Source organism: Streptomyces sulfonofaciens (assembly GCF_014656295.1).
Classification (GTDB): Bacteria; Actinomycetota; Actinomycetes; order Streptomycetales; family Streptomycetaceae; genus Streptomyces; species Streptomyces sulfonofaciens.
Genome location: NZ_BNCD01000002.1, coordinates 343,915 through 574,600, shown reverse-complemented (window position 1 = coordinate 574,600; position 230,686 = coordinate 343,915). Strand labels below are relative to the sequence as shown.

Genomic DNA, 230,686 nt, shown 5'->3' with positions numbered 1-230,686 from the left:
ACCCCTGCACACCACTTGACGCGACCTTCTCTCAGGATTTAACTCACGTCCTAAATTAAGCCCTGACATTTTTGTTTCGCACACGCACCCACACTCAGGACTCCCCGGAAAGGGGCGTATCCGACATGCTCAGACTTCGAGCCGCCGCAGTCATCGCCACGGTCACCGCTCTGTCCGCCACAGCGACCGCCTGCGGGGGCGGCACCAGCTCCGGCGGGGGGAGCAACGACTCCCCGAAGACGCTCACCTACTGGGCGTCCAACCAGGGCCCCAGCGTCGAGGCGGACAAGAAGATCCTGACGCCCGAGCTGAAGAAGTTCGAGAAGCAGACCGGCATCAAGGTCAAGCTCGAAGTCGTCCCGTGGTCGGATCTGCTCAACCGGATCCTGGCCGCCGCCACGTCCGGACAGGGCCCGGACGTGCTGAACATAGGCAACACCTGGTCCTCCTCGCTGCAGGCCACCGGCGCGCTGCTGCCGTGGGACGCCGAGCAGTACGGCAAGATCGGCGGCAAGGACCGCTTCGCGGCGTCCGCGGTGGCCTCGACGGGCGCGCCGGGCAAGGACCCGGCCGCGGTGCCCCTGTACTCCATGGGGTTCGCGCTCTACTACAACAAGCAGATGTTCAAGGACGCCGGGATCTCCAAGCCGCCGGCCACCTGGGACGAGCTGGTGGCCGACGGCAAGAAGATCTCGAAGGACGGCAAGTGGGCGCTGGGCGCCGAGGGGTCGAACCCGGTCGAGAACATCCACCAGACCTTCGTCCTCGCCAAGCAGCACGGCGCTGACTTCTTCGACGCCAAGGGCAACCCCACGTTCACCTCGCCCGGTGCCGTGGCGGGTGTGAAGCAGTACGTGGACTTCATGGCCAAGGACAAGATCATCGCGCCCGGCAACGCCGAGTACTCGCAGAACCAGTCCCTGGAGGACTTCGCCAAGAACAAGACGGCGATGGTCCTCTGGCAGAACGCCTCCACCACCTTCAAGGCGCACGGCATGAAGGACAGCGACTGGGGCGTCGCACCCGTCCCGGTGGCCTCCGGTGCCCCCGGCGCGGGCAAGCAGATCAACTCGATGGTCGCCGGCATCAACATCGCCGTCTTCAAGAACACCAAGAACCTCAACGGTGCCACGGACTTCGTGAAGTTCATGACCAGCACCGAGGAGCAGAAGGTGCTCTGCAAGGCGTACGCGAACATTCCGCCGGTCAAGGCCGCGCTGAGCGATCCGTTCTTCTCCAGGCCGGAGGCGACCGTGCTGAAGAACACCCTGCTGACCAGCGCCGCCCCGCTGCCGCAGGTGCCCAACGAGTCGCAGTACGAGACCTCGGTGGGCACGGCGATCAAGGGCCTGTTCGCGGATGTGGCCGCGGGCCGCCAGGTGACCACGGAGTCGGTCAAGGCGGCGCTCACCAAGGCCCAGCAGCAGATGCCGAAGAGCTGAGCCCTGCGATGACCGCCACCACCACCGCCGACCGGCAGGCGCCGCCGCACGACGGCGGCGGGCGGGCCGACTCCGGGCAGGCGAGGCCGAAGAGGCCCCGCCTGCCCGGGCGGCTGCGCCGCATCAGCCTGCCCTACCTGCTCCTGCTCCCCGCGCTGCTCCTCGAACTGCTGGTCCATCTCGTGCCGATGGTCATCGGCATCGTCATGAGCTTCAAGGAGCTGACCCAGTTCTTCATCCGCGACTGGGGCACGGCGCCCTGGTCGGGACTCGACAACTACCGCGTGTCGATCGACTTCGACGCGCCCATCGGGCAGGCCCTGCTCCACTCCTTCTTCGTCACCTGCGCCTTCACGGTGCTCTCGGTCGGCCTGTGCTGGCTGATCGGCACCGTGGCTGCTGTGTACATGCAGGAGAACTTCAAGGGCCGCGGGCTGCTGCGGGCCGTCTTCCTGACGCCGTACGCACTGCCCGTCTACGCCGCCGTGATCACCTGGGCCTTCATGTTCCAGCGGGACAACGGCCTGGTGAACCACGTCCTCGGCGACCAGCTCGGGCTGACCGACGGCCAGACGTTCTGGCTGATCGGCGACAACAGCTTCGTCGCGCTGCTGACGGTCTCGGTGTGGAAGGGCTGGCCGTTCGCCTTCCTCATCATCATGGCCGGGCTGCAGAACATCCCGCGGGAGCTGTACGAGGCCGCGGCCATCGACGGCGCCGGCATCTGGCAGCAGATCCGCCGCATCACCCTGCCCTCGCTGCGCCCGGTCAACCAGGTGCTCGTCCTGGTGCTCTTCCTGTGGACGTTCAACGACTTCAACACGCCGTACGTGCTGTTCGGGAAGTCGGCACCGGAGGCCGCGGACCTGATCTCGATCCACATCTACCAGTCGTCGTTCGTCACCTGGAACTTCGGCACCGGCTCCGCCATGTCGGTCCTGCTGCTGCTGTTCCTGCTCCTGGTGACGGCCGTGTACCTGGTGCTGACCTCCCGCGGAAGGAAGCCCGCCGATGGCTAGCACCGTCCAGGCCGCGAAGGCCGCGGACCATCGCTCCCCCACCGCCCCGCCGCCCTCGTTCGTCTGGTCCCGGCGGATCTTCCTGACGCTGCTGACCGTGTTCGTGCTGGTACCGGTCTACGTCATGGTCAGCAGCTCCCTGAAGCCGCTCCAGGACGTCTCCGGGGCGTTCCACTGGCTGCCCAGCGGCCTGACGATCCGTCCCTACATCGACATCTGGTCGACCGTGCCGCTGGCCAGGTACTTCGTGAACTCGCTGATCGTGGCGGGGGTCGCGACGGTCTGCTCGGTGGCCGTCGCGGTCTTCGCCGCGTACGCGGTCAGCCGCTACCGGTTCCGCGGCAAGCGGGTCTTCACCGTCACCGTGCTGTCGACCCAGATGTTCCCCGGCATCCTGTTCCTGCTGCCGCTGTTCCTGATCTACGTGAACATCGGCAACGCCACCGGGATCGCGCTGTTCGGTTCGCGCGGCGGGCTCATCCTCACCTATCTGACCTTCTCCCTGCCGTTCTCCATCTGGATGCTGATCGGATACTTCGACTCGGTGCCGCAGTCCCTGGACGAGGCGGCCCTGGTCGACGGCTGCGGGCCGCTCGGCGCGCTCTTCCGCATCATCGTGCCCGCCGCCATCCCCGGCATCGTCGCGGTCGCCGTCTACGCCTTCATGACCGCCTGGGGCGAGGTGCTCTTCGCCTCCGTCATGACCAACGACACGACCCGCACGCTCGCCGTCGGCCTCCAGGGCTACGCAACCCAGAACGACGTCTACTGGAACCAGGTCATGGCCGCCTCACTGGTCGTCAGCGTTCCGGTGGTCGCCGGATTCCTCCTGCTCCAGCGCTATCTGGTCGCCGGTCTCACCGCCGGAGCCGTCAAGTGACCGACCCCGAAAGGACCTCTGTGCCCGAGCCCATCGACCTCGCCGCCCTTCCCAAGGACTTCGTCTGGGGGGTGGCCACGTCGGCGTACCAGATCGAGGGAGCCGTGGCCGAGGACGGCCGCTCCCCGTCCATCTGGGACACCTTCTCCCACACCCCCGGCAAGGTCGCGGGAGGTGACCACGGCGACGTCGCCTGTGACCACTACCACCGCTGGCCCGAGGACATCGCCCTGATGAAGGAGCTGGGCGCCGGCGCCTACCGGCTCTCGCTCGCCTGGCCGCGGATCGTGCCGGGCGGCGACGGGCCGGTGAACGAGGCGGGCCTCGCGTTCTACGACCGCCTCGTGGACGCCCTCCTCGAGGCGGGCATCACCCCGAACGTCACGCTGTACCACTGGGACCTGCCCCAGGTGCTCCAGGACCGCGGCGGCTGGCCCGCCAGGGAGACCGCCGAGCACTTCGCCGCCTACGCGTCGGCGGCCGCCGAACGCCTCGGCGACCGGGTGCACCAGTGGGCGACGCTCAACGAACCGCTCTGCTCCGCCTGGATCGGCCACCTGGAAGGCCGAATGGCGCCGGGCCTGACCGACATCAAGGCCGCCGTGCAGGCCTCGTACCACCTGCTGCTGGGCCACGGCCTCGCCGCGCAGGCCATCCGCGCCGCCGCCCCGGGCGCCGCGGTGGGCATCGTGAACAACCTCTCCACCATCGCGCCCGCCAGCGACTCGGAGGCCGACGTGGCCGCCGCGCAGCGCGCCGACGGGCACATCAACCGCTGGTGGCTCGACCCGGTGCACGGCCGCGGCTTCCCCGCCGACATGCGCGAGGTGTACGGGGTGGACCTGCCCGAGCGTGCCGGGGACCTGGAGACCATCGCGCAGCCGCTGGACTGGCTGGGCCTCAACTACTACTTCCCCGCCGTGGTCGCCGACGACCCCGAAGGCCCCTACCCGTTCGCCCGGCAGGTGCCGCGTCCCGGGGTGCCGCGCACCGGCATGGACTGGGAGATCGACGCGGGCGGCATCGAGGCACTGCTGATGCGGCTCACCGAGGAGTACGGCCCGCGCAGCATCTACATCACCGAGAACGGCTCCTCGTTCCCCGACGTGGTGCGCCCGGACGGCTCGGTGCACGACCCCGAGCGCATCGGCTACCTGGAGGAGCACCTGGCCGCCTGCGCCCGCGCGGTCGGCCGGGGCGCCCCGCTGGCCGGGTACTACGCCTGGTCTCTGCTGGACAACTTCGAGTGGGCCTACGGCTACGAGAAGCGCTTCGGCCTCGTCCACGTCGACTACGAGACCCAGAAGCGCACCGTCAAGAGCAGCGGTCGGCGCTACGCGGAGATCATCCGCAGCCACCGCGAGGGCGGCGCCCGGGCCGCCTGAGCCATCACCGCAGACCGGGCCCCGGTAGCGCAGGAGAAGACCTGCGCTACCGGGGCCCGGTCCCGTTCTCCCGCGGCCACCCGCGGCCACCGGGGGCGCCAGGGGTCAGCTCAGCGCCGCCACGGTCGCCATCGCTGCCGTCAGCGACGGCACCACCTCGCGGCGCGCCCAGCGGCGCTCGGCAGCAGAGGCCCCCCGTGGCCCCTGCTCGACGAGCATGATCAGGTACAGGTAGCAGCGGTAGAGGGCGATCCGCAGCCGTGTCGCCTCGTCGAAGACGACGAAGCCCCCCGCCTCCTGCCTGTACCCGTCCAGGAAGTAGGGGTCCCCCTCGATCTCGCCGAGCAGTGCGCCCGAGGCGAAGTCGGCCAGCGGGTCCCCCCAGAACATGCGCTCGCCGTCGACCAGACCCCCGATGCGAGGGCCCCTCGGACCGCCGTCGACGAGGACGTTGCCCTCCCAGAGGTCGAAGTGCACCAGCCTCGGCACCACGACCTCGTCGAGCACCGGATACGCCCGCCGGAGCACCCCGGCCATCTCCTCGGCGGGCCGCGGCAGCCGGGCGCCGAACCTCCGGGCGTCGTCGACGACCGCGTCCACCATGCGCGAGAAGGCCTCCCGCCAGGTGCCGGCGAGCGGGCCGAGGGCCCCCGACGGGTACCCGAAGCCGTCCCCGACGACCGTGTGCAGCCGCGCCACCAGGTTGCCGAGGTCATGGCGGAGCGCCTCCTGCTCGCCCTCCAGGAAGTGCTCCCGCGCCTCGGGCCAGCGGGTGCCCGGCAGGGCGGTCATCAGCAGGAAGGGGCCCGCCCCGGCCACGGCGTCGGTGTGCACGGCCTCGACGCGCGGCACCGGCACCGCGCCCTCCGCCTCGTGGGCCGCACGGCAGAACATCGCCTCGGCGCGCAGCAGATCGCGTTCGTACGCCAGCCCGGGCCGGTTCTCGTGCGGTGGCACCTTCAGCACCAGTTGCCGCCCGTCGTCGAGCGTGACCCCGGTGACGTCGTTGTAGTCGTACGTACTGCCTGACAGCTCCCTGGTGTCCCTCACCCGCTCCACCGGGACCCCCGCGGCGGCCAGGGCCGCTGCGAGCTGCTTGGTCATCGTGGCAGTCATGGTCATGCGCGCATCCTCGCCTGTCGGCACTCGCTTGCGGACGGCGAGGCCGCCGTGGTCCGCTCCCACCCGTGGACCGCGGCGGCCTCGGCGGCCTCACCGGCGGCGGGGGCGGACCGGAGGGATCCCAGGGGGAGCCTGACGCCCCGGTGGCGGACGCCGAACTCGTAGATCGGACCACCGTAACCCGTCCCAAGTGCCGTGCCGTGCACAGGGATCAAGCGGACGAGGACATACCGGCCTCGGGGGCCCGGGTCGTCGGCCGACCCGAGACCGGCAGGACTTGGAGAGCGCTCTCCAAGCTGTTTGGAGTGTTCCCGCACCGAGCGGGCGTGTCAAGCGGCGGGGCGGACTCCGGCGGGATAGGGATGGGTCACGGCGCGGCCTGTCGTCCGGTGCGCGGGTGTCCGGGGCGCGGGTGTCCGGGGCGCGGGTGTCCGGGGCGCGGGTGTCCGGGGCGCGGCCGTGCGTGTGGTGGTGCGCGTGTGGTGCGCGGATGGCCAGCGCGGGCGGTCGCGCGTGCGTGGGCGCCCGGGCGCGGCAGGTGTGAGCGGCAGGCGTGAGCGGCAGGCGCGGGCTGCGCGTCCGTGCCGTACGGCGATGTCCGGAAACCGCCCAAGGCGCCGCAAGGCGCGGGGGCAGACTCGCAGGCGAAGAGAGGCGATCCCATGACCACCACCCCCGCGGGCGAGGCCGCCCGCCAGGCGCTCGACCGGGCCGACTGGGCCCGGCTCGCCGAGGAACTCGACACCTTCGGCTGTGCCCTCACCCCCCGGTTGCTCTCCCCCGCCGAGCGCCGCGCCCTCGCCGCGCTGTACGACCGTCAGGAGCTGTTCCGCACCACCGTGGACATGGCACGGCACCGCTTCGGGTCCGGGCACTACCGCTACTTCACGCACGACCTGCCGGAGCCGGTCGCCGCGCTCCGTGCCGCGTTCTACCCGCACCTGCTGCCCGTGGCCCGCGACTGGGCGACCCGGCTCGGCCGGCCGGCACCCTGGCCCGACTCGTTCGACGACTGGCTGGGGATGTGCCACGGGGCGGGCCAGGACCGCTCGGCGCAGATCCTGCTGCGCTACGGCCCCGGCGACTGGAACGCGCTGCACCGCGACCTCTTCGGCGAGCTGGTCTTCCCACTCCAGGTGGTGATCGGGCTGGACGTCCACGGCACCGACTGCACCGGCGGCGAGTTCCTGCTGGTGGAACAGCGGCCGCGGGCGCAGTCGCGCGGCACCGTCCGGACCCTCGTCCAGGGCCACGGGCTCGTCTTCACCACCCGGGACCGCCCGGTGGCGAGCCGGCGCGGCTGGTCGGCCGGCGCGGTGCGGCACGGCGTGAGCACGGTGCGCGAAGGGCTGCGGCACAGCCTCGGCCTGGTCTTCCACGACGCCTCGTGAACCCGTGCGGGGCCGCGGCGGAGGCGGGCCGGGGTGCCCTGGGGGCCGGGGGCTGCGCCGTGTGGACCGGCGGGAGCGAGGCCGTGTGGGCCGGCGGGCACGGCCCGGTGCGGGCCGGGGCGGGGCCGTGTGGACCGGGCCGTCGGCCGCCGGCGGGCGCGGGGCCGCCGCCCCTCCATTGACGCGCGTGACCTGGGTGTCTAGCTTGCCTGGAGAACGGCCGGTCACCCGAAGGAGGGTCCATGGAGGACGGGCACCGGGGTGGCACGGGATCCGTGGTCGGCCGGGCGCTGTGCGTGCTGGAGGCGTTCACCCCCGCCACGCCCGTACTGACGCTGACGGACATCTCCCGGCACACGGAGCTGCCGCTGACCACGGTGTACCGCCTGGTGAAGGAGCTGACCGCGCACCGGGTGCTGGAGCGCGAGACGGGCGGCGGGTACCGCATCGGGCTGCACCTGTGGGAGATCGCCGCGCTGGCGCCCCGCGGCCTCGGGCTGCGCGAGCTGGCCCTGCCCTACCTGTCCGACCTGGGCCATGTGACCCGCGAGAACGTCCAGCTCGCGGTGCGCGAGGAACTGTCCGTGCTGTATGTGGAGCGGCTGGCGGGGCGCAACTCGGTGCGGGTGCTGACCCGGGTGGGCGGCCGCTTCGCGCTGGCGCCCACCGGGGTGGGCCGGGTGCTGCTCGCCCACGCGCCGGCCGAGGTGCAGGAACGGGTGCTGGCGCAGCCGATGGTGGCGTACACCGAGCACACCCTCCGCGACCCGGCCCGCCTGCGGCGGATCCTGGCGGAGGTACGGCACAGCGGGGTGGCCGTCTGCCCCCGCCAGGTGACGCCCGACGGCCTCTCGGTCGCCGCGCCGGTACACGGCGCGGGCGGTGAGGTGGTGGCCGCGGTGTCGGTGGTCGCCCATGTCGACAGGGCTGAGCCGCGCGCCCTGATCCCGCTGGTCCAGGTGGCGGCGCGCGGCATCTCCCGGGCGCTGGGCGCGCCGCTGCCCCCCGCGGACGACGGCGGGCGGGCCGGCGAGGGGCCGGGGGCGGCCGGGCACGCGCGGCTCACCGGCACCTGACGGGGCCGCGCCACGACCGGTGCGGCCGCCCCGCAAGGGTCGCGGGGCCGCGCACCGGCGCCGTACGGCTCGGCCGCCCGGGTGCCACCTGCCGCGGCACTCCCGCGGCGGGCCGCCGGGCCGGTCCCCCGCGCACTCCTCCCGCCGGACTCCGGCCGCCCGCGGCCCCGCCGGGCGCCCCTCCGCGCCCCGAGCCCCGCACCCCGAGCCCCGCAGCCCGCAGCCCGCTACGGGAGGAGCCTCTGAGGCGTCGTGCCGGCCGGCCGCAGGCGGGACCCGCGCGCGGCGGTGGTCGCCGCGCTCACACCCTGCGGCGGGCGCGGCATCAGTGGCCCCGGGCGATCCACTCCTCCAGGTGGGGGGCCTCGGTGCCGATGGTGGTGCTCTCGCCGTGCCCGGTGCGCACGACCGTGTCGGCCGGCAGGGTCAGCAGCCGGTCCCGGATGGAGTCGATGATCGTCGGGAAGTCGCTGAAGGAGCGCCCGGTGGCGCCGGGTCCGCCGGCGAAGAGCGTGTCACCGGTGAAGACGGTGCCGAGGGCCGGCGCATGGAGGCTGACCGCGCCGCGGCAGTGCCCCGGCGTGTGCAGCACCCGCAGCACCGTCCCGGCCACGGTCAGCTCCTGCCCGTCGGCGAGTTCGCCGTCGGGGAGGCGTTCGGGATGGGTCTGCTTCCACAGCGGAAGGTCGTCCGGGTGCAGCAGGACGGGGGCGCCGGTGCGGGCCGCCAGGTCCGGTGCCGCGTCGATGTGGTCGTCGTGGGCGTGGGTGCACACGATCGCGGTCAGCCGCCGGCCCCCCAGCGCTTCGGCGATGGCGGCCGCGTCGTGGGCCGCGTCGATCACGACGGCCTCCAAGTCGTCGCCGACGATCCAGACGTTGTTCTCGACGTCCCAGGTCCCGCCGTCCAGCGAGAAGGTGCCCGAGGTGACCAGGTGGTCGATGCGGGCCGCCATCAGAAGACCACCACCGAGCGCAGCACATCGCCCTGGTGCATCCGGCCGAACGCCTTCTCCACGTCCTGCAGGGGGATGGTCTCGGTGACGAAGGCGTCGAGGTCGAGCCGGCCCTGGAGGTACAGGTCGATCAGCATCGGGAAGTCCCTGGACGGCAGGCAGTCGCCGTACCAGGACGACTTCAGGGCGCCACCGCGGCCGAAGACGTCGATCAGCGGCAGCTCGAGCTGCATCTCGGGCGTGGGCACGCCCACGAGGACGACGGTTCCCGCGAGGTCGCGGGCGTAGAAGGCCTGCCGGTACGTCTCGGGGCGGCCGACCGCCTCGATCACGACGTCCGCGCCGAAGCCGGAGGTGAGGTCGCGGATCGCCTCGACGGGGTCGGACTCGCGGGAGTTGACCGTGTGGGTGGCGCCGAGTCCGGTGGCGGTCGCCAGCTTGCGGTCGTCGATGTCCACGGCGATGATCTTCGCGGCACCGGCCAGCCGGGCCCCGGCGATGGCGGCGTTGCCCACGCCGCCGCAGCCGATGACGGCGACCGTGTCCCCGCGGCCCACGTTGCCCGTGTTGATCGCGGCACCGATGCCGGCCATCACCCCGCACCCCAGCAGGCCCGCGGCGGCCGGGGAGGCCGCGGGGTCGACCTTGGTGCACTGGCCGGCGGCGACCAGCGTCTTCTCGGCGAAGGCGCCGATGCCGAGCGCGGGAGTCAGCTCCGTGCCCTTCCCGGCGAGCGTCATCTTCCGGGTGGCGTTGTGCGTGTTGAAGCAGTACCAGGGCCGGCCGCGCAGACAGGCCCTGCACTGGCCGCACACGGCGCGCCAGTTGAGGATGACGAAGTCGCCGGGCGCCACGTCGGTGACCCCGGCGCCGACCGACTCCACGACGCCCGCCGCCTCGTGTCCCAGCAGGAAGGGGAAGTCGTCGTTGATGCCGCCCTCGCGGTAGTGCAGGTCCGTGTGGCAGACGCCGCACGCCTGAATGTCCACGACCGCCTCACCGGGCCCGGGGTCCGGCACCGTGATGGTCTCGATCCGGACCGGCTCGCCCTTGCCCACCGCGACCACACCCTGCACCTGCTGTGCCATGTCCGACAGCCTCTCTGTTGTCTGTGACTCGAACTTCGACGTTGCGCGCCCGGTACCCACCCGACCCAGCAGAGTCTCTCGCGTGCCCGGGGCGGCGTCGCGCAGCGTACCCGGGCGGGTCGGTCGGTCCGTGCTCAGAGGTCCAGGACCAGCCGCTTCGACGCGCACCGTGAGACGCACACGAACATCACGTCGCCCGCGGCCCGCTCCTCCTCGGTCAGCAGCGAGTCGCGGTGCTCCGGGACGCCGTCCAGGACACCGGTCTCGCAGGTGCCGCAGGTACCCTCGCGGCAGGAGGACAGCACCGGCACCCCGGCCTCCTCCAGGACCTCCAGGACCGAGCGGTCCGGCGGCACGGTCAAGATGGTGCCACTGCCGGCGAGTTCCACCTCGAAGCTCTCGCCCGTCCCGTCGGGCGCCGGGTCCTCGCGGGGCGCGAAGCGCTCGACGTGCAGGGTTCCGGGCGGCCAGCCGGCGCACCGCCGCTCCACCGCGTCGAGCAGCGGCGCCGGGCCGCAGCAGTAGACCTCGGTGCCCTCGCGGGGGCTGCCGAGCAGCGCGTCCAGGTCGAGCAGGCCCGTCTCGTCCTGCGGGCACAGCCGCACGCGGTCCGGGTGGTCGCCGGCGAGCCGGTCGGCGAAGGCCATGGAGGCGCGGGTGCGGCCGCCGTAGACCAGCCGCCAGTCGGCGCCGCGCCGGGCGGCCTCTGCGACCATGGGCAGGATCGGGGTGATGCCGATGCCGCCCGCGACGAAGAGGTAGCGCTCGGCGTCGACCAGCGGGAAGTGGTTGCGCGGGCCGCGGATCCGTACCGTGCCGCCCTCTGCCAGGTTGTCGTGCACGTGCTCGGAGCCGCCCCGGCCGTCCGGCTCGCGCAGGACGGCCACCTGGAGGACCGAGGGGTCGTCCGGGTCGCCGCACAGGGAGTACTGGCGCACCAGGCCGGGGCCGAGCAGGAGGTCGATGTGGGCGCCCGGCCGCCAGGCGGGCAGCGGCTCGCCCTGGGGGTGGACGAGGGTCAGCCGGACGACACCGTCAGCCAGTTGCTCCTTGCGCGCCAGGGTCAGGTCAAGCTCGGCCTCGGAGTGCGGGGGCGTCGTGGTGGGCATGGCGTCTCTTTCTCGGGTGCGGGCACGGCCGGCTGCGAGGCCACGAGCCGCCCGGGGGGGCAGGCCCCGGCCCGGCGCGGTCGTGGCCCGGGGCCATGGACGTGGAGGGGCCCTGGGCACGGAGGGCCTGTCCGGGGCGTGAAAGGGTCTGGGTGCGGCCCCGGGCGCGCCACGCCCGGGCGCCGGGCGTGGGCCACGGGCCACGGGAACGCGGGGCGGGCGCGCCGGGCGCCGGGGTGCGCGGCGCGGGCCGCGGCTCAGGCCCGCGCCAGGCGCTGTCGCTCGGCGGGTTCAGGCGCCTCCGGATGGCCGAGCAGCCAGTTCCACAGGTCGACCGGGTCCTCGAACTCCTGCTCGGCGCCGCAGTAGCAGACGCCCAGCAGCCGGTCGGCACCGGGCACCCAGTGGACACGGAAGACGCCGCCGGGCAGCGCCGCCGGGTCGTGGGCCGTCATCAGGCGCTCCCACGTGCCTCGGCGCCCGCGGAGGTGCTCCCGGCGGTGGCCCGGGCGCCCTCCTCGGCCAGCCGCTTGAGGATGCGGCGCGCGGCGAGGCCACCGGTGTCGATGTTGATGCTCAGCTCCTGGTAGCCGTCCCGCTCCGCGGAGATGGCCTTCTCCAGCACGTCGAGCGCCACCACGTCCTGGAGGACCACGGTGCGGTTGTTGTCGTGGACGAAGTCGGTGACCGCCTGGTCGTCCGGCGCGAAGTCGCGGGCCACCGCCCAGAAGTCGTGGGTGCTGTGCTCCGTCTCGGGGGTGATCGCGTACACCACCTCCATGTGGAAGCCGTCCGGGTCGGTGCCGTCGGGCTCCGGGGGACGGCTGCCGACCGGGGCGACCCGGCTGTGCAGGAGGTAGAGGCAGGGGGCGTGGTACTCGATGTCCTGCCAGCGGGTGATCCGGCCTTCGATGCCGGTGGAGTTGGCGTAGAACGGCGGACAGGCGGCGTCGTCCATGCGCCTGCTGACCCGGACCACCCCGGCCGCCTCGTCCACCTCGGTGGTGATCGGCGTCTCGGCCACCTCGGGGGTGCCGATGTAGCCGCCGTGCAGATAGGTCTCGTGGGAGAGGTCGAGGAGGTTGTCGACCAGCAGGTCGTAGCGGGCGGCCAGCGGCTCCATGCCGGAGACGGTGGTGTACCCGGGGTGGTCGAGCCAGGGCGCGCGCGGGACGAGCTTCTCGTCGGCGAGTTCCCTCTCCCCGATCCACACCCAGACGAACGAGTCCTGCTCGACGACCGGATAGGACGTCAGGCGTGCGGTGCGGGGCACCCGTTTCTGGCCCGGCACGCTCACGCAGACGCCGTCGGCGCCGTAGGTGAAGCCGTGGTAGCCGCAGACGACCTGGTCCCCGACGATGCGGCTGGGTTCCTGGGAGAGCGGGAAGCGGCGGTGCACGCACCGGTCGGACATGGCCGTGACCGCGCCGGACTCGGTGCGCCACAGCAGGATCGGCTCGCCGCACACGGTGCGTGCGAAGAGCTCGCGGCCCACCTCCCGGCCAAAGGCCGCGACGTACCACTGGTTGCGGACGAAAGACGTCATCGACTCCTCCTGCAAGGTTGCCGGGTAGGGGAAACCGCGCTCAGCGTGCTCCCGCCGCCGGGCCGTGAACAGGCCGGTTTCCGCTGAGCGGAAGGACACGGGGGAAGCGGCGGGCCGGCCGCCGGCGGCCGAGGGGGTCAGAACGGGTACACGGCCTCCTGGGCACGGACGGTGATCCAGCGGGTCTCGGTGAATGCCTCGATGTTGGCCGCGCCGCCGAACCGGGCGCCGGTACCGGAGGCGCCGGTGCCGCCGAAGGGGGCGGGCACCTCGTCGTTGACCGTCTGGTCGTTGATGTGCACGAGCCCGGTGGGGATGCGTTCGGCGAGGTCCAGGGCCTTCATCACATCGCGGGTGAGGATGCCCAGCGACAGCCCGTACTCGCTCGCGGCCGCCAGCGCCACCGCCTCCTCGACGGTCGCGAAGCTGCGCACGGGGGCCACCGGACCGAAGACCTCCTCGGCGTAGGCGGGTGTGGCGTCGGTGACCGCGGTGAGGACGGTCGGCCGGTAGAAGAGGTCCTGGTAGGTGCCGCCCGCGGCCAGCCGGGCGCCGCCGGCCACGCTCGCGGTCACCAGCGAGTGGATCCTGTCGCGCTGACCGGCGTCGATCACCGGACCGAGCGCCACCTCCCCGGTGGCCGGGTCGCCGACGGGCAGCCGCCCGGCCCGCTCCGCCAGCCGCTCGGCGTACTCGTCCGCGACCGACTCGTGGACCAGGTGGCGGCCCGTCGTCATGCAGACCTGGCCCTGGTGGAAGAAGGAGCCCCAGGCGGCCGTGGAGACGGCGCGCTCCAGGTCCGCGTCGGGCAGCACGATCATCGCGGAGTTCCCGCCGAGCTCCAGGTGGGCACGCTTGAGGTGGTCCGCCGCGGCCGCACCGACCTTGCGGCCCGCCGCGGTGGAGCCGGTGAAGGAGATCACCCGTACCGGCCCCGCGGCGACCAGCGCGGCACCCGCCGCCGCACCGCCCGGCACCAGGGTGAGCACGCCCTCGGGCAGTCCGGCCTCCTCGAAGACCCGCATGATCGACACCCCGCCGCCGACCGCGGTGCGCTGGTCCGGCTTGAGGACGACGGCGTTGCCGAGCGCGAGCGCGGGTGCCACGGACCGGATGGCGAGCACCAGCGGAACGTTGAAAGGCGCTATCACGCCGACCACTCCGGCCGGCACCCGGCGAGCCATGCTCAGCCGGGGCTCGGCGGACGGCAGCAGCTCGCCGAGCGGCCGGGAGGCGAGCGCGGCGGCCTCGTAGCACTCCTGCGCAGCGGTGGCCGTCTCGAAGGCGGCCTTGCCGGGGATGCTGCCCGCCTCCCTGACGAGCCAGCCCTGGATCTCCTCCGCGTGCCGTGCGAACAGGTCCCCGGCACGGCGCAGCACGGCAGCGCGTTCGGTGTACGGGGTGCGGGCCCAGGCCGTCCTGCACTGTCCGGCGTGCTCGGCGGCACGCGCCACGTCCCGGCCGTCGGCGGCGCCGGCGTGCTCCAGGACCCGGCCGGTGGCTGGTTCCACGACGGGGGCGGTGCCGCCGGAGGCGGCCGTCCAGCCGCCGATGTTGACCTTGCCCGACCAGGCGCGCGTATCCAGCAGAGACATCATGGGCTCCTTCGGTTCTCGTGGTGCCGGGGTGCGGGGCCCGGTGCGGGACCGCCGGGCTGCCGGGGCTCGGGGGCGGGGTGGCCCCGACCGGTCGGCGGCCAGTGGGCCGTGCGGCACGGCGTGTGTGCGGGGTCAGACGGTGCACCGGCGGGCCGGGGGCGCCCGCGGTGGTGCCGGGCTCAGGGCTCGAACGCCGGGTCGGGTTCGACGGCGACGTCCAGCACCAGCGGGCGGGTGCGGGTCCGGAGCGTGGGGACGGCGGCGTCGAGCGCGGCGAGCAGCCGGCCGTGGTCGGTGATCCGCTCGGCGGGGCAGCCGAGCGATGTGGCGAGTCCGTGGACGCTGATGTCCTCGAAGCCGGGCCAGGGCCCCTTCCCGCCAGCCTTCTCGACGAGCCTGTCCATGATCGCGTAGCGGCCGTTGGAGAGGACGACGACGACCGCGCCGACGTCGTAGTGGGCGGCCGTCCACAGAGCCTGCACCTGGTAGAGCAGGGAGCCGTCGCCGAGGACCGCGACCACCGGCCTGCGCGGCTCGGCCATGCGCGCCCCGACGGCCGCCGGCAGTGCGAAGCCGAGGCCGCCCATGGCGGCGCTGAGGAAGCCGAGCGGTGCCCGGGCCGGCAGCAGGGCGTGCAGGTCGGGACGGCCGGACGGGGTCTCCTCGACGACCACGGTGTCGGCCGGCAGCCGTTCGGCGAGCGCGGTCATCACATGGGCGGTGCGCAGCGGCCCGCCGGCCGCCGGGGGCGCCGGGCGGGGCCGGGCGGGCGGCGGTACCGGGTCGGCGGCGCGCGGGGGGACCCGGGCGGCGAGCCGGGTGCAGAAGTCGGCCAGCGGGGCGAGGACGGCGAGTTCGACGGGGGCGCGGTGGGCCTCCGCGGGGTCGTCGGTGACCAGGGCGAGCCGGGTGCCCGGGTGCACCAGCGGGCCTTCGGCGTAGGCGTACTGGCGCAGTACCGGGGCGCCGATGGTGAGCACCAGGTCATGGGGCGCGAGCGCGGCGCGCAGCCGCCCGCGGTCGGCGGGCAGGTGGCCGGCGAAGAGGGCGTGGTCCTGCGGGAATCCGGCGCGGGCACCGAACGACTCCTGCCAGACGGGGCAGCCGAGCCGTTCGGCGAGCGCCACCAGCGCGCTCCAGGTGCCGGGGCTGTCGGCGGCGGCGCCCACCACCAGCGCGGGGGCGCGGGCGCCGGTGAGCAGGGCGGCCACCTCGGCGACGGACTCGGCGCGGGCCCCGTCGGCCGGGCGGAGCACGGCGGGGGCGGGGGCGGGCAGGTCCTCCGCGGGCTCCGCCCAGTCGTTCATCGGCACGATGACAAGCGCGGGACCGCGGCCGGTTCGCGCGGCGTGCACGGCGCGGCCGAGGGCGCCGGGCACGTCCTGGGCGCGCAGCGGGGTCTCCACGCGTACCGGGTAGTCGCCTGCCAGGGAGTCCAGCCGGCCGGTGAGGAAGGGTTCGTGGGCGAGGTGCCGACGGTCCTGCTGGCCGACGAGCACGACGAGCGGTGCGCGGTTGGCGCGGGCGGTGGCCAGTGCGCCGACGGCGTTGCCGAGGCCCGCCGTGGTGTGCAGGAGGACCAGGGCGGGTTCGTCGCGGATGACGGCCCAGCCGGTGGCCGCCCCGACGACCGAGCCCTCGTGCAGGGCGAGGACGAAGCGGAGGTCGTCCGGTAGGTCGGCCAGGAGCGGGATCTCGGTGGAGCCGGGGTTGGCGAACAGGGTGGTCAGGCCGTGCCTGCGCAGTTCGTCGAAGGCGGCGTCGCGGACAGTGCGCATATCTGTGGCAGTTCCTCGTTCCGTGGGTGGCGGGCCCGGCGGGAGCGGTCCGCCGGGCCCCGGGCGGCCGCGGGTTCAGGACGGGCTCTGCGCACGCCGGCCACGTACCTGGGACAGCAGCAGGAAGCCGGCCACGACGAGTGCGGCGTCCAGCCAGACGGCGGCGTTCCAGCCGCCGGTGGAGTCGCGCAGCACGCCGCCGATCGCCGGGGCCAGCACGGCGCCGGTCTCGCCGATCAGGTTCTGCATGCCGAAGGCGGACCCGCGCAGATCGGGCCTGGCCAGTTCGGCCGTGAGGGCGTGCCCGACGGGTTGCAGGGCGTTGAAGAAGAGGCTGGCGGTGAAGAGCAGCAGGCCCATGACCCACAGGGAGGGATGGTCGGCGGCGCTCAGGTACCAGGCGAAGGCGACGGTGAGGACGGCCTGGACGCCGGTGAAGGTCAGCATCATCCCCTTGCGCCCCCAGCCGCGGCGCAGGCCGTGGTCGGAGAGCCAGCCGCCGGCCGGGAAGCCGATGATGCCGGCCCCGGCGTTGAATCCGGCGGTCAGCGCCGAGCTGGCGAACGAGGAGTGGGCCGCGCCCGCGACGATGGACACCGACCAGAAGCTGAAGAACCAGAGGTTCCACAGGATGGCGATGTTGCAGAGGTAGATGAGGAACAGGTCTCGGTCCTTCAGCACGGGCCCGACCTCCTCGCCCTTGCGCAGGAGGACGAACAGCACCAGGCCGACGGCGAGCGCGACTTCCAGGACGGCGATCCACAGGTCGGACAGGCCCGCGGTGTCGCCGATGAGGTAGACCGCCATGATCAGGGCGAGCGAGACGGCCGCGTAGCCGCCCAGGTGCAGCGCCGCCCTGCCGACCGTGGCGGCCCTGAGATGGGCGCGGAAGGACCAGGCGACGGCGGCGGCCACCACCAGGGTGGCGGTGCCCAGCACCCAGAACGCCATCCGCCACGCCTCGATGTCGGACAGGAAGACCTTGCCGAAGTCGATGAAGTCGGGCGTGAAGATGGTGGCGATGGTGATGCCGATGGCGAGGCCCGTGATGCACACGCCCATGCCGAAGCTGCGGTCCTCGGGCGGGGTGGCGTCGGTGATCAGGGTGCGGTCGTTGGAGTAGAAGGCGCCTTCGCCGAGGCCGGTGGCCACGCGCACCACGATGAAGGCGATCAGCCCGCCGAGGAAACCGGTGAGCACGGTGGCCACGCCCGCCCACAGCAGGCTGACCACGATCACGGTGCGGTGTCCGTACCGGTCGCCGAGGTAGCCGCCGGGGAACTGGGTGAGCATGTAGCCCGCGAAGAACAGGCCGCCGATCAACCCGCCCAGGGAGTGCGGGTGCTCGGCGCCCGCCATGAAGCCGACGCCGTTGTCGATCATCCAGGTGACGACGGGGCCGGTGACCGAGCGGTCCGCGGCACTGACCGTCCAGCCGAGCAGGAGCAGCAGCCACAGCGTGTGCCAGGGCCTGGGGCGCCGACTGCCCGCCGGACCACCGGCGGCGGGCCGCGCGGTGCCGGGGGCCGGGGCACCTGGGGCGCCTGGGGCGCCTGGGGCGCCGGCTGCGGGCGGGGAAGCCGGGTTGTCACCCGGTACAGGCGTCATCGGGATCTCCTCGCTGGGGAACGGCGGCGGTCGGGGCCGGGGCGGCGCCGCGCCGCGATCCTCCACGGAGACGGGGCGCAGGCCGCGGAGGGGGAAGGGGCGACAAGGGCTCCGGCCGCGGCCAACGTACGGCCGTGCTTCGCCCCGTGGAATGGGTGAAACTAGAATTTCTGCTATGCCGAACAACCAGCCGAGGTCGCCGCGTTCGGGACCGCGCGGGAGCGGTACGGAGGACGTGTACGGCGCCGCCTCGGTCGCCAATGCGCTGCGCACCCTCGCGTACCTGGGCAGCAGGGACAGCGCCCGGGTGACGGACGTCAGCGATCTCCTGGGCGTCGCCAGGTCCACCGCCCACCGGCTGCTGCACACGCTGCGGCTGCACGGTTTCGTGGAGCAGGTGCCCGGGGGCCGCCAGTACCGGCTCGGGCCGGTGCTGCTGGCGCTCGCCGAGGGCCGGGCCGCGGTGGAGTCACGCAGCCGGATCGGCATCGCGGAACTGGTCCGCGTCGCCCGGCCGTTCCTGGAGCGGCTGCGTGACGAGGCGGCGGAGACCAGCAACCTGCTCCAGTTGGACGGCCCCGACGTGCTGTTCCTGGACGGCGTCGACGGCCCGCACCCGCTGCGCGTCGCGCCGCGCACCGGCGACCGGGTGCCCGCGTACGCGACCGCGGGCGGCAAGGCGCAGCTCGCGCAGCTTCCCGTGGAGGCGGTGCACCTGCTCTACCCGGCCGGCCTCGACCGGCTCACCCCGGCCACCCTCACGGACCTGGCCGAGCTGGACGCGGAGCTGGCGGTGGCCCGCGAGCGCGGGTACGCGCTGAACATCGACGAGAGCGTGACCGATGTGCACGGCTTCGGCGCGCCGGTGTCCGACCGGCACGGAGTGTGCGTCGCGGCGGTGACGGTCGCCGCGCCGAGCACCCGCGGCGGTGCGGGCCGCGCCGCCGAGCTGGCGCCGCTGCTGCGCAGGGCCGCGCAGGACATCACCGCACGGCTGTGAGGCCCTGCGCCGGGCCGCTCAGCCGTCGGTGAGGCGCAGGTCCGTGAACCACGCGGTGAACCCCGGCCCGTCGGGCGAGGCGCACATCGGACCCGCCTGGGCCTCTGCGTCCGGCGGGAAGTAGGCGAGGCGCAGCAGGGTGTCGGGCGCGGTGCCGCCCGTCCCGTAGCGCACGGTGACGGTGTCGCCGGAGCGCTGGAGTTCGATGGTGACCGGTGCGCGGGTGGGCGTGCTCCGGTCGAGCGGGACGACGTTCCAGTCGGAGACGTCGCGGGTGACGACGGCGCTCACCTGCCGCTGCCCGTCGACGTACTCGATACCGGTCTTGATCCAGTTCTTCTCGTCGACCCTGAGCAGCAGACCGGCCTGGTCGTACTGGGCGTGGTAGTCGCCGCTGAAGGTGGTCCGCAACCGGAATCCGGCGGGGACGGGGCGCAGCAGGGCGTGGCCCGAGTCGCGGACGAAGCCGTAGTGCGTGGTGTTCCAGAAGTCGCTGTCGGGTGCGGTGGTGATCTCCAGGGCGTCCTCGTCGGGCGTCCAGGCGGCCGGCGGATTGAGCCAACTCCACCCGGTGTAGCCGAAACAGGTCCGCGCAACCTGCTCGATGTTCCGCGTCACGGTCCCGCTCCCCCCTCGTCGCCCGCGGGGCCGGTCCCCTGCGGGCTGCTCCTGCCGGCGCTGCCCGCCCTCACTGTGCCAGACGGGCGCACCGCACCGGGAGCTGGGAGGCGTTCCGGGGCCCCCTCGCACCCAGGACTCCCCCGGCGCCGGGCCGTTCACCTCTCCAAAGAACTATAAGTTAATTATGAATAATCGTTGACACGTGTCTCTCGACTCGTCACAGTCGTCGCAGCGCCGGCCCGGTGCGCGGGACGCCGCCGCGCCGGCGCGACCCATTCCGATGCGCATGCCCACCACCGGGAGGCACCCGTGCGTTTGCGCACAGCGGGCACAGCCCGCACCCGAAGAAGTCGGCCCCACCGCTGGACGGCGGCCGCGACCGCGGCCCTTGCCGTGGCGGCCGTCACCGCGCCGTCCGCCGTGGCGGACGGCGGCACCGCGGCCGGCAGGGCGGCGGGCGGCCCGACCGGCGCCGACCAGGGCGCACCCGCTTACTACGACAGCGGCCTCGCCCGCACGCCCTACATGGGCTGGAACACGTACTACGGCCTGGGCGCGCCCACCGAGGACGCCGTGAAGGCGGTCGCCGACAAGCTCGTCTCCTCCGGTCTGCGGGACAGCGGGTACGACACCGTCTGGCTGGACGGCGGCTGGCAGGCGGACCAGCCCAGGAACGCCGAGGGCGAGCTGGTGGCGAACGCCGCCCGCTTCCCCTCCGGCATCCCCGCCCTGGTGTCGTACCTGCACCACCGCGGGCTCAGGGCCGGCATCTACACGGACGCGGGCGACTACGACGGCGGCAAGAGCTGCGGGCTCGGCAGCCGCGGCCACTACGACCAGGACGCCCGGCAGTTCGCCGACTGGAAGATCGACGCCATCAAGGTCGACTTCCTCTGCGGGATCGCCGAGAAGCTCGATCCCGGGCCCGCCTTCAAGGAGTTCAGCGCCGCGGTCGCAAGGACGGGGCGGCCCATGCTGCTCAACCTCTGCAACCCGCTCACGGACGACTGGGGCCTGCCGCACACCCCCGCGCAGGACGCCCACAACGCCTACGTCTACGGGCCCACCACCGCCGACTCCTGGCGCACCGGGACCGACCTGGCCTGGGGCACCCCGTCCCCGGGCGAGTGGCCCAACGTGCTGCGCGCCGTGGACGCCAACGCCTGGCACCCGGAGGCCAACGGCCCCGGCCACTACAACGACCCCGACTATCTGCTGCCCATGCGGGAACTGCCGGACGGCGGCGGCTACGAGCTGACGCAGGAGGAGTCCACCACCCAGCTCGTGATGTGGGCCGAGATGGCCTCGCCGCTGGTGATCGGCTCCGATCCGCGCACCCTTCCGCAGTCGATGATCGACACCCTGCGCAACCCGGAGATCCTCGGCGTCGACCAGGACCCGCTGGCCGTTCAGGGCGTGCGCGTCGCCACCGATGCGACCGGAGACGTCTACAGCAGGGTGCTGAAGGGCTCGGGGCAGCGGGCCGTGGTGCTGCTGAACCGCTCGGACCAGGCGGCGGAGCGCACCGTCCGGTTCGCCGACACCGCACTGGACGGACCGGTACGGGTCAGGGACCTGCGGGCACGTGAGGACCGGGGTGTGCACAGCGGCTCGTACACGGTGCGGGTGCCCGCGCACGGCACGGCCTTCCTGAAGCTCACCGGACAGGACGCGGCACCGGGCACGCCGCTCGCCGGACGCGCCTCGGCCGACCCGGCCCTGGTCCGCGACGGCGACGCGCTCACGGGGTTCTGGCGCGGCACGGACGGTGTGCTGTACCAGCAGCGCGGCCGGGACGGCACCTGGTCCGGCCCGGCGGTGCCGCTGGGCGGTCCGACCGGAGGGCGGATCCTGGGCCAACCCGCGGCGCTCGCCTCGGCAGGCGGCCGGATCGACGTCTTCGTGCGCGGTACCGACTCCGCGGCCTACCAGCGCACCTACGCGGACGGCAGGTGGGGCCGCTGGCAGCGGCTCGGCGGTACGCTCACGGACGCACCGAGCGTGGTCGCGGACGGCGCCGGGGGCTGGACGCTCTTCGGGCGCGGTTCCGACGGTCTCGTCAGCTCGCGCACCGCGACGTCCGGCTGGACGTCGCTCGGCGCACCGTCCGACGCACCGTTCTACGGCAGGCCCGCGGCGGCCGTGGACTCCGGAGGGCGGGTGCACCTCGCGGTGCGCACCCCCGACGACGCGGTGTGGACCCGCACCCGCAACGCCTCCGGCGACTGGTCCGACTGGTCGTCACTGGGCGGCACGGTCGGCGGCAGCCCGACCCTGGTGACGGCGGGGGACACCGTGCACCTGTACGCACGGGCCGGCGACTACACCCTGTGGCAGCGGACGCTCGGCGCCGACGGGACGTGGAGCGACTGGAGCAGGCGGGACGAGTTCCCGAGCGCGTCCTTCTCCGGTGCGCTCGGCGGCACGGCGGCGCCCGACGGCGAACGGGTCCTCGCGGCCTTCCGCGGTGTGGACGGACGGATCCACCAGACGGCGCTGTGACGCCGCGGCCGGTCCCGGGCGCCCCCGCCCGGGACCGGCCGCAGGGCCGGACAGGCCGACCCGGCCGACCTGCGAGGCCGGCCCGTCCAAGCACCTGACACCGAGTCAGAAAATAAATTACTAATTAATCTTGACGTTTTCGACCCCCTCCCACCAATCTGAGCACGCCGTAGACGAAAGCCCGGCCGTCAGGGGACCGGTGCTTCGCTCCGCGGACGCAGAGGAGTACCCCATGATCACATCCGACCCGTCCCGGCGCCGGTTCCTCGCGGGGCTCGGCGCCCTCGGTACGGCCGGCCTGATGTCCGGTTGCGTCACCTCGACGTCGTCGTCCGGCAAGGGCTCGTCCGGCGGTGCCGTCACCCTCCAGTCGAATCTCTCGGCGCCACAGGCGAAGACCGCGATGGAGAAGCTGGTCGCGGCCTACGGCAGGAGCGGCAAGCACACGGCCTCGCTCAACACCGTGGCCGCCGAGACCTTCCGCACCCAGCTCCCGACCTACCTGACCTCGGGGAACCCGCCGGACGTCTACACCTGGTACCCCGGCTCGGTCGCCGACGCCTACGCCTCGAAGAACCTGCTGCTCGACCTCGGAGACGTCTGGAGGCACTCGCCCGACCTGGCGAAGTACTCGGACGCGCTGAAGAAGCTGTGCACCTCGCGCGCCGGCAAGAAGGTCTTCGTCCCCACGAGCTATTACTGGTGGGGCATGTTCTACCGCAAGTCGAACTTCGCGAAGTGGGGCGTCAAGGAGCCCAAGACCTGGGACGACTTCCTCGGTGTGTGCGACACCCTGAAGTCGAAGGGGGTCGCCCCGATCGGCAACGGCATGGGCGGCAACACCGCCTGGATCGGCTCCGGATGGTTCGACTACCTGGACATCCGGATCAACGGTGCCGCCTACCACCGGGACCTGCTCGCCGGGCGCCACCGCTTCGACGACCCCGAGGTGCGCAAGGTCTTCGACCGCTGGAAGGAGGCACTGCCGTACTTCGATCCGGACGGCACCGCGATCCCCTTCCAGGACGCCACCACCAAGCTGCTCCAGGGCAAGACCGGCATGATGCTGATCGGCACCTTCTTCGCCGACTCGGCGCCCAAGGACGCCCTGGACGACATCGACTTCTTCCGCTTCCCGGTGATCGACCCCAAGGTGCCGCTGGCCGAGGAGGCGCCCACCGACGGGTACTTCGCCAGCGCCCACACGCACCGCAGGGCCCCGGTGGAGGACTTCCTGGCCTATCTGGCGACCGCCGAGGCCCAGGAGATCTACCTGAAGAACTCCTCCGGCACCGCGCTGCCCACCCACCCGGACGCCGCGGACAGCGGCACGGCACTGGTCAAGAAGGGCCGCAAGCTGGTCGAGGGGGCCGCCGACGTCACCCAGTTCTTCAACCGCGACTCCAGCGACGCCCTCCAGCCCAGCGCCGACAACGCCCTGACGAAGTTCCTCGACGAGCCGCGGCAGCTCTCGTCGGTCCTCACCGCCTGGCAGCGGGACGCCGAGAAGATCTGGGGGAAGTGACGTGGCCGTGCTCACCGCCACCGGAGATCGCTCCGGCAGCCGTGACGCCTCCCGCGCCAGGCGGCGCGCCACCCGCGTGCCGCCGGTCGTCCTCGCGTTCGTGCTCGTACCGCTGCTGGCCGAGGCGTTCTGGGTGTTCTGGCCCGCGCTCCAGGGCTTCTACCTGTCCCTGACGTCCTGGGACGGCGTGTCGGCACCGCGGTTCATCGGGCTCGGCAACTTCCAGGAGATGCTGCACGACGCCGTGTTCCGCACCGCGCTGCTCGACACGGTGCTCTGGCTGGTGCTGTTCGGCGGCCTGTCCGCCGTCCTGGGCCTCGGCGCCGCCCTGCTGCTCCAGCAGGAGCGCCGCGGTGTCGGCTTCTACCGCGCCGCGCTGTTCCTGCCGGTGGTCTTCTCGCTGGTGGCCACCGCCCTGGTGTGGCAGGCGCTGTACCAGCCGGACGGCGTGATCAACCAGATCCTGGGCGGCGTGGGCCTCGGCGGTCTCAGACACGCCTGGCTCGCCGACCGGAGCACCGCCCTGTACGCCGTGATCGTGCCCGCGCTGTGGCGTCAGATCGGGTATGTGATGGTCCTCTACGTCGCCGGGCTCAAGGGCATCGACCCGGTGCTCTACGAGGCGGCGAAGGTGGACGGCGCCACCCGCTGGCAGCAGTTCCGCAACGTCACGCTGCCCCAGCTCCGCAGCGTCAACGCGGTCGTGCTGTCGGTGATCGTCATCGACTCGCTGCGCTCCTTCGACGTGGTGTGGTCCCTCACCCGCGGCGGCCCCTACCACTCCTCAGAACTGCTGAGCACCTACATGTACTCCACGGCCTTCCAGTCACTGCGCCTCGGGTACGGCTCGGCGCTCGCCGTCGTCATCTTCGTGCTGGCCTTCGGGGTCATCGCCTCGTACCTCGTGCGCGCCTTCAAGGAGGCCGACTGATGAACGCCCTGAGCAGGCGGCGGTGGGCCACCGCCTCCTTCCACGTGAGCGCGGGCGGCCTGTCGCTGCTGTGGCTGCTGCCGATCGTCCTGGTCCTGGTCACCAGTGTGCGGTCCTTCGACGACATCGCCGCGCACGGCCTCGGCTCGCTGCCGCACTCCTTCACGCTGGCGAACTTCGGACAGGCATGGTCGGACGGCGGCCAGCAGCGCGCCCTCATCAACAGCCTGCTGGTCACCGTGCCCTGCGTGCTCGTCACGCTGGCGCTGGCCGCCATGGCGGCCTTCGCGCTCAGCCGCTACGCGCTGCCGCTGCGCCGCACCCTGCTGCTGGTGATGCTGGGCGGCAACCTGCTGCCACCGCAGATCCTGCTGATCCCGGTGAACAAGCTGACGGAACTGACCGGTCTGTACGACTCCCTCACCGCCCTGGTGCTGGTCCAGATCGGCTTCGGGGTGGGCTTCTACGTCTTCGTCCTGCACGGCTTCATGCGCGCGATCCCCGCCGAGATCCAGCAGGCGGCGGTGATCGACGGCGCCTCGCCGCTGCAGATCTTCTGGCGGATCATCCTGCCGCTGGCCCGGCCCGCGCTGGCCGCGCTCAGCGCGCTGTCGTTCACCTGGGTCTTCAACGACCTGCTGTGGGCGATCACCGTCCTGCGGTCGGACGCCAAGATGCCGATCACCGCGGCGCTCATCGGCCTCCAGGGCCAGTACGTGTCGATGTGGAACGTGATCGCAGCCGGTTCCGTCATCGCCGCCGCCCCGACCGTGGCCGTGTTCCTGCGGTTCCAGCGGCACTTCGTGGCGGGCCTCAACCTGGGAGCAGTGAAGTGACCCCGCCCGCGGCGGCCCGGGGGGCCGCCACCCGCGATCCGAGCGCCCCGCGGCGCTGGACGCTGACCACCGACACCACCTCCTACACCGTCGTCCTGCCCTCCCACGGCCGCTGGGCGGAACTCGCGTCCTGGGGCCCGCTCGGTGTGGAGGAGGGTCCCGACCCGCTGGACTGGTCGCGGCGCACCCACTTCCTCACCCCGGCCGACGCCGCCCCCGCCGAGTACCTTCCGCAGGGCCTGCGGCCCTTCACCGGCGCCGACCTGGTGGCAGGGGCAGCGGGCCGGGAGCGGGGCGTGTGGTGGGAGTTCGAGGAGGCCGGCTTCACCCCGACCGGGCCCGGCCGCCCCGGCACGCTGCGGCTCGCGTTCGCCGACGAGGTGCTCGGACTGCGGGCCGAGCTGTGCTACGAGACGGTGCCCGGCACCGATGTGATCCTGCGCTGGACCGAACTGACCTGCACGGGCGAACAGGAACTGCGCCTAGACCGGCTGGACTCCGGCGCCGTGACCGTGCCCCTGACCGGCACGGCCAGGCTCGCCTGCCTGTCCGGCCAGTGGTCGCAGGAGTTCCAGCTCACCCCCGTCGACCTGCCCCGCGGCCGATTCGAGATCGGGTCCACGCAGGGCGTGCCCGGTCATGCGTACGCGCCGTGGCTCGCCGTCCAGGACGGCGCCGACACCGCGGGTCCCGCGGGCCCTGCCCACACCGCCTGCCCCACCTACGGCATCGCCCTGGCCTGGCCCGGCAACTGGCACATCACGGCCGACGCGGAGCCGGGCGGGTCGGTACGGGTGCGTGCGGGACGGGTGCCGCACGAGGGCTCGGTGCCGCTCGCCCCCGGCCGGGCGCTGAGCACGCCCAAGATGGCCTGCGCGTTCAGCCCGGACGGCCTGGACGGCCTGGCGCGCGTCTGGCACCGCTACGAGCGGGTCCTCGCCGGCGAGCGACTGCACCGGCCCCGTCCCGTGCTCTACAACTCCTGGGAGGCGACCGGGTTCGACGTCGACGCGGACAGCCAGCTCCGGCTGGCCGAGGCCGCCGCCGAGCTCGGCGCCGAGCTGTTCGTCGTGGACGACGGCTGGTTCGTCGGCCGCGGCGACGACACCGGAGGGCTCGGCGACTGGCACCCCGACGCCGCGTCGTTCCCGGACGGCTTCGACGCCTTCGTCGGGCAGGTGCGCGCGCTCGGGCTCGACTTCGGCCTGTGGGTGGAGCCCGAGGCCGTCAGCCCCGCCTCCCGGCTGTACGCCGAGCACCCCGAGTGGGTGTACCGGATCGAGGGTCGCGAGGCGACGCTGGTACGCAACCAGTTGCTGCTCGACCTCGGCCGCGAGGACGTGCAGGAGTTCGTGCTCGACACCCTCGACAGGCTGCTCGGCTCGTACGACATCGGCTACCTCAAGTGGGACATGAACCGCCCGCCGACCGAGCGCGGCCGTCCCGGTGCCGGCCCGGCCGACCGGCTGGACCTGGACGCCGCGCACGTCGCCGGGTACCTGCGGGTGCTCGACCACCTCCGCGCCGCCCACCCCGGGGTGACCGTGGAGGGCTGTGCGGGCGGCGGCGGCCGGATCGAGCACGCCACCCTGGCCCGTACCGACGTGGTGTGGCCGAGCGACAACACGGCGCCGCTGGACCGGCTCGCCATCCAGTACGGCTTCCTGCACGCGCACGCCCCGCACGTGATGAGCTCCTGGGTCACCGACGCACCCGGCGTCTTCGACCCGCGCCCCCGCTCGCTCGCCTTCCGCTTCGTCACCGCCATGGCGGGCGTGCTCGGCATCGGCGCCGACATCCGGACCTGGACGCCGGCACAGCGCTCCGAGGCGGCCGCCTGGGTGGCCCGTTACAAGGCTGTCCGCGACGTCCTGCACCACGGCGAGGTCCATCTGCTGGGCAGCCCGGCGGACGCGACGTGCGGGGTGCAGTACGAGGAGGACGGCGGCGGGCGCGTCGTGGTCACCGCCTGGAGCACCGGACGGCTGGACGGCGCGCCACTGGTACCGGGCCGCCCGGCCCGCCTGCGGCTGCGCGGGCTCGACCCGGCCGCCCGGTACACGGACCAGGCCACCGGCACCGCCTACCGCGGCGCCCACCTGCTGCACGCGGGCCTGCCCTTCGCCTGGAGCGCCCGGTACGACGCCGAACTCGTCGTGCTGGCACGCCAGGAGGGCGGCGGCGACCGCCCTGCACACGAAACCCCGTAAATAACATGGACCGGGGCGAGCGCCGCCCCGGCACCGCCGCGTCCGGCACCCCGGCACTCACCTCCAGGAGTGGACCCCCCTCATGAACCATCCCCCACAGCCGCCCGGCGGCCGTTTCGCCGGCCGCGTCGCCGTGGTCACCGGTGCGGCCTCGGGCATCGGCGCCGCCACCGCGCGGCGGCTCGCCCGCGAGGGCGCGGCGGTGGTCGTCACCGATGTCGCCGCCGAGCGCGGCGAGCAGGTGGCCGACGACATCCGCGCCGGCGGCGGGCAGGCCCGGTTCGTCGCGGCGGACGCCGCCGACACCGCGGACTGGGAGCGGGTCATCGCCGCCGCGCACGCCTTCGGCCGGGTCGGGGTGCTGGTCAGCAACGCGTACACGGTCGAGGTGCTGCCCGCGCACGAGATGACGCTCGCCTCCTGGGAGCGTCAGATGTCCGTCAATCTCACCGGTGCCTTCCTCGGCTTCAAGGCGGCCCTGCCCGACCTGCGCGAGGAGGCCGGGGCGGTGGTGCTCACCTCGTCCGTGCACGCCCGTATGGGCCTGCCCGGGCGGCCCGCGTACGCCGCGTCGAAGGGCGCGCTGTTGTCGCTGAGCGGTCAGCTCGCCGTCGAGTACGGGCCGCACGTCCGGGTCAACGCGGTGCTGCCGGGACCGATTCTGACCGGTGCCTGGGACGGCATCTCGGAGTCGGACCGGGCACTCAGCGGTTTTGCCACCGCGCTGGGCAGGCTGGGACGGCCCGAGGAGGCGGCGGCCGCGATCGCCTTCCTCGCCTCGCCGGACGCCTCCTTCGTCACCGGGGCGAGCCTGCTCGTCGACGGCGGCTGGAGCGTCGCCAAGGCCTCGTCCTGAGCGCCGCACACCTCATCAGGAGAAAGGCAGGAACCGACATGTCGCCATACGCGCGCCGCGGGGTGCACGGCCAGACCGTGGAGACCCTTGCGCGCCGGGTGCTCAGCGGCGAGTTCCCGGAAGGAGCGACGCTCGATCTCGTGGCGCTCCAGAGCGAGCTGGACGTCAGCCTCACCGCGCTCAGGGAGTCCCTGAAGGTCCTGGCGGCCAAGGGCATGGTGGACGCCCGGCAGAAGCGCGGCACCTTCGTCAGGGCCCGCTCCGACTGGAACCTCCTCGACGCGGACGTGCTGCGCTGGCGGTTCGCCGAGGGGGCCGCCTCCGAACCGGACTCCGTGCTGCTGCACAACCTCGACGAGGTGCGGGGCATCGTCGAACCCGCCGCGGCCCGGCTGGCCGCCGAGCGGCGCACCGGGGCCGACCTGGCGGCGCTGGAGGCGGCGCTGGAGGCGATGGGCGAGGAAGGCGGCACACCGCACCACGCCGTCGAGTCCGACCTCGCCTTCCACCGCGCCCTGCTCACCGCCACCCACAACGAACTGCTGGAGCGCATGGAGATGGTGATCGAGTCCGGCCTGGCGCACCGCGACCGCCTGGTGCACAGCACCGGCCACGCCGACGACCCGGTGCCCAGTCACCGTGCGGTGCTCGACGCCGTGCGCGCGGCGGACGCGGCGGGTGCCGAGCGCGCCATGCGGGCCCTGCTGGTCCAGGCCCTGCGCGATGTGGACCGGGTCAGGGACTCCGTCGAGGGCCCGGCCGGTGACGGCAAGTGAGGATCACCCGGATCGAGACGTTCCTGGTGCCGCCGCGCTGGCTGTTCTGCCGGGTGGAGACGGACGAGGGCGTGACCGGCTGGGGCGAGCCGGTCGTCGAGGGCCGCGCGGAGGTGGTCCGCGCGGCGGTGCAGGTGCTCGCCGAGTACCTCGTCGGCCAGGACCCGCTGCGCGTCCAGGACCACTGGCAGGTCCTCAGCAAGGGCGGCTTCTACCGGGGCGGCCCGGTGCTCTCCAGTGCCGTGGCCGGGCTCGACCAGGCGCTGTGGGACATCGCGGGCAAGGCGTACGGGGCACCCGTGCACGCCCTGCTGGGCGGTCCCGTGCGGGACACCGTGCGGGTGTACGCGTGGATCGGCGGCGACGAGCCGGGCGAGCTGCGCGAGCAGGCGGCGGAGCAGGCGGCCGCCGGCTTCACCGCGGTCAAGATGAACGCCGCGGGGCGCACCCCGGCGCTGACCTCGCCCGCCGAGACCGCCGCGGTGGTCGAGCGGATCGCGGCCGTGCGCGAGGTGCTCGGACCCCACCGGGACGTCGCGGTGGACTTCCACGGCCGCTTCACGCCCGCGAGCGCCCGCCGGGTGCTCGCCGAGCTCGCCCCATTGCACCCGCTGTTCGCCGAGGAGCCGCTGCTGCCCGACCAGGGCCATCTGCTGCCTGCCCTGGTGGCCGCGAGCCCGGTGCCGATCGCCACCGGCGAGCGGCTCTACGGCCGCGGCGAGTTCCTGCCCGCGCTCACCGCGGGAATCGCCGTCGCCCAGCCGGACCTGTCGCACGCGGGCGGCATCTCCGAGGTGCACAGGATCGCCTCGCTGGCGGAGACCTTCGGCGCCCAGCTCGCCCCGCACTGCCCGCTCGGCCCGATCGCGCTGGCCGCCAGCCTGCAGATCGGATTCGCCACCCCGAACTTCCTCATCCAGGAGCAGAGCCGCGGCATCCACTACAACAAGGACGCGGACCTGCTGTCGTACGTCGTCGACACCGAGCCGTTCCGCTTCGTCGACGGCCTGGCGCGGCGGAGCACCCTGCCGGGCCTCGGCGTCATCGTCGACGAGGAGGCGGTGCGGGCCGCGGACCGGCGGGGCCACGCCTGGCGCAACCCGGTGTGGCGGCACCCCGACGGCTCCTTCGCCGAGTGGTGAGCGGGCCCGCACCCGACGGGGTGCTGCGGATCGTCACCGACCCGGCGCACGGCGGCCGGTGGACCTCGCTGAGCGCCCACGGCCGGGAATGGCTCTGGCGGCGGCCCGAGCCGCGCCGGGCCCGGGTCGCACCGGGTGACGCGTTCGCCGACGCGGGCGGTCTGGAGGAGTGCCTGCCGACGGTCCGCGGCACACCCGACCACGGCGACGCCTGGTCGCGGCCGTGGACACGGGAGGGCGACGCGGAGACGGTCTCCTGGCCCGGCTTCCGCCTCACCCGCCTGATCCGCACCGAGGGCGACACGGCCGTCGTCGACTACAGGTTGCGGGCGCGGCCCGGCCGCCGGTTCCTCTGGGCCGCGCACGCGCTCCTCGGACTGTCGCAGGAGGCACGCCTCGTCGCTCCGGCCGGGGTCCGGGTGCGCCTGCACCCGGAGGCGGCGCCGCTGCTCGCCGCCCCCTGGCCGGCCGGCGCGCCGTGGGTCACCGGGGACTGGCCGGCGCCGTGCGGGCTGCGCCTGGACCGTTTCGGGCCGGACGACGGCACCGCGGTCGGCGCGGTGCTGGACACCGCGGCGGCCGAGGTGCACGACGGCCCGGACGTCCTGCGGATGACGGTGAGCGCGCCGGGGCAGCCGATCGGGATCGCGCTCTGGCGCAACCTGGGCGGCTTCCCCGCCGTGGCGCCGTACCGCAGTTGCGGTGTGGAGCCGATGCTCGGCCGCTGCTTCGCGCTCGGGGACGCGGCGGAGGGCGACGCGGCGGTGGTTCCGCCCGGTGGCGAGGCGCGCTGGCGGCTGACGCTGACGGCCCTGCGCCGCACCGCCGCTCCCCCTCTCACCGGTACAGGAAGGAACCCACCCCCATGACGGACCAGCCAGACCAGCCCGGCCAGCCCGACCGGCGCGAGCGGGCCGCAGAGCCCGGGCAGGCCGCACGGCACGAGCACGTCACACGGCACGAGCACGCCGCACAGGCAGAGCAGGCCGCAGAGGCAGAGCTGCGACCGCTGTGGTCCGACCGTCTGGAACTCGGCGAGGGCATCCGCCAGGTGGCCGGCCGTATCGTGCTCACCGACATACTCTCCGGCCGGCTGCTCGGGGCGCCCGAGGGGGTCGGGCAGACGCTGGAGCTGCTGGCCCGGCTGCCGGTGCCGCTGGGTGCGGTGGCGCCGGTGGCCGGGCGGCCCGGGCACTGGATCGGCGCGGCCGGCACCGGTGTGGCACTGATCGGCCCGGACGGCGGCACCGACTGGCTGGCCCGGCCCGCCGAGGGCGCGCCGGTGCGCTCGCGCATGAACGACGGCGCGGCCGACCCGGAGGGCCGGTTCTGGGCGGGCAGCATGGCCTACGACGCCACGCCGGACGCCGGAGCACTGTACCGGGTGGATCGCGACGGGGCGGTGCACCGGGTGCTTGACGGCATCACCGTCCCCAACGGCCCGGCCTTCACGGCGGACGGCACCGCCATGTACCTGGCGGACAGCGCACGCGGGCTCATCCGGCGGTACCCGCTCGACCCTGCGTCGGGCGAGCTGGGTGAGGGCACGGTCTTCACGGCGCTCGGCGGGGGCAGCCCGGACGGCATGGCCATCGACGAGGCGGGCGGGCTGTGGTGCGCGGTCTGGGGCGCGGCCGAGGTGCGCCGCTACCTCCCGGACGGAACGCTCGACCGCGTCCTGACGCTGCCGGCCGCACAGCCCGCGGGGGTCTGCCTGGGCGGCCCCGACGGCCGCTCCCTGTTCGTCACCACCGCCCGCATCGGCCTCACGTCCCCGGGGCCCCTGGACGGTGCCGTGTTCACCGCCCGCGTCGGGACACCGGGCCTGCCGGTGTCCTGCTACCGGCCGCTGTAGGACTGGCCCGCGGCCGCGGCGCGGGCGTACGGCCCGGCCGGGGGCGCGGCGTACGGCCCGGCCGGGGGCGCGGCGTACGGCCCGGCCGTGGCGGCCCCGGTGCGGCCAAGAGCCGGGTGCCCGGCTGCCGCAGACCGCACTTTCCGATGCCGTGTCACACCGTGCGTCACACCAGACACACCACATCTTCACCGTTCGAAGGAATGGTGTTTCCCGACGGTCAGAGCACGGCCATTGGTGCGTACCTATTGACGAGACATGTTCAACTCCCGAAGCATGAGGCCGAGACACCGGCCGCGACCTTCCGGCCGGGCCGCATGTGCGGGTGTGCGCGACGCCTGGCCTCATCGGGGACCGGTGTGCCGGGCGACCCGCCCGCGTACCAGGAAGGCATCCCCCCACGATGCAGAGCCAAAGACGCGGCGCCGCTCAGGGCCCGGACGACCCCGCGGTGCGCAGCCAGCCCAACTTCGGCGGCATGGCCTGGCACGGCTACGAGGGCGACGTCACTGAGCAGTCGGCGGTCCACGACAGGTACCCCGGCCTCGGTGTCTTCGGGACCGAGCACTCCGGTGGCACCTGGATCGCCGACCAGCAGCAGGAGGACATGCGCAACCTCATCGACTACACCCGCAACTGGGCGAGCAGTTGGGTGAAGTGGTCCCTGGCCGTCGACCAGAACGGCGGCCCGCACAACGGCGGCTGCGGCACCTGCACCGGGCTGATCACGGTGCACAACGGCGACGACCGCTCCGGCCAGGTCGACTACACCATCGAGTACTACACGATGGGCCACCTCACCAAGTTCGTGAAGCCGGGTGCGCACCGCATCGACTCCACCGCCGACTCCTCGGTGATGAACGTCGCCTGGCAGAACCCGGACGGCAGCAAGGTGCTCATCGCCTACAACAACACCGGCTCCACCCGGACCGCCGACGTCGGCTGGAACGGGGAGCACTTCACCTACGACCTTCCGGCCGGCGCGTCGGCCACCTTCACCTGGGGCGGGCCGGCCTCGGCCGCCGGCCACGCCCCGGACGGCACCCCGGCGGGCCGCACGGCCATCGCCGCGGAGGCCGCCCTGTCCCCCCACAACAAGAGGTGAGCACCTTGAGCACAGCACAGCACCGGATGTCACGCCGCGGTCGGTGGATCGCCCTGGCGGCGGCCGTGGCCGCCACCGCGACGGGCACCACCGTCGCCGCCTGGGCAGGCACCGTCCAGGAAGCGCCCGGCGTCAAGGCCGCTCCGGCCGCCGTGGCGCCGTACCTGTACACCGGTTGGGGCAACCCGCCCGACCCGGCCGAGGTCATGGACGCCACCGGCGTTAGCTGGTTCACCATGGCCTTCGTCCTGGACGCCGGCGGCTGCGACCCGCAGTGGGACGGCGGCAGGCCGCTGAGCGGCGGGCAGGACGAGCAGGCCATCGACGCGGTGCGCGCCAAGGGCGGTGACGTCGTACCGTCCTTCGGCGGCGCCAGCGGCAACAAGCTGGAGCAGTCCTGCTCCGACGCCGACGCGCTGGCGGGCGCGTACCAGAAGGTCATCGACGCCTACGGCCTGAAGGCCATCGACATCGACATCGAGGGCGACGCGTACAACGACCCGAACGTCCAGCAGAAGACGATCGACGCGCTGAAGAAGGTGAAGGCCGACAACGACGGCCTGGTCACCTACGTGACCTTCCCCAGCGACCAGAACGGCCCGGACGGCGGCATGATCCAGAAGGCCGCCGACTCGGGCCTGGAGGTGGACGGCTGGACGATCATGCCGTTCGACTTCGGCGGCGCGGGCCAGGACATGGCGAAGCTGACCATCCAGGCCACCGACGGCCTCAAGGACAGGGTCAAGGATGCCTACGGTTACAGCGACGAGGAGGCCTACGCGCACAGCGGCCTGTCGTCGATGAACGGGATCACCGACGTCCAGGAGAAGGTCACCACCGACAACTTCCGGACCATCCTCGACTACGCCCAGCAGAACCACCTGGCGCGCCTGTCGTTCTGGTCCGTCAACCGCGACCGGCCCTGCCCCGGCGACTACCCGAACGACGACACCTGCTCGGGCGTGGACCAGGACCCGTGGCAGTTCACCAAGATCTTCGCCGGTTACACCGGCTGAGGGGGCAGCACACATGTTCCCACGCGTCAAGGGCGACCACAGGAGGGGCCGCAGGCTGGCCCGCTGTGCCGCCGCGTTCGCCGTGCTCCTCGGAGCGGGTGCCGCGGCCGTGAGCATGCAGAGCGCCGACGCCGCCGAGGGCGACCCGGACCTCGGTCCGAACGTCGCCGTCTTCGACCCCTCGATGTCCAAGGACGAGATCCAGGGCAAACTCGACAGCGTCTTCAAGCAGCAGGAGACGAACCAGTTCGGGCAGGAGCGCCAGGCGCTGCTGTTCAAGCCGGGCACCTACGACGCCGACGCCAACGTCGGCTTCTACACCGAGGTCGCCGGGCTCGGCCTGTCCCCGGACGACACCACCGTCAACGGCGCGGTGCACGCGGAGGCGGACTGGTTCGACGGCAACGCCACGCAGAACTTCTGGCGCGACGCCGAGAACCTCGCCGTCAACCCCACCGGCGGCGGCGACCGCTGGGCGGTGTCCCAGGCTGCCCCGTACCGCCGCATGCACGTCAAGGGCGACCTGCAACTCGACGACGGCGGCTGGTCGAGCGGCGGCCTGCTGGCCGACACCAAGGTCGACGGCACGGTGAACTCGGGTTCCCAGCAGCAGTGGCTGTCCAGGAACACCGAGTGGGGCGGCTGGACCGGGTCCAACTGGAACATGGTCTTCGTGGGCGCGGAGAACGCACCCGCCGGCGACTTCCCCAAGCCGCCGTACACCCGCGTCGACCAGACCCCGGTCTCCCGCGAGAAGCCGTTCCTGTACGTCGACGACTCGGGCGCCTGGAAGGTGTTCGTACCCGGTGTGCGCACCGACTCCGCCGGTACGTCCTGGTCCTCGGGCACGCCCGAGGGCACGTCGATCCCGCTGGACGACTTCTACATCGCCAAGCCGGGGGCCACGGCCGAGGACATGAACGCGGCGCTGGACGCGGGCAAGCACCTGCTCGTCACGCCGGGTGTCTACCACCTCGACCGGACACTGCACGTCAGCAAGCCGGACACGGTGGTGCTCGGACTCGGACTCGCCACGCTCGTCCCCGACGGCGGCATCACGGCCGTGTCGGTGGACGACGTCGACGGGGTGCAGCTCGCCGGGCTGCTCATCGACGCGGGCACCACGAACTCCGACGAGCTGATGGAGGTCGGCCCCGAGGGCTCCAGCGCGGACCACTCCGCCGATCCGACCGCCCTGCACGACGTGTTCTTCCGGGTCGGCGGCGCGGGGGTCGGCAAGGCGACCACCAGCCTCACGGTGAACAGCTCCGACGTGATCGGCGACCACACGTGGATCTGGCGGGCCGACCACGGCGACGGCGTCGGCTGGGACTCCAACACCGCCGACCAGGGGCTGGTCGTCAACGGCGACGACGTCACCATGTACGGCCTGTTCGTGGAGCACTACCAGAAGTACCAGGTGACCTGGAACGGCGAGAACGGCAGAACGTACTTCTTCCAGAACGAGATGCCGTACGACCCGCCGGACCAGAGCGCCTGGATGAACGGTGACACCAAGGGGTACGCCGCCTACAAGGTCGCGGACTCGGTGCAGCACCACGAGGCATACGGCCTGGGCAGCTACTGCTTCTTCAACGTCAACGACTCGGTCAGCGCGGACCGCGCCTTCGAGGTGCCCGACGCTCCCGGGGTGGTGTTCCACGACATGGTCGCCGTCTCGCTGGGCGGCGGCGCGGGGAGCATCACCCACGTCATCAACGACACGGGCGGTCCGGCCGACAAGAACGGCACGGTGGCCAACGTGGTCAGCTATCCCTGATCCACCGGTCCTGCCGGTCCTGCCGGTCCTGCAACCGCGCCGGCGGTATGCGCACCCAGGGGGTGCGGGCCTTGCGCCCGCACCCCCGCGCCCGTTTCCGCACGGCTCTTCCCACCGGCCGCCGCAGCACCCGGCCGATATGTGCAAGGCACCTTCCACAATGCGCAGGAACCGGAAATCGGAAAAAAAGCAGACTGACATGACACCTGGTCACAGCAGGTTTTGGGTTCTGCTTTCCCGTATTTCCGGGGTCTTGCCACGGGAACACCGCGGGCCTTATTTTCGCAGCACGCCCGGAGGAGTAGGCGGAGCTGCCGCCGCCTGACGTTCCCCCACCTCTTCGGGCCGTCCCCCATGACGCCGTCCCCCGAGCCCGGAATGTGATCGGCGCATGCCCGGCAGAAGCGATGGAGGAATTCTTCCGTGAGCATCGATCGACGCACGTTACTGGCCTCCGCACTGGCCGCCACCGCAGGTGCCGCCGGTACCGTCGCCGGCCGGCAGGCCGAAGCGGCCCCCGTACCCGGCACGGCCGACGCGCCCGCCGCGAGCCCCGTGGGCGATGTGGTAGGCAAGATCACCGTCGGCTACCAGGGCTGGTTCGCCTGCGGCGGCGACGGCGCCCCCATCAACGGCTGGTGGCACTGGAGCAAGGACATGGGCCGGGCTCCCTCGCCGTCCAACTCCGGGATCACGTCCTGGCCGGACATCAGCGAGTACCAGAACGTCTACCCGACCGACTACGGCAGCCTGAACAGCGGGCGGGCGGCCGCCCTGTTCTCCTCCTGGGACGACCAGACGGTGGACACCCACTTCCGCTGGATGCGGGAGAACGACTGCGACACCGCGGCCCTGCAGCGCTTCAACCCGTTCAGTCCCGAGGACCCCACCCGGGACGCCATGGCGCAGAAGGTGCGCAAGGCCGCCGAGGCGTACGGCCGGAAGTTCTACATCATGTACGACGTCACCGGCTGGACCGCCATGCAGTCGCAGATCAAGGACGACTGGACGTCGAAGATGCGGGCGCACACCGCGTCCGGCGCGTACGCCAGGCAGAACGGCAAGCCGGTGGTGTGCATCTGGGGCTTCGGCTTCGACGACGACGGCCGGCCCTTCGCGCCCGCGCAGTGCCTCGACGTGGTCAACTGGTTCAAGGGCCAGGGGGTCTACCTGATCGGCGGTGTGCCCACCCACTGGCGCACCGGCACCGAGGACTCCCGGCCCGGCTTCTCGGACGTGTACCACGGCTTCCACATGATCTCGCCGTGGATGGTCGGCAGGATCTCCGACACCGCGGGGGCCGACCGGTTCCTGCGGGACGTCAACACACCCGACAAGGCCGACTGCGACGCGCACGGCATCGACTACCAGCCCTGTGTGATCCCCGGTGACCTGCAGTCCGGGCACCGCGCGCACGGCGACCTGATGTGGCGCCAGTTCTACAACATGGTGGGCCTGAAGGCGGCCGGCATCTACATCTCCATGTTCGACGAGTACAACGAGAGCAACCAGATCGCCAAGACCGCCGCGACCGCGGCGGACGTGCCGGCCGGTGCCGGGTACCGCGCCCTCGACGAGGACGGCACCGCCTGCTCGTCCGACTACTACCTGCGGCTCACCGCGGACGGCGGCCGGATGCTGAAGGGCCGGATACCGCTGACCGCGACCCGGCCGACCAAGCCGGTCGTGTAGTGGGCCGGTGGCGCGCGCCGGCACACCGCTTCCGCCCGCCGGCCGCCGGCCCCCGGTGCGGGGCGGGCCCCGGGGCCTTCCCGGGGCCCGCCCCGGCCGTGTGCCGCGTCCTCAGCCCCGGGCGCGGCCCCGCAGGCGGGGGGCGAACGTCGCGTGGAAGATGGTGGACGCGGCGCCGACCGCGGCGGCCTCGGCGCTGAGCACCGAGCGTTCCACCTCCACGCGGCGCAGCCGTCGTGCGGTCGGGAAGTCGTTGACCGTCCGGCCGATCTCGTCGAGGTAGAACTCCGCGACGTCCTCGGTGAAGAACGGGCCGCCGAGCACGAGCAGGTCGATGTCGAGCAGGTCGACCAGGCCGAGCGCACCGCGGCCCACCGCCCCCGCCACCTCCCGCAGCGCGGCCACGGCGGCCGGGTCGCCGGCGGCCGCCGCCCGCCCCACGGCGCGGTAGGCCGCCGTGCTGCCGAGCGCCGCGCCCGGGGCGCGCAGGCCGCCGCGTGCGGCGAGGCCGGTCACGGAGACCGGGGGGTTGCACTCCGGCAGGATCTCGGGCCGGCCGTCCGCGTCGACCCGGTGGAGTGCCAGGGCGCACAGTTGCCCGAACTCCCCGGCGTTGGCGCTCACCCCGCGGTACAGGTCGCCGTTCAGGTAGAGCCCCGACCCCACCCCGGTGCCGAGGTAGAGGTAGGCGAAGTCACGGGCCCTGCGGTCGCGGCCGATCCACCGCTCCCCCGCCGCGGCCGCGAGCGAGTCCTTCTCGATGATGACCGGGCAGGGGAAGTGGTCCTTGAGGAGGTACAGCAGCGGCAGGTCGTCCCAGGCGGAGAGCAGCGGCGGAGCGAGGACCGTGCCGGAGGCGATGTCCACCGGGCCGGGCACGGCCACCCCGATGCCGAGGAAGCCGTCGTCGCGGACCGCGCCGCGCGCGTTCTCCAGCGCCTCCCTGGCGAGGGCGACGGCCTGGCCGACGAACTCGCCGGGCTCGATCTCGGCGCTCACCGGCCGGGTGCAGGTGCACACCAGCGAGCCGTCGAGGTCGATGACGACGGCGGTGAGCACCTCCGGGTCGATGTGCAGGCCGAGCGCGTGCGCCGCGGTGCCGCACAGCCGCACCGGAGTGCGGGGCTTGCCCGAGGTGGCGCGCCGCTGCGCGTCCTCGACGAGGATGCCGCGGTCCAGCAGCGAACGGGCGATCCGGGAGACCGACTGCTGGGTGAGGCCGGTGCGGTGGGCGATCTCGCCGCGGGTGATGCTGCCGGAGAGCCGCACGGTCTCGATGACCACGCACTCGTTGAAGGAACCGAGGTCGATCTGGTTGACGCCGCTCGACGCACCCCGGCGCGCGGCGCCCGCACCGGTGCGCAGGGCCCGCAGGTGCTCGGCGACGTGTCCACGCAGCCAGCACACCGGCGCGTACGGTCCTGCGCCGCGCACCGCGCCGTGCCGCTCCAGGGCGCTGGTCAGGTCGAGGTAGACGCGCCGGGACGACTCGGGGTGGCTGGTGCCGTCCAGCGCGATCATGGCGTGCAGGAAGCCGCGCCAGGTGGAGCGGGCTGGCAACTGGTGGAAGGTGACCCGGCCGGCTGCGGCCGGGGGCCGGGTCCGTGCGGCGTCCGCTTCCTGGTGCGTCCGCCGTGCGGTGTCCTGGGCGGTGTCCCACAGGGTCACGGCGTGCAGGGCGATGTCCGGGTGGTGCTCGGCGGCCGCCGCGAGGTACCGGATGAGGGCCTGGGTGCCGTCGGCCCCGGTGGCGGTGCGCGGCACGGCCGTGCCGCGCACCGCGTCCAGGGCGCGGTCGAGCCCGTCGAGCACGTCCTCGCCGATCACCGCGGCGGCCGTGGCGGGCCCCGAGGCAGCCGGCCGGGTCCCGGCGAGCAGCACGGCCCGCTGCTGGTCGACGTAGAGCCCCATCACCCAGATGTCGGCGCCGGGCAGCGGCGGCCTGGTGGGCACGTGGGGTGCGGGCGGCCCGTCGGGGGCCAGCCGCCAGCGGCGGCGGATGGCCGCCACGGTGGCGTGCGAGAGGCCGACCTCGCGGGCGATGGCACGGCTGGCGCCGCTGCCGCCGGGCGCGAGGAGGGTGCGGGTGACGACCTCGGCCTCGTCGACGGTGGCGGGGCGTCCGGTGCGCGGCCGCTGCCGCAGGCCGGCCAGGCCCGCGCCCTGCCAGCGGTGCCGCCAGGTTCCCACGGTCTGCCGGGACACGCCGAGGCGCCGCGCTATCTCGGCGTCCCGCAGGCCCTGGGCGGCGAGCAGGACGACACGGGCCCGGGTGGTCATGGGTCCGTCCTGCTGCGCCCACCTGCGCAGTCGGGCGTGGGCCTCGGGCGGCAGGCCGCCGGCCGGCTGCGCGTCAGGCACCGCGCTCCTCGGGCAGGTGCGACGGTCCGGGGCCGCGTACCAGGCGCAGCGTGAGGATCTGGAAGGGCCGCAGGACGAGGCGGACTCGGCCGCCGGAGAGCCGGTGCTCCGCGCGCCGCTCCTCCAGGAGGTCGGTCTCGTGGACGGCAGAGGCCGCGCAGGCGACCGTGAGCCGGGTGGCAGCCCGGCCGCCGCGCGACTCGTGGAGGCGCACGACGACGTCGCCGCTGCGGTCGTCGGCGAGTTTGACGGTCTCGATGACGACGTCGGGGTTGTCGACGGCGACCAGCGGTGGTCCCGGCGGGTCGGCGGGGCCCGGGCGCAGCGGACGGCACAGGGCGTGGCCGGTGTCGCGCGCGTCGCCGGTGGTCGCGGCGGGCCGCAGGGCGTGCCGGAAGCGGTGGTGGCCTCGGTCGGCGCCCGGGTCGGGGCGGGAGGGTGCGCGCAGCAGGGTGGTGCGCAGCACGGTGGTGGTGCCGCCGTCGTGGCGGGTGCGGCGGCTGACGTCGTAACCCGCGGCCGCGTCGGTGGCCAGGGCGATGCCGAAGCCGTGCTCGCCGACGTGGATCCAGCGGTGCGCGGCCATCTCGTGCCGGGCCAGGTCCCGGTCGGTGTTCTCGTGCGTGGGGCGTGCGACATGGCCGAACTGCACTCCGGCCCTGCTGTGTTCGGCGTGTACGTCGAGCGGCCAGGCGCATTTGAGGACGGTGTCCCGCTCGCGCCAGTCGACCTCGGTGTCGATGGTCAGGGCGCGGCCGCCCGCGGTGAGGCTCAGGTCCTGGACGAAGGTGGACCGCCCGGTGCCGCGCGCCACCCGGACGGTGGCCAGCAGCGGGCCGTGGGCGCGTACCGTGACGCGGTCGGCGCGGTCCAGGTCGCGGGCGGTGCCGCGGTAGCGCGGGTCGAGGTCGCGGGCCGTGCCGCGGCCGGGGTCGTCGCGGTGCAGTTGGAGCAGGTTGCCCGCGGCGCCGGGCGCGATGGCCTCGCGCCCGGAGGCGAGTTCGCGCACGGACCGCACGAGGCCGTGCGGGTCGATGTGCACCCGCAGCAGGCCGTTGTCGAGGAGGTGGCCGCCGTCGGGAGCGGTGCGCACGCTCACGGGAGCGGTGTCCCCGAGGGGGAGGCAGGCGGGGCCCGCCCCGAGCCCGGGGGCCTCGGCGAGGACGGCGAGGCCGCCGTCGGGCAGCGGTTGCGCCCCGGCGGGTACGGGTCCGGTGCCGCTCCCGGCGCCCGGGGGGAGGACGACGACCTCGCGGCGCGGGTGCGGGGCGGGGTTGAGGACGGTGCTGCCGTCCGGCTCGCCTGCCGCGCGCCGGATGAGCCGTTCGAGCCTGCGCCGCACCAGGCGGTGCGCGGCCTCGGCGTCGGCGTGCACCCAGGCGGTGCCGGCACCGGAGAGGATGTCGTCGCTCTGCAGCAGCAGTACCTGCTTCCAGGCCGCGTCGAGCTCGTCGTACGGGTAGCCGGTGCCGTGCCGTACGGCGGCCGTCGCGCACCACAGCTCGGCCTCGTGCAGCAGGGCCTCGCTCAGCCGGTTGGCGCGCTTGGTGCGGGCCTGGCTGGTGTAGCCGCCGCGGTGCGGCGCGAGGTCGAGTTCGCCTCGCCACAGGGGGGCGGCGGGGTACTCGTCCTCGGCCGCGCGGAAGAACGGACCCGGGTGCCGCATCGTCACCCGCGGGGCGCCGTCCAGGTCGGCGAGGCGGCGGGCGCGCTCCAGCGCGGCGCGGTCCGGGACGGCGCCGGGACGGCCGAGGGGCAGCAGGGAGCGGGGGGCGCGGCCCCCGTCGGCGGAGCCGGCGACGGCCTGTGCTGCCGCGGTGGCGGTGAGCGTGCCGTCCTCGGCGCCGCCGGGTGCCAGGTGGGTGAAGAGGGTGCTGCCGTCGATGCCCTCCCAGCGGAAGGTGTGGTGCGGCGGGGCGGGTACCTGGCCGGGCGCGGGGCGGCGGGTGAGCAGCCAGCGGGCGCCGGCCAGCCGGGCCAGTTGCGGCAGTGCAGCGGAGGCGCCCATGGCGCCCGGCAGCCAGACCCCGTCGGTGTCCGCGCCGAGTTCGTCGCGGAAGAAGCGGCGGCCGTAGGCGAACTGCCTCACCAGCGACTCCCCCGCGGCCAGTTCCGTGTCGGCCGACACCCACATACCGCCCACGGGCACCCAGTTGCCGTCCGCGACGGCCTTGCGGATGCGTTCGAAGACGTGCGGCTGGTGCTCCTTCATCCAGGCGTGGTGCTGGGCCGAGGGGGCAGCCACGACCAGCTCCGGATACTCCTCGGCGAGTGTGGCCAGGGTGCTGAAGGCGCGGGCGCCTGCGCGGACGGCCTCGCGCAGCGGACGGCACGGTGCACCTCCCGCGGGCGCGTGGCCGACCACGGCGAGCGTGTGCGCGGAGTCGTGCGCACGGTGGGCGAGTACGGGGGCGAGCAGCGCACGGGCCGCGGCGGCGGTGGCACCGACGGCGCGCGGGTCGACGGCGTCCACCGCGCGTTCCAGGGTGATAAGGAGCTCCCCCCGGCGGGGCAGGGCGGTGGGCAGGGCGTGCATCAGCCCGGCCAGGGTCTCCATGTCGTGCAGCAGCCGCCACACCTCCTCGTCGCGCGCGGCGAGATCGGCGGCGCGCAGCCGGTAGAGGGGCTGGTCGCCCGCGGTGAGGGGGTCGCCGTAGTGCAGGCCGGTGCCGGCCACCGGGTCGACGGGCGGTACGGCCGCGGCCTCGATCAGCAGCCGCACCTGCTGGCCGCCGCGGGCGCGCCGCGCGACGGGGACCGCGCCGCCGTCCGGGTGCAGCCCGTGCAGCGGGGTGCCGTGCCCGTCGTGGACGAGGCCCTCAGGAGCACCCGGGCCGCCGGCGGTGCCGCCGAGGTCGACGAGGGCGTCCACGCGGCGGCCGGCCCAGCGCTCGGGCACCGTGGCCCCGGTCCGGAACCAGGTGGTGGACCACGGCCCGCCCCAGGGCTCGCCCACCGCGAAGGGCGTGTAGCCGGCGCGCAGGGCCACGCCGACCGGGACCGGCTCGCCCGGGTGGTGCCAGGCGCTGACGTCCATCGGCACCCGCTGCGGGTACAGCGCGGGCCTCAGCCGTTCGGAGAGGAATGCGGTGATGCGTTCCTCGCCGGATATCCTCCGGTCGTGCATCGGGAGCCCTCCCTGTCCAGCCGGTCACCGCCATGTAAAACCACGTGTGTTATCAAGTCAACGCCTTGGGCGGTTTCCTTCTTCTTGCTGGTTGTCAGCAGCATCCGATGAATTGTCAGGGGAATTTGAGTCCATGTTCTGCGGAGTTCGTCGATTAATTGGAGTGACATTGCCTGGACAGCGGAAGGCGGCAGGAAGGCCCTCTCCTTCCTGCCGCCCGACTCCCCCTGCGGGGGCTTTTGCACGGCCCCGGCTACGGCGCGGGCGCAGCACCCGCCACGAGCGCGGGACGCTCGCAGGTGCTGGTCACCGGGAGGCCGGTGCGCCCCTCGGCGGAGTCGAGCAGGGTGAGCATCACATCGAGGACGTGCGCGGCGAGGTCGGCGGACGCGCGGTGCGGCCGGCCGTCGGCGAGGGCTGCGGCGAGGTCGGCGAGTCCGGTGCCCCGGCCGCCGTCCCGGTAGCCGGCCGAGACGGGCAGCGGCTGCCAGGTGCCCTCCCGGTGGATCTCGACCGGCCCGTCGAACCGGTTGGGGTCGGGCACGGACAGGGAGCCTTCCGTGCCGTGCACCTCGATCCGGGGCAGCCGTGCGGCGTGGATGTCGAAGCTCATGACGAGCGTCGACAGCGCACCGCCCGCATGCTCCAGAACGCCCGTGACATGGGTGTCGACCTCTACCGGGAAGGTCTGGCCGGCGCGCGGACCGCTGCCGATCGTCCGCTCGCCCCGCGGCCGCGACGACGCGCCGGTCACCCGGACCACCGGGCCGAGCAGGTGCACCAGGGCGGAGAGGTAGTAGGGGCCCATGTCGAGCAGCGGGCCGCCGCCCGGCTGGTAGTAGAACTCCGGGTCGGGGTGCCAGGCCTCGTGGCCGGGTGTCGTCATGAACGCGGTGGCCGCGACCGGCACCCCGATGAGCCCGTCGTCGACGGCCTTGCGCGCGGTCTGGGTGCCGGTGCCGAGGACGGTGTCCGGGGCGCAGCCGACCCGCAGCCCGCCGGCGCGCGCGGCGGCCAGCACCGACTCGGCCTCCGCACGGCCGGCGGCCAGCGGCTTCTCACCGTAGACGTGTTTGCCCGCCAGGAGCGCGACGAGGGCGACACCGGCGTGCGCGGCGGGCACCGTGAGGTTGAGGACGGCGTCCACGTCGTCCCTGCCCACGAGTTCGGCGACGGACCCGGCGACGAAGACGTCGCCGCCCGCGTGCAGTGCGGCCTGCTTGGCGCGGTCGGGGTCGAGGTCGGTGACGGCGGTCAGGCGCACGTCGTCCAGCCGGGCCAGGGTGGCCAGGTAGGCGCCGCTGATCTTCCCTGCGCCCACCATGCCGACCCGCAGCGGCTTCACCGGCTCGCCCACAGCAGTCCCCTCTCGGTCAGTGTCCGCACCTCGGGTACGTCGAAGTCGTCCGGCTTGTGGCCGATGGTGTTGACGAAGACCCGGCCCGCGCCCCAGGTCCTGGTCCACGCCGCGGGCATCACGACGGTGTGCCCGCGCAGCTCGTCGGCCTCGAAGGTGGTGGTGGCCAGCACGTCGATCAGCGGATCGGTGGCGACCCAGTACTGCTCGGTGTGCACACGGAAGTCGCCGAGCCCGGCGACGACGGGGTGGTCGGCCCGGTCGGCGGCGATGTGGACCTCGTAGTCGTGGAAGCCGGGCGGGTGCATCAGGAACTGCCCGCCGGTCAGCAGGTGGTACTGCACCTCGCCGCGGAAGGAGTCGACGATGCCTCCGTGCCAGCCGGCGAAGCCGGTGCCCGCGCGGACCGCGGCGGCCAGGTTCGCGCACTGGTCGCGGGTGATGCTGTCCAGGGTCCAGCACTGCACGACCAGGTCGGCGGCGGCCAGCAGGTCGGCGTCCTCGTAGACGGTGAGCGAGTCGAAGACGTCGACGGTGAAGCCCTGCTCCTTGAGGAACGGCAGGAAGAGGTCGGTGATCGTCACGGGCTGGTGGCCTTCCCAGCCACCGCGGACGACGAGTGCCCGCCGGGTGTCGGTCGTCACGGTCGTTGCACGCTCCCATCGGTGTTGCGCAGCAGGGCCCAGCGGTCGTGTCCGAGCGGCTCGGGCACCGGGTGTCTGCGGGCGGCGCTCTCGTCGAAGTCGACGCCGTGGCCCGGGGCCCGGTGGGGGACGAGGGTGCCGCGGCGGGGCACGATGGTGCCGGGGAAGACCTCGTGGACGGCGGGCTTGAAGGCGGCGGCCTCCTGCACACCGAAGGCGTGGCTGCTGACGTCCAGGGCGAGGGTTGCGGCCTGCGCGACGGGGCTCACGTCGGCAGGGCCGTGCGGCGCCAGCCTGACACCGCGCAGCTCGCAGACCGCGGCGATCTTGCGGGCCGGGGTGAGGCCGCCCAGGGTGGGGACCCGGATCCGGGCGAAGTCGATGGCGGGCCCGTCGAGCAGCGGCAGGAACTGCGCCGTGTCGTGGAAGAGCTCCCCCACCGCGAGCGGTACCGGCGAGGCGTCGTGCAGGCGCGCGAAGTGCCCCGCGTCCTCGGGCGCGAGCAGGTCCTCGACGAAGTAGAGGCCGGTGTCGGCGATCCTGCGCAGGAACTCGCGGGCCTGGCGGGGGTCGAGCCGCTCGTGGACGTCGTGCAGCAGTTCCACTCCGTCGCCGACCAGCTCGCGCACCCGTGCGAGCACCGCCGGGACGGTGCGCAGGTAACCGGCGGAGTCCCAGGGCACCCGGCGGGCGCGCACGGCGGCCGGGTCGGCCTCGGCGCCGTGGCTGCCGTAGGTGTCGGCGCCCGGTACGGCGGCCTGGATGCGGACGTGGCCGAAGCCGCGCTCGAAGGCCGCCGCCACCTTGTCGGCGATCTCGCGCGCGTCCGCGCCCTCGACGTGGGTGTACGCCGCGGCGCCGGTGCGCACCCGGCCGCCGAACAGCGCGTACAGCGGTGTGCCCAGCCGCTTGGCCTTGAGGTCCCACAGGGCGACGTCGACGCCGCCGAGCGCGTTGCCGGTGACCGAGCCGCCGCGCCAGTAGGCGCTGTTGAGCAGGAGGCGGTGGATGTCCTCGATGTCGTCGGGATCGCGTCCGACGAGCAGGGGCGCCAGGTAGTCGTCGAGGACCGAGCGGACCGCGAGGGTGCGCTGCGGGTCGCTCGCACAGCCGAGGCCGTAGAGGCCGGGGTCGTTGGTCTCGACGCGGACGATGAGGTGGGGGCAGCCGTGCGGGGCTGTCAGGAAGGTGCGTACGGCCGTGATGCGGATCGGGGCGCCGCGCTCCTCGACCCAGGGGGCCGGTGCGAGGAGACCGGTGCGGGCATCAGGCTGAGCCATGCGAACTCCCGCATACAGTTGTCAGAATGACGTTCTCTCATCCGAACGCACATATACCGATTTTGTCAACGCACCCACCAAAACAGGCCGGATGAACGACCCGGCTGAGGACACCCCCCTGGCCCGTGCCGGCCGTGCGGCTCCCTTGTCGATGCCCAGCGCCGGGCCGTTTCAGTGCTGGCCGAGCCGTTTGAGCAAGGTGCGCAGCGAGTGCGCCGCCCCGGTCACGGCCGACGCCACCTCCTCCAGGCGGGCGTCGTCCATCCGGCTCCTGGGTGCCGAGCAACTGAGCGCGTCGCCGCCCGAGGGGGTGGCCCCGAGCGGCACGGCCACGCACCGGATGTCCACCGCGTTCTCGCCGTCGTCCAGGGCCCAGCCGCGCAGCCGGGCCTCGGCGAGCTGCGCCAGCAGGTCGTCGGGACCGGTGACGGTGTCGGGGGTGAGCCGCTCCAGGGGCCAGTTCAGCCGGCGCTGGACCTCGGCCGCGTCGTACTGGGAGAGCACCGCCTTGCCGAGCGCGGTGGCGTGCGCGGGCAGCCTGCGGCCGACCGCCGAGTACATCCGCAGCGCATGGCGCGACTCTCGTTTGGCCAGGTAGACCACGTCGGTGCCGTCCAGCCTGCCGAGGTGCACGGCCTCGCCGGTCTCCTCCGCCAGGGTGTCGAGCACCGGCCCCGCGAGGGACGCGACGTCGTCGCCCTCCAGGTAGGCGGTGCCGGTCAGCAGCGCCTTGAGGCCGAGGCTGTAGCGGGTGCCGGCGGAGTCGAGGTCCACCCAGCGGCGGGCCTGCATGGTGCGCAGGATCGCATGGAGGCTGCTCTTCGGCACGGACATCGCGCTCGCCATCTCGGCGAGCGACAGGCGGGCGCCGTCCCGCCCCAGCAGTTCGAGCACCTCGAGCACCCGAGCCGCGGACTTGACCTCGTCGGCCTTGCGCCCGCCTGCTGCCTCTGTCACCGCATCCACTGATCCTCCGCTCCCCGGACCGGCACCCGGCGGCCTGTGTGCGCACTGGTGTGCCGCGCTCCGTCGCAGCGCGCGTCTTGACGCTATATCACGACGAGCCTAAGTTCAGTCACTCCAACGCCATTCGGTCATCTGAACGCTCGATGCTCATCAATCCTAGGTGGGGCCCATGCGTATAGCTGTATCCGGAAAGGTCCGTTGTGCGGCCGCCGTGGTGGCCGCGGCGCTCTCGCTGACGTCCCTCTCGGCGTGCGGGGGATCGTCCGGCCCGGGCGACGCCGCGACGCTGGAGATGTGGACCTTCAAGCAGTCCCACGTGGCGGCGCTGCGCAACGCGGCCGAGGAGTTCAGGAAGCAGACCGGCATCTCGGTCCGCGTCGAGGCCTACACCCCGGACGACGCGTACACCACGAAGGTGCAGAGCGCGGCCAAGACGCACGACCTGCCGGACGTGCTGGAGACGCACTCGGACGGCGAGGACATGTCGCTGGGCGCGGCCGGTATCGCCGCCGACCTTCGGGGCCTGGTGCCGGCCGCCTGGAGCGACCGCTTCGAGCAGGCCGTACGGACCTCGGGCACGGTCACCGACCAGAAGTTACGCGAGTCGCAGCCGAAGGACTCCAAGCTGCACGGCGTCCGCAAGGGCCAGCGCTTCAGCGTGCCGTTCACCACCGGCACCTTCGGCATCGTCTACGCCAACAAGAGGATGCTGGCCGACGCCGGCGTCACCAGGGCCCCCGCGACATGGGAGGAGTTCCTCCACGCGCTCGGCAGGACGCATGCCGAGGATCCGGTCAGGGGCGGCATCAGCCTCGGTCTGAAGGTCAAGGCGACCGGCCTCACCTGGGTCCTCCAGCCGCTCGCCTTCGCCCAGCTCGGCAAGGAGAGGTACGAGGCCCTGTTCGGCCGGGACGCGTCGAGGAACTTCGCCTCGCCCGACGGCACCAGAGTGCTGAGCATGTACGACCGGCTGACCCCGTACTGGATGCCGGGCACCCAGTCGCTCACCATCGACGAGGCCGACCAGGCCTTCGCCCAGGGCAAGTCCGCCTTCGACGTGGGGGGCACCTTCACCCTGGCCTTCCTCCGGCAGAACGGCGTAAAGGCGGACGACGTCCTGGCCTTCGGGCTGCCCGCGCCCGAACGCGGCGCCGTCCCGCACCGGGCGCTCGGACCGCTGGCCCTGACCGGACTCACCCTGACCTCCACCAGCGCCCACCCGGACAACGCCAGGAAGTGGATGGAGTTCCTGTCCGGCCAGAAGGTGGCCGCACGGTTCGCCAAGGACTCCGCGGACCTGCCGGCGACCGCACTCGGCGCGGAGGGCGTGAAGGTGCTCGGCCCCACCCTGGGCTCGATGATCGACAGCTTCGACGGCGCACCGGGCGACACCTACGACCCGAGCCTCAACGACTTCCGGCCGCCCGGCTACGACCAGGACCCGGTCGGTGAGGTGCTGGCCGACCTGACCCCGCTGAGGAAGTCCACACCCGCCGCGACCGGGCAGGACATGCGCAAGCTGATCGACTCGTACTGGGCGGAGTCGAAGTGATGGCCGGCTCCCGGTCCGCGGCCCCCGGCGCGGCCGCGGGCCGGGTCCCGAGCGGGTGCCAGGGGCCCCTGGGCAGGCCGGCACCGGGCGGTGGCCCCGCATCTGCCGCCGGCCGCGCCGCACGCGCCGGCCGGCGGCGCGAGGCCCTCACCGGCTACGCCTTCACCGCTCCGGCCGTACTGCTCTTCTGCGTCATGGGCCTGTACACGGTGGGCTACGGCCTCACGCTGAGCTTCGCCCAGTGGAACGGCTTCACACCGCACTGGACCTGGGTCGGCCTCGACAACTACGCCGACGTGCTCTGGCGCGACCCGCGCTATGCGCCGCGGGTGCACCACGCCGCGCTCAACACCCTCTGGGTCATGATCGGCGTCCCGCTGCTGACCGTCGCCGCTGCGTTCCCGCTCGCCGTCCTGCTGAACAGGGCCGGACGGATGCAGGCGGTCCTCCGCTCGGTGTACTTCCTGCCCTACGTCACCAGCGGGGTCGCGGTGTTCTTCGCCTGGACGTACATCCTGCAACCGGACGGCGCCGTCAACGCCCTCCTCGGACAGCTCGGCCTCGGCTCGCTCCGGCAGCCGCAGGGCTGGCTGGGCAATCCGGACACCGCGCTGCCCACCATGATCGTGGTCAGCGCCTGGGGTGCGGTGCCGGTGGCGATGCTGCTGTACCTCACGGGACTCCAGGGCATCGACCGGAGCCTGCTGGAGGCGGCGCAACTCGACGGCGCCGGCTGGTGGCGCTCGACCGCGTCCGTGGTGTGGCCGCTGGTGCGCCCGATCACCTCCATCGTGGTCCTGCTCAACCTCCGCGACAGTCTGCAGGGCTTCCAGACGTTCCTGGTGATGACGGACGGCGGTCCCGGGGACCACACCAACGTGCTGGGCCTGGAGGCGTACCGGCTGGCGTTCCTGAAGGAGCTGGCGCCGACGCTGGGCCTGGCGAGCGCGCTCGGCTGGCTGCTGTTCGCCGCCGCGCTGATCCTGGCACTGGTCAACCTGCGAGCCCTGCGGAGCACGACATGACGACGATCACCCCGGGGCGAGCCGTTCGGCGCACCCGGTCCGCGCACGGCGCGGAACGCACCCGCCGGCTGCTCACGCGCCTGGTCGTGGGCGGGCTGCTGGCCCTGTACGGGCTGGTCAGCATCTATCCGTTCCTCTGGATGGTGTCGGCGGCCTTCAAGGACCGGTGGGAGGTGGTGCGCGGCGGCCACCTCGTGCCCGCGCGCCCGACCTGGGAGACCCTGATCGGCACCTGGAACCGGCTGCACTTCTTCGACTACTTCCTCAACAGCGTCCAGGTGACGCTGCTGACCACGGTCCTCACGCTGGTCGTCTACGCGGCGGCGGGCTACGCGTTCGCGGTGCTGCGCTTCCCGGGCCGCACCATGCTCTCCCGGCTGTTCGTCTCGCTGCTGTTCGTGCCGGGGATCACGGTGATGCTGCCGATCGTGCTGCTGGAGAACAGGATGGGCATCCTCGGCACCCACCTCGGCCTGGTCCTGCCGTTCGTCAACGGCACCGCACCGCTGTCGGTGCTGCTGATGACCGGCGCCTTCACGGCCGTGCCGCAGGAGCTGCGGGACCAGGCCCGGGTGGACGGCGCCGGGGAGATACGCGTTTTCACCCGGGTCCACCTGCCGCTGGCCAGGCCCGCGCTCATCACCGTGGCACTTCTCACGGCCATCCCCACCTGGAACGAGTACCTGCTGACCCGCGTGTCGCTCAACGACCCCGGTACCTACACGCTGCCGCTGGGGCTGCAGGCACTCGCCGCGGAGAGCGTGCCGCACTACAACGACCTGATGGCGGGCGCACTGATCGTGGTGATCCCGGTGGTCCTGCTCTTCCTGAGCCTCCAACGGTACTTCGTGGGCGGCCTGGTCGGGGCGGTGAAGGGCTGATGCGGATCCTGGTCACCGGCGCCGCGGGCCACATCGGCCGGCACGTCCTGGACGAGCTCCTGGGCGCGGGACACACCGTGGTGGCGACCGACCGGGTCCCCCTCGACGACCCGCGTCCCGAGCGGGTGCACATCGGCGACCTCCAGGACCCCGCGCTGGTGCGCGATGCCATGGAGGGCGCCGAGGCGGTGGTGCACCTCGGCGCCATCCCGCACCCGGACCCCGCGGACCCCAGCGCGTTGTTCGCCGCCAACTGCCACACCGCGCACCGGGTGCTGGAGGAGGCGGGGCGGGCCGGGGTACGGCGGGTCGCCGCCGCCTCCAGTCTCTCGGCGGTCGGCCTCGCCTGGTCCCCGGTACCGGTCTCCCCGCTCTACGTGCCGCTGGACGAGGACCACCCGACGCTGGTCAGGGACTCCTACGGGCTCTCGAAGCTGGTCCTGGAGGAGGTCGCGCGCACCGCGCACCGGCTGTGGGGCACAGACATCGTGTGCCTGCGCTTCCCGTTCACCGGCACCGGCGAGCGCCTTGAGCGGCAGCTTGCCGCGGTGGCGGCCGACCCGGGCGCGCACCGGCACGACATGTGGGCGTGGCTGGACACCCGGGACGCGGCCGCCGCACTGCGCCGGGCGGTGGAGGCGGACCTGCCCGGCTGCCACGTGATCACCGTGGCCGCCGCCGACACCTCCTCACCGCTCACCTCGGCCGAGCTGATGGACACCTACCACCCGGGCGTCCCCGCCTTCCTGCCGCTCGCGGACCACACCGCGCTGTACGACACCACGGCCTGCGCCCGGCTCCTCGGGTTCAGACCCCGGCACGGATGGCGGCGGACGGCGCACGGCGACGCGGACGCGGCGGAGGACTGACCCGGTCGCGGCACCCCTCGGCTGCCGCGGATCAGGCCCACGCCGCCTCCGCGAGTGCGACGCCGGCGAAGGCCGCTCCGAGGCCGGCGCCGACGCTGGCGATGACATTGGCGGCGGCGAAGAACCTCGCCGCCGCCTCTGCCAGCCGCATCGTCTCGTAGGAGAACGTCGAGTACGTGGTCAGCGTGCCGCAGAATCCGGTACCGATCAGCAATCGCACCGAGTCGGAGGCGGCCTCCTCGCTGACGGCTCCGGTCAGCACCCCCAGGATCAGGCAGCCGGCCACGTTCACCGCGAAGGTGCCCCAGGGAAAGACGGTGTCGTGCCGCTTCTGCACCGCCATGTCGGTCAGGTAACGCGTCGGCGCACCGACGACGGCGCCGATGATCACCATCAGCCAGTTCACTACGAGCGCACCTTGTAGCGGCCCAGATAGCGGATGACCTCGCACTCGTCGAGGGTCACCAGGCCCTCGGCGACCAGCTCGTCCAACTGCGGCAAGAACGCGCGGATGCGCTGCTCGTCATCGATGATGACCACTGCGACGGGCAGGTCCTCGCTCAGCGACAGCAGTCGCGAGGTATGGACCAGCGACGAGGCGCCGAACCCCTCGACCCCCCGGAACACCGACGCACCGGCCAGTCCCGCCCTGTGCGCCCGGTGGACGATCTCGGTGTACAGCGGTTTGTGGTGCCACACGTCGCTCTCGCCGATGTAGATCGTCACGCGCAGCGCGCGACCGGTCAGTCTCGTCATGCTTGCCTCCACGTCACGATCCGGCGCGTCGCCCAGGCCGCACTCCACACCGCCACCAGGGCCAGCAACAGCGTCAGCCCCAGGTAGGCCAGGCCCGTGCGGGCCCGGCCGCCGTCCACCAATTGCTGAATGTCGACCGCGTAGGTCGAAAACGTCGTGAACCCGCCCAGCACCCCGGTGCCGAAGAACGGCCGCACCAGCCGGTGCGCCACCCATACCTCACTGATGACGACCATGAACACGCCGATCACCGCACAGCCGACCGCGTTCACACCGAGCGTGGTCCACGGGAGGCCGCCGGCGGCCGTGGGCCACAGCAGGGACGCACCGTAGCGGGCCGAGGCGCCGATCGCTCCGCCCAGCGCCACCACAGCCGCCACAGGAATCTGCGTCCGCCCGGATCCGGGCCGCCGAACGGGGACGTGCAGATCGACGTCCGGGTCGGTGGGCTCACCCATGGCCGGGATATGAGGGGGGTCTCATCGAGGCATGCCTCCTGCTCACCGGGCGCACCCCGCCCTTGGGCGCGCCCGTGATCGCAAGCAAGGACAGTCCGGTGCGGTCACGGCGGGCTCCACCGCCGCGCGGCCGGTTCCCGGGCTGTCGCGGAGATCACGATGTGGCGCCGCGAGGACGACACCCGGCATGACCGCCCGCGCACGGAGTGATTCTCGTACACGACCGGTTGCGGGAGTTGTGCGACAGGCCCGAAGCCGATCACATTTCCGCAGATCGGCGTGCGCAGATGCGGCAGGACTCGGCGGGACTCACGGGATGTCGCGCACCGGGCCACCACCGGGCCACCGCGTCAGATGGGCCTGGACCGCGGGTGCGTAGCGGTCGGTGATGGCGTCGAGTCCGGCCGCGCGCAGCCGGGTGCCGCTCACGATGCCGTACATCACACCGAGGCCGAGCAGCATGCCGACGGCGAGTTCGGCGCGCAGGCCGGCGTCCGGGCCCGGCAGGCGCGCCGCGAGCCGCGCGGCGACCTGGGTGCGGAAGTTGGCGCGCAGGACGTCTCCGTGCTCGCGGTGCAGCGGGGCGAACACCACCCTCAGCAGCGGGTCGGCACCGTGCTCGCTCTGGCTGACCAGGACGTGCCGGACCATGTGCGCGCCCAGCGCGTCCAAGGGCGCGTCGAGCAGGGCGGTCGCGTCCGCCTCGAAGGACATCACCTGGGCGAACAGGGCGTCCTTCGAGCCGAAGTACTTGAGGATCAGCGGTGGGCTGACACCCGCGCGTTCCGCCACCGACCTGAGCGTGATGTCGGCGTGTGCGTGCCGGGCCAGCAGATGGCGGGCGGCGCGGAGGATGGCCGCCCTGGTCGCGCCCGCGTCCCGGCGGCCCGACGGGGCCACGGGCGCTGTGTCCGGCCGGCCGGACGGCACCGCCATGTGCGTCACGCTCCCTCCAGGGTCTTCCCGCCCGCCCCCGCCGGGGCGTCGCGGCCGGCGTCCGCGGCCGGTTCGGCGGCGGCCCCGGGGCGGGCGGCCAAGGAGCCGGCGGGGGCCCCGGACCGGCCCCGGCCGGAGTCCGCGGGTATGGCGAGCGCGGCGGCGCACGCCAGCAGCGCGACGGTACCGGCCATCACGAAGGCCAGCAGGTAGCCGTGCAGGGTGGGCAGCGCCTGCCCGTGCAGCGGCATGGTGTGGTGCACCAGCACGGCGGCGACGGCGGCGCTGCACACCGCCTGCCCGATGGTGCGCATGAGGACGTTGACCCCGTTGGCCGAGGCCGTCTGGTCGCCGGGCACCGCCCGCAGGATCAGGGTCGGCAGCGCCGAATAGCACAGGGTGGTCCCGGTGGAGACGATCGCCGCACCCGCGATGACCGCCCACAGGGCCCGGCTGTCGGCGATGCGCACCGCGTAGCCCAGGGCGATCACCACGGCTCCGAGGGCGAGCGTGACCCTCGCCCCGCGGGCTGCGGAGATGCGTGCGGACACCGGCGAGAACAGCAGCATGATGAGACCGCTGGGCAGCAGGCACAGACCGCTGCCGACGATCGAGAGGCCGAGCCCGTAACCGGTCGCGGTGGGCGCCTGGACCAGTTGGGCGGTCACCAGGGAGTTGGCGTAGAAGGCGAAGCCGGCGAGCAGCGCGGCCAGGTGCGGCAGCGCCACCGCGGGCCGGGAGGCGAGCCGCAGATCGACCAGTGGCCGCTCGGCACGCAGTTGCTGGCGCCACCACAGGGCCAGGACCACGACGGTGGCGCCGAACAGCCCCAGGATCCCGGGGCTGCCCCAGCCCCACTGGCCGCCCTGCGAGACGCCGAGCAGCAGGCAGACGAGCCCCACGGCGAGCCCGAACGCCCCGGCCGTGTCGAAGCGCCCCGGCGAGCGCACTGGTGACTCGCGCACCGCCCACCAGGCCAGCACCAGGCCGAGCGCCCCGAGGCCGCTGGTGGCCCAGAACATCACGTGCCAGTTCGCGTACTGCACGATGAGCGCGGCGAGCGGCAGCCCGAGGGCCGCGCCGATGCCGACCGTGGAGCTCATCAGCGCCACCGCGGAGCCGGTGCGCGCCGCAGGCAGTTCGTCGCGCAGGATGCTGATCGACAGCGGCACGACCGCGGCGGCGGCGCCCTGCAGGGCACGCGCGGCGATCAGCAGCCGGATGTCGGAGGTCAGCGCGCAGAGCACGGAGCCCGCGGTCATCAGTGCCAGCGCCATCAGCAGCACCCGCCGCTTGCCGTACATGTCGCCCGCCCTGCCGAGCACGGGGGTGAGCACCGCTCCGGTCAGCAGGGTGGCCGTGACCATCCACGACACGCTGCCGGCCGAGGCCCCGGTCAGCCGCGGGAGGTCCGGCAGCAGCGGTGCGACGACGGTCTGCATGACGGCCATCAGGATGCCGCCGAAGGCGAGCACCGGAACCGTCATGCGGGCGCGTATGCCGGGGCTGTCGGGCACGGTCGGAACGGACTCCATGAACGCTCCAGCGCAGACGTGGGCGGCGGCCCGGCACCGTGGTGCCGGGCCGCCGAACCGAAGGGTGAACACGAATTCACCAGTGTAGGTGAATGCCTGTTCACCTCTTGTCCGTCCTGATCGGGCCGGACCGCGGTGACGCGGGCCGTACGCCGGCCCCACCGCCCCGGGCGGACCACGCGTCCCGGGTTCCCCCACCGTCCCGGGCACCTCCCCCGTCCCGGACGGTGCACCCGCCCCGCGCGGTCCACCCCTGCCCGGACGCGGCGCGGGCGGCCCTGTCCGGTGGTCAGGCGCCGTCGCCCCCCGTGATGACGGCGTCGATCGCGGCCAGTTCGTCCGAGCCGAACTCCAGGGCACCCACCGCGGCGACGCTGTCCTCGAGCTGGGCGGTGCTGCTGGCCCCGATGACCGCAGAGGTGACGTTGCGCAGCACCCACGCCAGGGCCATCTGCGCCAGGGTCTGCCCGCGGCCCGCGGCGATCTCCTGAAGCGACCGCAGCTTGCCGAGCAGCTCGCCGGTCAGCTTCGCCTCGGTGAGGAAGGGGCTGTCGCCCGCGACCCTGGAGCCGGCCGGGATGCCGTCCAGGTAGCGGTTCGTGAGCAGGCCCTGCTCCAGCGGGGAGTACGCGATGGAGCCTACGCCCAGCTCGTCCAGCGTCTGGAGCAAACCGTCCTCGACCCAGCGGTCGAGCATCGAGTAGCGCGGCTGGTGGATCAGGAGGGGGGTGCCGAGCTCACCGAGGATGCGGGCGGCCTCGCGGGTCTGCTCCGGCGAGTAGTTGGACACCCCCACGTACAGCGCCTTGCCCTGCTGCACCGCCGAGTGCAGCGCGCCCATGGTCTCTTCCAGCGGCGTGTCCGGGTCGAAGCGGTGCGAGTAGAACAGGTCGACGTACTCAAGGCCCATCCGGCTCAGGCTCTGGTCGAGCGAGGAGAGCACGTACTTGCGCGAACCCCACTCGCCGTACGGGCCCGGCCACATCAGGTAGCCGGCCTTGGTGGAGACGAACAGCTCGTCGCGGTACCGCCCGAGGTCGCTGCGAAGCACCTCCCCGAGCGCCTGCTCGGCCGCACCGGGCGGCGGGCCGTAGTTGTTGGCCAGGTCGAAGTGGGTGATCCCGAGGTCGAAGGCGCGGCAGAGGATGTCCCGCTGGACCTGGGCCGGACGGTCGGGACCGAAGTTGTGCCACAGGCCGAGCGACAGGACGGGGAGCCTGACGCCGCTGCGGCCGCTGCGGCGGTAGGGCATGGCGGCGTACCGGTCGGGGTGTGCGGTGTACACGTGCGCTCCTGCTGAGGTGATGAGGCGGTCGCTGCGATCCTTTCGCCGATCCGGGCAGCGGTCCAACAGGAGAATCGGATGAGATTGAGCGGATACGCTGCTGAATCATGGAACTACGCCATCTCCAGCACTTCGTGGCCGTCGCCGAGGACCAGCACTTCACCCGGGCGGCGGAGCGTCTGATGGTCTCGCAGTCGGGCCTCTCCGCGTCCATCCGGGCCCTGGAGCGGGAGCTCGGCGCACCGCTGTTCGTGCGCACCACGCGCCATGTGACGCTGACCGAGGCGGGCCGGGCGCTGCTCGGTGAGGCGGAGCGGGTGCTGGCCGGCGTGCGGGCGGCGCAGGAGGCGGTGGCCGCGGTCCAGGGCGTGCTCCGCGGCCGGCTGGCGCTCGGCACCGAGCAGTGCATCGCGGGGGTCCGGGTGCCGCGGCTGCTCGCCGCCTTCCGCGAGCGGCACCCCGAGGTGGAGATCCGGCTGCGGCAGGCGGGCTCGGGGCTGCTGGTCGAAGAGGTCGCCGCCGGCCGCCTCGACCTCGCGTTCGCGGTCACCTCCGGCGAGCTGCCCGGTCCGGTGCGCACGGTGCCGCTGACCCGCGAGCCGATGGTGGTGCTCTGCCATCCGGCGCACCGCCTCGCCGCGCACACCGGCGAGATCACCGAACTGGGCAAGCTGGACCAGGAGGCGTTCGTGGACTTCCACCCGGACTGGGGCCCGCGCCGCGTCACCGACGCCGCGTTCGCCGCGGCCCGGGCACACCGTACGGTGACGCTGGAGGTCAACGACGTGCACGGCCTGCTGGAGCTGGTCCAGGAGGGGCTGGGCGTGGCGGTGGTGCCGGGGCACTTCGCCCGCAAACCGCAGGCGGCGGGCCTCGCCGCGATCCCGCTCGGGGAACCGGCCGGTATCGGCTACGAGACGGTCGCGGTCCTCCCCCAGGAAGCCGCCACCAGTCCGGCGGCCCGGGTCCTGATGTCACTCCTGGAGCCGGCGCTCCCCACGGGTCAGTACACCTAGCCGGACGGCTCCCCGGCCGGACGGCTCCCCACTCGCCGGGATACCCGCGGCCCGCAGGCTCCGGCGGCACACCGACCCTCGGGCGCCACCATGACCACCCCTGCCCCCGGCAGTGCACAGCCCTGCCGTCCCAGCCCTGCAGCACACACCAGCATTATTGGGCAAAACAGACATATCATTGACAGCAAGGCCGACAACAGCTATTCGGACGTCGGGGGTCCGGCCATGGGTGGTGTCATCGTCGCGATCGTGACAGTGGTCTGCCTGGCACTGCTGTGCCTCGCCTGTTGCGCACGCGTGGTCAAGCAGTACGAGCGAGGGGTGGTCTTCCGGCTCGGCCGCCTGCATGGCTCCGTGCGCGGTCCCGGACTCACCGTGATCCTTCCCGGCGTGGACCGGCTGCACAAGGTGAACATGCAGATCGTCACCCTGCCGATACCGGCCCAGGAGGGCATCACCCGCGACAACGTCACCGTACGGGTGGACGCGGTGGTCTACTTCAGGGTCGTCGACGCGGCCAGCGCCCTGATACGCGTGGAGGACTACCGCTTCGCCGTCTCCCAGATGGCGCAGACGTCCCTGCGGTCCATCATCGGCAAGAGCGACCTGGACGACCTGCTCTCCAACCGCGAGAAGCTCAACCAGGGCCTGGAGCTGATGATCGACAGCCCGGCCATCGGCTGGGGCGTGCAGGTCGACCGGGTGGAGATCAAGGACGTCTCCCTGCCGGAGGCCATGAAGCGGTCCATGGCACGCCAGGCCGAGGCGGACCGGGAGCGGCGGGCCAGGCGCATCAACGCCGACGCGGAGCTGCAGGCGTCCAAGAAGCTGGCGGACGCGGCGCGTGAGATGTCGAAGCAGCCCGCCGCGCTCCAGCTACGACTGCTGCAGACCGTGGTGGCGGTCGCCGCGGAGAAGAACTCCACCCTCGTACTGCCCTTCCCCGTGGAGCTGCTGCGGTTCCTCGAACGCGCCCAGCAGGGGCCCGGCGGGCCCTCCGGCGACGGTCATGGCGTGCTGGGCGGTCCTGGCCGGGCTCCGGAGGACACCGGGCCCGGCCCCGCGGGCTTCCGCGACCTGGGGCCTGACCCGGCCACGGCATCGGGCCCCGCGGAGGGCGACCCGAACGGGGACGCACCGGAGAGGGACGCCGCGGAGGGCAGCGGCCCCACGACGGACGCTCCCGGCCATGAGGACGACCGGGCGGCCCGGACCTCGCACACGTCGGACTCCGGTACGGGAGGCCCGGGGCACCCGGGCCCGTAGTCCGTGACCCCCGCCCGGGGCCGGCCGCCGCCACCCGCGCACGCGGTACGCACCACCGCCGGGACACGGGGCACCCGCCGCACGGTGACGGGCAGGGACGCGCCTGCCGACACGGCTCCCGCGTCTCTCGGTACGGTGTGCCGCGTTCCTCGATGCGGTGCGCCGCACCCCCCGCTGAGGTTTCCCGCACCCCCGGCCCTGGGGGTGTACCCCCAGAAAAAGATGGAGGTCAGCCTCGTTACGCCCCTTTCTCCGGCTCCGTAGCGTGAGACCGCATGAGCACGCCGGCGTGTCGGAGGAGTGGTGATGATCGAGGTCAGGAATCTCACGAAGGCCTACGGGCGGACCGTCGCGGTGGACGCGCTGGGTTTCGAGGTGCGGCCCGGCAGCGTGACGGGCTTCCTGGGTCCCAACGGCTCGGGCAAGTCGACGACCATGCGCATGATCATGGGCCTGGACAGGCCCGACACCGGCGAGGCCCGTATCGGCGGTCGCGCCTACCGCGACCTCGCCTGGCCGTTGCGCGAGGTGGGTGCGCTCCTGGAGGCCCGTACGTTCCATCCGGGCCGCAGCGCGCACCATCACCTGGCGGCCCTGGCGGCCGCCGGAGGCATAGCGTCCCGCAGGGTCGGCGAGGTGCTGGAAACCGTCGGCCTGAGTGCCGTGGCGCACCGGCGGGCGGGAAAGTACTCGCTCGGCACGGCCCAGCGGCTGGGCATCGCCGCGGCGCTCCTCGGCGACCCTGCCGTACTGCTCTTCGACGAGCCGGTGAACGGCCTCGACCCGCAGGGCGTGCGCTGGATCAGGAACCTGATGAGATCCCTCGCCGCCGAGGGCCGTACGGTCCTGCTCTCCAGCCATCTGATCGCCGAGATGGCGCTCACCGCCGACCACCTGGTGGTGATAGGCCGGGGCCGGCTGCTCGCCGACACCACGGTGCGGGAGCTGACCCGCGGCGGGGGGTCGCTGGAGGAGGCATTCTTCCGGCTGACCGGCGGCAGCGCCGAGTACCGCGGCACGGGCGCCGACCCGAGCGCCGGCCTTACTGAGGCGGACTGCGCCCCGCCCGCCACCGGCCCCGCGTGCATCCGCGCGGGGCGCATGGCCCTCACCCCGACCGGCAGCGCCCCGGGCCCCCCGTCCGACGACCGCGCGGCGCACCGCGAGGCTCCGGCCCCGGGGCAGCGACCACACCACGGCGTGCCCCGCCGGGGCTCCGCAGAGCACGAGGAGCGGCACTCATGACGTCACCGGCACCCGCGGGTCCGGCCTCCCCCTCGGCTCCGGCCTCCGTCGGCGGCCCGGCCGAGCGGTACGGCATGCGGCATGCGGCCCGTATGGAGTGGATCAAGCTGCGCAGCCTGCGGTCGACGCCCTGGGCGCTGCTGCTCTCGGCCGCGGCGATGGTCGCCATGGGCGTGGTCACCATGGCCAACACCAGGGCTCCCAGCCCTGACAAGGCGGCCGCCTTCGACCCGACCAACAACGTCCTCGCCGGTGTGGCCGTCGGCCAGTTGGTGATCGGTGTCCTCGGGGTCCTGTTCGTCACCGGCGAGTACGCGTCCGGGTCCATCAGCTCCACGCTCGCGGCCGTGCCCCGGCGCCGGCTGGTGCTCGCCGCCAAGGCCGGCGTGTTCGGGGCGCTGGCGCTCGCCGTCGGCGAGGCCGCCGTCCTCCTCGCCTTCCTCGCGGGCCGAGCCGCGCTGCACAAGGACGTTGCGCACCCGTCGTTCGACCAACCGGGCGTGCTGCGGGCCGTGCTGCTGGCCGGCGCCTATCTCGCGCTGATCGGGCTCATGGGAGTGGGCCTCGGTGCCCTCACCCGGCACACGGCGAGCGCGATCGGTGTCCTGGTCGGCATCGTGTTCGTCCTCCCGGTGCTCCTCGCGGGGCTGACCGGGGTCCGGATCGCGAAGTACTTCCCCACCATGATCGCCGGAAACTCCCTCGCGGTCGCCAAGCCGGTGGCGGACATGCTCTCGCCCTGGACCGGGTTCGCCGTGCTGTGCCTGTACGCGGTGCTGGCGCTGTGCGCCGGTGGCGCCGTGCTGGTCCGGCGGGATGTGCGAGTCGGCGCGGGAACAGGACACTGAGCCCATGCGCGACACCCCCAAGGCGCTCGCCTCGCCGCCGTACGACCCGGCCCGCGGCGAAGCACCGCACGGCGGCCGGCGCCCGCCCCCGCCCGGGCGCCGGGGCCTGGCACGGGCCGTCCTGACCGCGCCGTTCACCGCCCGGGCCTGGGCCGAGGCGGCGTTCTGCCTGGCCGCCTTCCCGCTCACCCTGGCCGGGTTCCTACTGGCCGTCGTGCTGCTCTGCCTCGGCTCCGGGCTGCTCGTCTCGCTGATCGGCGGCATCCTGGGGGCGCTGTTCCTGGTGCTGGCCCTCGCCCTGGCACGGGGGCTGGGCGGAGCGCACCGGGCTCTTGCGCGGTGGCTGCTGGGCGAGCACATCCCGTCGCCGGTGCCGTCGGCCCCGGCGCGGGGCCCGTTCGGCCGCCTCGACGCCCGCCTGCGGGATGCCGCCGCCTGGCGCTGCGTCGCCTACGTCGTCGTCAAGCTGCCGGTGTCGGCGTTCGGCCTGTACGCCGTGGTGTGGTGGCTGACCGGGCTGACCAACCTGACCACACCGCTGCGCTGGGGCCTGCTCGGGCAGTACCCGGGGCACGGCGGCGAGCGCGGTGCGCCCACGCTGACCCCGCTCCCGTTCGGCGGCTCACCGCGGTTCCACACGTTCGGGGGCACCCTGCTCGCGGCGCTCGTCGGGGCGCTCACCCTGCTGGTCGCCCCCTGGCTGACCCGCGCGGTGGTGCTGGTCGACCGGCGTCTGATGCGGGAGCTGCTGGGCCCGGGCACGCTCGCCGAGCGGGTGCGGGACCTGGAGGAGACGAGGGCACTGGCCGTGGACGACGCGGCCGCGCTGCTGCGCCGCGTGGAGCGTGACCTGCACGACGGCGCGCAGGTCAGACTGGTGGCACTGGCGATGAGCCTGGACATGATCAGGGAGGGCCTCGCCGCCGGAGCCCCGGGCGTCGACGTGGACCGGCTGCGCCGCCTCGTCGAGACCGCCCACCACAACGCCACCGAGGCCATCGGCGAGTTGCGCGACCTGGCCCGCGGCATCCACCCGCCCGCCCTCGACGACGGCCTGCCGGACGCACTGGCCACCCTGGCGGCGCGCAGCACGGTGCCGGTGGAGCTGTCGGTGGACGTGCCGGTGCGGCCGTCGGCGGCAATAGAGACCATCGCCTACTTCTGCGCGGCGGAGCTGCTGACGAACGTCATCAAGCACAGCGGCGCCCGGCGGGCGGCCGTCTCCGCGGCCCAGCGGGGCGGCGCGCTGCTGCTGGGCGTCACCGACGACGGGCACGGCGGCGCGGGCCCCGGCCGCGGCAGCGGCCTCACCGGCCTCCGGCAGCGCGTCCGTACCGTGGACGGCACCGTCGACATCCACAGCCCGCCGGGCGGCCCCACGGTGATCACCGTCGAGCTGCCGCTGCACGCGTGAGAGCATGCCGGCCATGCGGGTGGTGATCGCCGAGGACGCGGCCGTGCTGCGGGAGCTGCTGGCCCAGATGCTGAGCGAGCGGGGGCACGAGGTGTGCGCCGCGGTGGGTGACGGCGAGGCGCTGCGCACGGCGGTCGCCGAGCACCGGCCGGACATCACGGTGGTCGACATCCGGATGCCGCCCACCCGCACCGACGAGGGCCTGCGCGCGGCCATCGACATCCGCAGGGACCATCCCGGCACGGGTGTTCTGCTCTTCTCGCAGTACGTGGAGACGCGGTACGCGACCCGGCTGCTGGCGGCGGGCTCGGCGGGCGTGGGCTATCTGCTCAAGGACCGGGTCGCGAACGTCTCCGAGTTCGTGGACGCGCTGGCCCGGGTGGGCGCGGGCGGTACGGCGCTGGATCCGGAGGTCGTCACCCAGCTCGCCGGCGCGGGCCGGGGCGCCGGCGGGCCGGCGGCGCTCACCCCGCGGGAGCGCGATGTGCTGTCGCTGATGGCCGAGGGCCGTTCCAACACGGCGATCGCGCAGGCGCTGACGGTGTCGCCGGGCACCGTGGAGAAGCATGTGGCGGCCGTCTTCAGCAAGTTGGGCCTGCCGCCCTCGGAGGACCACAACCGCCGGGTGCTCGCGGTGATCCGCCATCTCCAGCGCTGAGCGACGCACCCCGGCTGACGGGCCGCCACACCCCGGGACCGGTTGCGCCCGGCACCGCGCGGTGCCTCACCGCCGACGTCCGCTCAGTCCTCGAACGGCGGCGGGGGCTTGGGAGCGCCGGCCGGCGGTGCGATCTTCACCCCGTTCCCGGCCCCGTTCCCGCCCCCCGCGCCGGGGGCCGGGCGCGGCCCGGGCACCGCCGCGCCCTGCCCCGGCGTGCCTGCGGCACCGGGCGGCAGCAGCGCGTCCCGCCGCGCGCCCGGGTCCCAGCCGGTGAGCACCACCCGCTTCTGCACCACGATCGCGGCCGCCAGCACCACCGCGCCGACCAGCAGCATCAGTACCGCACCGCCGGTCCGGCCCGCCTTGGCCGCATTGCCGACGACGGAGCCGAACCAACCGAAGTCCGCATCACCGAAGGTGGTGTTCTCCTTGCCGAACGCGCCGAGCACCTTCAGCAGCAGGGCAGGCAGGAAGGTGATCAGCACCCCGTTGACGAAGGAGCCCACGACGGCGCCGCGGCGGCCACCGGTCGCATTGCCGTAGACACCCGCGGCACCACCGGTGAAGAAGTGCGGCACGAGACCCGGCAGCACCAGGGCGAGCCCGAGGGCCGGATGGAGGATCCAGCCGAGCAGGCCCAGGCTGACCAGCCCGCCGGCGAAACTGGCGATGAAGCCGATGAGCACCGCGTTCTGGGCGTACGGGAAGACGATCGGCGCGTCGAGGGCGGGGACCGCTCCGGGCACCAGCCGCTCCGCGATGCCCTGGAACGCGGGCACCAGCTCACCGAGGATGGTGCGCACCCCGAAGAGGATCACGGCGACCGCAACGCCGAACTGCAGGCCCTGCATCACGGCCTGCATGACGTAGTCGCCCATCCCGCCGGCGGCCGTACCGCCGCCCACCGCGAACGCCCCGAACGCCTTCGTCTCGCCCGCCTTGCCCAGGTACGCCAGTGCCATGACGACGTAGAGCAGCACCATCGACAGGGCGGTGGCGACCATGGAGTCGCGCAGGAAGCGCAGCCCCTCGGGCAGCTTCATGTCCTCGGTGCTGCGGCTGCGGCCGCCCACGAGCTGCCCGGTGGCCCCCGCGGCGACATACCCCGCGGTGCCGAAGTGGCCGATGGCGACGGCGTCGTTGCCGGTGACCCGCTTGGTCCAGGGATGCGCGAAGGCCGGCATGGCGACCAGCATGATGCCGAGCAGCACACCTCCGACCACCACCACGAGCCAGGACGGCTGACCCGCGCTGGCCAGCACCACCGTCAGCAGCGTGGCCATGAACAGCATGTGGTGGCCCGTCAGGAAGACGTAGCGCAGTGGGGTGAACCGCGCCAGCGCGAGGCTGACGGCGAAGCCGAGGATCATCAGCCAGGCGACCCTGGAGCCGAACTGCTGCTGTGCGATGCCGACGATGGCCTCGTTGGTGGGGATCACGCCGTGTGCTCCGGTGGCGCCCTGGATCATCTCGCCCAGCGGCCCCAGCGAGCCGGTGACCAGCGTCGCTCCCGCGTTGATCAGCAGGAAGCCGAGGGTCGCCTTGATGGCGCCGCCGGCGACCTGCCCCGCGGGTCTGCGCAGGGCGAGCAGCCCTGCGGCGGTGATCAGGCCCACCAGGTACGGGGGCTGGCTGAGTATCTCGTCGACGAGGAACGTGGCGGTGGTGACGAGCCAGGCCATGCGGCTGGGCCTCCTCAGACGTCGTAGGTGTCCCGCAGTACGCGGTCGGCCTCTGCGGTGCTGGTGAAGTCCGTGACGACCTTGACGGGTACGCCGACGTCCCCGAGCGCGCTCGCAATCTCCCCGGAGGTCAGGATCGCGACGGCCTCCGCGGCCTTGCCGCGGGCCGAGACGGTGTCGGTGGCCTCCACGGTGACGTACCGCGACCAACCCCAGCGGTCGAGCACCCGTTCCAGGGTGTTCTTGAGGAACAGGCTGGTGCCGAGGCCGTTGCCGCAGACGGTGAGGATCTTGTGCGGCGCGGAGCCGGCGCCCTCCCGCCCGGGCCGCGTACCGGGGGCCGGCCCTGCCGCAGGGGCGCCGTCCACGGGAGTCGGCTCCGCGCCGGGAAGGGGCGTCGGTGCCGCGGGGGCGGACGGCGGCGCCGCGGGGGCGGCACTTCCTGCCGCGATTACGGCCCGCAGCGCCGCAGGGGTCGAGACGTCCCTGAGCGCCTGCGCGAGACCGGGGTCCGCGAGCAGCCGGGCCAGGGCGGCCAGCGCGGAGGTGTGCTCGCGGGCGTCGCGGGCGGCGAGCGCCACCACGAGCCCGACCGGGTCGTTGCTCTCGTGCCCGAACTCCACCGACTCGACGAGCCGCACCCACGACATGCCCGTCCTCAGCACGGCCGGTGACGGTCTGGCATGGGCGAAGGCGAAGCCGGGCGCGACGACGACGTAAGGGCCGTTCTCGGCCACGTTGCGGATCATCTCCGCGGTGTACGCGGGGGTGCAGACGCCGGTCGCGACCATCAGCTCCCCGGCGGCGGTGATCGCCTGCCGCCAGTCGGCCACCCGGGCGTCCAGCCGCACGGCCTCGGCCGCAAGCAGCTCAGTCAGCTCAGCCATGCGGGGGATCCTCGCACGTCCGCGGCCCCCGGCCCAGGCGAGGAACGGTGCGACGTAGCGCACACACACGAGGCGGTTGCCCCGGCGGGCGCCGGGCATGATGGTGGGCCGACGGCGGCGGCAGCGATCCTGAACCGGAAGAGGTGTGCGGGTGAGTGACCTACTGGGGGTGGCCGTGCTCGGTGCGGGCCACATGGGCGCCGACCACGTGCGGCGCATCGACCGGGCTGTCAGCGGTGCCCGGGTCGCGGCGGTCGCCGATCCCGACTCCGCACGCGCCGAGGCCGCGGCGGCCGGGATCGACGGGGTGTCGCTGCACACCGACGCCCTTGCGGCACTCGCCGCCCCGGGAGTTGACGCGGTCCTGATCGCCTCGCCCGGCCCGGCCCACGAGGAGGCGCTGCTCGCCGCCTTCGCACGCGGCCTGCCGGTGCTCTGCGAGAAACCGCTGACCCCCGACTCGGCCGGTGCGCTGCGGGTGGTCGAGGCGGAGGCCGGTGCCGGCCGCCGGCTGGTGCAGGTCGGCTTCATGCGGCGCTACGACGCCGAGTACGTACGCCTGAAGGCGCTGCTCGACTCCGGGCGGCTGGGACGGCCGCTGATGCTGCACTGCACGCACCGGAACGTCTCCTCACCCGCCGGGTTCACCAGCGCGATGATGATCAACAGCTCGGTCTCGCACGAGATCGACGCCGGCCGCTGGCTGCTCGACCAGGAGATCACCGCGGTGTCCGTGCTGCGGCCGCGGCCATCGGCGGGCGCCCCCGAGGGCCTGCTCGATCCGCAGCTCGTCCTGTTCGAGACGTCCGGCGGCGCTGTCGTGGACGTGGAGATCTTCGTCAACTGCGGCTTCGGCTACCAGGTGCGCTGCGAGGCCGTCTGCGAGGCGGGCAGCGCGCGCATCGGCGAGGGGCGCACCATGGTCGTGGAAACGGACGGCAGCGCACGCGAAGAGGTGCCGCAGGACTATCTGGTCCGCTTCGCCGACGCCTACGACCGCGAGATCCAGGCGTGGGTGGACGCCACCCGCGGGGGTCTCGTGGCGGGGCCGAGCGCCTGGGACGGCTACGCGGCGTCCGCGGTGGCGGAGGCGGGTGTACGCGCCCAGGAGACCGGTGGCCGGGTCGCCGTCGAGCTGGGACGCCGTCCGTCGCTCTACGGCTGACCCCGCCGGAGCGGTCCGGGCTCCCCGTTACCGGAGCCCGGGCTCGCGCGATGCGGCCGGGCCCGGGCTCCGGTAACGGGGAGTCGGGCCGGGCACGGGCGGCGTGCGGGCCGTCACGCCCGGCCACGGCCCTCACACCCGGCGGAACAGCTCCGCGAGCCCGCGGTCCACATCGGCGGTGACGTCCTCGCTGCCCACGGGCACCGCGTCATAGGCGTCCAGCAGGAAGCCGCGCAGCACCGCCTCGTCGAACTCGACGAGCGCCATGCCCTCCGGCGCGTCGAATTCGATGACGGTGCGCCCCGGCCCGCCGGGCCAGATGCGCACATCTCCCCGGCCGGCCGGCCCTGCCAGCCCCTCTTCCAGCAGATCCCGGGCAAAGGTCCAGGTCACGGGTGCCTCGTCGATGGTCGCTTCCGAGGGGAAGACCACATGGACGGCCAGTGGATCGACGACGTCGTACCGCAGGGTCACGGTGACGGGCCGCCGGCGCTCCGAGGCGATCAGGCGGACCTGTGCGGGCTGCTGCACGGTGCGGGGCATCGTCGCTCTCCCCTTCCGGTTTCGGTCGAGCCCGTGCGGGGTGCGTCTCCTGTATGACACGGGGGAAGGGGCAGATGTCACGCGAGGGCGCGTGTTTTCTTCCAGCACCTGGCCAACTGCGCCGGTGCACGCCCCGTGACATGGACGTCCGCGGCACGGTGCCCGCGAGCGACGGGGACGAGCAGTCCGCTGCCGGGGCCGTCGCGTCCGGTTCCGGTGCGGGGGCGGTCGCGTCCGGGCCGGGCGTGGATGACGGTCAGGGCGTGGTCGACGGGCAGGGCGCGCCCGCGCCCTGGGCTCCCCCGCTCGGGGCGCCCGCATGCGCCCGTGGCCCTGATACCTGTGGCCACCGCGCAGGAGCGATGGCCCATGGCCCACGAAGAGGGCTTGGGCACATGCCAGACGCATCATCGAAGCGGATTGTGCCAAATCCCTTACAGGGCGTCCCCGGCTGTGCGACAGTCATGTCCGGTCCTTCCCGCAACGCCGGTGGTTGTCGGCCCTGTCCATGGCCGGACGCCGACACCCGGACGGCGCGGAGGAAGGGTGAACCCGTGCCGGCACCGGCCGGGGCGCCGTACCCGTGGGCGCTGCACGACGCCGGTGCCCCGTGCGCGGTCGGCGCGCCCGCCGGGCGAGACCCGTGACTCGCCCGGCCCGCCCCTCCCGGCGGGAGCGTGCGCGGGTTCGCGAGCGAGCCGCGGGGCGCCGGGCACGGCGTGGCGGCGCCCCGCGGCTCCCGCGCGCCGGGACCGGCCCGGCGCGGACCCGGACGAGACGGCTCGGCGTGCCCGGCCCACCGGGAGCACCCGGCCTGCCCGGCAGGGCACCTGCGGCCCGCCGCAGGACGCCCCGGCCCGCCGCAGTCGAGCGGCGGGCCGGGGCGCCCCCGGGTCTTCCTGCGGTTCCGGCTCACACCCAGGCATCACCCTTGGGCGCGTCCGCCTTTTTCCTGGCCGCCGGCTTCGGCATCACGAGATCGATGTCCTTGCGCAGTGCGGCGATCCTGGGATCCGCGGCGTACTGCCCGGTCAGCCGGTACATCTCCCGGAGCCGGTCCCAGGTGCGCTGCGAGGAGTTCGATCCCATCGACACCAGGGCGAGGCGCGCGTACTTCGCGCCCCGCTCGGGTTCGCCGGCGATGAACGAGGCCGAGGCGAACGAGATGTAGTCGAAGATCTGCGACCGCTGCCGCCCCTTCGACCGCAGTGTCAGGGCCTGCTCGGCGTGCTGCTGCGCGGTACCGGCGGCGGACGGCTCGTGTTCGGCGAGGGTGCGGTAGGCCAGGGCCTGCATCCCGTACAGATCCGCCTCGTCGAACATCTGCATCCAACTCGGCACGGGCACGTCGCCCTTGTCGGAGGCGAACAGCTCCTCCGCGAGACCGAGCGTGCGGCGCATCGCCTGCCCCTGGCCCATCGAGGCCTGTGCCCAGGCCTCGATGGTGCAGAGCATGGCCGCGGTGCGGGGCAGGGTCTGCTCGCCGGAGCCGGATCTGGCGAGCTTCATCAGGTCCAGGGCGTCCTCGGGCCTGCCCAGGTGCACCATCTGGCGGGCCGCCCGGGACAGCGCCTCACCGGCCCGCGGCCGGTCCCCGCTCTCCCGGGCTGCGTGGGCCGCGATCACGAAGTACTTCTGCGCCGTGGGCTCCAGGCCGACGTCGTGCGACATCCAGCCCGCGAGTACCGCCAGGTTGGCCGCGACGCCCCACAGGCGCCGCTGCAGGTGGTCGGGGTGCCGGTAGGCGAGCATGCCGCCCACCTCGTTGAGCTGCCCGACCACCGCCTTGCGCTGCAGCCCGCCGCCGCGGGCCGCGTCCCAGGCGCGGAACACCTCGACCGAGTGTTCCAGTGCCTCGATCTCCTGCGACCCGACGGGGGCCGCCTCGTAGCGGTCGAGTCCGGCCGGGTCGGCGTGCAGGGGGACATCGGGATCGGGGGGTCGGGGGGCGTCGGCCGCGAGGGCCGGGTCGGTGTTCAGCCAGTCCTGCATGGCGCTGCTGAGTGCGGATCCTGCGGCAAGCGCGGCGCCCGCGCCCACCAAGCCGCGTCGGTTGAGCATGAGGTCCATTCCCGTGAATTCGGTGAGGACCGCAGCCGTCCGCTCGGGCGCCCACGGCAGTCCGTCGGGATGCTCGGCACCTCCGTCGTCACGCCGTTTCGAGGCGCGCCCGTGCCGGACCAGACCGAGGTCCTCGATGGTCACGACACGGCCGAGTTGCTCGGTGAACAGCACCGCCAGCACCTTCGGCACCGGATCGCGCGGGATCTCTCCCATGTCGATCCAACGCCGCACCCGTGAGGTGTCGGTGGCGAGCTGAGGGTGGCCCATGGCGGCCGCCTTCCGGTTCACCAGCCTCGCGAGTTCACCCTTCGACCAGCCGGCCAGGCCGAACAGGTCCGATAGGCGGGTGTTGGGTTGTCCGCTCACGTCAAGCCCCCAGGTTCTCGGCTGAACCGACACTAGCCCGCTGTCAGTTGCTCGGCGACTATTCGCCAGGGTTCGCCAGGGTCCGCCAGATGGTGTGCCAGTGGGTGGGGGGTGTCAGGTAGGAAAGCGCCGCCCCGGCCCGGCGGCCGGGCCGCACTCCCCAGGGTGCGCAGGTGGCACCGGGCCGGGCGGTACAGGGAATTCGCAGGCACACGAAGGGATCTGTCCTCCCCATGTACGCAGCATCGTCCTCCGTGTCCGCCCCGACCAGGCCGCTGCACCCGCTCACCCACACCCCCAGGGCCAGGGAGGCACCCGTGACGGCGGGCAGCGGCTCCTATCCGGACGCCCCGTACCCGATGGCCGTCGACCGCCGGGTGCGCCGGGTGCCGGGAGTCGGCACCGGACCGCTCAGCGGCCGGATCGACCTGTCGGGGCCGCAGGGCGCGCAGTTGCGTACGGCCATCGCGGCGGTGCATCGGATCTGCCCCGAGTTCAGCCCCGTGCAGTTGCTGCGCCGCAGCGGCCGCTCCGTGCTGCTGGTCGGCACCACCGGGCGCGCCACGGCGGTGGCCAAGTGCTTAGTCGACCACTCCCCGGCGTGGAAGGAGCGGTTCCAGCACGAGATAGCCGTCTACCGCTCCTTCGTGCGCAACCGCCCCCCGGTACGCGTCCCCCGGCTGGTCGCCGCCGACCCCGCGGGCGGTGTGCTCGTGATCGAGCGGATGCCGGGCCGGGCCGCCGCCCTGCAGCGCCACCCGGTGCAGGCGCCGCCGCGGGCCGACGTACGGGCGGCGCTGGCCGCCGTCTGCCGGCTGGGCCAGTGGCAACCCCCACAGGGCACCTTCGGCCGGCCGCTGGACTACGGCACCCAGATGTCCCGCTACTACGAGCTGGGGCTGCTGACCGACCGGGACATGGGCGATCTGCAGAAGCTCCTGCACGGCATCACGCAGTCGGCGGGCCGGCGCGGCGTGCTGCAGTTCTGCCACGGGGACGCCCTGCTGTCGAACATGCTGCTCTCCCCCGCCGGCCCCGTGCTGGTCGACTGGGAGCACGCGGGCCTGTACCTGCCCGGCTACGACCTGGCGACCCTGTGGACGGTCCTCGGCGACGCGCCCCTGGCGCGCCGTCAGATCTCCCAGCTCGCCCAGCTCGCCGGGCCCGCCTCACGGGACGCCTTCCTGGTGAACCTGATGCTGGTCCTCACCCGGGAGATCCGCACCTACGAGATGGCCGTGCAGCGCACGCTGGCCGAGCCCGCCGTCCAGCAGCCCGGCCCCGGCCAACCGGTCGCCGTGTCCTTTGCCGAGGAGCAGCGGCTGCTGCTGCGGCGGCTGCACGACGACTGCCAGTTGGCCCGGCGGGCGGTACGGGCAGCGGTCGGCACCCGCTGAGACACGCGGAAGGGCCCGCGGTGCGCAGGAGACGGTGCGCACCGCGGGCCCTTCCGCGCTCATCCCGCCGGGTCACTGGTCCACGCCGATCATTGGTCCACGCCACTGACGCACCGCAGGCGGTGCGCCCGCCAGCGTGAATCTCGTCGCCTCTCGGCCCCTTCACCACCGCTGACGTGGGAAATCCTCTCTCCGGGGTGTGATTGACGGATCGTCGTGGAGCCGATACGACTGATCCACGCCCGGCCCCGGGCGCCGCATCGCGCCGATCGCCCCTGGAGGCTGCATTGCGCGGATCCGCCGCCGGCCACTCACCGGCCGCACACAGACATCTCCTCAGAACGGCGGGCACTCTCGCCTCGGCGGCCCTGCTGCTGCCGCTGCTCGCCGCGGCACCGTCCAGCGGCGCCGCGGTGCCGGCGACCGCCCGGCTGCAGAACGCCTTCGCGGCCGCGGCCGCCGACTCCGGCGTACCGCAGAGCCTGCTGCTCGGCGTCTCCTACCTCCAGTCCCGCTGGGACACCCACCAGGGCGCGCCGAGCGTGTCGGGCGGATACGGCCCGATGCACCTCACGGACGCCCGCACCGCGCTCGCCACGACGGGGCAGCGCCACGGCGAAGGCGCCGAGGACCCCCGTGGGGACGGCGCGCGCCCCGCGCTGCACCCCGGGGCCGCGCTGCCCGCGTCCGCGGCCCTGCCCGCCCGGCTGCGGACCCTGCCCGCGGCGGCCCGGCTCACCGGTATCCCCGCGGCTCGGCTGCGCACCGACCCCGCGGCCAACATCCGCGGCGGTGCCGCGCTGCTCGCCCAGGCCCAGAAGCAGTTGGGCAGGCAACTGAGCGACGACCCGGCGGACTGGTACGGCGCGGTGGCCCGCTTCTCGGGCGCCGACGACACCGCGACCGGGGCGACCTACGCCGACGACGTGTTCGCCGTCATCCGCGACGGTGTCCGGCGCACCACGGACACCGGCCAGCGGGTGAGCCTCGCCGCGGAGCCCTCCCTCGCACCGGACGCCGCCCAGGTCCGGCAGTCGGGCCTGCGCCGTGCCGCGGCGGGCCCGACGGAGTGCCCCGCAACGGTCGCGTGCACATGGGTGCCCGCCCCCTACGAGGAGTTCGGGGACGGTGACTACGGCAACCACGACCTGGCCGACCGTCCCACGGACCAGAGCATCGACGCCATCGTCATCCACGACACCGAGGAGTCGTGGGACCTCACGATGGGTCTCGTGCAGGACCCGACATACCTCGGCTGGCACTACACGGTCCGCTCCACCGACGGCCACATCGCCCAGCACATGAACACCAAGGACGTCGGCTGGCACGCCGGGAACTGGTACGTCAACGCGCACTCGATCGGCATCGAGCACGAGGGCTTCCTCGCCGATCCGGACGCCTGGTACACGGAGGAGATGTACCGCACGTCGGCGCGGCTCGTCGCGTACCTCGCGCACAAGTACGACATCCCGCTGGACCGGCAGCACATCCTCGGCCACGACACCGTGCCGGCCACCACCGGATCCGGCATCCCCGCCATGCACACCGACCCGGGCCCGTACTGGGACTGGGCGCACTACTTCACGCTGCTGGGCAAGCCCTTCCACCGGACGGCCGGCCCGAACTCCAAAGCGGTCACGGTGCTGCCCGACTACGCGGACAACCGGCCCGCGTACACCGGCTGCACGAGCGCCGGCCAGCCGTGCCCCGCGCACGGCTCCGGCGAGGTGCGGCTGCACACCGCGCCGGCCGAAGACGCGCCCCTGGTCAAGGACATCGGACTGCGCCCCGGCGGCCAGGACTCCACCATCGACGTGAACGACGTCGGCGCGCGGGCCTCCACCGGCCAGCAGTACGCGGTGGCCGGGCGGCAGGGCGACTGGACGGCGATCTGGTTCCTCGGCCAGAAGGCCTGGTTCGAGAACCCGGCGAAAGCCCCGACGGCCGTTCCCGCGTCGGGCCTCGTGGTCACGCCCAAGGCGGGCAGGAGCGAGGTGCCGGTCTACGGGCGGGCCTATCCGGAGGCGTCGGCCTATCCAGCCGGCGTACCCGTGCAGGCCGTCTCGCCGATGCCGTACAAGCTGTCGGCCGGGCAGAAGTACGTGGTCGGCGGGAAGGTCCACGGCGAGTACTTCTACGCGGTGACGTTCGACACCGCCTCGCACCGTGTGGTGAGGGGACAGGACACCTACTACGAGATCCAGTTCGGGCACCGCGTGGAGTACGTGCGCGCCGCCGACGTGGACGTGTCGCGGGTCGGTTCCTGACCCCGCCGGCCCCGGGCCGGGCCCCGACCTGCCTCCCACGCAGGCCGGGGCCCGGCCCTCGCCGTTTCGGCGGCCGGTCCCGCCCAGCGCAACCGCACCACTGCACCACTGCACCACTGCACCACTGCACCACTGCACAGACAAACTGCTCAGGTTACCTGGACAGTCTTACCTGAACGCCATAGGCTGAGGGCATGGACGAGATCACCGAGGGCGTCTCCCCGTCGGCCGTGCGCGCCGCGCGCGACGTGCGGGTGGTCTTCACCCGGCTGCGCCGCAGACTGCGGGAAGTGGCCGGAATGCGGGATCTCACCCCGTCCCAGACGTCCGTGCTCAGCCGGCTCAGGGACGGCGCCGACTCGGCCAGTGGGCTGGCCGCCGCCGAGGGGGTCCGCCCGCAGTCCATGGCCGCCACCCTTGCGGCACTGGAGCAGCAGGACCTGATCCGGCGCAGTCCGGACCCCGAGGACGGCCGCCGCCAGTTGGTCACCCTGACCGCACCCGGCCGGGAGCGGGTGGAGGACAGCAGGCAGGCCCGTGTCGAATGGCTGGCCCGCGCGCTGCACGAGCAGTACACGGAGGAGGAGCGCCGGACGGTGATCGAGGCGATGGCCCTGCTCGACCGGCTCACCCGCTCGTGATCGCCGGGCTTCTGCGCCTGGCCCGGTCGCTGCGCCGCCCCTCCCCCACCGCACAGGACGCCTTCGACCGGCGGCTGATCACGCCGATGATCCTCGGCTCGGTGCTCAACCCCGTGAACTCGTCCATGATCGCGGTGGCGCTGGTTCCGATCGGGGCGGCCTTCGGCGCGCCGCCGTCGCGCACCGCCTGGCTCGTCTCCGCGCTGTACCTGGCCACCGCCGTGGGCCAACCCGTGGTGGGCCGCCTGGTCGACACCCACGGCCCCCGCCGCCTCTACATGATCGGGACCGGGCTCACCGGGATCGCCGGCCTGCTGGGCACGCTGGCGCCCGACCTGGGCGTGCTGGTCCTCGCGCGGGTCGTGCTCGGGTTCGGCACCTGTGCCGGCTATCCGGCCGCGATGTACCTGATACGCAGCGAGTCACGGCGCACCGGCCGGGACAGCCCGGGCGGTGTGCTGACCGCGCTCGCCGTCGCGAGCCAGACCGTGGCCGTCATCGGGCCCACCCTCGGGGGGCTGCTCATCGGCCTGGGCGGCTGGCGCACCACGTTCCTGGTCAACGTGCCCCTGTCGCTCCTTGCCCTGACGCTCGGCGCCCGGCGGCTGCCGAGGACGTCCGGGACCGCACCGGCGGCGGGCGGCATGGATCTGGCCGGCATGGGCCTGTTCGCTGCGACGCTCACCTCGCTGCTGCTGTTCCTGATGGATCCCTCCGCCGCGCACTGGTACCTGCCGGTGCTGACCGCCGCGGCGGCGGCCGGGTTCGCGGTGCGCGAGTTGCGGGTCGCCGAGCCGTTCATCGACCTGCGGGTGCTCGGCGGCAATCCGCCCCTGCTCGCCACCTACGGCCGCACCCTGCTGTCGTACGTCGTGTCGTACTCCTTCCTCTACGGCTACACGCAGTGGCTCGAGGAGGGCCGGGGGCTGTCCGCGTCCGGGGCCGGGCTCGTGCTGCTGCCGATGTTCCTGGTCGCGATCGCCGTCTCCACCACCACCGGGCGGCGCACCGAGGTGCGGGGCAAGCTGGTGGTCGGCGGCATCGGCCAGATCAGCGCCTGCGCGTTGCTGCTGCTGGTGCACTCGACCAGCGCGATCTGGCTGCTCGTGCTGGTCTGCGTGGTCGTCGGCGTGCCGCAGGGCCTGAACAACCTGGCCAATCAGAACGCCTTGTACCACCAGGCGGACCCGGCCCGGATGGGCTCCTCGGCGGGTCTGTCGCGCACCTTCACCTACCTGGGTGCCATCGTCGCCTCCGCCGCGAACGGCGCCTTCCTCGACCGGGGCGCCGACTCCGCCGGGCTGCACCACCTGGCCCTCTTCGTGCTCTGCACGGCCGCCGTGTTCCTCGCGGCGACCGTGGCGGACCGCTCACTGCGCCGCATCGGGCGGCGCGGGGTGGCGGAACCGGCCGAGCAACCGGAGGCCGACCGCGCCTCCTACCCCTCCGATCCCCCCTCAGCAAAGGACTCCACCATGGCCCTCAGCACGCTCGACGAGCGCACCGCCCTCGTCCTCATCGACCTCCAGAACGGCATAGTCGGCGCCCCCACCACTCCCCTCACCGGACCCGAGGTGGTGGCCCGCGGCGTCGAACTCGCCGACGCCTTCCGTGCCCAGGGCGCGCCGGTCGTACTGGTGCGGGTCACCCACGCCGCGGACGGCTCCGACGCCATGCCGGGCCGTACCGAGCAGTCCCGCGGCGCCGGCGCGCCACCGCAGGGCTGGGACGTCATCGTCGACGAACTGTCCGGGCACGACGGCGACATCACCGTCACCAAGCGCAACTGGGGCGCCTTCTACGGCACCGACCTCGATCTCCAACTGCGCCGCCGCGGTGTCACCCAGATCGTGCTGGCCGGCATCGCCACCAGCATCGGTGTGGAGTCCACCGCCCGCGCCGCCCACGAGCACGGCTACCACGTCACCCTCGCCACCGACGCCATGTCGGACCTGAACACGGAGGCGCACCTGAACAGCATCGAGCGGATCTTCCCGCGCCTCGGCGAGACCGGCACGACGGCCGAGATCATCGACCTGCTGGCCAAGACCCGCGCCTGACGGAGGCGCCGCGGCGGGCACCTGTGCGGTCCGGGAGCCCCGACCCGCCGGGACCGGGCGGAGGGCCCGGCCGGCCAGGGGGCGGACGGGGCGAGGCGGCCCCGCCGCCGGGCCGGGCACCCGGTCGAGGCGGCCTCCCGGCATCCGGACCCCGGTCCCGTCAGCCCTCGCCCCCCGCGGCGCCGAACACACGGCGGGTGCCGGCGACGGCCCGGTAGGTGAGTTCCCCGCCCGGGAGCAGGTCGCTGCGTACGGTGAGGTCCCGGGTCCGCGAGGCGGTCACGGCGATCCGGGTGGCGCGGCCCGCGGTCCAGTCGATGTCGACGCTAGCGCCGCCGCGGGCGCGCAGTCCGCGCACCGAGCCCTGCGGCCAGGCCGCGGGCAGCGCGGGCAGCACCTCGATGACGTCGTACTGGCTCTGCAGCAGCATCTCCACGATCCCGGCGGTGGCACCGAAGTTGCCGTCGATCTGGAACGGGGGGTGGGTGTCCCACAGGTTCGGCAGCGTGGAGGACCTCAGTTGCTCGCTGAGCATCCGGTGGGGAGTGGTCCCCGTCCCTCAGCCGCGCCCAGAAGTTGATCTTCCATGCCTTGGACCAGCCGGTTCCGCCGTCGCCGCGGGCGGTGAGCGAGACCTTGGCGGCCTCGGCCCAGTCGCTGCCGGGCCGGATCGCCCGGCCCGGGTGCAGGGCGTAGAGGTGGGAGACGTGCCGGTGGTCGTCGGTCCTGACGTCCAGGTCGGTCTTCCACTCCTGGAGCTGGCCCCAGGAGCCGATGCGCAGCCCGGGATCCAGCGCGGCCAGGGCCGCTTCCAGTTCGGCGCGGAACGCGGCCGAGTCCCCCAGCGTCCCGGCTGCCTCCAGGGTGTTGGTGAACAGGTCGTGGACGATCTGCTGGGACATCGAGGCGCCGGCCGAGAAGTCGCCGTGCTCGGGAGAGTAGCTCGGGGACACCACCAGGGTGCCGTCGCGCGGATCCGTGTGCAGGTTGTCCAGCCAGAACTCGGCCGCCTCCTTCATCACGGGGTAGGCGGTGGTGCGCAGGTACTCGGTGGAGCCGCCGAACCGGTAGTGCTCGTAGAGCTGCGCGGTGAGCCAGGCGGCCGCCTCCGGGAACCAGAAGGAGGTCGGCCAGTCGTGCACGCCCGTGAACCCGAACGGATTGGTCTCGTCGTGCACCACCCAGCCGCGGGAGCCGAACATCTCCCGGGCGGTGCGCCTGCCCGGCTCCCGCAGCGCCCGCACGAACCGGTCGTAGGGGGCGGTGGTCTCGGGCAGCGCCGCGGCCTCCGCGGGCCAGTAGTTCATCTGAAGGTTGATGTTGACGTGGTAGTCGGCGGACCAGGGCGGTTGCGTGCTCTGGTTCCACAGGCCCTGGAGATTGGCGGGCAGCGTGCCGGTCCGGGAGGAGGCGATCAGCAGGTAGCGGCCGTACTGGAAGAAGAGCGCCTCCAGTGCGCGGTCCGCCTCGCCCGGCCCTCCTGTGTAGTCGGCGAGCAGCCGGTCGGTGGGCACCCGGACGGGTGCGCCCTGCCCGACGTCGAGCCGGACGCGGTCGAACAGGGCACGGTGGTCGGCGACATGACGGGCGCGCAGTTCGGCAACCGGGCGGCCGGCGGCCGCGTCGACGGTGCGGGTGACGGACCTGTGCGGGTCGTCACCGCGGTAGGAGGGATGGGTGTCGGCGTAGTCGGTGCCCGCGGCGAGGACGAACCACGCCTCGTCGGCGCCGGTCAGGGTCAGGCTGCCGTCGTCGCCCGCCGTGAGGCTCCCGCCGCGGTGCCGCAGCCGCAACTGCGCCTCGAAACGCATCCCGTTGTCGGCGAGCGTCCCCCGCACGGTGATCCGGTCGCCGGCCGCGGTGGCGGTGAAGTCGGTGCGCGGCGAGGCGTAGCGCAGGGTGCAGCCGGTGCGGCCCGGCAGGTCCGCGGTCAGGCGCCCGACGAGTACCCCGTCGGGGTGGGAGGCGAAGAACTCCCGTGCGTGGCGGACGCCCTGGTCGGTGTAGGCGACCGTGGCCGTGCCGGCGGCCAGGTGCAGGGCGCGGCGGTAGTCCTCGGGGACGGCGGCCGGAGCCCCCGGGAGGTCCAGGTACAGGTCGCCGAGGGTCTGGTGGGCGCCGTACCCGCGCCGGGGCCCGCCCAGCCGGGCCACCGCCTCCTCCGGGCTGAGGGTGGTGTTCTCGTCCAGTTGCCGCTGCACCGAGGCGAGGGCGTCCGGCCTGGGCTCGGACCAGTTGCCGTGGTCGTAGCCGCCCGCGGTGCCCGGGCCGCCGGTCCACAGCGTCTTCTCGTTGACCTGGAGGTGCTCGGCGGCGAGGGTGCCGAAGACCATGGCACCGAGGGCGCCGTTGCCGATCGGCAGCGCCTCTCGTTCCCAGTCGGCGGCGGGGGCCGTGTACCAGAGCGCCGGATCGCCGGCGGGCCCGGCAGGGTCGGCGGGGCCGGGTACTGGGTCATCGGATGTATCTGGTGGTCCTTCGGCGGCGGCCGCCGTGCCGCCCTGGATTCCCGCGCTCACCGCGAGCGCGCCCGCTCCGCCGACGGCGGACTTCATGGTGGCTCTTCCGGTCGGACCATGAGGCATATCCGTCGACGCTAGAGGTCCGACCTTAATTCAACAAGAGACATGGCAAACCCCCGCCCAGGTGGCTGGAACCATGGCCGGAACCGGCCGTGCATGGGTGGCGGTGCGGGGGCAGGTGGCCCGGCCGGGCCGGTCAACCCTGCTGGAAGAGCTCCGCGGGCAGTGGCTTCAGCAGTGCGTAGAGGTCGTCGGTGATCGGCCGGTCCCAGGCGGCGATGGTGACCAGCACCTGGTCGCTGCGGTCGAACTGCACGCAGGAGATCCTGCTCTCGGAGAGCTTGATCCGCCGCACGACGAGGAGGTTGTCCCCCTGCATCACGGGGACGTCCTCCGAACCGACGACCGTGACCTCCTCCTCGTTCTCCAGGGCGAGCAGGAGCTGTCCCACCTCGAAGGGGATCTCGCCCTCGGCGACCTCGCGTGCCGGCGAGCCCTCGGGCAGATTGCCGATGATCATCGCGGGGCCGCGGCCGCCGAAGAGGTCGTAGCGCAGGAACACGCCCTGGCAGCTTCCGTCCGCGGCGGGCAGCAGTCCCGCGCCGAGGTTGCCCGGCCAGTCCCCGGGGTCCATGGCCAGGACGTCGAAGTCCGGGCCCGCGGGTGTGGCGGAGCTGCGGCGGCGGAGGAAGGACATGCCGACATGGTACGTGGCACGGGACGACTGTCGACGCGGCCGGTGGCGCTTACGCCGATGGCTGACCGGCGGCGTGGCGGCACGGGCGAACGGCGGCCGCCCGCGGCCGGGTCAGCCGGTGCCGTCGCGGCCGCCGGCCGGAGTACCGCCGGCCGGTGCGCCCGTGACCGGCGAGGCGCCCGCGCCGCCGGGCCGCTGGAACGTGGTGTACAGCATCCACAGCGACGGGAGGAGGAAGACCGCCCCGACGCCCGTCGCGATCAGGCATGCCGTCAGGACCGACTCGTGCGAGGCCGTCTCGGCGACGGTGGTGCCGGGCACGAGCAGGTCCGGGTACTGGGCGGCGCCCCAGGCCCACAGGACGGCGGCGACCGCGAGCGCGGAGGCGACGCGGGCGAGGAGGTGGCGCCGGGTGGCCAGCAGGCCGAGGCCCGCCAGGCCCGCGACGGCGCTGACGATCACCAGGCCCAGGCCCCGGTGGGTGAGGCCGTGGAAGAGCTGCGGGGCGTCCGCGTGCAGCACCGCGATGCCGGCCAGCGCCACCAGGCCGCTCAGCAGCCCGCTCAGCATCGCCCGCCGCTCGAAGCCCCTGGCCAGCCCCGGTTCACCGGCGCGTACGGCATCGGCGCACAGGTAGACGGCCGCGAGGTGGGCGCAGGCCAGCACGGCGAGCACACCGCCCAGTGCGGAGGTGGGATTGAGCCAACTGGTGACGGTGTCACCGCGGGCGAGCCCCGGCGGCACCCGCCCCGAGGCGATCCCGCCGGCCACCGTGCCCAGGAAGAACGGCGTGACCACCGAGGAGAGCGCGAAACAGCCGCCGAACAGCCGCTGCTGCCACAACTCGGTGCTGGCCTTGCGGAACGCGAAGGCCGCGCCGCGCGCGATGATCCCGAGCGCGGTGAGCGTGAGCGGTACGTACAGGGTGGACAGCACGGCGGCGAACACCGGCGAGAAGGACGCCCAGAGCAGCACGAGGACGAAGATCAGCCAGACGTGGTTGGCCTCCCACACCGGGCCGATGCTGTGCTCGATCAGCCTGCGCTGCGGCAGCCCCTGCCGGCTCCGGCCGGCGAGCAGGTCCCAGAGCCCGGCGCCGAAGTCGGCGCCGCCGAAGAGCGCGTAGCAGGTCAGGCCGACCCACATCAGGGCCAGCATCACATCGGCCAGCACGACCGCCCCCGGGTCCGGCGGGGCGGCGCGGACCGGTGGGCCACGCGCGGGCCGCGCAGGGCAGCCGGCCGGTGCCGCCCGGCGCTCGGGGCCCGGGGTCCGGAGCCATGTGACGGGCGGATGCCGTACGACGGGACGATCCCGTGCGCAGGGACGACACCATGCGCCGGGAAGACGCTATGTGACGGGAAAACGCTCGACATCGCTCTCCTGGGGCGCGATCGGTACGGGTGTGGTCCGGACGAGGCGGCGCAGCACGTACACCGTGGCCACCGTCATCGCGGTGTACACGGCCAGCACCAGCCACAGCCCCGTCGCCAGCCCGGGCGCGGGGTTGACGGCCTCCCGCACCAGCATCACGCCGTACACGATCCAGGGCTGGCGCCCGAGTTCGGTGACGGTCCAGCCGCACTCCAGCGCGACCACCGCGGCGGGTCCGCACAGGACCGCGACGGCCAGGAACACCCGGTGGCCGCGCAGGGCCATCAGGTCGCGGCCGGTGCGCCTGGCGCGCCACCAGCCGAGCAGCAGCAGGGCGCCCATGGCGATGAGCAGCATGCCGACGCCCACCATCACGTCGAAGGAGAGGTGGATCGCGGTCACGACCGGCCACTGGTCGCGCGGTACCTCGTTCAGGCCGCGCACGACGGTCTCGGGCGAGAAGCCGACCAGGAACGACAGGCCGGAGGGAATCTCCAGGCCGTACTCCAGCCGGTCGTTGCCGGGCGCGGCGCCGAGGATGGTGAGCGGGATGTGCGAGCCGGTGCGGAACACGCCCTCGATGCCCGCAAGCTTGACCGGCTGGTAGTGGGCGAGGAAGCGCGCCACCCAGTCCCCGACCACCAGTTGGAACGGTGCGACCAGGGCACCGAAGGAGAACGGCAGCAGGAAACCCGCCCGGTGGTAGGCGTCGTTGCGGCCGCGCAGCAGGGCCACGGCGTAGACGGACGCGGTCGCGAAGGACGCCACCATGAACGCGGCGAGGATCATGTGCACGCTCTGCGGCGGGCTGGCCGGATTGATCAGGGCGACCCAGGGACTGACGTCGGCCAGGGTGCCGTCGGGCCGTAGGGTGAAGCCGCGCGGCTGGTTCATCCAGGCGTTCGCGCAGACCACGAAGAACGCCGACAGCGTCCCCGCGATGACGATCGGCACTCCGGTCAGCAGGTGCCGCCGGGGCGGCAGCCGGTCCCACGCGTAGAGGTAGATGCCGAGGAAGACGGCCTCCAGGAAGAAGGCGAACCCCTCCATGGCGAACGGCAGTCCGATGACCTGTCCGAAGCGGCCCATCAGCCCGGGCCACAGCAGTCCCATCTCGAAGCTGAGGATCGTGCCGGACACGGCTCCGACGGCGAACAGCACTCCCATGCCGCGCGCCCACCGGCGGGCGAGCAGCCGGTGCGCGGGATCACCCGTGCGGATGCCGTACCACTCCATCGCCAGGGTGAGCAGCGGCAGCCCCACGCCCAGGCACGCCACCACGATGTGCCATGCCAGGGAGAAGCCCATCTGGGCGCGCGCGGCGGCCAGGTCGCCCTCGGAGAACGCCAGCGGCCAGACCTTCATCCCGCACCGTCCTCGTGTGGTGCGCACGGGGGGCGGTGCGCGCTGCCTGACGGGTTCATGACGGGACTCCTGGGCGGCGCGGATGGCGGACGGGATGGAAGGCGGATATATCGGTACGGGCCGTGCAGTCAGCAGACGTACCACCGGTGGACGCGCCCGAAACGGCGCGGAAGGAGGTCGGGTGCACATGGCGGAGCGGGTCGTCAGCCACTGGCGGGGCGGCCTCACGGCCGTGCCCGAGGAGGTCTGGGAGCTTCCCGACGTGGCGGTCCTGGTGCTGGCCGGCAACGCGCTGGCCACCGTCCCCGATCGCATCGGGACGCTGAAGGGCCTGCGCACACTGGACCTCGGGCACAACAGGCTGGCCCGGGTCCCTGACGCGATCGGCGACCTGACCGGTCTCGACCGCTGCCTGTACCTGCACGGCAACCGGCTGGAGGAGTTGCCAGGGACGCTGGGCCGGCTGACCCGGCTGGCCTATCTGAACGTCGGCGAGAACCGGCTGCGGGCCCTGCCGGAGGCGATCGGGTCGATGGCGGGCCTGGTGGAGCTGCGTGCCCAGCACAACCGCCTCACCGCCCTGCCCGGGGCGCTCGGCAGGCTCGGCACGCTGCGTGAGCTGTGGCTGCGCGGCAACGGGCTGGCGCTGTTGCCCGAGACGTTCGGCCGGCTGGGCGAGCTGCGGGAACTCGACCTGCGCGAGAACGTGTTCGAGGACGTGCCCGAGGCGCTGCGCGGGCTGCCGCTGTTGCGCCGCCTGGACCTGCGCGCCAACCGGCTGCGGCGGTTGCCGGCCTGGCTGGCCGAGCTGCCCGCCCTGGAGAAGCTGGACCTGCGCTGGAACGATGTCGGCATCCCGCCGCGGCTGCTGGACGCGCTGCGGGCGCGGGGCTGCGTGGTGCTGCACTGAGCTGCACCACGCAGCACCGAACCGCACTGGACCTGCCCCGGACTACACCCCAACTGCACCCGCAGTGCACCGGACTGCACCGGACTGCACCGGACTGCACCGGACTGCACCGAAGGGACGACGCGTCGAGCCGGACGCCACGCCGGACCGGACGCCACGCCGGACCGGGCGCCACGCCGGACCGGGCGGCGCGCGGGAGCGGGCGGCGCCGGGCTCACTCCGCCGCTTCTGCGCCCTCGGGGCCCGGCGGGACGACCGCGATGGGGCTGGCCGCGTGGAGCACGACGGCGTGCGTGACCGATCCCAGCATCCGGGCGGGCCTGAGCATCCGCCGGTGGTGGCGGCCGACCACCACGAGTTCCGCGTCCTTCGACGCGGCGACGATGTGCCCGGCCGCGTCCCCGGGCGCCACCCGCGGCTCGACGGTCAGCCCGGCAAAGGCCTGGCGGTAGGGGGCCAGGATCTCGTCCAACTGGTCCGCGGTGGCCGCCTGCGCCGCCTCCTCGTCCTCGGCGGTCGGCGTGAAGTCGCCCGCGGCGGTCCATGCGTAACTCGGCCGGGGATAGGCGCAGACCACCTCCAGCCGGGCCGCGTGCCGGACGGCCTCGGCGCAGGCGAAGTCGAGGGTGTTGTCGTCGGGGGCCTCCACCGAGACGCCGACCACGACCCGGGGCCCGGGTGCGGCCCGAGCGGTGTCCGGCGCCTCGCGGCCCGGCCGGGGCACCACCACGACCGGGCAGGGTGCGTCCCGCGCGGCGGCCATCCCGTTCGAGCCGAGCAGCAGGCTGGCGAAGCCACCGCGCCCGCGGGAGCCGAGCACCAGCAGTTGCGCGGCGGCACCCAGCTCGGGCAGTACCGCGGCCGGGTCGCCCTCCGGGCTCCTGGTGTCCACCTCAGGCAGTCCCGCACGGCCCGAGAAGGAGGCCAGCACCCGGGTCAGCACCCGGTCCTCGGCGGGCTCCTCGGGCCGGTCGGAGACCGGCACCTCCGGCTGCGGCCACGCGGCGTACTGCCGCACGTGCACCAGGCGCAGGGGCGCCTCGCGAAGCTGCGCCTCCGCCAGCGCCCAGTCCAGGGCGCGCAGGCTGCCTTCCGAACCGTCGACGGCCACGACGACCGGCAGCGTGCTCATGGGTCCTCGTCTCCGGTGCCGGACGCGCAGGCGGCCGATGGGCCGCCACCGCACGGCCGGTCCAGGTCGGTCCCCCCTGGATCGGTCGAACCGGGTCAGATCATGTCAGATCAAATTCTCCCTCGCGCGCGCCCAGGACAAACGCCCCCCACTCGTCGGGGGTGAAGATCAGGGACGGGCTGCCCGGGCGGCCGCTGTTGCGCATCGCGATGAAGCCCTCGACGAACGCGATCTGCACGTCTCCGCGCCCGCGGCTGCTCGACTGCCAGTCCGCGTTGCTGAGGTCCAGCTCGGGTTTGTCCCAGCCTGCGAGCGGGGGCTGCTGGGTGGTGCTTTCGGCCACGTCCGTGCTCCTTCTGGGTTCGTCAACCGCCGCCAGCCTAGCGACCGGCTCCAGTGCCGGACAGGGGCCCGGTGGGGTGCGCAAGGGGCCCGGACGGCGACCGGCGCGGCCGCCTCAGCGCGCCGCGGAGGGACCGCTTCCGTACCGCACGGCCAGCGCTGCCGCGGCCAGGAACCCCGTGGCACCGATGAGGGCCGAGATGTGCAGGCCGGTGACCAGGCGATCCGCCGAGAGGCTGCCGAAGACGGCCACACCCAGGGCGCTGCCGCTCTGCCGTGCCGTGTTGAAGATGGCCGAAGCGGCCCCGGCACGGTCCTGTGCCGCCGCCTCCGTCGCGGCCAGGGTCGCCGCGGGCATGGTGAGGGCGGTACCGAATCCGACCGCTGCCATCGGCGCGACCAGTGCCGGGTAACCGGTGGCGGGACCGGCGAGCAGCCAGCCCAGCAGGCCCAGCGCGCCCACGCCGAGGCCCACGGCCATCGGCGGGCGCGGCCCGGTGCGCGCCATCACCCGCCCGGCCAGTGCGGAGCCCGGCGCCACCACCGCCACGGCCGGCAGCAGCGCACAGCCGGCGCGCAGCACGCCGTAGTGGTGCAGGCGCTGGAAGTACAGCGGAGCGAGGAAGAGCAGGCCGTAGAAGCCGAGGTTGAGCAGTGCCCCGATGGCGACGGCGGGGCGGAGGCCCGGCGTGGTGAGCAGCGGCAGCGGCAGCATGGGAGCCCGGGCGCGTCCTTCGAGCCGCAGGAAGACGAGCGTTCCCGCGGGGCACAGCGCGGCGGCGCCGAGCACCGCGGGATGTGTCCAGCCCAGTGCGCCCGCCTCGACCAGGGCCGTCACCAGCGCGGCCAGGCTCACCGCGAGCGCGCTCTGTGCGGGCAGGTCGAGGCCGCCCCGGGAGCGGCCGGGCGGCGCCGGCACGCAGCGCAGCGTGAGGAGCGCCCCGGCCGCGCCGACCGGGAGGTTGACCAGGAAGACGGCGCGCCAGCCCAGGCCCTGGGCCAGCAGGCCGCCCAGCACCGGTCCCGCCCCCGCAGCCAGGCCGGAGACGGCGCCCCACAGGCCGATGGCGCGGGCCCGTGCCGCCCGGTGCGCGTACATCGCGCGCAGCAGCGCCAGCGAAGCGGGCAGCAGCAGGGCGGCGCCGCAGCCCTGCACGAGCCGAGCCAGGACGAGCAGCGGGGCACTGCACGCGGCCGCGCACCCGGCGGAGGCGAGCGTGAACAGTGCGAGCCCGGTGAGGAAGACCCGCCGGGCGCCGATCCGGTCGGCGAGGCCGCCACTGAACGGCAGCAGGCCCGCGAAGACCAGCGTGTAGCCGTCCGCGACCCACTGCAGGGCCGTCACGGACGCGTCCAGGGCGTCGCCGATCACCGGCAGGGCCACGGTGACCGCCGTGACGTCCAGGACGACCAAGAAGTGGCCGAGGCAGACGGCCGCGAGGGCCGTCCGGTGCGGGCCGCCGGCGGTCCGCGCGGTGTGGGAGGTGGGGTGTGCCGTCATGGCGGCCAGTGTCGGGCCGGATCAGTGCGGTGCCGGTCGAGACGTCCTTCCCACGGGCCGAAGGACAGTCCAGAGGAGCGGGACGGCCGGGAGGAGCGGGACCGGAGCGCGGAGCGGAACCGGCGCGAGGAGCGGAACCGGCGTACGCGGGTGCGGGCAGGGCGGTGTGCGCCGCGTTGACGGTCCCGGCCGGCCCGTCCGGCGTCCGGCGGCGGGTGAGGCGGACGGAGCAGACGGAACCGACAAGGCAGGCGGGACAGAGGAAGCTGATGAAGCCGATGAAGCTGACGAGGCAACGGCGCGGGCACGGCACCGGTCCCGGGGCGGTCCGGCACGGCACCGGTCCCGCGGCGGTCCGTGCCGCTGTGCCGCAGGACGCTTCGGCCGGGACCGAAGCCACTCTCGCCTACCCTCGGCCGCATGAGCCTGAGCACCGAGACCGACGTGGCCGATGCGGCCGCCGCCATCGGTGATCCCTCACGGGCGAGAATCCTGCTCGCGCTTGCGGGCGGCGGCGCCCTGCCGGCCAGCGCGCTGGCCGCCGAGGCCGGGGTCGCCAACTCCACCGTCAGCGGACACCTGAACCGGCTGCGCGAGGCGCGCCTGGTCACCGTGGAACTCGACGGACGGCACCGGTACTACCGGCTCGCCACGCCCGAGGTCGCCCAGGCGCTGGAGCAGCTCGCGCGCATCGCGCGCCCGCTGCCGCCGCGCACGCTGAGCGCGGACGGCCGGGCGAGGGCGCTGCTACGGGCGCGGCTGTGCTACGACCACGTGGCGGGGCGGCTCGGCGTCGCCCTGATGGCCGCGCTGTGCGAGGACGGCGTCCTCACCGTGCGCACGCCGCCCGGCGACGGCGGGGCCGCGGACGTCGCCTACGGGCTCACACCGAAGGGCCGTACCGTACTCGGCGGCTTCGGGGTGGATCTGGCGGCCCTGCCACGCCGGCGTGCGTCCGTGCGCTACTGCGTCGACTGGGCGGAGCGCCGCCACCACCTCGCCGGGCCCCTCGGCGGCCTGGTCACGGCCCGGCTGTTCGAGCGCGGCTGGCTGCGGCGCGGCAAGTACCGGCGCGTGGTGCACCTCACCGACACGGGCCGTGCGGGCCTGGCGGAGACCTTCGGCGTCGCGATCGAGCGGATCGACGCCGCCGGGTGACACCCCCCGTGGGCCGGACCCGAAACGCCGCGCGGTCTCAGACGCGGCGGCCGGGCCGGTCGGGGCGGTCGTGGGTGCCGGGCGTGTGCCCGAAGGCACGGCGGAAGACGTCGATGAACGCGCTGGTGGAGGAATATCCGCAGCGGTGCGCGACGCTCGTCACCGAGGTGCCGTCGGCCAGCATCCGCAGGGCGTGGTACAGGCGCAACTGGGTGCGCCACTGGGGGAAGGTCATGCCGAACTCGGCGCGGAACAGCCGGCTGAGGGTGCGTTCGCCCGCGCCCGCCCGGGCCCCGAGCTCGGCGAGGGTCCGGCGGTCGGCGGGGTCGCCGTACAGCGGTGCGCAGGCGGCCGCAAGGCGCGGGTCGGTGGGAGCGGGCAGGTGGATCGGCTGCTGCGGTGAGGCGCGCAGTTGGTCGAGGAGGACGGCACGCAGCCTCCGGTACTCGGGGCCGGTGCCCGCGGCCTCGCGGGTGCACGCGCGGATGAGTTCGCGCAGCAGGGGACCGACGGTGAGCACCGTGGGGGCGTCGAGGCCGAGGGGGTTGTCGCCGGCGGGCAGGCCGAGCAGGTGCAGATCGAGCCGGCCGTGGGCGCGGTGGGCGTGGACGGTGCCCGCGGGGACCCACAGGGCGCGGGTACCGGGCGCGAACCAGGTGCCTCCGTCGGTGGTGACGGCCACGACTCCGGCGCCGGCGTAGACGATCTGGTGCTCGTCGTGCGAGTGGGCCTCGATGCCCTCGCCGGGGCCCAGGACCCTGGTGCGCGTGGGCGCCTGCGGGGTGTGGCGGACTTCCGGCATGGTTCGGCACTTTATCGGAAGCGCGACCGGGGCGGCGGAGTCCACGATCGGGGGGTGCCCCCGCATCTGCCGCTCCGCCGCACCCGCCCCATGGCCCTGCTGTCGCTCGGCCACGCCTGCGTGGACGTCTACCAGGGATCCGTCGCCGCGCTCGTGCCGTTCTTCGTGGCGGAGCGGGCCTACACGTATGCGGCGGCCTCCGGACTGGTCCTGGCCGCCTCGCTCCTCTCCTCGGTCGTCCAGCCGCTGTTCGGGGCGCTCACCGACAGATGGGCGATGCCGTGGCTGCTGCCGGCCGGCACGCTGGCCGCGGGGACCGGGGTCGCCCTCAGCGGCGTCGGCGGCTCCTACCCGCTCACCGTCGCCGCCATCGCCGTGTCGGGGATCGGCGTCGCCGCCTGGCATCCGGAGGCCGCACGGGTCGCCCGCGCCACCAGCCGCGGCAGCCACACGGCGATGGGCTGGTTCTCGCTCGGCGGCACCATCGGGTTCGCAGCCGCACCCCCGCTGGTCTGGGCCGTGCTGACCGCCGGCGGCCCGGGCGCCTCCCCGCTGCTGGTGGCGCCCGCCCTGGCCGGCTGCGGTCTGTGCGCCGTGGCGCTCCGGACGGCCGGCAGTGCGGCGCCACCCGCGGCGGCACGCGCCGAGCGGACCGCGGACACCGACGACTGGCCGTCCTTCGCCAGGCTGTCGGGGGCCGTCGTGTGCCGCTCGATCGCCTTCGTCGGCCTCAGCGCGTTCGTCCCGCTGTACGCGCCCCTGCGCACCGCGGGCGGCGAAGCCGCCGGTAGCGCCGCGCTGTTCGTGCTCTACCTCGGCGGTGCGGTGGGCACCGCGGCCGGCGGCCGGCTCGCCGCCCGCTTCGGCCGGCTGCCCGTGATGCGCTGGTCCTACGCCCTCGCCGTCCCCGCCGTCGCCGCGGTGGTGTGGGTGCCCGGACCGCTGCTGTACCTGTTCCTCGCCCTGACCTCGGCGGGCCTGTACGTGCCGTTCTCCCTGCACGTCACCCTCGGCCAGGACTACCTGCCGCGGCGCGTCGGCACCGCGAGCGGCGTCACCCTCGGGCTCGCGGTGAGCGCCGGCGGACTGGCGAGCCCCGCCATCGGCGCACTGGCCGACGCCACCTCGCTCGAGGTCGCGCTCGCGCCGCTGACCGGCCTGCCGGCCCTCGGCTGGCTGCTCCTGCGGACGCTGCGCGAGCCCGTCCGTCCCGATCCCCGCCCGTCCACGGACCCGCCCGCACCGGGCGGCAGGGCCGACGCCCCGGCCGGCCGCCGCACCGGACCGGCCGTCCCCCGCGCTCCCGCACCGCCCGCCCCCGCACCGCCTTCGCCGCAGCGCCCGACCGGCCGCTCCGAAGACCGCGCCCGCTCCCTTGACGCGCCCCCGGAGCCCCTGGATTACTGATCTCCGTGCGGCCCCAGACCGAATGATCGGTCGACCGCGGTGGCCTGCTGGCGAGGGAGGACGCCCATGACGACGACCTGTGCCGCGGAACCGGCGGACCCTGCGGACCCGCGGGACGCGGGCGAGCTGCTGGATCCGGAGCAGCTCCGGGAGGTGCAGCTCCGGCGGTTGCGGGCCACGCTCCGGCACGCCTACGACCACGTCGGCTTCCATCGGGCCGCCTTCGACCGGGCCGGGCTGCGACCCGAGGACTGCCGCTCGCTCGCCGACCTCGCCCACTTCCCGTTCACCACCAAGGCCGACCTGCGCGACACGTATCCGTTCGGGATGTTCGCGGTGCCCGAGAGCGAGGTGCGGCGGCTGCACGTGTCGAGCGGGACGACGGGCCGTCCCACCGTCGTCGGCTACACGGAGGCCGACCTGTCGCTCTGGGCCGACCTGGTGGCCCGGTCGATCCGGGCGGCGGGCGGGCGCCCCGGTCACAAGGTGCACGTGGCGTACGGCTACGGCCTGTTCACCGGCGGGCTGGGGGCGCACTACGGCGCCGAGCGGCTCGGGTGCACGGTGATCCCCGCGTCCGGTGGTATGACGGCCCGCCAGGTGCAGCTCATCCAGGACTTCCGGCCCGAGATCATCATGGTCACGCCCTCGTACATGCTGACGCTGCTGGACGAGTTCGAACGGCAGGGCGTGGACCCGCGGACCACCTCGCTGAGGGTCGGCGTCTTCGGCGCCGAGCCGTGGAGCGAGGAGATGCGCCGCGAGATCGAGGAGCGCCTTGCGATCGACGCGGTCGACATCTACGGGCTGTCGGAGGTGATCGGTCCCGGTGTGGCGCAGGAGTGCGTGGAGACCAAGGACGGGCTGCACATCTGGGAGGACCACTTCCTGCCCGAGGTCGTGGACCCGGTCACCGGAGAGGTGCTGCCGGACGGGGAACCGGGCGAGCTGGTGTTCACCTCGCTGACCAAGGAGGCGATGCCCGTCGTGCGGTACCGCACGCGCGACCTCACCCGGCTGCTGCCGGGCACGGCACGGGTCTTCAGGCGGATGGCGAGGGTCATGGGCCGCAGCGACGACATGGTGATCCTGCGGGGCGTCAACGTCTTCCCCACCCAGATCGAGGAGATCGTGCTGCGCACCCCCGCGGTCGCACCGCACTTCCAGTTGCGGCTGACCCGCGAGGGCCGGATGGACGCGCTGACGGTGCGTGCCGAGGCCAGGCCGGGCGCGACGCCCGAGGCGCGCGAGGCGGCGGCCCGTGCGATCGCGGCCGGGGTGAAGGACGGCATCGGGGTCACGGTGGCCGTGGAGATCGTGGCCCCCGAGTCGCTGGAGCGCTCGGTCGGCAAGATCAGGCGCCTGGTGGACCTGCGCGGGCCCTCGGGTACCTGACCGGCTCCGACGGGCACCCGGCCGGCCCAGGGCCTGACGCGGGACCCCCCGGCACCACCGCGCCCCGGTGTCCGACCAGAGCCCGGGGCGGCCCGGGGTCCGCGGGACGACCGGGGTCCGTGGGACGACCGGGCCCGCGCGGCGCGGGCCGTTCCTACCGGCCCCGACGCGCGGGTCCTAGTGCCCAAGCACCGCCATCGCGGCGTTGTGGCCGCCGATGCCGCTCACTCCGCCGCCGCGCACCGCGCCCGCGCCGCAGAGCAGGATGTTGGGGTGGGCGGTCGCCACGCCCCAGCGGCCCGTGCCCTGCCCGGCCCAGGGGAAGGCCAGGTCGCCGTGGAAGATGTTGCCGCCCGGCAGCCGCAGGTCGCGCTCCAGGTCGAGCGGGGACTTCGCCTCGATGCACGGCCTGCCCTCGGCGTCCTTGGCCAGGCAGGACTCGATGGGCTCCGCCAGGTGCGCGTCGAGCTGGGCCAGCGTGGCGCGCAGCAGTTGCTCGCGCACCGCCGTGTTGTCGTGGCGGAACAGCCGGGCGGGCGTGTGCAGTCCGAAGAGCGTGAGGGTGTGCCAGCCGCGCCGGGCGAGGTCGGGCCCGAGGATGGTCGGGTCGGTGAGCGAGTGGCAGTAGATCTCCGACGGCGGTGCGCCGGGCGGCGCGCCGCCCTCGGCCTCGTCGTGGGCGCGGGCCAGGGCCTCGTAGCCCTCCGCGATGTGGAACGTGCCCGCGAACGCGTCACGCGGGTCGACCGAGGTGTCGCGCAGCCGCGGCAGCCGCTCCAGCAGCATGTTGACCTTCAGTTGCGCGCCCTCCGCGGGCGCGGGCGGGTCCTCGCCGAGCAGGGTGGCCAGCTCCTGCGGAGAGGCGCCGGACAGGACGTGCCGCGCGGCGACGGTGCCCTCCGCGTCCCGGGTCCGGTAGGCCACCTCCGCCTCACGGCCGTCCGTCTCCACGCTGACGACCTCGTGCCCGGTGGCGATCTCGGCGCCCGCGGCGCGTGCGGCGGCGGCCAGCGCGTCGGTGAACGCGCCCATGCCGCCCACCGGTACGTCCCAGTCGCCGGTGCCGCCGCCGATGACGTGGTAGAGGAAGCAGCGGTTCTGCCGCAGCGACGGGTCATGGGCACCGGCGAACGTGCCGATCAGCGCGTCGGTGAGGACCACTCCGCGCACCAGGTCGTCCTGGAAGTGCTCCTCGACGGCGGCCCCGAGTGGCTCCTCGAAGATCATCCGCCACGTCTCCTCGTCGTCGACGCGGCGGCGCAGCTCCTCCCGGGTCGGCAGCGGTTCCGTGAGCGTCGGGAAGACCCGCTCCGCGACCCGCCGGGTGCGCCCGTAGAAGTCCTGCCACGCCTCGTACTCGCGCTCGCCGCCGGTGAGCGCCGCGAAGGACGCCCGGGTGCCCTCCTCGGTGCCGGGGCCGGAGCCGACCAGCAGGCCCGTCGGGCGTCCGGCCCGCTGCACGGGCGTGTAGGAGGAGACCGTGCGCTTGCGGAGCCGGAAGTCAAGGCCCAGGTCGGTCACGATGGTCCGCGGCAGCAGGCTGACGAGGTAGGAGTACCGGGACAGCCGTGCGTCGACTCCCGCGAACGGGCGGGTGGAGACCGCCGCGCCGCCCGCTCCGTCGAGCCGCTCGAGGACCACTACCGTGCGTCCGGCGCGCGCCAGGTAGGCGGCGGCCACCAGGGCGTTGTGTCCGCCGCCGATGATCACGGCGTCATAGGCATCGCGAGCAGGCATGGTCCTTCGTAACACGCGAGGATCGGCGGGGCCAGGGGGCGGTGGGCGCCGTCCTGCCGGTCCACGGTGTGCACCGCACGGCGGGGGGAGGGGGCCCGCCGCCGGCTGAGGGCGGTCGGCTGAGGGGCGCGGAAGGCGCCGGGCGCGGGTGCGCTCAGGGCGCGTACCGCTGCCGCAGGGCGGCCACGCCGCGGTACAGGGCGACGGCCTCCGGCCCGCGGCCGAGCTGTTCCAGGCAGTGCGCCTCGTCGTTGTGGGCCGCGAGGGTGTCAGGGTGGCCGGTGCCCAGCGAGCGGGCGCGGGCGGCGGCCACCGCGCGGTACTCGGGCAGGGCGTCGGGCCAGCGGCCCAGCCAGCCGAGCGCGACGGCGACCTCGCGGCGGCTGACCAGGGTGTCCGGGTGGTCGGGCCCCAGCACCCGGGCCCGGATCGCGGCCACGTCGCGCGCCTCGGCCAGTGCCTCCTCCCAGCGGCCGAGGCGCCCGAGGTTGACGCCGAGACCGTGCCGGGCGCGCAGCGTCTCGGGCGCGAGCGGGCCGTCCACCCGGCTCCGGTCGTCGATCAGCCCCTGGTACAGCCGGAGGGCCTCCGTGCTGCGGCCGAGCCGGCCGAGGCTGATGCCGATCTCGTAGCGGGCGGCGAACGTGTCGGGGTGGTCGGGGCCGAGTACCCGGGCGCGGGCCCCGGCGACCGCACGGTAGGTCTCCAGGGCCTTCGACCAGTGCCCGAGCAGGCCCAGTACGTAGGCGACCTCGTACTGCGTGACGAGCGTGTCGGGGTGGTCGGCGCCCAGCACCCGGGCCCGGGCCTCGGCCACCTCGGCGGCCATCCGGCAGGCGTCCTCCAGGCGGCCGAGCCTGCTCAGGTTGAAGGCGAGGTTGTGCCGGCAGCGCAGCGTGTCCGGGTGGTCGGGCCCCATGGCACGCGTCCTGGCCGCCAGGACGGCCGAGTAGACCTGGTGGGCCTCGGCGTGCCGGCCGAGCCGCCCGAGCTCGAAAGCCGTCTCCTGGAGGGCCGCGAGCGTGTCGGGGTGGTCGGCGCCCAGTACCCGGGCGCGGGCCGCGGCCACGTCGCCGTACTCGCCGAGGGCGGCCTCGGGACGGCCGGTGCGGCTGAGGCTGAAGGCGGCCTCGTAGCGGCTGGTGAGGGTGTCCGGGTGGGCGCGGCCCAGCGCCCGGGTGCGCTCGGCGGCGACCGCCCGGTGCACCTCGGCCGCCTCCTCCCAGCGGCCCAGCCGGCCGAGGCTCAGCCCGGCCTCGTGCCGGGAGGCGAGCACGGCGGCCACGGCCGCGGACGGCGCCGGCGGGCGGGGAGCGGTGCGGTGCGTTCCGGCGGTGCCTGCGGGGCCCGGGCCCGTCGTGCCTCCCGCGGGGCGGCCGCCGCTCCCCTCCGGGTGCGCCGCCGGTGGCGCGGTGGTCCAGGGCCCGCTGAGGCCGGCGGCCGCGCCGGGCGGGGTGGGGTCCGGTCCCAGGGGGAGCCGGCCCGCTGTGCCGGTGGCCTTGGGGCCGGTGGTCATGCCGGTGGCCCAGGGCGGCAGGCCGCTGTACCGGCCGGCCCGGCGGACGGTGCCGGCGGGCCACGGCCCGCCCCGGCCCGCGCGGATGCGGTGGACCAGGTCGCGCGCGTCGCCCAGTCGGGCGCCGGGGTCCTTGGCGAGGAGATCGAGGATGATCCGCTCCAGGTAGGGCGGAAGGTCGGCGCGGTGCCGGCGGGGCGGCCTGGGGGGTGTGTCGCGGTGTCCGACGAGCACCGCCCAGGCGTCCTGCAGGTCGAACGGCGGCGCGCCGGTGGCGATCTCGTACAGCACGCAGCCCAGGGAGTAGAGGTCGCTGCGGTGGTCGACGTAGCCGCCGCTGATCTGCTCGGGCGACATGTAGTGCGGGGTGCCCATGGCGATGCCGGTGCCGGTCAGGCGCTGGGTGAAGCCGATGTCGTGGCCGAGGCGGGCGATGCCGAAGTCGCAGATCTTCACCGTGCCGTCGGTGAGGCGCATGATGTTGGCCGGTTTCAGATCGCGGTGCACCACGCCCTGTTCGTGCGTGTAGGCGAGCGCGGCGGCCACCTGGTCGGCGACCTCCTCGACGTCGGTGACCGGCATCGGCCGGCGCGCGCGGTCCGCCCCGGCCAGCACCTCGCTCAGGTTCCGCCCCTCCAGCAGCTCCATGACCAGGTACAGCACGCCGTCGTGCTCGCCGAAGTCGTGCACGACCGTGATCCCGCGGTGCTGCAGCGACGCGGCGACCCGGGCCTCGCGGCGGAACCGCTCGCGCATCACGCGCGCGAGGGACCGGTCCTGCTGCGGCGCCAGCGGCTTGAGGCACTTGACGGCGACCCGGCGGCCCAGCGACTCGTCACGGGCGCGCCACACCTCGCCCATACCGCCCCGCCCGATGACGTCGAGCAGCCGGTAGCGGCCCTGGATGAGTCTGCTTTCCGCCATCTCCCTCAGTCGCCCCCGTCACCCGCCCGTGCCCTCCCCCGGCCCGTCCAGTATGGCTACACGGCCCTGAAGTGTGTACGGCGAGGGGCGGGCGCCCGGTCCGAGGCGCTCCATGGCACGCAGGATGTGCTTGGGCGGCAGCCGCCAGCGCAGCCGGCCCGGGATCCTTCGGAGCACGGCCCCGGCGGTTCGCAGCCGGCGGGTCACGACGTCGGGCGGTGGTGCGGGCCTGGCGTACAGCTCGCGGGCGTACGGCGGCAGCGCGGCGTACGCGAGGCCCGCCAGCGGGCGCCAGAGCGCCGTGCGTGCCGCCAGCAGCGCCGCCGGCACCGGCGGGCACCGCAGGAACGCGTCGACGTCCGCCGCCTCGGGTCCTGCGGCCAGCTCGGGCCGCACCCGCTCGAAGTAGGCGGCGAGTTCCGCCCGGTCGGCCGGCACCTCGCGCGGGTCGAGTCCGACCAGCGGGGCGCCGGCGGTGCGCTGCTCGGCGATGTAGCGGTCGGCCTGCCCGTCGGTGAGGGGGAAGCCGGAACGGCGTACGACGTGCAGGTAGGACTCGACCTCCGCGCAGTGCACCCACAGCAGCAGCGCCGGCTCGTCCACGCCGTAGACCGCGCCGGTGGCGGGGTCCGTGGCGGTCAGCGCGCCGTGGATGGCGCGCACCCGTGCGCCCGCCTCGCGCGCGGCCTCGGCGGTGCCGTACGTCGTGGTGGCGACGAAGCGCGCGGTGCGGATCAGCCTGCCCCAGGCGTCCCTGCGGAAGTCCGAGTTCTGCATGACGCCGCCAACCGCGCGCGGGTGCAGTGCCTGGAGGTAGAGCGCGCGGACGCCCGCCACCCACATCATCGGGTCGGCGTGCATCTGCCAGGTCACCGAAGCCGGCCCGAAGAGCCCGGGATCGCCGTCCTGCACGGTCACCCCCTGTTGTTCCCGCCCGTCGGGGCGGATCGTCGGGCAGTCAGGCTATCCGGGCGTCCCGGCAGCGGCCCGGCCGGTTCCGCGCGGCGTTCGCGGAGCTGCGCGCACAGATGCGGTGCCGCCATCGCTGCCCCTGCCGCCTCACAGCCGACGGCCGTCCCGCACAGCGGTGTGCCGCCCAGGAAGATCACTTCCTGGGCGGCACACCGCTGTGCGGGCGGCACCCCACCGGGTGCCGCGCCCCCTCACCCGAGGATGGCGAGGAAGTCCGTGCAGGCGCGGGCGCAGGCGCGGCAGGCCGCCGCGCACTCCTCGGCTCCCGGGTGCGCATCGCACGCATGAGCGCACTCCATGCACATCGCCCTGCACCATTCGACCTGGATCCGCATGCCGTACTCGTCCTGATGCGCCTGTTCCGACAGCATCGCGCAGGTCGCGTCGCACACCTCCGTGCACAGCACCGCCTGGCGTCGCATCTCGTGCCCCACCGCCGCGTCGCCGGGACCGGCGAAGCTCACCCGGCCCGCGCAGACCCGGGCGCAGTCGGCGCACGCCTGCGCACAGGCGAAACCCTCTTCCAGGAACGCGACGAGATCCTGCCGGTCCTCCGCGTGCCACGCCGTGGACGTCACCGTTCGGCTCTCCTCTCCGAGCTCCGTGCTCCGTGCCCCACTCGCACTCGCCTCTCGGCCCCTTCCCCGTGGCTGCGGGTAGCCCCGCGCCGGGCGCGCCAAACCCACCGCCGTGCACCGCTTCCGGCCAGGTCCTGCCCGCCCGGGCCTGGCCGCCGACCTGCACCCGCCCCGCAGTACACAAAGTCCAGCAAGAAGGTCTGCTCAAACCGTGGACTCGGGTACACACTTCTGCAATTCTTCAACAAATAGGCGCAAGAATACGAGGTCCTGATCGGGACCCCAGAGTGGCCCTGCCCCGCGCTCGGGGACCTCGGCGCGCCCGGCACTCCGCACACCCGTACTCGACGACAAGGCGCCCGGCCGCCGTGCGCGGCCCGCGCCGAGGACAGGGGAACGATGCGAAGACAACGCTGGAGGCGACGGGCGCTGACCGCCGTCCTCGCCACCACCCTGGCCGCGATCGGCCTGCCGGCGGTGCCCGGCGCCGCGGACACCGGCCGGCCCGCCGCCGTGGCCGACGCAGTGGACCTGGCCCACGGCAAGCCGCTCACCGCAAGCAGTTCTGCGCAGGGTTCGGCGGCGGCCAGGGCGGGCGACGGTACGCGCGCCACCTACTGGCAGAGCGCCGGGGGCCGTCTGCCGCAGTGGATCCGGACGGACCTCGGGGCCTCCGTGGCCGTCGACCGCGTGGTGCTCGCGCTGCCGTCCGGCCGGCGCACCACGACGCAGACACTCACGCTCCAGGGCAGCACGGACGGCACCCACTTCACCGACCTGGTCGCCTCGCACCGCTACACGTTCGGCGGCCCGCGGGACCGGTCCGCGACGCTCTCGTTCGGCAGCACGGTGACGCGCCACGTCCGCGTGCTGATCACCGCCAACTCCGACCGGGACGCCGGTCAACTGGCCGAGATCGAGGTCTTCGGCCCGGCACGGGGCGACACCCGGCCGCCCAGCGCCCCGCGCGCCCTCGCCTTCAGCGAACCCGAGACCGGCCAGGTCAAGCTCAACTGGCGGGCGTCGCACGACAACACCAAGGTCACCGGGTACGACGTCTACACCGGCGACGGCACCCTGCGCACCAGCGTGAGCGCGGCCACCACCACCTACACGGACACCCCGCCGGCGGGCTCGGCGGCCGCCTACTTCGTCCGCGCCAGGGACGCCGCGGGCAACCAGTCGCCCGACAGCAACACCGTGACCCGCAAGGCCGTCCGGGGCGACAGCCAGGCGCCGACGGCGCCGGAGCACCTGGCCTTCACCGAGCGCACGGGCGGCAAGATCCGGCTGACCTGGGGCGCGTCGCACGACGACACCAAGGTCACCGGATACGACGTGTACGCCGACGACGGCACCCTGCTCGGCAGCGTCGGCGGCGGCACGACCGGCTACACCGACACCCGGCCCGCCGGCTCCAGCACGACCTACCAGGTGCGGGCCAGGGACGCCGCGGGCAACCGGTCCATCGGCAGCAACACCGTCACCCGCGACGGCCCGCGGGCACAGGACGCCGACCTCGCCGCGCACAAGCCGATCAGCGCCTCGTCGACGGTGTTCACCTACGTCGCCGAGAACGCCAACGACGGCAACACCGGCACGTACTGGGAGGGCGGCCCCGGCAGCTACCCCAACACCCTCACCGTCAAGCTCGGCGCCAACGCCGACGTCCACCAGGTGGTCGTCAAGCTCAACCCCGATCCCGTCTGGGGCAAGCGCACCCAGACCTTCGAGGTGCTGGGCCGCGAGCAGAAGGCCGGCTCCTTCACCAGCCTGGTCTCCGGCCGCGGCTACGCCTTCGACCCGGCCACCGGGAACACGGTGACCGTCCCCGTCACGGCACGCGTGGCCGACGTCCAGCTCAGGTTCACCGGCAACACCGGCGCCCCGGCCGGCCAGGTCGGCGAGCTCCAGGTGCTCGGCGTGCCCGCGCCCAACCCGGACCTGCGCATCACCGCCGTCACCGCCGGCCCCTCGGCCCCGGTGGAGTCCGACCAGGTCAGCCTGACCGCGACGGTCGCCAACACCGGTACCGCGGCCTCCGACCCCGCCGACGTCGCCTTCCAGTTGGGCTCCACCAAGGTGGGCACGGCGCAGGTCGGATCCATCGCGGCGGGCGCCACGGCGACGGTGACGGCGAACACCGGAGCGCACGACGCGGGCAGCTACCAGGTCGGCGCCACCGTCGACCCCGACAACAAGGTCATCGAGCAGGACGACGGCAACAACGCCTACACCAGCCCGACCCCGCTGGTCGTCAAACCCGTCTCCAGCTCCGACCTGCTGGCCTCGCCGGTGAGCTGGTCGCCCGGCGCCGCGTCCGGCGGCGACACGGTCACCTTCTCGGTCGCCCTCAAGAACCAGGGCACCGTGGCCTCCGCGGGCGGCGGACACGCCATCACGCTCTCGGTGCTGGCGGCGAACGGCAGCACCGTCAAGACGCTCACCGGGTCCTACAGCGGCGCCATCGCACCCGGCGCCACCACGGCGCCGGTCGGCCTGGGCACCTGGACCGCGGCGAACGGCAAGTACACCGTCAGGACCGTCATCGCCGACGACGCCAACGAGGTACCGGTCAAGCGCACCAACAACACCACCTCGCAGCCGCTGTTCGTCGGCAGGGGCGCCGACCTGCCCTACGACACCTACGAGGCGGAGGACGGCGTGGCCGGCGGCGGCGCCAGGACCGTCGGGCCCAACCGCACCGTCGGGGACCTCGCGGGCGAGGCGTCGGGACGGCGGGCCGTCACGCTGGAGAGCACCGGCAGCTACGTCGAGTTCACCACCAAGGCCAGCACCAACACGCTGGTCACCCGCTTCTCCATCCCGGACTCCGCGGGCGGCGGCGGCACGAACGCGACGCTTGACGTGTACGTCAACGGCACGTTCCGCAAGGCGATCGACCTGACGTCGAAGTACGCGTGGCTGTACGGCGCGGAGACCGGTCCCGGCAACTCGCCCGGCGCCGGCTCACCGCGGCACATCTACGACGAGGCCAATCTGATGCTCGGCGAGACCGTACCGGCGGGCAGCACCATCCGGCTGCAGAAGGACGCGGCCAACACCTCGAAGTACGCGATCGACTTCATCAGCCTGGAGCAGGTCTCGGCGCTCGCCAACCCGGACCCCGCCCGGTACACGCAGCCGGCCGGCTTCACCCAGCAGGACGTGCAGAACGCCCTGGACAAGGTCCGCATGGACACCACCGGCACCCTCACCGGGGTGTACCTGCCGCCCGGCGACTACCAGACGTCGGGCAAGTTCCAGGTCTACGGCAAGGCCGTCAGGGTCGTCGGCGCGGGGCCCTGGTACACCCGCTTCCACGCCCCGTCGTCCCAGGAGAACACCGACGTCGGCTTCCGCGCGGAGAGCTCCGCGAACGGCTCGGTCTTCGCGAACTTCTCCTACTTCGGCAACTACACCTCCCGCATCGACGGGCCGGGCAAGGTCTTCGACTTCTCCAACGTCGCCGACATGACCATCGACAACATCTGGAACGAGCACACGGTGTGCCTCTACTGGGGCGCCAACACCGACCGCGTCACCATCAGGAACTCGCGGATCCGCGACACCTTCGCCGACGGCGTCAACATGACCAACGGCAGCACGGACAACCACGTCGTCAACAACGAGGCCCGGGCCACCGGAGACGACAGCTTCGCCCTCTTCTCCGCCATCGACGCCGGTGGCGCGGACGAGAAGAACAACGTCTACGAGAACCTGACGGCCATCCTGACCTGGCGCGCCGCCGGCGTCGCCGTCTACGGGGGCTATGACAACACCTTCCGCAACATCCACATCGCGGACACCCTGGTGTACTCGGGCGTGACCGTCAGCTCGCTGGACTTCGGATATCCGATGAACGGCTTCGGCACCGGCCCGACCACGCTGGAGAACATCTCCATCGTGCGCGCGGGAGGCCACTTCTGGGGGTCGCAGACCTTCCCGGGCATCTGGCTCTTCTCGGCCTCGAAGGTGTTCCAGGGCATCAGGATCAACAACACCGACATCATCGACCCGACGTACAGCGGCATCATGTTCCAGACCAACTACGTGGGGGGCCAGCCGCAGTTCCCCATCAAGGACACCGTGCTGACCGACATCACCATCACCGGCGCCCACAAGAGCGGTGACGCCTACGACGCCAAGTCCGGCTTCGGGCTGTGGGCCAACGAACTGCCCGAACCGGGGCAGGGGCCCGCGGTCGGCGAGGTCACCTTCCACAACCTGACCCTCTCCGACAACGCCCAGGATGTGAAGAACACCACATCCACCTTCACCATCAACCGGCTCCCCTGAGAGGGAGCCGGCAGGCGGCCCCGAGCCACGGGGCACGCGCGTGAGCCGCATGCGGTGGGGACGCCGGCCCCACCGCATGTCCCCGCACCGCCATGGGACCGCTATAGGGTGGGGCGGCGCCGTGACCCGCCTACGGCGCACACGGCGAGCAGGCAGTGCACCGTGTGACGGCCGAGGCTCAGGGGGCTGGCAGATGAAGTGGACACCCCGGCTCCCCGGGCGTGCGGCCCGCCGTGCGGCGCTGCGCGCGCTGGGCTCCCTGGCCCTGGCCACCGCGGCCGGCCGTGCCCTGGCCCCGGCCGGCACCCGCCGCCCGCCCACCGGCGCCACCGGACACGCGGCCGCCGCGGCGGCCCTCACCCTCGGCGCCCTGCTGGAAGCACCCCGGTTCGGCCTGGTGGTGGGGCCGGTGACCGGTGCCCTGGCCGCCTCGCGGATCCGCTCCGTCGGCTCGCGCAAGGGCGAGGTCGCGGCCGGGATCGCCATCGGCGCCGGTGCGGCGGTGCTGACCTGCCGCTGGTGGCCGGTCAAGCCCGAGGCGGCCGCGGCGGCCGCCCCGCCCCGCACCCCGGCCCCCGCGCTCAAGGACGGCGCGGGGATGGAACTGGTACTCAATCCGTCCTCCGGCCTCTCCTGGAACCAGGAGGCCACCGGCACCGCCGACGAGCTGCGCACCCTGCTGCCCGCCGCCGAGCTCACCGTCCTCGACCAGGGCGACGACCTGGCCGCCGTGCTGGACGCCGCGGCGGCCCGGGCCGCGGCGGCGGGCGGCGCGCTGGGGGTCTGCGGCGGGGACGGCACCGTGAACGCCGCGGCCGAGGCATGCCTGCGCCACGACGTGCCGCTGGCGGTCTTCCCCGGCGGCACCTTCAACCACTTCGCGCTCGATCTGGGCAACCAGTCCCTGGCGGACGTGGCGCGTGCGGTCCGCGAGGGGGACGCGGTCGTCGCGGACGTCGGGCACGCCAAGGCGCAGGGCGGCACGGACCAGCTCTTCCTCAACACGTTCAGCCTGGGTGTCTACTCGGATCTGGTGCAGGCCAGGGAGCGACTGGAGGAGCGCATCGGCAAATGGCCGGCGGTCGCCGTCGGCCTCGCCACGGTGCTGGCCACCGGGAGCCCGGTGCGGATCGCCGTCAACGGCCGGCCGCGCCGGCTGTGGCTGCTCTTCGCCGGCAACGGCATCTACCATCCCGCCGGGTTCGCGCCCACCTACCGCACCCAGCTCGACGACGGTCTCCTCGACGTCCGCGCGGTCGACGGCGGCACTCCCTTCGCCAGGACCAGGCTGCTGCTCGCGGTGCTCACCGGCACCCTGCACAGCTCGCGGGTGCTGACCACCGGGCAGGTGCGCCGGCTGCGCCTGGAGGTGCTGGAGGGCGACCCCCGGTTCGCCTACGACGGCGAGGTCACCCGCGCCTCCGACACCCACCTCGTGCTCGACAAACTGCCCCGCGCCGTGACCGTCTACCGCCCTGCCGACCAGGACCAGTGGCTGCACTGACCACCCCGCCCCACCCCGTGGGGCCAGGGGAACCGGGGCGTCCACATACCGCAAAGAGCCCCGCGGACGGCGAGCACGCAGCAAACTGGCGGGAGCATTCCGGCGTACGCCGCCGCAAGTCGGGCAGGCGGATGGTGGAGCGAGTTTCTGACGGGGTGAACGATGTGACGGAAGCGGAAGTGCAGGCGGACAGCAGCCCGGGTGCGCCCGGTGGCCGCGGTGTGCGGTCCACCAGCATCGCCCAGGCCCGCGACCTGGCCAGAAGACGGTTGCGGGGCCTGGACAAGCAGCTCGTGGACGACTGCCTCCTGGTGGTCTCCGAACTGGTCACCAACGCCATCAGGCACGGCGGCGGACTCGTCCACCTCGACGTGATCACACAGCCTGGCCACGTCACGGTGAGTGTGCAGGACCGCAGCAGCGCGTTGCCCACCTCGGCCGCCCCCACCGGGCAGTGGCTGCCCGGCGGCTACGGCTGGCCGATGGTGTGCCGCCTGGCGAAGCAGGTCACCATCAACCAACTGGAGGGCGGGGGAAAGGCGATCCACGTCAGCATCGCCCGCTGATCGCGCCCTCGCCCGACCCCGGCGCCCGTAGCCATGCAACTCAGGCCATAGCAGCCAGGAACATTTGATTTCACTGGTTTTCTGTGCATACCCGGCAGGGCAGAGCAGAATGGACACATGGCCGATGGGGGAGCACGCTCCTCGCCTCAGGAGCCCGAGCCCCAGCGCCAGGTCCCGATCCTGGCGCTGAACCGCCTGGGCAGCTTCCACTGGGACCTGGACCGGCGGCGGATGCGGATGGACGCCACGGGGCTCGCCGTCTTCGGCATCGCGGAGGACGAGTACGACGGACGCCCGGGCACCCTCGGCGCACGCATCCCGCCCGCCGACACACGCCGCATCCGGGACACCATCAGCACGGCGTTCCGCGGCCGGGCGGAGAGCTACGGCACCTACTTCCGGGTCCTGCGGCCCGGCGAGGGGCTGCGCTGGGCGCACACGCACGGGTTCGTGCGCAGGGACGCGCAGGGGCGCGCCCGGTGGGTGCACGGCATCGTCAGGGACGCCACGGAAGAGCTGGGCGAGCCGGGCCGCCCGCCGGCCCGTCCGGCGCACCGCGGCGGTGTGCCGCTCGGCACCGTCGTGCAGAACGCCACCACCGCGCTGGCCCGCGCCCGCACCGTGCGCGACGTGGTCCAGGTCCTCAGGGACGCCTACGACGTCGAGCGGCTGGGCTCGGCCAGCATGGTGCTGGGCCTCGTCGAGGGCGGTCGGCTGCACATCGTCGCCGCCCAGCCCCCGAGCAGGCTCGCGCCCGGCAGCGAGGTGACCCGACTGGACGAGCGGTATCCCACCAATGACGCGGTGCGCACGCTCAGCCCGCTGTTCATCGAGTCGCCCGAGGAGTTCAAGCGGACCTATCCCGAGCTGTGGGACGTCTTCGGCGCCTACGGCCTGACCGCCGCCGCCTATCTGCCGCTGATCGCCCAGGGGCGCCCCATCGGCGTCTTCGCGCTGCACTACCACGACAGGACCGCCTTCTCCGACGAGGAGCGCACCCTGCTGATCGCGCTGGCCAGCAACATCGCGCAGGGCCTTCAGCGGGCGATGTTCTTCGACCAGGCCACGGACCTCGCGCAGAGCCTCCAGGAGGCCATGCTGCCGCACAGCATCCCCGCGGTGCCCGGCGCCGACGTCGCCGTGCGCTACCGCTCCGCCTCGCTGGCCCGGGAGATCGGCGGCGACTGGTACGACATGATCCCACTGCCGCGGGGGCGCTACGGGGCGGTCATCGGGGACGTGCAGGGCCACGACACCCACGCGGCGGCCGTCATGGGCCAGCTACGCATCGTGCTGCGCGCCTACGCCGCCGAGGGGCACACCCCGGCGACCGTGCTGACCCGGGCCTCCGTCTTCCTCAACGAGCTGGACACCGAGCGCTTCGCGACCTGCGTGTACGCGGAGGCCGACCTGTCGACCGGGATGGTGCAACTGGTGCGGGCCGGCCACCTGGCCCCGCTGCTGCGCCTGGAGGACGGCACCTGCCGGCCCGTCGAGGTGGCGGGCGGCCTGCCGCTCGGCCACTCCGAGGAGTTCGGCAGGCCCGAGTACGACGTGACCACGCTGGAGCTCGCGCCCGGCCAGACGCTGCTGATGTTCACGGACGGTCTGGTGGAGCGGCCGGGCGCCGACGTGGACGAGGGCCTTGCCGCACTCGCCGCGCAGGTCGGGGCGGGACCGCACGACCTGGACCGGCTCGCGGACGAGCTCTCCTCGGTCGTCGACGAGCGGGAGGGCGAGGACGACGTGGCGCTGCTGCTGCTGCGCCGGCACGCCCGGCAGGCCGGGACGCGGCTGCGCCGCGAGGTGGCACGGGACGACCCCGGCGCGCTGAGCGCGGCACGCCAGTTGATCCGGGCGGCCGGGCGGGCGCTGGGCGTCGAGGAGCGCGGCGACGAGATGGAGCTGGTCGCCGACGAGCTGATCACCAATGTGCTCGTCCACACCGAGGGCCCGGCCACCGTGACCGTACGGTTGCAGGACGGCGGGGCCCGCCGGATGCGGGTGGAGGTGGAGGACTCCTCCAGCGCGCTGCCCAGGCGCCGGGAGGCGGGCGAGGCCGGGGTGTCGGGACGCGGGCTGCTGCTGGTGGACCGGCTCGCCGACGACTGGGGGGTGGAGGCGCGCGGCGGGGGCAAGTGCGTGTGGTCGGAGTTCATCGTCCCGGAAGGCGGGTGAGGCGCCGTCAGACACCGTGCGACGCAACGGGCCCGGCCGTGACGCGTGACAGTGAATTCTTGATACTGATGATATTGCTCTTGAACGACCGGGCCACCGCCCGGCACCGGCGCGGACGACGGCCGGTGAGCCGCGCTCCGCCCGACCGGGTCCACCTGGAGGTACCGATGAAAATGCTGATCAACGTGGCGGAGACGGTCGTCGCCGACGGCCTGCGGGGCCTGGCCGCGGCCCATCCCGAGCTGACGGTGGATGTGGAGAGCCGCGTGGTGGTGCGGCGGGACGCCCCGCTCGAGGGCAGGGTCGGCCTGGTGTCCGGCGGCGGCTCGGGGCACGAGCCGCTGCACGCCGGGTTCGTGGGCCCGGGCATGCTGTCGGCGGCCTGTCCCGGCGAGGTGTTCACCTCGCCCGTGCCCGACCAGATGGTGCGGGCCGCCGCCGCGGTGGACAGCGGTGCGGGTGTGCTGTTCATCGTGAAGAACTACACCGGCGACGTGCTCAACTTCGACATGGCCGCCGAGCTGGCCGAGGACGAGGGCATCCAGGTCGCGAAGGTGCTCGTCAACGATGACGTGGCGGTCACGGACAGCCTGTACACGGCGGGGCGGCGCGGCACCGGGGCGACGCTCTTCGTGGAGAAGCTCGCGGGTGCGGCGGCCGAGGAGGGCAGGCCCCTGGAGCAGGTGCAGGCGATCGCCCGTCAGGTCAACGAGAACACCCGCAGCTTCGGCGTCGCCCTGAGCGCCGTCACCACCCCGGCCAAGGGCAGCCCGACGTTCGACCTGCCGGCGGGCGAGCTGGAGCTGGGCATCGGCATCCACGGCGAGCCGGGCCGTGAGCGGCGCGCCATGATGACCTCGGGTGAGATCGCGGACTTCGCCGTGGACGCCGTCCTGGAGGACCTGCAGCCCAGCAATCCGGTACTGGTACTGGTCAACGGCATGGGTGGCACCCCTCTGCTGGAGCTGTACGGGTTCAACGCCGAGGTGCAGCGGGTGCTGTCGCAGCGGCGGGTGGCGGTGGCCCGCACCCTGGTCGGCAACTATGTGACGTCGCTGGACATGGCCGGTGCCTCCGTGACGTTGTGCCAGGTCGACGAGGAGCTGCTGCGGCTGTGGGACGCACCGGTGAGCACCCCGGGACTGCGCTGGGGCATGTGACGGCCGCCGCGCCGTCCTGTCCGGGTGGCACATGCCGTGCCACCCGTTGGAATCGACCTCCCAAGGAGATCCCGTGCTCGACGCCGAATTCTTCTGCCGCTGGCTGACGCTGGCCGCCTCGTGGGTGGAGCGGGACGCGGACCGGCTCACCGCGCTCGACTCGCCGATCGGCGACGCCGACCACGGCAGCAATCTGCTGCGCGGTTTCAGGGCGGTCATAGCGACACTGGACGAGCAGCACCCCGACACACCGGGCGCCGTGCTCGCCGTGGCGGGGCGGCGGCTGGTGTCCACGGTGGGCGGTGCCTCGGGCCCGCTGTACGGCACGCTGCTGCGCCGCACCGGCAAGGCGCTCGGCGACGCGGTGGAGGTCGACCGGGACGAGCTGGCCGAGGCGCTGCGCACGGGCGTGGACGCGGTGGCGGGCCTCGGCGGCGCGACACCGGGCGACAAGACCATGCTGGACGCGCTGGTACCGGCCGCCACAGCGCTCAGGACCTCGTTCGCCGCGGCCCGGGAGGCCGCCGAGCAGGGCGCGCTGGCCACCACGCCGATGCTCGCCCGCAAGGGCCGGGCGAGCTATGTGGGCGAGCGCAGCATCGGCCACCAGGACCCCGGGGCGACGTCCTCGGCGCTGCTGGTGGCGGCACTCGCCGAAACGGCCGGGGCGTCCGGCGAGGAGGACACCTCCGGTGAGTGAGGCGGGCGGCACGACGGGCGGGCAGCGGCCGCCGGCCCCGGGCCCGGACGCCCCGGGCGAGGGCACGGGGCAGGTCGGCATCGTGCTGGTCTCGCACAGCGCCACGGTGGCATCCGCCGTCGCGGAGCTGGCGGTGGGCCTCGCGGGCGGCGGCGCCACGGCGCCCGTGGCTCCCGCGGGCGGCACCGAGGGCGGCGGCATGGGCACCAGTGCGGAGCTGATCGCGGCCGCCGCGGCGCAGGTCGACCGGGGCGCCGGGGTGGCCGTGCTGGCGGACCTGGGCAGTGCGGTGCTCACGGTGAAGGCGCTCATCGCGGAGGGCGAGGACCTTCCGGAGCACACCCGGCTGATCGACGCACCGTTCGTGGAGGGCGCGATCGCGGCCATGGTCACCGCTTCCGCGGGCGCTCCGCTCGACGCGGTCGCGGCAGCGGCCACGGAGGCGTACGACTACCGCAAGGAGTGAGCCCGGGGGCGGGCCGGCACCGCGGCTCGGGCGGCCGGCGCCCGTCGCCCACCCGGCACCGCGGACCGCCGCACCGTTTGACAGGCGGCACGGTGCGGGCGCAAGCCCTGGTGCGCCGTCCGAGGGACCCCGTCACCCTCACGGGGGCGGTCGGCATGCGGGGCGCGCCCGGGGCGCTTTGGCTCGTCGTAGGCAGCACGGTTCTCCCGATTCCGGCGGCGCATGGGATGTACCGCCAACCGTGCAGCCGGAGGGCAATCCTATGCGTACTACTCAGATAGTCGTCCGATCCGGCCTGACCGCGGCCGCGCTCGCCCTGCCGCTCACCCTGGCCGCGGAGACAGCGTCCGCGGTGGGGGTCAACGTGTCCGCCACCGGCTCGACCGTACGGGTCGCCACCTCGGCCTGCCCGCACGGCGGGAACGCCTCGCTGCTGTCGAGCGGGCAGGCCATCTTCGCCCAGGGCCGGCAGGCCATGCTGAGCTCGGGGACCAGCCAGAGCGCCTCGTGGTCGAACGTCTCGTCCGGCTCGCACACCGTCATCGTGATGTGCAGCGACGGCACCACCGCGGGCACCGGCACGGTGCACGTCGCCAACGGCGCCACCACGGCCCCGGCCACCATCTCCCCCCTGCCCACCACCCGACCTCCCACCACGCCGCCCGTGACGATCACCCCCACCGCCTCTCCGCCGCTCGGTGTGCAGGGCGGCGTGGGCGGCGGGTCGACGGACTACAGCACGCTCACCCTCGCCATCGGCAGCACCCTGGTGGCCGGGGCGGTGGGCGGTGGGGCCTGGTACCTGCGCCGTCGCCGTACCCAGCGGCGCGCCTGAACCGCCGGGTCCCCGCCCGTGCCGGCTGCCGTCCGTCCGAACCCGCTCGGGCGGACGGCAGCCGTGCGTGTGCCCGGGACCGCCCCGCTCCGCGCAAACGGCCGGAGCCCCCTCGGATGCGGCGGCCGCTCCCGTGCCCGCACGCCGGCTCCCAGGGCGCCCGTAGCGGCCCGTGCGCGTTCTTGTGCATCCGGGCGCCCCGGTGTGCCCGGAAAAGCCCGGCATGGCTGGAATCGGGTCATTGGCAGAGGAGAGGCCGGGCATTACCTTCCTCCAGGACGACAGGAGGGGGCTCATGCCACGACCGCTCAGCGTTCAGCTGTACTCCGTACGGAATCAGCTCGCCGCCGACCGCGACGGCACGCTGGCCCGCCTCGCCGGAATGGGCTTCGGCGCGGTGGAACCGTTCGACGTGCTCACCGACCCGCAGGGGCTGCGCAGCCGGCTGGACGACCTCGGGCTCGCCGTCTCCGGCGTGCACGTGCGCCAGTTGGTGGACCCAGGCCACGACCCCGACCGCGTCCTGGACGCCGTCGCCCTGCTCGGCGCCACGGACGCCATCGTCCCCGCAGGCATCCCGCACGAGGACTTCACCGGCCGCGACGGCCTGGCCCGCGCCGCCGCCCTGCTCAACCGGTTGTCCGCCCGGGCCGCCGAGCGGGGGCTGCGCCTCGGCTACCACAACCACTGGTGGGAGATCGAGCCCCGGCTCGGCGGTCTGCACGCCATCGAGGTACTGGCCGACCTCCTGGACCCCGCCGTCTTCCTCGAAATCGACACCTACTGGGCGGCGGTGGGCGGGGCCGAGGTGCCCGGCCTACTGCGCCGCCTCGGCGACCGGGTGCGCGCCCTGCACATCAAGGACGGCCCGGGTGTCAAGGGCGAGCCGAACGTGGCGGTGGGCGGCGGCACCATGCCGGTGCCGGAGATACTGGCGGCCGCACCTGACGCCTGGCGCATCGTCGAGTTCGACGCGTGCGCGGGCGACCCGTTCGCGGAGCTGGCGGCGAGCCGCGCCTACGTGTCCGCCCTGGAGGCCGCATGAACAGGGGTCCCGTCGGTGTCGCCGTCGTCGGCGCGGGTGTCATCAGCAAGCAGTACCTGAGTACCCTGAGCCGCTTTCCCGACGTGCGGCTGCTCGCGGTCGCGGACCTGGACCCCTCGCGGGCCCTGGCCGCGGCCCGCGCCTACGACGTGCCCGTCTCCGGCGACCTGGCCACCGCGCTCTCGGTGCCCGAGGTCGAGCTGGTCGTCAACCTCACCGTGCCGGCCGCCCACGGCCAGGTGGCGACGGCGGCGCTGCGGGCGGGCAAGCACGTATACGGCGAGAAGCCGATCACCCTCACCCCGAGCGAGGCGGAGAAGCTGCTCGCCGAGGCGTCCGAGCGGGCGCTGCTGGTCGGCAACGCCCCGGACACCTTCCTGGGTGCCGGCCTGCAGTCCGCCCTGCGCGCCGTGCAGGCGGGCCACATAGGCACCCCGGTGGCGGCGACGACCGTCACGCAGGGCCTCGGTCCGGAGTCCTGGCACCCCGATCCCGCGTTCCTTTACCAGCAGGGCGCCGGCCCGCTGTTCGACCTCGGCCCCAACTACCTGACCGCCCTGGTGGCGCTGTTCGGCGGGGTGACCAGGGTCGGGGCCACGGCGACCAGGGCCCGCCTGGAACGCACGGTCGGCTCGGGGCCCAAGGCGGGGCAGACCTTCCCCGTCACGGTGCCCACGCACGTCTGCGCGCTGCTGGAGTTCGCCTCGGGGGCGACGTCCAACTCGACGTTCAGCTTCGACTCGGCGCTGCCCCGTGTGCAGTTCGACATCACGGGCACTGAGGGCATGCTCAGCGTGCCCGACCCCAGCGCGTTCGGCGGTCCGCTGCGGGTGCGGGCGAACGGTGCGAAGAGCTGGCGCGAGCTGCCGGTGACCGGCCGCACCGACGGGCGGGGCCTCGGGGTGCTCGACATGGCACGGGCGATACGCGGCGGATGGCCGCACCGGGCGTCGGGCACGCTGGCCCTGCATGTGCTGCAGACCATGACGGCGGTGGACGAGTCGGCGGCACGGGGCGAGTTCAGCACACCGGCGAGCCGGATCCTGCCACCGGCCCCGCTGCCCGCGGACTGGGATCCGACGGTCGCCACGCTGGTGCGCGGGGGCTCCTGAGCGGTGCGGCGGGGTGGGCGGCGGGTGGTGCCCGGACATACCCTCGGGATCATGACCGTCACGCCCCGCCGCCACACCGTGGCCCTCAAGCCCCGGCTGGCGGATGCCGAGGGCCGGCCGGACCACGGCAACAGCCTGCGGACCGTCACCGTGGAGGCGACGGGCGACCTCGGTGTGTCCGGCTTCCCGCGGTACAGCGGCCACGGTGTGCAGGCGGAGATCGACCCGCGGACCGGTGCGGTCGAGGCGATCACCGTCGACGGCGGCGAGCTGCCCTACGGGTGGGTGGCGGAGGTGGTCAGCGAACCGGCCGAGCACTGAGCGCCGGGGCGGGGGCGCCCGTCCGCGCGGCGCTCGCCCGGTCGTCGCGGGTCTACCCAGGGACACAAAGGTTGTATTATGCAACTGAACCGGATGGCGGGCGCGGCGGGCGCGCCGGCGGGAGGGAGCGTCGTGACGGCTGTGGAGCGTGCCGAGGGGATCTCGGCGGAGCGTGCCGAGGAGGAGGCCGTCGAGGTCATCCACCGGGAGCTGACGGCCTTCGCCCGGCGGGCCCGCGCCCTGGCCGGGCGGATGCACCCGCAGCTTTCCTTCGTCGCGTACACCCTGCTGAGCCACCTGGAGGAGCGCGACGGCTGCCGGGCCACGGACCTGGCCGCCCACTACGCCCTCGACAAGTCGACCGTGAGCAGGCAGGTGGCGGCCCTGGAGCGGTGCGGCCTGGTGCGCCGCGAGGTGGACCCCGGCGACCACCGCGGCCAGGTGCTCGACCTCACCGAGAAGGGCACCGCCGTCCTCGCCGAGGTCACCGAGAGCCGCAGGGCCGCCTTCGACGCGCGCCTGGCCGACTGGCCGCGGGCCGACCTCATGGCGTTCGCCGCGTTCCTGGAGCGGTACAACGGCCACGACCCGCAGCAGGAGACCCGGCGGGACGGCGGCGCCGGCGAGGGATGACCCGGCGGGAGGGCGGCAAGCCCCGGTGCGGCCGGGGGCTCCCCGTCCGCGTCAGACCACCTCGGGCGTGCGCCGGTCGGGCGCGGCCTGCGGGGTCCGCGCACTGAGGAACACCGTGGTGCGGCGCAGCCGGAAGCCGAGCGACTCGTAGAGCCGCAGGGCCGTGGCGTTGTGGGCCCCGGTGTGCAGGAACGGCGTCTCACCGCGGTCCCTGATCCCTGCGGCCACCGCCCGGATCAACCGGGTCGCCAGGCCCTGGCCGCGGAAATCCGGGTCGGTGCAGACGGCACTGATCTCCGTCCAGCCGGGCGGGTGCAGCCGCTCCCCCGCCATCGCGACCAGCCGGCCCTGCCGGTGGATGCCCAGGTAGGTGCCGAGTTCTATGGTGCGCCGCCTGAACGGGCCCGGCTCCGTGCGTGCCACCAGGTCCAGCATCCGGGGCACGTCGGCCACCGTGAGACGCCTGGCCTCCTCGTCGGGGGCGGCTTCGACGCCGTCGTCGACGAGTTGCACACCGGGCACCGTGGACGTCACCTGCCAGTCGGGGGGCAGGGGCGCCCGCACCCCGGGCAGTGCCACGTCGGCACCCGGTCCCGCGAGCGCGGCGAGGTCGGCCCAGTCCCGCGGGCCCGGGTCGTCGGGCAGGGCGAGCCAGGTCGACACGTCCACCTGGTAGCGCAGCACGCGTCCCCTGCGCTCCGCGAAGTGTGCGTGCGCCCCGGTCAGCGCGCCGTGCGCCGGATTGTCCAGAGGATGCGGGCGGTGTCCGGCGGTCACGCACCCACCTCGATGACGACCTTGCCGCGTGCGTGCCCTTCCTCGACCGCGCGCAGCGCCTCGGCGGCCCGCTCCAGCGGGAAGACGGCCGTCACGTGCGGCCGCAGCACGCCGCTGACGGCCAGGGCCGCGACCTCGTCGAGCACGGCGGCGGTGCGGGCGCGTACCACCGGGGAGCCGCCGAGGCGGGCCACCCCCTCCCGGTCCGCCGCGGTGATGAGTTTCGTGCGGTCGCCCAGCAGGGTCGCGGCGGCCTCCAGCACCTCACCGCCGACCAGGTCGAAGACGGCGTCGACGCCGTCGGGCGCGGCGGCCCGTACCCGGTCGGCGAGGCCAGGTCCGGAGACCACGTGCACCGCGCCGAGCGAGGTCACAAGGTCCTTCTTGCCGTCGCTCGCCACGCCGACGACGCGCAGCCCCTGCGCGCGGGCGACCTGCACGGCGGCCACGCCCACGCCGCCTCCCGCGCCGGTGACGAGGAGGGTCGCACCGGTGGGCAGGCCGAGCTGGCGGACACCGTCGTAGGCGGTGGCCGCGGCGACGGGCAGTGCCGCGGCGTCCGCGAAGGAGAGGTCCTGCGGCTTGTGCGCGGCGATGCCCACCGGGAGGAGGGCGTGCTCGGCGTACGCGCCGGCGATGGTGCTGCCGAAGACCGCGTCCCCGACGGTGAAGCCCTCGACGCCGGGCCCGATCCGCTCGACGGTCCCGGCGGCCTCGCTGCCGAAGACGGCAGGCAGTGCCGTGGGGGCGGCGCCCGGCCTGGTGTAGCCGGTGCGCAGTTTCCAGTCGACGGGGTTGACCCCCGCGGCGCGGACCGCGACGAGCAGTTCCCCGGCACCGGGCTCGGGCACCGGCCTGTCGATGAAGGCCTCCACCTCCGGGCCTCCGAAGCCGGTGTACGCATACGCCTTGCCCATCCGCTCCCTCTCCTTCCCCGCACCGAGGTGCGCCGGTCGTCCACCCGGTGACCGCCAACTGCAAGGACGGCACGGCCCGCTGCTATTCCCGGTCACGCGAGTGTTCACATCTCCGCAACAACCACGGCACGGCGACCGCCACGCCGGGTCGGACGGCGGGCGGTCCGGTCGTGGTGCGCTCACACGGGGGCGCGGTCACACAGTGGTGCGCTCGCACGGTGGTGCGCTCACACCGGACGCCGTCACGCGGGCGTGCGCTCACAGGGGCGACGTCACCGCCGCACGTCCGGACGTCCGGGTGCGGCCCCGCGACCGGGCGGCCGGCGACCGGGGCGGCCCGGTCGCAGCTCGGGTGACCGCCGGGCAGCCCGGCCGGCAGGAGCCCCTGCCCTACGACCGCCCGGCCGGCTCGGGATGGCTGCCGTACGGCCTGGTGATGATCTCCATGCCGTGGCCCGCGGGATCCATGAAGTACACGCCGCGTCCGCCGTGGTGGTGGTTGATCTCCCCCGGCTGCTTGCCGTGCGGATCGGCGTAGTACGTGAGGCCGCGCTCCTCGATCCGCTCGAAGGCCGCGTCGAACTCGTCGTCGGAGACGAGGAACGCGTAGTGCTGCAGGGTGATGGACTCGGGCGGGATGCTGGCGAAGTCCAGCGTGACGCCGTTGGCGGTGGCGACGGGGACGAACGGGCCCCACTCGGCCCCGACCTCGAGTCCCAGGATGTGCGCGAGGAATTCTGCGGATTCCCGGTTGTCCCGGGCGTGCACGATGGTGTGGTTCAACTCGACTGACACTGTGGAATGCCTCCGGAGGCAATCTCACGGGCACCTCCATGCCTCACCCGGTCGGTGACCGGCACGCGATGCCGTACCGCGATCCTAGGCCGTGGCCGGCACCGGGTCGAGGCGGATACCGCCATCCCGGTCCGCCGCCCCGCGGCTTCCCCGCGGCCTTCCACGCCGCCTGCAGGACCGCCCCCGTCTCGCCCGCCGGGCCCGGTCCCCGCGACGCGCTCCCGGCGGCGGGTGGCGCCGTCCCCGGCCCCTCAGACGCTGCGGGGCCGCCTCCCGCTGCTCCGTTGGCGTGAAGAAATCGGCGTGTTGGAGGCCCTTACTGCTGATACATCCGGTTTCCGTGGCATCGAGGAGAAATGCGATCCGATAATCATATGAATACGCGCCGATGGTTCCTGGTCAGCGCTCTCGGTGTGGGAGCAGCGGCAGCGACCGGCTCGGCCGTCCTGCTGTCCAGGCCCGCCGACCACACCGTTTCGCGTGCACGCGCCTCGGCCTCCGGCACGCCCTCGGCGGGCCCCGAGGCCACTCCCGGCAAGTCCGGTGCGTCACGGCGCGCCCCGGCGAAGAGCGCATCGGCACGCCCCCGGCGGCCGTCGAGTGCCCCGCGCCCCGGGCCCGTGCCCGCGGCGGCGGCCCGGCGGGGTGCCTACCGGCTGCGCCCGATCGCCGGCGACTCGGCACTCGGCACCCCGGCCTTCCACCCGCAGGTACGCACCCACGCGGAGCTCACCCTGCCCGGCCGGGCCCGCGCCGTGGCCCTGACCTTCGACGACGGCCCGGATCCCGACTTCACCCCGCAGGTACTGGCCGTGCTGCGCACCTACCGGGTGCAGGCGACGTTCTTCGTCATCGGCGAGAACGCCGCCGCCTTCCCCCGGCTGCTGCACGACATCGCCGCCGGCGGGCACGTGGTCGCCAACCACAGTTACACGCACCCGCAGTTGACGACGCTCTCGCTCGGCAAGGTCAAGGACGAACTGGGCAGGACGAGCGACGTCATCGAGCGGGTGCTCGACGCACCGCCGCGCTGGTGCCGTGCGCCCTACGGCGAGTGGGACGCACCGTCCCTGCGCGTGTGCGCGAGGCTCGGCATGGAGCCGCTCGGCTGGTCCATCGACACCAACGACTGGGCGCGTCCGGGCATCGGCAGCATCAAGAGGGCCGTCACCCGGGGCATCGAGCCGGGCAGCATCATCCTTCAGCACGACGGCGGCGGCGACCGGTCCCAGACCGTGCGGGCGGTCTCCGACTACCTGCCACGGCTGCTCGACAAGGGCTACGAGTTCGTCAGGCCCCATGTCTGAACCGGTGCCCGCGGCGGTGGTCGGGCCGCCGTCCATGATGCGGGCAGCCCTTTGACCGGTCCGAGCCGCTGCGGATACCTTGCGCCCCATGCAGCGATCCGCGCTCCTGACCGTGCGAGGTCACGTCGACCTGAAGCGTGTGTGTTCCGCTGCGTGTCGGCGGCCCTGAGCGCCCACGGCGGCCCCCGCCCCGTACGGCGCCACGCCAGAGCGCCGGTGCGGCACCGGCCCGGCGACCGTGCCGACGGGACCCGTGCGAAGGGCTCTCCGGGCCACGGCAGCCCCGGTGCCGCTCCGGCGGACGCGCTCCGTCCAGCCCCGGCACCGGGCCGCGGGGCGCCCCCGCCCACTGCCGCACCCCCGGAAGGCCCCCGTGAACGGACCCCAGGCGCCCGCCCACCGCCGCACCGCACCCCGCCGCTCCGACCTCCCCGCAGGACCCGCCCGCCGCCCGCCGGGTACGCACGCGGTGCTGGGGGCGATCCTCGACCACGGCCCGGTGGCCCGCAGCACCGTCGCACGGCTCACCGGCCTCTCGCCCGCCTCCGTCACCGGCCACTGCGGGCACCTGCTGGAGCGCGGACTGATCAGGGAGGGCAGCGAGACCACCGGGCCGCGGGGGCTCGGCAGGCCGCACATCCCGCTGGAGATAGACACCGGTCGGCACCTGGTCGCCGGCGCCCACATCGCCGTACGGCACGTGACGCTGTCGCTGATGGACCTGCGCGGCCGGATCGTGGCCGAGGAACGCCGGCCGCACCGGGGCACTGAGCCCGGTGCCGTGCTGCACGGCCTGGCCGCGCGCCTGCCGCGCCTGGTGGCCCGGCACGCCGCCGGACGGACCGTGCTCGCCCTCGGGGTGGCCACCGGCCACCGGGTGGATCCGGCGGCCGGCACGATCGTGGACCACCCGCAGCTCGGCTGGCGCGAGGTGCCGGCGCGCGAGGTGCTGCACCGCGCGACCGGCCTGCCGGTGCACGTGGACAGCCACGCCCGCGCCCTGGCCCGTGCAGAGCAGTTGATCGGCGAGCCCTCGACCCGGGACAGCGCGGTGCTGCTGTTCGTCGGCACCGTGGTGGACGCCGCCTTCACCACCGCCGGGACGGTCCACCTCGGCCCGCACGCAGGGGCGGGCTCCGTCGCCCACCTCCCGGTGGGCGCCCCGCCCCGGGCCCCGGACCCCACGGTGCAGGAGCCCTGCACCTGCGGTTCGACGGAGTGCCTGCAGGCTCAGGTGTCGGAACCCGCGATGGTGCGGCGCGCGGCGGAGCAGGGGCCGGCCGTACCGGACTTCCCGGCCCTGCTCGACCTGGCCCTGGCGGGCGAGCCGCGGGCCCGGGCGCTCTTCGCCGACCGGGCGCGGCGGGTCGGCCGGGCGGCGGCGCTGCTGCTCGACATGTTCGACCCTGCGGTGCTGGTGGTCGTCGAGCCGGGCACCGGGCGGCTGCCCGAGTGCACGGCGGCACTGCGGGCCGAGGTGGCCGAGCGGTCCCGGGTGTGCGAGGACCCGGCGCGGGCCGTCGTGCCCAGCAGCTTCACCGGTTCCGTGCTTGCGGTGGCCGGCGCCTCGGTGGCGCTCGGCGCCCTGTACGCCGATCCGCTCGGCCCCTGGCCGACGCTGGCACTGGGCGCCCCCTCCTGAGAGCGAGGGGCGGCGGACCGGCCCCGCCGGCCCGGACCGGCCTGCCCGGGGCGTCCGCCGCGCCTCCGCCGCCCGCTTCCGGCACACGCGCGCCGTGGACGCACGGCGGCGGCAGCGGACCACGCAGCCACGGCACCAGGCTCAGCACTGGAGCCGGCGGAGCCCCCCGGAGCCCGGCGGAAGCGACCGAGCCGACTTAATTCAGGGACTTGCATTGTTGACCGGCCGCTGCCGCCCCGACGAAGATGGATTCATGAGCAACTCGCAGCGGAATGCCCCGTACACGCCCCCGGTGGCGCTGCACGGCCCCGTGGCTGCGCCTGCGCGGATGCGTCCGCGCCGCTCTTGTTGTCGCCCGTGACCGGGCTCTGACACCCCGGCGGGTCCCTTCGCCTCCGGTGAGGGCGCCCCGCCGCCACGGCGGATCCCCCCGCCCCCGGTGAGGGACCCCTGCGGCATCCGCGAGAAGGCCCACGAAGGCCGTTCGCCCTGCGGGCGGCCGAGCGCCCGGCACATCGCGGACGCCGCGCACCGGCCGTACCCGGGCCGGACCGGCGCACTGCGGTGGCGCCGTCCCCCGGTGCCGGCCCTCCCCCCTCCTTCGCTGTCCCCCCGTCCCTTGCCGCCCTGCGTCGTCCTGGTCTTCCCCGGCGCCCCGCCGCCCGGGTCGCGCTGCCCCGACGCCGCCTTGCGTTCTCCCGCACCCCCTCCCTTTCCGCCTTCTCCCCGTCCCGGAGGTTCCATGACCGTGGCCGCCGTTCCACCGGGGTCCTCGCCCGGTATCGCCCAGGACCGTTTCAGGCAGGCGTTCCGCCGTCACCCCGCGGGGGTGGTGGTGGTCACGCTGGACGCCGGCCGGGGGCCTGCCGGTTTCACCGCCACCTCGCTCACCTCGCTCTCGCCGGCCCCGCCGCTGGTGTCCTTCGCGATCGCGGACACCGCCTCCTCGTGGCCGCACGTCGAGAGCGCGGAAACGGCCGTCGTGCACTTCCTCGGCGCCGAACAGGAGCCACTCGCCCGCCGCTTCGCCACCAGCGGCATCGACCGCTTCGCCAAGCCGACGAGCTGGCGGCGCCTGCCCACGGGCGAGCCCGTGCTCGACGGGGTCGCCGGCCGGCTGCGCCTTGGCGTCGAACGGCGCATTCCGGCCGGTGACCACCACATCGTCGTCTGCCGGGTGCTGGACTCCTGGCTCGATGCGGACCGCGACCCACTGCTCTACCACGACGGCGCCTACCACTCGCTCCGAACCCGAACGGACATCAGCGATGCCCAACCGCACGTCGCCTGACATGGCCGGCCGCAGGCAACTCCTCGCGCTGGCCGGCGGTACGGCCCTCGGTCTCGGCCTCAGCGGCTGTATCGCCCCCTCGGACGCCGCCACCAGACCCGCGCCCACCGGCGCCCTGCCGACCCGTGCCCCCTCCCGCGGTACCCGGCTGTCCATATCCATCCACACCGCGCAGTTGCAGCTCGCCGCGTCCGGGCTCCGCCGGAAGCTGGGATTCACCGTTGCGCAGTGGCCGAACCTGACCGCAGGCCCCGACATCATCCAGGGCTTCCGCGCGCACTCCATCGATCTGGCGGCCAACGCCGGCATCCCCCCGATCCAGGCCGCCTCGATCGGGGTGCAGACCAGGATCGTGGCCGTCCAGACGCGCACCGTCCCCGTCTACTCGTTCGCCACGGCACCCGGCTCGGCGATCAGGGGCGCAGCCGACTTCCGCGGCCGGAAGATCGCGTTCTCCCAGGGCCAGGCACAGGGTGTCGTCGTCCTGCGCGCGCTGAAGGAGGCGGGCCTGAGCTACGACGACGCGACACTGGTGCCGCTGCCCAGCACGCAGTTCCTCACGGCGCTGCAGTCCCGCCAGGTGGACGTGGCACCGCTCAACGAACCGACGCTGACCAAGTACCTCGACCAGTACGCCGGTGACGGCGCCCGGCGGCTGACGACGGACGTCGTGGACCTGCTCACCGTCCTGTGGGCACCGGTCGAGGTGCTGGACGACCCGGACAAGCTCGCCGCCGTACGGCGCTTCGTACCGCTGTGGGCCCAGGGGCAGGTGTGGGCCTGGGAGCACACCGACGCCTGGATCGACACCTACTACGTCAGGGACCAGGGCGTCACCAGGGCGGACGGCAAGCGCATCGTGGACTCGCTCGCCGCACCGAGGTTCCCGCAGAGCTGGGACAAGGCCATCGCCTGGGAGCAGCAGACCGCGGACCTGATGGCCGCGGGCGGCTTCGTCAGGAAGCTGGAAGCGTCCCCGCTCTTCGACCGCCGGTTCGAGGGCCTCGCGGCCCGCGCCGTACCGGCCGGCTACCGGGAGGCACCGTGAGTGGCACGCTGTCGGACGTCCGGGCCCCCGAGACCGCCGCCGGCGCCGCCGGCCTGCGCGGCACGCCGTCCGCCGCCGCGTCCCCGCCGACCGCCCGACGGGTGCGCCGCAGGCTCGGGCCGGGCCGGCGCGTGCCGTTCGGGCGGTTGCTCGGGCCCGTGCTGCTGATCGCCGTCTGGTGGGCGGCCTCCGCGCTCGGTGTGCTCGATCCTCGGATCCTCTCGGGGCCGGGCACGGTGCTGTCCACCGCGGGCGACCTGGTCTCCGACGGCCGGCTCCAGGACAGCGCGCTGATCTCGTTGCAGCGCGCCGGGCTCGGGCTGTTCTTCGGTGTGGTCACCGGGGTGGCCCTGGCCGTGGTGGCCGGGCTGAGCCGGCTCGGTGAGTACCTCGTCGACGGGCCGCTGCAGATCAAGCGCGCCATTCCGTCCCTGGCCATGCTGCCGCTGCTGATCCTGTGGCTGGGCATCGGCGAGCAGATGAAGGTGACCGTCATCGCCCTGGGTGTCGCGGTCAACATGTACATCAACACGTACGCGTCGCTGACGGGCATCGACAGCCGGCACGTGGAGCTGGCCGAGTCGCTGGAGCTCAACCGCTGGCAGTTCCTGCGCAAGGTCGTCGTACCCGGGTCGCTGCCCGGGTTCTTCGTCGGCCTGCGGCTCGCGGTGACCTCGTCCTGGCTGGGCCTGATCGTGGTCGAGCAGATCAACGCCACCAGCGGCATCGGCTACATGATGTTCCAGGCCCAGCAGTACGCGCAGACCGATGTGATCGTCGTCGGGCTCGTGGTCTACGGCGTCTTCGGCTTCCTGTCCGACGCCCTGGTCCGCGCGGTCGAGGGGAGGGTGCTGGCATGGCGTCGCACACTGGCGAGCTGACCGGGAGCGCGGCCACCGCCGCCGCGAGCCGTGCGGGGCGGCCGGGCGCGGACGGCGGGAGCCGCGGCCCGGTGGCCGGCGGGCGGGCCGCGGCTCCCGCCGTCCGCGCCACCCGGCTGGTGCGGCGCTTCGGCGGCCGGGCGGTCCTCAAGGAGCTCGATCTGACCCTGGCGCCGGGTGAGTTCATCGCCCTGCTGGGGCGCAGCGGCTCCGGCAAGTCCACCCTGCTGCGGGCCGTGGCCGGGCTGGACCACCGGGTGGCGGGCTCGGGCGAGCTGGTGGTTCCGGAGCGTGTCTCGCTGTCCTTCCAGGACTCCCGGTTGCTGCCCTGGCTGCGGCTGCTCGACAACGTGATCCTCGGCATGCGGGATCGGCAGGCCCGGCAGCGCGGCAGCGCGGCGCTGGCGGAGGTCGGCCTCGAAGGCCGGGAGAAGGCGTGGCCGCACGAGCTGTCCGGCGGCGAACAGCAGCGCGCCGCCCTCGCCCGCGCCCTGGTGCGCGACCCCGAACTGCTGCTGGCGGACGAGCCGTTCGGCGCGCTGGACGCGCTCACCCGGATCAGGATGCACGGCCTGCTCCGCGAGCTGTACGAGCGGCACCGGCCCGCCGTGCTGCTGGTCACCCACGACGTCGACGAGGCCGTGGAGCTGGCCGACCGGGTACTGGTCCTGGAGGACGGCCGGATCTCCGTCGACCTCGCGGTCGACCTGCCCACACCCCGGACCCGGCGCGACCCCCGTTTCGAGGAGTACCGCGAGACGCTGCTCAAGGCCCTCGGCGTCACCGCCGAACCCGCGCAGGCCCCATCCGCGCGGACCGGACCCCCGCAGGCGGCCGCGCCGCCGGCCGCCGCGGTCCTCGGCGTCAGCCCCGCCTCCCGGCCCCACAAGGAGAAGACCCGGCATGTCCCGCAGGACTGACCGCACCCCGATGCACCTCAACGCGTTCCTGATGGCCGCGGGCCACCACGAGGCGGCCTGGCGGCTGCCGGAGAGCGAGCGCCTGACCGGACCCGGCGTCGAGCACTACAAGCACCTGGCCCGCACCGCGGAGCGCGGAAAGCTGGACTCGCTGTTCCTCGCGGACAGTCCCGCCCTCCAGGGGGACCCGGGGCGCCGGCCGTCCAGCCGTCTCGAACCCACCCTGCTGCTGACCGCGCTGGCCGGCGCGACCAGCCGGATCGGCCTGATCGCCACCGCCTCCACCAGCTACAACGACCCCTACAACCTGGCCCGCCGGTTCGCCTCGCTGGACCATGTCTCCGGCGGCCGGGCGGGCTGGAACATCGTCACCACCGCGGGCGCGGACGCGGCCCGCAACTTCGGCCTCGACGACACCCCGCTGCACCGCGACCGCTACCGGCGGGCCGCGGAGTTCGTCGAGGTCTCCACCAAGCTGTGGGACAGTTGGGCCGATGACGCGGTGGTGGCCGACAAGGAGAGCGGGGTGCACGCCAGGGCCGACCGGGTGCGCCGCATCGGCCACCGCGGTGAGTTCTTCCGGGTCGACGGACCGCTGAACCTCCAGCGCCCCCCGCAGGGCTACCCGCTGCTGGTGCAGGCCGGTTCGAGCGAGGACGGCAGGGAGTTCGCCGCGCGCTACGCGGAGGCCGTGTTCACCGCGCAGCAGACCCTGGAGGAGGCCATCGCCTTCTACAAGGACGTGAAGCGGCGCGCCGAGCTGATCGGCCGGGATCCGGACGGCATCAGGATCCTGCCCGGTGTCGTGCCGGTGCTCGGGGACACCGAGGCACAGGCCCGGGAGCTGGACGCCGAGCTCGACCGGCTGATCGTGCCCGAGTACGCCCGGCGGCAGCTCGCCAGAACCCTGCGGCTGCCCCCAGAGGCCCTCGCACTCGACGAGGAACTGCCCGGGGACCTGCCTGCGGAGGACGAGATCGAGGGGGCCAAGAGCCGCTACACCCTGGTCGTGGAACTGGCCAGGCGGGAACGGCTGACGGTACGGCAGTTGATCGGACGACTCGGCGGCGGGCGCGGCCACCGCACCTTCGCGGGGACGGCCGAGCAGATCGCCGACACCATCGAGCACTGGTACGACAGCGGGGCCGCGGACGGGTTCAACATCATGCCGGCCGTGCTGCCGTCCGGGCTGGAGAGGTTCGTGGACGAGGTGGTGCCGATCCTGCAGCGGCGTGGGCTGTTCCGCACCGAGTACACCGGCAGCACGCTGCGCGAGCACTACGGTCTGCCGCGGCCCGCCAACCGCCTCTTCGAGACCGTCGACCGCAGCCCGGGGTTCACGGGCCTCGGGCTCACGGCCGAGGCCGGCTGAGCGGCCGGGGCCCGCATGCGGCCACCCCGCCCGGCGGCCCGCGACCGACCGCTCGACGGGCGCTCAGCGGCCGTCGGGCAGGGTGGCCACGATCACCGCACAGCGCGGGCTGCCGTCGGGCCGCAGGCCCAGCTCCGGCAGCGCGCGTACCCGCACCCCGAAGCCGGCCTGCCGCAGCTCCCGGCAGACCCGGCCCGGCGGGAAGGTCCGGTAGTACATGACGAAGGGCGGTCGCCACACCGCGTTGCGCACCCGCATCGCCATATCGAACCCGAGCAGCATCCAGTACCCGCGGCTCCCGGGCCTGGCGGGCGCGACCACCGGGAAGACGAACCGCCCACCGGGCCGCAGCACCCGCTTGACCTGGGTGAACAGCGCCGGTCGCGCGGATGGCAGAAAGTGCCCGAAGGCACCGAAGCTGACCACCAGGTCGAATGCGGCGCCGAACGGCAGAGCCATGGCGTCGGCTCGCACCCAGCCGACCCGCGCCCTGGTGGGCGCCGCACCCCGAGCGGGGCGCGGGGCGGCGAGCGGCCGCACGCTCTGTACGGGCCCGGTACTCGGGGCGGGACCCGCGGCCGCCGTGGGCCAGGGCTGCGGAGCGGGGCCGCGCCGGGCGCGCGGCCAGCCGGCGCGGCCCCGGGCGAGCATGCCCGCGCTGATGTCGAGGCCGGTGATGCTGCGCCGGCACACCTGGGCGAGGACGTCCATGCCGGCGCCGGTGCCGCAGCACAGGTCCAGGCCCCGGTCGAAGGGGCCGAGCGGGCGCAGCACACGCGCCACGGCGTCCAGGACGGCGTCCGGGGTGCGGAACGGCGTCAGGTCGAACTTCGGCGCGAGCAGGTCGTAGCCGCGCTCGACCGACGACAGCGCCTGGACGGCGAGCTCACGGACGGTGGGGCCCTCGGGTGCGAACATCGCTGTTCAGCATAGGCGGCCCGCCGGCCGGCCAGCCACGATGCGTCCGAACGGGGCGCACGGTGGCCGTTCGCGGGGCGCGGGGCGCCTGCCGTTGCCGTGCCGCGCTCCGCGGGCGGCGCCGGCACGGCAGGCGGAGGTCGGCGGCGCGGCGTCCACACGCCGGTGCGGCACGGGCCCTACCCCGGCGGGACGCGGGCACGGGGCGGACGGGGGCGCGGGCCCCAGGGCCGGGCAGGGCACCGGGGGCGCCGCCTCCCGTTTCTCACACCGCGCTGCACCCGCCGTCCACCGGCACCACGGCCCCGGTGACGAAGGACGAGCGGTCGCTGCACAGCCACGCCACGGCCTGTGCTATCTCGTCCGGGTCGGCCAGCCTCTTCTGGATGGCGCGCGCCAGGGAGTGCTCCTCGAGCTGGGGCACCTCGCGGATGGCCTGTTCCAGCAGTTCGGTGCGGGTGCTGCCCACCATCAGCACGTTGACCCTGATGTTCCCGGCGCCGTACTCCGCGGCGGCGGCCTTGGTCAGGCCCGTCACCGCGTGCTTGGCCGCCACGTAGGGGGCGCCCGCGCCGGTGGCGAAGGACCCTGCGGTACTGCCGGTGTTCACGATCGAACCGCCCGAGGGCTGGGCCAGCATGACGCGTATCTGGTGCCGCAGGCAGTTCCAGACCCCGCGGACGTTGACGTCCATGGTCCGGTCGAAGTCCGTGTCGTCCATCAGGTGCAGGGGTGTGCCGAGGGTGCCCCAGCCGGCGTTGTTGAACGCGGCGTCCAGCGAGCCGAAGGTGTCCACGGCCGTCGCGACGGCCCGTTCCACGTCGGCCGCGGAGGTCACGTCGCCCGCCGCCACCGCGGCCCGGCCGCCCGCGGCCGTGATCTCCGCGGCTATCGTCCGTAGCCGTTCCGCGCGTCTGGCCATCAGGACCACCGCGGCGCCCTCCGCGGCCAGCACCCGTGCCGCCGCCGCGCCGATACCGCTGGACGCACCCGTGATCATGATCGTCTTGCCGCTGAGCATCCGCATTCCCCTCGATCGGACCGAACATCCGTCCGGTACCGGTTGCTTGAGAGGCACACCGTACGGCCCTGCGGCACAGGGCCGTCAGTGCGGGCGGCTCAGGCCCGGCCCGCTCACATGTACCGCCCCCGGTGCTCGCCGAACTCCAGGCGCTTGACGACGCTGGGCACCGCGAGCGCGGGCAGGATGCAGTGCCACATCTCGACGATGCGCTCGGGCAGGTCCTTGCGGCCTGACTCCATGCTGGCGTGCATCTGGGCGCCGGTGCAGGCGTTGACCAGCAACCGCGACCACGCCTCGACGTCCACGCCGGAGCGCAGTTCTCGCTTGCGCTGCGCAGCCTTGAAGCTGGGCAGCACCACGGCCGCCCACTGCTGGTGGGAGTTCTCCTCGGGCGTGATGAACTCCTCCTGGTCCATCACCAGTCGTGCACCGGCCAGCAGGACGGGGTTGTCGAGGAGCTGGTAGGCCCAGGTGAGGGTGATGTCGACGACCTGCTGGAGGCCCTGTGACGGTATCGGCGGCACCACCAGGTCCGGCTGGCTGCGCACGATCTCGCGGGCCAGCTCCTCCTTGCTGCGGAAGTGGAAGTACATGGCGCCCAGGGTCACGCCCGCCCGGTTCGCGATCCTGGCGACGCTGGCCCCGGCGAATCCCGACTCCGCGAACACCTCCGCCGCCGCGCGCACCAGCGTCGCACGGGTCCGCACAGCCCGCCCCTGCTTCACCACCCGTCCTGCCATGCCCCACCTATCCGATCTTGCTCGACAACGAAATCAGCACTCTCTATTTTTGTTAACCCCGCAACTTGGTCCGTCGACATCAAGACGTCGTCGCGCACCGGCATCCAGCCGCCGACCGTTGCCCGCCCAGTGATGTTCCAGGGAGAGATTCCGCATGGTCACCAGTACCACCGATGCTCTCTCAGCCTCAGCCGCCCGCAGAGGACCCGAGCACGCGCTGCACGGGTACGTACGGAAGATCGAGAGTGCCGAGATCCTCGTCCACGACTGGCGCCCGGACTCCGAGGAGTCCCAGGTCGTCACGCTCAAATGGCCGGGGGCGCACGCCTTCTACACCCTGTGCGAGGACGTCACCAGCCCCCTGCTCTTCACCGAGAGCATCCGCCAGGCCCTGGCCCTCCTCTCCCATACGGTGCATCACATACCGCTCGATCACCGGCTCGGCTGGGAGTATGCCCGCTCCACCGTCGCCCCCGCCGCCCTCTGGCGGGGTCCCACCCCCGCCGTGGTCGACATGCGGATCACGCACTCCGCCGTGTCACGCCGCCGCTTCGGTTCGGTCCAGGTCACCGCGGAGATCGAGGCGGCGAGTGACGGTGCGTACGTGGGTTCCGCCGAGATCCGGTATGTTACCCATCCTCCCGCGTTCTACCGCAGACTCCGCGGACGGTACGCGGACGCGGCCGAATCCTTCGCCCGCACCCTGGCGCCCGCGCCTCCCGTCGCCGCCGCCCAGGTCGGCCGCGACCGGCCCCGGGACGTGGTCATCGCGCCCACCGGGACCCCGCACCGCTGGCAGTTGCGCACGGACACCACCCACGAGGTGCTCTTCGACCACTCCCACGACCATGTGCCGGGCATGGTGCTCCTGGAGGCCGCCGCGCAGGCCGCACAGGCCGAGGCGGGCCCGCGCCGGGTGCTGGCCGTCGGCTACGAGACCACGTTCTTCCGCTACGTCGAGCTCGACCAGCCCTGCTGGATCACCGCCGAACCGGCCGCTCCTGATCTCCTGGGCCGTTCTCGTCTCAAAGTCGACGGTGTGCAGGGAGGCCGGGTTGTGTCCTCGACCCTGGTGGCAACCGAGCCGCTCGACGCGACGCCCGCCTCCTGAGCGGACGGGACGGCCGCGTCCTGGGCACACCTCCTGGGTACGCGTCCTGAGCGGCGACCCGGGTCCAGGGGCCACGGGCCACGGGCTTCGAGGTTCGTGCGGGCACGAGCCGCGGCACGCACGGCACGCCCCGGCTCCACGATCCGCCAGTACCCCGCACCCGCGGTCGGTGCCCTGTAACGCAAACCGCACCGCGGGAAGGCGAGCCGTACCCCCGGAGGGCGCAAGCAGCACCCCGGCTTGGGCACACGCACTGGGCACACGCACCCCGGGGCCGAGAGCAAGACGCCGGAGCGCACCACAGGCCCCGCGCGCCGGTCCGCGTCCCTCGCCCCGGCCTGCCGCGCCTGCCGCGCCCGGCTCCGTCGTGCCCTGCCCAAGACGCCCCGGCGTCCCGCGCCTTGACAAAGCACGGGCATCCCAAGAGGCTTTGAGAGCGCTCTCTCGCCCGGTCGGCCGATCGCCGCAGGGCGCTCAACAGCGCGTACCACAAGGGCTGGACGAGAGCCGCCACCCGGCCGCGGCCGTGCGTCCACGCCCGCCAGCGCCCCCCACAGCCACGGAGGACCGATGCCCCCCACAGCAACGCCCCCGCTCCACCGCCGGCGCTCGACCTATCTGATCGGTGCCGTCGCCCTGCTGCTCACCACCACGTCCGTGATCATGAACACCGCCTCGCCCTCGGCCTACGGTGCCGCCACTTCCGCGCCGGCCGTCGCCGCGGGTGTCGCCCCGCCCGACGACTGGTGGGGCGACACCGGCAGCATCCCGCCCGCGAAGAACGTGCTCACGGTCAAGGTGCTCAACAAGACCAACGGCCAGTACCCGGACGACCAGGTCTACTGGACGTTCAACAACGAGACGCACTCGATCGCCGAGCAGCCGTACGTCGACATGCCCGCCAACTCCGCCGGCCGGATGTACTTCCACCTCGGTTCGCCGGACAGCAAGTACCAGGACTTCATCGAGTTCACCGTCGGCGACGACGTCTTCAACGGCAACACCACCCGCGTCGACGCGTTCGGCCTGAAGCTGGCGATGCGGCTGCACGCCGGCGACGGCTACGACGTCCAGGTCGGCGAGGACTACGAGACGTTCCAGGAGTCCCGGGACGCCACCTGGCAGAAGTTCGCGGACGCCATGCCCACCGAGTTCAAGTCGCTCACCGAGGTGGAGAAGCCGTACCGGATCCTCGCCCCCGGCAGCGTGCCGGACTTCCGCGCGGGCGGTCAGTACGCGAACTACATGAGCGACTACGCGCAGAAGGTGGGCGTGAACGCCCCCACCTCCGACATCTTCGGCTGCGCCGGTACGCTCGCGGGCGACCCGGGCATGTGCTCGGCGCTCAACCGCCATGTGGCCGAGCTGCCCCAGGACGCCTGGTCGAAGCCGGAGAACTACTACAAGGACGCCCCGGCGAACTACTACGCCAAGTTCTGGCACGACCACTCCATCAACAACCTGGCCTACGGCTTCCCCTACGACGACTACGCGGGCCAGTCCTCGTTCGTCTCGCACGGCGATCCGCAGTGGCTGGAGGTGGCCGTCGGCTGGTGAGCCGCCGGCGCGCGCCGTGCGCGCCCCACCGCGTGTGGCTGCGGGCCCCCGGGAGCTTTCCCGGGGGCCCGCTCCCGTGCCGCCGGCGGGTGGCCACGGGGCGCCGCCAGGAGCCCGGCGAGGAGACGCCGACCGTGGTGGTGTCCACTCGGAGGCGGTGCGGAAGGTGTTGAACCAGTTGGCGGCGTCGCCCTTGCGCTCCAGGATGTCGCTCTTGGTCGGGTACGCGCCGCTCGCTTACGGACCGTTCGGGCGCACGCCGGTGCCGTCAGCCCGGGAGCATCAGCTCCACCGACTCCCCAGGCTCGACGACCACGGAGCGGTCCGGCAACTGGATGTCGATGGGCGACTTGTCCGAGTCGGGCACGGCGAGCTGCAGCCGCCCCGGCCGCACCCCGAGGCGCACACCACCGTGGCCCTGGTAGTGGACCGCGAAGCTGTAGGAGGCGAGTTCGGGCATCGGCACGGGGTCCAGGCACAGCGCCCCGCCCCGCGTGGACAGGCCGGTCAGGCCGCGCTGGACGAGGTCGAGCGTGCCCGCCATGGCACCCAGGTGGATGCCCTCACCGGTGGTGCCGCCCTGGAGGTCGGCGATGTCGCCCTTGACGGCCTCCTGGCAGAACCGCCACGCCTCGGCCCGCCTGACCCTGGCCAGCACCCAGCCGTGCACGAGTCCGCTGAGCGTCGAGCCGTGACTCGTACGGCGCAGGTAGTAGTCCACGGTGCGCTGCCACAGGTCGTCGTCGAAGCGGTAGCCGAGGCGGTCGAACAGGGCGGTCAGCTCCGCCGTCGGGAAGAGGTAGCCCAGCATCAGCACATCGGCCTGCTTGGACGCCTGATAGCGGTTGGCGGTGTCGCCCTCGGCCTCCAGGATCCGGTCCAGGCGCCGGATGTCCCCGTACGCCTTCGCGTAGCCGTCCCAGTCCAGCTCCTTCAGGTCCCCGTAACCCTCGAACTGGCTGATCACGCCCTCGTGGAAGGGCACGTACAGCGCACGCGAGACCTCCTCCCAGCGCGCCACCTCGTCGTCGTCCAGCTCCGTGCGCTCGGCGAGGTCGCGGCGCTCCGGTGCGGAGAGGGTGCCGAGCAGGTCGAGGGTGCGCGCCAGCGCCCAGGCCGCGGTCACGTTCGTGTAGGCGTTGTCGTCGAGTCCCGCCTCGGCTGCGCCGGGATAGGCGTCGTGGTACTCGTCGGGGCCGACCACGCCGCGGATGCGGTAGCGGCCCAGCACCCTGTCGTAGCCCGCGAGGTCCGCCCAGAAGCGCGCGACGTGCAGCAGCATCTCGGCGCCCTTGGTGTGCAGGAACTCGGTGTCGCCGCTCGCCTCGCAGTACTGCCAGACGTTGTAGGCGACGGCGGAGCCGACGTGCCGCTGGAGGTGGGAGTGGTCGGGCAGCCAGCGGCCTGACCGGGGGTTGAGGTGCAGTTGCTGGGTCTCCTCGCGGCCGTCGCTGCCGCTCTGCCACGGGTACATCGCACCAGTCAGCCCCGTCTCCCCGGCCGAGTGGCGGGCCCGCTCCAGGCGGCGGTGCCGGTAGCCGAGCAGGGCGCGCGAGACCTCGGGGAAGTGCAGGTTGAGGAACGGCAGGACGAACAGCTCGTCCCAGAAGATGTGGCCGCGGTATGCCTCGCCGTGCAGCCCGCGGGCCGGCACCCCGGCGTCCAGGTCCGCGGTGTGCGGCGAGAGGGTCTGCAGTACGTGGAACAGGTGCAACCGCAGGATGCGGCCCGCCTCGCCCGGCACGGTGAGCTCGGCGCGCCGCCACAGTTGCCGCCACGCGGTGCGGTGCGTGGCGAGCAGGTCGTCGAAGCCCGGCGCGCGGGCCGCCCGGTAGGTGGCGGCGTCCAGCGGCTCGCTGATCGCCCGGTCCCGTGAGGTGTGCAGGGCCACCACCTTGTCGGCGGTGACCGTGCGCCCCTCCTCGGCGCCGAGCCGCCACACCTGGACGGCGCGCGCCGCCTCGTGCGCCGTGCCGGTGTCCCTGCCCGTGCCGCCGCGCACCGCGGTGCGGGCCGCCATGCCGATGCGCAGCCCCGAGGTGCGGGTGCGGCAGGCCAGCCAGACGGTGTCCCAGGCGGCGGTGCCGGCCCGTATGTCGGTGAGGTGGTCGCCGTTCAGATCCCGGTAGCGGGCCACACCCGCGTTGGTGACCGTGCCGTCGAGCGCCGTCTCGATCTCGATCCGGCCGGTGAAGTTCTCGGCTTCCACCTCGGTGCGCAGCGCCGCGAGGTGGGAGTCCGCCATGTGCACCAGCCGTAGCTGGCGCACCGTCAGGCGCCGGCCCCTCTCGTCCTCGTAGCGGGTCCGGCGCTCCAGGAGGCCGGTGTCCAGGTGGAGGAGCTGGTGGTGGTCGCGCAGTGCCGGGGTGTCCGGGGTGAGCCAGGGGGCCGGTGAACGGCGGCCGGTGGCGGTGCCGTCGTCGCCGTCGGCGATCCGCACCCGCAACGGCAGCCAGTTGGGCAGGTTGACCATGTCCTCGTTCTCGACCTGGCGGCCGTCCACGGTCGAGGCGAGGCGGTTGTAGAGGCCGGCGGCGTAGGTGCCGGGGTAGTGCACGTCGTCCGCGACGCACTCGGCAGCGGCGCCCCGGGTGGCGAAGCGGCCGTTGCCCAGGGTGCACAGCGATTCCCGCAGCCTCTCCTCGGCCGGGTCGTAGCCCCGGTACTCCCAGGTCCAGTCGGTCTCGCCGGTGCTGTCCGTCACGTGGACGCTCCTTCGGTGAGCAGCTCGCCCAGGTCGCGTACCACCAGATCGGCACCGTGACACCGCAGGCGCTCCGCGGCACCGGGGTCCTGGGTGCGGTGCACGCCCACGACCGGGTGGAACCTGCCGCGGCGGCCCGCCTCCACCCCGGCCACGGCGTCCTCGACCAGGGCCGTGGCCTCGGGCGGGCGGCCCAGCCTGCGGGCGGCCTCCAGGAAGAGCGCGGGGTCGGGTTTGCCGGGCAGCCGGAGGCGGGCCGCGACCACGCCGTCGACCAGGGCGTCGAAGAGGCCGTCGGCCCCGGCGTGCACCAGCAGGTCACGGGCGTGCCGGGAGGCGGACGCGGCGGCGAGCCGGACGCCGTCGGCGCGCAGGGCGGCCAGCAGCCGCACCGTGCCCGGATAGGCTCCGATGCCGCCCTCGCGCAGCCGGGCGACGAAGATCTCGTCCTTGCGCGCCGCGACGTCGTCCACCTCGTCCTGCGAGGGGTGCAGCCCGCGGGAGGCGAGGAAGGCGGCCGCGCCGTCCAGGCGTGCCTTGCCGTCGACGTGGCTCAGGTAGTCCTCGTGCGGGTCGAAGGGCCGGCGCTGTGCGGGGTCGTCGGGCGGATGCGCGGCGAGGTACGCGTCAAAGGCCCGCTGCCAGGCCGCGGCGTGGACGCGCGCCGAGTCGACGATCACTCCGTCGGTGTCGAGGACCACGGCCGGGACGCCGGCGAGCGGTGCGCGGATCGCTGTCATGGGTCGTCCTCACGGGGCCTGGGCCGGGTTGCCGGTCGGGCGGTCGGGGCGGGCAGGGCGCTCACTCGCGGTGCGGGACGACGGCCACCGGGCAGTCGGCGTAGTGCAGCATCGTGTGGGCGACCCGGCCGATCCGGGCGTCGACGCGGCCGGGCTGCCGCTGGGCGCCGGCCACCAGCAGGTCCGCGCTCTGCGAGCGGGCCAGCAGCATTTCGTGGGCGGGTCCTTCCACCACCGTGCGGACCACCTCGGTCCCGGGGTGCTCGCGCTCCGCCTCACGCAGCACCTCGTCGAGCAGCCGGGCAGCGCGCTGCTGGTGGCGGCGTGCGCGCTCCTTGGGCCAGCGCAGCCGGCCGGCCATCTGGTAAGCGGGGCACCGCCAGGCGCGCAGCGCTTCCAGTTCGCTGTGCGTGAGCGCGGCCTCCCGGAAGGCGAACCGGACCGCGTCCGCGCAACTGGCCGCCTCGGCCGCGGCGAGCAGGACCCGCCGGTTGGCGCCCGCGCGGTTGGCCGGGCTGCCGCGCACCACGATCACCGGGCAGGGCGCCTTGGTGGCCACGGCGAGGCTGACGGTGCCGAGCAGCACGCCGGGCACCGCGCCCCGGCCGCGCTCGCCGGTGATCAGCGCGCTCGCGTTGCGTGCCTCGCGCAGCAGAGCCGCCTCGGTCTCCTCGCAGGCCACGTCGGTGAGGACCTTGACGTCCGGGTTGCGGCGGGCGACCCGCTCGGCGGCCGCGCCGACGATGCGCTCGGGCGACTCCTCGACCCCGGCGGCCTCCTCCGGCTCCCCGGTCCCGGCGTCCCCCGGTTCACGCTCCGCGGTCTCCTGGGTCTCCCACCTCTCCCGCGTCTCCCGCGTCCCGTTCTCCCCCGGCCACTCGGCCGGCGGAGGCACGAGCGGCTCCCACGGCCGTGCCACGGCCACGCCGCGGGCCGTGCGCCGCCGGGCGGCACCGCTCCCCGCGGTGTCCCGCACGGCGAGCCTGCGGGTCCTGCGGGCGGGGCGGGTGTGCTCGTAGCGCTGCCACAGCGAGGCGTGCACCAAGCGGAGCGCAAGCCCGGCCCTGGCCGCCTCGTCGGTCGCCCAGTCGACCGCCCGCAGACTGCACTCCGAGCCGTCCACCCCCACGACCAGCGGCAGTTCCATGATCCGCACCGCCTCTCACCCGCGCGAGGACACCGCCTCACCTCCATCGTGGCACCCCGGCGAGGCCGCGGCAGGAGGGCCGTACGCCCCGGGGGCCCGGGACGTTCGGCCCAGGGCACGGCGGCGCGCCGAACGGCACGCTCGTACCAGGACACGTGCCGCGCGTGGATCCCGCGGCCTCGCGGCAGGCGGCGCGAGGGCGCGAGCGGGCAGGTGTCCGTGTCGGAGGAGTACCGCGTCCGTGGCCTGTGCCGCGGCCGCGGGGCCGGGCGGGGCGCGGCCCGTGCGGTGGGCGGTCCGGTGGCGGACGGCCCGATCGCCCGGGCGCGCCGGCCGACACCGCCGCCCGGTACCGGGAAGGAAGGCAGGGTCCGGCCATGACCGTCGCGTCGACCATCACGATCCACGCGCTGGCCCCCGAGCACCGGGCACGGCTGATGGAGCTGGCGCGCGACACGTCGTTCGCCGAGGGGGCGCGGATCTTCGAGGAGGGCCAGCACGCGGACCGCTTCTGGATCGTGCGGACCGGCACCGTCTCACTGGACATGCGCGTGCCGGGCCGCCGCTCACCGGTGGTCGAGACGCTCGGCCACAACGAGCTGATCGGCTGGTCCTGGCTGTTCGAACCGTTCGTCTGGCAGCTCGGCGCGGAGGCGCTGTCACCGGTGCGCGCGCACGAGTTCGACGCGGAGGCGGTGCGAGCGCTGTGCCGGTCCGATCCGCCGCTGGAAGCGGCCGTCTCCCAGTGGGTCGGCCGGGTGCTGGCGCACCGGCTCCAGACGGCCAGGAACCGGTTGCTCGACCTCTACGCCCCGTACGGCAGCGGGGCGTGGGCGTAGCGGCCCACCCGGCCGCTCCCGCCGGTCCGCGACACGGCCGCACCGGCCACCGTGCTCCGTGTGCACCGCAGGTGTGCGCGCCCCGCATGCCGTCATGTACAGGCCCCGCCCGCATGCCGCGCCGGAAGGCCGGAGGAAGGCCACCTGCGGTGGGGCGGAAGGCGCTGTCACCCCATCCTGTGCCGCCAGCGGGGCTCGACGTCCTCCCACTCCTTGTCCCAGTGCGCGGCGCGCACCGCGTCGAGGCGCAACCGTACGCCCCGCCCGGCCGCATAGGTGACACCGCTGAAGAACACGGCGGCCGAACCACCGAGCAGGACGGCCTGCATCGCGGCCTCCGTCCCGCCGGCGGGCGCGCTGGTCAGTTCTCCCTGCCGGTCCGTCCAGACCCGCACCTCGGAGCCGGCCCGGTGGCCGGCGTCGACCATGGTGTGGCCGGTGTGCCGGGAGCCGTCGGGGCCGGTCCAGTGCACCTCGGCCCGCACCCGGCTGTTGTCGCCGCCCGCGACGCCCTGCGCCGAGGGAGCGTCCTTGGAGAGCACCGCGGTCACGGAGTGCCGCTCGGCGCGCTGGTCCGCCAGTGTCCGGTCGGTCGCGCGGGCCGCGAACACACCGACGAGAGCACCGCCCACCGCGACCACGATCCACACGATCAGGATGATCCACGCCTCTACGACGTCCTCGCGGCGCCGCAGCGGATTGCTGCGCCAGCGCCACAACCACGGCTTCGGACGCTGCGCCTGCGGCCGGCCGGCCCCTGCTCCGGGCGGCGGCCTCGCCGGCGTGCCCCTGCCCATCGAACTCCTCCTCACGCTCACTTCGAACGTGGCACCCGGTGTCCGGGGCGCGGCAGGGGCCGCCCGGGGTGCTCGTGTGCCCCGGGGGACCGGACCCGGGGGGCCGCCCGGCCCAAGCCGGTCGCGGCACCGGGCGCGCAGTCTGGTAAAGAGGTGTCCACCAGCGGAGGGACGGTCATGAAAGCGCTGGTCTTCCACGGCCCGGGCCGGTCGGCCTGGGAGTCCGTCGCGGATCCCGGCGTCGAGGACGCCGCCGACGCCGTCGTCCGGGTCGGCACCACCACCGTCTGCGGCACCGACCTGCACATCCTGCGGGGCGAGGTGCCGCAGGTGCGGCCCGGTACCGTGCTCGGCCACGAGGCGGTCGGCGAGGTGGTGGAGACCGGCTCCGAGGTGCGCTCGGTCCGGCCCGGCGACCGGGTGCTGGTGTCCTGCGTCTCGGCGTGCGGCCGCTGCGGCCCCTGCCGGATCGCCAGGTACGGGCGGTGCCGTGGCGGCGGGGGCCGGCTTCTCGGCCTCCTGATCGACGGCACCCAGGCCGAGTACGTCCGGGTGCCGCACGCGGACCTGTCCGTGCACCCGCTGCCCGGCACCGTGAGCGACAGGGACGCCGTGCTCCTCGCCGACGTCCTCCCCACCGGCCACGAGGTCGGGGTGCTGAACGGCGGTGTCCGGCCCGGGGACACCGTCGCCGTCGTCGGGGCCGGTCCGATCGGACTCGCCGCGGTGGCCACCGCGCAGCTCTACGCGCCCGAGCGGACCATCGCCGTGGACCTCGACGCGGCCCGGCTCGACACCGCCAAGCGGTTCGGTGCGGACGCCGTGGTCACCGCCGAGGAGGGCCCCGAGCAGTTGGTGTCCGACCTCACCGGGGGGCTCGGCGCCGATGTGGCGATCGAGGCGGTGGGGGTGCCGGAGACCTTCGAGGCGTGCACCCGGATGGTGCGTGCCGGCGGCCGGGTGGCCGTTGTCGGGGTGCACGGCAAACCGGCGACGCTGCACCTGGAGGAGCTGTGGAGCAGGGACGTGACCATCACCACGGGTTTGGTCGACACCCACTCCACGCCCACCCTGCTGCGTATGGCGGCGGCCGGCCGGCTGCCCGTCTCCGGCCTCATCACGCATGACTTCCCACTGGACGCCATGGAGGAGGCGTACGACGTCTTCGGCGGTGCCGCGAGCACCGGCGCCCTGAAGGTGGTGCTGGGCGAGGAGCCGCACGACACGCTGGCCACGACGCCCGGGACCGCCGTGGGCCCGTAGTCGCGGCCGGGCCCGCCGCGGCTGGGCCGTTCCCCGCGCACGGGTGCCCGATGGGCCCTTACCCGGGCGGCGCGGCCGGACGGAGCGTGGTGCGTGCGGGGTCCGACCGCCGGACCGCCACCGGGGAACCGAACCGTGTCATGAACGCCCACGACGGCTTCGACGAACTCGGCAGGCAGGAGAGCCTGCGGCTGCTGAGCAGGGCACCCGTGGGCCGGGTGATCCACACCAGGCGCGCGCTGCCCGCGGTGCTGCCGGTCCGTTTCTGCCTGGACGGTGACTCCGCCGTCGTCCTGCGGGCCCCGGCGCGCTCCGAGCTGGTGCGCGCGCTCGACGGGGTGGTGGTGGCCTTCGAGGTGGACGAGATGGACGCCGGGGCCCGGGTCGGCTGGAGCGTCGTCGTGACCGGCAGGGCCACGGTGGTGACCAGCCCGGACGAGCACGAGCGGCTGTCGCGCACCGGCCCCCGCTCCTGGGCGGCGCCGCCCGGGGACGCCGACGAGGTCTTCGTGCGCATCGAACCGGAGCTGGTCACGGGCCGGGAGCTGACCCGCGGCCGCGGGGCGCGTGTCACCCCCTGAGCGCCCGGGGAGGGACGGCCGCCGGGTACGCCAGCGCACGGTGTGGGCCACATGGTGTGTGCGCCGCCGTCGGACGGGTATCCGTCAGGGGCCGCACACCAGGGCGCCGGCCCGGCATCCGGCGCCGGCGGTCACGCGCGACGGGAGCACCCATGGCGGACGGCGACCGGCCGGGCACCGGCCACCCGATCACGGTCTTCCTCCTGGACGACCACGAGGTGGTGCGGCGCGGCGTGCACGACCTGCTGAGTGACGAACCGGACATCGAGGTGGCCGGCGAGGCCGCCACGGCCGCCCAGGCCCTGGCGCGGGTACCGGCGCTGCGGCCTCAGGTGGCGGTGCTCGACGTCCGGCTGCCGGACGGCGACGGAGTGAGCGTCTGCCGTGAGCTGCGCGCCAAAATGCCCGGGCTCGCCTGCCTGATGCTGACCTCCTTCGACGACGAGGAGGCCCTCCTCGACTCGATCATGGCGGGTGCGTCCGGTTTCGTGCTGAAGCAGATCTGCGGCTCCGATCTCGTCTCCGCGGTGCGTACCGTGGCCGCCGGGCAGTCACTGCTCGACCCGAGCGCCACCGCACGGCTGATGGCCCGGCTGCGCGGCGACCGGGACCGGGAGGAGGAGCGGGACGCCCTTCCGGGCCTGACCGAGCGCGAGCGGGAGATCCTGGTGCTGATCGGCGAGGGGCTCACCAACCGGCAGATCGGACAGCGGCTCTACCTCGCCGAGAAGACCGTGAAGAACCACATCTCGCGGCTGCTGGCCAAGCTGGGCGTGGAGCGCAGGATCCAGGCCGCCGTCATCGCCACCCAGGAACAGGACCGCCGGGAGCACGGGGACCACGGCGACCGCGCAGGCCGCGGCACCCGTACGGGGCACGGCAGCGGGGCGGGCGCGTACGGCACCGGCGGCGGCTGACGGCCGCACCTTCCCTGGAAAGCGGCATCGGGCCGGCCGACGGAACCGGCAGGGGCCCACCGGCGGGTCGGCGCACGCCACGGGCGCACCCGGCGGCAGGACGCCGCAGGACCCCGCCGCAGGACCCCGCAGGACCATGGGCCGGCACGGGTGTTCCAAGCGCCGGGGTGCGCTCCCGTCCGGGCCTCGACGAGCGGGTCCAGGCCGCGGCGGCGGTCAGCCGCCGGAGCGGCCCACCTGGTCGTCGCCCTGGTCGTCGCCCTGGTCGTTCGGGTCGGCGTCCTGGTCGTCGACGATGATCCGGCGGCCGGTGAGGCGGTGCGGGGTCAGGACCACCCACAGATGGCGGTCGCCGCCCGCCCAGGGCGTGCTGTACGCCTTCTCGTCCAGGCTGCGCACCGTCTCGTCGTCGGTGACCGCCCGTGCGGCACCCACCACCAGGACGCTCCAGCCCCGGCTGAGCGCGTCGTCGATGTGGTCCACCTCGAAGGCGGTGTCGCTGCCCGCGGCGTGCGCGGGCGGCGCCTCGGGGCCGGTACGGAAGGCCAGGTCGCCGTCGGTCACGAGGTAGTTGACCGGGAAGATGGCGGGGCCGCTCCCGGTCGTCACGGCGACCCGTCCGACGCCGTGGGTGCCCAGCAGCTCACGGCACTGCGCCGGGCTGAGGTCGGCCAGCCGCGCGTGACGGGCGGCGCGGCCCAGACCGGACGGCAGGTCCGTGGTACCGCCGGTCAGTTCCTCCACCGTGGTCTCCAGGGCATCCGCGAGCCGGAGCAGGAACCCCATCCCCGGCGTCGAGGTGTGCTCCTCCATGTACTGGATGTAGCCCGGTGCCGAGCCCGACCGTGCGGCCACGTCCTCACGGCTGAGGCCCAGTTCCTCGCGGCGGGCGACCACGCGCCGGCCGATGTCCCCCTTCACGCGCTCCGACTCGGGCGGCACGGATCCCGGCTGCGGTTCTTCGGGCATGGCGGCACCCATCCTTCGTTGACGGCGGTGGACGGCCCGACGGTGCCGTCGGCTCCTCTCCCTCTTCATGCCCGCCCGCGCCCGCGTGGTGTGACCGCTCACCCGATCGGCTCCGCGGCGGGCGCGGGCGGGCGCGCCGCCACCCGCGCGCCCGGGTCCGGCCGCGCACGGCCGGAGCCAGCCCCGGCCGTGCACCCGGCCCCGGTCTCCGTGCTGCCCGGCGGAGGCGCGCTACGCCCTGCCGGTGACGGCACGGCCGCCGGCGGCAGCGTCTGCGCGGCTTCCCGGCCGCGGCGCGGTATGCGTGAGGGGTGCTGCGCGGTGCCCGCCGCGCCACCCCCGGGTGCCGGGCGCAGCACCCGCCCGCGCAGCACCCGCGGCCCGCGCGCAGGCACCCCGCCCGACCGCATTCCCGAAGGAGGCAGCCGATGGCCGACCTGGCCTACATCGCCCTGACCATCGCCTTCTTCGCCCTGATGGTGCTGGTGCTGAAGGGGACGGAGCGCCGGTGAGCGCCTCGAACGCGGTGGGGCTGGGCTGTGCCGTGGTCCTGGTGGTCTACCTCGTGCTCGCCCTGGTGTTCCCGGAGCGCTTCTGATGGGCGAGGCGGGGGCGGGACTGCTCGCCATCGGCCTGCTGGTCCTGGCGCTCGCGGTGGTCCACCTGCCGCTCGGCGCATACATGGCCCGGGTCTACGGCGGTGGCCGGCACCTGGCCGTGGAACGCCTGGTGTACCGGGTGACCAGGGTCGATCCGGACGCCGACCAGCGCTGGACGGGGTACGCGCTGTCGCTGCTGGGGTTCTCCGCCGTGTCCGTGCTGTTCCTGTACGGCTTCCTGCGGCTGCAGGGCGACCTGCCGCTCTCCCTGGGCTCTTCCGGCATGCCCGCCGACGGGGCGTTCAACACCGCGGTGTCGTTCGTGACCAACACCAACTGGCAGTGGTACGCGGGCGAGTCAACGCTCGGACATCTGGTGCAGATGGCGGGCCTTGCCGTGCAGAACTTCCTATCGGCCGCGGTCGGGCTGGCGGTGGCGGTGGCGCTGGTGCGCGGGTTCGCCAGGTCGGACACCGACCGGCTCGGCAACTTCTGGGTCGACCTGGTCCGCGGCACGGTGCGCATCCTGCTCCCCCTCGCGTTCCTGGCGGCGATCGTGCTGGTGGCGGCGGGTGCGGTGCAGAACTTCATGTCCCCCGAGCAGGTGCGCACCCTCGCCGGGGGGACGCAGTCCCTCGTCGGCGGGCCGGTCGCCTCCCAGGAGGCGATCAAGGAACTCGGCACCAACGGCGGCGGGTTCTTCAACGCCAACTCGGCACACCCCTTCGAGAACCCCAACCCGTTCACCAATCTCTTCGAGGTGTTCCTGCTGCTGCTCATCCCGAGCGCCCTGCCCCGCACCTTCGGACGCCTGATCGGCAGCACCCGCCAGGGCTGGGCGCTCCTCGCGGCCATGGCGGTCCTCTGGGCGGGCTCCCTCGTGGCGGTCACCGCCGCCGAGGCGGCGCACCAGGGCACCGTTCCGCAGGCGGTGGGCGCGTCCCTGGAAGGCAAGGAGCAGCAGTTCGGGGTCTGGAACTCCGCCCTGTTCGCCACCGCGACGACGATGACGTCGACCGGGGCCGTCGACTCCTCCCACGACAGCTACACCGCACTCGGCGGCGGTGTGCTGCTGCTGAACATGCTGCTGGGCGAGGTGGCTCCGGGCGGCACCGGCTCGGGTCTGTACGGGATGCTGGTGGCGGCCGTGCTGACGGTGTTCCTGGCCGGGCTGATGGTGGGGCGGACACCGGAGTACCTGGGCAAGAAGATCCGGCAGCGCGAGACCACCTTCGTCGCGCTGTACGTGCTCGCCATGCCCTTCGCGGTGCTGGTCGGCACCGGTCTCGCGGTCGCGTTCCCGGGACCGCGCGCGACCGTGCTCAACCCGCGGCCGCACGGCCTCTCGGAGGTGCTGTACGCCTACGCCTCCACGGGCAACAACAACGGCAGCGCCTTCGCCGGCCTCGGCACGGACACCGTCTTCTACAACACCACGCTCGGCCTCGCGATGCTCGTCGGCCGCTTCCTGCCGATCGTGTTCGTACTGGCGCTGGCCGGTGCGCTGGCGCGGCAGCGGCCGGTGCCCGTCGGCGAGGGCACCCTGCCCACCCACGGACCGCTGTTCGTCGGGATGCTGGTCGGCGTGGTGCTCGTCGTGGCCGCCCTGGCCTTCTTCCCCGGGCTCGCCCTCGGGCCGGTCGCGGAGGGGCTCGCATGACCGCCGCCGCGCCACCGCCCGCGCAGGGCCCCCGGCGGGTGGCGGCGGGCGCGTTCCGCCCGCACCAGTTGGTGCGGGCGTTGCCGGAGGCGGTGCTCAAGCTCGACGTGCGCCACATGGTGCACACGCCCGTGATGTTCGTGGTGTGGGCCGGCTCGGTGCTGGCCACCGTCTTCGCCGGGACGACGGACACCAGCGCGTTCGGCATCGCGACCGCGGTGTGGCTGTGGGCCACGGTGGTGTTCGCCAACCTCGCCGAGGCGGTCGCCGAGGGCCGCGGGCGGGCGCAGGCCGCGGCGCTGCGGCAGGCCAAGCAGGAGACGATGGCCCGGCTGCTGCGCGAGGACGGCAGCGAGGAGCAGGTGCCGGGCACCCGGCTGCGGGTGGGCGACGTGGTGGTGGTCGAGGCGGGCCAGGTGGTCCCCGGCGACGGCGAGGTGGTCGAGGGCATCGCCAGCGTGGACGAGTCCGCCATCACCGGTGAGTCGGCGCCCGTCATCCGCGAGTCCGGTGGCGACCGGTCCGCCGCCACCGGCGGTACCAAGGTGCTCTCCGACCGGATCGTGGTCCGGATCACCGTCCGGCCGGGTGAGAACTTCATCGACCGGATGATCGCGCTGGTGGAGGGAGCGATCCGGCAGAAGACACCCAACGAGATCGCGCTGAACATCCTGCTGGCCGCGCTGACCGTCGTCTTCCTCCTCGCGATCGTCGCCCTCCAGCCGCTCGCGGCCTTCTCGGGGCACCAGCAGCCGATCATCGTGCTGGTGGCGCTGCTGGTGTGCCTGATCCCGACGACCATCGGCGCGCTGCTGTCGGCGATCGGCATCGCGGGTATGGACCGCCTGATCCAGCGCAACGTGGTGGCGATGTCCGGGCGGGCGGTGGAGGCCGCGGGTGATGTCGACACCCTGCTGCTCGACAAGACCGGCACCATCACGCTGGGCAACAGGGAGGCCACCGAGTTCGTGCCGGCCGAGGGCGTCGGGGCCACCGAGCTGGCCGACGCCTCCCAACTGGCGAGCCTCGCCGACGAGACGCCCGAAGGGCGGTCCATCGTGGTGCTGGCCAAGGAGCGGTACGGCCTGCGGGCTCGCGAGGAGGGCATGATCCGCGGCGCGGACTTCGTGCCGTTCTCCGCGCACACCCGGATGTCCGGGGTCGACCTGGACGAGCGCATGATCCGCAAGGGCGCCGCGGCCGCGGTCCTGAAGTGGGTGCGCGACCACGGCGGGCAGCCCAGCGCGGAGGTCAGGTCGGTGGTGGACGCGATCGGCGCCAGCGGCGGCACCCCCCTGGTGGTCGCCGAGCGCCCGCCCGGCGGGCCGGCCCGGGTGCTGGGCGTCGTCCACCTCAAGGACATCGTCAAGACCGGCATGCGGGAGCGCTTCGCCGAGCTGCGCCGGATGGGCATCAGAACCGTCATGATCACGGGTGACAACCCGCTCACCGCCAGGGCGATCGCGGACGAGGCCGGCGTGGACGACTTCCTCGCCGAGGCTACGCCCGAGGACAAGCTGGACCTGATCAGAAGGGAGCAGGGCGGCGGACGGCTGGTCGCGATGACCGGTGACGGCACCAACGACGCACCCGCCCTCGCCAAGGCGGACGTCGGCGTCGCGATGAACGCCGGCACCACCGCGGCCAAGGAGGCCGGCAACATGGTCGACCTCGACTCCAACCCCACCAAGCTCATCGAGATCGTCGAGATCGGCAAACAGCTCCTCATCACCCGCGGCGCCCTGACCACCTTCTCCATCGCCAACGACGTCGCCAAGTACTTCGCCATCATCCCGGCGATGTTCGCCGGGACCTATCCGCAGCTCGACGACCTCAACGTGATGCGTCTGGGCAGCCCGGAGTCCGCGATCCTGTCCGCGGTCGTCTTCAACGCCCTGATCATCGTCGTGCTGATCCCGCTCGCCCTGCGCGGTGTCCGCTACCGCCCGACCAGCGCGGCCCGGATGCTCCGCCGCAACCTCGCCGTCTACGGCCTGGGCGGCATCGTCGCGCCGTTCGCCGGCATCAAGGTCATCGACCTCGTCGTCTCCCAACTGCCCGGGCTGGGGTGACGGCCGGCCATGGGGCTGCAGGTCCTCCGACAGGCCGCGGCGGGACTGCGGGTCCTGGTCGTGCTCTCCCTGCTCACCGGTGCGCTCTACCCGGTCGCGGTCTGGGGGATCGCGCAGCTCGCCTTCGAGCACGGGGCGGACGGCTCCAGGGTCGGCGACCGGGGCCGTACCGTGGGGTCCTCGCTGATCGGCCAGGACTTCTCCGGGCCCCGGTGGTTCCACTCCCGGCCCTCCGCCGCCGGCCCGCGCGGCTACGACCCGCTGGCCTCGGGCGCGTCCGACCTGGGGCCGGAGAACGGCACACTGCTGCGCCAGGTGCGGCAGCGGCGGGCGGCGGCCGCCGCCGAGGACGGCGTCGCACCCGGGCGCGTGCCGCCCGACGCCCTGACCGCGTCCGGCAGCGGCCTCGATCCCCATGTCTCACCCGGTTACGCCCGCCGGCAGTCCGCCCGGGTGGCCCGCGCCCGCGGGCTGCCCGAGCGGCGCGTCGCGGCCCTGGTGGGCGACCATGTACGGGGAAGGCTGCTCGGTTTCCTCGGCGCACCCCGGGTCAACGTCCTGGAACTGAACCTTGCTCTGGAGCGGCTCGGCCGGCGCGGGCCCGGGCCGTGACCGGACCAGGGGTGCACGGCCCCGGGGCGGCCGTGCCCGGGGGCGACCGGGCGCAGCCCGGAAGGAGTGAGCGTGGCGCGCGGCAGGCTGCTGGTGTACCTCGGTGCGGCCCCCGGGGTCGGCAAGACGTACGACATGCTCGGCGACGGCCGGCGGCGCGCCGCGCGCGGCACCGACGTGGTCATCGGATTCGTGGAGGACTACGGGCGGCCGCTGACCCGGCAGATGGCCGAGGGCCTGGAGACGGTGCCCCGTACCACCCTGTCCTACCGGGGCTCCACGTTCACCGAGATGGACCTCGACGCGGTCCTCGCCCGCCACCCCCGCGTGGTCCTGGTGGACGAGCTCGCCCACACCAACGTCCCCGGCTGCCGGCACCGCAAGCGCTGGCAGGACGTCGAGGAGCTGCTGCGGGCCGGCATCGACGTCCTGACCACCGTCAACATCCAGCACCTCGAATCGCTGGGCGACGTGGTCGAGCAGATCACCGGTGTCCGGCAGCGGGAGACCGTCCCCGACGACGTGGTCCGCCGCGCCGACCAGATCGAGCTGGTCGACATGTCCGCCGAGGCACTGCGCCGCCGGATGGCGCACGGCAACGTCTATCCGCCCGAGAAGGTCGAGGCCGCGCTCGGCAACTACTTCCGCACCGGCAACCTCACCGCCCTGCGGGAGATCGCCATGCTCTGGGTGGCCGACCGGGTGGAGGAGGCCCTGCTGCGGTACCGCAGGGACCACGGCATCCAGCACCCGTGGGGCACCCGCGAACGTGTGCTGGTGGCGCTGTCCGGCGGACCCGAGGGCGGCACGCTGATCCGGCGCGCCAAACGGACCGCCTCCCGCGGCGCGGGCGGTGAGTTCCTCGCCGTGCACGTCCGGCGCGGCGACGGACTCGCCACCGTCTCGCCCCGGCTCCTCGACGACCAGCGGGCCCTGGTGGACGACCTCGGAGGCAGCTACCACACCGTCGAGGGCGACGACCCGGCCCGGGCCATCCTGGACTTCGCCCGCCGGGTCAACGCGACCCAGATCGTCATCGGCGCGACCCGGCGCAGCCGTCTGAAGGAAGTGTTCACCAGGGGCGTCGGCGAGTCCGTCATCGAGGGGTCGGGCGAGGACATCGACGTGTACGTCGTCACCCACTCCGAGGCCGCGCACGGCCGGCTCCTGCACCGGCGCGCACGGCCCGCCCGGCGCGCCGGCGAGGGGTCCTGAGCCGGGCCGGGCCGGGAGCGCCCGGCGGGTGCCGGCCGCCTGGGCATGGCTGCCCGGTGCCGGCGGCTGCGGCCGGGCGCGGCGGCATCAGCCCGCGGCCGGCCGCGCCAACTGCGGGTACAGGGCGGCGACGCCGCCGCTCAGCCCGGCCCGCACCTGCCTGCTGAGGTCGTCGGCGAGCACTTCGTGGAGGCCGGACTCGACGCCGTCGAGGGCGAGCCTGGCCACCTTCGCCGGGTCGGACTTCGGCGCGTCCGCGTTCGCCGCCATGTCGGTGTCCATGTACCCGACGTGCAGCGCCGTCACCTGGGTGCCCTGGCCGGCGAGGGCCAGCCGGGCGGAGTTGGTGATCGACCAGGCGGCCGACTTGGCGGCGCTGTAGCCGGCGGACGGGGGCAGGGTGACCCAGGAGAGCACGGACAGGACGTTCAGGACCGCCCCGCCGCCGGCCCGGGCCAGCGCGGGGGCGAACGCCCGGGTCATGGCGAGGGTGCCGAGTACATGGGTGTCGAACTCGGTGCGGAAGTCGTCCAGGGGACCGTCCAGCACACCGGCCCCGGTTGACGAGCCGGCGTTGTTGACCAGCAGGGCGACGTCCCCCGCCTGCTCGGCCGCGGCGCGCACGGAGTCGGCGTCCGTGACGTCCAGGGCCAGCGGGACCGCGCCGGGCACGGTGACCTTCCGGGGGTCGCGGGAGCCCGCGTACACCTTGGCGGCACCGGCGTCGAGGAGTGCCCGGACGAACTGTTCGCCAAGGCCTCGGTTGCCGCCGGTGACCAGCGCCACGGAACCGTTGATCTGCATGACACGCCCTTCGTGGGTCGGGAGCACAAAAGCCGGTTCACCGCGGCGCACACCGCGGCGAACCCGGGAAACCGATCGGTTTCACAGCACCGTAAACCGATCGGTTTCCCCCTGCCAAGCCGGGCCGGTAGCCTTGTGCCATGACCTCCGCCTCAGCCACCAGGCCGTCCCCCCGCGAGCGGCTGCTCGACGCGGCGGGCCGGCTCTTCTACCAGGAGGGCGTGGGTATCGGCGTCGAGGCGCTGTGCAAGGCCGCCGGAGTGTCCAAGCGGTCGATGTACCAGCTCTTCGCGACCAAGGACGAGCTGCTCGCGGCCGCGCTCGAACGGCAGGGCCCCGGACTCCGGGCCGTGCTGCGGCCGCCGGACACCTCCGCGACGCCCCGTGCGCGGGTGCTGTACGTGTTCGAGCGACTGGAGGAGCACGCGAGCGCGCCCGACTTCCTCGGCTGCCCCTACCTGGCCGTACAGGTCGAGCTGAAGCGCACCGACCACCCGGCGAGCCTCGTCGCCTCGGACCGCAAGCAGGCGCTGTGCGACTTCTTCCGCGGTGAGGCCGAGCGGGGCGGCGCGGCCGACCCCGCGCTGCTGGCCCGTCAACTGATGCTGGTCTACGACGGGGCGAGTGCCCGGGCCGGCATCAAGGCGGACGCGCTGACGGACCGGCTCGCCGTGACCACCGCGGCCACCCTCATGGACGCGGCGGGCATCCCCGCGTAGCGCACGGCTGCGGCTGCCCCGCCGGTCGGCGCCGGGCCGGATCGGCGCCCGGCCGAGTGCGGGGCGCCCTCGCACGGCACACCGCGCGCAACGGCCGAAGGCCCAGCCCGCACCGGCACCGGCGCACGGCGGCCCCCGAGCCGGCCGGACCGGCCCTGCGCAGGCGGTCGGCCGGAGCCGCCGAACGGGCCTGCGCCACCCGCCGGGCGCGGTGCGGTCTCCTGGTCAGACCGCTGCCGGGAAAGCTATCCTGAGCCCCGATGCCGACCACCGCCGCCCCCGGGCGTCGGGGCCCCTGCCGACCGAGGAGAAGGGCCCGCGCAGAGGACGGCACGCGTGGCCGCCCGGGCCGGGGACGGACGGCGAGCGGCCGGAGCGTGCGAGGGCGCGCAGACGATGATGGGGTTCTCTGACGTATGAACGACTCTCGCGAGGTCGCGGGTGCGATCCTGCCGGGTTATTCCGAACCCCTGTGGATCCAGGCGGTCAATCTGATCCACGGTGAGATCGAGAAGGGGAACCTCAAACCCGGGGCGCGCCTCGCTCCGGAGCGTGAGCTGTGCGGCCAACTCGGCATCAGCCGCGTCACCTTGCGCAAGGCGCTCGGCCACCTGGTGGAGCGGGGCGAGCTCAGCGCGTCGCACGGCCGCGGCTGGTACGTCGCCAGGGCCGTGCCGAAGAAGGAGTGGCCCAACAGCCTGGAGTCGTTCAGCGAGACGGCGGCGCGGATGGGCCTGAAACCGCACTCGCAGGTACTGCACGCCGGGACCGATCCGGCCACCTTCGACGAGGCGGAGCGGCTCTCGATCGCCCCGGGGACGCCGTTGTTCCGCCTGGAGCGGGTCCGGCTGCTCGACGACGTCCCCATCGCGCTGGACCTGAGCCGCATCCCGCTGTCCCTCGCGCCCGGCCTCGAAGAGGTGGACTTCCGCACCCGTTCGTTCTACTCGACGCTCTTCGAGGCGGGCGTGGAGCCCGCGCGGGCCGACAGCACCATCGAGGCCACCAAGGCCGACGAACGGGCCGCCGAGCACCTCCGCACGGCACCCGGCGACCCGCTGCTCGTCATGCACCAGCTCGCCCTGGGCGCCGGACAGGAACCCCTGTTCCTGTCGACGATCCGCTACGCGGGCGACCGCTACCGGCTGCGCACGTCCTTCACGCGCACCTACGAGTGATCCGCGGCCGGCGGACACCGGGCCGACACGGGACACCGGGCCTGCACGGGACACCGACGGGGCGCCGGCCGACCGGGTCCCGTCCCGGGCGGCTCACGGCACCACCACGCCCTTGACGAAGTCGGCGCCCGCGCGGTGCATCGCGGCGAAGGCGTCGTCGACCTGGTCGAGGCCGAACCGGTGCGTGACCAGCGGGGCGTAGCTGAAGCGGCGCTGTGCGACGAGGTCGAGCACCTCCCGCATCGCCACCATCAGCCGGGTGCGGTCGGGGCAGAAGCCGTTGACGACGGTGACGGCCTTGTACCAGAGGTCCATGTCCATCACGGCGTCCCCGGTGTGGTGGTAGCCGACCACGCACAGCCTGCCGAACGGCCTGACGAGACTGCCCGCCGTCGTCAGACCCGCGGTCACCCCGGTCGCCTCCAGCACCGCGTCCAACCGGGCCTCGGTGCGCCTGCCGGTCGCGCTGCGGAACTCCTCGGGCAGCTCGTCCGGGGCGAAGACGAGATCGGCGCCGAGCCTGAGCGCCCGCGCACGGCGGGCCGGGTCCGGGTCGACGCCGACCAGCAGTCCCGGCGCGTGCCGCCTGACGAGCTGCACCAGTCCGAGCCCCATGAAGCCAAGCCCGACCACCCCCACCCGGTCCCCGGCCGCCACCCCCGTACGGGACAGGGCCTCTTCGAGGTCGGCGACCGGTTCACCGATCGCATGGGCGGGCTCGATGCCGGCCGGCACGGGCAGGATCGCCTGGGCGTCCATGACGGCCAGCGTCGCGAACCCCTCGCCGCCGAGTCCGGTCACCAGGTCACCGGGCCGCCAGCGTTCGGCGTCCCGGCCCGCGGCGACGACCCGGCCGACCATCTCGTGGCCGAGCCGCACCGGAGGCCGGCCCGGATCGTGACCGAGCCAGGGGCCGAGGTCGGAGGTGCACACCCCGCTCGCGACCACCTCCACCAGGACCTGGTCGTCGCGCGGCTGCGGATCGTCCACCTCGACGACCTCCGAGGTGCGCGGTGCGACGACTTGACTGATCTTCATGTGGTCTCCTGTGCGGACGCGGGGCCGGCCGCGCGGGCCGGCCGTCGGTGACCGGCCGCGCGGGCCCGCGCGGCCCGCGGATCCACGGCCTCTCCACCATGTGGTCCTATGTGGTACATGGTGGAGTGCTGAGCTGTCCACCTCTCCCGCCCCCTTCCGGCCCGCCCCACAGGACGCCATCCGCGTGCGTAACGCCCAGGCGCCCCGCACATTGCCCGACCGTTGCCGTCAAGCATCTAGACAGGACAGCTATTCGTCTTTAACTTGATCGCAAGTGGTATCTGTTTGGCACAGCCTTGGATGAGCCCGGTAAGGAGAAGCGGATATGAGTCCACTCTCGGCGGCGATCAGCGGCACGGGCTCACCGGGAGGCGGGCGCAGCCACGGCCGGCGCACCGCGGCCAGGGGTCCACGGGTCGCGAAGGTGAACGGGTCGGAGAGCGGGCATCCAGCGGCGGACGCCGAGGACGAACGCGTCTGCCAGGACTATCACGAGCTCCCGATGGGGAACCAGACCGACTTCGTGAGCATCTGCGCACGCCGTGTGTTCCGGATCCGGGACCCACGGAGGAACGCGGCGCGACCGCCGGTGCAGCGGGCCGCCGGGTACCGCGCGGAAGGGAACTGACCGATGCGTACCGTGCTCACGAAGCTCGGCTTCTACGTGGTGACCGCCTGGGCGGCCATCAGCCTCAACTTCGTCATTCCGCGCATCATGCCCGGCGACCCGGCCGACAACCTGATCAACCAGTTCCACGGGAAGCTGAGCCCCTCCGCGATCCGGGCGCTGCGGGTGCTGTTCGGGCAGAAGGACACCGGCCTGTGGCACCAGTACCTGAGCTACTGGCACAGCGTGTTCACGGGCGACTTCGGCACCTCGTACGCGTACTACCCGTCGAAGGTGAGCGACGTGCTCGGCCAGAGCATGTACTGGACGCTCGTCCTCATCACCGCCTGCACGGTCCTCAGCTTCGTCATCGGCACCGGCCTCGGCATGCTCGCCGGCTGGAAGCGCGGCACCTGGCTGGACTCCCTGGTGCCCGTCACCACGTTCCTGTCCTCGATCCCGTACTTCTGGTTCGCCATCATCGTGGTGCTGGTCTTCGCGATCACCCTGAAGTGGTTCCCGCTGTCCGGCGGCTACGCGGTGACCGAGACCATCGGGTTCAGCGGCGGGTTCGTCTCCAGCGCGCTCTACTACGCGGTGCTGCCGGCGCTGACCATCGTCGTCGCCTCCGTGGGCGGCTGGCTGATCGGCATGCGCAACATGATGGTCACCACGCTGAGCGAGGACTACGTCCGGCTGGCCGAGGCCAAGGGGCTCTCCAGGCGGCGGGTGATGTACCACTACGCAGCCCGCAACGCGATGCTGCCGTCCCTGTCCGGGTTCGCGATGTCGCTCGGCTTCGTCGTGGGCGGCTCCATCGTCACCGAGGTCGTCTTCAACTACCCCGGCATCGGCACGGTGCTCTTCAAGGCCGCCCAGTCGGCCGACTACCCGCTGATGTCGGCCATCTTCCTACTGATCACCGTCCTGGTGCTGGTCGCCAACCTGCTCGCGGACGTCGCCTACGTGTTCCTCGACCCGAGGACGAGGGAGAGCTGACCCATGGCCGTACAAGCAGCCGCCGTCGCCGAGGCGGACGCGGCACCGGAGGCCTCGGTGAGCCCCTCCAGGCTCTGGCTCCGCCTGCTGCGCTCGCCCCTCACCTGCACCGGCCTGGTCATCACGGTGGTCTTCCTCGTGCTGGGGGTGATCGGGCCCTGGATCGCCCCCTACGACCCTTCGTCCGTCAGCCACGCCGTGACCGAGGGCCCCTCCGGCGCGCACCTGCTGGGCACCACCCAGAACGGGCAGGACCTGTTCTCCCAGATGCTCTACGGCGCACGCGCCTCCGTGCTGGTGGGCTTCGGCTCCGCGGTGGTCACGACGGTGCTCTCGGTCCTCGTCGGCGTCACGGCGGGCTACCTCGGCGGCCTGGGCGACGAACTGCTCTCCCTGCTGGCGAACGTGTTCCTGGTGCTGCCGAGCCTGCCGCTGACGATCATCCTCGCCGCGTACCTGCCGCACAGCGGCTCGCTCGGCATCATCCTCGTCATCTCCGTCACCGGCTGGGCGTGGGGCGCCCGGGTGCTGCGGGCCCAGACTCTGTCGCTGCGCAAGCGGGACTTCGTGGAGGCGGCGCGGGCCACCGGGGAGCGGACCTCCCGGATCATCCTCAAGGACATCCTGCCGAACCAGGTCGCGGTCATCGCCGCCTCGTTCCTCGGCACCGTCACCGCCGCGATCCTCACCCAGGCGAGCCTCGCGTTCCTCGGCCTCACCGACGTGACCCAGTGGTCCTGGGGCACCATCCTCTACTGGGCACAGGTCAACAGCGCGCTGCTCACCGGCGCCTGGTGGTGGTTCGTCCCGGCCGGTCTCGCCATCGCCCTGCTCGGCACCGCGCTGTCCCTGGTGAACTTCGGCATCGACGAGTTCATCAACCCCCGGCTGCGGCAGGCCGGCATCGGCACCAAAAAGGCCCAGCGGGCCCAAGTCGCGGGCCACCGCACCCGAAGGCCCCGGCGCACCGCACGCACCGGGCCGCGACCCCCGGCCGCGCCCTTCACCCCGGACAGCACCGACGTCGTGCTCGACGTCCGCGATCTGCGGGTGGAGTACGCGGGCGAGGGCGGCCGGGTCCGGGCGGTCGACGACGTCTCGTTCACCCTGCGGCGCGGCGAGGTGCTCGGCATCGCGGGCGAGTCCGGCTCCGGCAAGTCCACGCTCGCGTACGCCATCACCCGGCTGCACAAGCCCCCCGCGGAGGTCTCGAACGGCGAGGTCCGCTACACCGCGGCCGACGGCACCACCGTGGACGTGCTGTCGATGGGGGACGACGAACTGCGCGGGTTCCGCTGGGAGGAGCTGTCGATCGTCTTCCAGTCGGCCATGCACGCCCTCAACCCCATCATGCGGATCGGCGCGCAGATCGAGGACGTCCTCACCGCCCACCGCCCGCACATGAGCGCCCAGGAGCGGGCGGCCCGGATCGTGGAGCTGCTCGGCATCGTGGGGATCCCCGCGGACCGGGCGGACTCCTATCCGCACGAGCTGTCCGGCGGTATGCGGCAGCGGGCCATGATCGCCGTCGGGCTGGCCCTCGATCCCGAGATCATTGTCATGGACGAGCCGACCACCGCCCTCGACGTGGTGATCCAGCGGCAGATCATCGCGAAGATCATGGAGCTCAAGGACACGCTGGGCTTCTCGGTCGTCTTCATCACCCACGACCTGTCGCTGCTGATCGAGCTCTCCGACACGATCGCGGTGATGTACGGCGGCAGGATCGTCGAGATGGCGGCGGCAGCGGACTTCTACCACCGGCCCCGGCATCCCTACAGCCGCGGTCTGCTCGCGTCGTTCCCGACCCTGGGCGGTCCCAGGCGGGAGCTCACCGGCATCGTCGGCTCGCCTCCCGACCTGCGCCGCATGCCGTCCGGGTGCGCCTTCAGCCCGCGCTGCCCGGTCGCGTTCGAGGACTGCTCGGCGCGGGAGCCCGCGCTGTACCGGATCGAGGGGGGCGGCGGGGCGGCACGGGCGGCCTGCCTGCTGTACGCGGACGCCGGCGGCGGCGGGACGGAGCACGAACTGGCGAGGGGTGGGACGCAGTGAGCGACGACGAGATCACCGGCGGCGGCCGGCGGGGCACCGGCGGGCGGCCGGCCGACGAGCCGGTCCTCGAGGCCGTGGGGGTCACCAAGCGGTTCCCCGTACGGAGCGTGGTGCCTCGGCGCGGCGGGGGCCGGCGGATGGTGCACGCCGTGGAGAACGTGTCCCTGAGCCTGTACCCGGGGCGGATCACCGCCCTCGTCGGCGAGTCCGGGTCGGGCAAGTCGACACTGGCCCGGCTGCTCGCGCAGCTCCATCCGCTGACCGGTGGCGAGATCAGGCTGCACGGCAGGCCGGTGCGGCCGGCCCGCGGACGGGCCTTTCGCGCCTACACCCGCGAGGTGCAGCTAATCCTGCAGGACCCCTTCGCCTCGTTCAACCCGGTGGCCACCGTCGCGAGCACGCTCAGAAGGGCGGTCGCCCTGCACCACCCCGGCACGAGCCGCGGGGAGCAGGACGCCGTCATCGACGATCTGCTCCGGCAGATCAACCTGGTGCCCGCGCGGCAGTTCACCGAGAAGTACCCGCACGAACTGTCCGGCGGGCAGTTGCAGCGCATCTCGATCGCCCGCGCGCTGACGGCGAGCCCCGCGGTGTTCCTCGCCGACGAGCCGGTCTCCAGCCTGGACGTCTCGATACGCCTCGGCATCCTGAACCTGCTGCGCCGCCTCACCGAGGAGCGCAACGCCGCGATGCTCTACGTCACCCACGACATCGCCTCCGCACGCTACTTCGCGGCCGACACGGCGGTGATGTACGCAGGAGAGGTCGTGGAGTCGGGGCCCTCGGAGGCGGTGACGCAGCGGGCCGCGCACCCGTACACCCAGTTGCTGATCTCCTCCGCGCCGGACCCCTCGCGCGCGGGCGCGCCGCGGGTGCGTGACATCGGGCAGCCGCCGAGCCTCATCGACCCGCCCGCGGGCTGCCGGTTCCATCCGCGCTGCCCCTTCGCGATGGACCGCTGCACACGCGAGGCGCCGCCCGCGTTCGACCTGCCCGGCGGCCATGCGGCCCGCTGCTGGCTGTACGCGGACACGCCCGAGGCCCGGACCCGGCGGGCGCAGAACGCCGACGCCGTCGCCGGGCTCACCACGGGCAGTGCCACGCCCGCGGAACCCGCCGGTCAGTGATCCGGCCCCGTCCGGCCCCACAAGCGCCGCCCCCCGCCGTCCCCTGCACACAAGGAGCAGATGCACCGTGACCACCACTCAGCCGCCGGCCCGCGGGGCCCGCGCGGCATCCGCGAAGCCGACCAGACGCAGCGTTCTCGCCGGCGCGCTGGCGACCGCCGGCGGCGTCGCCCTGGCCGCCTGTTCACCGTCGGCGGGGGCCGGCTCCGGCGGCGGGACCACCCTGGTCGTCGCCGGCCAGTCCGACAACCTGACCCAGGTCTTCAACCCGTTCCTCGCCCACTCGGCGAACGGCCTCACCTACGCCAGCCAGGGGCAGGGCGGGTTCATCTACGAGCCGCTGGTGCAGATCAACACCGTGGACATCGGCAAGGACATCCCCTGGCTCGCCGAGAAGTGGGCCTGGGCCGAGAACAACAGGAAGCTGACGTTCACGCTGCAGTCCGGTGTGAAGTGGACGGACGGCAAGCCGTTCTCCGCGGACGACGTGGTGTTCACCTTCGAGATGCTCAAGAAGCACCCGGGGCTGAACCTCCTCGGCGTCGCGTTCGACACGATCGAGGCGACCGGCCCCACCGAGGTCGTCATGACCTTCGCGGCCCCCTCCGAGCAGTTCTTCACCAACATCGTCTCGGCGCCGATCGTCTCCCGGCACATCTGGTCGAAGGCCGGGGACCCGACGACGTACACCGACAAGAACCCGGTCGGCACCGGCCCGTTCAAGCTGGGCTCGTTCTCCGCACAGAGCTTCGTGCTGGAGCGCAACGAGCACTACTGGCAGCAGAAGGCCCAGGTCGAAAGCATCCGCTTCGTGGCCTACAAGGACAACCAGAGCATGACCAACGCGCTGGTCCAGGGCCAGGCGGACTGGGGCGGGACCTACATAGCCGACGCGGACAAGACGTACCTGTCACGCAGCAAGGACAACCACTACTGGGCGCCGCTCGCCGGCACGGACGGCCTCATCCCCAACCTGGAGCGCTGGCCGCTCAGCGACCTCGCGGTGCGCAGGGCCATCAGCCTCGGTGTCGACCGGAAGCAGGTCGGCGGGGCGACCGGCGCACCGCCCGCCACCAACGTCACCGGCCTGCCGATGCCGGCGTACCAGGACGAGGTCTCCGCGCAGTACCGGGGTGTCGACTTCGTGCAGGACAAGGCGAAGGCGGAGAAGACGCTGACCGACGCCGGCTACACCAAGGGCGGCGACGGCTACTACCACAAGGGCGGCAAGCGGGTCGAGTTCTCGATCAGCTTCCCGTCCGCCTACACGGACATCGCCTCGCGCGTCCAGGTGCTGGTCTCCCAGCTCAAGGACATCGGGATCAAGCTCACCATCGACACCACGACGGTCAACGACATCAACGACGTGACCGCCAAGGGCGACTTCGACTCCACGATGGGCTATCCGGTGGGCTCCGCGCCGCGCGCCTTCTCCTTCTACAACGACACGATCAACCCCAACCTCTACTACCCCCTGGGCAAGGCGACACCGACCTCCCAGAACATCGAGCGGTTCCGCAACACCGAGGCGGCGCAACTGTTCAAGCAGTATCCGAAGGCCTCCAGCGACAAGGAGCGCCGGCAGATCCTCGACAAGATACAGACAGTCTTCGTCGAGAACCTGCCGTGGATACCGATGTTCTACTGGGGCAGCTACGGCAACTGGAGCACCGCCAAGGTCAGCGGCTTCCCCACGCCGGGCAATCCCTACTTCAGCCCGGTGCCCAATCCGGTCGTCGCCCTTCGTCTGAAGCCCGTATGAGCCGGCCGAAGGGCCGCACTCCCGACGCGGGCGCCGGCCGGACCACCGGCCGGCGCCGGGCCGCGAACGCAAGGAGGAACGATGCCGGCTGACCTCGGCGTCATGATGTACACGGTCCTGGAACAGGCGCGCGCGGACCTGGAGGGCACCCTCGACCGGCTGGCCGGCCTGGGCTACGCGGGCGTCGAGACCTACGGCCTCGTGGAGCACTTCGGGCCTGCCCGGGTGCGGCGCGCGATCGACGCCGCGGGCCTGGTCCTCACCAGTGCCCACGCCCCCTTCCCCGCGGGCCCGGGCGCCGAGGCCGTGCTCGACCGGAACGCGGAGCTCGGCGCCGAGGTCCTGGTGTGGAGCATGGAGCGCGAGGAGTTCGACTCGCCCCAGGCGGTGCGGCGCGGCGCCGAGCGGGTGAACGAGGCGGCGGAGCGTGCCGCCGCACGCGGCATGCGGATCGCCTACCACAACCACTACGCGGAGTTCTCCCAGGTCTTCGACGGCCGCCGGGCCTACGACCTGCTGCTGGACGAGTTGGACGAGCGCGTCCTGGTCGAACTGGACGCGTACTGGGCCCTGATGGGCGGCGCGGACCCGGCCGAGGTGATCGCCCGCCTCGGCGAGCGGGTGCGCCTCGTGCACGTCAAGGACGGTCCTGCGGTCAGCTACGAGGAGGACGTCATGGTGCCGATCGGGGAGGGCCGGATCGACTGGGCGCGTGCCCTGGCGGTGCCGTCGGGCATCCGCTGGCACATCGTCGAGCTGGAGCGGCTGGACATCGACACGTTCGAGGCGCTGCGCCGCAGCCACGACCACCTGGTCGGCCGGGGCCTGTCACGCGGTGGCAGGCGCGGGGCCGCCCCGAAGGAGCGAGCATGAAGGTACTTTTCCTGGGCGGCGCGGGCATGATCGGTTCGGCCGCCGCCGCCGAGGCGGCCCGCCGCGGCACCGAGGTCACCGTCGTCACCAGGAGCGAGCCGCGCAGGCCGCTCGCGCCCGGTGTGCGGCGGCTCGCGGCGGACGTCCGCGACCCGGCGGCGCTGCGGGACGCGCTCGGCGGCGAGGAGTTCGACTCCGTCGTCAACTGGGTGGGGTTCACGCCCGACGACGTACGCGCGCACCCCGGGCTGTTCGACGGGTCCGCGGGGCAGTACGTCTTCATCAGCACCTGCTCCGTCTTCGGCCGCCCGGTCCCGAGCCTGCCCGTCACGGAGTCCAGCCCGCGCCGCCAGCCGGTGTTCGGCTACGCACGGGACAAGATCGCCTGCGAGGTGCTGCTTGAGGAGTCCCACCGCTCCCAGGGCTTCCCGCTGACGATCGTGCGGCCCTTCCACACCTACGACCGCACGGTGATACCGAGCCTCGCGGGCTGGACCGCGATCGAGCGGATGCGCACCGGCAGGCCGGTGGTCGTCCACGGCGACGGCACCTCCCTGTGGTCGCTGATGCACTCCCGCGACTTCGCACGCGCCTTCGTGCCGCTGCTCGGCAACGGGCACGCGGTGGGCGAGAGCGTCAACGTCGTCAGCGGCGACATCCTGACCTGGGACCAGATCCATCTGGCGCTGGCCGCCGCGGCGGGAGTGCGCCACCCGGTCCTGCGGCACCGCTCGAGCGAGTCGATAGCCGAGCGGGTGCCCGGCTGGGGGGAGGTGCTGGAGCACGACTTCCGGCACTCGATGCTCTTCGACACCACCAAGCTGAGGACGCTCGTGCCCGGTTTCGCCCCGGAGGTGACGTTCGCCGAGGGCGCCCGCGAGGTGCTCGCCCACTACGACGCGCACCCCGGGCTCCAGGTGGCGGACGCCGCGCTCCACCGGGCGATGGACCTGCTGGTGGGCGAGGCGTGACGGCCCCCGACCTCCTGGCTCTGGAGAGGTGACGCCATGTGTACCTTTATAAGACCAAAGCAAAACCACTTGCTATCATGAAAGCCGATCGGGCCCGCAGCGGCGGCCGACGGCGGCACGAGAGGAAAGAAGAGAACGTGATCGGCGTCGGTCCCATCGGTTCCGGGTTCCTCGGCGGCTCCCGCGCGCGTGCCCCCCGGGTGGGCGGATGACCACCGGAGCGAGCACTCCCCGGGCCCTGCCCGCGGAGTACCCGGAGCCACTGTGGGCGCAGGCCAGGGCGGCCCTGCGGACCCGTATCGAGAGCGGCGAGGTGAAGCCCGGCTCACGGCTGCCGCCCGAGCGCGAGCTGTGCCGGATGCTGGCCATCTCCCGGGTGACGCTGCGCAAGGCGCTGACGGCACTGGTGGAGGAGGGCGCGCTGCGTCCGGCGCACGGCCGCGGCTGGTACGTGACCACGCCCGAGCGCGGTGACTGGCCCAACACCCTGGAGTCGTTCTCCGAGACGGCGCGGCGGATGGGCCTGGCGGCCACCTCGCGCGTGCTCCGCAGCGAGCTGGGCCCCTCCACCCTCGACGAGGCCGAGGCGTTCCAGATCGCCCCCGGCACCCCCGTCTACCGTCTCGACCGGGTCCGCATGCTGGACGACGTCCCCATCGCCGTGGACGAGTCCCTGCTGCCCGCCGGCGTCGCCGAGGGATTCGACGACGCCGACTTCACCACGGGTTCGCTGTACGACATCCTCACCGGGCTCGGCCACCGGCTCGCCCAGGCGGACACCACGATCGAGGCCCGCCCCGCCGACGCCGGGCTCGCCGGGCACCTCGACATCGCCTCGGGCACACCGGTCCTGGAGATGCGCCAGATCGTCCGCGACCCGGCGCAGCGCCCGCTGCTGTCCTCCACCATCCGCTACGCGGGAGACCGCTACCGGCTGCGCACCTCCTTCGCCCGGGGCACCGGCGCATGACAGCCGCCCCGGTGCCCGTCCGCGCGGTACCCGCCCCTGACCCCCGGTGCCCGCCCACCCCGCCGTGCGGCGCCCCCACCCCGAACCAGATGCGGAGCCCCAGTGACCACACCCGCACACGCCGGCCCCACCCTGGCCGGCGCGCTCGCCTCGCCGCGCCCTGACGAGATCACCGCGACCAGTGCCGTCCTCAAGCGGGAGGGGCTGCTCGGCCCCGGCGTCCACGTCTCCTACCTCGGCCTTGCGGAACAGGACAAGCGCGAACTGCTCGCGGGCGGCATCGCGCCGCGCCGCTTCCGCGCACTGCTCCTCGACATGGAGTCGGGGCTCTCCCGGGACGTGGTGATCTGCCCCGGTGAGGACCGGGTCGTCTCCGAGCACCTGATCGACACCGCGGACGAGGGGCACGTCCCGATCGTGGCCGCCGAGTTCGCACTCGTCGAGGAGGTCGTCCACCAGGACGAGCGGTGGCTCGCCGCGATGCGCAGGCGCGGTCTGACCGACCTCACGCAACTGCGCGTCAACCCGCTCTCGGCCGGCGCCCCCGCCCCGGGCGAGGAGGGCCGCCGCATCCAGCGGTGCTTCACCTTCGTCCAGAAGAGCCCGGACGACCTCGGCTGGGCCCACCCGGTGGACGGCGTGACGGTCGTCGTCGACGTGGTGGCCCGTGAGGTCCTTGACGTGGTCGACCACGTGGACCTCCCGGTGCCCGCCGAGGACGGCAACTTCCACGACCCCGCGTGGCTGGGCAGGCCGCCGCGCACCGGTCTCAGGCCCATCGAGGTCAGCCAGCCGCAGGGGCCGAGCTTCACCGTCGACGAGGACGGCGTACTGCGCTGGCTCGGCTGGACCCTCCAGGTCTGCTTCGACCAGCGCGAGGGCCTGGTGCTGCGCAACATCACCATCGACGACGCGGACCGCCGGCGCCCGGTGCTGTACCGGGCCTCGCTCGCCGAGATGGTGGTGCCGTACGGCGATCCCAGCCGGCAGCGCTGGTTCCAGAACTTCTTCGACTGCGGCGAGTACCTCCTCGGGGGCTACGCCAACTCCCTGGAACTGGGCTGCGACTGCGTGGGCGAGATCACCTACCTGGACGCCGTGCTCGCGGACGCCGCGGGGGACGTGCACACCGTCGCGCAGGCGATCTGCATCCACGAGGAGGACGCCGGGATCCTCTGGAAGCACTCCGACATCTGGAACGGCTCGACCGACTCCCGCAGGAACCGGCGGCTGGTCGTCTCGTTCTTCGCGACCGTCGGCAACTACGACTACGGCTTCTACTGGTACTTCTCCCTGGACGGCGCGATCGAGCTGGAGGTCAAGGCGACCGGCGTCGTCTTCACCTCGGCCTACCCGGGCCCTGAGCACCCGTACGCCTCCGAACTCGCCCCGGGGCTCGGCGCGCCCTACCACCAGCACCTGTTCAGCGCCCGCCTGGACACCATGGTGGACGGCACCGCCAACTCGGTGGCCGAGGTGGAGGCCGCGCTGGTGCCCCGGGGCCCGCGGAACCCGACCGGCAGCGGGTTCACCCGGACACTGACCCGGTTGCGCACCGAGTCCGAGGCGGCGCGGCTCGCGGACAACACCCGCAACCGCTCCTGGTTGATCACCAACCCGTCGGTGGCCAACCGCCTCGGCAACCCGGTCGGCTACATGCTGCACCCCGAGGGCGGGCCGGTGCTGCTGGCCGACGAGGACGCCGACATCAGCCGGCGGGCCGCCTTCGCCACCCGGCACCTGTGGGTGACGCCCTACGCCGTCGACGAGAAGTACCCGGCCGGCGACCTGGTCAACATGCATCCCGGCGGCGCGGGCCTGCCCGCGTGGACCGCCGCCGACCGCAGCGTCGACGACACCGACATAGTGCTCTGGCACACCTTCGGCCTGACCCACTTCCCACGCCCGGAGGACTGGCCCGTGATGCCGGTGGACACGACCGGGTTCGTGCTGAAGCCGTACGGGTTCTTCGACCGCAACCCCGCACTGGACCTGCCCGCCCCCGCGGGCCACCACTGCCACCCCGCCCCGGGCACCGGCCGCGAAGGGGACGGGGCATGACGACGGACGGGGTGTCCGCGCCGCGCGGCGTCCACCAGGCCCACCCGGGCGCCCGAAGGAACGGAGCAGAAATGACCGACGGCTACATCACCTACTCCTCGGCCCGTGCGACGCAGGCGACGGCCCTCGCCGCGGCGATCACCCGGCTGACCGGAGAGGTGACCCGCCTCGCCGACGAGGGCCGGCTGGCCGGGCCGGGGCCGGTGTTCGTCGGCATCGGTGCCAGCCTGGCCGCGGTCTGCGCGCCGGTGTGGGAGCTGCGCAGCCGGGGCGTGCACTCCTGGCGGCTCGGCGCCGGTGACCATCCGCTGCCCTTCCCGCGGAGCAGCCACCCCGTGTTCGGCGTCTCGCAGAGCGGGCGCAGCGCGGAGACACTGGCCGTTCTGAAGTCGGTCGACGCCCCGCAGCGGTACGCCGTCGTCAATGCCGCCCCCTCGCCCATCGCCGACACCGCCACGGTCGTCCTCGGCCTCGGCGGAATACCCGACAGCTACGCCTCGACCATCGGCTACACCGCCACGGTCGCCGCGGCCGGGATGCTCGCCGACGCCTGGGAGGGCGGCGCGGTGCACCCGGGCTGGGCGGACCTCGGGGAGGTGTTCGCTTCCACCGAGCGGGACCTGACCGACCGGGTGCGGGCGCTCGCCCCGCTGTTCACCGCCGCCGCCTCCGCCGACTTCGTGGGCACCGGGCCCGCGGTCGGTTCGGCCGAGGAGAGCGCACTGCTCTTCAGGGAGGTCGCGCGGATCCCGTCGACGGGCATGAGCACCCGTCAATACCTGCACGGTTCCATGGAGTCGGCGGGGGGCGGTGTCCACGTCCTCTTCGGCGGGGCGCGGGAGGCGGCGATCGCCGAGACCCTGGCCCGTTCGGGGCACCCGGCCGTCCTCGTCACCAGCGAGCCGGGGGACGGGGCACCCCTGGTCCACCGGGTGCCGGTGCCCGCCCTGCCGGCCGCCCAGCGTGCCGTGACCGAGATCCTCGTCACCCAGATCCTGGTGGAGGCCGTCGCCGAGCTCCGCGGTGTCGACGTCGAGGAGTTCGTGTTCCACAACACCGACATCAAGGTGGCGTCCGAGGGGCCGCGGCCATGAGGGTGGTGGTGGGCGCGGACGTGGGCGGCACCAAGATCGACATCCGAGTGGAGGCGCTGGACGGCACCGTACGCGCGATGGTCCGACGTCCCGCCGGAGACTGGGAGGCCGTCCCCGTCGAGGCCGCGGCACGCCGGCTGGTGGGGGACCTGAGGGCCGCGGTGCCCGCCGGCGACGAGATCGCCGCGGTCGGGATCGGCGCGCAGGGCTGCGACACCCAGGAGCACTGCGCGCACCTCGCCGAGGCCGTCGAGGCGGTCGGCGCGGTGCCCGCGGCGGTCGTCAACGACGCCGCCCTGCTGGTCCCCGCGGCCGGGCTCGACCACGGCATCGGCCTGATCGCGGGCACCGGCTCCATCGGCGTCGGGACGGACGCCGCCGGGAACGTGCTGTTCGCGGGCGGCTGGGGCTGGGTGCTCGGCGACGAGGGCAGCGCTCCCGCGATCGTCAGGGACGCGACCCGGGCGGCGCTGGCCGCGCACGACACGGGGCTGGCCGACGACGGGCTGCTTGCCGCGCTGCTCGGGCACTTCGGCGCCGCCGATCCGCCCGCGCTGGCCCGGCTCGTCAACGACCGCCCCGACCCCGGCCTGTGGGGTCCCGGGGCCCCTGCCGTCTTCCGTGCGGCGGACGCCGGCTCCGCGCTCGCCGCTCAGGTGGTGGACGAGGCGGCGGAGCACCTGCGGACGCTGGTGGCCCGGCTGACCGGGCGCGGCGCGGTTGGCGGGGCGGTCGTGGCCGCGGGCAGTGTGCTGGTGCGTCAGCCGCGGCTCGCACGACGGCTCGGGGCCCTGCTCGCCCTCTCGCACCCCGGGCTGACGCTCCGCCTGCTGGATGTGCCTCCCGTCATCGGCGGCGTCGCCCTCGCACGCCGCAGGCTGGCCGGCGCCTGAGCCTTCCGGGAACCGGTCCGCGGCGGCCAGCGCACGGCGGACGGCGGACGGCGGGCCGTTGCGGTGCCCCGAGGGCGATGCGGCCGGCGCTCCGGGCCGGCGCTCCCTCCTCGTGCCGGTACGCGGCGGGGTCCGCGGTGCCCGGTTGCGGCAGCGGTCAGCGGATTCGGCCGTTGGGCAGCCGCCGCTCCCCCGCGGCCGCTCCCGGCTTGCCACCGCCACCACCGCCACCGCCACCGAGGACGGGGCGGGGACCACGGCAGGGACGACGAGGACCTCGCCGGGGGCGCCACGGCGCCGGCCGCGGCGTTCCTGCCCACTTCTCGCCTCTCGCCCCTCGCCCCTCGCCCCTCGCCCCTCGCCCCTCGCCCCTGCCGTACCGCTAGCGTGCCGCGGAGGCCGCGAGCAGGAACCACGCCGAGTGCGGGATCCACTGCTCGGCCCACCGCCAGGTGACACCCTTGGCGACCTCGTCGGCCGGCATGAAGGCGATGTCGTGCTCGTCCTCGACACCGCCGGTGATGCCGTTGAGGATGCCGCCGGGAACGTTCTGGTACACGGCCGAGTACACCGCCTGGTTGCGGCCGCGGCCCTGCATCATCGAGCTGTCGTAGGGATTGAGGCCGACCACCCACTGCAACTGGTCCTCGGCCAGCACCCGCAGGCGTGCCCGCAGCTCCTCGCCGCACTCGGGCAGGGCCGCCACGCGCAGGGCCGCGTAGGCGGTGGAGCAGATACCGGCGTTCTCACCCTGCCACCAGTAGCCGGTCTCGTTCTCGTGCGGGAAGAAGAAGCTTGTGCGCGGCTCGCCGCCGAGCGGCTGGACGAACTGGCGGGCGCAGCCGAAGGGGTTGGCGACCTCGTCGGCCAGGAACACCGCGTCCCTGGCCAGGGTGATCGCCGTGGCCCTGGCCCGGGCCGCGAGCGGCGAGTGCGGGCACGCCTCGGCGAAGCGCAGCAGGGCCACGGCCGGCAGGCCGGGCTCGGCCGCGTGGAAGAACGGGCGGCCCTCGGCGTCGCCGCGCAGATAGCCGAAGCCGCGCCCCGAGTCGGTGTACCGCTCGGCGAGCGAGGCGGCACGGCGCTCGGCGGCGGCGAGGTACGGCGCACGGTCGCCCTGCCCGGTGGCGGCCGCCAGCTCCGTCGCCGCGAGCAGCGCGCAGTAGTCGTCGAGGACGGTCTCGGTGCCGTCGTAGAGGTACTCCGTGTTGTGCTCCTCCAGGTGCGCGAAGCCTCGCCGGGCGGCGGCCAGGTACTCCTCGGAGGTGAAGTCGCCGTGGTCCTCGGCGGTGGCGGCGCGGGCGAGCGCGGCGATCGCGAGGCCCCCGCCCATCCGGTAGGCGGCCTGCCAGCGCTTCGTACGCACGCTGTCCTGGAGCGGGGCGTTGATCACGCGCTCGTCGAGGTCCTTGGTGAGCGCATCGAAGATCGCCGTGTAGAAGTAGCCCTCCGGGGACTGGAAGCGCACCAGGAAGTCGGCGCCGTGCAGTCCCTCGTCGCGCAGCCGGGCGCCGAGGGCGCTCGCCTGCTCGGGGTGGGCGGTGCGCAGCTCGTCGCGGGCGGCGAAGAACGCCCAGGCGCACAGCGGAGTCTGCTGCGGGCTCATCATGCGGGTGTAGTTGAGGTGGCTCAGGAACTTGCTGAAGTCGCCCGAGGCGTCGAGCCAGCCGCCGCTGGCGTCCACGGTACGGCCCGAGTCGTCGTCGTAGAAGCGGGCCGCGCGGTCCTTTCGGTCGATCTCGCCGCTGGAGCGCACCGCCTTGAAGTAGTTGACGATGTCGGACAGGGTCGCGGCCTGCAGGCGGCCGGCGCCGATCTCGAAGGGCTCGGAGGAGTGGGTGCCGTCGGCGGTGCGCACCTCGACGCGGTAGCGGCCGGGGGTGTCGACGCCGCTGAAGTCGATGCGCCGGAAGGTGCCGAGCGACCACCTGTCCACGGTCTGCTCGGGGCCCGCCGCCAGGGCGGTCGCGGCGCCCGTGGCCGTCTCCACGAGAGCGGCGGACAGGACGTCGGTGGGCTCGCTGCACAGCACCACCGCCTTCTTCGACGCGTCGGTGTTGTATCCGAGATGGCTGGTCAGGACGGTCGGCACGGCGTTCTCCCGAGGTAGCGCGGATGCCTTCGGACGCTACTCGGTGTCTCTTGCTGGTACAAGTGGTATCGCAAGAGGTCTTTACTGGTATCACCTGGTATTACCTCTGCCTGATATCGTCCTGGGCATCAGGCGCCGGAAGTACCGGAGGTAGACGTTGAAGCTGCGAGCAGTGCCGTCCGCGCTGGTCCTGGTGGACGGCACGGACCTGCACCACGACCTGATCGGCGCCGCCCTGGCGCTCCAGGAGATCGTCGTCGAGGCGGGCGTTCCCGCGGCGCGAGGCGGGGGGATCAACCGGTTCGCCGACCCGATGCCGGCCACCGCGGAGGCCGACGTCTACGTGCTCTACCTGTCGGGGCCCCGGTTCGCCGAGGCGGAGCAGCGTGCACTGTCGGCCCTGGTGGCGGGGGGCAAGGGGGTGGTCGCGGTGCACGCGAGCAATCTCTTCGGCCTCGGCCCCGGCGGCGTCGAAGCGGACCGGGCAGCCGTCGACCTGGTGGGCTCCCGCTACCTCTCGCACGGCGACGCGGGCTCCGAGGGCCGCTTCGAGGTGCGGGTGCACCCCGGCCACCCGGCGACCCGGCACCTGGACGACTTCGCCATCGACGACGAGTACTACCTCATCGACTGCGGGCCCGGCCTCGACGTCCTCGCCGAACGCGACACGCCGGACGGTCCGCAGCCCGTCGCCTACGCCCGCGCGCACGGCGCCGGCCGGGTCTGCTACACGGCCCTCGGCCATGACGCCCGGGCCTGGGGCAACCCTTGGTTCCGCCAGTTGCTGCGGCAGTCGGTGCTGTGGGCGGCGGGGGTCGCCGAGGAGGACATCGCGTCCTTCTCCACCCGCTGGCCGCTGGGCAACGGCCGCACCATCGGCGGCCCCGCGTAGGCCGCCGCCGTCGAGCACCGCGGCCCCCGCGGCAGGAGCGGCGGCCCTCGGGGCGCAGGCGGCGGCCCCGCGGGCAGGGGCGGCCTCAGTCCCCGGGCGGGAAGTCGGCGCCGCGGGACAGCGACTCGTCGGCCCGGAGTGAGGCGAGCGCCGTTTCGAACTCCTCGGCGACCGCGTCGTACCCAACGCCGCCGAGCACCAGCCGCCGCGGCGGATCGGGGCGCTTCATGGCCGCGAGCACGGCCTGCACCCCGCGCCGCGGGTCGCCCGGCTGACGGCCGTCCTGCTCCACCATGGCGGCACGGACGCCCTCCAGCATCTCCCGGTAGTCCTCGACGGCCTCTTCCACCGGCTCGTCGGCGAAGCCGGCGTAGGCCCGCGTGCGGAAGGCGCCGGGTTCCACGGCCAGCACCCTGATGCCCAGCGGCGCCACCTCCTGGCGCAGTACGTCCGTCATACCCTCGACGGCGTGCTTGGCCGCGGTGTAGAAACCGAAGCCCGGGACACCCCTGAGGCCGGCGACCGAGGACATGTTGACCACCCATCCGCTGCGCCGGGCTCGCATACCGGGCAGTACCGCCCGGGTGACCGCGAGCACCGCGAAGAAGTCCAGCTCGAACAGCCTGCGCACCGCGGCCTCGTCCATGCCCTCCACCGAGCCATACCAACCGCGGCCCGCGTTGTTGACGAGGACGTCGATGCCGCCGAAGCGGGCTTCCGCCCGTGACACCGCCCGCTCGATCTGCTGCGACTCCGTGACGTCGAGCGGCAGGACGAGTGCCCGCTCGCCCCGGGCCCGGGCCCAGTCCGCGAGCCGCTGTGGACTGCGGGCGGTGAGCACCACCCGGTCACCCTCCTCAAGGGCCGCCTCGGCGTAGGCCATGCCGAATCCACCGGGGGTCCCACCGGTGATGAACCAGTTCCTCATGCGTGTCCTCGTGCAGGGGCGCGGCGGGGGGGCGGCCGGTGCGGTCCGGCGCGGTGGACGGCTGCTCACGGCTCGATGACCAGGCTCTCGATGAGCCCGCCGCGCAGCGCGAAACGGAAGTTCAGATCCACCGCACCGCCGGGGAAGTCGCCCTCCAGGTGCTGGACGACGGTGTAGTGCCGGTCGTCGGCGCGCTCGGCGGCGATCGGACGGACGGCGTAGCGGTACTCGGCGGCCGAGCGGCCCATCCAGTCGGCGATGGCCTCGATGCCCTCGCAGGTGCTGCCGTCGTCGACGACGGTCGCGTCGGCGGCGAACAGCACGAGTTGGGCCGCGGTGTCGTGGACGCTGTGCGCCGCCAGGTAGCGGGTGACGGTCTCGGGAAGCGAGCTCAGGGCGATCATCTGGGTGCGGGGCATGATGTGTCCTTCAGGCCAACGGTAACTGCTAAAATAGCAGTAACTGACTTCGACCATAGCAGTCACTCACGAGGAGGCAACCGTGGCAGGCCGCACCCGGCAGGAGGACCGCGAATGCCCGCTGTCCACCACGATCGAGCACGTCGGCGAGTGGTGGACCCTGCTGCTCCTGCACGACGCCTTCGACGGCTACACGCGCTTCGACGAGTTCCAGCGGAACCTGGGCATCTCCTCCAGCATGCTCACCAGCCGGCTGAGGACCCTGGTGGCGGACGGCCTGCTGGAGCGCAGGCCGTACCAGAGCAATCCGATACGCCACGAGTACGTCCTGACCGACCTGGGCCGCTCGCTGCGGCCGGTCATCGTCACCCTCGCCGCCTGGGGCAACGCCCGCCTCGCCCCGGAGCAGCGCAGCATGATCCTGGTCGACTCCGCCACCGGCGAGGAGGTGGAGCCCGTGGTGGTGGACGCCAGGACCGGCCGCCGCCTGGACGACAGCACCGCCTTCCCCTTCACCGCGGGGCCGGCGGCCGGCGAGCTGATGCGGGCCCGGTACACGGATCAGGGGGCCGCTCGGCGTTCACGGGGCTGACGGACCCGGTGTCCTCCGGCGGTTCCGCGCGGTGGCCTCGCCTGACGGCACGCAGGATCCGGTGCCGCCGGGCCACTTGCCCACCACCCCGAGGGGGTGGGGTCGCGCCGCGGGAGGTGCGGCACATCTCCCCGGGGTCCAGCGGGTCCCGGTGCTCAGGGCGCCCTCCGTCCGGCTTCGTCACGAGGACCATCTTCGCGGACGCCCCCTCGTCGTCCCGACAGGCGTCGGACGTGTCGCCCTCTGGGATGTCCGGGTCCCCTGGGTGGGGGAAGCCGCGGGGCCTCGCCCCAGGGGTACGGCGCCGAGGCCAGGGAGTCCGCGGGCCGACGGTCTCGCCGAGCCTGGGCAGTGCGGTCGCGGTGGTCCCTCCGGGTGCGGAAGGGCGGCTCCCCGCGTCACCCGGGGCGGTTCCCGTCGGTGCGCCGTCCAGGGCGCGGCGCAAGGCCCGGCAGCACACCGGGCCTGCGGGCCCGGCACGAGGTGCGTGCGCGAGGTGCGTGCGCGAGGTGCGTGCGCGAGGTGCGTGCGCGAGCGTCCGCGCAGGGGCCGCCGGGCGGCAGGCCGGGGCGGGCGCGCCGGCACCGGCCCCCTCCCCCGCCCGGCCGCCCGCCGGCGGGCCCTCTACCCGCGTGCCGCCTCGGCGGTGGCCAGGGCCGTCTCGCCGGCGATGGTCCGCAGCGCCTCCTCGACCCGGTCCCGGTGGGTGCGGTGCGAGACGACGCAGACCCGCAGCGTGTACCGGCCGCCGACGACGGTGCTGGAGAGCACGGTGCGGCGGTGGGAGTTGACGCGCTCCAGCAGTCGGCGGGAGGCCCGTTCGGCCCGTTCGACGGCCGCAGGGCCGGTGCCCTCGGGACGGACGCGGAAGACCACGGTGCTGAGGTCCGGGCGGTGGGGGACGTCGAGTTGCGGGAGCGCGGACAGTGTGGCGTGGACGTGTTCGGCCAGGTCGAGCTTCTCGTCCAGGGCGTCGCGGAAGGCGTCCACACCGTGCAGGTGCAGCGGGAACCAGACCCGCAGGCCGCGGATCTCGTGGGTGAGTTCGGGGCCCAGGCCGGCGGAGTCGGGGACGCCGCCGGTCCGGCCCGTGTCCTGGAGGTAGTGGCCGGTGCCGTCGTGCGCGGCGTAGAGGGTGGCCGGGTCGCGGACGACGAGGGCACCGGTGCCGAAGGGCATGAAGAGGGTCTTGTGGGGGTCCACGGTGATCGAGTCGGCGTGCTCGGTGCCCGCCAGGCGCGCCCTGCCGCGTGCCGTGAGGCGGAAGAACCCGCCATAGGCGGCGTCGACGTGGAACCAGAGGTCCTCGCGCCGGGCCAGGTCGGCCAGCGGCGGCAGGGGGTCGACTGTGCCGGTGTCGGTGGTGCCCGCGGTGGCCACGAGCAGGAAGGGACGCAGTCCCGCCCGCCGGTCCTCGCCGATCATCGCCGCGGCCGCGTCGGGGTCCATCCGCAGGTCGGCGGTGTGCGGCACGGTGCGTACGTGGTCCTGCCGGATGCCGGCGAGCCGGGCCGCCTTGGCGACGGAGTGGTGGGCGAAGGCGGTGGTGTAGACGGTGCCCGCGGCGATGTCCTCGCCGAGCCGGTCGTGCCGGGCGGCGACGACCGCGGAGAAGGTGGCCAGCGAACCGCCGCTGGTCAACAGGCCCCCGCTGCCCGGTGGCAGCCCGCACACCTCGCCCGCGATCCAGCGCAGCACGCTCTCCTCCAGCGCGGCGAGCGCCGGTGCCACGGACGCGAGGCCGCCGAACCGGTTCACGGCCAGGGTGTAGAACTCCGCGAGCGCGGCGGTGAACAGGCCGCCCCCGGGAACGTGGGCCATGTGCCCGGGGCCCGCCGTCTCCACGGCGCAGTCGGCGGCCGCGTCGAGGCGGGCGAGCAGGGCCTTCGGATCGCCGGACCGCGCGGGCGGCGGGGCCAGGAAGGCGGACACCAGGTCCGCTGCGGCCGCCGGGCCGCCCGGATCGCTCGCCGGGCGGGAGGGCAGCCGCTCGATGCGGTCGATGAGCCGGTCCAGGACGAGACCGCCCAGCTCGGCCATCGCCGCACGGTCCGGTTCCAGGGGGTGAAAGGGCATGGTTCGTCCAAGGGGAGGTGGGGTGGGGGCGGGGCGGGCACTGCGTCCCGCCGGCCGGAAGACGGTGACCAGCCTGCACCCTCGGGCGCGGCACGCGATGGCGCAATCAGCGCCCCCCGCGCCTCATTGCGGAGGATCGTGCGGCGACAGGGCCATTACGCTGCATTCTATGCCGCGTCCTCTGTACGATCGCATCGACCGGGCCATCCTTGACCACCTCCAGCACCACGGGCGCACACCCAACGTGGACCTCGCCGAGGCCGTGCGGCTGTCGCCGTCGTCCTGCCTGCGGCGGACCAAGGCCCTGGAGGCGGACGGCGTCATCGCGGGCTACCGCGCCGCGCTGGACCGTGCGCGGCTCGGCCTCCAACTGACGGTCTTCCTCTCCCTCAAGGTCGACCACTCCACCACGACCTCACACGTGGTCGAGGCTGCCCTGGCGGACATGCCGCACGTGGTCGCCTGCCACCTGGTCTCCGGCGACGCGGACTTCCTCCTGGAGCTCGCCGTGCCCGACCTGGCCACCTACGAGCGGGTGCTCGGCGACGTCCTGGGCATCGGCCCGGTCCGCGATGCCCGCGGCACCATATCCATCCGCACCGTCGTGGACCGCGGCCCGCTGCCCCTGGACGCCTGGCCCACCGCGCGCGACTGACGGCGGCCGTGACCGGGTCGCGCGGGGGCGGCCCCCACCCGTCCGCTTGCCCAGCGGTGGCCCTCTGCCTACTGTGTGCGCCGCACGGGCGCAACGGGCGGCTGGGAACGGGGGCGGAGCATGGGGCGTCGGGAGTTACCGCTGGATCCGAACGCCGGGCCGGTGGCGCGGTTCGCCGGTGAGCTGCGGGCGCTGCGGCAGCGGGCGGGCGGACCCACCTACCGGCAGATGTCCGAGCGGGCCGGCTACTCGGTCAGCGCGCTCTCGCAGGCCGCCGCCGGCTCCCAGCTCCCCTCCCTCGCCGTGGCGCTGGCCTACGTACGGGCCTGCGGCGGGCTGGAGTCCGAGTGGGAGCCGCGCTGGCGCGAGGCCGCCGAGGAGGTGGCCGCCCGACCGCGGGACGCCGACGCGGCCGGGTCGCCGTACCGGGGGCTCGCACGCTTCGAGGTGGACGACGCCGCCCTGTTCTTCGGCCGGGACCGGCTCGTCGACCAGGTGGCCGGCCTCGCCCGCCGCCGGCGGTTCGCGGCGGTCTTCGGGCCCTCGGGCAGCGGCAAGTCCTCGCTGCTGCGCGCCGGTCTCATCCCCCGGCTGCGCGGCACCGACGACCCGGCCCTGCGGCCGGCCGCCGTGCGCGTCCTCACCCCCGGCGACCGTCCGATGCGCACGCACGGCGAACGGCTGTCCGCCAGGCCCGGCGGGGAGGGCGACACCTGGCTCGTGGTCGACCAGTTCGAGGAGCTGTACACGCTGTGCCGGGACCCGGGCGAGCGGGTCGCCTTCGTCGACCGGCTCCTCGCGGCGGTCGAGCCCGGCAGCCGGCTGCGCGTGGTCGTCGCGGTGCGCGCGGACTTCCTCGGGCACTGCACCGAGCACGCGGGCCTGACCGCCGTGCTCCAGGACGCCACCGTGCTGACGGGTCAGATGAGCGGCGACGAGCTGCGCGAGGCGGTGGTCAGGCCCGCGGCGGCCGCGGGCCTGATCGTGGAGCGCTCGCTGACCGCCCGGATCGTCGCGGAGGTGGAGGGCGAGCCGGGGGCGCTGCCGCTGATGTCGCACGCACTGCTGGAGACCTGGCGCCGCCGCAGGGGCCGGGCGCTGACCGAGGCCGCCTACGAGGCCGCGGGTGGTCTGCACGGTGCGATCGCACGGACGGCCGAGGGCGTCTACGGCCGGTTCAGCCCCGCCCAGGCCGACGTCGCGCGCCGTGTTCTGCTCCGGCTGGTCACGCCCGGCGACGGCACTCCCGACACCCGCCGTCCCGCCGACCGCGGCGAACTCGGGCTCACCGAGGCCGGCGGCGGTGCCGCGGTCCTGGAGGCCCTGGTCGCGGCGCGGCTGCTCGTCACCGACGAGGACACCGTCGACCTGGCCCACGAAGCGCTCATCACCGCCTGGCCGCGGCTGCGCGGGTGGATCGATGCCGAGCGCGACCGGCTTCGCGTGCACCGGCAGCTCAGCGAGGCCACCCGCAGTTGGCTGCAACTGGACCGCGACCCCGGGGTGCTGTACCGCGGCAGCAGGCTCACCGCGGCCGAGGACGCCTTCCCCGCGTCCGGACGGGACCGCGACCTCACCGGGCCCGAGCGTGCGTTCCTGTCCGCGTCCGCACAGCAGCGCCGCAGGGGCGTGCTGCTGCGCCGCTCGGTGACGGCGCTGGTGGCGGCGCTCGCGCTGATCGCGTCCGGAACGGCCGTCGTCGCCCTCCAGCAGCGGGCCACCGCCCGGGCCGAACGCAACACGGCCGTCTTCAACCAGGTCGCCACCGAGGCCGACCAGTTGCGCGGCAGCCAGTCCTCGCTGGCCGCGCGCCTGGATCTCGCCGCCTACCGCATGCGGGCCACCGCCAAGCTGAAGACCCGGCTGACCACGGACGCGGGGGCCGTACTGTCCACGGCCCTTGCGGGGCCGAAGGACATCGTCACCTCGGTGGCCTTCAGCCCGGACGGCCGCACCCTCGCCGCCACGGGCTACGACCGGCGGCTGCGGCTGTGGAACGTCGCACGGCCCGGCCGGCCCCGGCTGCTGCGGGAACTGCCCACCGGGCACACGGACTTCGTGGACGCGGTCGCGTTCAGCCCGGACGGCCGCGTCCTCGCCACCGCCGGGGAGGACCACACGGTACGGCTGTGGGACGTGCGCGACCCGGCCCGCCCCCGGCACCTCGGCGCACCGCTGACCGGGCACACGGACTACGTCGAGACGGTGGCGTTCAGCCCGGACGGCCGCACCCTGGCCAGCGCGGGCGGCGACCGGACGGTACGGCTGTGGGACGTCACGGATCCCGGCAGGCCCCGGCGGCTCGGGAACCCGCTGAGGGGGCACACCGACTTCGTCACCACGGTGGCGTTCAGCCCCGACGGGCGCACCCTCGCCAGCAGCGCCGACGACCACACGGTGCGGCTGTGGGACGTCAGCAGCCCGGCGCACGCCCGCCGGCTGGGCACTCCGCTCACCGGGCACACGGCGGCCGTGTGGTCGGTGGCGTTCAGCACGGACGGGCGCACCATGGCCACCGGCGGTTTCGACGAGGCGGTGCGGCTGTGGGACGTGCACGACCCGGCCCGGCCCCGGCAGCTCGGCGAGCCGCTGACCAGCCACACGGCCCCGGTCTGGTCGGTGGTGTTCAGCCCTGACGGGCACACCCTGGCCAGCGGTGGCGCCGACGACACGGTGCGGCTGTGGAACGTCGAGAACCCGGCCTATCCACTGCCCCTGGGCGGCCCGCTGACCGACCACACCAACGGGGTGTGGTCGGTGGCGTTCAACCGGGACGGCCGCACCCTGGCCAGCGCCGGCTACGACCGGACGGTACGGGTGTGGCATCTGCCCGACACCCTGCTGACCGGCTACACCAACCCGGTCAACGCGGTGGCGTTCGCCCCGCACGGCCGCGTCCTGGCGACCGCGAGCAGCGACGACCACCTGGTGCGGCTGTGGGACGTGGCGGGGCCGGGCCGCCCGGTCCTCGCCGCCCGGCTGACCGGGCCCACCGGTGCCGTGACGTCGGTGGCGTTCAGCCCGGACGGGCACACCCTCGCCGCGGGCAGCGCCGACCGCACCGTCCTGCTGTGGGATGTCCGCGACCCGGCCCGGCCCCGGCGGCTCGGCGCACCGCTGACCGGGCACGGCGACGCGGTCGACGCGGTCGCGTTCAGTCCCGACGGACGCACCCTGGCCAGTGCGTCGGAGGACAACACCGCACGGCTGTGGGACGTACGCGACCCGGCCCGCCCGGCCCCCGCGGGCGTGCTCAGGGGCCACGGGGACGCCGTCACCTCCGTCGCGTTCAGCCCGGACGGGCACACCTTGGCCACCGCCTCGGAGGACAACACGGCACGGCTGTGGAACGTCGCGCAGCCGCGGCGTGCCGCACCGCTCGGTGCGCCGCTGGACGGCGCGATCGACAGGGTGATGTCGGTGGCGTTCAGCCCCGACGGAGCCACCCTCGCGGCGGGCAGCGCCGACCGCACCGTGCGGCTGTGGGACGTGCGCGACCCGGCCCGCCCGGCCCTCCGGCGCACGCTCACCGGCCACACCGACGCCGTCACCTCCGTCGCGTTCAGCCCGGACGGGCACACCCTGGCCAGCGGCGGCAGCGACCAGACGGTGCGGCTGTGGGACGTACGCGATCCGGCGCGGGCGGCCGCGTGGGGGCAGCCGCTGACCGGCCACGTCGACACCGTCACCTCGGTCGCGTTCAGCGCGGACGGGCGCACCCTTGCCAGCGGCAGCTACGACGTCACGGTCCGGCTGTGGCCCCTGGACATGGACCGGGTGATCCGGCAGGTCTGCGACGGCACCGGGGGCGCCCTCGTGCCCCGGCAGTGGGAGCGGTACGTGCCGCAACTGCCGTACCGGTCCCCGTGCGCGTGAGAGGCCCCGGGCCCGCGGCCGTTCACCGCGGGCCCGGGGCCGGTGGAGTCCGCCGGGTCCCTGCCGGGGCTGGTCCCGGCGCTGCGGCGGCTGCCGCTACAGGCTGTTCGACGACGGGGCGGATGCCGCTGCCGTCGCCGTCGCCGGGTAGACCCTCGCCCAGTCGACCTCGTAGACGGCGCTCTGCATGCCGGTGCCGTAGAAGTTGTCGAGCTGGATGGTCTGGTGCATCGACGAGGCGCACTGGATGCACTCGCGCTGGGAGTTGGCGCCGCCCGAGAAGTCGAACCACTGCACGCCGTCGACGTAGCCCCGTACGTGGGAGGAGTTCCACTCGACGGCGATGTTGTGCCACTGCGTCAGGTCGACGCCGCACTTCTGGGCGAACTCCTGCTGGACCGGGGCGTCGGCGTCGTGCGGGTAGTGGATGAAGCCCTCGGCGCAGTCCTCACCGGGAGCGCTGTTCTCCAGGTAGTCGTACTCGCCGTCCTCGGGCCACCGGTCGGAGTCCGGCCACAGGATCAGCAGCGGATGGTACTGCCGCCCGTTGTCCGAGCTGGTGGCCTGCGAACGGACGCGGGCCTCCCAGCGTCCGTACCGCTGGCCGAACTTCGACGCGAGCCAGCCCGAGTCCCCGTCGCTGTCCCCGGTCTGGCGCAGCACGCCGCCCACCACCCGGCTGTTGGCGTCGCACCGCCTGCCGTTGTCGTCGTGGCCCGGCCAGCACTGGTTCACGCCGCCGCCCGCCAGGTCCCACTTGGCCTGGTCGGGCACGGCGGGCGAGGACGAGGAGCCGTAGTCGAACTCGTCCGACCACTGCGACAGCGGTGCGCCCCAGCCGTAGCGTTCGGCGGCGGTGTCACCGCCGCCGGTGGGCGGCGGGTCGGTCGGCGGCTCCCCCGTGCCGTCGGCGAGCCGGTAGTCGCAGTTGCGGCCGGTCCACGTGGTGCCCACGGAGCTCGCGCTCAGCTCGGTGAGGACGTTGGCCCGCACGGCGCCCCGCGGGGCCGTGAAGGTGGAGGCGAGGGTGGTCCACGAGGTGCTGTTCACCGGCAGGGCCGTCCACGAGCCGTCCTGGTGCCCGAGGTAGCCGGAGTTGTCGCCGGACGGCGTGGCGTACCAGTCCACGTCGACGCGCGCCCGCGCGGTCGTGCCGGACCCGCCCTGCACCGTGGTGTCGTACTGGAACCGCCACTGCTGGCCGCTGGAGACGACCTGCTGCGGGAGGTAGAAGCTCGGGTCGGTGACGCGGTTGTTCGGCTGCTGGTAGGTGTCCGCGGTCCGGACCGGTTGAGAGCCCTTCAGCATCCCCCATTGCCCCGTGTCCTGCGCACAGGTGTTCGCCGCCTCGGCCGGCGCGGCGTAGGCCGGGTCGCCGGCGGCGGCGAGCCCGCCTGCGAGTGTCACCCCCGCGGCGGTCAGCGCCAGCAGTCTGAGGCGCAGTGGAACTCTCATGCTCATCCCTTCGCGAAGCTGTGTCTGGGTGTGGATCCGGGGCCCCGGCCGGCCTTCGCCTGCGCCGGTCCCGCGGTCGGTGCGCGACCGCTGCCGGCCCCGGGGCGGGGAGCCCGGCGGGCGTTCACCCCCGTGGAGCGCGCGCCGGGCCCTGGCCGCTGGTGCTTCGTCAGCGGCCGCCGGGACCCAGTTCAGCGGCTGCCGCATTGTTCAGCAGCCCGCTTCCACCACAGAGAACAACCCCGATCTTCCTCGTCCGCCCCGCGGGGGTGGCGTGACGGTAGGCGCCCGGCCGCTGGGGGCGCGCGGATCCTCCGCGTGCGCCTGGCTCCGGCGGCCTCAGCACCCGCTCGGGCACCTCCGCGCGGGCACGAGCCGGCGGACGGGAGCGACCCGGCGCTCCTCCGCCGGCTGCACCCGCCGGCCCGCCGCGTCCCACCCGGCGCGGGGCGCCCTCGCGACGTGGCGCTCGCCGGATTCGCCGTGGCGAGCGCCGCCGACCAGCGATGGGCACCGCCGGCGAGGAGCGGGCCGCCGGCCGTACGGCGGGACGGACCTCACCACGGCACGGGCGTCCCGTCCCAGGAGAAGAACCCGCCAGTGGGACCGTCGTCGGGCAGCAGCGCCAGGGCCACCGCGCCCGCCGCGCCCTCGGCGGGGTCCCCGTCGCTCATGGCGGCACGGGCGGTCAGACCGGTCGCCCGCAGGCCGGGTGCCAGCGCGTTCACCTTGAACCCCTCGGCCGCGAGGGCCTGGGCGTAGAAGAGCGTCAGCGCGTTCAGGGCCGCCTTGGACGAACGGTAGGCGGCGGCGCTGCCGGCCGAGACGGCGAACGGGTGGTCCGGATCCGCGCTCCAGGTCAGCGATCCGGTTCCGCTGGACACGTTCACGATGCGCGGTCCGGCGGAGCGGCGCAGCGCGGGAAGGAAGGCGTTGGTGACCGCGAGGACCCCGAAGAGATTGGTCTCGTAGGTACGGCGGAAGCCGTCCGGGTCGGCCTCGGGCGCCGACCCGCCGTCGACCATGATGCCCGCGTTGTTCACCAGGATGTCCAGCGTGGGGATCTGCCGTGCGGCCGCGGCGATGCTCCCGCCGTCGGTGACGTCGAGGACCAGCAGCCGGGCGTCGCCGCCGATCTCCTCGACCGCCCGCTCCCCCCGGCCCGCGTCGCGCGAACCGACGTAGACGGTCGAGCCGGCCGCGGCAAGCTGCCGTGCGATCTCCCTGCCGATGCCCTTGTTGGCACCGGTGACCAGTGCTGTGGAATCGTTCATGGCAACGACGATCGCGCGGCGACGGCGACCGAGCCAGGGACAACGGATCCCTGGCAGCCGGGGGAGGCAGCATGGCGAAGCAGGACCTGGCCCGTTTTCTGCGCCACCGGCGGGAGGGCCTGCGGCCCGCCGACGTCGGCCTGCCTGCCGGCCCCCGCCGCCGGACCCTGGGCCTGCGCCGCGAAGAGGTCGCCGAGCTGGCCCATATGTCCGTCGACTACTACACGCGCCTGGAGCAGGCGCGCGGCCCGCGCCCGTCGCCGCGCGTCCTGGACGCCCTGACCGGCGTGTTCCGGCTCACCCCGGCCGAGCGCAGCCATCTCTTCCGGCTGGCCGGCACGCCTCCCACACCGCTCGCGTCCCCGGTGCGCCGGGCCCGCCCGCATGTGAACGCCCTGTTGCGGCGCATCCCGGAGACGGCGGTCATCGTCACCGACGCCACCTATGACGTCATCGCCTGGAATCCACTCGCGCAGGCCCTGCTCCAAGACGGCCAGGGCACCCGTCCGAACCTGGCGCGGAGGCGGTTCCTGGGCCGTCCCCACGAGGGTTCGAGCGCCGAGGAGTTCGGCCGCATCGCGGTCGCGCGCCTGCGCCGCGCCGCCGACCGCTACCCCCACGACGCGGCACTTGCCCGGCTGCTCGCGGAACTGCGTGCCCACAGCGAGGAGTTCGTCCAGATCTGGGACACCGCTCCTGTGCACGCACCCGGCCACCGCACCAAGACCATCACCCACCCGGAGGCCGGCCGACTGCACCTGAACTGCGATCTGCTCACCGTCCCCGACGACGACCAGGAGGTCGTCTTCATCACGGCGGATTCCGGCAGCCCCAGCGCCCGGGCCCTGCGCCACCTCCTCCCGGCCGTCTGACCGCCCGCGCGGCCACCCGCCGCCCACCACCGCCCACCACCTACCGGCCATCGACCGGCCACCGGCCGGGCCCGAGGGCCGCCTTCCTCCGTCCGGAGCCTCGCGCACCGCGATCGGTTGCCGACCTTGTGCGGCGCAGGGCGCGGGTCTACCGTGATGCATACCGTCGATAACGTTTTACATCAAGGAAAGCCGGGGTCGGGCGGATGACGGCTGCAGCACGAGCACGGTCCGGCTGACGCCGCTGCCACCGGTTCCACCCCCACCACAGCGGCCGTGCACACGGCCCTCGGACGCGGGAGACGGGCACGAGGCCCCGTCCCGCCTCCCGACACCCCGTACTCCGGCGCCCAGTCCCCCGATCCCCGCGCGCCGCCGGCCCCCGCACCGCGCACGCCGTGCGCTTCGGTGCACGCCGGGCGCCCCGGGCGCGCCCACCGACACCGGTTTCGAGCGCGGTCCGCACCTTCGCGCCCGACCGCCGTGAGCCGCACCACGACCCCGCGTCCGTGCGGCCGAGCAGACCTGACCATGTGAGGGCAAGGGAGCACCATGGCACTGCCCGAGGAACACCCGGCCTCCGCACCGCCGGAGAACTCCGGCGACGGCCGACTGACGGAGCAGGAGAAGAGAAGGACGATACGCAAGGTCGGCTGGCGGCTGATGCCGGTCCTCGCGTTCGCCTATTTCGTCAACTCCATCGACAAGACCAACATCAGCCTCGCCTCGCTCACCATGAACAGGGATCTCGGCCTGACCGAGGCCGCGTTCGGGCTGGCGTCCGGGCTCTTCTTCCTCGGCTACTTCGTCTTCGAGGTACCGAGCAACGTCATCCTCTACAAGGTCGGACCCCGCCGGTGGATCACCCGCATCATGGTGAGCTGGGGGGTCGTGTCCGCGGCCACCGCCCTCGTGCACGGCAGCGGCAGCCTGTACGCGGTGCGGGTGCTGCTCGGTGTGGCCGAGGCGGGGTTCTACCCCGGTGTGCTGCTCTACCTCATGTTCTGGTTCCCGACCCGCTACCGGGGCCGCATGCTGGCCTTCTTCGTGCTCGGCGGCTCCCTCTCGGGGGTGTTCGGGAATCCGCTGACGGGACTGATCCTCGATCACACCGACGGCCTCCTCGGCCTGTCCGGCTGGCGGATGATGTTCGTCCTGGAGGGGTTGCCCGCGATCGCTGTCGGGGTGGTGGCGCTCCTAGTGCTGCGTGACCGCCCCGTGGACGCGAAGTGGCTCACGGAGCGCGAACGTACCTGGCTCACCGGCGAGCTGGACGCGGAGCAGTCGCTCGTGCACGGCCGCAACGCGCACGCGGGCAGCTTCCGGATGATCACGGACATCCGGGTGGCGATGCTGTCCTTCGTCTACTTCTGCAAGGCCGTCGGGCAGTACGGGCTGACCTTCTTCATGCCCCAGATGATCGTGCTGTTCGAGGCCGAGGCGCACCACACCTACTCGGCGACCACGGTCAGCCTGCTGACCTCCGTCCCCGCGCTCGCCGCCGTGCTCGTGGCCGTCCCATGGGCGATGCACTCGGACCGGACGGGCGAGCGGATCTGGCACAGCGCCCTGCCGCTGTTCGCCTCCACGGCCGGGCTCTGCGCCGCCGCCGCGTTCGACCGGCCGGTCGCGATCATGGTGGCGCTCTGTGTGGCCAGCATGGGCATCGGCACGATGAGCCAGGCGTTCTTCCAGATCCCGGGCCAGTTCCTGACGGGGATGGCCGCGGCCGGCGGGCTGGCCCTGATCAACGCGGTGGGCAACCTCGGCGGCTTCGTGTCGCCGTACGCGACCGGCTGGCTCAAGGACACCACGGGGACCTTCTCCACGGCGTGCTACGTGATGGGCGCGGTCATGGCCGTCGGCGGTTTCGGCATCCTCGCGTTCCCGCGCGTAGCGCGCCGCAAGGCGCACACGGAACTCCTCCGAAAGGCACACACCCATGCCTGACAAGCCCGATATGACGATCTCCTCCGTCGAGGTGCAGGCCGTGCGCGGGCCGCGCCCCGCACCGCCCCCGGGACCGGGCCAGAGCCAGGTCAAGCCCCTGCACATCTACCCCGAGCACCGGCCCGTCACCGGCGCGCCCCGCTCCGCGCCGCCCGGGCAGCCCGCCTGGACCGAGTCGCTGTACCTGAGGATCGGCACCGACGCCGGCCCGTTCGGCTTCTACGGGCCGATCGACCGCGAGGCCGCCTGGCCGATCGTCGAGTTGTACGCCGACTTCCTGATCGGGCAGGACCCGCTGGCCGGGACGATCGTCTGGGACAAGCTGTACCGCCTCGACCGGCACTCCCGGCACGGCCACCTGAAGATCGCGCTCAGCGCCGTCGACAACGCCCTGTGGGACCTGCGCGGCAGGGCGTACGACGTGCCGGTGTGGCGGCTGCTCGGCGGCTCCTCGCGCACCCGCGTGCCCGCGTACGCCAGCACGCTGGGCACCACGCTGGAGCCGGACACGGTACGGGGGGTGGCCGCGCGGCTGGCGGAGGAGGGGTTCGCGGCGCAGAAGTGGTTCCTCGCCCGCAGTCCGCAAGAGGGCTGGGCGGGCCTGCGCGCCGACGTCGAACTCGCCGAGACCGTGCGGGACGCGCTCGGGCCCGGCGCCGAGGTGATGTTCGACGCGTTCATGGGCTGGGACCTGCACCACGCGACGACCTGGGCGCGCGAGGTGGAACGGCTGCGGCCGCGGTGGCTGGAGGAACCGTTCTCGCCCACCCAGTACGGCGCGTTCACCGAACTGCACCGCGCCACGCGCGTGCCGTTGGCCGCTGGCGAGCACCTCTACGACCGCGCCGACGTGCTGCCGTACCTGCGCGACGGAGTGCTGTCGGTGCTCCAGACCGATCCGGAGTGGTGCGGCGGGGTCACCGAACTGGTGCGGATCTGCGCGGTGGCCGAGCCCTACGGCGTGCCCGTGATCCCGCACGGCCACGGGTTGCACGCCGCGCTGCACGTGGTGGCGAGCCAGCCCCCGGCGACCTGCCCCATGGTCGAGTACCTGGTCCGGCACATACCCGCCCGCCACCACTTCGAGGCGAACCCGCCCACGCCCGTCGACGGATGCTTCCCGCTGCCCACCGGCCCCGGCTTCGGGATCGAACTCGACCCCGCGAAGACCGACAGCGTGCAGATCTGGAACCCGGCCTGACGGCAGCGCCGAGGCCGCCCGGATCCCGACGCCCGGGGCGCGCCCGGCCGGGATCCGGGCAGGCGCAAAGAGCCCGGAACGGACAGGCACCGAGGCGCCTTCTCCCCTTTCCGACGATATGCCAGGAACGGACGCCAGAAAGAAACAGCCAGCATATTGTTGGACTGTTGAACGATCTCCTACTCTCCCGGGCAGGCCGCCTCGCCGTTTCGGCGGGGCATAGAACAGCACAACCCTCTAAGGGGCATCGGATGCTCGTCCTGCTCGGCGTACTCGTGGTCGTCCTCGGTTTCGCCACCAAACGCAACGCCCTGCTCGTCGTCGCGGTCTCCGGGATCGTCACGGCGGGCATCGACGGACAGTCCCCGAACGAGATACTGACCACGTTCGGCACCAACTTCGCCTCCAGCCGGTCGGTGACGGTCTTCGTCATCACCCTGCCGGTCATCGGCCTGCTGGAGCGCTACGGTCTCCGCGAACAGGGCAGGGCCCTGATCAGCAGGCTCGCCAGGCTCACCACCGGCCGGCTCCTCGCCCTCTACCTCCTGCTGCGGCAGGTCACCGCCGCGTTCGGGCTGATGAGCATCGGCGGGCCCGCCCAGACCGTGCGCCCGCTGATCGCGCCCATGGCCGAGGGCGCCGCCGAGCGCAAGTACGGCTCCCTGCCCGACCGGGTGCGCGAGCGCATCAGGTCGCTGGCGGCGAGCGCGGACAACGTCGGCGCGTTCTTCGGGGAGGACATCTTCCTCGCGGTGGGCTCGATCCTGCTGATCACCGGGTTCGTCAACGCCACTTACCACACGCACCTGGAGCCGCTGAAGCTCGCGCTGTGGGCCATCCCGAGCGCCGTCTGCGCGCTCTTCATCCACGGCGGCCGGCTGCTGTACCAGGACCGGCTACTGGCGCGCGAGCTACAGTCCGTCAAGTCCGCCGCCACCACGTCCGAGGAGGCCGGCGCATGATCAAGGCAGAGTGGTTCTACTGGCTCGTCGGTGCCGTCTTCGTGGTGATGGCCCTGCAGATGCTCCGCGACACCACCAACCCCAAGCGCTACGGCACCGCGGCCTTCTGGGGGTTGCTCGGCGTCTGCTTCGTCTACAGCACCTGGGTGGTGGACAAGAGCGCGCCCGCCCAACCGCTCGGTGTCGCCGTACTGGTCATCGCGGCCCTCGCCGGCTTCGGCCGCACCGGACGCGGCACGGCCGAGGGCACTCCGCCGGAGCGCCGCGAGGCGTTCGCCGCCCGGTACGGCAACAAGCTGTTCATCCCCGCCCTGTGCATCCCGGTGGTGGCCGTGCTCTGCTCGGTGCTGGTCAAGCACTGGAGCGTGGGCGGCACGCCCATCCTGGAGAAGGACTCCGAGACGCTGCTCGGCCTCGGCATCGGCTCCCTCGTCGCCCTCGCCGTCGGCATGGTCCTGCTGCACGAGCGCCGGGTGTCCGTCCCCGTGCACGCGGGCCGTTCGATGCTGGAGTCGATGGGCTGGGCGCTGGTGCTGCCCCAGATGCTCGCGATCCTCGGCGCCATCTTCGCAACCGCCGGGGTCGGCACCCAGATCGGCAGGATCACCGAGCACCTGCTCCCGGACGGGCAGACCTACACCGCCGTCATCGTGTACTGCGTCGGCATGGCCCTGTTCACCGTGATCATGGGCAATGCGTTCGCCGCCTTCCCCGTGATGACCGCGGCGGTCGGCTGGCCCGTCCTCATCCTCCATGCGCACGGCAACCCCGCCGCGGTGCTCGCGGTCGGCATGCTGAGCGGCTTCTGCGGCACCCTGCTGACGCCGATGGCGGCCAACTTCAACCTCATACCGGCCGCACTGCTGGAACTGAAGGACACCTACGGACCGATCAAGGCGCAGGCTCCCACCGCGGTTGCCATGCTCGGCTGCAACATCGCCATCATGTGCCTGTTCGCCTTCTGATGACGGCCCCGTCCTTCGGTCCCGCCCGTCACCGGCCGCCATCCGCGGACCGCCGCCGCACCCACTGATCGGAGCAGTACGTGTCCCTCGCCCAGGACCCCGCCCGGCGTCCCACCACCCTCGACGAGCACGCCGACGCCTTCGCCCGGCTCGCCGCCGCCAACGTCACCCGCGCCTACCCGTACGCCCCGCAGCAACTCCTCACCGGACCCGACGACCTGACCCCGCCCCGCACCCGGCACCCCGCCTTCTACGGCTCCTACGACTGGCACTCCTCCGTGCACATGCACTGGCTCCTGGTGCGGCTGCTGCGCAGGACGCCCGCGGGCATCGACACGCAGGCCGTGCGCGAGGTGCTCGACGCCCATCTCACCGCCGGCGCGCTGGCCGCGGAGGCCGCTCATCTGCGCGCCAACCCTACCTTCGAACGTCCCTACGGCTGGGCCTGGCTGGCGATGCTGGCCGCCGAGTGCACCGGCGCGAGCGCCGACGGGGTCGAGGGCGCGCAGGCGTGGGCGAAGGCCCTCGGCCCCGCCGCCGACGTGGTGGCGGAACTGGCCGGGGCGTGGCTGGCCAAGGCCACGTATCCGATCCGGCACGGGGTGCACACCAACAGCGCCTTCGCGCTCGGGCTGCTGCTCGATTCGGGTACCGCCACCGAGGCGGCGACCGATGCCGTACGCCGCTGGTTCCTGGCCGATCGCGACTACCCGGCCGCCTGGGAGCCCTCCGGCCAGGACTTCCTCTCCCCGGCGCTCACCGAGGCCGACGCGGTGCGCCGGATCCTGCCGGAGGCGGAGTTCGCCGAGTGGCTGACCGGCTTCCTGCCGGGCCTGGCCGAGGGGCGGCCCGCCGGTCTGCTGACCCCGCCCGTGGTCTCCGACCCGGCCGACCCGCAGATCGGCCATCTGCTGGGGCTGGGCCTCAGCCGCGCGGCGGCCCTCTCCTCGATCGGGCGCGCGCTGCCGGCCGGCGACCCGCGGGTGGCCGTGCTGTCCGCCGCTGCCGCTGACCAGCTCACCGCCGCACTGCCGTTCGTGGCCACCGGCACCTGGGCCAGCGACCACTGGCTCGCCACCTTCGCGACGCTGGCGCTGGAGTCGGCGGGCGCGGACGGAGCCGGGGCCTAGGACAGGGCGATCGCGCCGGCGGCCGGGCCCCGGTCACCGGCCCCGCCGCGGTGCGACGGAACGGGTCCCGCACCGGTGCCCCGGCCGTTTGGCGGCGGACCCGCCGTGGCGGGGGCGGCGGCCGTGGTGGTCGGCAGGCGGGCGCGGCGGTCGGAAGGCGGGCGCGGCGGACATGCGCTCGTGCAGCGCCTCGCCGGGCACCCTGCCGTACCGTCTCGCCGCGCGCCCTGCCGTACCGCCGCGCCAACAGCGCGGGCGCAAACGGCGCGGGCGCGCCGCGGGGCCTTCAGCCCTCAGTCCTCAGTCCTCAGTCCACGGATGCAACGGCGTCCCGGGCTGCGCCGCTTCCTCGCCGCGGCTGGCTCTGCCCACCCCGCCCGCTCCCCCGGCCCCCGGGCTTTCGCGGATCCCCGGGCCTGTGCGGATTTCTCGACTGCCGAAGGCCCCCCGGCCCGTGCGCATTTCCGGACCGCCGAGGAACTCCTTTGCCGGTGAGGATTTCCCGACTGCTCCCGCTTCCCGGTCGTCCTGGATTCCTTCCTCCTGCACAGCCCTTTCGGCTGCCACGCATTCGCCGCAGGAGTCGGGCAAGCAGTGCGAGTCGGGCACGGGGCCGCCGGTGCGGTCGCCGTCGCGCGTGTAGTTCTCGGCGTTCTCCATGAACATCGTGTGAAGCGCCCGGACCGCCATCGGAACGGAACCGGAAAGCGGGCGCTGTATCACCATCAGGACCGCGGTGTCGTCGACGTCGAGGGGTCGGCAGGTGATCAGACCGGCGCGTTCCAGCGGATCGCCGCGGACGCTGAAATCGGGCAGCACGGTGGTGCCGAGGCCCTCCGCGACCATCAGTTTGCCCATTTCCGCCCCGTCGGTGGAATACGAGAAGCGGGGCCCGCGCCCTTCGAGGAGCCGGTGCACATAGCGGTGCATGACGTAGCCGGAGCGCATCACGATGAGCGGTTCGCCGAGGAGGTCGCCGACGGAGATCCGGCTCCTGGCCGCCAGCGGGCTGTCGGACCGGATGCAGGCGACCGGCCGGCCGCGCAGCAGTTCGGTGGTGTGGAACCCGGGCGGCTTGTCGTCGCCCTGGAGGTAGTTGACGAGGCCGAGGTCGAGGCCGCCCTCCAGCAGCTCGCGGTGGATGACGGACTCCTGGGCACCGACCACCTCCACCTGTGTCCCCGGATGGGCGGCGCGGAAGGTGCGGATGGTGGGGACGAGCAGCGGGACGGTGGCGGCGTTGACCGTGCCGAGCCGGATCATCCGGCTGGTGTGGTGCTGCTCGTCGGCCACGCGGCGGAGTCTGTCGACCGCTTCCAGGACGCCGACGATGTGCGGCAGCAACTCGCGACCCTCGGTGCTGATCCGCGCTCCCGAGCGCCTGCGGTCCAGGATGGTCACGCCGAGCTCGCGCTCCAGGTTGCGGACCGTCTCGCTCAGGGCCGGCTGGGACAGGTGCAGGGCCTCGGCGGCCCGGCGCAGGGAGCCCAGACGGGTCACGGCCTCGATGTACTCGAGCTGTTCGATCCGCATGGCATCCAGGTCTTCCCCGGCCCGCTGGAAGGGAAACCCTATCACCACGTCGAATAACCCGAATATGCCGGAGAGCGGGCGGCCTGTACGCTCCGGGGCACAGGGTGGAACGACAGCGTGAATCGGCAACGATTCGCTGTCCTGCGAGAGGCGGTGAGTGGCCGATGCGGAAATTGGGTCAACTGACCCGGCGGCGCCACGTCGATCTCGTACGGGTTTCCAGCGCCCTGTGTCGCAGCGCGGGCTGAATTAGGTCACCAGTCCCTTCTGCCGCCTGCGCTTTCCTCTTTCCGGTCTGAGGGAAATACCGCCGCACGGCGCCGGCCCACGGGGCCCACGCCCGTCGCCGGATCCTTCTCCCCCGTCGGCCCAACCGGGAACCGCCCCGGCGCCAGGCTGTGTTCCGGGCCGTGCGGGCCCCGTGCCGTCGCCCCGTGGTGCCGTGCGCAGCGGGCCCGAGGCGGCAGGCACGTCGGCCGGTACGTCCCGAACGGCGCGCGGCCACCGCGCCGCGGTCCGCGGTGGTGCGCCGGCGGTCAGCGGTGGTGCGCCACGGCCTCGTCGCCACCGCCGTCCCCCGCGCCCCGCCCCCGTCCCGCCCCGGAGCACCGGGGCGCCTTCCCGTCTCGGCGTCTGGAGAGTTCGTTGAGTCTCACCTTCCACTGGTTCCTGCCCACCTACGGGGACAGCCGCCATGTCGTCGGCGGCGGGCACGGCATGCCCGCCGGTGCCGCCGGCGGGCAGCGCCCCGCCGATCTCGGCTACCTCACCCAGATCGCCCGCGCCGCCGAGCAGTTGGGTTTCGTGGGCGCGCTCACCCCGACCGGCGCGTGGTGCGAGGACGCCTGGCTCACGACGGCCATGCTCGCCCGCGAGTCCGAGCGGCTGAAGTTCCTCGTCGCCTTCCGACCCGGCTTCCTCTCGCCGACGCTCGCCGCACAGATGGCCGCCACCTTCCAGCGGCACGCACCGGGCCGGCTGCTGCTGAACGTGGTGACGGGCGGCGAGAGCCACGAGCAACGCGCGTACGGGGACTTCCTGGACAAGGAGGCCCGCTACGAGCGGACCGGTGAGTTCCTGTCCATCGTCCGCGGCCTGTGGCAGGGCGGGCCGGTTTCCCTGGACGGCAAGCACCTGCGGGTCGAGGGCGCGCAACTGGCCCGCGTCCCCGACCCGGTGCCGCCCGTCTACTTCGGCGGTTCGTCCCCCGCGGCCGGTGCTGTCGCGGCCGGGTACAGCGACGTGTACCTGACGTGGGGCGAACCACCGGAGCAGGTCGCCGAGAAGATCGCCTGGATCCGGGCGCTGGCCGCGGAGAAGGGCCGCACCCTGCGGTTCGGCATCCGACTGCATGTGATCACCCGGGACACCGCCGACCAGGCGTGGACCGAGGCGCGGCGTCTGCTGGACGGCTTCTCGCCGGAGGCGATCGCGTCCGTCCAGGCGGGACTCGCGCGCAGCGAGTCCGAGGGGCAGCGGCGGATGCTTGCCCTGCACGGCGGCAACCGCGACGGCCTGGAGGTCTCGCCGAACCTGTGGGCCGGCATCGGCCTGGTGCGCGGCGGCGCCGGCACGGCACTGGTGGGCAGCCACCGCGAGGTGGCCGACCGTATCGCGGAGTACCACCGGCTCGGCATCGACGAGTTCGTCATGTCCGGCCACCCGCACGTGGAGGAGTCCTACTGGTTCGGCGAGGGCGTGCTGCCCCTGCTGGCCGGGGCGGGGCTGTGGTCCCACCCGGCGGCTGCGACGACCCGGGCTCCGGCGGCGGCCTCGGTGCCGTTCGCCTCCGAAGTGCGTCCGTGAGGTGAGGTCGGTCCCGGGGCCCTGCGCTCCGTACGGTGCCGGGACCGGTTGCGGGCCGGTCGAAGGCGGGTGGCCCGAACCCGGCACCGAGGTACGGCAGGCACGCGCGGATGGGGGTAGGCGGCTTCGCCGAGGGCGCTCGGTGGCCCCGCCCCGAACGGGCGGGGCCGGGGAGCGACGTGCACCGCCTCCCCCGGCGGACGCGCGTGCCCAGGGCCCTCAGTGCACCGCGCGGTAGCGGAGGTGGACCGTGCCGTCTGCGAAACGGCGCTCCTCCAGGAGGTCGAGCCCGACCCGGACCCCGGCCGGGAAGAAGCGCTTCCCGCCTCCGACGACGGTGGGAACGACGAAGAGCTGGTACTCGTCCACCAGCCCGGCCCTGACCGCGTGCGCGGCGAGCCCGGGGCCGCCCACGGTGAGATCGCGGTCCGATGCCGCCTTCCGTTGCCGGAGCGCGTCGGGGTCGAAGGTCCTTTCGAGCCGTGTCCTGCCCGTGCAGACCCGGTGCAGGGTCGTGGAGTACACGATCTTCTCGGCCGCCTGCCACTGGTCGGCGAAGTCGCGCGTGACCGCCGATCGGGCGGCCGGCGCGGGGCCGGTCTCCCAGCCGAGCATGGTCTCGTACATACGGCGTCCGTACAGGTAGGTGCCGACCGGACGCTGGAGGTCGTTGATGAACGCATGGACCTCCTCGCTCGGCACGGCCCAGTCGAAGTCGCCGTTCTCGTCGGCGACGCAGCCGTCCAGCGACACCGGGCACGAGTAGATCAGCTTGGCCATGGCAGTCTCCTTCTGACAGGGCGGATCCCACGGTCCTGACCCGGCACGGCAGGCCCCGTGTGCCGGTGTCCGGCGCCTCGGCGACGGTCCTCGGCCCGTCCCCGTCTGCGCGTCGCGCAGCGCCAGGGCGCGGAGGGACGCCACGACAGGGCGCAGATCGACGCGGCCAGGCCGCCCGGAGGCGATGGGGGCGTCGTACCAGGGCAGTTCGCGTACGGTGACGCCGTCCGTGGCGTTGCGGAGCATACTCTTCTGGACGAGTGCGAGGCCCGGTCCGGCAGATGACGAGGCCCGGTGCGGTCAGTGGCTCGGCGGCTTCGAGGCGGACCTCCGGGGTGGACCCGGCGGCTGCGTTGGTCGCGATGAAGGCATCCCGCCAGGCCGGGACCTCCGAGTTCTCCACGGCGATCCACGGCCGCCCGTGCAGGTCGGCCGGAGTGATCGCCTCTCGGCCGGCCGGCGGGTGGTCGGCACGCTGACCGTGCGCGACGTGCCGGGCCAGGACGCCGCGACGGTGCAGTGGAGCGGCTCGTTCACAGCGGTCGGCGTGGCCGAGGCGGAAGCAGTCGCCCTCTTCCGCGGCATCCACACCGACGGACTGGCCGTGCTGCGGCGGGCCCTCGGCGCACCGGCCGCATCCTGACCGGGCGTCGGCTCAGCGGACCGGGGGCCGGACCGGCATGCCCGTCCGGCCCCCGCGGCACCCCTTGCCGCCCCGCCGCCGGGCGCCGCGGACGCCGGTGAGCCTGCCGGGCGGGCCCGTACCGCGGGGCCTGGCGTCAGGCTGGGTGGTCGGCGGCCTGCAGGATGAGCCGGGCGATGTCGTCCGGGTGCGTGACGATCGACAGGTGACCGGCGGCCAGTTCGATGGTGGTGGCTCCCATCCGGGCGGCGAGGAACCGTTCCAGCTCCGGTGCCGTGGTCCGGTCGTTCTTCGAGACCGCGTACCAGGTCGGCAGGTGCTGCCAGGCGGCGGCCGTCGTCGTCGAGCCGGGGAAGAGCGAGTCGGCGATGCGGCCCTGTGCGGCGTAGAGGGCAAGCGCCCGGCGGCGGGGGACGCCGTTGGCGAAGTCGTCGAGGAAGCCCTCCCGGCTCAGTTGCTTGAAGCCGCCGGACTCGACCAGTTGTGCGTTGGCGGGCGGGGTGGGGAACCGGCCGGCCAGCGCGGTGTAGTCCTCTCCCGCCATCGGCGCCCGCGCGGCCACGTAGACCAGTCCCGTCACGTTCGGGGCCAGCCCCGCCTGGGAGATGACGGTGCCGCCCCACGAGTGGGCGGCCAGCACGGTCGGGCCGTCCTGCAGGGCGAGGGCCCGCTCGGTGGCGGCGACGTCGTCGGCGAGCGAGGTCAGCGGGTTCTGCACCGCGGTGACGTTCATTCCGGCGCTCTGCAGCCGCTCGGTGACGTCCGACCAGGACGAACCGTCCGCGTACGCACCATGGACGAGCACCACGTTGCGCACCCGGCGGCCGGGACGGCGGGTGGCGCCCGCGGCCGTGGTGCGCTGCCGGGTGGTGCCGCCCGGCCCTCCTGCTCCCGCGGCGGAGGCTGTGCCGCCCGGGACCACGGCCCCCGCGGTCGCCGCGAGACCCACGGCGAGCACTCCGGAGACGGTCCGTCGACTGATCATGACTGGCAACTCCTCGGTTCGGGTCGCGCGCGCCGGATGCGCGCGCAACCTGCAGGCGCCATCGTGCCGGGGGACGGCCCCGACTCCCCGTGCGCCACTTCGCACCGGTGGGGGCGGTCACCGTTTCGTAAGAACTCCCCCTCGGACCGGGCGGCCGACCTGTGCCCGTCGAGGGGCCGTCGGCCTCGGGCCGCTCGGCGTTCGCGGTGCGGCACGCCCGGTCAGGTCCACGGCGAGGAGTACCGCTCGGCGAGCCTGGACACAGCGGCCGCCTCCAGGGGCTGGAAGCGCTTCTCGCCGAGGCTGAGGAGGACCGCGCAGGTCTGTTCGAGCTCGACGGCGGTCTCCACGGCCTCGTGGATGGTGGTGCCGGCCGCGATGGAGCCGTGGTTCTGGAGCAGAGCCGCGCGGAACGGGAACCGCAGGGCCTCGATCGCGTCGGCCTGTGCTGCGTCGCCGGGGTCCGCATAGGGGATGAGCGGGGTCTGGCCCACGCGCATCACGAAATACGGTGTCAGCGGGGGGACGGCGCTGTGCGCGGACCACGGCGGGGTGCACGACACGGCAGTGGCCTTGAGCGAGTGCACGTGGACGACGGCGGCCGTGGCGGGGGCACGCCGGTAGAAGGCCCGGTGGAAGGGGAACTCCTTCGACGGCCGCGGCCCGCTCAGGAGGGTGCCGCCGAGATCGAGGACGGAGAGTTCGTCCGCTCTGAGCGCGGCGAGGTCGGCACCGGTGGGCGACATGACGACGCGGTCCCCCTCACGCATGCTGATGTTCCCGGACGAGCCGGGGCTCATTCCGGCGGCGGCGATCCTGGCTCCCGCGTCCACCAGTTCCTGTCGTGTCTTCGGTGCTATCACTTCGCGCTGACCTTCCCCTCTTGCCCGGATGTGCGGCCGAGCTCGCGCCAGGCCGTGGTGAACATGTCGACCGGCCCGAAGTTGCCCGACTTCAGTGCGACGTTGAGGAGCGCACCGCCCCGTGTCAGGGCGGCTCCCCAGGTGACTCCCGCGGAGATCTCCGGTCCGACTCGCAGCCGGGTCACGCCCAGGCCGGCCAGGACCCCGCCGGAGCTCTCCCCGCCCGCGACGATCAGTTGGGTCACGCCCGCGTCCACGAAGCCGCGCGCGATCGCCGCGATGGCCCGTTCGACCAGTTCGGCAGATGACTCCGCGTCCCGACCCGGCGCGTCGTGCACGACGTCGGCGAGTGAGTCGGCCGAATAGACGAGCGGTGTGGCGGATTCGTCCGAGGCCCACAGCTCCCGCGCCCATCGGACGATGTCGGCGACGGCCCGGTCGAACGCCGTGCGCAGGACTTGCGGGTCGAGCTTGCGCCAGGGCAGGCGGTCGCGGGCGTGCGCCACCTGTTCGCGGGTGCGTTGCGAGGCACTCCCGCACAGGACGGCGCGCAGCCCCGGCCGCACGGTGATGTCGCGTGCTCGGGCGTTCTCCAGCGGTGCCAGCCCCTGGGCGAGTCCGGAACCCCCGGTGACGATCCGCAGCGCCCGGCTTCCCTCCATGATCGTCCTGAGGTCGTCCGTGGTGATCGCGTCGAGCACGGCCGCCACCCGGCCGCCGGGGGTGCGCAGGGACTCCAGTGCGGACGCGAGTGCCTGCGGTCCCGAGCGGACCGTGGGCAGTGTGATCTGCGCCACCTCGGAGGAGGTCTGGGGTGCGAGGAGCCGCGGCAGGCTCGAATCGCGCATGGGAGTCAGCGGATGATCCCGCATCGGGCTCTCGTCGAGGAGGTCGTCACCGACGAAGAGATGCCCGAGGTACACCGTGCGCCCCGCGTCGGGGAAGCTCGGGACCACGATGGTCACCGTCTCGCCGAGATGTTCCATGAGGGCGTCGACGACGGGCCCGATGTTTCCCGCCGGGGTCGAGTCGAACGTGGAGCAGTACTTCACGTAGAAGCGGTCGCAGCCGACCGCCTCCAGCAGGCGAGCGGCGGCAAGGCTCTGCCGCACGGCCCGGTCGACCGGGGCGGTGCGCGACTTCAGGGCGATCACGACGGCATCCACGTCGCCGAGGCCGTCGAGGGCACCGGGCGCGCCGGGTCCGCGGGCCCCGGCCGGGGGCCTTTCCGTCCCGTCCTCCTCCGGCGGCCCGAACAGGACGACCGTGCGCAGCCCCTGCCCGACCAGGTTCGTCGCAAGATCCGTCGCACCGGTCACGTCATCGGCAATACAGCCCCACTGCACCACGCGGCTCTCCTCGGGTTGGCTGAATCCGTTATCTCCATGATCCAGTCTGTGAAAAAATGTTATCAGGGTGTCCGTATGTGTGAACCCTCGTGTAGAGTCCGCTCGCGGTCGTAGCACACGCCCCATCAGGCCGGGTGTGCCACGCGGCGCTGACGTCGCGTTTCGGCCGTGTCCAACGCCCGCGTGTCGCGTGCGGGCACCACAGGAGGGTCGATTCGTGAACCAGTCATCGGTGGACGGGAGCGGCGCGCAGCCGACCGCGGTCGGGCGCGCGGCCGTGGTGGGCTCCGGTTACATGGGCGGCGGGATAGCGCAGGTCCTCGCCCTGGCCGGGATCGATGTCGTGCTCGGTGACGTCGACGCCGAACGTGCCGAGGCCGCGCGCCGCCGTCTGATCGACGAGGCCGCTCGTTTCGTGGAGCGCGGGCTGTTCGAGCCGGGCGCCGTGGAGACGATCACCGCAAGGCTGAGTGCCGCGGAGAGCATCGAGGCGGCGGTGGCCGGTGTGGACTACGTCACAGAAGCCGTCTTCGAGAGCCGAGAGGTCAAGAAGGCCGTCCTCGCCCGTGTCTCGGGTGCGGCCGCCCCGTCGACGATCATCGGGAGCAACACGTCGGCGATCCCGATCGAGGAGCTCGCGGCGGCGGTCGTGCACCCCGAGCGCTTTCTCGGGGTGCACTGGATGAACCCCGCCCCGTTCGTCCCCGGGGTCGAGCTCATCCCCGCCGCCGGCACCGCCGCGTCGGCCGTCGACACCGCCGAGGCCCTTGTGGCCGCGGCGGGAAAGAACCCCGCCCGGGTGTCGGACAGCCCGGGTTTCGTGGCCAACCGGCTCCAGTTCGCGCTCTACAAGGAAGCCGTGCGCGTCGTCGAGGAGGGTCTGGCGACTCCCGAGCAGATCGACACCGTCGTCAGCAACACCTTCGGGTTCCGCCTCGCGCTCTTCGGTCCCTTCGCCATCGGGGACATGGCCGGGCTCGACGTCTATGCGGCGTCCTACGAAAGCCTGGCCGCCGAGTACGGCGAACGCCTCGCGGCGCCGGAACTGCTCACCGAGACCGTCCGGGCCGGGCATCTCGGCCTCAAGAGCGGGCGGGGTTTCCTCGATGTCCCGGCGGACGAAGCGGCCGCCCTGGTCGCCTACCGGGACAAGGCGTACGCGGCCCTGAGCGCACTGCGCAAGCAGCTCGGCCCCGCACCGGGCCGGTAGGGCGCTGACCAATTCCGCGGGCACACACCAGGAACTGTCGAGAAACGGGGACCCCCATGGCCGACGTGGAGACCAATCTCATTCCGGAGCAGCGGCGCGAGAAGCTGATCAGACTGCTGCACCGCGATGTCATCCTCAGTGTCGCCCAGCTCACGGAGATGCTCGGCGTCTCGCACATGACCGTGCGCCGGGACATCTCCGCACTCGAGCGGGAGGGCCGTGTCAGCTCGGTGCCCGGCGGGGTCCGGCTGGCGGGCGTGGTGCGCTCCGAACCGGCCTTCGCCGCCAAGTCGGTCAGTGAGACGGAGGAGAAGGCGGCCATCGCGGGCGTCGCCGAGACGCTGCTGCACGACGGCATGATCGTCTATCTGGACGCCGGAACGACGACGGGCGCGCTCGTACCCGCCATCCGTGCGCGTACCGGTATGACCGTCATCACCAATGACTTCGTCATCGTCGAACAGCTCATGAGTGCCGAACACGTCGAAACGATCCACACCGGCGGCCGGCTCGAACACGCGAACCGCTCCGCGGTCGGCAGGCTGGCCGCGGAGACACTGCGCAAGGTCAATACGGATATCGCTTTCATCAGTGCCAGTTCCTGGGACATCACAAGGGGCGTGACCACCCCGTCCGAGGCCAAGGTCGATGTCAAGCTGGCGGCGCTGGAAGCCGCCTCCGAGGCCGTGCTCACCGTCACCAGCTCGAAATTCGGAACATTCGGCATGTACGACGTCGTGGCCCTGCGGCGATTCGATCGGATCATCACCGATCGGGGTCTTCCGCAGGCCGCCGCCGACCGTCTGCGTGCCTCCGGCATCTCGCTCGATCTGGCGAGTGCAACCCGCGTCGGCGAATGAGCCGCCCGGGATCTTTCGCAACCGGCTGAAGGAAGTGACAAAGATGTCCCTCAAGAGTGCCAGTGGGCCGGCTACTGGAACGAGCCCCGCATCGACCTCGGTCTCCCCGGGCCGGCGGCGATACGTCATCGCCCTCGTCCTCGGGCTGGTGGTGTGCCTCGGCTATATGGACCGGGTGAACTTCTCCGTGGCCGGGGACGAGGTCATCAAGGCGTTCGGCCTGTCGACCGGCGAGTTCGGTCTGGCCACGTCGATCTTCAACTGGGCCTATGTGGTGGTCCTGATCCCGGTGGGCATCATCGCCGACCGGCGCGGCGCCCGCCTGGTGCTCGCCCTCTCCGTCATCGTGTGGTCCCTCGGTGCGCTGTTCACCGGGCTCGCCGTGGGAATGGGCACCCTGATAGTGGCGCGGTTGCTCCTCGGCGCAGGTGAATCGAGCACGTTCCCGGCGGGCAACCTCGCCGTGCGCGAGTGGGCGCCGGCGAAGGAGCGCGGCATCTTCACCGGGACGCTCAACGCCGGAACGGTGGTGGGGCCGGCGGTGGGCGCGGTCGTCGCCGCCTACCTCGTGGTGGAGCTCGGCTGGCGCGGCTCCTTCCTCGTCGAGGGCGGCGCCGGACTCCTGGTCGGCGTGATCTGGTACCTGGCGTACAACTCCCCGGAGAGAACCAGATGGCTCCGCCCGGGCGAGCGGGCGATGATCCTGGCCGAGCGCGAGGGCGCCGCGACCGCGGAGGAGAAGCCGCCGACCGCTGCGATGAGCATCGGGGGGCTCCTGCGGACCAGGACCGTCTGGGGGCTGATGATCACGCAGGGGTGCGGTGTCTACACCAGCTACCTCTTCCTGAGCTTCCTGCCGCTGTACCTCGTCACGGAGCGCCACCTGAAGATCCTCAGCTCCGGCTGGGTCACGGGTCTGACCTACGGGATCGCCGCCGTGGGCAGTGTGATCGCCGCACGGATCAGCGACCGGGCCCTCAGGAAGGCGGAGGTGCGGCGAGGAGGGCGGCGCAAGGCGGTCGCCTGCGTGATGCTGCTGACGCTGCCCCTGCTGGCGCTGCCCTGGATCACCAGCACCGCCGGTGTCATCGCCCTGATCTCCTGGGTGCTCATCATGGACACCGCCGCGATCACGCTGAACTGGGCGCTGACGAGCGATCTCATCGTGGACAAGGCGTCGAGCGGTCGCGCGTTCGCGCTGACCGGTGTCGGCGGTAACGTCTTCGGCCTGCTCGCTCCGATCGTCACCGGCTACCTGGTCGACTGGACCGGCAGTTACACCGTCCCGTTCCTGGTCGCGGGAGGTCTGCTCCTGGTCGGCGCGGGGGTCACCTGGACGATGTCGAAGCGCCCGCTGCAACCGGCGCAGGCCGCCGGCAGGTGACGTTGTGCAAGGGGTAGGAGAGAAAGTGAACGGCACGTACGAACTCGATGTCCTCGTTCGCGGATTCCCGGGGACGACGGCGACGCACGGCGGGCTGGGATGGTGCAGCGTCTCCGTCCTGAGGGACGGAACACGGACCGTCGTGGTCGACGCCGGTCACCCCGCGTACCTGGAGATACTGCACCGGGAGCTGGCGCGGCGCGGGATCAGCCCGTCCGATGTCACGGATGTTCTGACCACCCACCTCCATTGGGACCACATAGGGAATTTCACTATGTTCCCCCACGCCACCATGACGGTGGGCCGTGCGGAGCTGGAGTGGGCCTCGCAGCAGCCGCCAGGGACGCCACTGGTCGCGGACCTGCATGTGCGCAGGCTCCTTGAGCTGGGCGACCGTGTGCGCACCGTCGAGGACGGGGCGGAAGTCGTCCCCGGCATCAGGGCCGTCGCCGCTCCCGGGCACACTCCGGGGCACATGTGCTACCGGGCGAGGGTCTCCGGGGGCGATGTGCTCTTCGCCGGCGACGCCGTCAAGAACCGGTTCGAGCTGGCGACCGGGGACGTGCACTCCTCGCTGGACTTCGCGGCGAGCCGCGCCAGCGTCGAGCGGCTCCGGTCGATGATGCGGCAGGATCCGTCCATCGTCATGGTCCCGGGCCATGACGTGCCGCTGGCCTGGGTGGACGGCGAGGTGAGGGCGACGGAGCCGCTGAACGCGGAGCTGTCGGTCCATCTCGACACGCATACGGGTGCCGTGCCGCGGAAGATCACGTAGCGGCGTCCGCACGCGTGCGCGGGACCGGTCGCCCGGCGGCCGCCAACCTGCCGGGTGGCCCCCGGCGCGCGGAGGGCCGGGCGCGCGGAGGGCCGGGCGCGCGGAGGGCCGGGCGCGCGGAGGGCCGGGCGCGCGCAGGGCCGGGCGCGCGCAGGGCCGGGCGCGGCCTCACCCGAGCAGTTCGGCGGCCGCCGCGAGCAGGTCCTGGTTGCGCCCGGTGATGTCGCGCCTGGTCAACCGGTGCACCTCGTCGGCCTGTACGCCGAGGTCCTCCAGCGGGACGTCGACGTTGCCGCGCGCCCGCGTGGCGCGCCGCAGCGCGACGCGGAACCCGGCGCCGCGCGGCAGGTCGCCGAGCAGCTCCGGCAGCCATACCCGCAGCAGCTCGTGCGTCCACACGTTGGCGCCGCCGGCGCCGGTGCGCGGCGCGGTGCCGAGGACCGGCCCGAGGCCGTTGTCCTGGAACCCGGCGGCGAAGATGTCGGCGGCCGAGTAGGACAGCGCGTCGGTGATCAGGACCTTGGGGCCGGCGTGGCGCGGCAGCCCGGCGGTGATCGTTTCGGGGTCGGTGAGCGGGAACCCCTGCGAGTACGGCTCGCCGGTCTGAAGCGCGTCGCGGATCGAGTTCGCCCAGCCTCCGAAGCCCGGGTGGGACCGCGCCAGTTCGAGCGCGGCGGGCGTGGTCGGCAGCGAGAAGCTCACCGGGACGACGGGGCTGCCGCTCAGCACCTGGAGGGCGGACTCGGCGGCCGGGACGTGGCCCCCCGGGTTGCCCCGGATGTCCACGATCAGCCCTCCCGCAGGGGCGCACGCCGCGATCCGCGCCACCTGCTCGGCGAACAGCCGCGCGCTGGCGACGTTGAACGAGAAGATGCGCAGGTAGCCGTACGGGCGGCCGCGGCGCCGCAACGTCCGGTGGTCGAGGACACCGCCACGGGTCCGCACGGCCGGGCGCCGCCGCCGGGGCGGCGCGAACAGCGCGCGCTTGATGTGGCGGGTCGCTTCGCTGCCGGTGTCGATGCCGAGGCCCGTCGAGAGCGTCGGAACGGGGTCCTGCACGCGTCCGGCGTGCCGCTCGACGGCGCGCACGCGCCACGGCACACGCGTCTCGCGGCGGCGGCCCCCGGGGGTGCGGTAGGACAGCAGCACCCAGTGCTCGTCGGGCGGAGGCCCGGTCCGCAGCGGGCGCAGCGTCAGCGACTCCAGGCCGCGTGCCAGGCGGGCGTCGCGGTGGGAGCCCGCCTGGGCGGCCGCGTTCCGCTCGATCGCACGCTCGATCGGGACCCCGTTCCAGGTGCTCAGCTCGGCACCGACGTCGAAGCCGGCGTGCACGAGCGAGGGTTCGATCCTGGAGACGACGTGGTGCGGCGTCCCGTCCCGGTCGGCATAGCGCTCGACGAGGAAGCCGAGCGTCGCCACGTGTCCCCGGTACGGCTCGGGCAGTTGGTAGACGGTGTGCAGGTCGTGCAGCCCGCGGAAGACGCCCGCGAGTTCGCAGTGGAACTGCGGTTCGCTGAGCGGGGCGAGGCGGTGCTCCAGCAGCCGCAGGGCCTGGACCGGATCGGTGGCGTGCATCGCCCGCTTGAGCGGAAGGTGCACGTAGAGCTCCTGGAGCAGGACGCGGGCGGCGGCCACGAGCTGGTAGCGGGCCGCGAGCGGCAGCGGATCGGCGTCGGCCCGCCGGACGAACTCGTCGAGTCCGATCGACTCCGGCAGGGCCCGGGCCGGCTGTGCGAGGGCCGGGCTCATGTGTAGTAGCCCGCGAGGTGCTGGAGCTGGGGCACACCGCTGCGCGCCACGGCGGCGAAGTAGGCCGCGTCGTGGGTCAGCGTGTCCGGGCGCGGGACGACCAGGTCCGGCGGGACCTCCTCGGCGGCGGCGAACGCCCCCAGATCGCCTTCCGGCATGTCGCCGAAGAGTGCGAGCGGCGCATCGGGATCGTCGAGCGGCCCGCCCCAGGACGCGAGCGCGTCCTGCGAGTCGTGCCAGGCGGCCACCGGATCGTCGCGGACCGTGCGGAGCGCACGTCTGACGCCCGGCCAGTCGAGCCGGGCGTCGGCCCGGTCCGGCTGGCGCACCGCCACGCGGCGCTTCAGCCCGGCCACCGTGAGCGGGTCGGTGTCCCCCGCCCCGGCGGCAGCCATCAACGCGGACGTTCCGTAGAACGGTCTGCCGCGCACCAGAACCAGCCGTACGTGGCGCTCGGTCGCGTTGATCAGGTTGCGGTACGCGTCCCGCGCCGGGTCGTGGCGCTCCAGCACGAGCAGGTCGGCGGCGCTGCCCCGCTTGAGGCGTCCCACCTGCGGCCCCCAGGCGGTGGCCAGCGCGTCGCCGGGGTTGGCGGTGACCATGTCGCACAGGTCGCGGTCGCTGAAGCTGCCGCCGAGCACATGGCGGTTGACGGCGTCGGCGACCTTGAGCTCGCCGAGTACGTGCTTGGTCCCCGACGGCGACCAGTCGGAGCCGAGCGCGATCCGCAGCCCCTTCCCGTGGGCCGCGACGACGTCCGTCGTCGCGTGGTAGAGCCAGTAGTTCGAGAACGGCGACCACACGAGGGTGCCCTTCTCGGCGGCGTCGACCGCCGCCACCGCCTGCTGCCACTTGTGGAAGTCGGGGGCGGTCAGTGCGGTGCCGTGCACGCCGACCAGGCCGGGCTTCAGGCACGGCTCCAACTCGTCGAACTCGCGGTGGACGATCGATCCCGGCCTGCCCTCCGCGACGTGGTAGATGAGCAGGCGCGTGCCGTCGAGCTTCGCCGCCCGGTCGTCGCGCAGCACACCGGGATCGAGTTGGAGCGCCGCGGTCATCACCATGTCGGTGCCCGCCGGAAGCTTCTCGTTGTCGATGACCCGCAGGAGCCAGCCGTCGACGGGCCGCGTCGAGCGGGGGGCGCCCTGGATGGCCGTGGTGCCGCCGATCAGCGCCTTGACCTCGACGTACTTGATCAGCGCCTCGGGTGCGGCCTGCAGGAGCACCTTGGCGGGCCAGGTGACCGAGGCGGAGTAGCCGGGCGGCTGGTCCTCACCGACCCACCGGTCGTGGTGCAGATAGGGGACGCCCGCCGCCTCCCAGAGCGGGATCGTGTTGTAGGCGAGGTGGTTGTGGAGGTCGATCAGACCGGGCAGGATCAGCGCGCCCGTGTCGATGCGCGGTGCGCCGGAGAACCCGGCGGGCGGATCCTGTCCGGCCGACCGCACGGCGGCCAGCCGTCCGTCGTCGCCGACGTACACGGCGCCGGGGTCGAGGATCCGGTGGTCGCTGTCGAAGGTGACGACGGTGCCCCGCAGCACGAGCGCCATCAGCCCGGCGCCTTCCAGATCAGCGTGTGCCCGTCGTCGGGAGACGGGCGTCGGACGGCATTCTGCGCCCCGCCCGGCCCGGCGCGCACCCAGGCGTCGTCGCCCAGGAACGCCGGGGCGCCGAAGGGCAGGTCACGGCGGGGGATCGCGCCGTAGTCGGACTCCTCGAAGGCGGTGCCGTAGGTGGGTCCTGTGTTGTCGCCGTCCTCGTCCGGCGTCACGAGCGGACGCAGCAGTGCGACGGCGTCGCGCCAGGCGTCCAGCAGCGCCGCCGTGTTCGGGTTGGACGGGTGGGGCACCTCGACGAGCGTGACCGGGGGCCGTGCGGTCCACAGCCGCACGGCCTCCTGGGCCAGGAACCCCATCGCGACGACGGCCTGCAACGTGGTGTCCGTCGCCCGGTCGAAGACGCTGTTGCGCCACTGCCGCTGCGCCGGTTCGCCGAGCCGCCCCTCCATCGCGGACGCCTCGCCCGGATGGAGGGCGTACGCCCAGGCGTTGAGGCAGACGTAGGAGCGGGTCAGACCGAGCTTGGTGAGGAAGCCCTGCACCCGCTGGCCGGCGTTGCCTACGAGGCTGCGCCCGGCGATCCGCTCGGTGGGCCCGGGGTCCGAGGCGACGATCAGCACCCGGGCCGAGCCGTCGAGCCGGCCGCGGTAGAAGACCGGCCCCCAGTCGAACCAGAACGCCGACGTGACGGGCGGGTCGGGCACCCGGGCGAACAGTGCGGCGAGGCCGTCGGTCGGCCCGCGGTCGAACTCCGCCATCGCTCAGCGCCTTCCCACCGGTCGCATGGTGCGCGCCAGCAGCCTCACGGGCCCCTCCGTGCTCTCGTGCCTCCCGGCACGGACGGCTCCGCCCGCCCGGGCAGCCGGAGCGCCGTGGCCCGCGGCGGGCCGGGGGCCCGACGGGCGTGCCGGTGTGTCCGACTCAATGGATCACTCCGCCCCGGCACCCGCAAACCGCGGCAGCCGCCAATCGGAGCAAGGCGCCAACGCACCCGGCCGCACCCCGTTCGGCGCTGCCGTCCGTGTCCCGCCCCGCCCGCGCGGTCACACGATGTCGAGCACGGCCGCCCGCAGCGCGCCGCTCGACTCGCCGGCCTCGACCTCGTAGCGCCCGGGCTCCACGGCGAACCGGAGGTCGCGCGTGACGGCGGCGAGGTCGTCGCCGCCCAGCCGCAGCCGAACGACGGTGGTGGTGCCGGCGTCCAGGGTGACGCGTGCGAAGGCGCGCAGTTCCTGACGCGCGGCCAACTCGTGGCTGTCAGCCGCCGCAGATAGAGCTGCACGACGGTGGACGTCCTGGTCGGCCCGGTGTTGGCGACCTCCACCGAGCAGTCGACGGTGGCGCCCCGGCGCAGCGCCCGGGCCGAGATCCGCCAGGCCCGCCCCCGTCGCCGTCCGCGCCGGCCGTGATGACGGGCGTGCCGAGGGAGAGCCGCCCGTAGCCGAGGCCGTACCCGAACGGGAACAGCGGCGAGGCGTCGGCGTCCACGTAGCCGCGGTAGGGGTGGTCCTTCTGGTTGTACGCCAACCGGGAGGCCGGCGGCCGTCCGCGGTACGGAGACCGGGAGCCGGCCGGCCGGCTCCGCGAGGCCCAGGAGCACCTTCGCAAGGGCGAGACCGCCGTCGGGTCCCGGGTAGAACACCGACAGGACGGCCGACGAGGCGTCCAGGACCTCGCCCATGACGTGCGGCCTGCCCTGGACGAGCAGGTCGCCGGTCAGTCGCACCAGGCGGTCGAGGGCGGTGCCGTCCGCCATGACGAGTCCGGTGAAGCCCAGCTCGCCGCGGAACACGTCCGTGAGCAGGCGGCTGCTCGCCGCGCAGGGCAGTCCGTCGACCTCGGTGTAGGCGGCCATCAGCCCCGCCACCCCGGCGGCCACCGCGGCCCGTACCAAGGCAGGTGGATCTCGTGCAGTTCGCGCCAGCCGATCTCGGTGGCGGCCCAGTTGCGGCCGCCGGTCGCCGCGCCCTGCCCTGCCCTGCCGCGTGCTTGACCACCACGGCCGCGCTCCGCGCCCCGAAGGGCTCGCGGTCCCCGCCGGGAGGGCCCTGCATGCCGACGACCGCGGCCCGCACCATCTCCGCCGCCAGGACCGGGTCCTCTCCGTACGTCTCCTCCGACCTGTCCCAGCGCGGGTCCCGGAGCACGTCGAGACCCGAGACCAGGGCCACGTGTGCACCCCGCAGCCGCAGCTCGGCGGCCACCGCGCGCGCCGCCTCCTCGTGGAGGGCCGGGTCCCAGGCCGACGCGGCGGCGAGTCCCACGGGCAGCACGGTGGCGCCGGGCGCCTGGATGCCGTGCGGTGCCTCCTCGACGAACAGCGCCGGTATGCCGAGGCGCGAGTGGCCGACGACGTGGCGCTGTACGAGCCGGCAGACCTCGGCACCGTCGGCGGGTGCGATGCCCGTGCCGAGCGTCACTCCCGACCAGCCGTCGGTCCGCTGCAGGCCGTACAGCGCGCCCAGCCCGCCGAAGCGTGCCACCTCGGCCCTGAGCGCGTCGGTCAGCTCGTAGGTCCTGCCGCTCGCGGACGTCACGGTGTCGCTGCCCGGGGAGCCGGCGGCGCCCTGCTGCGTGCGGGCTCCGCCTACCGGCGGCTGCCGCCGGTAGGCGTCCCAGCCGTACATGCGCTGGTTGAGCCGGCCGACCTTCTCCGCGAGGGTCATCCGGCCGATCAGGTCGGCGACCCGGGCGTCGACGGGCAGGTCCTTCCTGCGGTAGGCGGCGAGGTCCCAGGAGCCCTCGGTCAGGGTGGGGGTGCGGTCGCCGGTCTGACGGGGTGCCATGGTTCTCGTTGGGCCGGGCGGGCCGGGGCAGGTCGGGCGGCCCGGGCCGGTGCCTGCCGCGGGCGGGTGGGCGGACCCTTGCGGCATCGGCCCGGGCCGCTGTCCGCGGCGGTCGGCCGCCGGTACCGCCTGCCGTCGGCCGACGGCGGTGTGCGGGCCGTCGCCGGGTCAACTGCCGGCGGCCGCGTCGCTCTCGCTGACCGCGGTGTACACGCTCCGACCCGCCGTACCGGGCACGACGACGCTCGTCACACCGCGGGCCCGGAGCGCGGCGGGGTCGGCCGCGGTCCGCGAGGTGACGAACGTCGGGCGCTCACCGGCCCGTACGAGGTCGTGCCACGCCGTGAAGGCGGCGCCGCCCGGCGCCAGTGCGGCACGGGAGAGCGGTGTGTCGTCGTCGTCCACGGCTATCGCCACCGCCGTGCCGCGCGCCGGTGCCGCGGCGGGGGAGGATGCGCGCAGCTCGGCGGCGACGTCCGCGAACCTCCGGCCGACGGGTTTGACCGCCCCGTCGGAGTCGAGGAGCCCCAGCGAGTACTCCAGGGCGGGGAAGTCGCCGAGGTCGCGGTGCACATCGTGCGAGCACCACCAGGTCACGCCCCAGAAGTCGGCCGTGGCGGCCGCGTGGCGCACGGCCGATTCGCAGAAGTCCGGTGCCTGCCGGGCGGTCAGGCAGTTGAGCGGCGCACCGATCTCCTGGAGCCACACGGGCCGGTGCACGTCCGCGGCGAACGCGCGGGACAGCTCGCCGAGGTACTCGGCGTGCCGGACGCTCTCCTGTGACAGGCCGCCGTAGTGCTGTGCCGTGCCGTTGAAGATCCACGAGTGGATGACCGTGACGTCGCCGAGCCGGCTCGCCTGCGCGGGCAGGAACGGATGCCCGTCGAGGTACCAGGCTGCGTCGTACACGGCGTGCGCGCGCAGGCCGGGCGAGGCGGCGGGCACGGCGGCGAGCAGCGTGCCGAGCCAGTGCTCCGCCTCGGCCGGTCCGATGCGCATCGCGTTCGGGTGGGGGCGGTCCGAGAACTGGTTGAGTTCGTTGCCGATCGTCAGGCCGATGAAGCCCCTGACGTCCGACACCGCCTCGTGCACGGCGCCCACCAGTCGGGCCTGCGCTTGGACTGCTTCGGCGTCCGTGAACATGTTGCGCGCGTGCCACGTCGTCAGCCAGGCCGGCAGGTAGTCGAAGCTCGACAGGTGGCCCTGGATGACGTCGACCGCGGGGGCGAGCCCGGCGGCCGCCGCCAGCTCGGCCATCGTCCGGACGTCGTCGAGCGCCCGGGAGCGGATGAGGGTGCGGTTGGGCTGGAGCACGGGCCAGAGCGGGAAGATGCGCACGTGGTCCAGGCCCAGCGAGGCGATGCCGTCGAAGTCGCGGCGGATCGAGTCCCAGTCGGGCGCGAGCCACGTGTGGAACCAGTCGCGGGACGGCGTGTAGTTCACGCCGAAGCGAGCGGTGGGGGTGGCGGTCATGCCTTGAGCCCTCCGGATTCCATGCCGCGGAAGAAGTACCGTTGCAACGCCGTGAAGAACACGATGATCGGCACGGGGGCGACGACGGTACCGGCCGCCACCACGCGCGGATCGTCGCAGAAGGTGCCGCGCGGCCGGCTGAGACCGGCCGTCGGCGTGCGGTGGTCCTGGCCGGAAAGGGTGATCAACGGCCACAGGAAGCCCGGGGGCGGTCCCAGGACCAGCGGGTTGGCCGCGGCCTCCACGTCCAGTTCGAAGGAACCGCCGCCGGCCGGCAGGTCCCCCGGCGCGCCGGGACCGCGCAGCCGCACCGGGCCGCCGCGCGGACGCGGGCCCTCGACGACACCGCCGTCCGCGCGGTGCACCGGCCCCTCGCACTGACCGCCGGCGGAATGGTCCTTGCGGGACAGGTCCAGGACGAGCTCCAGCACGCCGGGCGACGCCTCGGGCACCGTGCCCGAGGCGTGCAGCCATGTCGTGCCCCCGGCGGGGCCCCAGGTCTCACCGACGCCCAGCGGCTCGTGGACCGGTGGCTTCCGCCCCGCCGGAGCGGCAGGGCCGAGCGCGTGGGCAGCCAGGACCGGCTCGCCGTCGCCGTCGACGTGCCAGGCCGCCATCTGCACCTGTGCGAGGGGCGTGTGCACGGCGGGTGCGCCCCTCTCGGGCCGTACCCGTTCCAGGCGGTCGAGGATCAACTGCGGGTGACCGTGCATCGGTTGCGTGCTCCTCGGAGGCAAGGGGCCCATGCTCTTCGGCGCTGTCGGGAGCGTCGGCGCTGTCGGATGCCGGCTGCGTCGAGCGCTCCCGCGCATACGGCGCAGTCGGGGGGAACCGGAGCGCGAGGTTTTCCCGCGCGGACGGTGACCGGGATGGCGCCTCGGGGTTCCGCACCATCGACGTTCGACGAGCAGACATTGCAATGCAATGCGCCTGAAGTCAATACGCAACTGCCGGCGGAAACCCAGGGAAGGGGTCTACGGCCTGGTCAGAGCCGTTCCGAAGGCCACACTGAGAAGCGGGCTAATGCGCTTTAGCACACTTGCACTCAAGCGCTTTAGTAGTTCTTTGCGCGCCCCGGGCGGCGCGAAGGGGGCCCAGGACGCGCGAGGTCCTGGCGGAGCGCGGTCGAGGGCGCGGGAAGCGGCGCGGTAGCCGCTCCCACGGGGTGGCGGCCCGGTCGGCGGGCGCGGCCAAGGGGCCGCCGGGCGGCACCGCCCGCCGCGGTGGCCGTGTGCGCCCCTGCGGCACCGGGGGCGGCGCGGCGGCCACGATCTGCCCGCACCTCGCAGGGCACACCTCTCAGGGCACACCTCGCGGCCGGGCGTACCCGCCCGGGCCGGCCGCGGTTGCGGTCCGGCGAGGAGGCACCTGTCCGATATGACAGCCAATCAGGCAAATGCCACAATTCAACACAGGTCAGGAAGGAGGGGCTGTGCGGGCAGGAGAGAACGGGCCGCGGACACGGGTGGCAAGCGCCCTGGGCGCGACGCGACCGCACGGCGCACTGGCCTTTCCGCTCGCCCTGATCGTCGCGATCGTGCTGGCCGACGTGCTGGCGCCTGCGGAGGTGCATCTGGGCGCGCTGCTGGTCGTCGCCCCCGCGGTCACCGCCTCCTTCGCCGGGCCCCTGGCCACCTGTGCGATCGGAGCGCTGGCGGTTGGGGCGCAGGTGGCGACCAGCCTCCAGCCGACGCCGGTGGCCATGGAGAACGTGGTCGCACACACCATCGCCATCACCGTCATCACCGCCCTGGTGAGCCTGGCCCGCCATCTCCAGGACCAGCGGGCCAGTGAGCTGGGCCAGGTCAGGCGGGTCTCCGTGGCGGCCCAGCAGGCGGTCCTGCGCCCGCTTCCCCGACGGGTCGGCCCGCTGAACGTGCAGTCGCTGTACCTGGCCGCCGAGGACCACGCACTCATCGGTGGGGACCTCTACGCGGCCGTGCGCACCTCCCACAGCACCCGGCTGCTGATCGGTGACGTCATGGGCAAGGGCATCACCGCCATGGGAGACGCCGCACTGCTGCTCGGCGTGTTCCGCGAGGCGGCCCCGCGCATCACCGGGCTCGGCGAGCTGATGGCGTACCTCGACGCCCGGGTGTCCGCGAGCACCGCCGAGACGGCGCGGCCAGAGGAGACCACGGAGTTCTTCACCACGGCCGCGGTCGTCGAGGTCCCCGACGCCCCCGGCCCCGCCCTGCTCATCAACTCCGGCCATGTGCCCGCGCTCCTGCACCACGGGGGCCGCGTCCTCACCTGCGACACCGAGCCCGACCCTCCCCTGGGCCTGGGCCTGCTGGGCACCCGCTCCTTCCGGCCGCGCGCCTACGCGTTCGACGGCGACGACGTGATCCTGCTGTGCACCGACGGGATCACCGAGGCGCGCGACCCCGACGGCGCCTTCTTCCCCCTCGCGCAGCGCGCGGCCGAGTGGACCTGGGCGAACCCGGAGAGCGTCGTACGGCAGCTCCGGCACGACCTGCAACGCCATGTGCGGGGGGCGCTGCAGGACGACGCGGCGGTCGTCGCCGTACAGCGCAACGGCGCGGGGCGGTCGGACCCGGCGTGAAGGTCACGTTCCGCGCGGCCGCACCCGCTCGCCACTCCCCACGGGCATAGAGGCCACGCGCATAGGCTGCCCCCGAACTATGGTGCTCCACCATATGTGCGCCCGATCTGCGTGTTCCTACCTTGTGCCGACACGTAGACGTCCCCTCCTCCTGGAAGTGGTGCACATGGCCTCCGCAGCAGCCGCTCCCCCGACTCCGGCGGGGCTTCGCCGGATCGTCGCCGCGAGCCTCATCGGCACCACCGTCGAGTGGTACGACTTCTTCCTCTACGGATCCGCCGCGGCGCTGGTCTTCAACAAGCTGTTCTTCCCCGACTCCGACCCGCTCGTCGGCACGCTGCTGTCCTTCCTCACCTACGCCGTCGGATTCGCCGCCCGGCCGCTCGGCGCCCTGGTGTTCGGGCACTACGGGGACCGGCTGGGGCGCAAGAGGCTGCTGGTGCTGAGCCTGCTGATGATGGGCGGGGCGACCTTCGCCATCGGGCTGCTGCCCACCCATGCCACGGTGGGCAGCGCCGCGCCGGTGCTGCTGACCCTGCTGCGCCTGGTCCAGGGGTTCGCGCTCGGCGGCGAGTGGGGCGGTGCCGTCCTGCTGGTCTCCGAGCACGGGGACGCGCGGCGACGCGGGTTCTGGGCGTCCTGGCCGCAGACCGGCGCGCCCGCGGGACAACTGCTCGCCACCGGAGTGCTGTCGCTGCTGACCTGGCTGCTGTCCGACGCCGCGTTCGGCTCCTGGGGCTGGCGGGTGCCGTTCCTGCTGTCCGGGGTGCTGGTCGTGGTCGGCCTGTGGATCCGCCTCTCCGTCGACGAGTCCCCGGTGTTCAAGGAGGCGCTCGCCCGGGCCGAGGCCCGTGCGGCGACCCAGGCCGCCGCGCAGGACCCGGCAGCGGCCGCGGCCGAGAGGCTGCCGCTGGTCGGCGTGCTGCGCGAGCACTGGCGTGATGTGCTGGTCGCGATGGGCGCCCGGATGGCGGAGAACATCGGCTACTACGTGATCACCGCCTTCGTCCTCGTCTACGCCACCACGTCGGCCGGCGTGTCCGAGCAGACCGCGCTGAACTCCGTGCTGATCGGTTCGGCCGTGCACTTCGCGGTGATCCCGGCCTGGGGCGCGCTGTCGGACCGGATCGGCCGCAAACCCGTGTACCTGCTGGGCGCCGCCGGAGTGGGGGTGTGGATCGTGCCGTTCTTCGCCCTGGCCGACACGGGCTCCTTCGGCGCTCTGGTCCTCGCGGTGACCGTCGCCCTGGTCCTGCACGGGGCGATGTACGCGCCCCAGGCGGCGTTCTTCGCCGAGATGTTCGCGACCCGGCTGCGCTATTCGGGTGCGTCCATGGGCGCGCAGTTCGCCTCGGTCGCGGCCGGCGCACCGGCACCGCTGATCGCCACCGCACTGCTCGATCGCTACGGCAGCTCCACCCCCGTCTCCCTCTATGTGATCGCGGCGGCGGTCCTGACGCTGATCGCGGTGGGGGTGGCCAAGGAGACCAGGCACCGGGACCTCGCGGACGTGACCGCCGGCGAGGACGGCCGGCGGGTGCCCGCCCCGGCCGCTGGCGCGCCTTCGGCCTCGGCGGACGCGCCTTCGGCCTGAGGGGGGACGCCGGTGGGCGCCCGGCCCCGGGGCACCCCGCCGGCCTCCGGGGCGCCCCGCTCCTCGTCGGGTGCCCCGCCCTGCCGGGCTCGGGCACCGCGTCACGCCCGGGTGTCTCTCAGGCGTCGCCCAGGGCCGGCGAGAGCCGGTGCAGGCGCAGCGCGAGCTGGATCTCCAGGGCGCGTGCGGGGCTCTGCCAGTCGGCGCCGAGCAGCCGCCCCACCCGCTCCAGCCGCTGCGCCACCGTGTTCACGTGCACGTGCAGCTCGTCCTTGGTGCGCGCCGGGCTCATCCCACAGGCGAAGTAGGCGTCCAGAGTGCGCACCAGATCGGTGCCGCGCCGCCGGTCGTAGTCGACGACGGCGCCGATGCTGCGGTGCACGAACCCCGCCGTGTCCCTGCGGTCGGCGAGCAGCAGCCCGAGGAACCCGAAGTCCTCCGCGGCGGCGCCCTGCCCCGCGCGTCCCAGCAGCCGCAGCGCGTCCAGGCAGCGGCGGCTCTCCTCGTAGGCCGCGGCCACCGCGTCGGTGCCGGCCGCGAGGCCGGCGACGGGCCCGGACGCGCCCACCGTGACCGCCTCGTGCACGGCCGTCCCCAGCCGCCGGGCGACCCGCCCCGCGAGTTCCGCGGCGGTGGCCGGGGCGGCGAGCGGCAGCAGCAGGACGGTGCCGCCGTCCCGGGCGGAGGCCAGGCCGTGCCGGGTCGCGGCCAGGTGGGACGCGGCGGACCACAGCCGGCGCCGGGCGTCGTCCTCGGCCTCCGCGTCCGCGTGCTCGCCCCCCAGCCGGGCGGCGAGCACCACGTGGGCGGCGTCCGGATCGGCACCGAGCCGCGCCGCGCGCTCCCGCAGCAGCCGCGGGTCGCGGTCGCGGGCGTCCAGCAGGTCGTCCAGGAGCTCCCCGCGGACCCGCTGCTCGGCGTCGGAGGCGGAGCGGCGGGCCAGCAGCAGCAGCGAGGTGACCATGGCCGCGCGCTCCAGGGTGCGCTGGTCGACCGGGTCGAGCCGGGGCCGGCCGCGCAGCACCAGGGCTCCGAAGAGCTCGCCGCCCGCGGCGACGGCCGCGGTCCAGTCGGACCCATGCCGTACCGCGTGGCCGTCCTGGGCGGACGCGGTGAGGGCCCCCGCGGGGGCCGCGGAGACCTCGGTGAACTCGACGGTGCCGTCCAGGACCTCGGCGACCGCCGCGGCGACGTCGTGCACGCCGCCGCCGTGCAGCACCAGTTCGGTGAGCCGGTCGTGCACCTCGGAGGCGCGTTCGATGACGCTGCTGCGGTCCCGGATGATCTCGTTGGCCCGTTCGAGACCGCCGAGCGCCTGCGTGGTCTCCGACAGCAGGTGGGCCGTGTCGATGGCGGCGGCGGCGAGCGCGGCGAACGAGCCGAGCAGCGCGATCTGCTCCCGTTCGAAGACCCGGGCGCGCCGGTCGGCGGCGAACAGCACGCCGATCACCTGTGTGCCGAGCTTCAGCGGTACCCCGAGGATGGCGATCAGCCCCTCGTCTGCCACACCGGTGTCGATGGTGCGGGTGTGCTGGAAGCGCGGATCGTCGAAGTAGTCCTCGGTCACGTACGGGCGGGCGGTCTGGGCGACGAGACCGCCGAGACCCTCCCCCATGCCGAGCCTCAACTGCTGGAAGCGGGCCGCGACGGAGCCCTCCGTGACCCGCATGTAGGTGTCGCCGCGCTCCGGGTCGTTGAGCGTGAGGTAGGCGACATCGGTGCCCAGCAGGGAGCGTGCGCGCTGCACGATGGCCTGGAGGACGACGTCGAGGTCGCGCAGGCCCGCCAGGTCGTGCGCGGTCTCGAAGAGCGCGGACAGTTCCGCCTCGCGCCGTCTGCGCCCCTCCAGCTCGGCCCGCACCCGCAGCGCGAGCAGCTTCGCCCGCTCCAGCGCGGCGGCCCGCTCGGCGTCCTGTCCGGCCGCGCGCGCCCGCAGCACCGGCCGCTCGTAGGCATCCGCCGGTGCGTCCCGTGCCAGCAGCTCCAGGAACTCCGTCAGGTCCGCCCATCCGCCGTGCCGCCCCTGCCCGCCGGGGTCCCCGGCCCCCGGCCCATCCGCACCGGGCTCCCGGTCCTGCCCGGGGCCCGCGGACCACCGCCCGTCCGAGGACCCGGCGGAATCGGCGGGCCGCGCTTCCCTGCTCCGGTGGGCGGGTTTCCCGGTGCCCGGCCGGTCGCCGTCACGTTCCATGCTCACCAGGATTACCCGCCGTCCGCCGCACCCCGCCAGCCCTGTGGATAACTCCCGGCCCCCGCGGCGCGCCCGCACGGGCTCAGTGCGCGCTCCAGCCGCCGTCCAGCACCAGGGAGGCGCCGGTCACGAAGGACGCCGCCGGCGAGCAGAGGTAGGCGACCGCCTCGGCGACCTCCGCCGGCTCCACCAGCCGTTTGACGGCGCTGTCCTTGAGCAGCACCTCCGTGAGCACCCGCTCCTGCGGAAGGCCGTGGGCCTTCGCCTGGTCGGCGATCTGCCGCTCGACCAGGGGGGTGCGCACGTATCCGGGGTTGACGCAGTTCGAGGTGACGCCGTGCGCGGCGCCTTCCAGTGCGGCCGTCTTGGAGAGGCCCTCCAGGCCGTGCTTGGCGGCCACGTAGGCGGCCTTGTACGGCGAGGCGCGCAGTCCGTGCACCGAGGAGATGTTGACGATGCGGCCCCAGCCCTGCCGGTACATGTGCGGCAGGGCGCCGCGTACCAACCGGAACGGCGCCTCCAGCATCACGGTCAGCACCGTGTGGAAGACGTCGGGCGGGAACTCCTCGATGGGCCGCACGAGCTGGAGTCCCGCGTTGTTGACGAGGATGTCGGCGCCGTCGGCACTGGCCTCCGCGGCGTCCAGGTCGGTCAGGTCCAGGGTGAGGGTGTCGAGCGGGCCGGGCAGCGCGGCCGCCTCCCCGGGGAGGGTGCCGAGGTTCGCCGCGTCCCGGTCCACGGCGCGCACCGCGGCCCCCGCGGCGGCGAGCCGCAGCGCACAGGCCCGTCCGATGCCGCTGGCCGCGCCGGTGACCAGCGCGGTGCGGCCCGCGAGGTCCGGGGCGGCGGCCTGGGAGGCCACGGCCGCGGAAGGGGCGGGGGTGTCGTGGGGGCTCGGTGTGCCGGACGCGGTCATGGTCCGACCTTAGACAGCGGCACGCGCACGACCCATATGGCCGCTACCCACACTTCACTCATGACTGGTGGGGTCGAACCATGTGGGGGCGTCGGTCAGGGCCTGCTTGATCCGGAAGAGTCCGGTCTCGTGCAGCTCGGGGAGAGCGTCCACGGGGAACCAGCCCACGTCCACCGACTCGTCGTCGTTGACCCTGGCCTCCCCGCCGACGGCCCGGCAGCGGAAGGTGATGTCCATGAACTGGCACTGGTCGCCGTTGTCGTAGGTGACCGGTTCCAGGGACTGCACCAGGACGATGCGCTCAGGCACGCAGTGCACCGCCGTCTCCTCGTACACCTCGCGCACCGCGCAGGCCGCGGGCTGCTCGCCGGGGTCCGGGATGCCGCCGATCACCGACCACTTCCGATTGTCGCTGCGCTGCCCCAGGAGCACTCTGCCGTCGTCGTCGAAGACGATGGCGGTGACGCCGGGCAGCCAGAGCAACTGGCGGCCCGCGGTGGCCCGCACCGTCCGGATGAAGTCAGGAATTGCCATGGCCCGACCCTAACGGTGAGCGCCGCCCGCGACCGGAGTGCGGTCGAAGCCCCGGCGCGTGCGCCGGACAGCGGCCCCGCGGCGTGCACCTCCCCCGCCGGTCGCGCCGGGGCGTCACCACCGCCGCCGATCGCGTCCACCGGGGCGCAGCCCGCCCTTGGCACCGCCGGGGCCGCCCCGCCGTCCATGTGGCGTCCGGTGCGTCCGGTGCGTCCGGGGCATCCGGGAGGACACCAGGGTGGACGCACGCCGTCACGCGTCCCCGGCGTCATCCACCCGAGGACGCGGCACCCGTGCCCGTGCCGGCACCCGGCACGTCGCCGGGAAGCGGGTCCGCACCCCGCCCACCGGCCGGGTGCGCGCCCTTGCGCCGGGACCGCGCGGAGACCGTCAGGGCCCATCCGAGGCCGCCGGCCGCCACCAGGACCAGCAGGCCCTCCGGGAGCACGCCGAGGCGGGTGGCGGGAGTCAGCGAGGAGCGCAGCGGAACCTTCTCGACCAGGGAGTCGGCGGTGAACATCGCCGTCCTGCTGACGATCCGGCCGTCCGGCCTGATCACGGCGCTGACCCCGCTGGTCACCGGGACGGCCACGGTCCGGCTGTGCTCCACGGCCCTGATCCGGCTCATCGCGAGCTGCTGGTAGGTCATCTCGCTGCGGTCGAACGTCGCGTTGTTGCTGGGCACGGAGATCATCTGCGCGCCGTGCGTGACGGTGTCCCGCACGGCCCAGTCGAACGCCGCCTCGTAGCAGGTGGCGAGGCCGACCTTGGCGCCCGCCATGGTGAACACGCCGGGCCTGGTGCCGCGGCTGAAGTCCTGCCGGACCATCCCGACGTCGCTGCTGACCGCGGCGGCGAGGGACCGCAGGGGGATGTACTCGCCGAAGGGCTGGATCTGCCGCTTGTCGTAGGTGCTCGTGGGGCCCTTGACCGGGTCCCACAGGATCTGCTCGTTGAAGAGCCTGCCGTCGCTCTTCTGGACGACGCCGCCCACCGAGACGGGCACACCGATCGCCCGGACCGCTGCGTCGATCTCCGCGTGGGCCTCCGGGTCGGCGAACGGATCGACGTCGGAGGAGTTCTCCGGCCAGAGCACGAGGTCGGGGCGGGCCACTTCGCCTGCCCTGACCCGGGCGGCGAGGCGCTCGGTCTCCCGTACGTGGTAGTCGAGGACGGCGCGCCGCTGGGCGTTGAACTCCAACCCCGCGCGGGGCACGTTGCCCTGGATGACGGCGATGGTGGTGGTGCCGTCCTCGGCCGCGTCGCTGACCAGCGGGAGGGCGGCGAAGGCGGCGGCGAAGGGCACGGCGACGGTGAGCAGTGCGGCCGCGGCCGCGCCGCGGTGCAGTGTCCGGGTGCGGCGCGCGGTGAGCGCCAGGCGGACGGCTTCGTACAGTCCGAAGCCGCACAGCACCACCGCGAAGCCGAGCACCGGCGTGCCGCCGACCGCGGCGAGCGGCAGGAACACCCCGTCGGCCTGCCCGAACGCGATCTTGCCCCACGGGAAGCCGCCGAACGGCACGCGCGCACGTGCCGCCTCGCCCGCGGTCCACAGCGCCGCGGCCCACAGCGGCCACACCGGCAGCCGGGAGACCACCGTGATGCCGGCACCCACCAGGGCGGTGAAGCACGCCTCCGCCGCCACCAGCGCGAGCCAGGGCCCCGAGCCGACCTCCACGCCCGTCCACACCAGCAGGGGCAGGAGGAACCCGAGCCCGAAGAGGTAACCGAGTCCCGCTCCGGCCTTCCAGCCCCGGCCGCGCAGGCACCAGCCGAGGACCGCGAAGGCGGGCAGCGCCAGCCACCACAGGGTCCGCGGCGGGAAGCTCTCGTACAGCAGCACACCGGCGAGCACCGCCGCGGTCGCCGGGAGCAGCGCCCCGGCCAACCGCGCGAGCCGCGAAGCCGGGGCCGGCGGGACTGGTTCCGTTTCACTCACGGAGGTCGCGATGGCGGTCACCCGGGGAGTGTACGGCGCGTCACCGGCGCGCCCGCGACCCGGGCGCGGGCGGAACGCGGCCACCTGGCCGATGCGGCGCCCTCGACGACCCCGTGCTGCCTTCTCCGCACAGGCGCCTCCTTGATTTCTGCATCATTTCTTCCCCACTCATCCACACTTCGGCGACCAGCGACTACCGTGTGTGCATGTCCCTGATGGTGCGGCCGTACCGGCGGCACCGATCGGGACCCGGAGGACGTCGGGGGGCGGCGGGTGGGGGCTTCGGGCAGGACGGCCGCGTCCGCACGGGCGGCGGACGGGCACGGCGGCGGGGCGGACGCGGCGGGGATGGTGGCGCTCGCCGCGTGTGCGGCATGGGCCCTGGTGACGGCGGCGGTGAGCGGCGGCAGGCCGGAGGGCACGCTGCTGGCCGTCCTCGCGGTATCGGCCGGGTATGCCGGCGGGCGGATCGCGGGGGTGCTGCTGCCGGTCGCGGCGCCCGCGGCCATGGCGCCGGCGGGAGCCCTCCTGGTGGTGGTCGCGCCGCACGCCGCGCGGTTGCCGGGCGGGCTTCTGGCACTGGGGGACACGGCGGGCACGGCTGCCGTGTGGGTGCTGTCCGCGGGCGCGGCCTGCTGTGCGGCATGTGCCGCGCGGCGGCCGCTGTCGCGGTCGGTCCTTCGGCTGCTGGCCGCCGGGCTCGCGGTGGCCGCCGCCCTGCTCGGCTCGCCCACCGGTGCCGCGGCCGCCCTGGCGGTGCTGGCCTGCTCGCTGGCGGTGGGCGGAATCGACAGGTCGTACGGGCTGGCGGCACTCACCGGGGTGTCGGTGCTGGCTGCGGCGGCCACCTGGGCCGTCGCGGCGGACGCCCTGCCGCCGGGCCTCCCGGCGCACGCGGCCGATGCGCTCGGCGCACACCGCGTCCTGCTGTGGCGGGACGCCGCCGCCCTCGCCGTGGAGCACCCGGTGCTGGGGGCGGGCCCGGGGAGGTTCGCCGACCTCAGCCCCACCGTCGCGGCCTACTCGCCGGGCACCGGCGGGCCCCGGTCGGCGTTGTTGCAGCAGGCGGCCGAACAGGGGCTGGTGGGGGTGGCCCTGCTGGGCGCGGGGCCCTGCTGGGCCCTGTACGCCCTGTGGCGCTCGCGGCGGCCCACCCCGGTGGTCCTCACGGCGGCCGCCGCCCTGACGGTACTGGCCGGACTGGCCCTGGCGGGTGACGCCTTGAGCTTCACGCCGGTGACGGCAGGCGCTGGGCTCCTTGCGGGCTTGGCCACGGCGCGCCCGCTGGAGGGCGGGCCACCCGCCGACGGTGCGGGATGACGGGCACGGGCGGCGGGGGTGTCAGGCGGGCGCGCCCGGCGCGTTGCGGCGCAGCCGGTCGCGGATGCACCTGACGGCCGCCTCGGCGTTGTCCACGGTCACGGTGAACCGGTGGCCGTCACCCAGGACCAGCACCATGCCCTCGCCGCGGCGGACCACCACGGCGGTGCCCTTGCCGGGCCGCCACCGGTATCCCCAGCCGCCCCACTGGCGGGGCGTGACCCGGGGTGCGAAGGAGGCGTCGACGACATGGGAGAGGAGGATGCGGCGGCGCGGCACTCCGATGTGCCCGCAGCGCACCTCCAGGCAGTCCTTGTCGACCCGCACGGCCACGTGGACGAACGCGAGCGTGCCGTAGAGCATCAGCAGGCCGGCGGCGATGCAGCCGACGACGGCCACGACCAGGGCGGGCAGTCCGGAGGCCCATCCGGGGTCGACGGCGAGCTCGATGCCGAGCGCGATGCAGGCGGCACCGCCGATCGCGAGCAGCCACTGTGCGCGGTTGGTTGCCCGTCCGGTCCAGATCGCGGGGAGGGCGTCGCCGGAACGACGCGCGCCGCTGAGGTGGTGCCTCATGCCACTGAGGGTACCCAGGATCGGCATCGCCGGCAGCGGATCGGGGCCGGGGTCACCCGGCGGCGGCGCTCAGCGCACCGCGCCGACGGCGGCCAGTTGCCTGCCTTCCGGATACGCCAGCGCCTCGTCGGGCAGCGCCGCCTCCCGGCCGCTCAACAGGACGGTGAGGCCACCGGGCTCGGCCGCCGCCTCGCCGGGCGTGCGGGGCGCGGCGCCGATCCTGCGCAGGGCCTGGGCGGCGACGGCACCGGCCGAGCCGTGCAGGACGAGGGGCGGGGCGCCGCGCCGCTGGACGGCGGCACGGATGCGCTCCCCGACGAGTTCGTAGTGCGTACAGCCGAGCACGACGGCCCGGGTGTCCGCGGGGGTGCGCTCCGCCGCGGCGGCGACGGCCGCGGCGACGGCGGGCCCGTCGGCGTACTGGACCGCGTCCGCGAGTCCGGGGCACGGCACTTCGGCGACGCCGACGCCGGCCGCGAAGTCCGCGATCAGGGCGCGCTGGTAGACGCTGCCCGTGGTGGCGGGGGTCGCCCAGATGGCGACCGGGCCGCCGCCCGCCGCGGCCGGCTTGATGGCCGGAACCGTGCCGACCACCGGGAGCGCCGGTTCGAGGAGCGCGCGCAGCGCGGGCAGGGCGTGGACGGAGGCGGTGTTGCAGGCGACGATCAGCACGTCGGGCGCGTGTGCGGCGGCCGCCTCGGCGGCGGCCACGGCGTGTGCCGCGACGTCGTGGCCGGCGCGCGGCCCCCAGGGCATGCCGTCCGGGTCGCAGGACAGGACGAGGTCGGCGTCCGGCCGCAGGCGCCGCACTGCGGCCGCGGCGGGAAGCAGTCCGAGTCCGGAGTCGACGAGCGCGATCTTCACCCGGCCACTTTAGACGATCCGGCTCCCGCGGGCCGGGCCGAGCCCGGACGGCGGGCGCTCGGAAGCACAGGGGCGCGCGGCGGGGCGTGCGGGCGTACGGGGCGGTTGCGGGCGTACGGGCGGCGCGACCGGGACCGCCGATCGACCGGGAGCGCGGGCCCGTGGGGCGCGGGGCATGGCGGCCCCGGCGGTGGCCGCGCCTCCAGCGCGGCGGCCGCGGGCTCAGGGGCGACGGGCCACCGGAGGCGAGCGGGGTGCGCGGAGGACGGGCACGGGATGTCGGGCGGTGGGACGGGGCGGGTGCCGGGCGGGCGGCGAGCGGCGGGGCGGGTGCCGGGCGGGCGGCGAGCGGCGGGGCGGGCTGGGCCGGCCGGGGCGCGTGGGGCAGACTGCGGCCCGTGAGCGCCATGATGGGGATCGCCCTCGTATCACTTCTCGCGTGGCTGTGGCTGCTGCTCGGCCAGGGGTTCTTCTGGCGCACCGACGTGCGCCTGCCGCCGCGGCGCGTGCCGCGCGAGTGGCCGCCGGTGTGCGTGGTGGTGCCGGCCCGGGACGAGGCACAGGTGCTGCCGCGCAGTCTGCCGTCGCTGCTCGCCCAGGACTATCCCGGCCGGGCCGAGGTCTTCCTCGTCGACGACGGCAGCTCGGACGGCACCGGCGAGCTGGCCAGGACGCTGGCCGAGCGGCACGGCGGGCTGCCGCTCACCGTCTCCTCGCCGGGCGAGCCGCCCGCGGGCTGGACGGGCAAGCTCTGGGCGGTACGGCACGGCATCGGCCTGGCACGCGCGCGTGGCCCGCGGTACCTGCTGCTCACCGACGCGGACATCGCCCATGCGCCGTCCAGCCTGCGGGAGTTGGTGGCCGCGGCCGAGACGGGCGGCTTCGACCTGGTGTCCCAGATGGCGCGACTGAGCGTGGAGAGCGTCTGGGAGCGGCTGGTGGTGCCGGCGTTCGTGTACTTCTTCGCGCAGCTCTACCCGTTCCGGTGGATCGGCGGGCGTTCGCGCACGGCGGCCGCGGCGGGCGGGTGCGTCCTGCTGCGCACCGAGGCGGCCGACCGCGCCCGGGTGCCGGACGCCATCCGGCAGGCCGTGATCGACGACGTGTCGCTGGCGAAGGCGGTCAAGCGCACCGGCGGCCGCATCTGGCTGGGGCTCGCCGAGCGGGTCGACAGCGTGCGCCCCTATCCGCGTCTGTACGACCTGTGGCGCATGGTCTCGCGCAGCGCCTATGCGCAGTTGCGGCACAACCCGCTCGTCCTCGCGGGCACCGTGCTCGGTCTCGCGCTGGTGTACCTCGTGCCGCCGGTGGGGCTGTTCACGGGGGCGGCCGCTGGCAGCACGGGCACGGCGGTGGCCGCGGGCCTGGCCTGGCTGGTGATGGCGGCGACGTACCTGCCCATGCTGCGCTACTACGGCCAGCCGTGGTGGCTCGCCCCGCTGCTGCCGCTCACCGCCTTCCTGTACCTGCTGATGACGGTGGACTCCGCGGTGCAGCACTACCGGGGGCGCGGGGCGGCGTGGAAGGGCCGTACGTACGACCGGCCGCAGGCTTCCGCGGAGGCCGCGCCCGAGCAGCCCTGAGCAGGGGCGGGGGCCCGGTACGGCAGGGGTGCACCCGGTGCGCGACGCGGCGGACCCGCGCACGGAGTGCGGCGCTGCCAGCGGGATCCGCGCACGCGTGCGGCGCGGCCCCGCGTCTGCGGCGGCCCGGGGCACCCGTGCGCGCGGCGGCACCTGTGCGGGTCACTTCCTGCCGGGCGACCAGTCCATGTTCCAGCCGTAGGCGCGGTCGACGGTGCGCTGCGGGCTCACGCCGTACTCCGGCACCAGGTAGCGGGCCTCACGGTGGACCACCAGGTCCCGGCCGTCCCCGGTGATCAGTGCCAGCGCGCAGACCGTCGACGGCACGGTGCACTCGTCCAGGGAGAACTCCACCGGCGCCCCGTGCTCGGGGCGGAGCGTGACCGTCGCGTGCAGGCCGGCGAACGAACGGGCGCCCTCGTAGATCGTCACGAAGACCACGATGCGGCGGAAGGCGGCGCGGTGGTCGAGGTTGAGGGTGAGGTTCTCGCCGCTCTCGCTCGCACCGGTGCGGTCGTCCCCGTCGAGGTGGATGTAGGGCGGTCGGTCCAGCGCGCCGAAGGCGTTGCCGAGTGCCTGGACCGCGCCCTTGCGGCCGTCGGCGAGTTCGTAGAGCGCGCACAGGTCGAGGTCGAGGGCCTCGGGCACGGCGGGCGCCTTGCGGAACCTGCCGGTCAGGCCCCCGCCGGGGCTCTGCACCTGCCAGTTGAGGTTCACCCGCAGGACGCCCGAGGTGCCGCCCTGCTTGGTGAGCGAGACCGAGGGCGCCTGCTTGGTGAGCGTCACCTTGCCGAGCCGCACGCGCGGTGCGGCGGGCGGCGGATCCGCGGGCACCGGGGGGCCGGCAACGGGCGCGGGTGCGGCGGGCTGCGGGACCGCCGACGGCGCGGGCGCGGCGCCCGCGCCCGGGCCGGTGGCCGGTGCAGCCGCCGGCCCCGGCTCGTCGACGGTGATCCCGAAGTCCGCGGCCAGGCCCGCGAGCCCGCTGCCGTAGCCCTGTCCGACGGCACGGAACTTCCAGGCCCCCTGCCTGCGGTACAGCTCGCCGAGCAGGAAGGCCGTCTCCACGGTGGCGTCCGTGCTGTCGAAGCGGGCCAGCTCGGTGCCGTCGGCCGCGTCGAGCAACCGGACGAAGAGGCCGGGAACGCTCCCGAACGTGCCGCCGTCCGCGGAGGCGGCCAGCACCACCCGTTCCACCGCGGGCTCCACGCGCGCGAGGTCGATGCCGAGCACATCGGTGACCTGGTCGCCGGCGGTCCGCCTGCCCTCGTGCCAGACGGCACCGGAGGGGTGCCGCGGCTGGTTGTAGAACACGAAGTCGTCGTCCGAGCGGACCCTCCCAGAGGCCAGCAGGAGCGCCGAGGCGTCCACGTCGGGCACTCGGGGACCCGAACGCCGGCCCAATTCGACACGCACGGCAGGCGACCCCACCGGGACATTCGAACCCTTACTCATTGACATGTCCGCCCCCAATGCACAGTGCCACGACCGCCCCGTTCGTCCATTCTCCCGATTTCCCGGCCGGCCACCCGGTTCCAGCCTGCCTCAACCGGCCCGGCACGGTGTCACGGACCGCCTTGGCGACCGCCGGGTAACCCTTCAGGAGCTTGGTCTTTACCCGATCCCTACGTGGTCCGGCGACCGTTTTCCCCACGTTCGCTCGCATTGGGGATCCACAGCCGCCCCCAGCTCTGAAAACAACCTTCTTATCCGACTCCCCAACCAGCACATCGTGGGCTTAACTTATGTGGCATGACCTCCCCCCGCTCCTCTTATGGCGGCGGTTACTACTCCGCGCCGTCCTTCCCGGACACTCCGATCTACGACTCCCTGGTCGCAGAGCGGGGCACCCCGCAGATCGCTCCGATCCGCGTTCCCGCCGCCTACGAGAGCAGCAGCCATCTGCCCGCTCTCCCTTCGGCACTTCCCGCCCTGCCCGCCGGGCCCACGCCCGCCGCGGCACCTCCGCAGTACGGCGGGTACGCGCCCGCTCCGCAGCAGGCGCCCATGCAGCAGCAGCCGTCGCCCTACGGACAGCAGCAGCCCGCGCCGCCGCGCGGCTATCCGGTCGGGTACCAGCAGCCGCAGCGCCCCGCGCCGTCCGGTACCGGCTACGAGGCCATGCGCCCCGCGGCTCCCGTGCGACCGGCCGCGCCGCGCCCCCCGGCGCCCGCCCCGGCCCCGGCACCCGGCGGGTACGAGGACCCCTACAACCGGCAGTACCGCGGTTACTGAGCGGCCGTGAGCGCGGCCCGCCGCCGTGCCGGTGCCGACTGGCAGGATGGCGCCATGTCGAATCCCGCGCTCGCGTCGCTGCACGTGTATCCGCTCAAGGCCGTCCGGGGACATGCGCCCGCGGAGACGGTCGTGGAGCCGTGGGGTCTTGCGGGGGACCGGCGCTGGATGCTGATCGACGACGCGTGCAGGGTCGTCACCCAACGTTCCCATCCCGGACTGGCACTCGTCACCGCACAGCCGCTGCCCAGCGGGGGGCTCGGGCTGTCGGGGCCGGGCCGGGACCCACTGACCGTCGGCGTGCCCGAAGCCCACCGCACCGTCATGGCGCGGCTCTTTGGGGACGAGGTCGAGCTGGTGCTCGCCGACGAGGAGGCGCACGCCTGGTTCAGTGCCTACCTGGACGCGGACGTACGCCTCGTGCACCTGGCGCGACCGGCGACGGCCCGCCCGGTCGACCCCCGGTACGCCCGCCCCGGTGAGACCGTCGCGCTCGCCGACGGCTTTCCGGTCCTGCTCGCCTCCCTGTCCTCGCTGGACGCACTCAACACCCTGATCGCGCAGGGCGCGTACGCCGCCGAGGGCCCCCTGCCCATGAGCCGTTTCCGTCCGAGCGCGGTCGTCGCGGACGCGCCCCCGTGGGCCGAGGACGAATGGCGGCGCGTCACGATCGGCGAGGTCGTCTTCCGGGCCGCCAGACGGTGCGGCCGCTGCGTCGTCGCCACCACCGACCAGCTCACCGCCCGGCGCGGCAGGGAGCCGCTGCACACCCTGGCCCGCCACCACCGGTTCGGCGACCAACTGGTCTTCGGACGCCACCTGATCCCGGAGAGCACCGGCACCCTGCGGCTGGGTGATCCGGTGACCGTCCTGGCATAGAACCGGCCATAGATCAGGCCATCCTGACCGGCCCACGGGTCCGACTCCGCAGGCCCTCGGGGGTCCCCGCATAGCCTCGCCCGTCGCGGGAACCCGGCGGCCCTGCACGGTCGTTCACATGACTGGGCTGAGAAGTCGGCAGAATGTGGGTGAGGGGCGTGATGTCGCCCTCTCTTCGCACCATGCGTGCGCGGACCGTGCCGTTCGAAGCCATGACGGACACGGAAGGGGGTGCAGGGCTGTGCGAGCGATCGCCGGGCTCTGGCGTTGGCGGCACAATCCGCTGCGCCGGGCGACCGATCTCCTCGAAGCCTGGGTGGCGCTGACGGCAGCGGTGCTGATCGTGGCCGCCGCCCCGCTGGCCGGGGTGGTCACCGGGACGCTGAGCGAGCAGGCCCTGCTGCGATCGGTACAGCAGCAGCACAGGGAGCGCCACGCGACGACCGCCACCGTGGTGCGCACGGTACGCAGGCCGCCCCTGGACACCGACCCGGAGACGGTGTCCGCGCGGGATGCGCACAGCCGGGTGATCGCCAGTTGGCGTGCGCCCGACGGCAGGCCGCACACCGGCGGCGTCGTCGCCGACCTGAAGAGCCCCCGCGTCGGCGACCGCTTCCCGGTGTGGACCGACCGGCACGGCCGGCTCATGGCCCGCCCGCTGGACCCGATAGCCGCGAGCACGCATGCCGCGCTGGCCGGCTGCGGGGCCGCCGCCGCCTTCGCCGCCCTGGTCGAGGCGGGGCGCCGGCTGGTCCTCTGGCGTATCGTGCGCCGCAGGTACGCACGCTGGGACCGGGCATGGGAGAAGGCCGGTCCCGACTGGGGCAGGACGGGCACCGGTAGCTGACAGCCCCCGCCTTGCGTCAACTCCCCCGCCCCGCACACGCTACGGTGGAGCCGGCCGGCTCCCCGGCACTCTTCCGGCACTCTTCGCCGACCGAACCACGAGGTGGGGGACAGAACACCGCATGGCACAGGGCACGGTCCAGGTGACGCACACCGGCACATCGAGGTGGCGGCGCCGCGCGGGCGAGTACGCCTCCCTCACCGCCGCGCTGGAGGCCGCGGTCGACGGCGACGTCCTCACCATCGCCCCCGGTACCTACCGCGAGAACCTTGTGGTGCACCGGGCGGTGACGCTGCGCGGCCCCGAGGGTTCTCCCGGCTCGGTGCGCATCGCGCCCGTGGACGGCGTGCCGCTCACCGTGCGCGCCTCCGCGGTGGTCCAGGACCTCCAGGTGGAGGGGCAGGACGCCGCCGCCCCGGCGCTGCTCGTCGAGGACGGCACCCCCGACCTGTCCGCGCTGCGGATCGTCACCCGCTCCGCGACGGGCATCGAGGTGCGCGGCGGGACGGCGCGCCCCACCGTCCGCAAGTGCACCGTCGACAACCCGGCGGGCATCGGCATCGCCGTGCTCGACGAGGCGGGCGGCCTGTTCGAGGAGTGCGAGGTGGTCGCCGCCGGCCAGGCCGGCGTGGCGGCGCGTTCGGGGGCGCATCCGCGCCTGGAGCGCTGCCGGGTGCACCACACCTCCGGCGCCGGCCTGTCGGCGACCGGCGAGCACACCGGCCTGGAGGCGGTCGGCTGCGAGGTGTACGAGGTCAAGGGCAGCGGCGTCCAGGTCACCGGCCGGGCCGGCGCGCACCTCACCGACTGCGATGTGCACCGCACCACGGCCGACGGCGTGACCCTCGACACCGACGCGGTGCTCACCCTCGCCGACTGCCGTATCCACGACGTCCCGGAGAACGCGGTGGACCTGCGGTCCCGCTCCGTGCTCACCCTGACCCGCTCCACGGTCAGCCGCTTCGGCCGCAACGGCCTGTCCGTGTGGGACCCGGGCACCCGTGTCGACGCCAACCAGTGCGAGATCCACGACAGCACCGGCGACTACCCGGCGGTGTGGGTCAGCGACGGCGCCACGGCCGTGCTGGACGCGTGCCGGGTGCACGACGTGCCGGACGCGCTGTTCGTGCTCGACCGCGGCTCCAGGGTCGACGTCGTCGACAGCGACCTCTCCCAGGTCCGCAACACCGCGGTGTCGGTGAGCGACGGCGCCACCGCGCAGCTCGACGACTGCCGCATCCGGGAGGCCGCCACGGGCGCCTGGTTCCGCGACCACGGCAGCGGCGGCACCCTCTCCGGATGCACGATCGACGCCACCCAGACCGGTGTGATCGTCACCAAGGGAGCCGACCCGACCGTCGAGCGCTGCACCATCACCTCCCCCGCCGAGGCCGGCGGCTACGTCTCGGCCGGCGGTCGCGGCAGCTTTCTGAACTGCCGTGTCACCGACAGCGGCGGGTACGGCTTCCACGTCATCGACGGCTGCCGCACCACGCTGCGCAAGTGCCGCACCGAGCGGTGCACACGCGGCGGTTACGAGTTCGCGGACGCCCCGGCGGGCCAGGGGGCGGGCAGCGGCCCGACCGTCGAGGACTGCACCAGCGACGAGAGCGCCGGCCCCAGGACCGCGATACCCGAGGCCGCCGTGGAGACGGCGGCGTCCTCGTCCGGGCTGCTCGGCCAGATTCCCGCCCAGCGCGTCGCCGAGCAGCAGCCCCCGGCCCCCGGTGCCGCCGCACCCGCGGTCGCCGAGCGGCCGGTACGCGATTCCACGGACGTGCTGGGCGAGCTGGACGCCCTGGTGGGCCTGGAGAGCGTCAAGCGCGAGGTGCGGGCCCTCACCGACATGATCGAGGTGGGGCGGCGCAGGCAGCAGGCCGGCCTGAAGGCGGCTTCGGTACGCCGCCACCTGGTCTTCACCGGCTCCCCGGGCACCGGCAAGACCACCGTCGCCCGGCTCTACGGCGAGATCCTGGCATCGCTCGCCGTGCTGGAGAAGGGCCATCTGGTGGAGGTCTCCCGGGTCGACCTGGTGGGCGAGCACATCGGCTCCACGGCCATCCGCACCCAGGAGGCGTTCGAGCGGGCCCGCGGGGGTGTGCTGTTCATCGACGAGGCGTACGCCCTCTCCCCCGAGGACTCCGGGCGGGACTTCGGGCGGGAGGCCATCGACACCCTCGTGAAGCTGATGGAGGACCACCGGGACGCCGTCGTGGTGATCGTCGCGGGTTACACGGCGGAGATGGAGCGGTTCCTTTCCGTCAACCCGGGCGTCGCGTCCCGGTTCTCCCGGACCATCACCTTCGGCGACTACACCCCCGGCGAACTGCTGAGGATCGTGGAGCAGCAGGCGGACGAGCAGGAGTACCGGCTCGGTCCCGCCACCGGCGAGGCCCTGCTCAAGTACTTCACCGAACTCCCCAAGGGCCCCGGCTTCGGCAACGGCCGCACGGCCCGTCAGACGTTCGAGGCCATGGTGGAGAAGCACGCGGGCCGGGTGGCCCAGATGGCCGAGCCCAGCACCGACGACCTGACGCTCCTCTACCCCGAGGACCTGCCGGAACTGCCCTGACCGCCCTTTGCGGGCCCGTCCGGCGGGGCCTGCCGCTCGCTGTCGACAGCCACGGCGACCCCGCCGACGTCCGTCGCGTCGTCCTCGCCGGCGGCCCCGGAGCGAGGCGCAGGCACACCGGGCCGCAGCCGCCCCAGCAGCCGGTCGCGTTCCTGCTCGAAGGCCGGGTCGGCCTGGTAGTCCGAGTGGCCGAGGATGGGCGCGGGCAACGGATGCAGTGCAGTGCGGCCGTAGGCCAGGGGGTCCTTGAAGGCCGGTGCGTCGACCCGCGGGCCCGATCGGCCCGGCAGCCGCACCGGGCCGCCGATCGGATCGGTGGCGCGGTGCAGGTTGCGCCAGCAGACCACCTCGCGGTGCAGTCCCTCCAGCGCATCGGTTCCGAAGTGGGCCGGGAACCACCGTCCGTAGAGGCGTTCGAGCGGGGAGCCGTAGGTGAGCAGGGCGACCCTGCCGCGCATGGCGGGCGGGAGCTGCCAGGCCGCCGCGGCCGCGAGCACACTGCCCTGGGAGTGCCCGGACAGGACAAGCCGACCGCCGGTGACCCGTGTCCAGGTCGCCATGCGCCAGGTGAGGTCGGGCACCGCACGCTCGGCGTAGCAGGGCGGCGCGAACGGATGCGCGGCACGCGGCCAGAACGTCCCGACGTCCCAGAGGATCCCTATCGTGCGCCGGGCGGAGAGGTCCTTGTAGGCGCGGCGGCCCCAGGTGACAAAAAGGATGAAGCCGAAGCCGATGAGCCAGGAGCCGAGCGCCTGGGCCGCCTGCGCGGCACCGTCCACGACGGCCCCCGACCCCTCGGCCGCCCGGGCGGGCACCTCTCCGGTGGCCCAGGCCCCGGCGAGCGCGCCCGCGCCGAGCAGCATGGTCACCGCGGAGGTGATGCCGACGGCGAGCGGAGCGCGGTCGGTGAGCGCGGCACGGGCCCGGGTCGCCGCGATCTGGTGGGTGCGCGCGGCATCCTCGGACTCGTCCGCGTAGTCGGAGCGCACCTGCGCCAGGCCGCGGCGGGTGCGCACGGAGGTGCGGACGGCGAGCCAGCCCGCGAGCACCAGCAGCACCACGAGCAGCGGCGGGATCACCGATGCCTGCCAGGTGAGCAGCACGGGCGGACCCGCGATGGTGCCGCCCGTGCCGTCCACCCAGTCGGCCACGCGCTGTGCCACACCGCCGGTCATGACGCCGCCCAGGGCGCAGGCGAGCATCGCGACGGCGGGCCCGCCCAGGCCGTGCAGCACGGTTCGGGAGTCGGGCGAGCCGCGGTGCAGCACATGGGCGACCGCGGCGAGCGCGACGACCAGCACGCCCTGGACGAGGACGACGCCGCCGAACGTGGCATCGCCGGGCAGCCGGCCCGCCGACTCCCAGGAGGGCCGCGACCAGCCCGCGTACACCAGGGTGAGGACGAGCAGGGCGAGCGCGGCCAGCGGCAGCCGGCGCACCAGGGTCTCGTCCAGCTCGCAGTCCAGCCGTCGCTCGCTGCGGCCCCTGCGGGCCACCACCCAGACGACGGAGCAGGCGCCCGCGATCAGCAGTGCGTCCAGGACCCGGCCCAGCACGTCGAGCACGGCCGGACCGCCCGGAGCGCGGTCGAAGCGGGCGGCCGAGGTACCGACCGCCGCGGCCACGGTGAGCAGGCCCGCGGCGGTGTGCGCGGCGCGCAGCCGGGCCACCAGGCGCCGTCCGTACCAGAACCCCGGCCTGCCGAGGGCGGTGCGCGTGGCGTCCTCCGGGGTGCTGCCGCGCGGCATCGGCTGCGCGGACTCGTAGGCGCTCCAGGTGCGGTGGGAGAGGAACCACAACAGGAGGGTGAGCACCGTCGGCACCAGTGCGGCGAGCGCGAGGCGGCGTCCCGGCTGGGTCCACCAGCCGTGGTGGAACAACTGCGGGGACAGGAAGCGCAGCCAGGAGTGGTCCTGGGCGCACGCGCGCGTGCCCGCGCACTGCCAGGCGGCGAGGTCCAGAGAGACCTCGCAGGCGGCGGCGACGAGCACCACGGTGAGGGTCAGCCCGGTCAGCCGGACCAGCAGGCCGTAGGCGCTGACCGTCCTGCCGCGGTGGCGGCGCGCCCTCGGGCGCATCCAGTGGGCCAGGTTGACCACCATGAACGGCAGCAGGAGCAGCCACAGGGCGCGCGATCCGTTGCCCGAGGTGAGGTTGCACCACACGTACGCCTCGGGGACCGGCTTGTCGCGGTAGTCCTGCGGACGCTGCTCGGCGTCGATGTCGTCCGCCCTGCGGAAGACCGCGGCGGTGTCGTCACCGGTGATGCGCACGGTGCGCGGGTCGCCCAGCATCTCCTCGGGTGTGGTGCCGCCGACGCCGTGCACCAGGAGTTCCAGGGCGGTGTCCTCCGCGCGCGCCGGTCTGCCCGCCGTGGGCCCCTTCGTGGCATCCACAGTTCCGTATCCCCCCGGGTCCCACGTATGCGTGATGTCCGTTTCCAGGATTCCCTTCGGGGGCGTTCGACGACACCCCTCGTCACGGAATCTCCCCCTTCCGCCTGACACGCGCGCAGACGGACTGCCCGGCGCTGCGGGGCCGTTCGGCCGGGCGCCCGCGCGAGGGACGGCGCGGGCCGTGGCCGCGGGACCGGGGCCGGAGCGGCACGGCTGTCGGTGGCCCGTGGGAGGATGGGGGATCCTGAACGGCGACTGCGGCGACTGCGGCGACTGCGGCGACTGCGACGACTGCGACGACTGCACGGCGAACGGCGGCAAGGTGAACGAAGACGGCACGAGGGCCGCGGGCCCGGAGCGAGGCGAGAGGATCCCAGCGGCGTGAGCGAGACCCAGAACCTCCTCGCGGAGCAGCGCCGCGCCCTGATCCTGGACGAGGTGCGCCGCCGCGGCGGCGTCCGCGTCAACGAGCTGACCAGGCGGCTCGGCGTCTCGGACATGACCGTCCGCCGCGATCTGGACGCGCTGGCCCGCCAGGGAGTACTGGAGAAGGTGCACGGAGGCGCGGTCCCCGTGCCGGAGGCCAGCACCCATGAGCCCGGGTTCGAGGCCAAGTCGGGTCTGGAGCTGACGGCCAAGGAGGACATCGCCCGGGCGGCCGCCGCCCTGGTCACGCCCGGCACCGCGATCGCCCTGTCCGGTGGTACGACGACGTTCGCTCTCGCCCATCATCTGCTGGACGTGCCCGATCTGACGGTGGTGACGAACTCGGTGCGGGTGGCGGACGTGTTCCACGCGGCGCAGCGCACCGCGGGCCAGCGCCAGGGCGCGGCGACGGTCGTGCTCACCGGCGGTGTGCGCACCCCGTCCGACTCGCTGGTCGGCCCGGTCGCCGACCGCGCCATCGGCGCGCTCCACTTCGACCTGCTCTTCCTCGGTGTGCACGGCATATCCGCCGAGGCGGGCCTGTCGACGCCCAATCTGGCCGAGGCGGAGACGAACCGGCGCCTGGTGCACTCCGCGCGCCGGGTGGTCGTCGTCGCCGACCACACCAAGTGGGGCACCGTGGGCCTGAGTTCGTTCGCGGCGCTGTCGCAGGTCGACACCCTGGTCACCGACGCGGGGCTGCCGCAGGAGGTGCGCGCGGAGATCTCCGAGCAGTTGCGGCGGCTGGTGGTGGCGGGTGAGCCGGGGGCAGATGACGGGGCGGCCGACGCCCCGGACCGGCGGCCCGCTCCACCGGCCGGGGAGGCGCAGGCCACCGCGGACGGCTGACGGATCGGACCGGCGACCGCGGACGGCTGACGGGCCGGACCGGCGACCGCGGCGGGGTGCCGGGCCGGGGGCCTGCGGTCAGCCCGCGGCGCCGCCCGGCCGGGCGCCCGCACCCGTGTCCAGCAGCGCATCGATCGCGGCCGTGTACGGGGCGATGTCCAGGCCCTGTTCGGCCAGCCAGTCGTCGGCGTAGTACTTGTCGAGGTAGCGGTCGCCCGGGTCGCAGAGCAGGGTGACGACGCTGCCGGTGCTGCCCTCGGCGACCATCTCGGCGACGATCTTGAGCGCGCTCCACAGGCCCGTCCCCGTGGAGCCGCCCGCCCTGCGCCCGATGGCCCGCTCCAGGGCGCGTACGGCGGCGACGCTGGCGGCGTCCGGCACCTTCATCATCCGGTCGATGGCGCCCGGTACGAAGCTCGGCTCCATGCGCGGCCGTCCGATGCCCTCGATCCGGGAGCCGCGCTCGCAGGTGAGGCCGTGGTCACCGCTGGTCCAGCCGTCGAAGAAGCAGGAGTTCTCCGGGTCGGCGACGCAGATCCGGGTGTCGAACTGCATGTAGTGCACGTAACGCGCCAGGGTGGCGGAGGTGCCGCCGGTGCCGGCGGTGGCGACGATCCAGGTGGGTTGCGGGTAGCGCTCCAACGACAACTGGCGGTAGATGGACTCCGCGATGTTGTTGTTGCCGCGCCAGTCCGTGGCGCGTTCCGCGTAGGTGAACTGGTCCATGTAGTGGCCGCCGGTCCTGGCGGCCAGCGCGGCGGACTCCTCGTACATGGTGCGCGGGTCGTCGACGAAGTGGCAGCGTGCGCCGTGGAACTCGATGAGCCGGCACTTCTTGGCGCTGGTGGTGCGCGGCATCACGGCGATGAAGGGGACGCCGATCAACTGGGCGAAATATGCCTCGGAGACCGCCGTCGAGCCGCTGGATGCCTCGATGACGGGGCGACCGGGGCGGATCCAGCCGTTGCACAGGCCGTAGAGGAACAGCGAGCGGGCCAGGCGGTGCTTGAGACTGCCGGTGGGGTGGGTCGACTCGTCCTTCAGATAGAGGTCGATGCCCCAGGTCTCGGGCAGCGGAAAGCGCAGCAGATGGGTGTCGGCGGAGCGGTTGGCGTCGGCCTGCACCTTGCGGACGGCCTCCCGCAGCCAGGCCCGGTAGGCGGGGTCGCTGCGGTCGACGTCCGGCGTGTCCGTCAGGCCCTGGACTGCTGGGGGGTGGGTGGTACTCACCGCTCGGCTCCTTTGTGTCGCGTCGGCCGCCGGTCCGGCTCGGGCATCCGTACGAGCCCCTGGCTGCCCCGATCATAGACATCTGCCGGGCCCTGCTCACCTGCGCAAACGTCACGCCGGCCGGCCCGCGGCCGGGTCGGTGGGCCCGCTTGGCGCGTCGCAGGCGCCCCCGGAGCGTGGCCGGTCCCGGCCCGTGCGCCCGGCCCACCCGCGTACACCCTGGCGCCCCGCGACGGGCGCGGGCACACTGCTGCCACGGGAACATTCCCGGTGGTAGCCGCGTTTGCGACCAGGGCCGGCACGGTTCGCAGGACCTGCCGGCGCAGACCTCGCACCCAAGGGGGGCATCATGGCGGAGCCGGAGTTCACGGCGGAGCGGGTTCGGATCGGCAAGCGACTGCGGTCGCTCACCCGGGCCGGCCAGGTCCGCATCAATGACGGCCGAGTGGAACTGCTGACGAGTTACGGCAGCGAGATCGACAGCGCGCCCGTGCAGGCGGTGCGCGCCGGCAAATCGTGGTTCTCGTCGGGCGACAGCGCCTCGGCCGAGGTCAACGGCACGCGCTATACGCTGACCATGGGCGACGGAACCGCGGACGCCCCGCAGGACGGACGCGCCCGGCGCTTCATCGAAGCGGTGCGCAAGGCGGGTGGCCGGCACCCCTGACGCAGAGCGCCGGTACGTCGCGGGACAGCGCCGGGCCGCACAGCGAAGTGTCGCGGGCTCGCGCCGGGCCGCAGGGCGGTGACGCCCCGGGCGTTCCCTTCCGTCCATGGCCTGGCGCGCAGTTCCCCGCGTCCTGCCCAGGGCGGGGCCGCGCCCGGGCGGCGGGGCGTGGGGAACCGGCTGTCTCGACCGGGTCCCGGCCGAAGTCCCACGGCGACCGCGCTCGGGCCGCTCCTGCCGCCCGCGTTCGTATCACGCACTGCCCGCGTTCCCACCAGTCGCCGCCCCCGGTTCTCACCGGGTGCCGCTTTCGTGCACCGTTCGGCGGCCCTCCAGTTGCATGCCTCCCAGGCCTGAGTCACTCTGGTCTCACATCACTCAGGGTGCACCGGCGATCACACTGAGGCCAAGACCGCCGGTCCTCCAGCAGGCGACCGCTCGGCGCAGCCGCCGTGCTGGTCCAGTTCTCCGTCTTCTTCCGGAACCTCGAATTCGGGGAGTCGTGGCCGTGATCAGCCAGCCAAGAAGGCACTGCACGGTGGAGCTCAAAGCCCTGCCGTCGCGGATCGGACAGGTCCGCAGAATCGTCTCTGCACAACTCCGCTACTGGCGTCTTGACGTCCTGACCGACCGGGCGGCGCTCGGCGTGACCGAGCTGCTGACGAACGTGCACCGGCACGCCCGCCCCGACAAGATCTGCACCGTCGACATAGAGCTGCTGCTCGACCGGCTCACCGTGTCGGTGCGCGACCACGACCCGCGGCTGCCCCGGCTGCACGAGGCGGAGGCGTTCGCGACCTGCGGGCGCGGCCTCGCGATGATCGCCGCCATGTGCGAGAGCTGGGGTGCCCGAACGCAGGGGGACGCCGGGAAGGTCGTCTGGTTCACCCTGCCCGCACCCGGCAGCACCCCCCTCACGGCCGCGCTGCCGGTGTACGGGGCCGCCACCACGGGACCGTTCGCCGGCCCTTCGGACCTGGCTGCCCTGGTGGACCTGACGCAGGGCCCGGCCGGGTCCCTGCACGGAAGGGTCGCGGCCCGCTCGGTCTTCGCGGGCTGAGCGGCGCGCGGGGCGGGTGGCAGCCGAGCCGGGCGGTGCGGCACGCGCAGCACGGCACGGCACCGCCGGCTGCGGCACGGAACAGCGGGCCGCGCCACGGCACGACGCAGCACACACACGACACAGAGGAACCCCGCCGACGGCCGCCCGGACCAGCGCGAGGAACGGCGCCCGGTGGCCGGTGCCGGCCCCGTACGGAGGAACAGCGGCCGGAGGCCGATGCCGCCACCCCGTGCGAGAAGTCGGCGCGTTCCTCCGGAGCCGGCCTCCCGGGAGCGAGCGCGCAACGGCCGTCGCCGGTGGCGGGCAGGCCGCGGTCCTCGTGGGCCGTCCACCGAAGCCCATATTCTGTACCTATGAGTATGTACACTCACTCGGGCGCACCGGCGCCGGCACGACTGTGCGGGCGGACCCGGCGCAGGCGCCTTGAGGAGGCACCCCGCCATGCACGTCATGCAGTACGAGATCACCCTGCCGGCGGACTACGACATGGCCGTCATCCGCGACCGCGTGGCCACCAGGGGCCCGCTCCTGGACGACTTCCCCGGCCTCGGGGTGAAGGCGTACCTGATCAGGGAGCGCGGCGTGCAGGGCTCACCGGTGAACCAGTACGCGCCGTTCTACCTTTGGGGCACGCACGAGGGGATGCACTCCTTCCTGTGGGGGCCCGGATTCCGCGGCGTGGCCGAGGACTTCGGCCGTCCCGCGGTCAGGCAGTGGACGGGTCTCGCCTACGAGGAGGGCGCCGCCGCGGGCGACGCGCCGCTGACCGCCGTACGCCGGCGTGAGCGGATATCCGCCGACGCCCCCCTGACCGCATTCATGGAGGACACGGTGCGCGCGACGGCGCGCCTCGCACGCCAGGACGGTGTGGTGTACGCGGCCCTCGCCGTCGACCCCCGGCGCTGGGAGCTGGTCCACTTCTCGGCCTGGGCACATGACGCGCCGCACGCGGCGGGCGAGGTCTACCGTGTGCTGCGCCTGTCGGCGCCGGAGCGGCATCTGCTGCCCCGCGGCAGGCAGTGGTGAGCGCTGTCCCCGCAGCGGTGAGCGCTTCCGACGGCGACCGCGCGGACGGCGGTGTACGGGTGCGAACCGTGACCGGCGACGTCGCCCCGCACGACCTGGGCCCGTGCGACGCCCACGACCACCTCTTCTTCCGCAGTCCCCGGCTGCCCGGGCAGGAGCTGGACGACGCCCGGGCCGCGGACGCGGAGCTGCGGGCGTTCCATGCGC

General features: G+C 73.7%; 188 protein-coding genes and 7 pseudogenes (1 of these 195 cut by a window edge). 116 read left to right on the top strand and 79 right to left on the bottom strand.

Features of this window, described 5'->3' with window-relative positions:
• The first annotated feature begins 125 nt into the window (after positions 1 to 125).
• Genes IE313_RS05425 through IE313_RS05410 form a run of 4 tightly spaced genes read left to right on the top strand, consistent with a single transcriptional unit; the run spans position 126 to position 4,726 of the window.
• Entirely contained in the window at positions 126 to 1,442 is a 1,317-nt protein-coding gene (locus tag IE313_RS05425; protein WP_189929728.1) for an ABC transporter substrate-binding protein, read from the top strand.
• An 8-nt stretch (positions 1,443 to 1,450) separates the two neighbouring features.
• Entirely contained in the window at positions 1,451 to 2,461 is a 1,011-nt protein-coding gene (locus IE313_RS05420) for a carbohydrate ABC transporter permease (protein ID WP_189929727.1), read from the top strand.
• Positions 2,454 to 3,341, top strand: coding sequence for a carbohydrate ABC transporter permease (locus IE313_RS05415; RefSeq protein WP_189929726.1), 888 nt, complete (start codon positions 2,454 to 2,456; stop codon positions 3,339 to 3,341). The genes IE313_RS05420 and IE313_RS05415 overlap by 8 nt, the downstream gene beginning before the upstream one ends.
• A gap of 20 nt (positions 3,342 to 3,361) precedes the next feature.
• On the top strand, positions 3,362 to 4,726 hold the full coding sequence (locus IE313_RS05410; protein WP_189929725.1) for a GH1 family beta-glucosidase: 1,365 nt from the start codon (positions 3,362 to 3,364) through the stop codon (positions 4,724 to 4,726).
• Positions 4,727 to 4,831: 105 nt separating this feature from the next.
• Here IE313_RS05410 and IE313_RS05405 read toward each other — a convergent pair whose 3' ends face one another.
• Entirely contained in the window at positions 4,832 to 5,848 is a 1,017-nt protein-coding gene (locus IE313_RS05405; RefSeq protein ID WP_229924390.1) for a phosphotransferase family protein, read from the bottom strand.
• A gap of 662 nt (positions 5,849 to 6,510) precedes the next feature.
• On the opposite strand from IE313_RS05405, the gene IE313_RS05400 reads away from it, so the two are divergent.
• Positions 6,511 to 7,239: a 2OG-Fe(II) oxygenase gene (locus tag IE313_RS05400; RefSeq protein ID WP_189929724.1), complete on the top strand. Its 729-nt coding sequence runs from the start codon at positions 6,511 to 6,513 to the stop codon at positions 7,237 to 7,239.
• Positions 7,240 to 7,481: 242 nt separating this feature from the next.
• Entirely contained in the window at positions 7,482 to 8,315 is an 834-nt protein-coding gene (locus tag IE313_RS05395; protein WP_189929723.1) for an IclR family transcriptional regulator, read from the top strand.
• Positions 8,316 to 8,640: 325 nt separating this feature from the next.
• Here the strand turns inward: IE313_RS05395 and IE313_RS05390 are convergent, their stop codons facing one another.
• The 8 genes from IE313_RS05390 to IE313_RS05355 form a co-directional block, all read right to left on the bottom strand.
• On the bottom strand, positions 8,641 to 9,270 hold the full coding sequence (locus IE313_RS05390; RefSeq protein WP_189929722.1) for an MBL fold metallo-hydrolase: 630 nt from the start codon (positions 9,268 to 9,270) through the stop codon (positions 8,641 to 8,643).
• Complete coding sequence (locus tag IE313_RS05385) at positions 9,270 to 10,358, bottom strand: S-(hydroxymethyl)mycothiol dehydrogenase (RefSeq protein ID WP_189929721.1); 1,089 nt, start codon at positions 10,356 to 10,358, stop codon at positions 9,270 to 9,272. Before IE313_RS05385 ends, IE313_RS05390 begins: the two co-directional genes overlap by 1 nt.
• A gap of 134 nt (positions 10,359 to 10,492) precedes the next feature.
• Positions 10,493 to 11,467 (bottom strand): PDR/VanB family oxidoreductase, encoded by a 975-nt coding sequence (locus tag IE313_RS05380; RefSeq protein ID WP_189929720.1) that lies wholly within the window; start codon positions 11,465 to 11,467, stop codon positions 10,493 to 10,495.
• A gap of 257 nt (positions 11,468 to 11,724) precedes the next feature.
• Complete coding sequence (locus tag IE313_RS05375; protein ID WP_189929719.1) at positions 11,725 to 11,922, bottom strand: hypothetical protein; 198 nt, start codon at positions 11,920 to 11,922, stop codon at positions 11,725 to 11,727.
• The gene (locus IE313_RS05370) at positions 11,922 to 13,013 is read right to left on the bottom strand and encodes a Rieske 2Fe-2S domain-containing protein (RefSeq protein ID WP_189929718.1); all 1,092 of its coding nucleotides are present in this window, start codon (positions 13,011 to 13,013) and stop codon (positions 11,922 to 11,924) included. The genes IE313_RS05375 and IE313_RS05370 overlap by 1 nt, the downstream gene beginning before the upstream one ends.
• A 137-nt stretch (positions 13,014 to 13,150) precedes the next feature.
• Positions 13,151 to 14,608, bottom strand: coding sequence for an aldehyde dehydrogenase family protein (locus tag IE313_RS05365; RefSeq protein WP_189929717.1), 1,458 nt, complete (start codon positions 14,606 to 14,608; stop codon positions 13,151 to 13,153).
• A gap of 182 nt (positions 14,609 to 14,790) precedes the next feature.
• Positions 14,791 to 16,389, bottom strand: coding sequence for a thiamine pyrophosphate-dependent enzyme (locus IE313_RS05360; protein WP_189929716.1), 1,599 nt, complete (start codon positions 16,387 to 16,389; stop codon positions 14,791 to 14,793).
• 75 nt (positions 16,390 to 16,464) lie between these two features.
• Entirely contained in the window at positions 16,465 to 17,997 is a 1,533-nt protein-coding gene (locus IE313_RS05355; protein WP_189929715.1) for an MFS transporter, read from the bottom strand.
• A 175-nt stretch (positions 17,998 to 18,172) separates the two neighbouring features.
• On the opposite strand from IE313_RS05355, the gene IE313_RS05350 reads away from it, so the two are divergent.
• Positions 18,173 to 18,997, top strand: coding sequence for an IclR family transcriptional regulator (locus IE313_RS05350; RefSeq protein ID WP_189929714.1), 825 nt, complete (start codon positions 18,173 to 18,175; stop codon positions 18,995 to 18,997).
• 18 nt (positions 18,998 to 19,015) lie between these two features.
• Here IE313_RS05350 and IE313_RS05345 read toward each other — a convergent pair whose 3' ends face one another.
• On the bottom strand, positions 19,016 to 19,615 hold the full coding sequence (locus tag IE313_RS05345) for a DUF1349 domain-containing protein (protein ID WP_229924389.1): 600 nt from the start codon (positions 19,613 to 19,615) through the stop codon (positions 19,016 to 19,018).
• A 312-nt stretch (positions 19,616 to 19,927) separates the two neighbouring features.
• Between IE313_RS05345 and IE313_RS05340 the strand changes: the two genes are divergently transcribed.
• From IE313_RS05340 to IE313_RS05275, 14 genes and pseudogenes are all read left to right on the top strand, one after another.
• The gene (locus IE313_RS05340) at positions 19,928 to 22,120 is read left to right on the top strand and encodes a DUF8189 domain-containing protein (RefSeq protein WP_373316918.1); all 2,193 of its coding nucleotides are present in this window, start codon (positions 19,928 to 19,930) and stop codon (positions 22,118 to 22,120) included.
• Positions 22,121 to 22,352: 232 nt separating this feature from the next.
• A complete protein-coding gene (locus tag IE313_RS05335) occupies positions 22,353 to 23,645 on the top strand; it encodes an ABC transporter substrate-binding protein (protein ID WP_189929713.1) in 1,293 nt (430 codons plus the stop codon).
• A gap of 1 nt (position 23,646) precedes the next feature.
• A complete protein-coding gene (locus IE313_RS05330) occupies positions 23,647 to 24,576 on the top strand; it encodes a carbohydrate ABC transporter permease (protein WP_229924388.1) in 930 nt (309 codons plus the stop codon).
• Positions 24,576 to 25,412, top strand: a complete 837-nt coding sequence (locus IE313_RS05325; protein WP_189929712.1) for a carbohydrate ABC transporter permease — start codon at positions 24,576 to 24,578, stop codon at positions 25,410 to 25,412. Before IE313_RS05330 ends, IE313_RS05325 begins: the two co-directional genes overlap by 1 nt.
• Positions 25,409 to 27,622: an alpha-galactosidase gene (locus IE313_RS05320; RefSeq protein WP_189929711.1), complete on the top strand. Its 2,214-nt coding sequence runs from the start codon at positions 25,409 to 25,411 to the stop codon at positions 27,620 to 27,622. The genes IE313_RS05325 and IE313_RS05320 overlap by 4 nt, the downstream gene beginning before the upstream one ends.
• Positions 27,623 to 27,704: 82 nt before the next feature.
• Complete coding sequence (locus tag IE313_RS05315) at positions 27,705 to 28,478, top strand: SDR family NAD(P)-dependent oxidoreductase (RefSeq protein WP_189929710.1); 774 nt, start codon at positions 27,705 to 27,707, stop codon at positions 28,476 to 28,478.
• 38 nt (positions 28,479 to 28,516) lie between these two features.
• Complete coding sequence (locus tag IE313_RS05310; protein WP_189929709.1) at positions 28,517 to 29,254, top strand: FadR/GntR family transcriptional regulator; 738 nt, start codon at positions 28,517 to 28,519, stop codon at positions 29,252 to 29,254.
• Positions 29,251 to 30,396 carry a galactonate dehydratase gene (gene dgoD, locus IE313_RS05305; RefSeq protein WP_189929708.1) on the top strand — a complete coding sequence of 382 codons (1,146 nt, stop codon included), beginning with the start codon at positions 29,251 to 29,253 and terminating at the stop codon, positions 30,394 to 30,396. The genes IE313_RS05310 and dgoD overlap by 4 nt, the downstream gene beginning before the upstream one ends.
• Complete coding sequence (locus IE313_RS05300; RefSeq protein ID WP_373316917.1) at positions 30,393 to 31,265, top strand: hypothetical protein; 873 nt, start codon at positions 30,393 to 30,395, stop codon at positions 31,263 to 31,265. Before dgoD ends, IE313_RS05300 begins: the two co-directional genes overlap by 4 nt.
• The gene (locus tag IE313_RS05295) at positions 31,262 to 32,251 is read left to right on the top strand and encodes an SMP-30/gluconolactonase/LRE family protein (protein ID WP_189929707.1); all 990 of its coding nucleotides are present in this window, start codon (positions 31,262 to 31,264) and stop codon (positions 32,249 to 32,251) included. Before IE313_RS05300 ends, IE313_RS05295 begins: the two co-directional genes overlap by 4 nt.
• 424 nt (positions 32,252 to 32,675) lie before the next feature.
• A pseudogene (locus IE313_RS05290) lies at positions 32,676 to 33,356 on the top strand (glycoside hydrolase family 30 protein); the annotation flags it as partial.
• Positions 33,357 to 33,361: 5 nt separating this feature from the next.
• Positions 33,362 to 34,372, top strand: coding sequence for a chitinase (locus IE313_RS05285; RefSeq protein WP_308439139.1), 1,011 nt, complete (start codon positions 33,362 to 33,364; stop codon positions 34,370 to 34,372).
• 13 nt (positions 34,373 to 34,385) lie between these two features.
• A complete protein-coding gene (locus IE313_RS05280) occupies positions 34,386 to 36,152 on the top strand; it encodes a pectate lyase-like domain-containing protein (RefSeq protein ID WP_189929705.1) in 1,767 nt (588 codons plus the stop codon).
• 423 nt (positions 36,153 to 36,575) lie between these two features.
• A complete protein-coding gene (locus IE313_RS05275) occupies positions 36,576 to 37,844 on the top strand; it encodes a glycoside hydrolase family 99 protein (RefSeq protein ID WP_189929704.1) in 1,269 nt (422 codons plus the stop codon).
• A gap of 111 nt (positions 37,845 to 37,955) precedes the next feature.
• On the opposite strand, the gene IE313_RS05270 is transcribed toward IE313_RS05275, so the two are convergent.
• The 6 genes from IE313_RS05270 to IE313_RS05245 all read right to left on the bottom strand — a co-directional run bounded on the left by IE313_RS05270 (position 37,956) and on the right by IE313_RS05245 (position 47,570).
• A complete protein-coding gene (locus IE313_RS05270; RefSeq protein ID WP_229924386.1) occupies positions 37,956 to 40,205 on the bottom strand; it encodes an ROK family protein in 2,250 nt (749 codons plus the stop codon).
• On the bottom strand, positions 40,198 to 43,332 hold the full coding sequence (locus tag IE313_RS05265) for an alpha-mannosidase (RefSeq protein WP_189929703.1): 3,135 nt from the start codon (positions 43,330 to 43,332) through the stop codon (positions 40,198 to 40,200). Before IE313_RS05265 ends, IE313_RS05270 begins: the two co-directional genes overlap by 8 nt.
• 253 nt (positions 43,333 to 43,585) lie before the next feature.
• On the bottom strand, positions 43,586 to 44,689 hold the full coding sequence (locus IE313_RS05260; RefSeq protein WP_189929702.1) for a Gfo/Idh/MocA family protein: 1,104 nt from the start codon (positions 44,687 to 44,689) through the stop codon (positions 43,586 to 43,588).
• Positions 44,674 to 45,333 (bottom strand): ThuA domain-containing protein, encoded by a 660-nt coding sequence (locus tag IE313_RS05255; RefSeq protein WP_189929701.1) that lies wholly within the window; start codon positions 45,331 to 45,333, stop codon positions 44,674 to 44,676. Before IE313_RS05255 ends, IE313_RS05260 begins: the two co-directional genes overlap by 16 nt.
• Positions 45,330 to 46,613, bottom strand: coding sequence for an enolase C-terminal domain-like protein (locus IE313_RS05250; RefSeq protein ID WP_189929700.1), 1,284 nt, complete (start codon positions 46,611 to 46,613; stop codon positions 45,330 to 45,332). The genes IE313_RS05255 and IE313_RS05250 overlap by 4 nt, the downstream gene beginning before the upstream one ends.
• Before the next feature lie 171 nt (positions 46,614 to 46,784).
• On the bottom strand, positions 46,785 to 47,570 hold the full coding sequence (locus IE313_RS05245) for an IclR family transcriptional regulator (protein WP_229924385.1): 786 nt from the start codon (positions 47,568 to 47,570) through the stop codon (positions 46,785 to 46,787).
• Between the two features lie 178 nt (positions 47,571 to 47,748).
• On the opposite strand from IE313_RS05245, the gene IE313_RS05240 reads away from it, so the two are divergent.
• Genes IE313_RS05240 through IE313_RS05225 form a run of 4 tightly spaced genes read left to right on the top strand, consistent with a single transcriptional unit; the run spans position 47,749 to position 51,906 of the window.
• On the top strand, positions 47,749 to 49,131 hold the full coding sequence (locus tag IE313_RS05240) for an ABC transporter substrate-binding protein (RefSeq protein WP_189929698.1): 1,383 nt from the start codon (positions 47,749 to 47,751) through the stop codon (positions 49,129 to 49,131).
• Entirely contained in the window at positions 49,131 to 50,156 is a 1,026-nt protein-coding gene (locus tag IE313_RS05235; protein ID WP_189929697.1) for a carbohydrate ABC transporter permease, read from the top strand. Before IE313_RS05240 ends, IE313_RS05235 begins: the two co-directional genes overlap by 1 nt.
• Positions 50,153 to 51,037 carry a carbohydrate ABC transporter permease gene (locus IE313_RS05230; protein ID WP_189929696.1) on the top strand — a complete coding sequence of 295 codons (885 nt, stop codon included), beginning with the start codon at positions 50,153 to 50,155 and terminating at the stop codon, positions 51,035 to 51,037. The genes IE313_RS05235 and IE313_RS05230 overlap by 4 nt, the downstream gene beginning before the upstream one ends.
• The gene (locus IE313_RS05225; protein ID WP_189929695.1) at positions 51,037 to 51,906 is read left to right on the top strand and encodes an NAD-dependent epimerase/dehydratase family protein; all 870 of its coding nucleotides are present in this window, start codon (positions 51,037 to 51,039) and stop codon (positions 51,904 to 51,906) included. The genes IE313_RS05230 and IE313_RS05225 overlap by 1 nt, the downstream gene beginning before the upstream one ends.
• 31 nt (positions 51,907 to 51,937) lie before the next feature.
• Here IE313_RS05225 and crcB (IE313_RS05220) read toward each other — a convergent pair whose 3' ends face one another.
• The 6 genes from crcB (IE313_RS05220) to IE313_RS05195 form a co-directional block, all read right to left on the bottom strand.
• Complete coding sequence (crcB, locus tag IE313_RS05220) at positions 51,938 to 52,312, bottom strand: fluoride efflux transporter CrcB (protein WP_189929694.1); 375 nt, start codon at positions 52,310 to 52,312, stop codon at positions 51,938 to 51,940.
• Complete coding sequence (locus tag IE313_RS05215; RefSeq protein ID WP_189929693.1) at positions 52,312 to 52,662, bottom strand: DUF190 domain-containing protein; 351 nt, start codon at positions 52,660 to 52,662, stop codon at positions 52,312 to 52,314. The genes crcB (IE313_RS05220) and IE313_RS05215 overlap by 1 nt, the downstream gene beginning before the upstream one ends.
• Complete coding sequence (crcB, locus tag IE313_RS05210; protein WP_189929692.1) at positions 52,659 to 53,120, bottom strand: fluoride efflux transporter CrcB; 462 nt, start codon at positions 53,118 to 53,120, stop codon at positions 52,659 to 52,661. Before crcB (IE313_RS05210) ends, IE313_RS05215 begins: the two co-directional genes overlap by 4 nt.
• A gap of 309 nt (positions 53,121 to 53,429) precedes the next feature.
• Positions 53,430 to 54,056, bottom strand: a complete 627-nt coding sequence (locus tag IE313_RS05205) for a TetR/AcrR family transcriptional regulator (protein WP_189929691.1) — start codon at positions 54,054 to 54,056, stop codon at positions 53,430 to 53,432.
• Positions 54,057 to 54,061: 5 nt separating this feature from the next.
• Entirely contained in the window at positions 54,062 to 55,591 is a 1,530-nt protein-coding gene (locus IE313_RS05200; protein WP_189929690.1) for an MFS transporter, read from the bottom strand.
• A 289-nt stretch (positions 55,592 to 55,880) separates the two neighbouring features.
• On the bottom strand, positions 55,881 to 56,876 hold the full coding sequence (locus tag IE313_RS05195; RefSeq protein WP_308439138.1) for an aldo/keto reductase: 996 nt from the start codon (positions 56,874 to 56,876) through the stop codon (positions 55,881 to 55,883).
• Positions 56,877 to 56,983: 107 nt separating this feature from the next.
• On the opposite strand from IE313_RS05195, the gene IE313_RS05190 reads away from it, so the two are divergent.
• The 6 genes from IE313_RS05190 to IE313_RS05165 all read left to right on the top strand — a co-directional run bounded on the left by IE313_RS05190 (position 56,984) and on the right by IE313_RS05165 (position 63,323).
• Positions 56,984 to 57,892 carry a LysR family transcriptional regulator gene (locus IE313_RS05190; protein ID WP_189929689.1) on the top strand — a complete coding sequence of 303 codons (909 nt, stop codon included), beginning with the start codon at positions 56,984 to 56,986 and terminating at the stop codon, positions 57,890 to 57,892.
• A gap of 225 nt (positions 57,893 to 58,117) precedes the next feature.
• Positions 58,118 to 59,158, top strand: a complete 1,041-nt coding sequence (locus tag IE313_RS05185) for a slipin family protein (protein ID WP_229924384.1) — start codon at positions 58,118 to 58,120, stop codon at positions 59,156 to 59,158.
• Positions 59,159 to 59,464: 306 nt separating this feature from the next.
• The gene (locus tag IE313_RS05180) at positions 59,465 to 60,403 is read left to right on the top strand and encodes an ABC transporter ATP-binding protein (RefSeq protein ID WP_229924383.1); all 939 of its coding nucleotides are present in this window, start codon (positions 59,465 to 59,467) and stop codon (positions 60,401 to 60,403) included.
• Positions 60,400 to 61,251, top strand: coding sequence for an ABC transporter permease (locus IE313_RS05175; protein WP_189929688.1), 852 nt, complete (start codon positions 60,400 to 60,402; stop codon positions 61,249 to 61,251). Before IE313_RS05180 ends, IE313_RS05175 begins: the two co-directional genes overlap by 4 nt.
• A 4-nt stretch (positions 61,252 to 61,255) precedes the next feature.
• Positions 61,256 to 62,665, top strand: coding sequence for a sensor histidine kinase (locus IE313_RS05170; protein WP_189929687.1), 1,410 nt, complete (start codon positions 61,256 to 61,258; stop codon positions 62,663 to 62,665).
• A 13-nt stretch (positions 62,666 to 62,678) separates the two neighbouring features.
• Positions 62,679 to 63,323 (top strand): response regulator transcription factor, encoded by a 645-nt coding sequence (locus IE313_RS05165; RefSeq protein WP_189929686.1) that lies wholly within the window; start codon positions 62,679 to 62,681, stop codon positions 63,321 to 63,323.
• A gap of 83 nt (positions 63,324 to 63,406) precedes the next feature.
• Here IE313_RS05165 and ulaA read toward each other — a convergent pair whose 3' ends face one another.
• Positions 63,407 to 65,008, bottom strand: a complete 1,602-nt coding sequence (gene ulaA / locus IE313_RS05160; RefSeq protein ID WP_189929685.1) for a PTS ascorbate transporter subunit IIC — start codon at positions 65,006 to 65,008, stop codon at positions 63,407 to 63,409.
• 14 nt (positions 65,009 to 65,022) lie between these two features.
• Complete coding sequence (locus IE313_RS05155; RefSeq protein WP_189929684.1) at positions 65,023 to 65,895, bottom strand: PTS sugar transporter subunit IIA; 873 nt, start codon at positions 65,893 to 65,895, stop codon at positions 65,023 to 65,025.
• 151 nt (positions 65,896 to 66,046) lie between these two features.
• Between IE313_RS05155 and IE313_RS05150 the strand changes: the two genes are divergently transcribed.
• The gene (locus IE313_RS05150) at positions 66,047 to 67,060 is read left to right on the top strand and encodes a Gfo/Idh/MocA family protein (protein WP_189929683.1); all 1,014 of its coding nucleotides are present in this window, start codon (positions 66,047 to 66,049) and stop codon (positions 67,058 to 67,060) included.
• Positions 67,061 to 67,192: 132 nt separating this feature from the next.
• On the opposite strand, the gene IE313_RS05145 is transcribed toward IE313_RS05150, so the two are convergent.
• Positions 67,193 to 67,603, bottom strand: coding sequence for an SsgA family sporulation/cell division regulator (locus IE313_RS05145; RefSeq protein WP_189929682.1), 411 nt, complete (start codon positions 67,601 to 67,603; stop codon positions 67,193 to 67,195).
• A gap of 912 nt (positions 67,604 to 68,515) precedes the next feature.
• Entirely contained in the window at positions 68,516 to 70,033 is a 1,518-nt protein-coding gene (locus tag IE313_RS05140; protein ID WP_189929681.1) for a DNA-binding protein NsdB, read from the bottom strand.
• 233 nt (positions 70,034 to 70,266) lie between these two features.
• Here IE313_RS05140 and IE313_RS05135 point away from each other — a divergent pair, with 233 nt between their 5' ends.
• The 5 genes and pseudogenes from IE313_RS05135 to IE313_RS34980 all read left to right on the top strand — a co-directional run bounded on the left by IE313_RS05135 (position 70,267) and on the right by IE313_RS34980 (position 76,398).
• Positions 70,267 to 71,430 (top strand): aminoglycoside phosphotransferase family protein, encoded by a 1,164-nt coding sequence (locus tag IE313_RS05135; protein ID WP_189929680.1) that lies wholly within the window; start codon positions 70,267 to 70,269, stop codon positions 71,428 to 71,430.
• A gap of 287 nt (positions 71,431 to 71,717) precedes the next feature.
• Entirely contained in the window at positions 71,718 to 73,697 is a 1,980-nt protein-coding gene (locus IE313_RS05130) for an N-acetylmuramoyl-L-alanine amidase (RefSeq protein ID WP_189929679.1), read from the top strand.
• Positions 73,698 to 73,891: 194 nt separating this feature from the next.
• Positions 73,892 to 74,338 (top strand): MarR family winged helix-turn-helix transcriptional regulator, encoded by a 447-nt coding sequence (locus IE313_RS05125; protein ID WP_189929678.1) that lies wholly within the window; start codon positions 73,892 to 73,894, stop codon positions 74,336 to 74,338.
• A 17-nt stretch (positions 74,339 to 74,355) separates the two neighbouring features.
• Positions 74,356 to 75,726: pseudogene (locus IE313_RS05120) on the top strand (MFS transporter); the annotation flags it as partial.
• Positions 75,727 to 75,813: 87 nt separating this feature from the next.
• Positions 75,814 to 76,398 (top strand): hydrolase, encoded by a 585-nt coding sequence (locus IE313_RS34980; protein ID WP_229924410.1) that lies wholly within the window; start codon positions 75,814 to 75,816, stop codon positions 76,396 to 76,398.
• Between the two features lie 160 nt (positions 76,399 to 76,558).
• On the opposite strand, the pseudogene IE313_RS05115 reads toward IE313_RS34980, so the two are convergent.
• From IE313_RS05115 to IE313_RS05100, 4 genes and pseudogenes are all read right to left on the bottom strand, one after another.
• Positions 76,559 to 78,953, bottom strand: a pseudogene (locus tag IE313_RS05115) (glycoside hydrolase family 95 protein).
• 163 nt (positions 78,954 to 79,116) lie between these two features.
• A complete protein-coding gene (locus IE313_RS05110; RefSeq protein ID WP_189929676.1) occupies positions 79,117 to 79,617 on the bottom strand; it encodes a hypothetical protein in 501 nt (166 codons plus the stop codon).
• A 111-nt stretch (positions 79,618 to 79,728) separates the two neighbouring features.
• Entirely contained in the window at positions 79,729 to 80,790 is a 1,062-nt protein-coding gene (locus tag IE313_RS05105) for a cytochrome d ubiquinol oxidase subunit II (RefSeq protein WP_229924382.1), read from the bottom strand.
• Positions 80,791 to 80,967: 177 nt separating this feature from the next.
• Entirely contained in the window at positions 80,968 to 82,356 is a 1,389-nt protein-coding gene (locus IE313_RS05100) for a cytochrome ubiquinol oxidase subunit I (RefSeq protein ID WP_189929675.1), read from the bottom strand.
• A gap of 187 nt (positions 82,357 to 82,543) precedes the next feature.
• On the opposite strand from IE313_RS05100, the gene IE313_RS05095 reads away from it, so the two are divergent.
• Entirely contained in the window at positions 82,544 to 83,266 is a 723-nt protein-coding gene (locus IE313_RS05095; protein ID WP_189929674.1) for a leucine-rich repeat domain-containing protein, read from the top strand.
• A gap of 214 nt (positions 83,267 to 83,480) precedes the next feature.
• Here the strand turns inward: IE313_RS05095 and IE313_RS05090 are convergent, their stop codons facing one another.
• From IE313_RS05090 to IE313_RS05080, 3 genes are all read right to left on the bottom strand, one after another.
• Positions 83,481 to 84,398 carry a universal stress protein gene (locus IE313_RS05090; protein WP_189929673.1) on the bottom strand — a complete coding sequence of 306 codons (918 nt, stop codon included), beginning with the start codon at positions 84,396 to 84,398 and terminating at the stop codon, positions 83,481 to 83,483.
• Positions 84,399 to 84,498: 100 nt separating this feature from the next.
• Positions 84,499 to 84,741: a DUF397 domain-containing protein gene (locus tag IE313_RS05085; RefSeq protein WP_189929672.1), complete on the bottom strand. Its 243-nt coding sequence runs from the start codon at positions 84,739 to 84,741 to the stop codon at positions 84,499 to 84,501.
• 114 nt (positions 84,742 to 84,855) lie between these two features.
• A complete protein-coding gene (locus IE313_RS05080; RefSeq protein WP_189929671.1) occupies positions 84,856 to 86,241 on the bottom strand; it encodes an MFS transporter in 1,386 nt (461 codons plus the stop codon).
• Positions 86,242 to 86,661: 420 nt separating this feature from the next.
• Here IE313_RS05080 and IE313_RS05075 point away from each other — a divergent pair, with 420 nt between their 5' ends.
• On the top strand, positions 86,662 to 87,399 hold the full coding sequence (locus tag IE313_RS05075; protein WP_189929670.1) for an ArsR/SmtB family transcription factor: 738 nt from the start codon (positions 86,662 to 86,664) through the stop codon (positions 87,397 to 87,399).
• A gap of 37 nt (positions 87,400 to 87,436) precedes the next feature.
• Here the strand turns inward: IE313_RS05075 and IE313_RS05070 are convergent, their stop codons facing one another.
• Positions 87,437 to 88,201 carry a helix-turn-helix transcriptional regulator gene (locus tag IE313_RS05070; protein ID WP_189929669.1) on the bottom strand — a complete coding sequence of 255 codons (765 nt, stop codon included), beginning with the start codon at positions 88,199 to 88,201 and terminating at the stop codon, positions 87,437 to 87,439.
• A 90-nt stretch (positions 88,202 to 88,291) separates the two neighbouring features.
• Here IE313_RS05070 and IE313_RS05065 point away from each other — a divergent pair, with 90 nt between their 5' ends.
• A complete protein-coding gene (locus tag IE313_RS05065; protein WP_189929837.1) occupies positions 88,292 to 89,608 on the top strand; it encodes an MFS transporter in 1,317 nt (438 codons plus the stop codon).
• A gap of 66 nt (positions 89,609 to 89,674) precedes the next feature.
• Positions 89,675 to 91,003 (top strand): phenylacetate--CoA ligase PaaK, encoded by a 1,329-nt coding sequence (gene paaK, locus IE313_RS05060; protein ID WP_189929668.1) that lies wholly within the window; start codon positions 89,675 to 89,677, stop codon positions 91,001 to 91,003.
• 177 nt (positions 91,004 to 91,180) lie between these two features.
• Here paaK and IE313_RS05055 read toward each other — a convergent pair whose 3' ends face one another.
• The 4 genes from IE313_RS05055 to IE313_RS05040 all read right to left on the bottom strand — a co-directional run bounded on the left by IE313_RS05055 (position 91,181) and on the right by IE313_RS05040 (position 96,730).
• Positions 91,181 to 92,740, bottom strand: coding sequence for a phytoene desaturase family protein (locus IE313_RS05055; RefSeq protein WP_189929667.1), 1,560 nt, complete (start codon positions 92,738 to 92,740; stop codon positions 91,181 to 91,183).
• A 154-nt stretch (positions 92,741 to 92,894) separates the two neighbouring features.
• On the bottom strand, positions 92,895 to 95,180 hold the full coding sequence (locus tag IE313_RS05050) for a serine/threonine-protein kinase (RefSeq protein WP_189929666.1): 2,286 nt from the start codon (positions 95,178 to 95,180) through the stop codon (positions 92,895 to 92,897).
• 18 nt (positions 95,181 to 95,198) lie between these two features.
• On the bottom strand, positions 95,199 to 96,041 hold the full coding sequence (locus IE313_RS05045) for an oxygenase MpaB family protein (RefSeq protein ID WP_189929836.1): 843 nt from the start codon (positions 96,039 to 96,041) through the stop codon (positions 95,199 to 95,201).
• A gap of 302 nt (positions 96,042 to 96,343) precedes the next feature.
• The gene (locus IE313_RS05040; protein WP_189929665.1) at positions 96,344 to 96,730 is read right to left on the bottom strand and encodes a four-helix bundle copper-binding protein; all 387 of its coding nucleotides are present in this window, start codon (positions 96,728 to 96,730) and stop codon (positions 96,344 to 96,346) included.
• A 399-nt stretch (positions 96,731 to 97,129) separates the two neighbouring features.
• On the opposite strand from IE313_RS05040, the gene IE313_RS05035 reads away from it, so the two are divergent.
• The 12 genes from IE313_RS05035 to IE313_RS04980 all read left to right on the top strand — a co-directional run bounded on the left by IE313_RS05035 (position 97,130) and on the right by IE313_RS04980 (position 111,549).
• On the top strand, positions 97,130 to 101,029 hold the full coding sequence (locus IE313_RS05035; RefSeq protein ID WP_189929664.1) for a discoidin domain-containing protein: 3,900 nt from the start codon (positions 97,130 to 97,132) through the stop codon (positions 101,027 to 101,029).
• Positions 101,030 to 101,222: 193 nt separating this feature from the next.
• Complete coding sequence (locus tag IE313_RS05030; protein ID WP_229924381.1) at positions 101,223 to 102,533, top strand: diacylglycerol/lipid kinase family protein; 1,311 nt, start codon at positions 101,223 to 101,225, stop codon at positions 102,531 to 102,533.
• A gap of 164 nt (positions 102,534 to 102,697) precedes the next feature.
• Positions 102,698 to 103,099 carry an ATP-binding protein gene (locus IE313_RS05025; protein WP_189929663.1) on the top strand — a complete coding sequence of 134 codons (402 nt, stop codon included), beginning with the start codon at positions 102,698 to 102,700 and terminating at the stop codon, positions 103,097 to 103,099.
• A 117-nt stretch (positions 103,100 to 103,216) separates the two neighbouring features.
• On the top strand, positions 103,217 to 105,277 hold the full coding sequence (locus IE313_RS05020) for a SpoIIE family protein phosphatase (protein WP_189929662.1): 2,061 nt from the start codon (positions 103,217 to 103,219) through the stop codon (positions 105,275 to 105,277).
• Between the two features lie 167 nt (positions 105,278 to 105,444).
• A complete protein-coding gene (gene dhaK, locus IE313_RS05015; RefSeq protein ID WP_189929661.1) occupies positions 105,445 to 106,437 on the top strand; it encodes a dihydroxyacetone kinase subunit DhaK in 993 nt (330 codons plus the stop codon).
• Between the two features lie 73 nt (positions 106,438 to 106,510).
• The gene (gene dhaL, locus IE313_RS05010; RefSeq protein WP_189929660.1) at positions 106,511 to 107,137 is read left to right on the top strand and encodes a dihydroxyacetone kinase subunit DhaL; all 627 of its coding nucleotides are present in this window, start codon (positions 106,511 to 106,513) and stop codon (positions 107,135 to 107,137) included.
• Positions 107,138 to 107,216: 79 nt separating this feature from the next.
• Positions 107,217 to 107,603 carry a PTS-dependent dihydroxyacetone kinase phosphotransferase subunit DhaM gene (locus IE313_RS05005; RefSeq protein ID WP_229924409.1) on the top strand — a complete coding sequence of 129 codons (387 nt, stop codon included), beginning with the start codon at positions 107,217 to 107,219 and terminating at the stop codon, positions 107,601 to 107,603.
• A 262-nt stretch (positions 107,604 to 107,865) separates the two neighbouring features.
• Positions 107,866 to 108,438: a hypothetical protein gene (locus IE313_RS05000; protein ID WP_189929658.1), complete on the top strand. Its 573-nt coding sequence runs from the start codon at positions 107,866 to 107,868 to the stop codon at positions 108,436 to 108,438.
• A 295-nt stretch (positions 108,439 to 108,733) separates the two neighbouring features.
• A complete protein-coding gene (locus tag IE313_RS04995) occupies positions 108,734 to 109,483 on the top strand; it encodes a sugar phosphate isomerase/epimerase family protein (protein WP_189929657.1) in 750 nt (249 codons plus the stop codon).
• Entirely contained in the window at positions 109,480 to 110,595 is a 1,116-nt protein-coding gene (locus IE313_RS04990) for a Gfo/Idh/MocA family protein (protein ID WP_189929656.1), read from the top strand. The genes IE313_RS04995 and IE313_RS04990 overlap by 4 nt, the downstream gene beginning before the upstream one ends.
• A gap of 51 nt (positions 110,596 to 110,646) precedes the next feature.
• Complete coding sequence (locus IE313_RS04985) at positions 110,647 to 110,916, top strand: hypothetical protein (protein ID WP_189929655.1); 270 nt, start codon at positions 110,647 to 110,649, stop codon at positions 110,914 to 110,916.
• Between the two features lie 132 nt (positions 110,917 to 111,048).
• Positions 111,049 to 111,549 carry a MarR family winged helix-turn-helix transcriptional regulator gene (locus IE313_RS04980; RefSeq protein WP_229924380.1) on the top strand — a complete coding sequence of 167 codons (501 nt, stop codon included), beginning with the start codon at positions 111,049 to 111,051 and terminating at the stop codon, positions 111,547 to 111,549.
• Positions 111,550 to 111,600: 51 nt separating this feature from the next.
• Here the strand turns inward: IE313_RS04980 and IE313_RS04975 are convergent, their stop codons facing one another.
• From IE313_RS04975 to IE313_RS04965, 3 genes are all read right to left on the bottom strand, one after another.
• Entirely contained in the window at positions 111,601 to 112,326 is a 726-nt protein-coding gene (locus IE313_RS04975; protein ID WP_189929654.1) for a GNAT family N-acetyltransferase, read from the bottom strand.
• A complete protein-coding gene (locus IE313_RS04970) occupies positions 112,323 to 113,243 on the bottom strand; it encodes an NADP-dependent oxidoreductase (RefSeq protein ID WP_189929653.1) in 921 nt (306 codons plus the stop codon). Before IE313_RS04970 ends, IE313_RS04975 begins: the two co-directional genes overlap by 4 nt.
• A 390-nt stretch (positions 113,244 to 113,633) precedes the next feature.
• Positions 113,634 to 114,038: a VOC family protein gene (locus IE313_RS04965; protein WP_189929652.1), complete on the bottom strand. Its 405-nt coding sequence runs from the start codon at positions 114,036 to 114,038 to the stop codon at positions 113,634 to 113,636.
• A gap of 374 nt (positions 114,039 to 114,412) precedes the next feature.
• Here IE313_RS04965 and IE313_RS04960 point away from each other — a divergent pair, with 374 nt between their 5' ends.
• The 7 genes from IE313_RS04960 (at position 114,413) to IE313_RS04930 (ending at position 122,499) form a co-directional block, all read left to right on the top strand.
• The gene (locus IE313_RS04960) at positions 114,413 to 115,345 is read left to right on the top strand and encodes a polysaccharide deacetylase family protein (RefSeq protein ID WP_229924379.1); all 933 of its coding nucleotides are present in this window, start codon (positions 114,413 to 114,415) and stop codon (positions 115,343 to 115,345) included.
• A 373-nt stretch (positions 115,346 to 115,718) separates the two neighbouring features.
• Positions 115,719 to 116,987 (top strand): ROK family transcriptional regulator, encoded by a 1,269-nt coding sequence (locus tag IE313_RS04955; protein ID WP_189929650.1) that lies wholly within the window; start codon positions 115,719 to 115,721, stop codon positions 116,985 to 116,987.
• Between the two features lie 742 nt (positions 116,988 to 117,729).
• Positions 117,730 to 118,278: a flavin reductase family protein gene (locus tag IE313_RS04950; protein WP_189929649.1), complete on the top strand. Its 549-nt coding sequence runs from the start codon at positions 117,730 to 117,732 to the stop codon at positions 118,276 to 118,278.
• Complete coding sequence (locus IE313_RS04945; protein ID WP_189929648.1) at positions 118,256 to 119,326, top strand: ABC transporter substrate-binding protein; 1,071 nt, start codon at positions 118,256 to 118,258, stop codon at positions 119,324 to 119,326. Before IE313_RS04950 ends, IE313_RS04945 begins: the two co-directional genes overlap by 23 nt.
• Before the next feature lie 53 nt (positions 119,327 to 119,379).
• Complete coding sequence (locus IE313_RS04940) at positions 119,380 to 120,207, top strand: ABC transporter permease (RefSeq protein ID WP_229924408.1); 828 nt, start codon at positions 119,380 to 119,382, stop codon at positions 120,205 to 120,207.
• Entirely contained in the window at positions 120,183 to 121,127 is a 945-nt protein-coding gene (locus IE313_RS04935) for an ABC transporter ATP-binding protein (protein WP_189929646.1), read from the top strand. The genes IE313_RS04940 and IE313_RS04935 overlap by 25 nt, the downstream gene beginning before the upstream one ends.
• A complete protein-coding gene (locus tag IE313_RS04930) occupies positions 121,111 to 122,499 on the top strand; it encodes an LLM class flavin-dependent oxidoreductase (protein WP_189929645.1) in 1,389 nt (462 codons plus the stop codon). The genes IE313_RS04935 and IE313_RS04930 overlap by 17 nt, the downstream gene beginning before the upstream one ends.
• A 63-nt stretch (positions 122,500 to 122,562) precedes the next feature.
• On the opposite strand, the gene IE313_RS04925 is transcribed toward IE313_RS04930, so the two are convergent.
• The 3 genes from IE313_RS04925 to IE313_RS04915 all read right to left on the bottom strand — a co-directional run bounded on the left by IE313_RS04925 (position 122,563) and on the right by IE313_RS04915 (position 125,181).
• Positions 122,563 to 123,417 (bottom strand): class I SAM-dependent methyltransferase, encoded by an 855-nt coding sequence (locus IE313_RS04925; protein WP_189929644.1) that lies wholly within the window; start codon positions 123,415 to 123,417, stop codon positions 122,563 to 122,565.
• Positions 123,418 to 123,682: 265 nt separating this feature from the next.
• Complete coding sequence (locus tag IE313_RS04920; RefSeq protein WP_189929643.1) at positions 123,683 to 124,438, bottom strand: SDR family NAD(P)-dependent oxidoreductase; 756 nt, start codon at positions 124,436 to 124,438, stop codon at positions 123,683 to 123,685.
• Positions 124,439 to 124,551: 113 nt separating this feature from the next.
• Complete coding sequence (locus IE313_RS04915) at positions 124,552 to 125,181, bottom strand: ScbR family autoregulator-binding transcription factor (protein ID WP_189929642.1); 630 nt, start codon at positions 125,179 to 125,181, stop codon at positions 124,552 to 124,554.
• Between the two features lie 154 nt (positions 125,182 to 125,335).
• On the opposite strand from IE313_RS04915, the gene IE313_RS04910 reads away from it, so the two are divergent.
• The gene (locus tag IE313_RS04910; RefSeq protein ID WP_189929641.1) at positions 125,336 to 126,292 is read left to right on the top strand and encodes a ScbA/BarX family gamma-butyrolactone biosynthesis protein; all 957 of its coding nucleotides are present in this window, start codon (positions 125,336 to 125,338) and stop codon (positions 126,290 to 126,292) included.
• A gap of 570 nt (positions 126,293 to 126,862) precedes the next feature.
• Positions 126,863 to 127,849 carry a glycoside hydrolase family 64 protein gene (locus tag IE313_RS04905; RefSeq protein ID WP_189929640.1) on the top strand — a complete coding sequence of 329 codons (987 nt, stop codon included), beginning with the start codon at positions 126,863 to 126,865 and terminating at the stop codon, positions 127,847 to 127,849.
• Positions 127,850 to 128,117: 268 nt separating this feature from the next.
• On the opposite strand, the gene IE313_RS04900 is transcribed toward IE313_RS04905, so the two are convergent.
• From IE313_RS04900 to IE313_RS04890, 3 genes are all read right to left on the bottom strand, one after another.
• Positions 128,118 to 130,553 carry a glycoside hydrolase family 65 protein gene (locus tag IE313_RS04900; RefSeq protein ID WP_189929639.1) on the bottom strand — a complete coding sequence of 812 codons (2,436 nt, stop codon included), beginning with the start codon at positions 130,551 to 130,553 and terminating at the stop codon, positions 128,118 to 128,120.
• Positions 130,550 to 131,293 (bottom strand): HAD family hydrolase, encoded by a 744-nt coding sequence (locus IE313_RS04895; RefSeq protein ID WP_189929638.1) that lies wholly within the window; start codon positions 131,291 to 131,293, stop codon positions 130,550 to 130,552. Before IE313_RS04895 ends, IE313_RS04900 begins: the two co-directional genes overlap by 4 nt.
• A gap of 61 nt (positions 131,294 to 131,354) precedes the next feature.
• Entirely contained in the window at positions 131,355 to 132,440 is a 1,086-nt protein-coding gene (locus IE313_RS04890; protein ID WP_189929637.1) for a universal stress protein, read from the bottom strand.
• A 377-nt stretch (positions 132,441 to 132,817) separates the two neighbouring features.
• Here IE313_RS04890 and IE313_RS04885 point away from each other — a divergent pair, with 377 nt between their 5' ends.
• On the top strand, positions 132,818 to 133,279 hold the full coding sequence (locus tag IE313_RS04885; protein ID WP_189929636.1) for a Crp/Fnr family transcriptional regulator: 462 nt from the start codon (positions 132,818 to 132,820) through the stop codon (positions 133,277 to 133,279).
• A 167-nt stretch (positions 133,280 to 133,446) separates the two neighbouring features.
• Here IE313_RS04885 and IE313_RS04880 read toward each other — a convergent pair whose 3' ends face one another.
• A complete protein-coding gene (locus IE313_RS04880) occupies positions 133,447 to 134,076 on the bottom strand; it encodes an Rv1733c family protein (RefSeq protein ID WP_189929635.1) in 630 nt (209 codons plus the stop codon).
• Positions 134,077 to 134,253: 177 nt separating this feature from the next.
• On the opposite strand from IE313_RS04880, the gene IE313_RS04875 reads away from it, so the two are divergent.
• From IE313_RS04875 to IE313_RS04865, 3 genes are all read left to right on the top strand, one after another.
• Positions 134,254 to 135,339: an alcohol dehydrogenase catalytic domain-containing protein gene (locus tag IE313_RS04875; RefSeq protein WP_189929634.1), complete on the top strand. Its 1,086-nt coding sequence runs from the start codon at positions 134,254 to 134,256 to the stop codon at positions 135,337 to 135,339.
• A gap of 140 nt (positions 135,340 to 135,479) precedes the next feature.
• The gene (locus tag IE313_RS04870; RefSeq protein WP_189929633.1) at positions 135,480 to 135,920 is read left to right on the top strand and encodes a pyridoxamine 5'-phosphate oxidase family protein; all 441 of its coding nucleotides are present in this window, start codon (positions 135,480 to 135,482) and stop codon (positions 135,918 to 135,920) included.
• A gap of 152 nt (positions 135,921 to 136,072) precedes the next feature.
• Positions 136,073 to 136,837, top strand: a complete 765-nt coding sequence (locus IE313_RS04865; RefSeq protein ID WP_189929632.1) for a response regulator — start codon at positions 136,073 to 136,075, stop codon at positions 136,835 to 136,837.
• A 216-nt stretch (positions 136,838 to 137,053) separates the two neighbouring features.
• On the opposite strand, the gene IE313_RS04860 is transcribed toward IE313_RS04865, so the two are convergent.
• Positions 137,054 to 137,806: a helix-turn-helix domain-containing protein gene (locus IE313_RS04860; RefSeq protein WP_189929631.1), complete on the bottom strand. Its 753-nt coding sequence runs from the start codon at positions 137,804 to 137,806 to the stop codon at positions 137,054 to 137,056.
• Between the two features lie 311 nt (positions 137,807 to 138,117).
• Here IE313_RS04860 and IE313_RS04855 point away from each other — a divergent pair, with 311 nt between their 5' ends.
• From IE313_RS04855 to IE313_RS04830, 6 genes are all read left to right on the top strand, one after another.
• Complete coding sequence (locus IE313_RS04855) at positions 138,118 to 138,318, top strand: hypothetical protein (protein WP_189929859.1); 201 nt, start codon at positions 138,118 to 138,120, stop codon at positions 138,316 to 138,318.
• On the top strand, positions 138,315 to 138,404 hold the full coding sequence (locus tag IE313_RS04850) for a potassium-transporting ATPase subunit F (protein ID WP_189929630.1): 90 nt from the start codon (positions 138,315 to 138,317) through the stop codon (positions 138,402 to 138,404). Before IE313_RS04855 ends, IE313_RS04850 begins: the two co-directional genes overlap by 4 nt.
• Positions 138,404 to 140,065: a potassium-transporting ATPase subunit KdpA gene (gene kdpA / locus IE313_RS04845; RefSeq protein ID WP_189929629.1), complete on the top strand. Its 1,662-nt coding sequence runs from the start codon at positions 138,404 to 138,406 to the stop codon at positions 140,063 to 140,065. Before IE313_RS04850 ends, kdpA begins: the two co-directional genes overlap by 1 nt.
• Positions 140,062 to 142,137, top strand: coding sequence for a potassium-transporting ATPase subunit KdpB (gene kdpB / locus IE313_RS04840; RefSeq protein WP_189929628.1), 2,076 nt, complete (start codon positions 140,062 to 140,064; stop codon positions 142,135 to 142,137). Before kdpA ends, kdpB begins: the two co-directional genes overlap by 4 nt.
• A 9-nt stretch (positions 142,138 to 142,146) precedes the next feature.
• The gene (gene kdpC, locus IE313_RS04835) at positions 142,147 to 142,749 is read left to right on the top strand and encodes a potassium-transporting ATPase subunit KdpC (protein WP_189929627.1); all 603 of its coding nucleotides are present in this window, start codon (positions 142,147 to 142,149) and stop codon (positions 142,747 to 142,749) included.
• A 72-nt stretch (positions 142,750 to 142,821) separates the two neighbouring features.
• Positions 142,822 to 143,964, top strand: a complete 1,143-nt coding sequence (locus tag IE313_RS04830; protein WP_189929626.1) for a universal stress protein — start codon at positions 142,822 to 142,824, stop codon at positions 143,962 to 143,964.
• A gap of 87 nt (positions 143,965 to 144,051) precedes the next feature.
• Here the strand turns inward: IE313_RS04830 and IE313_RS04825 are convergent, their stop codons facing one another.
• The gene (locus IE313_RS04825; protein WP_189929625.1) at positions 144,052 to 144,768 is read right to left on the bottom strand and encodes an SDR family oxidoreductase; all 717 of its coding nucleotides are present in this window, start codon (positions 144,766 to 144,768) and stop codon (positions 144,052 to 144,054) included.
• 140 nt (positions 144,769 to 144,908) lie between these two features.
• Between IE313_RS04825 and IE313_RS04820 the strand changes: the two genes are divergently transcribed.
• Together IE313_RS04820 and IE313_RS04815 are read left to right on the top strand one after the other, a co-directional pair.
• Positions 144,909 to 145,487 carry a TetR/AcrR family transcriptional regulator gene (locus IE313_RS04820; protein WP_189929624.1) on the top strand — a complete coding sequence of 193 codons (579 nt, stop codon included), beginning with the start codon at positions 144,909 to 144,911 and terminating at the stop codon, positions 145,485 to 145,487.
• 416 nt (positions 145,488 to 145,903) lie between these two features.
• A complete protein-coding gene (locus IE313_RS04815) occupies positions 145,904 to 146,665 on the top strand; it encodes a GntR family transcriptional regulator (protein ID WP_189929623.1) in 762 nt (253 codons plus the stop codon).
• A 93-nt stretch (positions 146,666 to 146,758) separates the two neighbouring features.
• Here the strand turns inward: IE313_RS04815 and IE313_RS04810 are convergent, their stop codons facing one another.
• Positions 146,759 to 147,703: a zinc-dependent alcohol dehydrogenase gene (locus IE313_RS04810; RefSeq protein ID WP_189929622.1), complete on the bottom strand. Its 945-nt coding sequence runs from the start codon at positions 147,701 to 147,703 to the stop codon at positions 146,759 to 146,761.
• A 325-nt stretch (positions 147,704 to 148,028) separates the two neighbouring features.
• On the opposite strand from IE313_RS04810, the gene IE313_RS04805 reads away from it, so the two are divergent.
• From IE313_RS04805 to IE313_RS04755, 12 genes and pseudogenes are all read left to right on the top strand, one after another.
• Positions 148,029 to 148,331: a hypothetical protein gene (locus IE313_RS04805; protein WP_189929621.1), complete on the top strand. Its 303-nt coding sequence runs from the start codon at positions 148,029 to 148,031 to the stop codon at positions 148,329 to 148,331.
• 3 nt (positions 148,332 to 148,334) lie between these two features.
• Positions 148,335 to 149,309: an ABC transporter permease gene (locus IE313_RS04800; protein ID WP_189929620.1), complete on the top strand. Its 975-nt coding sequence runs from the start codon at positions 148,335 to 148,337 to the stop codon at positions 149,307 to 149,309.
• A gap of 3 nt (positions 149,310 to 149,312) precedes the next feature.
• Positions 149,313 to 150,146, top strand: a pseudogene (locus tag IE313_RS34975) (ABC transporter permease); the annotation flags it as partial.
• 189 nt (positions 150,147 to 150,335) lie between these two features.
• Complete coding sequence (locus IE313_RS34970; RefSeq protein ID WP_229924407.1) at positions 150,336 to 151,361, top strand: ABC transporter ATP-binding protein; 1,026 nt, start codon at positions 150,336 to 150,338, stop codon at positions 151,359 to 151,361.
• 11 nt (positions 151,362 to 151,372) lie between these two features.
• Positions 151,373 to 152,488 carry an ABC transporter ATP-binding protein gene (locus IE313_RS04790; RefSeq protein ID WP_229924406.1) on the top strand — a complete coding sequence of 372 codons (1,116 nt, stop codon included), beginning with the start codon at positions 151,373 to 151,375 and terminating at the stop codon, positions 152,486 to 152,488.
• A gap of 67 nt (positions 152,489 to 152,555) precedes the next feature.
• Positions 152,556 to 154,250 (top strand): ABC transporter substrate-binding protein, encoded by a 1,695-nt coding sequence (locus IE313_RS04785; protein ID WP_229924378.1) that lies wholly within the window; start codon positions 152,556 to 152,558, stop codon positions 154,248 to 154,250.
• 81 nt (positions 154,251 to 154,331) lie between these two features.
• A complete protein-coding gene (locus tag IE313_RS04780; protein ID WP_229924377.1) occupies positions 154,332 to 155,123 on the top strand; it encodes a sugar phosphate isomerase/epimerase family protein in 792 nt (263 codons plus the stop codon).
• Positions 155,120 to 156,094: an NAD-dependent epimerase/dehydratase family protein gene (locus IE313_RS04775; RefSeq protein ID WP_189929618.1), complete on the top strand. Its 975-nt coding sequence runs from the start codon at positions 155,120 to 155,122 to the stop codon at positions 156,092 to 156,094. The genes IE313_RS04780 and IE313_RS04775 overlap by 4 nt, the downstream gene beginning before the upstream one ends.
• A 208-nt stretch (positions 156,095 to 156,302) precedes the next feature.
• Positions 156,303 to 157,064 (top strand): GntR family transcriptional regulator, encoded by a 762-nt coding sequence (locus IE313_RS04770; protein ID WP_189929617.1) that lies wholly within the window; start codon positions 156,303 to 156,305, stop codon positions 157,062 to 157,064.
• 102 nt (positions 157,065 to 157,166) lie between these two features.
• Positions 157,167 to 159,125: a primary-amine oxidase gene (locus IE313_RS04765; protein ID WP_229924376.1), complete on the top strand. Its 1,959-nt coding sequence runs from the start codon at positions 157,167 to 157,169 to the stop codon at positions 159,123 to 159,125.
• A gap of 71 nt (positions 159,126 to 159,196) precedes the next feature.
• Positions 159,197 to 160,219, top strand: coding sequence for an SIS domain-containing protein (locus tag IE313_RS04760; protein ID WP_189929616.1), 1,023 nt, complete (start codon positions 159,197 to 159,199; stop codon positions 160,217 to 160,219).
• A complete protein-coding gene (locus IE313_RS04755) occupies positions 160,216 to 161,112 on the top strand; it encodes an N-acetylglucosamine kinase (protein ID WP_189929615.1) in 897 nt (298 codons plus the stop codon). Before IE313_RS04760 ends, IE313_RS04755 begins: the two co-directional genes overlap by 4 nt.
• Before the next feature lie 382 nt (positions 161,113 to 161,494).
• Here the strand turns inward: IE313_RS04755 and IE313_RS04750 are convergent, their stop codons facing one another.
• Positions 161,495 to 163,204, bottom strand: coding sequence for a glycoside hydrolase family 9 protein (locus IE313_RS04750; protein WP_189929614.1), 1,710 nt, complete (start codon positions 163,202 to 163,204; stop codon positions 161,495 to 161,497).
• A gap of 157 nt (positions 163,205 to 163,361) precedes the next feature.
• Between IE313_RS04750 and IE313_RS04745 the strand changes: the two genes are divergently transcribed.
• Positions 163,362 to 164,096 carry a ThuA domain-containing protein gene (locus IE313_RS04745; RefSeq protein WP_189929613.1) on the top strand — a complete coding sequence of 245 codons (735 nt, stop codon included), beginning with the start codon at positions 163,362 to 163,364 and terminating at the stop codon, positions 164,094 to 164,096.
• A gap of 85 nt (positions 164,097 to 164,181) precedes the next feature.
• On the opposite strand, the gene IE313_RS04740 is transcribed toward IE313_RS04745, so the two are convergent.
• Positions 164,182 to 165,024 (bottom strand): SDR family NAD(P)-dependent oxidoreductase, encoded by an 843-nt coding sequence (locus tag IE313_RS04740; RefSeq protein ID WP_189929612.1) that lies wholly within the window; start codon positions 165,022 to 165,024, stop codon positions 164,182 to 164,184.
• Between the two features lie 65 nt (positions 165,025 to 165,089).
• Positions 165,090 to 165,443 carry a nuclear transport factor 2 family protein gene (locus IE313_RS04735; protein ID WP_189929611.1) on the bottom strand — a complete coding sequence of 118 codons (354 nt, stop codon included), beginning with the start codon at positions 165,441 to 165,443 and terminating at the stop codon, positions 165,090 to 165,092.
• An 82-nt stretch (positions 165,444 to 165,525) separates the two neighbouring features.
• Between IE313_RS04735 and IE313_RS04730 the strand changes: the two genes are divergently transcribed.
• Entirely contained in the window at positions 165,526 to 166,035 is a 510-nt protein-coding gene (locus IE313_RS04730) for a winged helix-turn-helix transcriptional regulator (RefSeq protein ID WP_189929610.1), read from the top strand.
• A gap of 624 nt (positions 166,036 to 166,659) precedes the next feature.
• Here the strand turns inward: IE313_RS04730 and IE313_RS04725 are convergent.
• On the bottom strand, positions 166,660 to 168,111 hold the full coding sequence (locus IE313_RS04725) for a pyridoxal phosphate-dependent decarboxylase family protein (protein ID WP_189929609.1): 1,452 nt from the start codon (positions 168,109 to 168,111) through the stop codon (positions 166,660 to 166,662).
• A 169-nt stretch (positions 168,112 to 168,280) separates the two neighbouring features.
• On the opposite strand from IE313_RS04725, the gene IE313_RS04720 reads away from it, so the two are divergent.
• Together IE313_RS04720 and IE313_RS04715 are read left to right on the top strand one after the other, a co-directional pair.
• Positions 168,281 to 168,766: an Lrp/AsnC family transcriptional regulator gene (locus tag IE313_RS04720; protein ID WP_189929608.1), complete on the top strand. Its 486-nt coding sequence runs from the start codon at positions 168,281 to 168,283 to the stop codon at positions 168,764 to 168,766.
• Between the two features lie 120 nt (positions 168,767 to 168,886).
• Positions 168,887 to 172,642: an nSTAND1 domain-containing NTPase gene (locus IE313_RS04715; RefSeq protein ID WP_189929607.1), complete on the top strand. Its 3,756-nt coding sequence runs from the start codon at positions 168,887 to 168,889 to the stop codon at positions 172,640 to 172,642.
• A 96-nt stretch (positions 172,643 to 172,738) separates the two neighbouring features.
• Here the strand turns inward: IE313_RS04715 and IE313_RS04710 are convergent, their stop codons facing one another.
• Both IE313_RS04710 and IE313_RS04705 read right to left on the bottom strand, forming a co-directional pair.
• The gene (locus tag IE313_RS04710; RefSeq protein ID WP_189929606.1) at positions 172,739 to 174,097 is read right to left on the bottom strand and encodes a glycoside hydrolase family 16 protein; all 1,359 of its coding nucleotides are present in this window, start codon (positions 174,095 to 174,097) and stop codon (positions 172,739 to 172,741) included.
• A gap of 557 nt (positions 174,098 to 174,654) precedes the next feature.
• Positions 174,655 to 175,371 carry an SDR family NAD(P)-dependent oxidoreductase gene (locus IE313_RS04705; protein WP_189929605.1) on the bottom strand — a complete coding sequence of 239 codons (717 nt, stop codon included), beginning with the start codon at positions 175,369 to 175,371 and terminating at the stop codon, positions 174,655 to 174,657.
• A gap of 71 nt (positions 175,372 to 175,442) precedes the next feature.
• On the opposite strand from IE313_RS04705, the gene IE313_RS04700 reads away from it, so the two are divergent.
• From IE313_RS04700 to IE313_RS04675, 6 genes are all read left to right on the top strand, one after another.
• Complete coding sequence (locus IE313_RS04700) at positions 175,443 to 176,243, top strand: helix-turn-helix transcriptional regulator (RefSeq protein ID WP_189929604.1); 801 nt, start codon at positions 175,443 to 175,445, stop codon at positions 176,241 to 176,243.
• Positions 176,244 to 176,795: 552 nt separating this feature from the next.
• Positions 176,796 to 178,193 (top strand): MFS transporter, encoded by a 1,398-nt coding sequence (locus IE313_RS04695; RefSeq protein WP_189929603.1) that lies wholly within the window; start codon positions 176,796 to 176,798, stop codon positions 178,191 to 178,193.
• Positions 178,186 to 179,394 (top strand): enolase C-terminal domain-like protein, encoded by a 1,209-nt coding sequence (locus IE313_RS04690; RefSeq protein WP_189929602.1) that lies wholly within the window; start codon positions 178,186 to 178,188, stop codon positions 179,392 to 179,394. The genes IE313_RS04695 and IE313_RS04690 overlap by 8 nt, the downstream gene beginning before the upstream one ends.
• Positions 179,395 to 179,645: 251 nt before the next feature.
• Positions 179,646 to 180,356 (top strand): DUF969 domain-containing protein, encoded by a 711-nt coding sequence (locus IE313_RS04685; RefSeq protein ID WP_189929601.1) that lies wholly within the window; start codon positions 179,646 to 179,648, stop codon positions 180,354 to 180,356.
• Positions 180,353 to 181,321, top strand: a complete 969-nt coding sequence (locus IE313_RS04680; RefSeq protein WP_189929600.1) for a DUF979 domain-containing protein — start codon at positions 180,353 to 180,355, stop codon at positions 181,319 to 181,321. The genes IE313_RS04685 and IE313_RS04680 overlap by 4 nt, the downstream gene beginning before the upstream one ends.
• A gap of 80 nt (positions 181,322 to 181,401) precedes the next feature.
• The gene (locus IE313_RS04675) at positions 181,402 to 182,451 is read left to right on the top strand and encodes a DUF2891 domain-containing protein (RefSeq protein WP_189929599.1); all 1,050 of its coding nucleotides are present in this window, start codon (positions 181,402 to 181,404) and stop codon (positions 182,449 to 182,451) included.
• Positions 182,452 to 183,090: 639 nt separating this feature from the next.
• Here IE313_RS04675 and IE313_RS04670 read toward each other — a convergent pair.
• Positions 183,091 to 183,984: pseudogene (locus tag IE313_RS04670) on the bottom strand (LysR family transcriptional regulator); the annotation flags it as partial.
• Positions 183,985 to 184,148: 164 nt separating this feature from the next.
• On the opposite strand from IE313_RS04670, the gene IE313_RS36320 reads away from it, so the two are divergent.
• Both IE313_RS36320 and IE313_RS04665 read left to right on the top strand, forming a co-directional pair.
• Entirely contained in the window at positions 184,149 to 184,232 is an 84-nt protein-coding gene (locus IE313_RS36320) for a putative leader peptide (protein WP_373316925.1), read from the top strand.
• A 397-nt stretch (positions 184,233 to 184,629) separates the two neighbouring features.
• Positions 184,630 to 185,790, top strand: a complete 1,161-nt coding sequence (locus tag IE313_RS04665; RefSeq protein WP_189929597.1) for an LLM class flavin-dependent oxidoreductase — start codon at positions 184,630 to 184,632, stop codon at positions 185,788 to 185,790.
• Positions 185,791 to 186,009: 219 nt separating this feature from the next.
• On the opposite strand, the gene IE313_RS04660 is transcribed toward IE313_RS04665, so the two are convergent.
• Positions 186,010 to 186,570: a dihydrofolate reductase family protein gene (locus tag IE313_RS04660; RefSeq protein WP_189929596.1), complete on the bottom strand. Its 561-nt coding sequence runs from the start codon at positions 186,568 to 186,570 to the stop codon at positions 186,010 to 186,012.
• A gap of 490 nt (positions 186,571 to 187,060) precedes the next feature.
• Here IE313_RS04660 and IE313_RS04655 point away from each other — a divergent pair, with 490 nt between their 5' ends.
• On the top strand, positions 187,061 to 187,213 hold the full coding sequence (locus tag IE313_RS04655) for an SRPBCC family protein (RefSeq protein WP_189929595.1): 153 nt from the start codon (positions 187,061 to 187,063) through the stop codon (positions 187,211 to 187,213).
• A 136-nt stretch (positions 187,214 to 187,349) separates the two neighbouring features.
• On the opposite strand, the gene IE313_RS04650 is transcribed toward IE313_RS04655, so the two are convergent.
• From IE313_RS04650 to otnK, 3 genes are all read right to left on the bottom strand, one after another.
• Complete coding sequence (locus IE313_RS04650; RefSeq protein WP_189929594.1) at positions 187,350 to 188,198, bottom strand: alpha/beta fold hydrolase; 849 nt, start codon at positions 188,196 to 188,198, stop codon at positions 187,350 to 187,352.
• A gap of 221 nt (positions 188,199 to 188,419) precedes the next feature.
• Positions 188,420 to 189,061: a class II aldolase/adducin family protein gene (locus tag IE313_RS04645; protein ID WP_268256685.1), complete on the bottom strand. Its 642-nt coding sequence runs from the start codon at positions 189,059 to 189,061 to the stop codon at positions 188,420 to 188,422.
• Complete coding sequence (gene otnK, locus IE313_RS04640; protein ID WP_189929593.1) at positions 189,058 to 190,410, bottom strand: 3-oxo-tetronate kinase; 1,353 nt, start codon at positions 190,408 to 190,410, stop codon at positions 189,058 to 189,060. The genes IE313_RS04645 and otnK overlap by 4 nt, the downstream gene beginning before the upstream one ends.
• 217 nt (positions 190,411 to 190,627) lie before the next feature.
• Between otnK and IE313_RS04635 the strand changes: the two genes are divergently transcribed.
• From IE313_RS04635 to IE313_RS04620, 4 genes are read left to right on the top strand one after another with little or no spacing between them, the layout of a single operon-like run.
• Positions 190,628 to 191,620 carry a 3-hydroxyacyl-CoA dehydrogenase family protein gene (locus tag IE313_RS04635; RefSeq protein ID WP_229924375.1) on the top strand — a complete coding sequence of 331 codons (993 nt, stop codon included), beginning with the start codon at positions 190,628 to 190,630 and terminating at the stop codon, positions 191,618 to 191,620.
• Positions 191,621 to 191,676: 56 nt separating this feature from the next.
• The gene (locus IE313_RS04630; protein ID WP_189929592.1) at positions 191,677 to 192,480 is read left to right on the top strand and encodes a DeoR/GlpR family DNA-binding transcription regulator; all 804 of its coding nucleotides are present in this window, start codon (positions 191,677 to 191,679) and stop codon (positions 192,478 to 192,480) included.
• Between the two features lie 43 nt (positions 192,481 to 192,523).
• The gene (locus IE313_RS04625) at positions 192,524 to 193,864 is read left to right on the top strand and encodes an MFS transporter (protein ID WP_189929591.1); all 1,341 of its coding nucleotides are present in this window, start codon (positions 192,524 to 192,526) and stop codon (positions 193,862 to 193,864) included.
• A gap of 25 nt (positions 193,865 to 193,889) precedes the next feature.
• Positions 193,890 to 194,639, top strand: a complete 750-nt coding sequence (locus IE313_RS04620; protein WP_189929590.1) for an MBL fold metallo-hydrolase — start codon at positions 193,890 to 193,892, stop codon at positions 194,637 to 194,639.
• A gap of 168 nt (positions 194,640 to 194,807) precedes the next feature.
• Here the strand turns inward: IE313_RS04620 and IE313_RS04615 are convergent, their stop codons facing one another.
• From IE313_RS04615 to IE313_RS04590, 8 genes and pseudogenes are all read right to left on the bottom strand, one after another.
• Positions 194,808 to 196,388: a S41 family peptidase gene (locus tag IE313_RS04615; protein ID WP_189929589.1), complete on the bottom strand. Its 1,581-nt coding sequence runs from the start codon at positions 196,386 to 196,388 to the stop codon at positions 194,808 to 194,810.
• Complete coding sequence (locus IE313_RS04610) at positions 196,385 to 197,938, bottom strand: amidohydrolase family protein (RefSeq protein ID WP_189929588.1); 1,554 nt, start codon at positions 197,936 to 197,938, stop codon at positions 196,385 to 196,387. Before IE313_RS04610 ends, IE313_RS04615 begins: the two co-directional genes overlap by 4 nt.
• Positions 197,938 to 198,705: a uracil-DNA glycosylase family protein gene (locus tag IE313_RS04605; protein ID WP_189929587.1), complete on the bottom strand. Its 768-nt coding sequence runs from the start codon at positions 198,703 to 198,705 to the stop codon at positions 197,938 to 197,940. The genes IE313_RS04610 and IE313_RS04605 overlap by 1 nt, the downstream gene beginning before the upstream one ends.
• A gap of 285 nt (positions 198,706 to 198,990) precedes the next feature.
• Positions 198,991 to 199,194: a fibronectin type III-like domain-contianing protein gene (locus IE313_RS36315; protein ID WP_373316924.1), complete on the bottom strand. Its 204-nt coding sequence runs from the start codon at positions 199,192 to 199,194 to the stop codon at positions 198,991 to 198,993.
• A 338-nt stretch (positions 199,195 to 199,532) separates the two neighbouring features.
• Positions 199,533 to 199,592 (bottom strand): annotated as a pseudogene (locus IE313_RS36595) (hypothetical protein); the annotation flags it as partial.
• Between the two features lie 48 nt (positions 199,593 to 199,640).
• A pseudogene (locus IE313_RS04600) lies at positions 199,641 to 200,613 on the bottom strand (glycoside hydrolase family 3 N-terminal domain-containing protein); the annotation flags it as partial.
• 288 nt (positions 200,614 to 200,901) lie between these two features.
• The gene (locus IE313_RS04595; RefSeq protein ID WP_189929586.1) at positions 200,902 to 202,206 is read right to left on the bottom strand and encodes a glycoside hydrolase 5 family protein; all 1,305 of its coding nucleotides are present in this window, start codon (positions 202,204 to 202,206) and stop codon (positions 200,902 to 200,904) included.
• Positions 202,203 to 202,919 carry an ABC transporter permease family protein gene (locus IE313_RS04590; RefSeq protein ID WP_189929585.1) on the bottom strand — a complete coding sequence of 239 codons (717 nt, stop codon included), beginning with the start codon at positions 202,917 to 202,919 and terminating at the stop codon, positions 202,203 to 202,205. Before IE313_RS04590 ends, IE313_RS04595 begins: the two co-directional genes overlap by 4 nt.
• A 719-nt stretch (positions 202,920 to 203,638) precedes the next feature.
• Between IE313_RS04590 and IE313_RS04585 the strand changes: the two genes are divergently transcribed.
• Both IE313_RS04585 and IE313_RS04580 read left to right on the top strand, forming a co-directional pair.
• Complete coding sequence (locus tag IE313_RS04585; RefSeq protein ID WP_189929584.1) at positions 203,639 to 204,772, top strand: PP2C family protein-serine/threonine phosphatase; 1,134 nt, start codon at positions 203,639 to 203,641, stop codon at positions 204,770 to 204,772.
• Positions 204,773 to 204,938: 166 nt separating this feature from the next.
• Complete coding sequence (locus IE313_RS04580) at positions 204,939 to 206,366, top strand: MFS transporter (RefSeq protein ID WP_189929583.1); 1,428 nt, start codon at positions 204,939 to 204,941, stop codon at positions 206,364 to 206,366.
• A 118-nt stretch (positions 206,367 to 206,484) separates the two neighbouring features.
• On the opposite strand, the gene IE313_RS04575 is transcribed toward IE313_RS04580, so the two are convergent.
• The 4 genes from IE313_RS04575 to lnt form a co-directional block, all read right to left on the bottom strand.
• Complete coding sequence (locus IE313_RS04575; protein ID WP_229924374.1) at positions 206,485 to 208,557, bottom strand: helix-turn-helix domain-containing protein; 2,073 nt, start codon at positions 208,555 to 208,557, stop codon at positions 206,485 to 206,487.
• Positions 208,558 to 208,639: 82 nt separating this feature from the next.
• Positions 208,640 to 209,473, bottom strand: a complete 834-nt coding sequence (locus IE313_RS04570) for a 3-hydroxybutyrate dehydrogenase (RefSeq protein WP_189929582.1) — start codon at positions 209,471 to 209,473, stop codon at positions 208,640 to 208,642.
• Positions 209,474 to 209,527: 54 nt separating this feature from the next.
• Entirely contained in the window at positions 209,528 to 210,007 is a 480-nt protein-coding gene (locus tag IE313_RS04565; RefSeq protein ID WP_189929581.1) for an NUDIX hydrolase, read from the bottom strand.
• A gap of 268 nt (positions 210,008 to 210,275) precedes the next feature.
• Positions 210,276 to 211,967: an apolipoprotein N-acyltransferase gene (gene lnt, locus IE313_RS04560; RefSeq protein ID WP_189929580.1), complete on the bottom strand. Its 1,692-nt coding sequence runs from the start codon at positions 211,965 to 211,967 to the stop codon at positions 210,276 to 210,278.
• Positions 211,968 to 212,219: 252 nt separating this feature from the next.
• Here lnt and IE313_RS04555 point away from each other — a divergent pair, with 252 nt between their 5' ends.
• A complete protein-coding gene (locus IE313_RS04555) occupies positions 212,220 to 213,266 on the top strand; it encodes an O-antigen ligase family protein (RefSeq protein WP_229924373.1) in 1,047 nt (348 codons plus the stop codon).
• 21 nt (positions 213,267 to 213,287) lie between these two features.
• On the opposite strand, the gene IE313_RS04550 is transcribed toward IE313_RS04555, so the two are convergent.
• Positions 213,288 to 213,842, bottom strand: a complete 555-nt coding sequence (locus IE313_RS04550; RefSeq protein WP_189929579.1) for a hypothetical protein — start codon at positions 213,840 to 213,842, stop codon at positions 213,288 to 213,290.
• 69 nt (positions 213,843 to 213,911) lie between these two features.
• Positions 213,912 to 214,706 carry a glutamate racemase gene (locus IE313_RS04545; protein ID WP_189929578.1) on the bottom strand — a complete coding sequence of 265 codons (795 nt, stop codon included), beginning with the start codon at positions 214,704 to 214,706 and terminating at the stop codon, positions 213,912 to 213,914.
• Between the two features lie 410 nt (positions 214,707 to 215,116).
• Here IE313_RS04545 and IE313_RS04540 point away from each other — a divergent pair, with 410 nt between their 5' ends.
• Complete coding sequence (locus IE313_RS04540; RefSeq protein WP_189929825.1) at positions 215,117 to 216,289, top strand: glycosyltransferase; 1,173 nt, start codon at positions 215,117 to 215,119, stop codon at positions 216,287 to 216,289.
• A gap of 162 nt (positions 216,290 to 216,451) precedes the next feature.
• On the opposite strand, the gene IE313_RS04535 is transcribed toward IE313_RS04540, so the two are convergent.
• Positions 216,452 to 217,750, bottom strand: a complete 1,299-nt coding sequence (locus IE313_RS04535) for a TerD family protein (RefSeq protein WP_189929577.1) — start codon at positions 217,748 to 217,750, stop codon at positions 216,452 to 216,454.
• A 291-nt stretch (positions 217,751 to 218,041) separates the two neighbouring features.
• On the opposite strand from IE313_RS04535, the gene IE313_RS04530 reads away from it, so the two are divergent.
• The 4 genes from IE313_RS04530 (at position 218,042) to IE313_RS04515 (ending at position 222,822) form a co-directional block, all read left to right on the top strand.
• A complete protein-coding gene (locus IE313_RS04530; RefSeq protein ID WP_189929576.1) occupies positions 218,042 to 218,524 on the top strand; it encodes a DUF6643 family protein in 483 nt (160 codons plus the stop codon).
• A 54-nt stretch (positions 218,525 to 218,578) separates the two neighbouring features.
• On the top strand, positions 218,579 to 219,403 hold the full coding sequence (locus IE313_RS04525) for an MOSC domain-containing protein (protein WP_189929575.1): 825 nt from the start codon (positions 218,579 to 218,581) through the stop codon (positions 219,401 to 219,403).
• Positions 219,404 to 219,644: 241 nt separating this feature from the next.
• Positions 219,645 to 220,250, top strand: coding sequence for an Rv1733c family protein (locus tag IE313_RS04520; protein ID WP_189929574.1), 606 nt, complete (start codon positions 219,645 to 219,647; stop codon positions 220,248 to 220,250).
• Between the two features lie 121 nt (positions 220,251 to 220,371).
• A complete protein-coding gene (locus IE313_RS04515; RefSeq protein ID WP_189929573.1) occupies positions 220,372 to 222,822 on the top strand; it encodes a right-handed parallel beta-helix repeat-containing protein in 2,451 nt (816 codons plus the stop codon).
• Here the strand turns inward: IE313_RS04515 and IE313_RS04510 are convergent.
• Positions 222,792 to 225,116 carry a hypothetical protein gene (locus IE313_RS04510; protein WP_229924405.1) on the bottom strand — a complete coding sequence of 775 codons (2,325 nt, stop codon included), beginning with the start codon at positions 225,114 to 225,116 and terminating at the stop codon, positions 222,792 to 222,794. The two genes, IE313_RS04515 and IE313_RS04510, sit on opposite strands and share 31 nt — an antisense overlap.
• Before the next feature lie 483 nt (positions 225,117 to 225,599).
• Here IE313_RS04510 and IE313_RS04505 point away from each other — a divergent pair, with 483 nt between their 5' ends.
• On the top strand, positions 225,600 to 226,493 hold the full coding sequence (locus IE313_RS04505) for a DeoR/GlpR family DNA-binding transcription regulator (RefSeq protein ID WP_229924372.1): 894 nt from the start codon (positions 225,600 to 225,602) through the stop codon (positions 226,491 to 226,493).
• A 78-nt stretch (positions 226,494 to 226,571) separates the two neighbouring features.
• Here the strand turns inward: IE313_RS04505 and IE313_RS04500 are convergent, their stop codons facing one another.
• A complete protein-coding gene (locus tag IE313_RS04500; RefSeq protein WP_308439137.1) occupies positions 226,572 to 227,723 on the bottom strand; it encodes a PLP-dependent cysteine synthase family protein in 1,152 nt (383 codons plus the stop codon).
• Positions 227,724 to 228,072: 349 nt separating this feature from the next.
• On the opposite strand from IE313_RS04500, the gene IE313_RS04495 reads away from it, so the two are divergent.
• From IE313_RS04495 to IE313_RS04480, 4 genes are all read left to right on the top strand, one after another.
• Positions 228,073 to 228,390: a hypothetical protein gene (locus IE313_RS04495; protein WP_189929571.1), complete on the top strand. Its 318-nt coding sequence runs from the start codon at positions 228,073 to 228,075 to the stop codon at positions 228,388 to 228,390.
• A 508-nt stretch (positions 228,391 to 228,898) separates the two neighbouring features.
• Positions 228,899 to 229,450, top strand: a complete 552-nt coding sequence (locus IE313_RS04490) for an ATP-binding protein (protein WP_189929570.1) — start codon at positions 228,899 to 228,901, stop codon at positions 229,448 to 229,450.
• A 444-nt stretch (positions 229,451 to 229,894) separates the two neighbouring features.
• On the top strand, positions 229,895 to 230,479 hold the full coding sequence (locus tag IE313_RS04485; protein ID WP_189929569.1) for a DUF4865 family protein: 585 nt from the start codon (positions 229,895 to 229,897) through the stop codon (positions 230,477 to 230,479).
• Between the two features lie 17 nt (positions 230,480 to 230,496).
• Positions 230,497 to 230,686 carry the 5' portion of a phosphotriesterase family protein gene (locus tag IE313_RS04480; protein WP_189929568.1) on the top strand. 758 nt of this gene lie beyond the right edge of the window, so 190 of the gene's 948 nt are visible here — the first part of the coding sequence; its start codon is at positions 230,497 to 230,499; the stop codon falls past the right edge of the window.

Coding starts and splice junctions, on each gene's coding strand:
- IE313_RS04690 (WP_189929602.1), top strand. CDS start 178,186: ATGCCTGACAAGCCCGATATGACGATCTCCTCCGTCGAGGTGCAGGCC.
- IE313_RS04860 (WP_189929631.1), bottom strand. CDS start 137,806: ATGCCCGAAGAACCGCAGCCGGGATCCGTGCCGCCCGAGTCGGAGCGC.
- IE313_RS04905 (WP_189929640.1), top strand. CDS start 126,863: ATGCCCCCCACAGCAACGCCCCCGCTCCACCGCCGGCGCTCGACCTAT.
- IE313_RS04895 (WP_189929638.1), bottom strand. CDS start 131,293: ATGACAGCGATCCGCGCACCGCTCGCCGGCGTCCCGGCCGTGGTCCTC.
- IE313_RS04595 (WP_189929586.1), bottom strand. CDS start 202,206: ATGACCGCCACCCCCACCGCTCGCTTCGGCGTGAACTACACGCCGTCC.
- IE313_RS04880 (WP_189929635.1), bottom strand. CDS start 134,076: ATGGGCAGGGGCACGCCGGCGAGGCCGCCGCCCGGAGCAGGGGCCGGC.
- IE313_RS04950 (WP_189929649.1), top strand. CDS start 117,730: ATGACCGTGGCCGCCGTTCCACCGGGGTCCTCGCCCGGTATCGCCCAG.
- ulaA (WP_189929685.1), bottom strand. CDS start 65,008: ATGGCCTGGCTCGTCACCACCGCCACGTTCCTCGTCGACGAGATACTC.
- IE313_RS04700 (WP_189929604.1), top strand. CDS start 175,443: ATGGCGAAGCAGGACCTGGCCCGTTTTCTGCGCCACCGGCGGGAGGGC.
- IE313_RS04495 (WP_189929571.1), top strand. CDS start 228,073: ATGGCGGAGCCGGAGTTCACGGCGGAGCGGGTTCGGATCGGCAAGCGA.
- IE313_RS05225 (WP_189929695.1), top strand. CDS start 51,037: ATGCGGATCCTGGTCACCGGCGCCGCGGGCCACATCGGCCGGCACGTC.
- IE313_RS04815 (WP_189929623.1), top strand. CDS start 145,904: ATGAACGACTCTCGCGAGGTCGCGGGTGCGATCCTGCCGGGTTATTCC.
- IE313_RS04525 (WP_189929575.1), top strand. CDS start 218,579: ATGTCGAATCCCGCGCTCGCGTCGCTGCACGTGTATCCGCTCAAGGCC.
- IE313_RS04760 (WP_189929616.1), top strand. CDS start 159,197: ATGACCGACGGCTACATCACCTACTCCTCGGCCCGTGCGACGCAGGCG.
- IE313_RS04915 (WP_189929642.1), bottom strand. CDS start 125,181: ATGGCAGGACGGGTGGTGAAGCAGGGGCGGGCTGTGCGGACCCGTGCG.
- IE313_RS05030 (WP_229924381.1), top strand. CDS start 101,223: ATGAAGTGGACACCCCGGCTCCCCGGGCGTGCGGCCCGCCGTGCGGCG.
- IE313_RS05235 (WP_189929697.1), top strand. CDS start 49,131: ATGGCCGGCTCCCGGTCCGCGGCCCCCGGCGCGGCCGCGGGCCGGGTC.
- IE313_RS04805 (WP_189929621.1), top strand. CDS start 148,029: ATGAGTCCACTCTCGGCGGCGATCAGCGGCACGGGCTCACCGGGAGGC.
- IE313_RS05250 (WP_189929700.1), bottom strand. CDS start 46,613: ATGGCTCAGCCTGATGCCCGCACCGGTCTCCTCGCACCGGCCCCCTGG.
- IE313_RS04720 (WP_189929608.1), top strand. CDS start 168,281: ATGCCGCGTCCTCTGTACGATCGCATCGACCGGGCCATCCTTGACCAC.
- IE313_RS04725 (WP_189929609.1), bottom strand. CDS start 168,111: ATGCCCTTTCACCCCCTGGAACCGGACCGTGCGGCGATGGCCGAGCTG.
- IE313_RS05080 (WP_189929671.1), bottom strand. CDS start 86,241: ATGACGGCACACCCCACCTCCCACACCGCGCGGACCGCCGGCGGCCCG.
- IE313_RS04605 (WP_189929587.1), bottom strand. CDS start 198,705: ATGGCGGAGTTCGACCGCGGGCCGACCGACGGCCTCGCCGCACTGTTC.
- IE313_RS05035 (WP_189929664.1), top strand. CDS start 97,130: ATGCGAAGACAACGCTGGAGGCGACGGGCGCTGACCGCCGTCCTCGCC.
- IE313_RS05165 (WP_189929686.1), top strand. CDS start 62,679: ATGCGGGTGGTGATCGCCGAGGACGCGGCCGTGCTGCGGGAGCTGCTG.
- IE313_RS04945 (WP_189929648.1), top strand. CDS start 118,256: ATGCCCAACCGCACGTCGCCTGACATGGCCGGCCGCAGGCAACTCCTC.
- IE313_RS36320 (WP_373316925.1), top strand. CDS start 184,149: ATGCGGAAATTGGGTCAACTGACCCGGCGGCGCCACGTCGATCTCGTA.
- IE313_RS04735 (WP_189929611.1), bottom strand. CDS start 165,443: ATGCCCCGCACCCAGATGATCGCCCTGAGCTCGCTTCCCGAGACCGTC.
- IE313_RS05135 (WP_189929680.1), top strand. CDS start 70,267: ATGTACGCAGCATCGTCCTCCGTGTCCGCCCCGACCAGGCCGCTGCAC.
- IE313_RS05385 (WP_189929721.1), bottom strand. CDS start 10,358: ATGGCACAGCAGGTGCAGGGTGTGGTCGCGGTGGGCAAGGGCGAGCCG.
- IE313_RS05230 (WP_189929696.1), top strand. CDS start 50,153: ATGACGACGATCACCCCGGGGCGAGCCGTTCGGCGCACCCGGTCCGCG.
- IE313_RS05370 (WP_189929718.1), bottom strand. CDS start 13,013: ATGACGTCTTTCGTCCGCAACCAGTGGTACGTCGCGGCCTTTGGCCGG.
- IE313_RS34980 (WP_229924410.1), top strand. CDS start 75,814: ATGGCCCTCAGCACGCTCGACGAGCGCACCGCCCTCGTCCTCATCGAC.
- IE313_RS05365 (WP_189929717.1), bottom strand. CDS start 14,608: ATGTCTCTGCTGGATACGCGCGCCTGGTCGGGCAAGGTCAACATCGGC.
- IE313_RS05095 (WP_189929674.1), top strand. CDS start 82,544: ATGGCGGAGCGGGTCGTCAGCCACTGGCGGGGCGGCCTCACGGCCGTG.
- IE313_RS04695 (WP_189929603.1), top strand. CDS start 176,796: ATGGCACTGCCCGAGGAACACCCGGCCTCCGCACCGCCGGAGAACTCC.
- IE313_RS04995 (WP_189929657.1), top strand. CDS start 108,734: ATGCCACGACCGCTCAGCGTTCAGCTGTACTCCGTACGGAATCAGCTC.
- IE313_RS05110 (WP_189929676.1), bottom strand. CDS start 79,617: ATGTCCTTCCTCCGCCGCCGCAGCTCCGCCACACCCGCGGGCCCGGAC.
- IE313_RS04550 (WP_189929579.1), bottom strand. CDS start 213,842: ATGAGGCACCACCTCAGCGGCGCGCGTCGTTCCGGCGACGCCCTCCCC.
- IE313_RS04510 (WP_229924405.1), bottom strand. CDS start 225,116: ATGCTGGGCGACCCGCGCACCGTGCGCATCACCGGTGACGACACCGCC.
- IE313_RS04615 (WP_189929589.1), bottom strand. CDS start 196,388: ATGAGCCCGGCCCTCGCACAGCCGGCCCGGGCCCTGCCGGAGTCGATC.
- IE313_RS04485 (WP_189929569.1), top strand. CDS start 229,895: ATGCACGTCATGCAGTACGAGATCACCCTGCCGGCGGACTACGACATG.
- IE313_RS05390 (WP_189929722.1), bottom strand. CDS start 9,270: ATGGCGGCCCGCATCGACCACCTGGTCACCTCGGGCACCTTCTCGCTG.
- IE313_RS04870 (WP_189929633.1), top strand. CDS start 135,480: ATGAACGCCCACGACGGCTTCGACGAACTCGGCAGGCAGGAGAGCCTG.
- IE313_RS04985 (WP_189929655.1), top strand. CDS start 110,647: ATGACCGTCACGCCCCGCCGCCACACCGTGGCCCTCAAGCCCCGGCTG.
- IE313_RS04935 (WP_189929646.1), top strand. CDS start 120,183: ATGGCGTCGCACACTGGCGAGCTGACCGGGAGCGCGGCCACCGCCGCC.
- IE313_RS05090 (WP_189929673.1), bottom strand. CDS start 84,398: ATGAGCACGCTGCCGGTCGTCGTGGCCGTCGACGGTTCGGAAGGCAGC.
- kdpC (WP_189929627.1), top strand. CDS start 142,147: ATGGGGCTGCAGGTCCTCCGACAGGCCGCGGCGGGACTGCGGGTCCTG.
- IE313_RS04780 (WP_229924377.1), top strand. CDS start 154,332: ATGCCGGCTGACCTCGGCGTCATGATGTACACGGTCCTGGAACAGGCG.
- IE313_RS05065 (WP_189929837.1), top strand. CDS start 88,292: ATGGCCCTGCTGTCGCTCGGCCACGCCTGCGTGGACGTCTACCAGGGA.
- IE313_RS04685 (WP_189929601.1), top strand. CDS start 179,646: ATGCTCGTCCTGCTCGGCGTACTCGTGGTCGTCCTCGGTTTCGCCACC.
- IE313_RS05240 (WP_189929698.1), top strand. CDS start 47,749: ATGCGTATAGCTGTATCCGGAAAGGTCCGTTGTGCGGCCGCCGTGGTG.
- IE313_RS05045 (WP_189929836.1), bottom strand. CDS start 96,041: ATGCACGCCGACCCGATGATGTGGGTGGCGGGCGTCCGCGCGCTCTAC.
- IE313_RS05000 (WP_189929658.1), top strand. CDS start 107,866: ATGCGTACTACTCAGATAGTCGTCCGATCCGGCCTGACCGCGGCCGCG.
- IE313_RS04660 (WP_189929596.1), bottom strand. CDS start 186,570: ATGGCCAAGCTGATCTACTCGTGCCCGGTGTCGCTGGACGGCTGCGTC.
- IE313_RS05205 (WP_189929691.1), bottom strand. CDS start 54,056: ATGGCGGTGCCGTCCGGCCGGCCGGACACAGCGCCCGTGGCCCCGTCG.
- IE313_RS04680 (WP_189929600.1), top strand. CDS start 180,353: ATGATCAAGGCAGAGTGGTTCTACTGGCTCGTCGGTGCCGTCTTCGTG.
- IE313_RS04800 (WP_189929620.1), top strand. CDS start 148,335: ATGCGTACCGTGCTCACGAAGCTCGGCTTCTACGTGGTGACCGCCTGG.
- IE313_RS04570 (WP_189929582.1), bottom strand. CDS start 209,473: ATGACCGCGTCCGGCACACCGAGCCCCCACGACACCCCCGCCCCTTCC.
- IE313_RS04710 (WP_189929606.1), bottom strand. CDS start 174,097: ATGAGAGTTCCACTGCGCCTCAGACTGCTGGCGCTGACCGCCGCGGGG.
- IE313_RS05075 (WP_189929670.1), top strand. CDS start 86,662: ATGAGCCTGAGCACCGAGACCGACGTGGCCGATGCGGCCGCCGCCATC.
- IE313_RS05400 (WP_189929724.1), top strand. CDS start 6,511: ATGACCACCACCCCCGCGGGCGAGGCCGCCCGCCAGGCGCTCGACCGG.
- IE313_RS05170 (WP_189929687.1), top strand. CDS start 61,256: ATGCGCGACACCCCCAAGGCGCTCGCCTCGCCGCCGTACGACCCGGCC.
- kdpA (WP_189929629.1), top strand. CDS start 138,404: ATGGGCGAGGCGGGGGCGGGACTGCTCGCCATCGGCCTGCTGGTCCTG.
- IE313_RS05200 (WP_189929690.1), bottom strand. CDS start 55,591: ATGGAGTCCGTTCCGACCGTGCCCGACAGCCCCGGCATACGCGCCCGC.
- IE313_RS04530 (WP_189929576.1), top strand. CDS start 218,042: ATGACCTCCCCCCGCTCCTCTTATGGCGGCGGTTACTACTCCGCGCCG.
- IE313_RS04590 (WP_189929585.1), bottom strand. CDS start 202,919: ATGCACGGTCACCCGCAGTTGATCCTCGACCGCCTGGAACGGGTACGG.
- IE313_RS05425 (WP_189929728.1), top strand. CDS start 126: ATGCTCAGACTTCGAGCCGCCGCAGTCATCGCCACGGTCACCGCTCTG.
- crcB (WP_189929692.1), bottom strand. CDS start 53,120: ATGGGTGAGCCCACCGACCCGGACGTCGATCTGCACGTCCCCGTTCGG.
- IE313_RS04990 (WP_189929656.1), top strand. CDS start 109,480: ATGAACAGGGGTCCCGTCGGTGTCGCCGTCGTCGGCGCGGGTGTCATC.
- IE313_RS04705 (WP_189929605.1), bottom strand. CDS start 175,371: ATGAACGATTCCACAGCACTGGTCACCGGTGCCAACAAGGGCATCGGC.
- IE313_RS04825 (WP_189929625.1), bottom strand. CDS start 144,768: ATGCAGATCAACGGTTCCGTGGCGCTGGTCACCGGCGGCAACCGAGGC.
- IE313_RS04820 (WP_189929624.1), top strand. CDS start 144,909: ATGACCTCCGCCTCAGCCACCAGGCCGTCCCCCCGCGAGCGGCTGCTC.
- IE313_RS05155 (WP_189929684.1), bottom strand. CDS start 65,895: ATGGCTGAGCTGACTGAGCTGCTTGCGGCCGAGGCCGTGCGGCTGGAC.
- IE313_RS04865 (WP_189929632.1), top strand. CDS start 136,073: ATGGCGGACGGCGACCGGCCGGGCACCGGCCACCCGATCACGGTCTTC.
- IE313_RS05420 (WP_189929727.1), top strand. CDS start 1,451: ATGACCGCCACCACCACCGCCGACCGGCAGGCGCCGCCGCACGACGGC.
- IE313_RS04625 (WP_189929591.1), top strand. CDS start 192,524: ATGTCCCTCAAGAGTGCCAGTGGGCCGGCTACTGGAACGAGCCCCGCA.
- IE313_RS05145 (WP_189929682.1), bottom strand. CDS start 67,603: ATGCCCCGCACCGTGCAGCAGCCCGCACAGGTCCGCCTGATCGCCTCG.
- IE313_RS04970 (WP_189929653.1), bottom strand. CDS start 113,243: ATGGGCAAGGCGTATGCGTACACCGGCTTCGGAGGCCCGGAGGTGGAG.
- IE313_RS04920 (WP_189929643.1), bottom strand. CDS start 124,438: ATGCTCAGCGGCAAGACGATCATGATCACGGGTGCGTCCAGCGGTATC.
- IE313_RS04910 (WP_189929641.1), top strand. CDS start 125,336: ATGGTCACCAGTACCACCGATGCTCTCTCAGCCTCAGCCGCCCGCAGA.
- IE313_RS04715 (WP_189929607.1), top strand. CDS start 168,887: ATGGGGCGTCGGGAGTTACCGCTGGATCCGAACGCCGGGCCGGTGGCG.
- IE313_RS05215 (WP_189929693.1), bottom strand. CDS start 52,662: ATGACGAGACTGACCGGTCGCGCGCTGCGCGTGACGATCTACATCGGC.
- IE313_RS04575 (WP_229924374.1), bottom strand. CDS start 208,557: ATGGAACGTGACGGCGACCGGCCGGGCACCGGGAAACCCGCCCACCGG.
- IE313_RS05380 (WP_189929720.1), bottom strand. CDS start 11,467: ATGCCCACCACGACGCCCCCGCACTCCGAGGCCGAGCTTGACCTGACC.
- IE313_RS04810 (WP_189929622.1), bottom strand. CDS start 147,703: ATGAAGATCAGTCAAGTCGTCGCACCGCGCACCTCGGAGGTCGTCGAG.
- IE313_RS04960 (WP_229924379.1), top strand. CDS start 114,413: ATGAATACGCGCCGATGGTTCCTGGTCAGCGCTCTCGGTGTGGGAGCA.
- IE313_RS04930 (WP_189929645.1), top strand. CDS start 121,111: ATGTCCCGCAGGACTGACCGCACCCCGATGCACCTCAACGCGTTCCTG.
- IE313_RS04630 (WP_189929592.1), top strand. CDS start 191,677: ATGGCCGACGTGGAGACCAATCTCATTCCGGAGCAGCGGCGCGAGAAG.
- IE313_RS04770 (WP_189929617.1), top strand. CDS start 156,303: ATGACCACCGGAGCGAGCACTCCCCGGGCCCTGCCCGCGGAGTACCCG.
- IE313_RS05125 (WP_189929678.1), top strand. CDS start 73,892: ATGGACGAGATCACCGAGGGCGTCTCCCCGTCGGCCGTGCGCGCCGCG.
- IE313_RS04755 (WP_189929615.1), top strand. CDS start 160,216: ATGAGGGTGGTGGTGGGCGCGGACGTGGGCGGCACCAAGATCGACATC.
- IE313_RS05050 (WP_189929666.1), bottom strand. CDS start 95,180: ATGGCGGAAAGCAGACTCATCCAGGGCCGCTACCGGCTGCTCGACGTC.
- IE313_RS04890 (WP_189929637.1), bottom strand. CDS start 132,440: ATGGAACTGCCGCTGGTCGTGGGGGTGGACGGCTCGGAGTGCAGTCTG.
- IE313_RS05265 (WP_189929703.1), bottom strand. CDS start 43,332: ATGCACGACCGGAGGATATCCGGCGAGGAACGCATCACCGCATTCCTC.
- IE313_RS05180 (WP_229924383.1), top strand. CDS start 59,465: ATGATCGAGGTCAGGAATCTCACGAAGGCCTACGGGCGGACCGTCGCG.
- IE313_RS04610 (WP_189929588.1), bottom strand. CDS start 197,938: ATGGCGCTCGTGCTGCGGGGCACCGTCGTCACCTTCGACAGCGACCAC.
- IE313_RS05355 (WP_189929715.1), bottom strand. CDS start 17,997: ATGACGCCTGTACCGGGTGACAACCCGGCTTCCCCGCCCGCAGCCGGC.
- IE313_RS05175 (WP_189929688.1), top strand. CDS start 60,400: ATGACGTCACCGGCACCCGCGGGTCCGGCCTCCCCCTCGGCTCCGGCC.
- IE313_RS04540 (WP_189929825.1), top strand. CDS start 215,117: ATGGGGATCGCCCTCGTATCACTTCTCGCGTGGCTGTGGCTGCTGCTC.
- dhaK (WP_189929661.1), top strand. CDS start 105,445: ATGAAAATGCTGATCAACGTGGCGGAGACGGTCGTCGCCGACGGCCTG.
- IE313_RS05350 (WP_189929714.1), top strand. CDS start 18,173: ATGCCGAACAACCAGCCGAGGTCGCCGCGTTCGGGACCGCGCGGGAGC.
- IE313_RS05280 (WP_189929705.1), top strand. CDS start 34,386: ATGTTCCCACGCGTCAAGGGCGACCACAGGAGGGGCCGCAGGCTGGCC.
- IE313_RS05190 (WP_189929689.1), top strand. CDS start 56,984: ATGGAACTACGCCATCTCCAGCACTTCGTGGCCGTCGCCGAGGACCAG.
- IE313_RS04650 (WP_189929594.1), bottom strand. CDS start 188,198: ATGATCAGTCGACGGACCGTCTCCGGAGTGCTCGCCGTGGGTCTCGCG.
- IE313_RS05020 (WP_189929662.1), top strand. CDS start 103,217: ATGGCCGATGGGGGAGCACGCTCCTCGCCTCAGGAGCCCGAGCCCCAG.
- IE313_RS05375 (WP_189929719.1), bottom strand. CDS start 11,922: ATGACGGCCCACGACCCGGCGGCGCTGCCCGGCGGCGTCTTCCGTGTC.
- IE313_RS05395 (WP_189929723.1), top strand. CDS start 7,482: ATGGAGGACGGGCACCGGGGTGGCACGGGATCCGTGGTCGGCCGGGCG.
- IE313_RS04515 (WP_189929573.1), top strand. CDS start 220,372: ATGGCACAGGGCACGGTCCAGGTGACGCACACCGGCACATCGAGGTGG.
- kdpB (WP_189929628.1), top strand. CDS start 140,062: ATGACCGCCGCCGCGCCACCGCCCGCGCAGGGCCCCCGGCGGGTGGCG.
- IE313_RS04875 (WP_189929634.1), top strand. CDS start 134,254: ATGAAAGCGCTGGTCTTCCACGGCCCGGGCCGGTCGGCCTGGGAGTCC.
- IE313_RS05185 (WP_229924384.1), top strand. CDS start 58,118: ATGGGTGGTGTCATCGTCGCGATCGTGACAGTGGTCTGCCTGGCACTG.
- IE313_RS05325 (WP_189929712.1), top strand. CDS start 24,576: ATGAACGCCCTGAGCAGGCGGCGGTGGGCCACCGCCTCCTTCCACGTG.
- IE313_RS05070 (WP_189929669.1), bottom strand. CDS start 88,201: ATGCCGGAAGTCCGCCACACCCCGCAGGCGCCCACGCGCACCAGGGTC.
- IE313_RS05315 (WP_189929710.1), top strand. CDS start 27,705: ATGAACCATCCCCCACAGCCGCCCGGCGGCCGTTTCGCCGGCCGCGTC.
- paaK (WP_189929668.1), top strand. CDS start 89,675: ATGACGACGACCTGTGCCGCGGAACCGGCGGACCCTGCGGACCCGCGG.
- IE313_RS05310 (WP_189929709.1), top strand. CDS start 28,517: ATGTCGCCATACGCGCGCCGCGGGGTGCACGGCCAGACCGTGGAGACC.
- IE313_RS04925 (WP_189929644.1), bottom strand. CDS start 123,417: ATGTTCGCACCCGAGGGCCCCACCGTCCGTGAGCTCGCCGTCCAGGCG.
- IE313_RS04740 (WP_189929612.1), bottom strand. CDS start 165,024: ATGAGGAACTGGTTCATCACCGGTGGGACCCCCGGTGGATTCGGCATG.
- IE313_RS05295 (WP_189929707.1), top strand. CDS start 31,262: ATGACGGACCAGCCAGACCAGCCCGGCCAGCCCGACCGGCGCGAGCGG.
- IE313_RS05360 (WP_189929716.1), bottom strand. CDS start 16,389: ATGCGCACTGTCCGCGACGCCGCCTTCGACGAACTGCGCAGGCACGGC.
- IE313_RS04775 (WP_189929618.1), top strand. CDS start 155,120: ATGAAGGTACTTTTCCTGGGCGGCGCGGGCATGATCGGTTCGGCCGCC.
- IE313_RS05335 (WP_189929713.1), top strand. CDS start 22,353: ATGATCACATCCGACCCGTCCCGGCGCCGGTTCCTCGCGGGGCTCGGC.
- IE313_RS04565 (WP_189929581.1), bottom strand. CDS start 210,007: ATGGCAATTCCTGACTTCATCCGGACGGTGCGGGCCACCGCGGGCCGC.
- IE313_RS04535 (WP_189929577.1), bottom strand. CDS start 217,750: ATGTCAATGAGTAAGGGTTCGAATGTCCCGGTGGGGTCGCCTGCCGTG.
- IE313_RS05100 (WP_189929675.1), bottom strand. CDS start 82,356: ATGAAGGTCTGGCCGCTGGCGTTCTCCGAGGGCGACCTGGCCGCCGCG.
- IE313_RS04580 (WP_189929583.1), top strand. CDS start 204,939: ATGGCCTCCGCAGCAGCCGCTCCCCCGACTCCGGCGGGGCTTCGCCGG.
- IE313_RS05405 (WP_229924390.1), bottom strand. CDS start 5,848: ATGACCATGACTGCCACGATGACCAAGCAGCTCGCAGCGGCCCTGGCC.
- IE313_RS05415 (WP_189929726.1), top strand. CDS start 2,454: ATGGCTAGCACCGTCCAGGCCGCGAAGGCCGCGGACCATCGCTCCCCC.
- IE313_RS04885 (WP_189929636.1), top strand. CDS start 132,818: ATGACCGTCGCGTCGACCATCACGATCCACGCGCTGGCCCCCGAGCAC.
- IE313_RS05055 (WP_189929667.1), bottom strand. CDS start 92,740: ATGCCTGCTCGCGATGCCTATGACGCCGTGATCATCGGCGGCGGACAC.